218 protein-coding genes, 1 tRNA gene, 3 rRNA genes, 1 pseudogene and 2 riboswitches (2 of these 225 cut by a window edge) are annotated in these 228,899 nt (G+C 70.5%); of the genes and pseudogenes, 152 read left to right on the forward strand and 71 right to left on the reverse strand.

All coding sequences use genetic code 11. From position 1 onward, the window contains the following. Positions 1-379 carry the beginning of an adenosine deaminase gene (locus tag GKS42_RS05245; RefSeq protein WP_210769314.1) on the reverse strand. It extends 698 nt beyond the left edge of the window, so 379 of the gene's 1,077 nt are visible here — the first part of the coding sequence; the start codon lies at positions 377-379; its stop codon lies beyond the left edge, outside the window. An 83-nt stretch (positions 380-462) separates the two neighbouring features. Between GKS42_RS05245 and GKS42_RS05250 the strand changes: the two genes are divergently transcribed. Both GKS42_RS05250 and GKS42_RS05255 read left to right on the forward strand, forming a co-directional pair. Continuing rightward, positions 463-1,713, forward strand: a complete 1,251-nt coding sequence (locus tag GKS42_RS05250; RefSeq protein ID WP_154792893.1) for a phosphotransferase family protein — start codon at positions 463-465, stop codon at positions 1,711-1,713. A gap of 82 nt (positions 1,714-1,795) precedes the next feature. Next, positions 1,796-2,152: a hypothetical protein gene (locus GKS42_RS05255; RefSeq protein ID WP_154792894.1), complete on the forward strand. Its 357-nt coding sequence runs from the start codon at positions 1,796-1,798 to the stop codon at positions 2,150-2,152. 92 nt (positions 2,153-2,244) lie between these two features. Here GKS42_RS05255 and GKS42_RS05260 read toward each other — a convergent pair whose 3' ends face one another. Continuing rightward, on the reverse strand, positions 2,245-2,796 hold the full coding sequence (locus GKS42_RS05260; protein ID WP_154792895.1) for a hypothetical protein: 552 nt from the start codon (positions 2,794-2,796) through the stop codon (positions 2,245-2,247). Between the two features lie 222 nt (positions 2,797-3,018). Here GKS42_RS05260 and GKS42_RS05265 point away from each other — a divergent pair, with 222 nt between their 5' ends. Further along, on the forward strand, positions 3,019-3,408 hold the full coding sequence (locus GKS42_RS05265) for a hypothetical protein (protein ID WP_154792896.1): 390 nt from the start codon (positions 3,019-3,021) through the stop codon (positions 3,406-3,408). A gap of 94 nt (positions 3,409-3,502) precedes the next feature. Here GKS42_RS05265 and GKS42_RS26750 read toward each other — a convergent pair whose 3' ends face one another. From GKS42_RS26750 to GKS42_RS05280, 3 genes are all read right to left on the reverse strand, one after another. Continuing rightward, positions 3,503-4,054, reverse strand: coding sequence for a hypothetical protein (locus tag GKS42_RS26750; protein WP_154792897.1), 552 nt, complete (start codon positions 4,052-4,054; stop codon positions 3,503-3,505). A gap of 219 nt (positions 4,055-4,273) precedes the next feature. Further along, positions 4,274-4,933 carry a response regulator transcription factor gene (locus GKS42_RS05275; RefSeq protein ID WP_154792898.1) on the reverse strand — a complete coding sequence of 220 codons (660 nt, stop codon included), beginning with the start codon at positions 4,931-4,933 and terminating at the stop codon, positions 4,274-4,276. Next, complete coding sequence (locus tag GKS42_RS05280; RefSeq protein ID WP_168217762.1) at positions 4,930-6,462, reverse strand: sensor histidine kinase; 1,533 nt, start codon at positions 6,460-6,462, stop codon at positions 4,930-4,932. The genes GKS42_RS05275 and GKS42_RS05280 overlap by 4 nt, the downstream gene beginning before the upstream one ends. 176 nt (positions 6,463-6,638) lie before the next feature. Between GKS42_RS05280 and GKS42_RS05285 the strand changes: the two genes are divergently transcribed. The 10 genes from GKS42_RS05285 (at position 6,639) to GKS42_RS05330 (ending at position 19,632) form a co-directional block, all read left to right on the forward strand. Then, positions 6,639-6,711: transfer RNA gene (locus GKS42_RS05285), tRNA-Trp, on the forward strand. 57 nt (positions 6,712-6,768) lie between these two features. Then, a complete protein-coding gene (secE, locus tag GKS42_RS27015; RefSeq protein ID WP_435529662.1) occupies positions 6,769-7,392 on the forward strand; it encodes a preprotein translocase subunit SecE in 624 nt (207 codons plus the stop codon). 147 nt (positions 7,393-7,539) lie between these two features. Beyond that, positions 7,540-8,349, forward strand: a complete 810-nt coding sequence (gene nusG / locus GKS42_RS05295; protein ID WP_154792900.1) for a transcription termination/antitermination protein NusG — start codon at positions 7,540-7,542, stop codon at positions 8,347-8,349. Between the two features lie 106 nt (positions 8,350-8,455). Further along, positions 8,456-8,887, forward strand: coding sequence for a 50S ribosomal protein L11 (gene rplK, locus GKS42_RS05300; protein WP_154792901.1), 432 nt, complete (start codon positions 8,456-8,458; stop codon positions 8,885-8,887). A 103-nt stretch (positions 8,888-8,990) separates the two neighbouring features. Further along, positions 8,991-9,695, forward strand: a complete 705-nt coding sequence (rplA, locus tag GKS42_RS05305) for a 50S ribosomal protein L1 (protein WP_154792902.1) — start codon at positions 8,991-8,993, stop codon at positions 9,693-9,695. Between the two features lie 375 nt (positions 9,696-10,070). Next, on the forward strand, positions 10,071-10,598 hold the full coding sequence (rplJ, locus tag GKS42_RS05310) for a 50S ribosomal protein L10 (RefSeq protein WP_154792903.1): 528 nt from the start codon (positions 10,071-10,073) through the stop codon (positions 10,596-10,598). A gap of 66 nt (positions 10,599-10,664) precedes the next feature. Next, positions 10,665-11,054, forward strand: a complete 390-nt coding sequence (gene rplL / locus GKS42_RS05315; RefSeq protein ID WP_154792904.1) for a 50S ribosomal protein L7/L12 — start codon at positions 10,665-10,667, stop codon at positions 11,052-11,054. Positions 11,055-11,395: 341 nt separating this feature from the next. Continuing rightward, the gene (gene rpoB / locus GKS42_RS05320) at positions 11,396-14,914 is read left to right on the forward strand and encodes a DNA-directed RNA polymerase subunit beta (RefSeq protein WP_154792905.1); all 3,519 of its coding nucleotides are present in this window, start codon (positions 11,396-11,398) and stop codon (positions 14,912-14,914) included. A 98-nt stretch (positions 14,915-15,012) separates the two neighbouring features. Further along, a complete protein-coding gene (locus tag GKS42_RS05325) occupies positions 15,013-18,903 on the forward strand; it encodes a DNA-directed RNA polymerase subunit beta' (RefSeq protein WP_154792906.1) in 3,891 nt (1,296 codons plus the stop codon). Positions 18,904-19,086: 183 nt separating this feature from the next. Next, entirely contained in the window at positions 19,087-19,632 is a 546-nt protein-coding gene (locus GKS42_RS05330; protein WP_154792907.1) for an NADPH-dependent FMN reductase, read from the forward strand. Positions 19,633-19,766: 134 nt separating this feature from the next. Here the strand turns inward: GKS42_RS05330 and GKS42_RS05335 are convergent, their stop codons facing one another. The 3 genes from GKS42_RS05335 to GKS42_RS05345 are packed head-to-tail and all read right to left on the reverse strand — an operon-like array spanning position 19,767 to position 22,322. Continuing rightward, the gene (locus GKS42_RS05335; RefSeq protein ID WP_154792908.1) at positions 19,767-20,735 is read right to left on the reverse strand and encodes an ABC transporter ATP-binding protein; all 969 of its coding nucleotides are present in this window, start codon (positions 20,733-20,735) and stop codon (positions 19,767-19,769) included. Further along, positions 20,732-21,535 (reverse strand): ABC transporter permease, encoded by an 804-nt coding sequence (locus GKS42_RS05340; protein ID WP_154792909.1) that lies wholly within the window; start codon positions 21,533-21,535, stop codon positions 20,732-20,734. Before GKS42_RS05340 ends, GKS42_RS05335 begins: the two co-directional genes overlap by 4 nt. After that, positions 21,528-22,322, reverse strand: a complete 795-nt coding sequence (locus tag GKS42_RS05345) for an ABC transporter permease (protein WP_232847941.1) — start codon at positions 22,320-22,322, stop codon at positions 21,528-21,530. Before GKS42_RS05345 ends, GKS42_RS05340 begins: the two co-directional genes overlap by 8 nt. 40 nt (positions 22,323-22,362) lie before the next feature. On the opposite strand from GKS42_RS05345, the gene GKS42_RS05350 reads away from it, so the two are divergent. Beyond that, on the forward strand, positions 22,363-22,965 hold the full coding sequence (locus tag GKS42_RS05350) for a P-loop NTPase family protein (protein ID WP_210769315.1): 603 nt from the start codon (positions 22,363-22,365) through the stop codon (positions 22,963-22,965). Here the strand turns inward: GKS42_RS05350 and GKS42_RS05355 are convergent. Both GKS42_RS05355 and GKS42_RS05360 read right to left on the reverse strand, forming a co-directional pair. Continuing rightward, positions 22,937-23,668, reverse strand: a complete 732-nt coding sequence (locus tag GKS42_RS05355) for a ChbG/HpnK family deacetylase (protein WP_154792910.1) — start codon at positions 23,666-23,668, stop codon at positions 22,937-22,939. The genes GKS42_RS05350 and GKS42_RS05355 overlap by 29 nt on opposite strands. After that, entirely contained in the window at positions 23,665-25,215 is a 1,551-nt protein-coding gene (locus GKS42_RS05360; protein ID WP_168217763.1) for an MFS transporter, read from the reverse strand. The genes GKS42_RS05355 and GKS42_RS05360 overlap by 4 nt, the downstream gene beginning before the upstream one ends. A 523-nt stretch (positions 25,216-25,738) precedes the next feature. On the opposite strand from GKS42_RS05360, the gene rpsL reads away from it, so the two are divergent. From rpsL to GKS42_RS05560, 40 genes are all read left to right on the forward strand, one after another. After that, positions 25,739-26,113: a 30S ribosomal protein S12 gene (rpsL, locus tag GKS42_RS05365; RefSeq protein ID WP_154792912.1), complete on the forward strand. Its 375-nt coding sequence runs from the start codon at positions 25,739-25,741 to the stop codon at positions 26,111-26,113. After that, positions 26,113-26,583, forward strand: coding sequence for a 30S ribosomal protein S7 (rpsG, locus tag GKS42_RS05370; protein WP_154792913.1), 471 nt, complete (start codon positions 26,113-26,115; stop codon positions 26,581-26,583). The genes rpsL and rpsG overlap by 1 nt, the downstream gene beginning before the upstream one ends. 79 nt (positions 26,584-26,662) lie before the next feature. Next, positions 26,663-28,777, forward strand: coding sequence for an elongation factor G (fusA, locus tag GKS42_RS05375; RefSeq protein ID WP_154792914.1), 2,115 nt, complete (start codon positions 26,663-26,665; stop codon positions 28,775-28,777). A 123-nt stretch (positions 28,778-28,900) separates the two neighbouring features. Beyond that, on the forward strand, positions 28,901-30,091 hold the full coding sequence (tuf, locus tag GKS42_RS05380) for an elongation factor Tu (RefSeq protein ID WP_154792915.1): 1,191 nt from the start codon (positions 28,901-28,903) through the stop codon (positions 30,089-30,091). Positions 30,092-30,250: 159 nt separating this feature from the next. Further along, positions 30,251-30,622, forward strand: a complete 372-nt coding sequence (locus GKS42_RS05385) for a hypothetical protein (protein WP_154792916.1) — start codon at positions 30,251-30,253, stop codon at positions 30,620-30,622. Positions 30,623-31,193: 571 nt separating this feature from the next. Beyond that, positions 31,194-31,502, forward strand: coding sequence for a 30S ribosomal protein S10 (rpsJ, locus tag GKS42_RS05390; RefSeq protein WP_006946210.1), 309 nt, complete (start codon positions 31,194-31,196; stop codon positions 31,500-31,502). A 10-nt stretch (positions 31,503-31,512) separates the two neighbouring features. After that, entirely contained in the window at positions 31,513-32,178 is a 666-nt protein-coding gene (rplC, locus tag GKS42_RS05395) for a 50S ribosomal protein L3 (RefSeq protein WP_154792917.1), read from the forward strand. A gap of 5 nt (positions 32,179-32,183) precedes the next feature. Then, a complete protein-coding gene (rplD, locus tag GKS42_RS05400; RefSeq protein ID WP_154792918.1) occupies positions 32,184-32,876 on the forward strand; it encodes a 50S ribosomal protein L4 in 693 nt (230 codons plus the stop codon). Further along, complete coding sequence (rplW, locus tag GKS42_RS05405; RefSeq protein ID WP_154792919.1) at positions 32,873-33,175, forward strand: 50S ribosomal protein L23; 303 nt, start codon at positions 32,873-32,875, stop codon at positions 33,173-33,175. The genes rplD and rplW overlap by 4 nt, the downstream gene beginning before the upstream one ends. A gap of 40 nt (positions 33,176-33,215) precedes the next feature. Continuing rightward, positions 33,216-34,052: a 50S ribosomal protein L2 gene (gene rplB / locus GKS42_RS05410; protein WP_154792920.1), complete on the forward strand. Its 837-nt coding sequence runs from the start codon at positions 33,216-33,218 to the stop codon at positions 34,050-34,052. Between the two features lie 18 nt (positions 34,053-34,070). Beyond that, positions 34,071-34,352: a 30S ribosomal protein S19 gene (gene rpsS, locus GKS42_RS05415; RefSeq protein WP_133110064.1), complete on the forward strand. Its 282-nt coding sequence runs from the start codon at positions 34,071-34,073 to the stop codon at positions 34,350-34,352. A gap of 52 nt (positions 34,353-34,404) precedes the next feature. After that, the gene (gene rplV, locus GKS42_RS05420) at positions 34,405-34,773 is read left to right on the forward strand and encodes a 50S ribosomal protein L22 (RefSeq protein WP_154792921.1); all 369 of its coding nucleotides are present in this window, start codon (positions 34,405-34,407) and stop codon (positions 34,771-34,773) included. Continuing rightward, positions 34,773-35,585, forward strand: coding sequence for a 30S ribosomal protein S3 (gene rpsC, locus GKS42_RS05425; RefSeq protein ID WP_154792922.1), 813 nt, complete (start codon positions 34,773-34,775; stop codon positions 35,583-35,585). Before rplV ends, rpsC begins: the two co-directional genes overlap by 1 nt. A 3-nt stretch (positions 35,586-35,588) precedes the next feature. Next, positions 35,589-36,008 (forward strand): 50S ribosomal protein L16, encoded by a 420-nt coding sequence (gene rplP, locus GKS42_RS05430; RefSeq protein ID WP_154792923.1) that lies wholly within the window; start codon positions 35,589-35,591, stop codon positions 36,006-36,008. Beyond that, complete coding sequence (gene rpmC / locus GKS42_RS05435; RefSeq protein WP_133110068.1) at positions 36,008-36,250, forward strand: 50S ribosomal protein L29; 243 nt, start codon at positions 36,008-36,010, stop codon at positions 36,248-36,250. Before rplP ends, rpmC begins: the two co-directional genes overlap by 1 nt. 14 nt (positions 36,251-36,264) lie before the next feature. Then, positions 36,265-36,555 (forward strand): 30S ribosomal protein S17, encoded by a 291-nt coding sequence (gene rpsQ / locus GKS42_RS05440; RefSeq protein WP_154792924.1) that lies wholly within the window; start codon positions 36,265-36,267, stop codon positions 36,553-36,555. 109 nt (positions 36,556-36,664) lie between these two features. After that, positions 36,665-37,033, forward strand: a complete 369-nt coding sequence (gene rplN / locus GKS42_RS05445; RefSeq protein WP_133110070.1) for a 50S ribosomal protein L14 — start codon at positions 36,665-36,667, stop codon at positions 37,031-37,033. 2 nt (positions 37,034-37,035) lie between these two features. Then, complete coding sequence (gene rplX / locus GKS42_RS05450) at positions 37,036-37,380, forward strand: 50S ribosomal protein L24 (RefSeq protein WP_154792925.1); 345 nt, start codon at positions 37,036-37,038, stop codon at positions 37,378-37,380. Further along, positions 37,377-37,961 carry a 50S ribosomal protein L5 gene (gene rplE, locus GKS42_RS05455; protein ID WP_154792926.1) on the forward strand — a complete coding sequence of 195 codons (585 nt, stop codon included), beginning with the start codon at positions 37,377-37,379 and terminating at the stop codon, positions 37,959-37,961. Before rplX ends, rplE begins: the two co-directional genes overlap by 4 nt. Positions 37,962-37,966: 5 nt before the next feature. Continuing rightward, a complete protein-coding gene (locus GKS42_RS05460) occupies positions 37,967-38,152 on the forward strand; it encodes a type Z 30S ribosomal protein S14 (RefSeq protein ID WP_133110073.1) in 186 nt (61 codons plus the stop codon). A 57-nt stretch (positions 38,153-38,209) separates the two neighbouring features. Continuing rightward, positions 38,210-38,608 carry a 30S ribosomal protein S8 gene (gene rpsH / locus GKS42_RS05465; RefSeq protein ID WP_154792927.1) on the forward strand — a complete coding sequence of 133 codons (399 nt, stop codon included), beginning with the start codon at positions 38,210-38,212 and terminating at the stop codon, positions 38,606-38,608. Positions 38,609-38,632: 24 nt separating this feature from the next. Beyond that, on the forward strand, positions 38,633-39,172 hold the full coding sequence (gene rplF, locus GKS42_RS05470) for a 50S ribosomal protein L6 (protein WP_154792928.1): 540 nt from the start codon (positions 38,633-38,635) through the stop codon (positions 39,170-39,172). A gap of 2 nt (positions 39,173-39,174) precedes the next feature. Further along, on the forward strand, positions 39,175-39,546 hold the full coding sequence (gene rplR, locus GKS42_RS05475; protein WP_154792929.1) for a 50S ribosomal protein L18: 372 nt from the start codon (positions 39,175-39,177) through the stop codon (positions 39,544-39,546). Positions 39,547-39,583: 37 nt separating this feature from the next. After that, positions 39,584-40,276, forward strand: a complete 693-nt coding sequence (gene rpsE, locus GKS42_RS05480; RefSeq protein WP_154792930.1) for a 30S ribosomal protein S5 — start codon at positions 39,584-39,586, stop codon at positions 40,274-40,276. After that, positions 40,273-40,455: a 50S ribosomal protein L30 gene (rpmD, locus tag GKS42_RS05485; protein WP_154792931.1), complete on the forward strand. Its 183-nt coding sequence runs from the start codon at positions 40,273-40,275 to the stop codon at positions 40,453-40,455. Before rpsE ends, rpmD begins: the two co-directional genes overlap by 4 nt. Position 40,456: 1 nt before the next feature. Next, complete coding sequence (gene rplO / locus GKS42_RS05490) at positions 40,457-40,975, forward strand: 50S ribosomal protein L15 (protein ID WP_154792932.1); 519 nt, start codon at positions 40,457-40,459, stop codon at positions 40,973-40,975. Between the two features lie 156 nt (positions 40,976-41,131). Then, positions 41,132-42,433 carry a preprotein translocase subunit SecY gene (gene secY, locus GKS42_RS05495; protein ID WP_154792933.1) on the forward strand — a complete coding sequence of 434 codons (1,302 nt, stop codon included), beginning with the start codon at positions 41,132-41,134 and terminating at the stop codon, positions 42,431-42,433. Continuing rightward, the gene (locus GKS42_RS05500; RefSeq protein WP_154792934.1) at positions 42,430-42,999 is read left to right on the forward strand and encodes an adenylate kinase; all 570 of its coding nucleotides are present in this window, start codon (positions 42,430-42,432) and stop codon (positions 42,997-42,999) included. The genes secY and GKS42_RS05500 overlap by 4 nt, the downstream gene beginning before the upstream one ends. Before the next feature lie 10 nt (positions 43,000-43,009). Continuing rightward, positions 43,010-43,828, forward strand: coding sequence for a type I methionyl aminopeptidase (gene map, locus GKS42_RS05505; RefSeq protein WP_154792935.1), 819 nt, complete (start codon positions 43,010-43,012; stop codon positions 43,826-43,828). A 391-nt stretch (positions 43,829-44,219) separates the two neighbouring features. Beyond that, positions 44,220-45,647, forward strand: a complete 1,428-nt coding sequence (locus GKS42_RS05510; protein WP_168217764.1) for a sugar transferase — start codon at positions 44,220-44,222, stop codon at positions 45,645-45,647. A gap of 108 nt (positions 45,648-45,755) precedes the next feature. Further along, entirely contained in the window at positions 45,756-46,529 is a 774-nt protein-coding gene (locus GKS42_RS05515; protein WP_154792937.1) for an inositol monophosphatase family protein, read from the forward strand. Positions 46,530-46,851: 322 nt separating this feature from the next. Next, positions 46,852-49,323: a LuxR C-terminal-related transcriptional regulator gene (locus tag GKS42_RS05520; protein ID WP_168217765.1), complete on the forward strand. Its 2,472-nt coding sequence runs from the start codon at positions 46,852-46,854 to the stop codon at positions 49,321-49,323. Positions 49,324-49,520: 197 nt separating this feature from the next. Next, positions 49,521-52,097: a helix-turn-helix transcriptional regulator gene (locus GKS42_RS05525; protein ID WP_154792939.1), complete on the forward strand. Its 2,577-nt coding sequence runs from the start codon at positions 49,521-49,523 to the stop codon at positions 52,095-52,097. Positions 52,098-52,978: 881 nt separating this feature from the next. After that, complete coding sequence (gene infA / locus GKS42_RS05530) at positions 52,979-53,200, forward strand: translation initiation factor IF-1 (protein WP_133110087.1); 222 nt, start codon at positions 52,979-52,981, stop codon at positions 53,198-53,200. A gap of 75 nt (positions 53,201-53,275) precedes the next feature. Beyond that, positions 53,276-53,389, forward strand: a complete 114-nt coding sequence (gene rpmJ / locus GKS42_RS05535; RefSeq protein WP_133110088.1) for a 50S ribosomal protein L36 — start codon at positions 53,276-53,278, stop codon at positions 53,387-53,389. Positions 53,390-53,558: 169 nt separating this feature from the next. Beyond that, positions 53,559-53,936 (forward strand): 30S ribosomal protein S13, encoded by a 378-nt coding sequence (gene rpsM, locus GKS42_RS05540; protein ID WP_133110089.1) that lies wholly within the window; start codon positions 53,559-53,561, stop codon positions 53,934-53,936. A 69-nt stretch (positions 53,937-54,005) separates the two neighbouring features. Continuing rightward, complete coding sequence (rpsK, locus tag GKS42_RS05545) at positions 54,006-54,413, forward strand: 30S ribosomal protein S11 (RefSeq protein WP_133110090.1); 408 nt, start codon at positions 54,006-54,008, stop codon at positions 54,411-54,413. 158 nt (positions 54,414-54,571) lie between these two features. Further along, positions 54,572-55,576, forward strand: a complete 1,005-nt coding sequence (locus GKS42_RS05550) for a DNA-directed RNA polymerase subunit alpha (protein WP_154792940.1) — start codon at positions 54,572-54,574, stop codon at positions 55,574-55,576. Between the two features lie 41 nt (positions 55,577-55,617). Then, complete coding sequence (rplQ, locus tag GKS42_RS05555; RefSeq protein ID WP_154792941.1) at positions 55,618-56,229, forward strand: 50S ribosomal protein L17; 612 nt, start codon at positions 55,618-55,620, stop codon at positions 56,227-56,229. Between the two features lie 203 nt (positions 56,230-56,432). Then, positions 56,433-57,152 (forward strand): alpha/beta fold hydrolase, encoded by a 720-nt coding sequence (locus tag GKS42_RS05560; RefSeq protein WP_168217766.1) that lies wholly within the window; start codon positions 56,433-56,435, stop codon positions 57,150-57,152. Between the two features lie 13 nt (positions 57,153-57,165). On the opposite strand, the gene GKS42_RS05565 is transcribed toward GKS42_RS05560, so the two are convergent. Next, positions 57,166-57,927 (reverse strand): ROK family protein, encoded by a 762-nt coding sequence (locus GKS42_RS05565; RefSeq protein ID WP_154792943.1) that lies wholly within the window; start codon positions 57,925-57,927, stop codon positions 57,166-57,168. A gap of 157 nt (positions 57,928-58,084) precedes the next feature. Between GKS42_RS05565 and truA the strand changes: the two genes are divergently transcribed. Next, on the forward strand, positions 58,085-58,936 hold the full coding sequence (gene truA / locus GKS42_RS05570; RefSeq protein WP_232848065.1) for a tRNA pseudouridine(38-40) synthase TruA: 852 nt from the start codon (positions 58,085-58,087) through the stop codon (positions 58,934-58,936). A gap of 23 nt (positions 58,937-58,959) precedes the next feature. Here truA and GKS42_RS05575 read toward each other — a convergent pair whose 3' ends face one another. After that, positions 58,960-59,484: a DUF5709 domain-containing protein gene (locus GKS42_RS05575; RefSeq protein WP_232847942.1), complete on the reverse strand. Its 525-nt coding sequence runs from the start codon at positions 59,482-59,484 to the stop codon at positions 58,960-58,962. A 156-nt stretch (positions 59,485-59,640) separates the two neighbouring features. On the opposite strand from GKS42_RS05575, the gene GKS42_RS05580 reads away from it, so the two are divergent. The 9 genes from GKS42_RS05580 (at position 59,641) to GKS42_RS05620 (ending at position 71,324) form a co-directional block, all read left to right on the forward strand. Further along, a complete protein-coding gene (locus GKS42_RS05580; protein WP_154792945.1) occupies positions 59,641-61,323 on the forward strand; it encodes an ABC-F family ATP-binding cassette domain-containing protein in 1,683 nt (560 codons plus the stop codon). A 274-nt stretch (positions 61,324-61,597) separates the two neighbouring features. Next, a complete protein-coding gene (gene rplM, locus GKS42_RS05585; RefSeq protein ID WP_154792946.1) occupies positions 61,598-62,041 on the forward strand; it encodes a 50S ribosomal protein L13 in 444 nt (147 codons plus the stop codon). A gap of 42 nt (positions 62,042-62,083) precedes the next feature. Beyond that, positions 62,084-62,578, forward strand: coding sequence for a 30S ribosomal protein S9 (gene rpsI / locus GKS42_RS05590; protein WP_154792947.1), 495 nt, complete (start codon positions 62,084-62,086; stop codon positions 62,576-62,578). A 105-nt stretch (positions 62,579-62,683) separates the two neighbouring features. After that, positions 62,684-64,036 carry a phosphoglucosamine mutase gene (glmM, locus tag GKS42_RS05595; RefSeq protein WP_154792948.1) on the forward strand — a complete coding sequence of 451 codons (1,353 nt, stop codon included), beginning with the start codon at positions 62,684-62,686 and terminating at the stop codon, positions 64,034-64,036. A gap of 4 nt (positions 64,037-64,040) precedes the next feature. Then, complete coding sequence (locus tag GKS42_RS05600) at positions 64,041-64,700, forward strand: peptide deformylase (RefSeq protein ID WP_154792949.1); 660 nt, start codon at positions 64,041-64,043, stop codon at positions 64,698-64,700. Between the two features lie 645 nt (positions 64,701-65,345). After that, positions 65,346-66,868: ribosomal RNA gene (locus GKS42_RS05605) — 16S ribosomal RNA — on the forward strand. A gap of 365 nt (positions 66,869-67,233) precedes the next feature. Beyond that, positions 67,234-70,357, forward strand: a 23S ribosomal RNA gene (locus GKS42_RS05610). Positions 70,358-70,442: 85 nt separating this feature from the next. Continuing rightward, positions 70,443-70,559: ribosomal RNA gene (gene rrf, locus GKS42_RS05615) — 5S ribosomal RNA — on the forward strand. Together the 16S, 23S and 5S rRNA genes form the textbook arrangement of a ribosomal RNA operon. A 291-nt stretch (positions 70,560-70,850) precedes the next feature. Continuing rightward, entirely contained in the window at positions 70,851-71,324 is a 474-nt protein-coding gene (locus tag GKS42_RS05620; RefSeq protein WP_210769316.1) for a GNAT family N-acetyltransferase, read from the forward strand. 16 nt (positions 71,325-71,340) lie between these two features. Here GKS42_RS05620 and GKS42_RS26410 read toward each other — a convergent pair whose 3' ends face one another. Both GKS42_RS26410 and GKS42_RS26415 read right to left on the reverse strand, forming a co-directional pair. Continuing rightward, entirely contained in the window at positions 71,341-71,577 is a 237-nt protein-coding gene (locus GKS42_RS26410; RefSeq protein ID WP_232848152.1) for a nitroreductase family protein, read from the reverse strand. 85 nt (positions 71,578-71,662) lie between these two features. Continuing rightward, positions 71,663-71,938, reverse strand: a pseudogene (locus GKS42_RS26415) (nitroreductase family protein); the annotation flags it as partial. Positions 71,939-72,240: 302 nt separating this feature from the next. On the opposite strand from GKS42_RS26415, the gene GKS42_RS05630 reads away from it, so the two are divergent. Next, positions 72,241-72,924, forward strand: coding sequence for a DedA family protein (locus tag GKS42_RS05630; RefSeq protein ID WP_154792950.1), 684 nt, complete (start codon positions 72,241-72,243; stop codon positions 72,922-72,924). A 13-nt stretch (positions 72,925-72,937) separates the two neighbouring features. On the opposite strand, the gene GKS42_RS05635 is transcribed toward GKS42_RS05630, so the two are convergent. Next, on the reverse strand, positions 72,938-74,482 hold the full coding sequence (locus GKS42_RS05635; RefSeq protein ID WP_154792951.1) for a carboxylesterase family protein: 1,545 nt from the start codon (positions 74,480-74,482) through the stop codon (positions 72,938-72,940). 3 nt (positions 74,483-74,485) lie between these two features. Then, the gene (coaA, locus tag GKS42_RS05640) at positions 74,486-75,469 is read right to left on the reverse strand and encodes a type I pantothenate kinase (RefSeq protein ID WP_154792952.1); all 984 of its coding nucleotides are present in this window, start codon (positions 75,467-75,469) and stop codon (positions 74,486-74,488) included. A 78-nt stretch (positions 75,470-75,547) separates the two neighbouring features. Between coaA and glmS the strand changes: the two genes are divergently transcribed. The 10 genes from glmS (at position 75,548) to GKS42_RS05690 (ending at position 86,918) form a co-directional block, all read left to right on the forward strand. Beyond that, positions 75,548-77,407 carry a glutamine--fructose-6-phosphate transaminase (isomerizing) gene (glmS, locus tag GKS42_RS05645; RefSeq protein ID WP_154792953.1) on the forward strand — a complete coding sequence of 620 codons (1,860 nt, stop codon included), beginning with the start codon at positions 75,548-75,550 and terminating at the stop codon, positions 77,405-77,407. Between the two features lie 8 nt (positions 77,408-77,415). After that, the gene (locus GKS42_RS05650) at positions 77,416-77,766 is read left to right on the forward strand and encodes a holo-ACP synthase (RefSeq protein WP_154792954.1); all 351 of its coding nucleotides are present in this window, start codon (positions 77,416-77,418) and stop codon (positions 77,764-77,766) included. Further along, positions 77,763-78,329 (forward strand): GNAT family N-acetyltransferase, encoded by a 567-nt coding sequence (locus GKS42_RS05655; RefSeq protein ID WP_154792955.1) that lies wholly within the window; start codon positions 77,763-77,765, stop codon positions 78,327-78,329. The genes GKS42_RS05650 and GKS42_RS05655 overlap by 4 nt, the downstream gene beginning before the upstream one ends. Before the next feature lie 190 nt (positions 78,330-78,519). Continuing rightward, entirely contained in the window at positions 78,520-80,136 is a 1,617-nt protein-coding gene (locus tag GKS42_RS05660) for an NAD(P)H-hydrate dehydratase (RefSeq protein ID WP_154792956.1), read from the forward strand. Positions 80,137-80,140: 4 nt separating this feature from the next. Further along, complete coding sequence (gene alr / locus GKS42_RS05665) at positions 80,141-81,901, forward strand: alanine racemase (protein ID WP_210769317.1); 1,761 nt, start codon at positions 80,141-80,143, stop codon at positions 81,899-81,901. 40 nt (positions 81,902-81,941) lie between these two features. Further along, complete coding sequence (gene tsaB, locus GKS42_RS05670; protein ID WP_232847943.1) at positions 81,942-82,667, forward strand: tRNA (adenosine(37)-N6)-threonylcarbamoyltransferase complex dimerization subunit type 1 TsaB; 726 nt, start codon at positions 81,942-81,944, stop codon at positions 82,665-82,667. Then, positions 82,664-83,182 carry a ribosomal protein S18-alanine N-acetyltransferase gene (rimI, locus tag GKS42_RS05675; RefSeq protein ID WP_232847944.1) on the forward strand — a complete coding sequence of 173 codons (519 nt, stop codon included), beginning with the start codon at positions 82,664-82,666 and terminating at the stop codon, positions 83,180-83,182. The genes tsaB and rimI overlap by 4 nt, the downstream gene beginning before the upstream one ends. A 4-nt stretch (positions 83,183-83,186) precedes the next feature. After that, positions 83,187-84,134 carry a sulfurtransferase gene (locus GKS42_RS05680; protein ID WP_435529664.1) on the forward strand — a complete coding sequence of 316 codons (948 nt, stop codon included), beginning with the start codon at positions 83,187-83,189 and terminating at the stop codon, positions 84,132-84,134. 82 nt (positions 84,135-84,216) lie between these two features. Continuing rightward, positions 84,217-85,266 (forward strand): tRNA (adenosine(37)-N6)-threonylcarbamoyltransferase complex transferase subunit TsaD, encoded by a 1,050-nt coding sequence (gene tsaD / locus GKS42_RS05685; RefSeq protein ID WP_154792958.1) that lies wholly within the window; start codon positions 84,217-84,219, stop codon positions 85,264-85,266. Beyond that, the gene (locus GKS42_RS05690) at positions 85,263-86,918 is read left to right on the forward strand and encodes a glycoside hydrolase family 3 N-terminal domain-containing protein (RefSeq protein WP_232847945.1); all 1,656 of its coding nucleotides are present in this window, start codon (positions 85,263-85,265) and stop codon (positions 86,916-86,918) included. The genes tsaD and GKS42_RS05690 overlap by 4 nt, the downstream gene beginning before the upstream one ends. A gap of 28 nt (positions 86,919-86,946) precedes the next feature. On the opposite strand, the gene GKS42_RS05695 is transcribed toward GKS42_RS05690, so the two are convergent. Beyond that, a complete protein-coding gene (locus GKS42_RS05695; RefSeq protein ID WP_154792959.1) occupies positions 86,947-87,462 on the reverse strand; it encodes an HAAS signaling domain-containing protein in 516 nt (171 codons plus the stop codon). Continuing rightward, positions 87,459-87,812, reverse strand: a complete 354-nt coding sequence (locus tag GKS42_RS05700) for a PadR family transcriptional regulator (protein WP_154792960.1) — start codon at positions 87,810-87,812, stop codon at positions 87,459-87,461. Before GKS42_RS05700 ends, GKS42_RS05695 begins: the two co-directional genes overlap by 4 nt. 91 nt (positions 87,813-87,903) lie before the next feature. Between GKS42_RS05700 and GKS42_RS05705 the strand changes: the two genes are divergently transcribed. Next, positions 87,904-88,287 carry a hypothetical protein gene (locus tag GKS42_RS05705; RefSeq protein ID WP_154792961.1) on the forward strand — a complete coding sequence of 128 codons (384 nt, stop codon included), beginning with the start codon at positions 87,904-87,906 and terminating at the stop codon, positions 88,285-88,287. A 24-nt stretch (positions 88,288-88,311) separates the two neighbouring features. Here the strand turns inward: GKS42_RS05705 and GKS42_RS05710 are convergent, their stop codons facing one another. Beyond that, positions 88,312-89,460: a glutamate--cysteine ligase gene (locus GKS42_RS05710; protein ID WP_154792962.1), complete on the reverse strand. Its 1,149-nt coding sequence runs from the start codon at positions 89,458-89,460 to the stop codon at positions 88,312-88,314. A 69-nt stretch (positions 89,461-89,529) separates the two neighbouring features. Further along, on the reverse strand, positions 89,530-90,726 hold the full coding sequence (locus GKS42_RS05715) for a class I SAM-dependent methyltransferase (protein ID WP_154792963.1): 1,197 nt from the start codon (positions 90,724-90,726) through the stop codon (positions 89,530-89,532). Between the two features lie 85 nt (positions 90,727-90,811). Here GKS42_RS05715 and GKS42_RS05720 point away from each other — a divergent pair, with 85 nt between their 5' ends. Then, positions 90,812-92,182: a PrsW family intramembrane metalloprotease gene (locus GKS42_RS05720; RefSeq protein WP_154792964.1), complete on the forward strand. Its 1,371-nt coding sequence runs from the start codon at positions 90,812-90,814 to the stop codon at positions 92,180-92,182. A 237-nt stretch (positions 92,183-92,419) separates the two neighbouring features. Further along, a complete protein-coding gene (gene groES, locus GKS42_RS05725; RefSeq protein ID WP_154792965.1) occupies positions 92,420-92,716 on the forward strand; it encodes a co-chaperone GroES in 297 nt (98 codons plus the stop codon). 87 nt (positions 92,717-92,803) lie between these two features. Here groES and GKS42_RS05730 read toward each other — a convergent pair whose 3' ends face one another. Continuing rightward, entirely contained in the window at positions 92,804-93,097 is a 294-nt protein-coding gene (locus tag GKS42_RS05730) for a WhiB family transcriptional regulator (protein ID WP_154792966.1), read from the reverse strand. Between the two features lie 192 nt (positions 93,098-93,289). On the opposite strand from GKS42_RS05730, the gene GKS42_RS05735 reads away from it, so the two are divergent. From GKS42_RS05735 to GKS42_RS05745, 3 genes are read left to right on the forward strand one after another with little or no spacing between them, the layout of a single operon-like run. After that, positions 93,290-94,249 (forward strand): MerR family transcriptional regulator, encoded by a 960-nt coding sequence (locus GKS42_RS05735; protein ID WP_210769318.1) that lies wholly within the window; start codon positions 93,290-93,292, stop codon positions 94,247-94,249. A gap of 50 nt (positions 94,250-94,299) precedes the next feature. Then, on the forward strand, positions 94,300-95,826 hold the full coding sequence (gene guaB / locus GKS42_RS05740; RefSeq protein WP_154792968.1) for an IMP dehydrogenase: 1,527 nt from the start codon (positions 94,300-94,302) through the stop codon (positions 95,824-95,826). A 51-nt stretch (positions 95,827-95,877) separates the two neighbouring features. Continuing rightward, positions 95,878-96,723, forward strand: a complete 846-nt coding sequence (locus tag GKS42_RS05745) for a hypothetical protein (RefSeq protein WP_154792969.1) — start codon at positions 95,878-95,880, stop codon at positions 96,721-96,723. On the opposite strand, the gene GKS42_RS05750 is transcribed toward GKS42_RS05745, so the two are convergent. Beyond that, complete coding sequence (locus GKS42_RS05750) at positions 96,720-97,529, reverse strand: exonuclease domain-containing protein (protein WP_154792970.1); 810 nt, start codon at positions 97,527-97,529, stop codon at positions 96,720-96,722. The two genes, GKS42_RS05745 and GKS42_RS05750, sit on opposite strands and share 4 nt — an antisense overlap. Positions 97,530-97,671: 142 nt before the next feature. Here GKS42_RS05750 and GKS42_RS05755 point away from each other — a divergent pair, with 142 nt between their 5' ends. Both GKS42_RS05755 and GKS42_RS05760 read left to right on the forward strand, forming a co-directional pair. Then, positions 97,672-98,796: a GuaB3 family IMP dehydrogenase-related protein gene (locus GKS42_RS05755; RefSeq protein WP_154792971.1), complete on the forward strand. Its 1,125-nt coding sequence runs from the start codon at positions 97,672-97,674 to the stop codon at positions 98,794-98,796. Between the two features lie 5 nt (positions 98,797-98,801). Continuing rightward, on the forward strand, positions 98,802-99,281 hold the full coding sequence (locus tag GKS42_RS05760) for a GNAT family acetyltransferase (protein WP_232847946.1): 480 nt from the start codon (positions 98,802-98,804) through the stop codon (positions 99,279-99,281). Between the two features lie 40 nt (positions 99,282-99,321). On the opposite strand, the gene GKS42_RS05765 is transcribed toward GKS42_RS05760, so the two are convergent. The 3 genes from GKS42_RS05765 to GKS42_RS05775 form a co-directional block, all read right to left on the reverse strand. Continuing rightward, the gene (locus tag GKS42_RS05765) at positions 99,322-99,708 is read right to left on the reverse strand and encodes a DUF1304 domain-containing protein (RefSeq protein WP_154792972.1); all 387 of its coding nucleotides are present in this window, start codon (positions 99,706-99,708) and stop codon (positions 99,322-99,324) included. 95 nt (positions 99,709-99,803) lie between these two features. Next, the gene (locus GKS42_RS05770; RefSeq protein WP_154792973.1) at positions 99,804-100,673 is read right to left on the reverse strand and encodes a sugar phosphate isomerase/epimerase family protein; all 870 of its coding nucleotides are present in this window, start codon (positions 100,671-100,673) and stop codon (positions 99,804-99,806) included. After that, a complete protein-coding gene (locus GKS42_RS05775; RefSeq protein WP_154792974.1) occupies positions 100,670-101,692 on the reverse strand; it encodes a hydroxyacid dehydrogenase in 1,023 nt (340 codons plus the stop codon). The genes GKS42_RS05770 and GKS42_RS05775 overlap by 4 nt, the downstream gene beginning before the upstream one ends. Positions 101,693-101,875: 183 nt before the next feature. Here GKS42_RS05775 and GKS42_RS05780 point away from each other — a divergent pair, with 183 nt between their 5' ends. From GKS42_RS05780 to GKS42_RS05800, 5 genes are all read left to right on the forward strand, one after another. After that, the gene (locus GKS42_RS05780) at positions 101,876-102,985 is read left to right on the forward strand and encodes a substrate-binding domain-containing protein (RefSeq protein ID WP_154792975.1); all 1,110 of its coding nucleotides are present in this window, start codon (positions 101,876-101,878) and stop codon (positions 102,983-102,985) included. Between the two features lie 348 nt (positions 102,986-103,333). Continuing rightward, a complete protein-coding gene (locus tag GKS42_RS05785) occupies positions 103,334-104,614 on the forward strand; it encodes an extracellular solute-binding protein (protein ID WP_154792976.1) in 1,281 nt (426 codons plus the stop codon). 26 nt (positions 104,615-104,640) lie between these two features. Next, on the forward strand, positions 104,641-105,570 hold the full coding sequence (locus GKS42_RS05790) for a carbohydrate ABC transporter permease (protein WP_154792977.1): 930 nt from the start codon (positions 104,641-104,643) through the stop codon (positions 105,568-105,570). Then, positions 105,563-106,540 (forward strand): carbohydrate ABC transporter permease, encoded by a 978-nt coding sequence (locus GKS42_RS05795; RefSeq protein WP_154792978.1) that lies wholly within the window; start codon positions 105,563-105,565, stop codon positions 106,538-106,540. The genes GKS42_RS05790 and GKS42_RS05795 overlap by 8 nt, the downstream gene beginning before the upstream one ends. A gap of 12 nt (positions 106,541-106,552) precedes the next feature. Next, on the forward strand, positions 106,553-107,188 hold the full coding sequence (locus tag GKS42_RS05800; protein ID WP_154792979.1) for a hypothetical protein: 636 nt from the start codon (positions 106,553-106,555) through the stop codon (positions 107,186-107,188). A gap of 23 nt (positions 107,189-107,211) precedes the next feature. On the opposite strand, the gene GKS42_RS05805 is transcribed toward GKS42_RS05800, so the two are convergent. Continuing rightward, positions 107,212-108,810: a hypothetical protein gene (locus GKS42_RS05805; protein ID WP_154792980.1), complete on the reverse strand. Its 1,599-nt coding sequence runs from the start codon at positions 108,808-108,810 to the stop codon at positions 107,212-107,214. 26 nt (positions 108,811-108,836) lie between these two features. On the opposite strand from GKS42_RS05805, the gene GKS42_RS05810 reads away from it, so the two are divergent. Both GKS42_RS05810 and GKS42_RS05815 read left to right on the forward strand, forming a co-directional pair. Beyond that, positions 108,837-108,980: a hypothetical protein gene (locus tag GKS42_RS05810; protein ID WP_154792981.1), complete on the forward strand. Its 144-nt coding sequence runs from the start codon at positions 108,837-108,839 to the stop codon at positions 108,978-108,980. A 39-nt stretch (positions 108,981-109,019) separates the two neighbouring features. Continuing rightward, positions 109,020-110,414, forward strand: coding sequence for a class II fumarate hydratase (locus GKS42_RS05815; protein WP_154792982.1), 1,395 nt, complete (start codon positions 109,020-109,022; stop codon positions 110,412-110,414). A 70-nt stretch (positions 110,415-110,484) separates the two neighbouring features. On the opposite strand, the gene GKS42_RS05820 is transcribed toward GKS42_RS05815, so the two are convergent. The 5 genes from GKS42_RS05820 to GKS42_RS05840 form a co-directional block, all read right to left on the reverse strand. Further along, positions 110,485-111,345: a sugar phosphate isomerase/epimerase family protein gene (locus GKS42_RS05820; protein ID WP_174791048.1), complete on the reverse strand. Its 861-nt coding sequence runs from the start codon at positions 111,343-111,345 to the stop codon at positions 110,485-110,487. 257 nt (positions 111,346-111,602) lie between these two features. Beyond that, positions 111,603-113,009 carry an Nramp family divalent metal transporter gene (locus tag GKS42_RS05825; RefSeq protein WP_154792983.1) on the reverse strand — a complete coding sequence of 469 codons (1,407 nt, stop codon included), beginning with the start codon at positions 113,007-113,009 and terminating at the stop codon, positions 111,603-111,605. A 157-nt stretch (positions 113,010-113,166) separates the two neighbouring features. Continuing rightward, on the reverse strand, positions 113,167-114,360 hold the full coding sequence (locus GKS42_RS05830) for an acetate kinase (protein ID WP_154792984.1): 1,194 nt from the start codon (positions 114,358-114,360) through the stop codon (positions 113,167-113,169). Continuing rightward, positions 114,357-116,423, reverse strand: a complete 2,067-nt coding sequence (gene pta, locus GKS42_RS05835) for a phosphate acetyltransferase (protein WP_154792985.1) — start codon at positions 116,421-116,423, stop codon at positions 114,357-114,359. Before pta ends, GKS42_RS05830 begins: the two co-directional genes overlap by 4 nt. Beyond that, complete coding sequence (locus GKS42_RS05840; RefSeq protein WP_154792986.1) at positions 116,423-118,945, reverse strand: phosphoketolase family protein; 2,523 nt, start codon at positions 118,943-118,945, stop codon at positions 116,423-116,425. Before GKS42_RS05840 ends, pta begins: the two co-directional genes overlap by 1 nt. Before the next feature lie 145 nt (positions 118,946-119,090). Here GKS42_RS05840 and GKS42_RS05845 point away from each other — a divergent pair, with 145 nt between their 5' ends. Continuing rightward, positions 119,091-119,924 (forward strand): SURF1 family protein, encoded by an 834-nt coding sequence (locus GKS42_RS05845; RefSeq protein WP_154792987.1) that lies wholly within the window; start codon positions 119,091-119,093, stop codon positions 119,922-119,924. Positions 119,925-119,965: 41 nt separating this feature from the next. Here the strand turns inward: GKS42_RS05845 and GKS42_RS05850 are convergent, their stop codons facing one another. The 3 genes from GKS42_RS05850 to GKS42_RS26180 all read right to left on the reverse strand — a co-directional run bounded on the left by GKS42_RS05850 (position 119,966) and on the right by GKS42_RS26180 (position 124,416). After that, the gene (locus GKS42_RS05850; RefSeq protein WP_154792988.1) at positions 119,966-121,699 is read right to left on the reverse strand and encodes an ABC transporter ATP-binding protein; all 1,734 of its coding nucleotides are present in this window, start codon (positions 121,697-121,699) and stop codon (positions 119,966-119,968) included. Then, complete coding sequence (locus GKS42_RS05855) at positions 121,696-123,498, reverse strand: ABC transporter ATP-binding protein (protein WP_232847947.1); 1,803 nt, start codon at positions 123,496-123,498, stop codon at positions 121,696-121,698. Before GKS42_RS05855 ends, GKS42_RS05850 begins: the two co-directional genes overlap by 4 nt. Before the next feature lie 81 nt (positions 123,499-123,579). After that, the gene (locus GKS42_RS26180) at positions 123,580-124,416 is read right to left on the reverse strand and encodes a hypothetical protein (protein WP_210769319.1); all 837 of its coding nucleotides are present in this window, start codon (positions 124,414-124,416) and stop codon (positions 123,580-123,582) included. A 108-nt stretch (positions 124,417-124,524) separates the two neighbouring features. On the opposite strand from GKS42_RS26180, the gene GKS42_RS05865 reads away from it, so the two are divergent. Together GKS42_RS05865 and guaA are read left to right on the forward strand one after the other, a co-directional pair. Further along, positions 124,525-124,917: a DUF3817 domain-containing protein gene (locus tag GKS42_RS05865; protein ID WP_154792989.1), complete on the forward strand. Its 393-nt coding sequence runs from the start codon at positions 124,525-124,527 to the stop codon at positions 124,915-124,917. A 22-nt stretch (positions 124,918-124,939) separates the two neighbouring features. Next, complete coding sequence (gene guaA, locus GKS42_RS05870; RefSeq protein WP_154792990.1) at positions 124,940-126,514, forward strand: glutamine-hydrolyzing GMP synthase; 1,575 nt, start codon at positions 124,940-124,942, stop codon at positions 126,512-126,514. Positions 126,515-126,527: 13 nt separating this feature from the next. Here guaA and GKS42_RS05875 read toward each other — a convergent pair whose 3' ends face one another. Continuing rightward, positions 126,528-127,304, reverse strand: a complete 777-nt coding sequence (locus GKS42_RS05875) for a methyltransferase domain-containing protein (RefSeq protein ID WP_154792991.1) — start codon at positions 127,302-127,304, stop codon at positions 126,528-126,530. Between the two features lie 132 nt (positions 127,305-127,436). On the opposite strand from GKS42_RS05875, the gene GKS42_RS05880 reads away from it, so the two are divergent. After that, the gene (locus tag GKS42_RS05880) at positions 127,437-128,612 is read left to right on the forward strand and encodes a glycosyltransferase family 4 protein (protein WP_154792992.1); all 1,176 of its coding nucleotides are present in this window, start codon (positions 127,437-127,439) and stop codon (positions 128,610-128,612) included. Positions 128,613-128,696: 84 nt separating this feature from the next. Here the strand turns inward: GKS42_RS05880 and GKS42_RS05885 are convergent, their stop codons facing one another. Then, complete coding sequence (locus tag GKS42_RS05885; RefSeq protein ID WP_154792993.1) at positions 128,697-129,176, reverse strand: hypothetical protein; 480 nt, start codon at positions 129,174-129,176, stop codon at positions 128,697-128,699. Beyond that, complete coding sequence (locus tag GKS42_RS26185) at positions 129,173-130,882, reverse strand: PspC domain-containing protein (RefSeq protein WP_210769320.1); 1,710 nt, start codon at positions 130,880-130,882, stop codon at positions 129,173-129,175. Before GKS42_RS26185 ends, GKS42_RS05885 begins: the two co-directional genes overlap by 4 nt. 194 nt (positions 130,883-131,076) lie before the next feature. Between GKS42_RS26185 and GKS42_RS05895 the strand changes: the two genes are divergently transcribed. Genes GKS42_RS05895 through GKS42_RS05910 form a run of 4 tightly spaced genes read left to right on the forward strand, consistent with a single transcriptional unit; the run spans position 131,077 to position 134,096 of the window. Beyond that, positions 131,077-132,360, forward strand: coding sequence for an ATP-binding protein (locus GKS42_RS05895; RefSeq protein WP_154792994.1), 1,284 nt, complete (start codon positions 131,077-131,079; stop codon positions 132,358-132,360). Next, on the forward strand, positions 132,357-133,007 hold the full coding sequence (locus GKS42_RS05900) for a LuxR C-terminal-related transcriptional regulator (protein WP_154792995.1): 651 nt from the start codon (positions 132,357-132,359) through the stop codon (positions 133,005-133,007). The genes GKS42_RS05895 and GKS42_RS05900 overlap by 4 nt, the downstream gene beginning before the upstream one ends. 47 nt (positions 133,008-133,054) lie before the next feature. Beyond that, complete coding sequence (locus tag GKS42_RS05905) at positions 133,055-133,702, forward strand: SDR family oxidoreductase (protein ID WP_154792996.1); 648 nt, start codon at positions 133,055-133,057, stop codon at positions 133,700-133,702. 46 nt (positions 133,703-133,748) lie between these two features. Then, entirely contained in the window at positions 133,749-134,096 is a 348-nt protein-coding gene (locus tag GKS42_RS05910; protein WP_154792997.1) for a hypothetical protein, read from the forward strand. 24 nt (positions 134,097-134,120) lie between these two features. Here the strand turns inward: GKS42_RS05910 and GKS42_RS05915 are convergent, their stop codons facing one another. Further along, positions 134,121-135,113 carry an aldo/keto reductase gene (locus GKS42_RS05915; protein ID WP_210769321.1) on the reverse strand — a complete coding sequence of 331 codons (993 nt, stop codon included), beginning with the start codon at positions 135,111-135,113 and terminating at the stop codon, positions 134,121-134,123. Between the two features lie 76 nt (positions 135,114-135,189). Here GKS42_RS05915 and GKS42_RS05920 point away from each other — a divergent pair, with 76 nt between their 5' ends. Genes GKS42_RS05920 through pcrA form a run of 3 tightly spaced genes read left to right on the forward strand, consistent with a single transcriptional unit; the run spans position 135,190 to position 138,590 of the window. Further along, positions 135,190-135,582, forward strand: a complete 393-nt coding sequence (locus GKS42_RS05920; RefSeq protein ID WP_154792998.1) for a MerR family transcriptional regulator — start codon at positions 135,190-135,192, stop codon at positions 135,580-135,582. Then, the gene (locus GKS42_RS05925; RefSeq protein ID WP_232847948.1) at positions 135,579-136,055 is read left to right on the forward strand and encodes a DUF456 domain-containing protein; all 477 of its coding nucleotides are present in this window, start codon (positions 135,579-135,581) and stop codon (positions 136,053-136,055) included. Before GKS42_RS05920 ends, GKS42_RS05925 begins: the two co-directional genes overlap by 4 nt. A gap of 54 nt (positions 136,056-136,109) precedes the next feature. Further along, positions 136,110-138,590, forward strand: a complete 2,481-nt coding sequence (pcrA, locus tag GKS42_RS05930; RefSeq protein WP_154792999.1) for a DNA helicase PcrA — start codon at positions 136,110-136,112, stop codon at positions 138,588-138,590. 12 nt (positions 138,591-138,602) lie between these two features. Here the strand turns inward: pcrA and GKS42_RS05935 are convergent, their stop codons facing one another. Next, positions 138,603-139,490, reverse strand: a complete 888-nt coding sequence (locus GKS42_RS05935) for a GNAT family N-acetyltransferase (RefSeq protein ID WP_154793000.1) — start codon at positions 139,488-139,490, stop codon at positions 138,603-138,605. Positions 139,491-139,653: 163 nt separating this feature from the next. Beyond that, complete coding sequence (locus GKS42_RS05940) at positions 139,654-141,345, reverse strand: alpha/beta hydrolase (protein ID WP_154793001.1); 1,692 nt, start codon at positions 141,343-141,345, stop codon at positions 139,654-139,656. A 215-nt stretch (positions 141,346-141,560) separates the two neighbouring features. Between GKS42_RS05940 and GKS42_RS05945 the strand changes: the two genes are divergently transcribed. The 7 genes from GKS42_RS05945 to GKS42_RS05975 all read left to right on the forward strand — a co-directional run bounded on the left by GKS42_RS05945 (position 141,561) and on the right by GKS42_RS05975 (position 151,459). Next, positions 141,561-143,075, forward strand: coding sequence for a PQQ-binding-like beta-propeller repeat protein (locus GKS42_RS05945; RefSeq protein ID WP_154793002.1), 1,515 nt, complete (start codon positions 141,561-141,563; stop codon positions 143,073-143,075). A 71-nt stretch (positions 143,076-143,146) separates the two neighbouring features. Then, positions 143,147-143,530, forward strand: coding sequence for a YciI family protein (locus tag GKS42_RS05950; RefSeq protein ID WP_154793003.1), 384 nt, complete (start codon positions 143,147-143,149; stop codon positions 143,528-143,530). A 108-nt stretch (positions 143,531-143,638) separates the two neighbouring features. Then, a complete protein-coding gene (locus GKS42_RS05955) occupies positions 143,639-145,561 on the forward strand; it encodes an acyltransferase family protein (protein ID WP_154793004.1) in 1,923 nt (640 codons plus the stop codon). A gap of 113 nt (positions 145,562-145,674) precedes the next feature. Further along, on the forward strand, positions 145,675-146,850 hold the full coding sequence (gene sucC, locus GKS42_RS05960) for an ADP-forming succinate--CoA ligase subunit beta (RefSeq protein ID WP_154793005.1): 1,176 nt from the start codon (positions 145,675-145,677) through the stop codon (positions 146,848-146,850). Positions 146,851-146,891: 41 nt separating this feature from the next. Next, positions 146,892-147,782: a succinate--CoA ligase subunit alpha gene (sucD, locus tag GKS42_RS05965; protein ID WP_154793006.1), complete on the forward strand. Its 891-nt coding sequence runs from the start codon at positions 146,892-146,894 to the stop codon at positions 147,780-147,782. Between the two features lie 151 nt (positions 147,783-147,933). After that, positions 147,934-150,132, forward strand: a complete 2,199-nt coding sequence (gene helR / locus GKS42_RS05970) for an RNA polymerase recycling motor ATPase HelR (protein ID WP_154793007.1) — start codon at positions 147,934-147,936, stop codon at positions 150,130-150,132. A 55-nt stretch (positions 150,133-150,187) separates the two neighbouring features. Next, on the forward strand, positions 150,188-151,459 hold the full coding sequence (locus tag GKS42_RS05975; protein WP_154793008.1) for a cell division protein PerM: 1,272 nt from the start codon (positions 150,188-150,190) through the stop codon (positions 151,457-151,459). 15 nt (positions 151,460-151,474) lie between these two features. On the opposite strand, the gene GKS42_RS05980 is transcribed toward GKS42_RS05975, so the two are convergent. After that, on the reverse strand, positions 151,475-151,993 hold the full coding sequence (locus GKS42_RS05980) for a UbiA prenyltransferase family protein (protein WP_154793009.1): 519 nt from the start codon (positions 151,991-151,993) through the stop codon (positions 151,475-151,477). Between the two features lie 104 nt (positions 151,994-152,097). Between GKS42_RS05980 and purN the strand changes: the two genes are divergently transcribed. Beyond that, positions 152,098-152,757: a phosphoribosylglycinamide formyltransferase gene (gene purN, locus GKS42_RS05985; RefSeq protein ID WP_154793010.1), complete on the forward strand. Its 660-nt coding sequence runs from the start codon at positions 152,098-152,100 to the stop codon at positions 152,755-152,757. Between the two features lie 29 nt (positions 152,758-152,786). On the opposite strand, the gene GKS42_RS05990 is transcribed toward purN, so the two are convergent. Continuing rightward, complete coding sequence (locus tag GKS42_RS05990) at positions 152,787-153,332, reverse strand: GNAT family N-acetyltransferase (RefSeq protein ID WP_154793011.1); 546 nt, start codon at positions 153,330-153,332, stop codon at positions 152,787-152,789. Positions 153,333-153,686: 354 nt separating this feature from the next. Next, positions 153,687-153,779: riboswitch (ZMP/ZTP riboswitch) on the forward strand. A 72-nt stretch (positions 153,780-153,851) separates the two neighbouring features. Between GKS42_RS05990 and purH the strand changes: the two genes are divergently transcribed. Further along, positions 153,852-155,438 (forward strand): bifunctional phosphoribosylaminoimidazolecarboxamide formyltransferase/IMP cyclohydrolase, encoded by a 1,587-nt coding sequence (purH, locus tag GKS42_RS05995; protein WP_154793012.1) that lies wholly within the window; start codon positions 153,852-153,854, stop codon positions 155,436-155,438. A 29-nt stretch (positions 155,439-155,467) separates the two neighbouring features. On the opposite strand, the gene GKS42_RS06000 is transcribed toward purH, so the two are convergent. Further along, positions 155,468-156,712, reverse strand: coding sequence for an NAD(P)/FAD-dependent oxidoreductase (locus tag GKS42_RS06000; RefSeq protein WP_168217768.1), 1,245 nt, complete (start codon positions 156,710-156,712; stop codon positions 155,468-155,470). A 74-nt stretch (positions 156,713-156,786) separates the two neighbouring features. Here GKS42_RS06000 and GKS42_RS06005 point away from each other — a divergent pair, with 74 nt between their 5' ends. Then, positions 156,787-157,359, forward strand: coding sequence for a GNAT family N-acetyltransferase (locus GKS42_RS06005; RefSeq protein ID WP_154793014.1), 573 nt, complete (start codon positions 156,787-156,789; stop codon positions 157,357-157,359). Between the two features lie 19 nt (positions 157,360-157,378). On the opposite strand, the gene GKS42_RS06010 is transcribed toward GKS42_RS06005, so the two are convergent. Beyond that, positions 157,379-157,930: a Uma2 family endonuclease gene (locus tag GKS42_RS06010; RefSeq protein ID WP_174791050.1), complete on the reverse strand. Its 552-nt coding sequence runs from the start codon at positions 157,928-157,930 to the stop codon at positions 157,379-157,381. A gap of 150 nt (positions 157,931-158,080) precedes the next feature. Here GKS42_RS06010 and GKS42_RS06015 point away from each other — a divergent pair, with 150 nt between their 5' ends. Then, complete coding sequence (locus tag GKS42_RS06015; protein WP_210769322.1) at positions 158,081-158,389, forward strand: DUF3017 domain-containing protein; 309 nt, start codon at positions 158,081-158,083, stop codon at positions 158,387-158,389. 77 nt (positions 158,390-158,466) lie between these two features. On the opposite strand, the gene GKS42_RS06020 is transcribed toward GKS42_RS06015, so the two are convergent. Next, positions 158,467-159,600 carry an MIP/aquaporin family protein gene (locus GKS42_RS06020; protein ID WP_154793016.1) on the reverse strand — a complete coding sequence of 378 codons (1,134 nt, stop codon included), beginning with the start codon at positions 159,598-159,600 and terminating at the stop codon, positions 158,467-158,469. A 253-nt stretch (positions 159,601-159,853) separates the two neighbouring features. Between GKS42_RS06020 and GKS42_RS06025 the strand changes: the two genes are divergently transcribed. Then, positions 159,854-160,840 (forward strand): malate dehydrogenase, encoded by a 987-nt coding sequence (locus GKS42_RS06025; RefSeq protein WP_154793017.1) that lies wholly within the window; start codon positions 159,854-159,856, stop codon positions 160,838-160,840. Between the two features lie 89 nt (positions 160,841-160,929). Here the strand turns inward: GKS42_RS06025 and GKS42_RS06030 are convergent, their stop codons facing one another. Further along, positions 160,930-161,511: an HdeD family acid-resistance protein gene (locus GKS42_RS06030; RefSeq protein WP_163542772.1), complete on the reverse strand. Its 582-nt coding sequence runs from the start codon at positions 161,509-161,511 to the stop codon at positions 160,930-160,932. A 171-nt stretch (positions 161,512-161,682) separates the two neighbouring features. On the opposite strand from GKS42_RS06030, the gene GKS42_RS06035 reads away from it, so the two are divergent. Beyond that, positions 161,683-164,757 carry an alpha-mannosidase gene (locus tag GKS42_RS06035; protein ID WP_154793019.1) on the forward strand — a complete coding sequence of 1,025 codons (3,075 nt, stop codon included), beginning with the start codon at positions 161,683-161,685 and terminating at the stop codon, positions 164,755-164,757. A 109-nt stretch (positions 164,758-164,866) separates the two neighbouring features. Further along, positions 164,867-165,514, forward strand: a complete 648-nt coding sequence (locus GKS42_RS06040) for a phage holin family protein (protein WP_154793020.1) — start codon at positions 164,867-164,869, stop codon at positions 165,512-165,514. Positions 165,515-165,652: 138 nt separating this feature from the next. Here the strand turns inward: GKS42_RS06040 and purU are convergent, their stop codons facing one another. After that, positions 165,653-166,510 carry a formyltetrahydrofolate deformylase gene (gene purU / locus GKS42_RS06045; RefSeq protein ID WP_154793021.1) on the reverse strand — a complete coding sequence of 286 codons (858 nt, stop codon included), beginning with the start codon at positions 166,508-166,510 and terminating at the stop codon, positions 165,653-165,655. A 60-nt stretch (positions 166,511-166,570) separates the two neighbouring features. Here purU and GKS42_RS06050 point away from each other — a divergent pair, with 60 nt between their 5' ends. From GKS42_RS06050 to GKS42_RS06070, 5 genes are all read left to right on the forward strand, one after another. Next, the gene (locus GKS42_RS06050) at positions 166,571-167,116 is read left to right on the forward strand and encodes a GNAT family N-acetyltransferase (protein WP_154793022.1); all 546 of its coding nucleotides are present in this window, start codon (positions 166,571-166,573) and stop codon (positions 167,114-167,116) included. An 82-nt stretch (positions 167,117-167,198) separates the two neighbouring features. After that, positions 167,199-167,287, forward strand: a riboswitch (ZMP/ZTP riboswitch). A gap of 40 nt (positions 167,288-167,327) precedes the next feature. Further along, positions 167,328-168,626, forward strand: coding sequence for a serine hydroxymethyltransferase (glyA, locus tag GKS42_RS06055; protein ID WP_154793023.1), 1,299 nt, complete (start codon positions 167,328-167,330; stop codon positions 168,624-168,626). Then, positions 168,623-169,480, forward strand: a complete 858-nt coding sequence (locus GKS42_RS06060; protein WP_154793024.1) for a bifunctional 5,10-methylenetetrahydrofolate dehydrogenase/5,10-methenyltetrahydrofolate cyclohydrolase — start codon at positions 168,623-168,625, stop codon at positions 169,478-169,480. Before glyA ends, GKS42_RS06060 begins: the two co-directional genes overlap by 4 nt. A 102-nt stretch (positions 169,481-169,582) precedes the next feature. After that, the gene (locus GKS42_RS06065; protein WP_154793025.1) at positions 169,583-170,974 is read left to right on the forward strand and encodes a UTP--glucose-1-phosphate uridylyltransferase; all 1,392 of its coding nucleotides are present in this window, start codon (positions 169,583-169,585) and stop codon (positions 170,972-170,974) included. Next, on the forward strand, positions 170,968-171,762 hold the full coding sequence (locus GKS42_RS06070; RefSeq protein ID WP_154793026.1) for an exodeoxyribonuclease III: 795 nt from the start codon (positions 170,968-170,970) through the stop codon (positions 171,760-171,762). The genes GKS42_RS06065 and GKS42_RS06070 overlap by 7 nt, the downstream gene beginning before the upstream one ends. Positions 171,763-171,834: 72 nt before the next feature. Here GKS42_RS06070 and GKS42_RS06075 read toward each other — a convergent pair whose 3' ends face one another. Together GKS42_RS06075 and GKS42_RS06080 are read right to left on the reverse strand one after the other, a co-directional pair. After that, positions 171,835-172,059 (reverse strand): hypothetical protein, encoded by a 225-nt coding sequence (locus GKS42_RS06075; RefSeq protein ID WP_207632234.1) that lies wholly within the window; start codon positions 172,057-172,059, stop codon positions 171,835-171,837. A gap of 95 nt (positions 172,060-172,154) precedes the next feature. After that, positions 172,155-173,147 (reverse strand): serine hydrolase domain-containing protein, encoded by a 993-nt coding sequence (locus GKS42_RS06080; RefSeq protein WP_154793027.1) that lies wholly within the window; start codon positions 173,145-173,147, stop codon positions 172,155-172,157. Positions 173,148-173,317: 170 nt separating this feature from the next. On the opposite strand from GKS42_RS06080, the gene GKS42_RS26755 reads away from it, so the two are divergent. Both GKS42_RS26755 and GKS42_RS06085 read left to right on the forward strand, forming a co-directional pair. Beyond that, on the forward strand, positions 173,318-173,452 hold the full coding sequence (locus GKS42_RS26755; protein ID WP_269455295.1) for a hypothetical protein: 135 nt from the start codon (positions 173,318-173,320) through the stop codon (positions 173,450-173,452). Then, positions 173,449-174,630 (forward strand): N(5)-(carboxyethyl)ornithine synthase, encoded by a 1,182-nt coding sequence (locus tag GKS42_RS06085; protein WP_154793028.1) that lies wholly within the window; start codon positions 173,449-173,451, stop codon positions 174,628-174,630. The genes GKS42_RS26755 and GKS42_RS06085 overlap by 4 nt, the downstream gene beginning before the upstream one ends. Here the strand turns inward: GKS42_RS06085 and GKS42_RS06090 are convergent. The 4 genes from GKS42_RS06090 to GKS42_RS06105 all read right to left on the reverse strand — a co-directional run bounded on the left by GKS42_RS06090 (position 174,624) and on the right by GKS42_RS06105 (position 179,218). After that, complete coding sequence (locus GKS42_RS06090; RefSeq protein ID WP_154793029.1) at positions 174,624-175,826, reverse strand: ABC transporter permease; 1,203 nt, start codon at positions 175,824-175,826, stop codon at positions 174,624-174,626. The two genes, GKS42_RS06085 and GKS42_RS06090, sit on opposite strands and share 7 nt — an antisense overlap. Beyond that, entirely contained in the window at positions 175,823-176,620 is a 798-nt protein-coding gene (locus GKS42_RS06095) for an ABC transporter ATP-binding protein (RefSeq protein WP_154793030.1), read from the reverse strand. Before GKS42_RS06095 ends, GKS42_RS06090 begins: the two co-directional genes overlap by 4 nt. Beyond that, positions 176,617-177,648 (reverse strand): efflux RND transporter periplasmic adaptor subunit, encoded by a 1,032-nt coding sequence (locus tag GKS42_RS06100; protein ID WP_154793031.1) that lies wholly within the window; start codon positions 177,646-177,648, stop codon positions 176,617-176,619. The genes GKS42_RS06095 and GKS42_RS06100 overlap by 4 nt, the downstream gene beginning before the upstream one ends. 208 nt (positions 177,649-177,856) lie before the next feature. After that, positions 177,857-179,218 carry an MFS transporter gene (locus GKS42_RS06105; protein WP_154793032.1) on the reverse strand — a complete coding sequence of 454 codons (1,362 nt, stop codon included), beginning with the start codon at positions 179,216-179,218 and terminating at the stop codon, positions 177,857-177,859. 81 nt (positions 179,219-179,299) lie between these two features. On the opposite strand from GKS42_RS06105, the gene GKS42_RS06110 reads away from it, so the two are divergent. Beyond that, positions 179,300-179,818: an ArsR/SmtB family transcription factor gene (locus GKS42_RS06110; RefSeq protein ID WP_154793033.1), complete on the forward strand. Its 519-nt coding sequence runs from the start codon at positions 179,300-179,302 to the stop codon at positions 179,816-179,818. 6 nt (positions 179,819-179,824) lie between these two features. Here the strand turns inward: GKS42_RS06110 and GKS42_RS06115 are convergent, their stop codons facing one another. From GKS42_RS06115 to galK, 3 genes are all read right to left on the reverse strand, one after another. After that, positions 179,825-181,423, reverse strand: coding sequence for an Hsp70 family protein (locus tag GKS42_RS06115; protein WP_154793034.1), 1,599 nt, complete (start codon positions 181,421-181,423; stop codon positions 179,825-179,827). A 24-nt stretch (positions 181,424-181,447) separates the two neighbouring features. Beyond that, positions 181,448-181,882, reverse strand: a complete 435-nt coding sequence (locus GKS42_RS06120; RefSeq protein ID WP_154793035.1) for a transferase — start codon at positions 181,880-181,882, stop codon at positions 181,448-181,450. A gap of 64 nt (positions 181,883-181,946) precedes the next feature. Then, the gene (gene galK / locus GKS42_RS06125) at positions 181,947-183,146 is read right to left on the reverse strand and encodes a galactokinase (protein WP_154793036.1); all 1,200 of its coding nucleotides are present in this window, start codon (positions 183,144-183,146) and stop codon (positions 181,947-181,949) included. A gap of 159 nt (positions 183,147-183,305) precedes the next feature. On the opposite strand from galK, the gene GKS42_RS06130 reads away from it, so the two are divergent. The 27 genes from GKS42_RS06130 to GKS42_RS06260 all read left to right on the forward strand — a co-directional run bounded on the left by GKS42_RS06130 (position 183,306) and on the right by GKS42_RS06260 (position 209,309). Continuing rightward, positions 183,306-183,845, forward strand: a complete 540-nt coding sequence (locus GKS42_RS06130; RefSeq protein ID WP_154793037.1) for a 2'-5' RNA ligase family protein — start codon at positions 183,306-183,308, stop codon at positions 183,843-183,845. A gap of 82 nt (positions 183,846-183,927) precedes the next feature. After that, on the forward strand, positions 183,928-185,058 hold the full coding sequence (locus tag GKS42_RS06135) for a YihY/virulence factor BrkB family protein (RefSeq protein WP_154793038.1): 1,131 nt from the start codon (positions 183,928-183,930) through the stop codon (positions 185,056-185,058). A 107-nt stretch (positions 185,059-185,165) separates the two neighbouring features. Next, positions 185,166-186,275, forward strand: coding sequence for a mannose-1-phosphate guanylyltransferase (locus GKS42_RS06140; protein WP_154793039.1), 1,110 nt, complete (start codon positions 185,166-185,168; stop codon positions 186,273-186,275). Positions 186,276-186,488: 213 nt separating this feature from the next. Further along, the gene (locus tag GKS42_RS06145) at positions 186,489-187,439 is read left to right on the forward strand and encodes a nucleoside hydrolase (RefSeq protein WP_154793040.1); all 951 of its coding nucleotides are present in this window, start codon (positions 186,489-186,491) and stop codon (positions 187,437-187,439) included. Between the two features lie 62 nt (positions 187,440-187,501). Beyond that, positions 187,502-188,818, forward strand: coding sequence for an ABC transporter substrate-binding protein (locus GKS42_RS06150; RefSeq protein WP_154793041.1), 1,317 nt, complete (start codon positions 187,502-187,504; stop codon positions 188,816-188,818). A 46-nt stretch (positions 188,819-188,864) separates the two neighbouring features. Beyond that, positions 188,865-189,794: a carbohydrate ABC transporter permease gene (locus GKS42_RS06155; protein WP_232847949.1), complete on the forward strand. Its 930-nt coding sequence runs from the start codon at positions 188,865-188,867 to the stop codon at positions 189,792-189,794. Further along, a complete protein-coding gene (locus tag GKS42_RS06160) occupies positions 189,791-190,657 on the forward strand; it encodes a carbohydrate ABC transporter permease (protein ID WP_154793043.1) in 867 nt (288 codons plus the stop codon). The genes GKS42_RS06155 and GKS42_RS06160 overlap by 4 nt, the downstream gene beginning before the upstream one ends. Beyond that, complete coding sequence (locus GKS42_RS06165) at positions 190,654-191,583, forward strand: ribokinase (protein WP_154793044.1); 930 nt, start codon at positions 190,654-190,656, stop codon at positions 191,581-191,583. The genes GKS42_RS06160 and GKS42_RS06165 overlap by 4 nt, the downstream gene beginning before the upstream one ends. A 60-nt stretch (positions 191,584-191,643) precedes the next feature. After that, positions 191,644-192,687 carry a LacI family DNA-binding transcriptional regulator gene (locus GKS42_RS06170; RefSeq protein ID WP_154793045.1) on the forward strand — a complete coding sequence of 348 codons (1,044 nt, stop codon included), beginning with the start codon at positions 191,644-191,646 and terminating at the stop codon, positions 192,685-192,687. A gap of 57 nt (positions 192,688-192,744) precedes the next feature. Further along, a complete protein-coding gene (locus GKS42_RS06175) occupies positions 192,745-193,989 on the forward strand; it encodes an amidohydrolase (protein WP_154793046.1) in 1,245 nt (414 codons plus the stop codon). Between the two features lie 206 nt (positions 193,990-194,195). Beyond that, positions 194,196-195,314 carry a BMP family lipoprotein gene (locus GKS42_RS06180; protein WP_154793047.1) on the forward strand — a complete coding sequence of 373 codons (1,119 nt, stop codon included), beginning with the start codon at positions 194,196-194,198 and terminating at the stop codon, positions 195,312-195,314. Between the two features lie 122 nt (positions 195,315-195,436). Further along, positions 195,437-197,026 carry an ABC transporter ATP-binding protein gene (locus GKS42_RS06185; protein WP_154793048.1) on the forward strand — a complete coding sequence of 530 codons (1,590 nt, stop codon included), beginning with the start codon at positions 195,437-195,439 and terminating at the stop codon, positions 197,024-197,026. Then, entirely contained in the window at positions 197,023-198,297 is a 1,275-nt protein-coding gene (locus tag GKS42_RS06190; protein WP_232847950.1) for an ABC transporter permease, read from the forward strand. The genes GKS42_RS06185 and GKS42_RS06190 overlap by 4 nt, the downstream gene beginning before the upstream one ends. Then, positions 198,294-199,583, forward strand: a complete 1,290-nt coding sequence (locus tag GKS42_RS06195; RefSeq protein WP_232847951.1) for an ABC transporter permease — start codon at positions 198,294-198,296, stop codon at positions 199,581-199,583. Before GKS42_RS06190 ends, GKS42_RS06195 begins: the two co-directional genes overlap by 4 nt. Then, complete coding sequence (locus GKS42_RS06200) at positions 199,580-199,996, forward strand: cytidine deaminase (protein ID WP_290368046.1); 417 nt, start codon at positions 199,580-199,582, stop codon at positions 199,994-199,996. The genes GKS42_RS06195 and GKS42_RS06200 overlap by 4 nt, the downstream gene beginning before the upstream one ends. A 5-nt stretch (positions 199,997-200,001) precedes the next feature. Next, positions 200,002-200,550, forward strand: coding sequence for a hypothetical protein (locus tag GKS42_RS06205; RefSeq protein WP_154793049.1), 549 nt, complete (start codon positions 200,002-200,004; stop codon positions 200,548-200,550). 9 nt (positions 200,551-200,559) lie between these two features. After that, positions 200,560-201,855 (forward strand): thymidine phosphorylase, encoded by a 1,296-nt coding sequence (locus GKS42_RS06210; protein WP_154793050.1) that lies wholly within the window; start codon positions 200,560-200,562, stop codon positions 201,853-201,855. Continuing rightward, a complete protein-coding gene (locus tag GKS42_RS06215) occupies positions 201,852-202,253 on the forward strand; it encodes a YidH family protein (RefSeq protein WP_413230901.1) in 402 nt (133 codons plus the stop codon). Before GKS42_RS06210 ends, GKS42_RS06215 begins: the two co-directional genes overlap by 4 nt. Positions 202,254-202,266: 13 nt before the next feature. Next, positions 202,267-202,584: a DUF202 domain-containing protein gene (locus GKS42_RS06220; RefSeq protein WP_154793051.1), complete on the forward strand. Its 318-nt coding sequence runs from the start codon at positions 202,267-202,269 to the stop codon at positions 202,582-202,584. A gap of 46 nt (positions 202,585-202,630) precedes the next feature. Beyond that, complete coding sequence (locus tag GKS42_RS06225) at positions 202,631-203,761, forward strand: adenosine deaminase (RefSeq protein ID WP_154793052.1); 1,131 nt, start codon at positions 202,631-202,633, stop codon at positions 203,759-203,761. After that, positions 203,761-204,948, forward strand: coding sequence for a TerC family protein (locus tag GKS42_RS06230; protein ID WP_154793053.1), 1,188 nt, complete (start codon positions 203,761-203,763; stop codon positions 204,946-204,948). The genes GKS42_RS06225 and GKS42_RS06230 overlap by 1 nt, the downstream gene beginning before the upstream one ends. A 147-nt stretch (positions 204,949-205,095) precedes the next feature. Then, positions 205,096-205,959 carry an ABC transporter substrate-binding protein gene (locus GKS42_RS06235; RefSeq protein ID WP_154793054.1) on the forward strand — a complete coding sequence of 288 codons (864 nt, stop codon included), beginning with the start codon at positions 205,096-205,098 and terminating at the stop codon, positions 205,957-205,959. A gap of 10 nt (positions 205,960-205,969) precedes the next feature. After that, the gene (locus GKS42_RS06240; protein WP_154793055.1) at positions 205,970-206,836 is read left to right on the forward strand and encodes an amino acid ABC transporter permease; all 867 of its coding nucleotides are present in this window, start codon (positions 205,970-205,972) and stop codon (positions 206,834-206,836) included. Further along, the gene (locus GKS42_RS06245) at positions 206,833-207,579 is read left to right on the forward strand and encodes an amino acid ABC transporter ATP-binding protein (RefSeq protein WP_154793056.1); all 747 of its coding nucleotides are present in this window, start codon (positions 206,833-206,835) and stop codon (positions 207,577-207,579) included. Before GKS42_RS06240 ends, GKS42_RS06245 begins: the two co-directional genes overlap by 4 nt. Further along, positions 207,576-208,568: an EamA family transporter gene (locus GKS42_RS06250; protein ID WP_232847952.1), complete on the forward strand. Its 993-nt coding sequence runs from the start codon at positions 207,576-207,578 to the stop codon at positions 208,566-208,568. The genes GKS42_RS06245 and GKS42_RS06250 overlap by 4 nt, the downstream gene beginning before the upstream one ends. 70 nt (positions 208,569-208,638) lie before the next feature. Further along, the gene (locus GKS42_RS06255; protein ID WP_154793057.1) at positions 208,639-208,920 is read left to right on the forward strand and encodes a FitA-like ribbon-helix-helix domain-containing protein; all 282 of its coding nucleotides are present in this window, start codon (positions 208,639-208,641) and stop codon (positions 208,918-208,920) included. Continuing rightward, positions 208,917-209,309 (forward strand): type II toxin-antitoxin system VapC family toxin, encoded by a 393-nt coding sequence (locus GKS42_RS06260; RefSeq protein ID WP_168217769.1) that lies wholly within the window; start codon positions 208,917-208,919, stop codon positions 209,307-209,309. The genes GKS42_RS06255 and GKS42_RS06260 overlap by 4 nt, the downstream gene beginning before the upstream one ends. Positions 209,310-209,332: 23 nt before the next feature. Here the strand turns inward: GKS42_RS06260 and GKS42_RS06265 are convergent, their stop codons facing one another. The 7 genes from GKS42_RS06265 to GKS42_RS06295 form a co-directional block, all read right to left on the reverse strand. Continuing rightward, on the reverse strand, positions 209,333-210,223 hold the full coding sequence (locus GKS42_RS06265) for an aldehyde dehydrogenase family protein (protein WP_154793059.1): 891 nt from the start codon (positions 210,221-210,223) through the stop codon (positions 209,333-209,335). Further along, a complete protein-coding gene (locus tag GKS42_RS06270; protein ID WP_154793060.1) occupies positions 210,220-211,668 on the reverse strand; it encodes an aldehyde dehydrogenase family protein in 1,449 nt (482 codons plus the stop codon). The genes GKS42_RS06265 and GKS42_RS06270 overlap by 4 nt, the downstream gene beginning before the upstream one ends. A gap of 10 nt (positions 211,669-211,678) precedes the next feature. Beyond that, complete coding sequence (deoC, locus tag GKS42_RS06275) at positions 211,679-212,716, reverse strand: deoxyribose-phosphate aldolase (protein ID WP_154793061.1); 1,038 nt, start codon at positions 212,714-212,716, stop codon at positions 211,679-211,681. 78 nt (positions 212,717-212,794) lie between these two features. After that, complete coding sequence (locus GKS42_RS06280) at positions 212,795-213,415, reverse strand: CYTH domain-containing protein (protein WP_154793062.1); 621 nt, start codon at positions 213,413-213,415, stop codon at positions 212,795-212,797. 149 nt (positions 213,416-213,564) lie between these two features. Then, positions 213,565-214,842: a threonine ammonia-lyase IlvA gene (ilvA, locus tag GKS42_RS06285; protein WP_154793063.1), complete on the reverse strand. Its 1,278-nt coding sequence runs from the start codon at positions 214,840-214,842 to the stop codon at positions 213,565-213,567. Continuing rightward, on the reverse strand, positions 214,839-216,620 hold the full coding sequence (locus tag GKS42_RS06290) for a phospho-sugar mutase (RefSeq protein WP_154793064.1): 1,782 nt from the start codon (positions 216,618-216,620) through the stop codon (positions 214,839-214,841). Before GKS42_RS06290 ends, ilvA begins: the two co-directional genes overlap by 4 nt. Further along, positions 216,620-217,498 (reverse strand): purine-nucleoside phosphorylase, encoded by an 879-nt coding sequence (locus GKS42_RS06295; RefSeq protein WP_232847953.1) that lies wholly within the window; start codon positions 217,496-217,498, stop codon positions 216,620-216,622. Before GKS42_RS06295 ends, GKS42_RS06290 begins: the two co-directional genes overlap by 1 nt. Positions 217,499-217,527: 29 nt before the next feature. Between GKS42_RS06295 and GKS42_RS06300 the strand changes: the two genes are divergently transcribed. Then, positions 217,528-218,994 (forward strand): NAD(P)H-quinone dehydrogenase, encoded by a 1,467-nt coding sequence (locus GKS42_RS06300; protein ID WP_154793066.1) that lies wholly within the window; start codon positions 217,528-217,530, stop codon positions 218,992-218,994. 53 nt (positions 218,995-219,047) lie between these two features. Here the strand turns inward: GKS42_RS06300 and GKS42_RS06305 are convergent, their stop codons facing one another. From GKS42_RS06305 to GKS42_RS06340, 8 genes are all read right to left on the reverse strand, one after another. Then, positions 219,048-219,773: an NADPH-dependent F420 reductase gene (locus GKS42_RS06305; RefSeq protein WP_232847954.1), complete on the reverse strand. Its 726-nt coding sequence runs from the start codon at positions 219,771-219,773 to the stop codon at positions 219,048-219,050. A 138-nt stretch (positions 219,774-219,911) separates the two neighbouring features. Then, entirely contained in the window at positions 219,912-220,631 is a 720-nt protein-coding gene (locus GKS42_RS06310; RefSeq protein WP_154793067.1) for an ABC transporter ATP-binding protein, read from the reverse strand. Continuing rightward, positions 220,621-221,400, reverse strand: a complete 780-nt coding sequence (locus GKS42_RS06315; protein WP_232848069.1) for an ABC transporter ATP-binding protein — start codon at positions 221,398-221,400, stop codon at positions 220,621-220,623. The genes GKS42_RS06310 and GKS42_RS06315 overlap by 11 nt, the downstream gene beginning before the upstream one ends. A 46-nt stretch (positions 221,401-221,446) precedes the next feature. Beyond that, on the reverse strand, positions 221,447-222,664 hold the full coding sequence (locus GKS42_RS06320; RefSeq protein ID WP_154793069.1) for a branched-chain amino acid ABC transporter permease: 1,218 nt from the start codon (positions 222,662-222,664) through the stop codon (positions 221,447-221,449). Further along, the gene (locus tag GKS42_RS06325; RefSeq protein WP_154793070.1) at positions 222,661-223,656 is read right to left on the reverse strand and encodes a branched-chain amino acid ABC transporter permease; all 996 of its coding nucleotides are present in this window, start codon (positions 223,654-223,656) and stop codon (positions 222,661-222,663) included. Before GKS42_RS06325 ends, GKS42_RS06320 begins: the two co-directional genes overlap by 4 nt. 114 nt (positions 223,657-223,770) lie before the next feature. Next, the gene (locus GKS42_RS06330; protein WP_154793071.1) at positions 223,771-224,925 is read right to left on the reverse strand and encodes a branched-chain amino acid ABC transporter substrate-binding protein; all 1,155 of its coding nucleotides are present in this window, start codon (positions 224,923-224,925) and stop codon (positions 223,771-223,773) included. A gap of 169 nt (positions 224,926-225,094) precedes the next feature. Next, a complete protein-coding gene (locus GKS42_RS06335) occupies positions 225,095-226,561 on the reverse strand; it encodes a sugar porter family MFS transporter (protein WP_154793072.1) in 1,467 nt (488 codons plus the stop codon). A gap of 123 nt (positions 226,562-226,684) precedes the next feature. After that, a complete protein-coding gene (locus GKS42_RS06340) occupies positions 226,685-227,752 on the reverse strand; it encodes a fatty acid desaturase family protein (RefSeq protein WP_154793073.1) in 1,068 nt (355 codons plus the stop codon). Positions 227,753-227,932: 180 nt separating this feature from the next. On the opposite strand from GKS42_RS06340, the gene dapE reads away from it, so the two are divergent. Beyond that, a protein-coding gene (dapE, locus tag GKS42_RS06345) for a succinyl-diaminopimelate desuccinylase (protein ID WP_154793074.1) crosses the window boundary here: on the forward strand, positions 227,933-228,899 show its 5' portion. Its footprint extends 191 nt past the window's final position; the window shows 967 of its 1,158 coding nt (coding positions 1-967); the start codon lies at positions 227,933-227,935; its stop codon lies off the right edge, out of view.

The raw sequence follows: 228,899 nt of genomic DNA on the forward strand, positions 1-228,899 counted from the left end.
CCGCGGCCTCGTCGGTGACGATCTCCAGGGCGGGGGTGATGCCGCCCACGAACGGGGCGTAGGAGGTCGGGTCGACCTGGAGCTCGAGGCGCCTGGATCCCTCGGCGGCATCGGCCGCGGCCGCGTCCCGGACGATCCGGCGCATGGCCGCTTCGCTGCGGACCACGGCCCGGGCCGCGTCGTACATGCGCTGGAACCGGAACCAGCCGCGCTCGTTGGCCGGGAGCCGGAGCGGGTCACCGGCGACGGTCTCCCGCAGCGCCTCCGGCAGTTGCATGCGACGCTCCGCGGCGAGCTCGGTGAGGGCCGCCGGGCTCATCGAGCCGGTGAAGTGCAGGTGCAGGTGCGCCTTGGGCAGGAGACGGAGATCGCGGGGCACGTTCGTCACTCTAGGACGAGGATGAGAGTTCTCTCATGCGGACCTCACGTCGACGTCGATCGGGAGGTGGTGAGATGGGCGGCATGGAGACGTCGGAGCCGAGCACGGCCGCCCGTGAGTCACGCGATCTCGAGGATCTCACCGGCCCGGGTCGCGTCGACATCGTGCGGGCCGCGCTGCTCGGGATCACCCCCGCCGACGGCGCGGCTCCGGTGACCGTGCAACTGCACCTGTCCGTGGAGGTCGACCGGGTCCACCACCGCCCGGGCGCCGGGGTCTCCGTCGGCTACCGCGTCGGTTACGACGGGGGCGGCGGTCGCGTCAACGAGTACCTCGTCGCGAGCACGGCGCCGCGGCTGCCCGAGTCCGATCAGGTGGCCCTGCTCGAGGACGGCGACAGGCAGGTGCGGGTCTGGCGCCATCCGCACGACCCGGCACTGCCGGGCCTGGCGCAGGCGTGCGACGCCGAGACGGTGGGGCGGTGGCTCACCGACATCGGACGCGATCCGGCCGGTCCGGTCCGGCTCGACCTGGTCAGCTACCGGCCCAGCCGGCGCGCGGTGCTGCGCGCGGGTGCCGGCACCGACGCCGTGTTCGTGAAGGTGCTGGCGCCGCGGCGGGTCGACGCCCTGCGTCGCCGGCACGAGGTGCTGACCGAGGCGGGCGTGCCCGCGCCGCGGGTCCTGGCTCAACCAGGGCCGGGGGTGCTCGTGACCGAGCGGGCACCGGGTCATGCCCTGGCCGAGGCGATCGCCGGGGCGCTGAGCAACCCGGCCGGGCTGCCCGGACCCGAGGTGCTCGAGTCCTGGCTGGATTCGCTCCCGGCTGCGGTCACCGACCTTCCGGCCCGCCCGTCCTGGGCGGATCGGATCGACTTCCACGCCGAGGCCGCCCGGGCCGCGCTGCCGGGAGAGGCGGACCGGATCACCCGCCTCGAGACCGGTGTCGCCGGCCTCCTCGCGCGGAGCCCGGACCGGCCACCGGTACCCACGCACGGCGACTTCTACGAGGCGAACGTGTTCACGGCCGACGGTGAGGTCACCGCCGTCATCGACGTGGACTCGCTCGGTCCCGGGCGGCGCGCGGACGACCTGGGCACCCTGCTCGGCCACGTGGCCGTGCTGCCCGCGCTCGCGCCGCGCGTCTACGCGCACGTACCCGGGATCCTCCAAGAGTGGACGGCCTACTTCGAGACGCGGGCGGATCCCGTGGAGCTGCGGGCGCGCACCGCGGCCGTGGTGCTCTCCCTCGCGGCCGGGACCTCCCCGGAACAGGGGGTGGCGCGGCTCGCGGTCGCGGAGGAGTGGCACGCCGAGGCACGGCAGCGAACATGAGAGTTCTCTCATCCGGGGCTCAGCGAGTTCTCATCCTCGCGTGGCAGGCTGGATCCGTCCGAGGAGGAGAGCGAGGCGACGCATGCGCAAGCGAGCGGCATGGATGGTGACCGGAGCCCTTGGCCTCGCCGGGATGGCCGGAGGGTCGATCGCACTCGTCTGGGACCCGATCGGCGACGAGTCGTTGCCGGGCGTCGGCATCACGGCGCCGGAGCACGGTCAGGCAGTGACGGGTGACCTCACCGACCCTGCGTCGCAGGACCCGGCGACCGTGGCCCCACTCAGCGCCGTGACCGCGATCACCGCCGCGTCGGCGTCCGATCCGGCGGCCACCGACGACGAACCGTCCGCGCCGTCACCGGTGGCTCAGGCCTCACCGGTCTCGGCCCAGACCCCCGCCTCGGTCGAGTCGGCTCGGTCCGCGGGCTCCGCCGACTGACCCGGATCAACCCACCCCCGCGCAGGCGCCCGACCAGGAACGCTCGACGGCACCCGCCGTCGGGCGTTCGTGGTTCGCGGGTGAGAGAGCTTTCATCTTGGTCTCCTTGTGGCCTCATCGGTGCACGGAACTGTGATGGGTGTCAGCAAGTGGATCTGGGTCCTGTTGTGGGATCTCGGGAACGTGGAGGAGAGCATCATGAACAAGCGCACCGCATGGATCGTCACGGGGACGCTGGGTGTTGTGGCTGTGGCCGGTGGGGCGGTCGCTGCGTCGGCCGACTCGATGGGTCCGGCTCCGGCTCCGGAGCAGTCGGTGACGCAGACCGGGTCGGCGGTGTCGGCGGCGGCTCCTTCGGCGGCTTCTCCAGCGGCGCCGGCTGCTCCGGCGCCGGCGTCTCCTGCGCCGGTCGCGACGGATCCGGCGACGGTGGATCCGGGTAGTGCGGTCTCGGCGGTGACCGCGATCAGCGCGGTGTCGGCCCAGTCGGCGCCGGCGAGCCCGGTTTCGGCTCCGTCGCCGGTGTCCGCTCCGTCGCCGGTGGCGAGCCCGGTCTCGGCTCCGTCGCCGGTGTCCGCGGCGAGTCCGGTGTCCGCGCAGAGCCCGGCCTCACCGGCCAGCCCGGCCAGCGCCCCGTCGGCCAACTCCGGCGACTGACCCCGGCGCCGGCCGGCGCACACACCAGGACTTCACCGACGAACGCCCGACGGCACCCACGCCGTCGGGCGTTCCGCATGGCCGCTGTGGTGCCCGGGTCCCGAAGATGAGAGTTCTCTCATCATCTGCTCCTCAACGTCTCATCAACCGTCCCGAGACTTGACGCAGTCGAGAGCCGCCGATCGCGGCGCACGAACGAGGAGCGAGAGTTGAACAAGCGAACCGCATGGATGGTCACCGGGGCACTGGGCGTCGTGGGTGTGGCTGGTGCGTCGATCGCCGCGGCGGCCGACAACCGCACCGAGGACGACCTGCCCGGCGTGAGCATCACAGTGCCCAGCCAGTCGCCCTCGCCGGTGGAGACACCGGCACCGGCGCCCGCCCCCACCGACCCCGCAACGGTGGATCCGGGCAGTGCCGTGACCGTCGTCAGCGCGCCAAGTCCCGCCGCACCGGCCACGGTGGCCCCCGCCCCCGCCCCGGCACCGGCACCGGCACCGACGAACTCCGCGCCGTCGCCGGTGGCACAGGCCTCACCGGTCTCGGCAGTGTCCGCCGCATCCGCGGTCTCGGCCGTGTCCGCCGACTCGGGGGACTGAGGTTCATCACGACGTCGGGTGGCCACCCGTCGGGGCCACCCGGCGTTCGTGTGCCCGGCGCCGGCCTGAGCCCTCGTCGCGGGTGAGAGAGCTTTCATCTTGGTCTCCTTGTGGCCTCATCGGTGCACGGAACTGTGATGGGTGTCAGCAAGTGGATCTGGGTCCTGTTGTGGGATCTCGGGAACGTGGAGGAGAGCATCATGAACAAGCGCACCGCATGGATCGTCACGGGGACGCTGGGTGTTGTGGCTGTGGCCGGTGGGGCGGTCGCTGCGTCGGCCGACTCGATGGGTCCGGCTCCGGCTCCGGAGCAGTCGGTGACGCAGACCGGGTCGGCGGTGTCGGCGGCGGCTCCTTCGGCGCCTTCTCCAGCGGCGCCGGCTGCTCCGGCGCCGGCGTCTCCTGCGCCGGTCGCGACGGATCCGGCGACGGTGGATCCGGGTAGTGCGGTCTCGGCGGTGACCGCGATCAGCGCGGTGTCGGCCCAGTCGGCGCCGGCGAGCCCGGTTTCGGCTCCGTCGCCGGTGTCCGCTCCGTCGCCGGTGGCGAGCCCGGTCTCGGCTCCGTCGCCGGTGTCCGCGGCGAGTCCGGTGTCCGCGCAGAGCCCGGCCTCACCGGCCAGCCCGGCCAGCGCCCCGTCGGCCAACTCCGGCGACTGACCCCGGCGCCGGCCGGCGCACACACCAGGACTTCACCGACGAACGCCCGACGGCACCCACGCCGTCGGGCGTTCCGCATGCGGTACGGACCGCAGACGGTCGCATCGTCAGCCTCAGGCGCACGGCACCGACGCCGTCGGGCCCTGCGCCTCGTGTGTGCGGCACCGACGCCGTCGGACGGCATCCGCCGGAGCGCCGCCGCGGCGTCAGCGCAGCCGGTAGCCCATCCCGCGCACCGTCTCGAAGCGCTCCGCACCGAGCTTCTTGCGCAGATAGCGCACGTACACGTCCACGACGTTCGAGCCCGGATCGAAGTCGTAGCCCCAGACCCGGGAGAGCAGCTGTTCGCGGGTCAGTACCTGCCCGGGATTGCGCAGGAACGTCTCGGCGAGGGTGAACTCCCGCGCCGAGAGGTCCACCTCGGTGCTTCCGGCGCGGGCACGACGGGAGCGCAGGTCCAGGGAGAGGTCGCCGTGCACGAGCGTCGTGGGCTCGGCGGCACCACCCTCGGACCGCAGCCGCAGGCGGACCCGCGCGAGGAGCTCCTCGAACCGGAACGGCTTGGCCATGTAGTCGTCGGCGCCGCTCTCCAGGCCGGCCACCGTGTCGGTGACCGAGTTCCGTGCGGTCAGGATGATCACCGGGAAGGTGACGTTCATCGCGCGGACCTGGCGCAGCACCGCGAAGCCGTCCATGTCCGGCAGGCCGAGGTCGAGGATCATGAGATCGAAGTCGCCGGTGCTCGCGAGGTCCACCGCCTCCCGCCCGGTGGTGACGGCGGTCGGCGCGTACCCGGCCGACCGCAGCCCCTTCGCGACGAACGACGAGATCCGGGTCTCGTCCTCAACGATCAGGATCTGGCTCATCGGCGCTCCAGGGCGGTGGTGCTCGGCGCGTCGCCGGCGGGGGAGGGGGGCTCGGGCGGTTCGTGGGTGACGTCCGAATCGGCCGACTCGGAGTCGGCCTTCTCGGACTCTGCCACGAGGGGCAGGTAGATGCTGACCGTGGTGCCCTTGGCGAGCCTGGACTCGACCGCCGCGCGGCCACCGTGCGCGACGGCGATCGAGCGCACGATGGTCAGGCCGAGACCGGAGCCCTCGGCGGGGCTACCGGCGCGTTCGAAGCGGTCGAAGATCCTGTCCAGGTGTTGCGGTGCGATCCCGACGCCCTCGTCCCGGACCCAGAGCCGGACCTCGGTGTCCGTCGCCGAGCTGCCCAGGGCGATGGTGGACCCCGGCTCGGAGAACTTCACCGCGTTCGACGCGAGCTGGAGCAGTGCCTGGGTGGTCCGGCGGGGATCGATCTCGGCGGTGACATCCGCGAGACCGTCGAGGACCCAGCGGCGGTCCGCGAGCGTGCGGGCCTTGGTGAGGACCTCGTCGGTGAGGAGCGCGATGTCCGTGGGTTCGGCCATGACGAAGTCGGGTCGGCCCGCCTTCGCCAGCGTGACCAGGTCCTCCACCAGGCCGTTCATCCGGTCGAGCTCGTCGAGGACGAGCTCCTTGGTGGCGGCGGCGTCCGCGGGGTCCGTGGGATCCATGAGTTCGAGGTGACCGCGGACGATGGTCAGCGGCGTGCGCAGCTCGTGCCCGACGTCGTCGAGCAGCTGGCGCTGGGACCCGAACGCATCCTCCAGGCGAGCCAGCATGCTGTTCACGGTCTCGGTCAGCACGGCTAGGTCGTCGTTGCCTACCACCGCTATCCGCCGCGAGAGGTCGCTGGAACTGGAGATCTCGGCAGCGGTCGTCCGCAGGAGCTTGATCGGTTCGAGGAGGCTACCGACCACGAACCAGCCGATGATGGCCATCCAGACGATCGCGCCGAGCGCGACCAGGGCGTAGGTGCGGAACGTCTCTCCCAGCGCCGCCGTCTCTGCATCGAGGTCCCAAGCGAGCACAAGCGCACCGGGCACGCCACCAGGCTCGGGTGCGACCGGCACCGTGGCAACCATGTAATTGCGCGCATCGGTAGCAACCTGGCGGATCGGCTGCTCCTCCCAGCTTGCAGTTTCAGCGATCGCGGCGACGAGACCAGGGTCCTCAGCAAGCCAGCGCTGGGTAGGACCGACATCGGCAACCTGGTCCACTTCGGAGCCGAGCATCGCGAACATGGCTTCGTTCTCCTGCACCACCATTCGGCTCAGAGCCGTGTGGAGTAGGGAGCGGGCGGTTGCGAAGGGTTCCCCGGTCGCGGGGTCGATGCCTTCCCGGGACAGGGTCTCGAATTCCGTCATCGAATCCTTCAAGACAGCCTCGATGCGACCGTCGATGCGCTGCGACTCGAGGATGTAGGCCGTCGTGCCGGCCAAGGCCACGGTGAGGGTGGTCAGCAGCACGAGGGCGACCAGAACCCGGGTGCGCACCGAAGCGCGCAGGCGGGAGCGTCGGGTGGCCATCGGTCGATTATCCCGTAGGCGCGGCTCTGGCGCTGGCGGGCGAGGGTGAGGCGCGGCACACGGGTTCGACCCATGGCGCGGACTCCCGTACACTCGTCCGAGGTGGTTGACGCCCACCATGATGGAACACGCCCGCGAGGGGTCGTGGTCCGCAGTCCGGGCGGCTCGCATCGCAAAGGGTAGTGGCGCAATTGGTAGCGCACCGGTCTCCAAAACCGGCGGTTGAGGGTTCGAGTCCCTCCTGCCCTGCACTTCTCGCTCGATCGCCGGTCGAGCCAGCACACACGAACGAGTTGGGGAACATCTGTGAGCACACCCACGAACCCGGAGTCGGGCGAACCCGACAGCGGCGAACGTGGCGACGTCACCGACCCCACGGAGGGCGTCACCTCGGGTGACGCCGTCGGCTCTGCGGACGCGAGCGAGGACTCGGTGGACGAGCCCAGCGACGTCGAGGTCCCCGCTGACGACGAGTCCGAGGTCCCCGCCGAGGACGAAGCCGAGGACGCCGGTACGAGCGACGACGAGACCTCCACCGAGCAGGCCGCGGCCACCTCGAGCCGCAGCAGCCGGGCCAAGCGCGCCGCATCGGACTCCGCCGAGAAGACGGCGACCGGGTCCGGCTCATCGAAGTCCCCGGTTCGGTCCTCCTCGAGCAAGGCCGTGGCCGCGTCGGCGAGTGCCGGCAAGGGCCGCGCGACTCGCAGTCGCGCGGAGGCCGAGCGTGAGGTGCGGCCGAACGTGTTCGCGAGGATCGCACTCTTCGTCCGCCAGGTCATCGCCGAGCTCAAGAAGGTCGTCACCCCGACCCGGTCGGAGCTGCTGACGTTCATCGCCGTTGTCGTGGTGTTCGTGCTGATCGTCATGGCATACGTCGGTGTGCTGGACTTCGCGATCGGCAAGTTGGTGCTCTGGGCGTTCGGCGCCTAGCGCAGCGGCCACCCCGGCTGCCCGGAGACAACTCCGGTATGGCGCCGGCGGTACGAAGCGGGACAATGGCGAGGTCGGGAAGGTTCCGATCTCGACGAAGCATGCAGGATCATCGAGCAGGACAAGACGAGGGAAGCAGGTCAGGACGTGTCTGAAGAGACCCGCGACGTGGACGAGACGGTCGACGTCGTCGAGGAGGTCGGCGCCGAGGGCGTGGACTCCGGCGACGGTGCGGACTCCGCGGACATCGCCGAGGACTCGGCCGTGTCCGACGGCGAGGCCGACGCAGTGGACGAGGCTGACTCAGTGGATGAGGCCGACGCAGTGGACGAGGCCGCAGTCGAGGACGAGGACGAGGACCCGCTGGTCGCGTTCCGCCGTGAGCTGCGCTCGCTTCCCGGTGACTGGTACGTGATCCACTCCTACGCCGGCTACGAGAACCGCGTGAAGGTCAACCTCGAGTCCCGGATCCAGTCCCTCAACATGGAGGACTACATCTTCCAGGTCGAGGTGCCCATGGAGGAGGTCGTCGAGATCAAGAACTCCGTGCGCAAGGTGGTCCGCCGGGTGCGGATCCCCAGCTACGTGCTGGTGCGGATGGATCTGACCGACGAGTCCTGGGGCGCCGTGCGGCACACCCCGGGTGTCACCGGCTTCGTGGGGCACACCCACTCCCCGGTCCCGTTGAGCCTCGACGAGGTCATGTCGATGCTTGCCACGACGGTGGAGCAGAAGGCCCCGACCGCTACCGGTGGACGCGCCCCCGCCGCCAGCCCAGCCGTGCAGGTCGACTTCACCGTCGGCGAGTCGGTCACCGTCACCGACGGCCCGTTCGACACCCTGCCCGCCACCATCTCCGAGATCAACGCCGAGGGCCAGAAGCTCAAGGTGCTGGTCTCGATCTTCGGCCGCGAGACTCCCGTCGAACTGTCGTTCAACCAGGTCGCCAAGATCTGAGCCCGCTCACCCGAGCAAGGGCCCCGCCATCGTGGGTCCTGACCGCAAGGTCGTGCAACCGGGTCATCGCCCAAGGCGTCGGCCCACCAACAGGAAGCAGTAGAGCATGCCCCCCAAGAAGAAGGTCACCGGCCTCATCAAGCTCCAGATCCAGGCCGGCGCGGCCAACCCCGCGCCGCCGATCGGCCCCGCGCTCGGTCAGCACGGCGTGAACATCATGGAGTTCTGCAAGGCCTACAACGCGGCGACCGAGTCGCAGCGCGGCAACGTCATCCCGGTCGAGATCACCGTGTACGAGGACCGCTCGTTCACGTTCATCACGAAGACGCCGCCGGCCGCCGAGCTCATCAAGAAGGCCGCCGGCGTGGCCAAGGGCTCCGGTACCCCGCACACCACCAAGGTCGGCTCGCTGACCAAGGATCAGGTCCGCGAGATCGCCCAGACGAAGTTCGAGGACCTCAACGCCAACGATCTCGACGCCGCGTCGCTGATCATCGCCGGCACCGCCCGTTCCATGGGCATCACCGTCAAGGACTGAACCCCCGTCCCTGATCCATCCCCGCGGTGAGCGTCACGCGCACCGCACAGTGGAAGGGCCCGCGCGGGCCCGCACCACGACTGCTCACATGAAGGAGAAGCAGATGACTACGCGCAGCAAGGATTACCGCAAGGCCGCCGAACTCGTGCAGGCCGACCACGTCTACGCCCCGGCGGAGGCCATCGAGGTTGCCCGCAAGGGTGCCGCGACGAAGTTCGACTCGACCGTCGAGGTCGTGTTCCGGCTCGGGGTCGACCCCCGTAAGGCCGACCAGATGGTTCGCGGCACCGTGAACCTCCCGCACGGCACCGGCAAGACCGCTCGGGTCCTGGTGTTCGCCACCGGTGACCGCGCGGAGCAGGCCATCGCGGCCGGCGCCGACGAGGTCGGTGGCGACGAGCTCATCGAGAAGGTCGCCGGCGGCTACACCGACTTCGACGCGGCCGTGGCCACGCCGGACCTGATGGGCAAGGTCGGTCGTCTGGGCCGCGTGCTCGGGCCCCGTGGCCTGATGCCGAACCCGAAGACCGGCACCGTCACCATGGACGTCACCAAGGCCGTGACCGACATCAAGGGCGGCAAGATCGACTTCCGGGTGGACAAGCACGGCAACCTGCACTTCATCATCGGGAAGGTCTCGTTCGACCAGGCGCAGCTGCTGGCGAACTACACGGCCGCCTACGAGGAGGTCATGCGCCTCAAGCCCGCGTCCTCCAAGGGCCGCTACATCACCAAGGCCGTGCTGAGCACGACCATGGGCCCCGGTATCGCGATCGACCCGGGGAAGCTGGCGGTCGAGACCGCCTGAGCCCCGCCGCGGTGATCCGCAGGTCTGATCGCCGGCCGGATCCCCGTACGTCGCACCCGCGGCCCGGTCCCTCCATCGGAGGGACCGGGCCGTCTGCGTCCGGACCACCAGGCGGCCGGGGCGGTCGGTGATGCATCACACAGGCCCCGCGATTTGGTCGGGCACGAAGGGCTGTGTAGAGTGGCACCTGCCCAAGACCGCCGGTCGCCCGTCACACGACGGGGCCAAGTCCGCAGATGCGGAGCCAGCGCAGGTGAACGAGTTCGATCAAGTGCCGGAGCGTCAGCGTTCCGAATCCGAACCCCGTGCATCTGCGCGGGGTTCTTTCCGTATGTGCGCCCTCGACCTTCGCGGCACATCTCGGAAGGAGGGCCCATGGCACGGCCTGACAAGGCGGCAGCAGTTGCCGAACTGACGGAGAAGTTCCGCCAGTCCACGGCCGCTGTGCTGACCGAGTACCGCGGGCTCACGGTGGCCCAGCTCAAGGCGCTGCGCACCGATCTCGGCGGTACCACCAGCTTCGCCGTGGTGAAGAACACGCTCACCGGCATTGCGGCCAAGGAAGCCGGCATCGACGCGTTCGATGGCGAGCTCACCGGGCCGTCGGCCATCGCCTTCATCTCCGGTGACCCGGTCGAGGCGGCGAAGAGCCTGCGTGACTTCGCCAAGGCGAACCCCAAGCTGGTCATCAAGGGTGGTGTCCTCGACGGGCGCGCCCTGACGTCCGCGGACGTCACCAAACTCGCGGACCTCGAGTCCCGCGAGGTGCTCCTGGCCAAGGCGGCCGGCGCGTTCAAGGCGAAGCTGCACCAGGCGGCCTACGTCTTCAACGCTCCCGCTGCCAAGGCGGTGCGCACCATCGAAGCCCTGCGTGAGAAGCAGGCGACGGAGTCCGCGGCCTGAGGCCCGGTCTTCGACCAACCACACACTGCTTCTCCGCAAGCAGGACCAACAGGAAGGAACGCCATCATGGCGAAGCTCAGCACCGACGAGCTCATTGACGCTTTCAAGGAGCTCACCCTGATCGAGCTCTCCGAGTTCGTGAAGCAGTTCGAGGAGACCTTCGAGGTCACCGCCGCCGCTCCGGCCGCCGTTGCGGTCGCCGCCGGCCCCGCCGCCGGTGGCGGCGAGGACGAGGCCGAGGAGCAGACCGAGTTCGACGTCATCCTCGACTCCGTCGGCGACAAGAAGATCCAGGTCATCAAGGAGGTGCGCGCCCTCACGAGCCTCGGCCTGAAGGAGGCCAAGGACCTCGTCGACAGCGCCCCCAAGGCGATCGTCGAGGGCGTGGCGAAGGACGTCGCCGAGAAGGCGAAGGAAGCCCTCGAAGGCGCCGGCGCCACCGTCACCGTCAAGTGATCTGACGGCGGGTGCTCAGTTCCGCCGGTTCGCGCCGCAAGGCAACGACACCGGGCACACGGAGCCGGGCAGCTCGCCCGCGTTACCCGGCCACGCCAATAACGAGGCCACAATGACGAGGCCCGCACCGATTCCGGTGCGGGCCTCGTCGCCACTGGACAGACGTAGCCAAAGTGGCTATGCTGTCGCTTTGCGCTGTCTTCTGCCCCCAGCACACGCTTCCCGAACCGGGTCCATCTCACACGTCCGCGTGCGCGATGTCTGGCCCGGGCGAAGTTCGGGCGGGGTTTGTTCGGGGTGGTCCGGCGCGCGTGCACACAATTCGTAGGGAAGGACCCCTCTTGGCTGCCTCGCGCACCCCTTCTGCTCCGACCACCGACGCCATCGCCCAACGTACCGCCTCTCGCCGGGTCTCCTTCGCAAAGATCCACGAGCCTCTCCAAGCACCCGACCTTCTCGGGCTGCAGACCGACAGCTTCGACTGGCTGCTCGGTAACGAGGAGTGGCAGGCGCGGGTACAGGCTGCCGTCGACTCGGGCAACAACGACGTCACCATGACCTCCGGACTCGAGGAGATCTTCGAGGAGATCTCGCCGATCGAGGACTTCGGGGCGACGATGTCGCTGTCGTTCCGGGACCACCGGTTCGAGCCGCCGAAGTACACCGCAGACGAATGCAAGGAGAAGGACTTCACCTACTCCGCGCCGCTGTTCGTCACGGCGGAGTTCGTCAACTACACGACCGGCGAGATCAAGTCGCAGACGGTCTTCATGGGCGAGTTCCCGCTCATGACCGAGCGCGGCACGTTCATCATCAACGGTACCGAGCGGGTCGTCGTCTCACAGCTCGTCCGGTCGCCCGGCGTGTACTTCGAGCGCACCCCGGACAAGACGTCCGACAAGGACATCTTCACCACCAAGGTGATCCCGTCCCGTGGCGCGTGGCTCGAGTTCGAGATCGACAAGCGGGACGCCGTCGGCGTGCGCGTCGACCGCAAGCGGAAGCAGTCGGTCACGGTCTTCCTGAAGGCCCTCGGCATGACCGAGAGCGAGATCCGCGAGTCCTTCGCGGAGTACCCGTCCGTACTGGAGACGCTCGAGAAGGACAGCGTCCACACCCAGGACGAGGCACTCCTCGACATCTACCGCAAGATTCGCCCGGGCGAGCCGCCCACGGTCGAGGCCGGCACGGCGCTGCTCGACAACTTCTACTTCAACGCCAAGCGTTACGACCTGGCGAAGGTCGGTCGCTACAAGGTGAACAAGAAGCTCGGCGTCGACGCTGCGATCGACGACTCGGTGCTCTCCCGCGATGACATCGTCGGCACGATCAAGTACCTCGCCGCGCTGCACAAGGGCGAGGTCGAGATCCCGGGCCTGAAGGACGGCAAGGAGGTGGCCGTGCGCGTCGAGACCGACGACATCGACCACTTCGGCAACCGCCGCATCCGCGCCGTCGGTGAGCTGATCCAGAACCAGGTGCGTACCGGGCTGTCCCGGATGGAGCGCGTGGTCCGCGAGCGGATGACGACTCAGGACGTCGAGGCGATCACGCCGCAGACCCTGATCAACATCCGCCCCGTGGTGGCCTCCATCAAGGAGTTCTTCGGGACCAGCCAGCTCTCGCAGTTCATGGACCAGAACAACCCGCTCGCGGGTCTGACGCACAAGCGTCGCCTGTCCGCGCTCGGCCCGGGTGGTCTGTCCCGTGACCGCGCCGGCATGGAGGTCCGTGACGTCCACCCCTCGCACTACGGCCGGATGTGCCCGATCGAGACCCCTGAGGGTCCGAACATCGGTCTGATCGGTTCGCTGGCGACGTACGCCCGCATCAACCCGTTCGGTTTCGTCGAGACCCCGTACCGCAAGGTCATCAAGGGTCGCGTCACCGACGATGTGGACTACCTCACCGCCGATGACGAGGACCGCTACGTCATCGCGCAGGCCAACGCCCCGCTCACCGAGGACGGCCACTTCGCCGAGTCCGACGTGCTGGTCCGGGTCCGTGGCGGGGACACGCTGGACATCGCCGCGGAGAACGTGGACTACATGGACGTCTCCGCGCGTCAGATGGTCTCCGTCGCCACCGCGATGATCCCGTTCCTCGAGCACGACGACGCGAACCGCGCCCTCATGGGTGCGAACATGCAGCGCCAGGCCGTGCCGCTGGTCCGCAGCGAGGCCCCGCTCGTGGGTACCGGCATGGAGCGCCGTGCCGCGGTCGACGCCGGTGACGTGATCGTGGCCACGAAGCCGGGTGTCGTGCAGGAGGTCTCCGCGGACGCGATCGTCGTGGCCCAGGACGACGCCTCCACGTTCACCTACCGGGTGGCCAAGTTCCGTCGCTCCAACCAGGGCACCTCCTACAACCAGCGTGTGCTGGTCGAAGAGGGCGCCCGGGTCGAGGTCGGCTCCGTGCTCGCGGACGGCCCCGCCACCGATGAGGGCGAGCTCGCCCTCGGGCGCAACCTGCTGGTCGCGTTCATGTCGTGGGAGGGTCACAACTACGAGGACGCGATCATCCTCTCCCAGCGTCTGGTCCAGGACGACGTCCTCTCCTCGATCCACATCGAGGAGCACGAGGTCGACGCCCGCGACACGAAGCTGGGACCGGAGGAGATCACCCGGGACATCCCGAACGTCTCCGACGAGGTCCTCGCTGACCTCGACGAGCGCGGCATCATCCGCATCGGTGCCGAGGTCGGCGCCGGCGACGTGCTGGTCGGCAAGGTCACCCCGAAGGGTGAGACCGAGCTGACCCCGGAGGAGCGCCTGCTGCGCGCGATCTTCGGTGAGAAGGCGCGCGAGGTGCGCGACACCTCGCTCAAGGTGCCCCACGGTGAGTCCGGCACGGTGATCGAGGTGCGTGAGTTCAACCGCGAGGACGGCGACGAGCTGCCCCCGGGTGTGAACCAGTTGGTGCGCGTCTACATCGCGCAGCGACGCAAGATCACCGACGGCGACAAGCTCGCCGGCCGCCACGGCAACAAGGGTGTCATCTCGAAGATCCTGCCCATCGAGGACATGCCGTTCCTCGAGGACGGCACTGCGGTGGACATCATCCTGAACCCGCTCGGCGTGCCCGGCCGGATGAACGTCGGCCAGGTCCTCGAGACCCACCTCGGGTGGGTTGCGAAGCAGGGCTGGGAGGCCGGCATCGAGGATGCCAAGAACGGGAAGGTCCCGGCGTGGGCGAAGAACCTCGCCCCGGAGGCGCTCAAGGGCGCACCCGGCACGCCCGTGGCATCGCCGGTCTTCGACGGTCTGCACGAGGACGAGCTGACGGGCCTGCTGGACTCCACGACCCCCACCCGGGACGGGGACCGGCTCGTGGACGCGACCGGCAAGGCGCGGCTGTTCGACGGCCGCTCCGGCGAGCCGTTCCCGGAGCCGATCGCCGTTGGCTACATGTACATCCTCAAGTTGCACCACCTGGTGGACGACAAGATCCACGCGCGTTCGACGGGTCCGTACTCGATGATCACGCAGCAGCCGCTGGGTGGTAAGGCGCAGTTCGGTGGTCAGCGGTTCGGCGAGATGGAGGTGTGGGCCCTGGAGGCCTATGGCGCCGCCTACGCGCTGCAGGAACTACTCACCATCAAGTCCGACGACGTCCCCGGCCGCGTGAAGGTCTACGAGGCGATCGTCAAGGGCGAGAACATCCCCGAGCCGGGCATCCCCGAGTCCTTCAAGGTGCTCATCAAGGAGATGCAGTCGCTGTGCCTGAACGTCGAGGTGCTCAACTCCGACGGGACCTCGATCGAGATGCGTGACACCGACGAGGAGGTGTACCGGGCCGCTGAAGAGCTCGGTATCGACCTCTCCCGCCGTCCCGACGCGAGCAGCGTCGAAGAGATCTGAGCGGCCCCGTCAGCGGTCGGGTCCACGTGACCCGACCGCTGACGGCCCCCTCATCCTGATTGGTTCCACACGGTGTTACACCGAAGGAAGTAGGAAAATTGCTCGACGTCAACGTCTTCGACGAGCTACGTATCGGTCTCGCGACCGCGGACGAGGTCCGCGCCTGGTCGCACGGTGAGGTCAAGAAGCCGGAGACCATCAATTACCGCACCCTGAAGCCCGAGAAGGACGGACTCTTCTGCGAGAAGATCTTCGGCCCCACCCGGGACTGGGAGTGCTACTGCGGCAAGTACAAGCGCGTGCGCTTCAAGGGCATCATCTGTGAGCGCTGCGGCGTCGAGGTGACCCGCTCCAAGGTCCGCCGCGAGCGGATGGGCCACATCGAGCTCGCCGCGCCGGTGACGCACATCTGGTACTTCAAGGGTGTCCCGTCCCGCCTGGGCTACCTGCTCGACCTGGCGCCGAAGGACCTCGAGAAGGTCATCTACTTCGCGGCCTACATGATCACCTCGGTCGACACCGATGGTCGTCACGAGGACCTGCCGAGTCTGCAGAACGAGATCGACCTGGAGAAGGCCGACATCTCCAAGCGTCGCGACCTCGATGTCGCCAACCGCAGCGAGCGTCTCGAGGCCGACCTGGCCGAGCTCGAGGCCGAGGGTGCCAAGGCCGACGCGCGCCGCAAGGTCAAGGACTCCGCCGAGCGCGAGATGGCTCAGATCCGCAAGCGTGCGGACAACGAGCTGGACCGCCTCGAGCAGGTCTGGGACCGGTTCAAGAACCTCAAGGTCGCCGACCTCGAGGGCGACGAGATGCTGTACCGCCAGCTGCAGGACCGCTACGGCAACTACTTCGAGGGTTCGATGGGGGCCGGCGCGATCCAGAAGCGTCTGGAGACCTTCGACCTCGAGGCGGAGTCCGAGTCGCTTCGCGAGACGATCCGCACCGGCAAGGGCCAGCGCAAGACCCGCGCCCTGAAGCGGCTCAAGGTCGTCAACGCGTTCCTGACGACGAACAACTCGCCGCTCGGCATGGTGCTGGACTGCATCCCGGTGATCCCGCCGGACCTGCGTCCGATGGTGCAGCTCGACGGTGGCCGGTTCGCGACCAGCGACCTGAACGACCTCTACCGCCGCGTGATCAACCGCAACAACCGGTTGAAGCGACTGCTGGACCTCGGCGCACCCGAGATCATCGTCAACAACGAGAAGCGGATGCTCCAGGAGGCCGTCGACTCGCTGTTCGACAACGGCCGCCGTGGTCGTCCGGTGACCGGCCCGGGCAACCGTCCGCTCAAGTCGATCTCGGACATGCTCAAGGGCAAGCAGGGCCGGTTCCGTCAGAACCTGCTCGGCAAGCGCGTCGACTACTCCGGCCGTAGCGTCATCGTGGTCGGCCCGCAGCTCAAGCTGCACCAGTGCGGCCTGCCCAAGCAGATGGCCCTCGAGCTCTTCAAGCCGTTCGTCATGAAGCGGCTCGTGGACCTCAACCACGCGCAGAACATCAAGAGCGCCAAGCGCATGGTGGAGCGCGCGCGCTCCGTCGTGTGGGACGTGCTCGAAGAGGTCATCACCGAGCACCCCGTGCTGCTGAACCGGGCACCGACGCTGCACCGCCTGGGCATCCAGGCCTTCGAGCCGCAGCTGGTCGAGGGTAAGGCGATCCACCTGCACCCGTTGGTGTGTGGCGCGTTCAACGCCGACTTCGACGGTGACCAGATGGCCGTCCACCTGCCGCTCTCCTCGGAGGCGCAGGCCGAGGCCCGCATCCTGATGCTCTCGAGCAACAACATCCTCAAGCCGTCGGACGGTCGTCCGGTGACCATGCCCTCCCAGGACATGATCATCGGTCTGTTCCACCTGACCTCGGACCGTGAGGACGGGCTCGGCGAGGGCCGGGCGTTCACCTCCCCGGCGGAGGCCTTCATGGCCTTCGACGCGGGTGAGCTCGACCTGAACGCGAAGATCACCCTGCGACTGACCGACCTGGTCCCGCCGGAGGGCTGGGAGGCGCCGGAGGGCTACGCCGAGGGCGACGCGATCCTGTTCGAGACCACGCTCGGTCGGTCCTTGTTCAACGAGGCCCTGCCGGTGGACTACCCGTTCATCAACACGATCGTGGACAAGAAGGTCCTGTCCGGGATCGTCAACGACCTCGCCGAGCGCTACCCCAAGGTGGTCGTCGCGGCCAGCCTGGACGCGCTCAAGGAGGCCGGCTTCAAGTGGGCGACCCGCTCGGGCGTGACCATCTCGATCTCCGATGTCGCGACGCCGTCGAACAAGGCGCAGATCCTCGAGGGCTACGAGGCGAAGGCCGCGAAGGTCCAGGGCCAGTACGACCGCGGCCTGCTCACCGACGACGAGCGTCGTCAGGAGCTCGTGGAGATCTGGAACCAGGCCACCGACGAGGTCGCCGGAGCCATGCGGGAGAACTTCTCGAAGACCAACCCGGTGAACCGGATGGTCGGCTCTGGTGCCCGTGGTAACTGGATGCAGGTGCGTCAGATCGCCGGTATGCGTGGTCTGGTCGCCAACCCCAAGGGTGAGATCATCCCGCGGCCGATCAAGTCCAACTACCGCGAGGGTCTGTCGGTGGTCGAGTACTTCATCGCCACCCACGGTGCCCGGAAGGGTCTTGCCGACACCGCCCTGCGGACGGCCGACTCGGGCTACCTGACCCGTCGTCTCGTGGACGTGTCGCAGGACGTCATCATCCGTGAGGACGACTGTGGGACCGAGCGGGGTCTGACGCTGCCGATCCTGGAGCGCACGCCCAGCGGGCAGGCGCGCCGCGCGGACACCGTCGAGACCAGCGTCTACGGGCGCAGCCTCGCTGGTTCGGTCTCCTCGCCCGACGGCGAGGTGCTCGGCCAGGGTGGTGACGACGTCGGTGACGTGCTCCTCGACAAGCTCATCGAGGCCGGTGTGGAGCAGCTCAAGGTCCGGTCGGTGCTCACCTGTGAGTCCCGCGTCGGTACCTGCGCCAAGTGCTACGGCCGCTCGCTGGCCACCGGCAAGCTGGTGGACATCGGTGAGGCGGTCGGCATCATCGCGGCCCAGTCCATCGGTGAGCCCGGCACCCAGCTGACGATGCGGACCTTCCACACCGGTGGTGTGGCGAGCGCCGAGGACATCACGCAGGGTCTGCCCCGTGTGACCGAGCTGTTCGAGGCCCGCACTCCCAAGGGTGAGGCCCCGATCGCAGAGATCGCCGGCCGCATCGCCATCGACGAGAGCGAGCGCTCGCGTCGCCTGGTGATCACGCCCGACGACGGCAGCGAGGAGATCGCCTACCCGGTCACCAAGCGGTCGCGGCTGCTGGTGCACGACGGTGATCACGTCGCCGTCGGTCAGCAGCTGGTCGCCGGTGCGGTTGACCCGAAGAAGGTGCTGCGGATCCTCGGTCCGCGCGCGGTGCAGAAGCACCTCGTGGACGAGGTCCAGGAGGTCTACCGCTCCCAGGGTGTGGACATCCACGACAAGCACATCGAGGTCATCGTCCGGCAGATGCTGCGTCGGGTCACGGTGCTCGACTCCGGCGAGTCCCGGCTGCTGCCGGGTGAGCTGGCAGAGCGTTCGCGGTTCGAGGACGAGAACCGTCGGGTCGTCTCCGAGGGTGCCCAGCCGGCTTCGGGTCGTCCCGAGCTGATGGGGATCACGAAGGCCTCGCTGGCGACCGAGTCGTGGCTGTCCGCGGCGTCGTTCCAGGAGACCACGAAGGTGCTGACCGAGGCCGCGATGAGCGGGCGCTCGGACTCCCTGTTGGGTCTGAAGGAGAACGTCATCCTCGGTAAGCTCATCCCGGCCGGGACCGGCCTGCCGCGCTACCGCAACGTGCGCGTCGAGCCGACCGAGGCCGCGAAGGCCGAGATCTACCCGAGCTTCGGCTACGACGAGATCGACTACACGCCGGTCTCCGAGGGCTCCGGCGAGGCGATCGCGCTCGAGGAGCTCGACCTGGGCCGCGGCTTCGAGGCGGACTTCCGCTGAGTCGTACGACCTGATCGACCACTGAATGGTCCGGCATCCCGCGAAGGATGCCGGACCATTCGTGTGTCCGGAGCCGGACGGTTGACCGCCTGTTCGGAGTGGATCGTCAGCTGCGGTGAAGTGACGCCTCCCATATCCGGCGGAGCCGGGAATGTTATTGAAACTTCACTCATTGAGGGATGCATGACCTCTCACAAGATCGGCATCGTCGTCAGTTCCTCCCGCCCGACCCGCATCGGCACCAAGGTCGCCCAGTGGGTCCGTGACCAGGCGCCGAACGACACCGAGGTCGACATCATCGACCTTGCCGAGGTGGACCTGCCCTTCCTCGCGGAGCCCGAACTGCCGTCCGCCGGCAACTACACCCAGCCCAGCACCCTCGCGTGGTCGGAGCGGGTGCGAACCTACGACGCGCTCATCGTCACCCTGCCCGAGTACAACGCCGGCTATCCGGCCGTCGTCAAGAACGCCGTCGACACGCTGCACGCCGAGTGGACCGACCTGCCGATCGGCATCATCGGCTACGGCTGGGGTGCGGCCGCCGGGTCCGCCCGTCAGTTCGGTGAGGTGCTCGACCGCGTCAAGGCCCTGCGTCTGGACGGCCCGGGCCTGAGCTTCGGCCAGGACCTGACTCCGGAGGGCGACATCCTCGAGGCAGCCCCGTCCGACGAGGTGCGCGGCCTCTACGACCAGATCATCGCTGCCGTGCGCGAGAAGGTCGCGGCCTGACCCTCTGACCCACACCCGGTCCTCCCCGGCCGCAGAGGCGGTGGCGCGCGGCGCCACCGCCTCTCGTGTGCCCGGGGCACCTGTGCGGACGCTCACCTCCGGTGATCCGGGCCAGCGCCGACTCGCCGGTACCGTTACGCGCCGCTCGCGTACAGCCGCCGGACCACGTCCTCGATGTCCGGCTCCTCGATCGTGAGGTCGCGCACCTCGGCCCGAGCCGACACCTGCGCGAGGACCGCGGCCGCCGTCGTCGATCCGGGGGTGAAGGCGAGCCGCTGACGCAGCCCGTCCGCCTCCACGCCGAGCAGCCGGGTGCCGGTGACGTCCGCCAGCGGCGCAGTGGTCTGCTCGAGGTCGACGACGATCACCCGGTCCGCGCCGACCCGCTCCACGAGGCCGGGCAGGGACCCGTCGTAGGCCATCCGGCCGTGGTCGACCACGATGATGCGGTCGGTCAGGCGCTGCACGTCGTCCATGTCGTGCGTGGTCAGAAGCAGGGTGGTGTCCCCGCCGGCCCGCTCCTCGAGCAGGAACTGGCGCAGGCGCTCCTTGCTCAGCACGTCCAGACCGATGGTGGGCTCGTCCAGGATCAGCAGCTCGGGGGAGTGCAGCAACGCCGCCGCGATCTCGCCCCGGATGCGCTGTCCGAGACTGAGCTGCCGCACCGGGGTCTCGAGGAAGTCACCGAGGTCGAGGCGTTCGACCAGGGTGGCCCGGCGGGTCCGCAGGGTGTCCGGGCCGAGCCGGTGGATCGCCGCCAGGGCGCGATAGGACTCGGCGAGCGGCAGGTCCCACCACAGCTGCGACCGCTGCCCGAAGACCACGCCGATCCGCCGCGCCAGCTCGCGACGGTGGCGGTGCGGGTCCAGGCCGCAGGTCTGCACGCGGCCGCTGGTCGGTACCAGGATGCCGGTGAGCATCTTGATCGTGGTGGACTTCCCGGCGCCGTTGGCGCCGATGTACCCGACGGCGGCCCCCGCCTCGATCGTGAAGTCCAGGTCGGCGACGGCGTGGGTGATACTGCGCCTGCGGCGCAGCCCGCGACCGGTCCGGACCACGAAGTCCCGGCCGAGGCCGGTGGCACTGATGATCGTTTCGGTCATGAGCCCGCTCCCGTGTAGTGACGTAGGCCCGCCCGCCAACCGAGCAGGGCGACCGTCCAGATCCCCGCGGCCGCGACCGGTGCGAACCACCCCAGGACCGCCGGTGTCCACGCCGGCCCCGCGTGGCCGAGGAGCACGAGGGTGGGCAGGTACGCGGTGAACGCGGCCGGGACCACGAACGTGAACAGCACCCGCATCGGCAGACTGAAGATCGAGGTCGGGTAGGACGCTGCATACGAGCCGCCGTACGTGAAGGCGTTCGCGAACTCGCCGCCCTCCACCAGCCAGAACTGCACCGCGGCCGCGCACACGAACAGCGCGGCGAAGATGACCGCGCTGAACAGCGGCGTCAGGACGGCGAGGATCACGAGTGCCGGCGTCCACACGATCGTGTTCATCGTCAGCGCGATCACCAACACCACCGCCGCGACCGCCGTGCGACCGAGTCGGCGCAGCTGCAGGTCGCTGGTGATCAGCTGGGCCAGGACCGGCAGCGGACGCAGCAGGAATGCGTCCAGGGTGCCCGATCGCAGGTACGTCGGCAGCGAGTCCACGTGCCCGACCGCCATGTCCGCGAGGGAGAAGCCGATCCCGGCGAACGCGAACAGCAACAGCGCACCGGCGAGGTCGAGCTCACCCAGGACGGTGATCGAGGAGAAGATCACGAGCACCTCGGCGAGCTCGAGCACCCCGATACCGACCGCGCCGGCGAGGTCGAGGACGAACGAGCGCCGATAGGTCAACTGCGAGCGCAGCCGGGAAGCGAGCAGAGCCCGGTACGGTGCGAGGGCCTCAGCCACCCTGCACCACCACCCTCCGCGCCCCGAGTTCGAACACGGCGCGGCCGACCACGAGCAGGCCGAGCGCCCACGCGACCTGCTCGCCGAGCAGCACCAACGCGTCCGGTCCCGCAGCGCGCCCCATGATGATGTCGATCGGGTGCTGCAGCATCGCCGGGAACGGGGTCCACGCCGCCACCGCGGCGAGCCAGGGCGGGAACCAGTGCACGGGCACCACCAGACCGCACAGCAGGTTCGAGGCGACGAGGTAGAGCGTCATGACGCCCCGGAGGTCCAACAGCCAGAACGCCGCCAGGTTCACCAGCCACCGGCAGGCGAACGAGACCACGACGGCGAGCGTCACCGACACCAGACCGAGCAGATAGGGCAGCACCTGGCCGGGCAGTGCCAGCCCGGTCACGAGTGCGCCGACCATCAGCGGCGGCGCGGCGCGGGGCACCAGCTGGAACGCGGCCCTTCCGAGGTCAGCCGCGAGGTAGCCCGCCTGCGGATCGATCGGGCGCGCCAGGTCGATCGCGATGTCCCCGGACCGGATCCGCTCCGCGAGCTCGGACCAGGTGAAGACGTTCACCGGACCGATGAGTGCCTGGGCGAGCCAGGCGTAGGTGGCCCCGGTCAGGGCGTCGTAGCCGGCCAGTATCCCGCCGGCGGCCCCGATCGCCCCCATCGTGATCGCCGCCTTGATGAGGCCGAAGACCGTGTTCGTGAACGCACCCGCGGCGGCCGCGGTGCGGTACGCGGACCATCGCCGCCAGCCGAGACCGGCATACACGGCGAGGGCGGACACAAGAGCGAGAACTTACTCGCCGCTCGGGTGGGAGTCAATCATGACCGGCACCCCCCCGGGCTATCATCGCGGGATGGGCCGGGGGAGTGTCGCTGATCTGCGTCGGGCTCGCCGGGTGCTCTGCTACGGCGTGACCGGTTCGGGCAAGTCCACCCTGGCGCTGCGCCTCGGGGCGGAGCTCGCACTGCCCGTCACCCTGGTGGACGAGCACTACTGGGAGCCCGGCTGGGTGCCCGCGCCGCAGGAGCAGTTCGAGGAGTACATCGCCTCGACCGTGAGCGGCCCACGCTGGGTGGTCGACACCGCGTACGCCCGGCACCTGGACGCCATCTTCCAGCGTGCGGACGTGATCGTCGCGTTGGACTACCCACGGCTCGTCTCCCTGACCAGGCTGGTGTGGCGCACCTGCCGCAACATCGTCACCAGGGCGCCGCTCTGCAACGGCAATGTCGAGACCCTCCGCAACGCGCTGTCGGGCGACTCCATCATCCGCTGGCACTTCCGGTCGTGGCGGAGCAAGCGCAGCAGGATGCGCGCGTGGGCCGCGGACCCGGGGGTGCCGCCGGTGCTGCTCCTGGGCCGGCCAGCGGACACCGAGCGCGCCCTTGCCCAGCTCAGATCCTCGCCCAATCGGTCGTCGTGACGCCCGTGTCCGCGAGGACCGTCAGCAGGACGCCGCTGCGCAGCAACTGGTACTCCCAGACGCGTTTCGCACCGAGACCATCGGTGGCCACGTCCGCCGGGTGCAGGAAGATCTCGCAGACGCCGGCCGGGAGGGTGGCCACCAGGTCGGCGTAGTAACGAGCCGTGTCGTCCGGGCCGTCGATCGCCGCGGTCGGCCGCGGATCCGTGCGGATCGACTCCGGGAGGCGGACGCCGGAGTCGTCAGCCAGTGCGACGGCGAGCCGATGCGCCTCGCCGACGCCGGCGCCGTCGGGCGCTCGCCTGGGCAGCCGCAGCGGCAGGCGGTGCCGGGCGGCCACCGCGATCGCCTCCACGAGCACCCCGCCGGGACGGGTTGCCTCCGGACCGAGCCCGTAGAGCGCCCCGGTGTGCAGGTCCAGGTGCGTGGGCACGGCACCGCGGGTGCGCATCCAGGCCACCTGGTCCTCGATCGCGGCCTCGATCTCGTCGTGGCTCGCGGTGGCGAGCAGGGTCGGGTCGAACTCCACGTGGAGCCCGACGGCGATCGGCAGGTCGAGCTCAAGGGCCGCCTCTGCGTGTGGTCGCCCGACGAGCAGGGACGTGGCGGTCACGGCACCGGCGTCGGCCAGGGCTGCGACGGCGCGGTTCACGGCAGGGGAGAGGCCGAGGTCGTCGGCGGTGACGATGACGGACGTGGTCATGGCCGCGGTCGAGGTGCGTCGTCCGTGGCGCCGGGTGGGTCGGCGTCGTCGGCGTCCGGCGCGTCCGCGCCGGGGCTGCGGATCGCAGCCGCCTCGGCGACGTCGTCACCCGCGCCGCCCGCCGGGCCGCCCACGGCGACCGTCGGGAGGATCTCCGCTGCGGCGCCGCGATCGAAGCGGACGAAGTGGGACATGATCGCGGCCAGGCTGACCAGGACGAACGGGAACACCGAGAGCAGGAACCGCGCGGCCTCGTCGGGACGGGTGCCGGTGTCATCGCCGCTGTGGAACCCGAACAACATCGCCACGGCGAGGAAGCCGAGCGACTTCACGAACGCGTTCAGCCGGTTGAAGAACCCGAACGCGGACAGGAACATGCCCTCGCGGCGCACTCCCGTGCGGGCGGTGTCCTCGTCGAGGAGTCGCGCCACGATCAGGTCCATGGTGGCCATCACTCCGCTGTACCCGAGCCCCACGAGCGCCCCGCAGACGATGGCGAGCACGAGCGTGTCCGCCAGGTACATGGTGGCCAGCGCCCCGGCCAGGACGATCAGTGCGATCCGCCAGATCCGCTCCGGGCCGTACCGGCGTACCAGCCGGGTCCACAACGCCAGGCACAACGCGGACACGAGGATCACCGTGGCGAGCAGGTAGGTGGAGTCACCAGACGGTAGCCGCAGCGTGTACTCGACGAAGAACGCCACCGCGGCGATCACCAGGGCCATGCCGGCCGAGTACAGGCCACTTGTCACGGCGATCATCCAGAACTTGCGGTTACCGACGATCACCTTGAGGGAATCCAGCAGACGGGGCTGCTCCGCGGTCAGCACGCGCGGATCCTCGCGGGCTCCGAGCGCGCAGTAGATGATCACCACAGCGGCCACGACTCCGAAGATGATGGAGGTGCGGCTGTATCCGATCGCCTCGGCGATCCGGGGAGTGAGTGCCACCGAGATGATCATCGCCACGAGCTGGAAGCCCTGGCGCAGCGAGTTCGCCACCGCGCGCCGCTTCTCGTTCGGGAACAGCTCCGGGAGCAACGCGCCGTAGTTCGCGTTCACGAGTGAGTCCGACGTGCCGGTGAGGACGGTGAACACCGCGAACCAGGCGATCAGGCTGGCACCCTCGAGGGTGTCCGGAGGGGAGAAGAACGCGATGAAGGAGATCGCCAGCAGTGGTGCCGCCAGGATCATCCACGGCCTGCGCCGACCCCACCGGGTCCTGGTGCGATCGGAGAGGTAGCCGTAGACCGGGTTGTCGATCGCGTCGATCACCGCGTACAGGGCCAGCACGGCGGCGTACGCGCGCGCGTCCATGCCGAGATCGTTGATGTAGTAGAACGCCATGAACGCGAGAAACATGTTGATCGGGATCGACGTCCCGAACATCCCGACCGCGTATCGGACCGGGCGGGTGGTGCGCCCGGTCGTACCGGCGCCGGGAGCGGACCGGCCCGGCTCGACGCCGCCGGGAGCGGACCGGCCAGGCTCGATGCCGTCGGCGGTGGCGGGCCCGACGGCAGCGTCCTGATCGCCCTGTGTCGTCATCGTCGACTCTCCTGTTCTCCGCCCACGGATGCGGCTCACCACCCGCATCGAGCGTAGTGCGCGTCCGGATCGTGGACTTCTCGATTGCGGGTCCCACCATGACGACCCGATCGGCGCTACCGTTGGGTGGGAACTTCACCGGCACGGTCCAGCCCGGCACAGGGAGTGTTTCGCACCACACCGTGCCGATCGGCTTTGACGCTTCCGTCGCGCGGAGAGTACTCTGGTCGGCAGTGCCCGCTCTGTCGGGCTCTCGCGTGCGCGCTGTGACCTGGACGTCGCCCCGAAACGGGCTCGGACGAGGATGAGCGTGCGGTGGGTCACCCCCGTCCGGCACGCACACCGACCACCACAACACCCGTGATGGGCCTGTGATGGGCGAAGTGTGCGTGAAGAACCGGGGGACGACACGCCCGAGCGCGGGGGTCACGTCGGGGTGGAATACGCCGGGCACCAGCAGTGTTCCGGTCCTGATCGCACCCCGATCACCATGAGCAGTCAGACTTTTCGAGACGGAGATGTAGTGCCCACGATTCAGCAGCTGGTCCGCAAGGGTCGCAGCGCCAAGGTCGGCAAGTCCAAGACGCCTGCCCTCAAGGGCAGCCCTCAGCGTCGCGGCGTGTGCACCCGCGTGTACACGACGACCCCCAAGAAGCCGAACTCGGCCCTGCGCAAGGTGGCCCGGGTGAAGCTGTCCAGCCAGATCGAGGTCACGGCGTACATCCCCGGCGTCGGTCACAACCTGCAGGAGCACTCCATCGTGCTCGTGCGCGGTGGCCGTGTGAAGGACCTCCCGGGTGTCCGTTACAAGATCGTGCGTGGCGCCCTCGACACCCAGGGTGTCCGCGGCCGTCAGCAGGCTCGCAGCCGTTACGGCGCGAAGAAGGAGAAGAAGTAATGCCTCGTAAGGGTCCGGCCCCGAAGCGGCCGCTCGCGATCGATCCCGTCTACGGTTCGCCGACAGTCACGCAGCTCGTGAACCGGGTGCTCATGGACGGCAAGAAGTCCACCGCTGAGCGGATCGTCTATGGCGCCCTCGAGGGTGTCCGCGAGAAGACTCAGTCCGACCCGGCCGTCGTGCTGAAGCGCGCGCTGGAGAACGTCCGCCCGACCCTCGAGGTCCGGTCCCGCCGCGTCGGTGGCGCGACCTACCAGGTCCCGATCGAGGTCCGCGCCTCGCGTCAGACCACGCTGGCCCTGCGCTGGCTCGTGGACTACGCCCGCGCCCGCCGCGAGAAGACCATGACCGAGCGCCTCATGAACGAGATCCTCGACGCCTCGAACGGCCTCGGTGCCGCGGTGAAGCGACGCGAGGACACCCACAAGATGGCCGAGTCGAACAAGGCCTTCGCGCACTACCGCTGGTAGTCGCCCCGGTCATGGCGCCGCCTCACCCCGGCGCCATGACCCACCTGATCACGCTCGTATCGACCAGAAGAGAGCAACTGTGGCACTCGACGTGCTGACCGACCTCACCAAGGTCCGCAACATCGGCATCATGGCCCACATCGACGCCGGCAAGACCACCACGACGGAACGCATCCTGTTCTACACGGGGGTCAACCACAAGCTCGGCGAGACGCACGATGGCGCGTCGACCACCGACTGGATGGAGCAGGAGAAGGAACGCGGCATCACCATCACCTCCGCCGCGGTGACCTCCTTCTGGGACGGCAACCAGATCAACATCATCGACACCCCGGGTCACGTCGACTTCACGGTCGAGGTGGAGCGTTCGCTGCGCGTCCTCGACGGTGCCGTTGCCGTGTTCGACGGCAAGGAGGGTGTCGAGCCGCAGTCCGAGACGGTGTGGCGCCAGGCCGACAAGTACGACGTGCCGCGCATCTGCTTCGTCAACAAGATGGACAAGCTCGGTGCCGACTTCTACTACACGGTCGAGACCATCGTGAAGCGCCTCGGCGCGAAGCCGCTGGTCATGCAGCTGCCGATCGGCTCCGAGAGCGAGTTCGTCGGCGTCGTCGACCTGGTCACCATGAAGGCCTTCGTGTGGCCCGGTGACTCCAAGGGCGACGTGACGATGGGTGCTGCGTACGAGACCCAGGAGATCCCCGCCGACCTGCTCGAGCGAGCCGAGCAGTACCGCGCCCAGCTGGTCGAGGACGTCGCCGAGGCGTCCGACGAACTCATGGAGAAGTTCCTGGAGGGCGAGGAGATCAGCATCCCCGAGCTCAAGGCCGGCATCCGCAAGATGACGATCAACTCCGAGGCCTACCCGGTGTTCTGTGGCTCCGCCTTCAAGAACCGTGGTGTGCAGCCGATGCTCGACGCGGTCATCGACTACCTGCCGTCCCCGATCGACGTGCCGCCGATGATCGGCCACGACCCGAAGGACGAGACGGTCGAGCTGACCCGCGCGCCGTCGGAGTCCGAGCCGTTCTCCGCGCTCGCGTTCAAGATCGCGTCGCACCCCTTCTTCGGGACCCTGACCTTCATCCGCGTGTACTCCGGTCTCGCCCACCCCGGCGACCAGGTCATGAACACGACCAAGGGTCGCAAGGAGCGCATCGGGAAGCTCTTCCAGATGCACGCCAACAAGGAGAACCCGGTCGACGAGGCCCACGCGGGCCACATCTACGCCGCGATCGGGCTCAAGGACACCACCACCGGTGACACCCTGGCCGCCCTTGACGCGCCGATCGTGCTCGAGTCGATGTCCTTCCCGGACCCGGTCATCTTCGTGGCGATCGAGCCGAAGACGAAGGGTGACCAGGAGAAGTTGTCCACGGCCATCCAGAAGCTCTCGGCCGAGGACCCGACGTTCACCGTCTCCCTCAACGAGGACACCGGCCAGACCGAGATCGGCGGCATGGGCGAGCTCCACCTGGACATCCTGGTGGACCGCATGCGTCGCGAGTTCCGCGTCGAGGCGAACGTCGGCAAGCCGCAGGTCGCCTACCGCGAGACGATCCGCCGCAAGGTGGACAAGCTCGACTACACCCACAAGAAGCAGACCGGTGGCTCGGGCCAGTTCGCCAAGGTCCAGATGTCCTTCGAGCCGCTCCAGAGCGAGGCCGGCGAACTCTACGAGTTCGACAACAAGGTCACCGGGGGCCGCATCCCGCGGGAGTACATCCCCAGCGTCGACGCCGGTGTGCAGGACGCCCTGCAGGTCGGCGTGCTCGCCGGCTACCCGCTCGTGGGCATCAAGGCGACCCTGTTGGACGGCGCGTACCACGACGTCGACTCCTCGGAGATGGCCTTCAAGATCGCCGGCTCGATGGCACTGAAGGAAGGCGTCAGGCGCGCCGACCCGGTGCTCCTGGAGCCGGTCATGGACGTCGAGGTGCGCACGCCCGAGGAGTACATGGGCGACGTCATCGGCGACCTGAACTCCCGCCGCGGCCAGATCCAGTCGATGGAGGACGCGAGCGGCGTTAAGGTGGTTCGCGCCTTGGTGCCGTTGTCGGAGATGTTCGGCTACATCGGCGACCTGCGGTCCAAGACCCAGGGTCGTGCGGTGTACTCGATGCAGTTCAGCAACTACGCCGAAGTGCCTCGGAATGTCTCCGAGGAGATCATCAAGAAGACCCGGGGCGAGTAGTCCCACAGGTCGACCCTGTTTCACCATCACCAAACCGACCCGTAGGATCGCTCAGCCTCAGTGGGGCGACAGCCAGTCACCCCAGATGCTGCGTACAACTACCCAAGTTCCAGGAGGAACCAAGTGGCGAAGGCCAAGTTCGAGCGGACCAAGCCGCACGTCAACATCGGCACGATCGGTCACGTCGACCACGGCAAGACGACGCTGACCGCTGCCATCTCCAAGGTGCTCGCTGACAAGTACCCCGATCTCAACACATTCGCCTCGTTCGAAGAGATCGACAACGCTCCCGAGGAGCGTCAGCGCGGTATCACGATCAATGTCTCCCACCAGGAGTACCAGACGGAGAAGCGCCACTACGCGCACGTTGACGCCCCCGGTCACGCTGACTACATCAAGAACATGATCACCGGTGCCGCGCAGATGGACGGCGCGATCCTCGTGGTCGCGGCGACCGACGGTCCGATGGCCCAGACCCGCGAGCACGTGCTGCTCGCCCGCCAGGTGGGCGTGCCCTACCTGCTCGTCGCGCTCAACAAGTCCGACATGGTCGACGACGAGGAGATCCTCGAACTCGTCGAGCTGGAGGTCCGCGAGCTGCTGTCGAGCCAGGAGTTCGACGGCGACAACGTGCCTGTCGTGCGGGTCTCCGCGCTGAAGGCCCTCGAGGGCGACCCGGTCTGGGTCAAGTCCATCGAGGAGCTCATGGACGCCGTGGACGAGAACGTCCCGGACCCGGTCCGCGACATCGAGAAGCCCTTCCTCATGCCGATCGAGGACGTCTTCACCATCACCGGGCGCGGCACCGTCGTCACCGGTCGTGTGGAGCGTGGCCAGCTCAAGGTCAACGAGGAGGTGGAGATCGTCGGTATCCGTGCGCCGCAGAAGACGATCGTCACCGGCATCGAGATGTTCCGGAAGCTGCTCGACACCGCTGACGCGGGCGAGAACGTCGGTCTGCTGCTCCGCGGCACCAAGCGCGAGGACGTCGAGCGCGGCCAGGTCGTCGCCAAGCCGGGTTCGATCACCCCGCACACCGACTTCGAGGCTCAGGTCTACATCCTGGCCAAGGACGAGGGCGGCCGTCACAACCCGTTCTACGCGAACTACCGTCCGCAGTTCTACTTCCGTACCACGGACGTCACCGGCGTCATCACGCTGCCCGAGGGCACCGAGATGGTCATGCCCGGTGACAACACCGAGATGACGGTCGCGCTGATCCAGCCGATCGCCATGGAAGAGGGCCTCGGCTTCGCCATCCGCGAGGGTGGCCGGACCGTCGGCTCCGGTCGCGTGGTCAAGATCATCAAGTGATCCTCCGCTGGGCGTGAGCCCAGCACCGACGAAGGGCCCGCCGGTCACCGGTGGGCCCTTCGTCATGCCGCCGTCGTGGCCGCGGCCGCCACGGGGAGAAGCAGAGGTGCCCATCCCCGGCCCCGCCACGGAGCGGTCCATGCCAGTACGCTGGCCCGCATGGGATGGTTCACACAGGGGAATGACGTCAAGGGACCGACGCCGGCAGAGGCGGAGTCGCTATGGGACGCCGAGGCGCCCGAGGCGGGCCTCGGCTCGGCGACGCTGAAGCTCATGGACGCGTTCCAGGTCCCCGGCAGCGGCACCGTGTTCACCGGCCAGGTGGTCAGTGGCACGTTCCGGGTGGGGCAGCAGGTCATCATCACCGGTAGGGCCGGCTTCGCGCGGGGCACCATCGGCGAGATCTCGGTGGGGCAGGAGCGCCCCGAGTCTGCCGGGGTCGACAAGTACATCAGTTTCAATGTCGCGAACCTGAGCCTTCGGGTCGAGATCCTCGGCCTGGACGAGAACGCGACGGTCACCGGACTCTGAGCCGGCGGGCTCGACCCGGCCGCTGCCCTCGCGCGCAGGCGGGTGCGGGACGGCTGACCCGACGCAACCACACCGCGCACCGTGTGAGGGCACCACGAGGCGCCGTGACGGTGCCGTGCGCACCGCGGGACCGCCGCACGCCGTGGGCGCGCCCACCAGCGGCGCCGCAGGCACGCTGGTAGCGTGTCGGGAACGACCCGAGAGGCGACCGGCACTGCCAGCGGTGACCTCCGCCGTCGGGCCCTGTGGCGTAGCCCACCGGGGCCCGACTTGGGATCTGCCCCTGACCTGTGGCAGACTGTTCAGGTTGCCTCGTGCGAGGGGTGCAGGACACGCGTGTGCGTAGGTCGGTGAAGCCGGCCCGTCGCAGACACGGCGAGTTCGGCTCTCGACCGGGCATCCGACCCAGATCGATTCGATTGACTGGCCCACGGGGCAGGCGGACGGATCACACAAGTCATCTTCCGACCCACACCAACCGGTGTACGGCGGTGGGGTGCGTCGCCAAGCGCGACACGCCCGAGCGCGGGGGTCGGTCAGTTGGTACTAAGAGAGAGAGTCAGACGACGCCATGGCGGGACAAAAGATCCGCATCCGGCTCAAGTCCTACGACCACGAGGTCATCGACAGTTCGGCGCGCAAGATCGTCGACACGGTGACTCGCGCTGGTGCGACGGTCGTGGGCCCGGTGCCGCTGCCAACCGAGAAGAACGTGTTCTGCGTCATCCGTTCTCCGCACAAGTACAAGGACAGCCGCGAGCACTTCGAGATGCGCACGCACAAGCGGCTGATCGACATCGTGGACCCGACGCCGAAGGCCGTGGACTCGCTCATGCGACTCGACCTGCCGGCTGACGTCAACATCGAGATCAAGCTCTGAGGACTCAGTCATGACTTCAACTCCCCAGCAGTCCGAGCGCGCCGTCAAGGCCATCCTCGGCACGAAGCTCGGCATGACCCAGGTGTGGGACGACGCCGGTCGTCAGATCCCGGTCACCGTCGTGCAGGTGGGCACCAACGTCGTGACCCAGATCCGCACGGTGGACAAGGACGGCTATTCGGCCGTTCAGCTCGGCTTCGGCCAGATCGACCCGCGCAAGGTCACGCAGCCCCTGCGGGCACGTGCCGACCAGGCGGGCATCACCCCGCGTCGGCACGCGGCCGAGTTCCGCACCTCCGACGCCGAGTCCTACGAGGTCGGCCAGGAGCTGACCGCGCAGACCTTCGAGTCCGGTACCCGTGTCGACGTGATCGGCACCACCAAGGGCAAGGGCTTCGCCGGTGTGATGAAGCGTCACGGCTTCCACGGCGTCGGCGCCTCCCACGGTGCGCACCGTAACCACCGCAAGCCCGGCTCGATCGGTGGGGCCTCCACCCCGTCGCGCGTGTTCAAGGGCGTGCGGATGGCCGGCCGGATGGGCCACGACCGCCAGACCACCCAGAACCTGACCATCCACGCCGTGGACGCCGAGAAGGGACTGCTGCTCATCACGGGCGCCGTCCCCGGCCCCAAGGGCGGGCTCGTCGTGGTTCGCACCGCCGTGAAGGGGGCGTGAGCGTCATGACCGACGCAACCGTGATCGACGTCATCGACGCCAAGGGCAAGAAGTCCGGCTCGGTGGATCTCCCCTCGGAGATCTTCGACGTCCAGACGAACGTGCCGCTGATCCACCAGGTCGTCGTCGCGCAGCTCGCCGCGGCCCGCCAGGGCACGCACAAGGTCAAGACCCGCGGCGAGGTCCGCGGTGGTGGCCGCAAGCCGTACAAGCAGAAGGGCACCGGCCGCGCCCGTCAGGGTTCGACCCGCGCCCCCCAGTTCGCCGGTGGTGGCGTCGTGCACGGGCCGGTCCCGCGCGACTACAGCCAGCGCACCCCCAAGAAGATGAAGGCCGCCGCCCTGCGTGGCGCGCTCTCCGACCGGGCCCGCGCGCAGCGTGTGCACGTGGTGAGCTCCTTCGTCACCGACGGGACGCCGTCGACCGCCACCGCGGTCGCCGTGCTCGCAGGTGTCGCCTCCTCGCGCCACGTCCTCGTGGTGCTCGAGCGCCAGGACGAGCTGAGCTGGAAGAGCCTGCGCAACGTGCCCACGGTGCACCTGATCTACCCGGACCAGCTGAACACCTACGACGTGCTGGTGAGCGACGACGTGGTCTTCACGTCGGGCGCCTACGACGCCTTCGTGGCCGGCCCCGCACAGGGCCGTGGCGCGACCGCCGTCGCCAGCTCGACCGAGGTCGAGGAGGAGCAGAAGTGAGCGCAGCACTCAAGGACCCGCGCGACGTCGTGATCTCCCCGGTCGTCTCCGAGAAGAGCTACAACCTTCTCGACGAGGGCAAGTACACCTTCCTGGTGGACCCGCGCTCGAACAAGACCGAGATCAAGATCGCCATCGAGCAGATCTTCAACGTCAAGGTCGAGTCCGTGAACACGATCAACCGCAAGGGCAAGACGCGCCGGACGCGTTTCGGGACGGGCAAGCGCAAGGACACCAAGCGCGCCATCGTCACGTTGCGTGAAGGCAGCATCGACATCTTCGGCGGAGCGGTCGGCTGACGCCGGCGGTCGCACCAGAACAGATTGAGGATCTAATCCCATGGGAATCCGTAAGTACAAGCCGACGACGCCGGGCCGCCGCGGTTCGTCCGTTGCCGACTTCGTCGAGATCACCCGCACGACGCCGGAGAAGTCGTTGGTCCGTCCGCTCACCAAGAGCGGTGGCCGCAACTCCTCGGGCCGGATCACGGCACGGCACATCGGTGGTGGACACAAGCGCGCCTACCGCGTGATCGACTTCCGTCGTCACGACAAGGACGGCGTGCCGGCGAAGGTCGCGCACATCGAGTACGACCCGAACCGGACCGCGCGCATCGCGCTGCTGCACTACGCCGATGGGGAGAAGCGCTACATCCTCGCCCCGGTCAAGCTGAAGCAGGGTGACCGCATCGAGAACGGCGCGGGCGCCGATATCAAGCCAGGTAACAACCTGCCGCTGCGCAACATCCCCGTCGGTACCGTCATCCACGCGGTCGAGCTCAAGCCGGGCGGTGGCGCGAAGATCGCTCGTTCCGCCGGTTCGTCGGTCCAGCTCGTCGCGAAGGACGGCCCGTACGCACAGCTGCGGATGCCCTCCGGCGAGATCCGCAACGTCGACCTGCGCTGCCGCGCCTCCATCGGTGAGGTCGGCAACGCCGAGCAGTCCAACATCAACTGGGGCAAGGCCGGCCGGATGCGGTGGAAGGGCAAGCGCCCGACCGTCCGTGGTGTCGCCATGAACCCGGTCGACCACCCCCACGGTGGTGGTGAAGGTAAGACCTCCGGTGGACGTCACCCGGTCAGCCCCTGGGGCCAGACCGAGGGCCGTACCCGCCGTCCGAACAAGCCGAGCGACAAGCTCATCGTGCGCCGTCGCCGTACCGGCAAGAAGCGCTGATAGGGAGACGACGACGAGATGCCTCGCAGTCTGAAGAAGGGTCCCTTCGTGGACGGCCACCTGCAGAAGAAGGTGGACGTACAGAACGAGAAGGGCACGAAGAACGTCATCAAGACCTGGTCACGTCGGTCGGTCATCACCCCCGACTTCCTGGGTCACACCTTTGCGGTACACGACGGTCGCAAGCACGTCCCGGTGTTCGTCACCGAGTCGATGGTCGGCCACAAGCTGGGGGAGTTCGCCCCGACGCGCACGTTCCGTGGGCATGAGAAGGACGACCGCAAGGCGCGTCGTCGCTGATCTCGTGACACGCGAACTCACCAAGCACACTCTTTGAGAAGGCAGGACATCGATGGAAGCCAAGGCGCAGGCGCGGTTCGTGCGCGTCACGCCCCAGAAGGCCCGGCGCGTCGTGGACATCATCCGCGGCAAGCAGGCCGATGAGGCCGTGGCCGTGCTCCGATATGCCCCCCAGGCGGCGGCGGAGACCGTACGCAAGGTAGTGGAGAGCGCGGTCGCCAACGCCCGCGTGAAGGCCGAGCTCGCCTCGGTCGCATTCAACGAGGGCGACCTGGTCATCGCAGAGGCGTTCGTGGATGAAGGTCCCACGCTGAAGCGGTTCCGGCCGCGTGCCCAGGGACGGGCCAACCAGATCCTCAAGCGCACGAGCCACATCACCGTGATCGTGGCTGAGCGACAGACCAAGGGAGGGGCTCGCTGATGGGCCAGAAGGTCAACCCCACAGGGTTCCGGCTCGGCATCACCACCGACCACCGGTCCCGCTGGTTCGCTGACTCCACCAAGGAGGGGCAGCGTTACCGCGACTACGTCCGCGAGGACGTCGAGATCCGCAAGCTGATGGCCACCGGCCTCGAGCGCGCCGGCATCTCCAAGGTCGAGATCGAGCGCACCCGCGACCGGGTCCGCGTCGACCTGCACACCGCTCGCCCGGGCATCGTCATCGGGCGTCGCGGCGCGGAGGCCGACCGCCTGCGCGGTGAGCTGGAGAAGCTCACGGGCAAGCAGGTGCAGCTGAACATCCTCGAGGTGAAGAACCCCGAGATCGACGCTCAGCTCGTCGCCCAGGGCATTGCCGAGCAGCTCGCCTCCCGCGTCTCCTTCCGTCGTGCGATGCGCAAGGGCATGCAGTCCGCGCAGCGCGCCGGTGCCAAGGGCATCCGGGTGCAGTGCTCGGGCCGCCTCGGTGGCGCCGAGATGAGCCGTAGCGAGTTCTACCGTGAGGGTCGGGTGCCGTTGCACACCCTCCGGGCGTACGTGGACTACGGCTTCTTCGAGGCGCGCACCACCTTCGGTCGCATCGGCGTGAAGGTGTGGATCTACAAGGGCGACATGACCGAGAAGCAGTTCGCTGCCGACCAGGTCAACTCCGGCCCCCGCGCCCCCCGTGGTCGTGGCGACCGTGGGGACCGTCCGCGTGGCCGTCGCACCGACGCACCTTCGACGCCAGCCGCCGAAGCCCCCGCATCCACCCCCGCCGCGGCTCCGGCCGGCGGCACCGAGACGGAGGCCTGAGCCATGCTCATCCCCCGGCGCACCAAGCACCGTAAGCAGCACCACCCCACCCGGCGTGGCGCGGCCAAGGGCGGCACGAACGTCACCTTCGGTGACTTCGGCATCCAGGCCGTCGAGCCCGCCTACGTGACGAACCGCCAGATCGAGGCTGCTCGTATCGCCATGACCCGCCACATCAAGCGTGGCGGCAAGGTGTGGATCAACATCTTCCCCGACCGTCCTATCACCAAGAAGCCGGCCGAGACCCGCATGGGTTCCGGTAAGGGTTCGCCCGAGTGGTGGGTCGCCAATGTCAAGCCCGGCCGAGTTCTGTTCGAGCTCGCCGGTGTGAACGAGGAGCTTGCTCGCGAGGCCCTGCGCCGCGCGCAGCACAAGCTCCCGATGAAGACGCGTTTCGTGCGTCGCGAGGGTGGTGACGCGTGATGGCTATCGGATCCAAGGAACTGGCGCCGTCCGAGCTCGACGGCATGGACAGCGAGCGCCTGGTCGCCGAACTGAAGAAGGCCAAGCAGGAGCTGTTCAACCTGCGCTTCTCCTCGGCCACCGGTCAGCTCGAGGACCACGGTCGGCTGAAGACGGTGCGTCGCGACATCGCACGCATCTACACGATCCTGCGCGAGCGTGAGCTCGGCATTCGTACCGAGCCCACCGCCGACGCGAAGTGAACGAGGCAACGACAATGAGCACTCCCACCACCCCCGAGACCGGGGCCGAGACGGCACGCGCCGATCGCAAGGTTCGCCGCGGCTACGTGGTCAGCGACAAGATGGACAAGACCGTCGTGGTCGAGGTCGAGGACCGGGTCAAGCACCCGCTCTACGGCAAGGTCATGCGTCGCACCAACAAGGTCAAGGCCCACGACGAGGCGAACGAGGTCGGCATCGGTGACCTCGTGCTGATCATGGAGACTCGTCCGCTGTCCGCCAGCAAGCGGTGGCGGGTCGTCGAGATCCTCGAGAAGGCCAAGTAGGACTGCCGCAGCCCGGGTGCACGCACCCGGGCGCGGCAACTGACAACCCATCCGTTCGGCAAGGCTCGCCCGAGTGCGAGAACCGGCACGACAACAGGAGTAGATCCACATGATCCAGCAGGAGTCGCGACTCAAGGTCGCCGACAACACGGGTGCCAAGGAGATCCTTTGCATCCGCGTTCTCGGCGGTTCCGGTCGTCGCTACGCCGGCATCGGCGATGTCATCGTCGCCAGCGTCAAGGACGCGATCCCCGGCGGCAATGTGAAGAAGGGCGACGTCGTCAAGGCGGTCGTGGTTCGTACGGTGAAGGAGCGCCGGCGTCCGGATGGCTCCTACATCCGTTTCGACGAGAACGCAGCGGTGATCCTCAAGGCTGACGGCGAGCCGCGTGGCACGCGCATCTTCGGCCCGGTGGGTCGCGAGCTGCGCGATAAGAAGTTCATGCGCATCGTCTCGCTCGCACCGGAGGTGCTGTAACCATGGCAAAGGTCAAGAAGGGCGACCTGGTGGTCGTCATCGCAGGCCGCGACAAGGGCCAGCAGGGCCGTGTCCTCGAGGTCCTGGTCGACTCCGACCGGGTGATCGTCGAAGGTGTGCAGCGCGTTCAGCGCCACACGAAGGTCGCGCAGTCCCAGCGGGGCTCGCGCACCGGCGGCATCGAGACCATCGAGGCCCCGATCCACATCAGCAACGTGATGGTCGTGGACCCGGAGACCAAGAAGGGCTCAAGGGTCGGCTACCGCACGGAAGAGGTCGAACGTGACGGCCGCACCCGCACGCAGCGGGTCCGCGTCGCCAAGCGTTCCGGTAAGGACATCTCATGAGCACCGTCACCGAATCGGGCACGGACAGCACCGTCGTGCTGCCGCGGCTCAAGCAGAAGTACCGCGAGGAGATCGTCGCGGGCCTGCGCGAGGAGTTCTCCCACGGGAACGTCAACCAGGTGGCCGGTCTGACCAAGATCGTCGTCAACATGGGTGTGGGGGACGCCGCTCGTGACTCCAAGGTCATCGAGGGCGCCATCCGCGACCTGACCGCGATCACAGGGCAGAAGCCGCAGACCACGCGAGCGCGCAAGTCGATCGCCCAGTTCAAGCTGCGCGAGGGCCAGCCGATCGGCGCACACGTCACGATCCGTGGCGACCGCATGTGGGAGTTCCTGGACCGCCTGCTCACGTTCGCGCTGCCCCGGATCCGCGACTTCCGCGGCCTGTCCCCGAAGCAGTTCGACGGGAACGGCAACTACACCTTCGGCCTCACGGAGCAGTCCATGTTCCATGAGATCGACGTCGACAAGATCGACCGGGTGCGCGGCATGGACATCACGGTCGTGACGACCGCAACCACGGACGAAGAGGGTCGCTCGCTGCTGCGTCGGCTCGGCTTCCCGTTCCAGGAGGCCTGAGTCGGATGGCGAAGACCGCCCTGATCCAGAAGGCGAACCGCAAGCCGAAGTTCGGCGTGCGGGCCTACACCCGGTGCAACCGTTGCGGTCGTCCGCACTCGGTGTACCGCAAGTTCGGCCTGTGCCGAGTGTGCCTGCGGGAGATGGCCCTTGCCGGCCAGCTCCCCGGCGTGACCAAGAGCAGCTGGTAAAACGACTACGTCGCAGGTCCCGATGAGGAAACCGCGACGAGGAAGGGCAACAGCCCAATGACAATGACAGACCCGATCGCCGACATGTTGACGCGTCTGCGCAACGCGAACTCGGCGTATCACGAGTCGGTTTCGATGCCGTACTCCAAGCTCAAGTCCCACATCGCGGAGATCCTCCAGGCGGAGGGTTACATCACCGGTTGGTCCGTCGAGGACGCCGAGGTGGGCCAGACCCTGAACCTCTCGCTCAAGTTCGGCCCGAACCGGGAGCGCTCGCTCGCCGGTGTGCGCCGTGTCTCGAAGCCGGGTCTCCGGGTGTACGCGAAGTCGACCAACCTGCCCAAGGTGCTCGGCGGCCTGGGCGTGGCCATTCTGTCCACGTCCTCCGGCTTGCTCACCGACCGTCAGGCGGCCAAGAAGGGCGTGGGTGGGGAAGTCCTCGCCTACGTCTGGTGACCAGGGAATCAGGAGGAGAACCCCATGTCTCGAATCGGTAAGGTTCCGGTCACCGTTCCGAGCGGCGTCGATGTCAACATCGACGGCGCCGAGGTCACGGTCAAGGGGCCCAAGGGCACCCTTGCGCACGTCATTCCCGCGCCCATCACCGTCGCTCGCGACGATGACGGCGCCATCGTGGTCAGCCGTCCCAATGACGAGCGCGAGTCGCGTTCGTTGCACGGCCTGACCCGCACGCTGCTCGCCAACCTGGTGCAGGGCGTCACGCAGGGCTACGAGAAGAAGCTCGAGATCGTCGGTACCGGGTACCGCGTGGTCGCGAAGGGCTCGACCCTCGAGTTCGCGCTCGGCTTCTCCCACCCCGTCTCCGTGACGGCCCCGGAGGGCATCACCTTCGCCGTCGAGTCCCCGACCAAGTTCTCGGTCGCGGGTATCGACAAGCAGCAGGTCGGCGAGGTCGCCGCGAACATTCGGAAGATCCGCAAGCCCGAGCCCTACAAGGGCAAGGGTGTGCGGTACGCGGGCGAGCAGGTCCGCCGCAAGGTCGGAAAGGCTGGTAAGTAGCCATGGCTCTGTCCATCAAGGGAACGGGTAAGCGCGTCGCCCGGTCGCGGCGTCACCTCCGGGTGCGCAAGCGCGTCACCGGCACGGCCGAGCGGCCCCGCCTGGTGGTGAACCGCTCCGCGCGCCACATGGTGGCGCAGCTGGTCGACGACACCACCGGCACCACGCTGGTCTCCGCCTCGACGCTCGAGGCCGACCTGCGCAGTGCGGACGGCGCGAAGACCGACAAGGCTCGCAAGGTCGGCGAACTGGTCGCCGAGCGGGCGAAGGCCAAGGGCGTGGACGCGGTCGTGTTCGACCGCGGTGGCAACAAGTACCACGGACGGGTCGCTGCGGTCGCCGAAGGCGCCCGCGAGGGGGGACTGTCCCTGTGACCACGCCCCAGCATTCCGACAAGCAAAGGATCGCATGATGGCTGCTCCACAGCGCAGCAGGACCGGCACGACCGCCGGCACCGCCGGTGGCGGCACCGGTGAGCGTTCGAACGAGCGCTCCAACGACCGTCGCGACCGTCGCGGCGGGGACAACCGCCGTGGGAACGACGCCGACAAGAACGCCTACGTCGAGCGCGTCGTGACCATCAACCGCGTCTCGAAGGTCGTCAAGGGTGGACGTCGGTTCAGCTTCACCGCCCTGGTGGTCGTCGGCGACGGTGAAGGCACGGTCGGCGTCGGCTACGGCAAGGCCAAGGAGGTGCCCGCGGCGATCGCCAAGGGTGTCGAGGAGGCCAAGAAGAACTTCTTCAAGGTTCCGATGATCCAGCGCACCATCCCGCACCAGGTGCAGGGTGAGGCAGCGGCCGGCGTGGTCTTCCTGCGCCCAGCCTCGCCGGGTACCGGTGTCATCGCCGGCGGTCCGGTTCGCGCCGTCCTCGACTGCGCCGGGATCCACGACATCCTGAGCAAGTCCCTCGGTTCCGAGAACGCGATCAACATCGTGCACGCCACGGTCGCCGCGTTGCAGGGACTCGAGCAGCCGGAGGCGGTCGCCGCCCGGCGTGGGCTGCCGCTCGAGCATGTCGCCCCCGCGGCCCTGCTGCGGGCGCAGGCCGCCGGACGTAGCGACGCGGCCGAGGCCGCGACCTCCGGGGCGGTGGCGTCATGACGCAGCTCAAGGTCACCCAGAAGAAGTCCGGGATCGGCGGCAAGCAGAACCAGCGCGACACGCTGCGTTCGCTCGGTCTGAAGCGAATTGGCGACACCGTCGTCAAGGAGGACCGTCCCGAGATCCGTGGCATGGTCATCACGGTGGCGCACCTGGTCACCGTTGAGGAGGTCGACTGACATGGCTGAGAAGGCTGTGAAGGCGGAGAAGGCCGACAAGGCATCCGCGAAGACGGAAGCGACCACCGCGTCGCGCCCGGGCACCCTGAAGGTGCACCACCTGCGTCCCGCCCCGGGAGCCAAGACCGCCAAGACCCGCGTGGGTCGTGGTGAGGGCTCCAAGGGCAAGACCGCAGGCCGTGGTACCAAGGGCACCAAGGCCCGGTACCAGGTGCCGGCGCGGTTCGAAGGTGGCCAGACGCCGCTGCACATGCGGCTGCCGAAGCTGCGCGGGTTCAAGAACCCGTTCCGCACCGAGTACCAGGTGGTCAACCTGGACAAGCTCTCCGCGCTCTACCCCGAGGGTGGCGAGGTCACCGTGGCCGATCTGGTCTCCAAGGGCGCAGTCCGCGGCGGACACCTGGTCAAGGTTCTCGGCACCGGTGCGGTCAGCGTCAAGCTGGACGTCACGGTGAACGCGTACTCCGCGTCCGCGAAGGACAAGATCGTCGCAGCAGGCGGAAGCATCGAGCAGGCCTGAGGCACCCCAGGTGTACGGCGGCGCAGGAAGCAATGATTCCTGCGTCGCCGTTCGCCGTTATCGGCCCCGTCGACCGTTAAGGTCGGACGGTACCCATCGGGCGCCACGTCGTGCGCGAGCTGTGCACTACGCCCGTTGACCCAAGCAGGAGGACCTTTGCTCGGCGCATTCGCTCGCGCGTTCCGGACCCCGGATCTGCGGAAGAAGCTGCTCTTCACGCTGGCCATGATGGCCGTGTTCCGGCTCGGCTCCTTCATCCCGACGCCCGGCGTCGACTACGTCAACGTCCAGCAGTGCATCGGTACCGCGGGAGATGGCCAGGACGTCCTCGGCCTGGTCAACCTGTTCAGCGGCGGCGCTCTGCTTCAGCTCTCGGTGTTCGCCCTGGGGATCATGCCCTACATCACCGCGAGCATCATCATCCAGTTGCTCCGGGTGGTCATCCCACGGTTCGAGGCCCTGCACAAGGAGGGCCAGTCCGGCACCGCGGTGCTCACGCAGTACACCCGGTACCTGACGATCTTCCTCGCCGTCCTGCAGGCGACCACGATCATCACCGTCGCCCGGACCGGGAACCTGTTCCCCGACTGCACCGTGCCGATCATCCCGAACGACTCGGTCACCACGATGCTCCTGATGATCGTCACCATGACGGCCGGTACCGGTCTGATCATGTGGATGGGTGAGCTGATCACCGAGCGGGGCGTCGGCAACGGCATGTCCCTGCTGATCTTCACCTCGATCGCGGCCTCGTTCCCGAGCGCCATGTGGCAGATCGCGACGTCGGACAACGGGATCGTGAACTTCACGATCTTCCTCGTCATCGCCCTCCTCGTGGTCGGCCTGATCGTCTTCGTCGAGCAGTCCCAGCGACGCATCCCCGTGCAGTACGCCAAGCGCATGGTGGGCCGGCGGATGTACGGCGGGTCGAGCACCTACATCCCGATCAAGATCAACATGTCCGGTGTGATCCCGGTGATCTTCGCGTCGTCCCTGCTCGCGTTGCCGACGTTGGCCGCGCAGTTCGTCGAGGACCAGACGACACCCTGGGTGCAGTGGGTCGCCGTCAACCTGATGGACCCCGGTGCGAACGTCCACATCGCGATCTACATCGTGCTGATCATCTTCTTCGCGTACTTCTACACCTCGATCACGTTCAACCCGGACGAGGTCGCGGACAACATGAAGCGCTACGGCGGTTTCATCCCGGGCATCCGCGCCGGACGGCCGACCGCCGAGTACCTGCAGTTCGTCATCTCGCGGATCACCGCCGCCGGAGCGATCTACCTCGCCCTGGTCGCGCTGATCCCGACGATCGCGTTCAAGCTGATGAACATCAGCACCCAGATCCCGTTCGGTGGGGTCTCGTTGCTGATCGTCGTGGGGGTCGGACTGGAGACCGTCAAGCAGATCGACGCGCAGCTCCAGCAGCGCCACTACGAAGGGTTCCTCCGATGACTCGTCTCGTCCTCCTCGGCCCGCCCGGAGCCGGCAAGGGCACCCAGGCCACCCGGGTCGCCGACCGGCTCGGCGTGCCCGCGATCTCCACCGGTGACATCTTCCGCGCCAACGTGGCCCAGGGGACCGAGCTCGGCAAGCTGGCGCAGCGGTACATGGACTCGGGCGAGTACGTGCCAGACGAGGTGACTAACAAGATGGTTGCCGACCGCCTGACCCAGCCCGACGCCGCCACCGGCTTCCTGCTCGACGGGTATCCCCGGACCGAGGCGCAGGTGCACGAACTCGACGACATGCTCGCCGCGGCGGGCGAGGCACTGACCCGCGTGGTCGAGCTGACGGCTGACACCGAGGAGGTCGTCGCCAGGCTGCTCAACCGGGCCAAGGAGCAGGGCCGCGCGGACGACACGGAGGACGTCATCCGCCGCCGCCTCGAGGTGTACGCCGAGCAGACCGCACCGCTGGTCACGCTCTACACCGAGCGTGGTCTGCTGGTCCAGGTGGACGGCATGGGCAGCGTCGATGAGGTGACCCAGCACCTGCTGGCCGCGCTCGACGCCAGCTGAGGTAGCCGGCGTGTTCGGCCGCGACCGGATCGAGTACAAGACCCCCGATCAGATGCGCATCATGCGCCGAGCCGGCCTCGTCGTCGCGGACCTGCTGGACGCGGTCCGCGAGCAGATCAGGCCGGGTGTCACCACGGCGGAGCTCGACGCAGTGGCCGCCCGGGTCATCGCCGACGCCGGTGCCACCTCGAACTTCCTGAACTACCACGGGTTCCCGGCCCGCGTCTGCATCTCCGTGAACTCCGAGGTCGTGCACGGCATCCCGGGTGAGCGTGTCATCGAGCCCGGTGATGTGGTCTCCGTGGACGGTGGCGCCATCGTGGACGGCTGGCACGGCGACTCGGCGTTCTCCGTCGTCGTCCCCGACGCGGATCCGGCGGACCTCGACCTGGTGCGGGTCACCGAGGACGCGATGTGGGCCGGGATCGCGGCACTCGCCACGGCGGACCGGCTCGGTCAGGTCGGTGAGGCCATCGATGACGCCGTCACGGCTGCCGGTGGACTCGGCATCGTCGCGGAGTACGTCGGGCACGGCATCGGTTCCGAGATGCACCAGCCCCCGGACGTGCTGAACTACCGGTCCGGCCACCGCGGGCCACGGGTCCGTGCCGGAATGTGTCTGGCGATCGAGCCGATGCTGGTGCGGGGTGAGCCCACGACGGCGGTGCTCGCCGACGACTGGACGGTGGTCACCGTGGACGGGTCCCGGGCCGCGCACTTCGAGCACAGCGTGGCCGTGCACGCCGATGGGATCTGGGTTCTCACTGCCCGCGACGGCGGTGCCGAGAGCCTCGCCCGGCACGGGGTGAGAGCCGTTCCGATCGGCTGAACGCAGGCGCTGGTTCGCCCGAGCGGGTGCGCGTTTCCGGCATTGGAACGCTCAAGGGTTTGGGGGTGCCGGTGGCCTCACCCCCACCTCACCCGCCATGCGAAACTCGTTCACCCACGGCCCTGGAGCATTCATCCGTGGATGACCTTCTCGGTCCTCGCGTCAGGTGGTTGAGTTCACACAGCCGGGGATTCGAGAGGCAGCCGATCCTGCCCGATACCCCGTGTGTGAGCCACACACAGCGGTACGGAGGACGGGGCAGTGTCGAATCTCGAAGGCATCGGGGTAGCGGGGACGATCTCCCACGCGCGCGCCGACCACAGGACATTGAGGTAGCACGGTGGCCCTCACGACCGACCGTCCCTCTCGCATCCGTTCCAGCCGAGGTGAGTTGCTCACCAGTCTGATCTCCCGGTTGGCGTCGACCGTTCCCGCCGAGGAGGAGCCCACCTGGGCCGTCATCTCCCGGCGCTACCGCGCCATCGCGATCGGCTCGGACGCCACGATCGCTGCCGCCATCACCTGGCCGGCCACAGCTTTCGCCTTCCCGGCAGGGATCGCATTCGTCTCGGGGTTGGGCGCGGCGGCACTGTTCGTGGCAGCGGTGGCCTTGTGCGGCGGCTACGACCGGCGCCGAGCCGCGGCCGGACGTGAGGAGCTCACCTCGCTGCTGCGCGGGGGGCTGCTCCTCGCGGTCGTCGCCATGGTGCTCGTCTTCGTGAACGTGCCGCTGCCTCGAACGCTGGTGATCGCGACCCTCGCCCTCACGACGGGCGCCGCTCTGCTGCTGCGGACGGGTCAGCGGTACGTGGTGCGGCGGGCCCGCTCGCGCGGCCGGATGCTGCGTCGCACCCTGCTTGTCGGTGAGCCGGCGCGGCTGGCGCCCGTCCTGACCGAGCTGGCCCGGGAACCCGGGCACGGCTTCGCACTCACCGGGATCTGCCGACCCGAGGGGACGAGCGATGAGAGCACGGACGTGCCGGTGCTCGGCTCGGTCGCCGACGTACCCGACCTCGTTCGGAGCCTGCGCGTGGAGACGGTCGTGATCGCCGGAGACAGCGTGGCCGTGGCGGGCCTCAGCCGGTTCGGTCGCCAGTTCGAGGCACTCGACGTCGAGGTCCTGCTGGCCCCTGACGTCGCCCAGGTGGGCGCCTCGAGGATGACCCTGCGGGGCCTGATGGACACGCCGGTGCTGACCCTCTCGGCCGACCCGGGGCCGCTGCACCGCTGGGGCAAGGTCATCGGAGACCGGGTGCTGGCCGCCGTCCTGCTCCTGGTCGCCTTGCTGGTGCTGGTCCCGGCGGCGCTCGTGATCCGGCTGAGCTCGCCGGGTGCCGCGCTGTTCCGCCAGACCCGGATCGGGCTGAACGGCGCGCCGTTCACGATGTACAAGTTGAGGTCGATGTACTCCGACGCCGAGGCCCGGTTGGCCGCTCTGGAGGATCGCAGCGACGGCAACGGCATGCTGTTCAAGATGCGTCGTGACCCGCGCACGACGCCCGTCGGCCGGTTCCTGCGCCGGTTCTCCATCGACGAGCTCCCGCAACTGTGGAACGTCCTGCGCGGCGACATGTCCCTCGTCGGCCCTCGCCCACCGTTGCCGAGCGAGGCGTCCGGCTATGACGCGGCGTCTCGCCGCCGGTTGCAGGTCCGCCCGGGCCTGACCGGACTCTGGCAGGTGAGCGGACGCTCGGACCTCTCCTGGGAGGAGTCCATCCGGCTCGACCTGCGCTACGTCGACAACTGGACGCTGTCGATGGACCTCATGATCCTGTGGCGTACCGCGCGCGCTGTACTCGGGGGCCGCGGTGCCTATTGATGCTGCGGGTTGGTGCCGGGTGGAGGGGGTGCGCCCTCGTACCCCCGACGGGGGCGCACCCCCGCCTCCCGCCACCAGTTCGGGCGTGGTGCCCCTGTGATTGCCGGGATGTCGCCGGTCGGGGCCACGATGGACGCGGACCTCGATGACCTCCACCTCGCCCAGGTGCTCGCCGGCTCCACCGCGGAGCTTCTCGAGGAGTTGCGCGCCGACAGCGCCGGGCTCGAGCCGGCGGCACTCGGCGCCCGTGCCCTCCAGCGTGCGGGGACCTTCCTCGCGGCCCAGCTCATCGCACGGTGCCCGATGGACTCGGTGCTCTCCGGGGTGCACGCCGGTGCCTTCGATCCGCGGGCCCAGCGCAGGTGGCTGATCGGAGCTCTCGACGGCGTCCCCGAGTATGGCGCGGGACGCCGGGACTGGGGCGTCGGCGTCGCGCTCGTGGTCGGCGGCACCATCACGGCCGCGGCCGTCGCGCTGCCGGGGCTGGACCTGGTGCTGAGCAACGACTCGCCGACGCCGCCGTACCCGGGTGAGGCGCACCGTCGCCTCGTCGTCGAACGGGGCACCAGCACGGCTCTGGTCGAGGCGGTCGCATCGGCGATCGGGGGCCGCACGGTCCAGGCGGGCTCGGTCGCGTACCGCACCGCCGCCGTCGTTCGTGGGGAGGCGGACGCGCATCTGCACCTGGGCAGGCTCCCGGTCTGGGACGTGGCGGCCCCGGTCGCCATCGCACGCGCCGCCGGACTGCATGCGAGCCGGATGGACGGCAGCGAGGTGCGGCTCGACCGAGCGGACCACCTCGTGCCCGACCTCCTGATCTGCCGAATGGAGCTCGCCCCGGACCTCCTCCGGATCGTGCGGGCGATGCCGCTGACCGGGTGAACCGACCCGGTTCCGGCGTGAGAAGCCGACTCGCGAGGCGGCCGAACGGGACACGGCGTGGCTCGATGTGGTAACGAGCAGGTCTCGATCACGAGCAATCGCTTACAAGATCGCGACCTACTCGTTATCCTCGGGTGGTCAACCCAGTGTGAGATCGTCTGCGAGCCGCGTTCGAGCCCGTAACGGTGTGTCAGGGGGGCCTCATCGTCAGTAAGCCCGGGTCGTTCGGTCGTTGGGTCGTTGGGTACGCGCAGAGTGGTGCGCGCGGTACATGGTGCCCCGACGGGTTCGAGCGTCGCCGGAACCGGGCCGGGGGGACACGGTGACGGTCGGCTCGGCGTCGCTGCCACCCGGCCTGCCGCGGATCCCACGGGACACCCAGATCAGCGAGCACGTGCTGAACACGCTTGCCGGCGAGCACCCCCTGACGGTCCTTCGCGGTCCGCGCGGCTACGGGAAGACCAGTGCCATCGTGACGTGGCTGCGGAGCGAGGGCCATCGGCACCCGACCATCTACGTCACGCTGAGCACCGCGAGCAACGAGCTGGCCGGGTTCTGGGCGGAGCTGCGGTCCGGGCTCGAACGGGCGGACCTCCTCGGCGCCCCGGCGTCGGACTCTGACGCGCATGCGGAGGTGACCGGACTGCTCGCGGAACGGCGCGAGCCGCTGGTGTTGATCATCGACGACTTCCACGAGGCCGGCCTGAAGCACGGCGCCGCGACGATCGATGACGAGATGGTCGACCTCGTCCGCCAGAACGATCAGCTCTTCCTCGTGGTGGGTTCGCGCACGCTGCGTGCGCTGGAGACGACGGGCGCACTCTCCGTCGAGGCGGCGATGATCGGACCGGCCGACCTGCGGATGACCGGACCGCAGGTGCACGATCTGGCCACCCGTCTCGGGCTCACGATCACGATGGACGAGGCTCAACAGATCGCCGTCGACCTGGGTGGCTGGCCGTCCGCGATCCGGGCCGGCCTGATGCGCGCCGTCTCCGGCGTCGACGGCGATGGCGATGGCGGGACGCTGGTCGACGGCAGCCTGGTCGACGGCTACATCGCGACCATGGTTCGGGATCTACGCTTCGAGAACGTGCGCTCGTTCCTGCTGCGCACCGCGATCCCGGAGCAGTTCGACATCGAGATGGCCAGGGCGATCGCCCCGGAGGGCAACACGGTCCGGATCCTGCGGAACGTGCGTGCGGCCGGCCTGCTCAGCGAACGGCACACGGTCGAGGGGCAGATGTACTCCTACGCACCGGCCATCCGCAACGCGCTCATCCGGGTGATGCGGGAGTCGCGGCCCGAGCTCTTCCGCGAGGTGCATCTGGCACTGATGAACCTCTCGGCCGCCAACAGGGACCCGGGCGAGACCCTGACCCACGCCGTCCACGCGGCCCAGTGGACGACCGCCATGGATGTCATCGAGCGGCAGTGGGCACGGCTGCTCACCCACCAGCCGCTCACCCTGATCGCCGCGGCCCGGATGTTCCCCGACGACCTCGTTGCCTCCAACGCCAGACTTCGCGTCGCGGTCGACTACGTGGAGGGGGCGCTCGACCCGCACGCCCCCGACGCCAGCATCTGGGCGGTCCCGGACTACACCGCGATCAACTCGATCATCGAAGAGGACCGCTCGGGAACGGGCGACCCCGAGCGGGACGAGAGCCTGGTCCTGCTGCAGTGGGGGATCTCGAGCCTGCTCGGCGGCAACCTGGACACCTCCGTCTACGCGTTCAGCCGCGCACGCGAGCGCGGCCTGATCTCGCCGTCCGACACCGGAGCTCTGCAGATGGGCACGGTCGGCCTCGCGCTGGTGCACGCGCTGAACGGCGAGCCGGACCTCGCCCTGCGCTGGCTGGAGGACTCCACGCTGCAGGACCGGATTCAGCACGCGCAACCGGAGGACGCGCGGGACATCGCACTCGTCGCGGCCAGCATCGCGCGCGCGCTCGCCATGGTCGATGCCGCTCATCCGGGTGCCGACGAGGCCGTGGCCACCATGATCGAGCCCCGGCACCGGGACGAGCTCTGGGCGCTGACCGTGTTCATTCGAGCCCACCACGCGGTGCTGGACGGCACCCCGGACCGGATCTTCCGGCAGACGAACCACCTGCGCGCTGCGCTACGTCATATCGCCCGCGGGAGCCTCGTCGAGGCGGTCCTGAGCTCGACCCTCGTGGAACTCCTCCTGGTCGCGCAGATGCCCGGGGTGGCGCGCGAGGTCGCGGACCGGTACGACGGCAACCCGGTGGCGTGGGCGGCGGTCGCCAAGGTGCACCTGACCGACCGGACCTTCGGCGAGGCGATCTCCTACGCCACGAAGTCGCTCGACTCGGGCGGCTCTCGGCGGGCCGCGGTGGAGTGTCAGGTGATCCTGGCCAGTGCCCACCACGCCCTCGGCAACCTCACCGAGGCCCGGCGTGCGTTCGCCACCGCGGTGCGGCTGGCGCAGGCGACCGGTCAGCGGCGGCCGTTCTTCCTGATGCAGCGATACGTCTTCGAGACCCTCGCCGGTGACGACGCCAGGATCCACCAACTGTGGCCGGGCGCCGAGGGCGCTCCGGTGCAGCAGCCGGCCCCGTTGGCCGATGAGATGCAGACGCTGACGATGCGAGAGGCACAGGTGCTGCGCGCGCTCGAGGTGCACGCCGGGCCGGTCGGGATCGCCCACGACCTCGGTCTGTCGGTGAACACCGTGAAGACCCACCTGCGGACGATCTACAAGAAGTTCGGTGTCTCGAACCGGAACGAGGCGCTCGCCGCCGCCGAGCGGGGCATCCATCAGGCCTGAATCGTCGGCGATTCCCAGCGCCGAGCAGCCCGAACCGGCACGAAGGTGGACGCAGCGGCACCAAGTTCGTGTGATCCGATGCCCAGTCGGTCGCTGGAAGGCCGACGCGTGGACGCGGAGACGAGCATGATGGGGGACGAGTTCGAGGTCACGGCGCTCGGTGTGCCGATGCCATCGTGACCGGGGAGGAGCGGACGATGGGCGTGGTGAGCCCCGGCGCAGGCGACGGTTTCGGCATGCCGCGTGTCCCGATCGGGTTCGTCCCGGCGCCCGAGGTGCGTCGTGCGCTGGACTCGGTGCCCTCACTCGTGGTGTTCCGCAGCCCCCGCGGGTGGGGCAAGACCAGCACGGCCTCGCACTGGCTGCGCCAGCACGGCTCCGGGTACGACCGGATCTGGATCAATGTGCCGAGCCGGGAGGTCGGGCGTGAGGAGTTCTGGCGGATCGTCCACCGACGCATCCGGGACGCCGGTCTCGGGGACCTGGCCGGCTCCGACACCTGGGACGACGTCCACCGCACGATCTACGAGCGAGCCCGCCACCTGGTCCTCGCGATCGACGGGCTGCACCACGTCACCGAGCCCGGGGTCGACGAGGAACTCCTGGCGCTGGTCAACGAGAACGAGTCGTTCCACCTGTTCGTGATGATGCGTGACGAGCGACCGATCGAGACCCTCGCGAAGATCACCGCGGACGGCGTCGTGTTCCGCGTCGCACAGCTGACGCTCGGGACGGCGGAAGTGGCCGACCTGGCCGAGGCGGCCGACCTGCCGGTCAGTATCGCGGAGGCACAACGGTTGCGGACCGAGCTCGGCGGCTGGCCGGCTCTCGTGCGGGCCGTCCTGCTCGAGTCGACCCGCGGCCCGGACGGCGAGCTCCGGGTCGACTGGTCCGCCGTCGAGAAGTACACCCGGCTGGTGCTGTCCGATCCCGACGTGGCCGCGACCGCCCCGTTCGTGATGGCGATCGCCGTCCCTCGTGAGTTCACCGAGGACGTCGCCGCGCACGTCCTCGGCCGTGCGGTTGCGGACCGGGCCTTCGGCTACCTGACCGGCTCCGGTCTACTCACCAGGTCGGCGGCGCCCGGACCGCCGTCCTACCACTACTCGAGTGTCGTGCGTCTCGCCATCCTGCGTGTGTACGCCGAGAGCGACCCCGAGGGGTATCAGCGGGCCAACCGGGAGATGGCCGCGTGGTACCGCGAACGCGGCGTGGCCGACGCCGCCCTGGAACACGCGGTCCGGGCGGAGGACTGGCCCTCGACCGCGTCCATCATCGAGGCGTACTGGGTCGAGCTCGTCTCGGGCCACCCCGACCAGGTCCGCGACGCGCTCGGGCGGCTTCCGGCTGCACTGGTCCGGGGGAGTGCACGCCTGCTGGTCGCCCGCGACTACATCCTCAACGTGGACACCTCCGAGCGCTCGGTGTCGGCCCTGAGGGCGGGCCTGCTCGATGTCGACTCCGATCCGGGACGCACCGGGGAGCTCCGGCTCTCGCTCGGACAGGTCCTCTCACTGCGGTCCACGGGCCAGTACGAGGTCGCCCGCGAGATCGTCGAGCGGCAACGCGTCGACCTGCTCACCGCGGACGGGGCCTGGACCGAGGACGTCCTGTCCGAGATGCCCGAACTGCTCCTGCAGTGGAGCATCACGAGACTCTTCGGCGCGGACACGGTTGGCGCCGCGTACGCGTTCCGGGAGGCCTACCGGTGGGCCGGGGAGCGGGGGCTGACCCCGGCCAAGCGGGAGGCGGGCGCAGGGTTGGCGCTCTCGCTGGCCATCCTCGGGCACACCCTCGGTGCGCAGCGTTGGTTGACGCGCGTGGCCGGCCTCCCGCTGTCCGACGAGGCGGAGCCGAGCACGCTCGAGCACCTGAGCGTGCGGTTCGTGCACGAGATCATCGACCTGGACTCGCTCCGTCTCGAGGTCGGCCCTCAGTGGCGCGAGCCGAGGCTACCGGTGGCCCTCGCGGATCTGCGGGCGATCGCGCTCCAGTTGCACGCGAGCCGGTCGATGCACTCCGGGAGCCGGTTCGACTCCATCGGCATGCTGGAGAGCTATCGGCAGCAGTTGCGCGAGCAGGGCAAGGGACCCGGTCTCGCGGACAACGTGGTCGTGACCTCACTCGTGGATCTGCTGGTCCAGACCGGTCAGGCGGACCGTGCCCGGGCGATGCTCACCGAGGCCGATCCCAACAGCCCCTGGCAGCGCCTGGCCCACGCCCGGCACTCGCTCTACGCAGGCGAGTTCGAGGAGGCGATCGCGTTCACCGACAATGCGGTCGCCCAGGCCGGGGTCCGGCCCCGGACCTCCCTGCACCTGGCACTGCTGCGCGCGAGCGCATCACACCGGGCCGGTCTGGCAGATCAGGCCGCGGACGCACTGCACCTGGCGATCGCCGTGGCCGAGCAGAGCGGGCAGCTGCGGCCGTTCCTCATGGTGCCGCGCGCCGACCTGGAGGAGATCGGCGCTTCGATGCCCCAGGCCGCGGAGTTCCTCTACCGCCCGGAACTCGTCGACGCCCCGGAGCTCTTCCCCGCCCCGCACGAGGCGATCCGGCTCAGCGAGCGAGAACTGCGGGTGCTCACCGAGATCGCGCCAGGGCTGTCCCTGTCCCACGCGGCCCGCCGGCTGTACGTCTCCGAGAACACGATCAAGACCCAGATGCGCAACATCTACCGCAAGCTCGGCGTGCACACTCGCGAGGACGCCATCGATCGCGCCCGTGAACTCGGTCTGCTACCGCCACTGGTGGACCTGGACCCGGTCGACTGATGCGGGTGAGCCGGCGCACGGCGTCGGCCTGACCGTCCGGGGCGACGGTCACCCGCCACCTCGACCCGCGGGGGCCGGCGGCACGTGGCACCGGTTCGTTGCGCGCCCACCCGGACCTCCGCGGACGCTGCCCACGCACATCCTCACCCTTCACCCTTGGCCACACCCGCAGCCACGGCGTTCCGCGGCCACCGAATCACCAAGCGATCACCACGCCAGGAGTGCGCACAACCTCGTCCGATCTGGTGATCTTGTCTCGATCCCACCTGCGCGTCCTCGGTGACGGCGACGCGGTCGTGCGGATCCCGAGTGGCCGGCGAGGCCACCGCCACAGACGCGGCCGCTGTTCCGCTCCCCCGGAACGGCGCCGCAACCCCACAGGGGCCTCGACCGTCTCCCCCACGGCCGGGGCCCCTGTGCTGTCCCGGTCCGTGCGACCGTCCTCCCTCACCCTCTGCGGGTCCGGTTCACCCTGGCCGGATCACCTGCTGTTCATCACCCGCTGCCATTGGTAGCGGCGTCGAGATCTGGTCGGATAGGTGGTGTTCGGCCCGGTAGACCGGTCCGGACCCGCCCGACGCGACTCCAAGCGCGGACCGGCGGTAACGAGTAGGGGCCCCGGTCGTTTCCCCCACGGCCGGGGCTCCTGCTTCGTGTCCGGCCCCGAGCGTCAGGTGATGCGGTACCGACCGGGCGCCGGGTGTGAGCCAGACCGCAGCCCGGGCGGGTCCGCGCGGTTACCGGAAACGGCAGCGATGCCGTACGATGGACCGTTGGGCGTGGCATGTTCGCGGTACCCCCGCGGGCAGGGTGTCACGCTCGTTCGGACCAGCAGGTCGGCACGCACGTCGGCATGCACAGCACAGCAGTTAGCGGAGGACATGGCAAAGAAGGACGGTGTCATCGAGATCGAGGGCAACGTGGTCGAGGCGCTGCCGAACGCGATGTTTCGCGTGGAGCTCACCAACGGTCACAAGGTTCTCGCTCACATCTCGGGCAAGATGAGGCAGCACTACATCCGGATCCTCCCCGAGGACCGGGTCGTGGTCGAACTCAGCCCGTATGACCTGTCCCGCGGGCGCATCGTCTACCGCTACAAGTAACCCCCCTCTCGATCAAGCCGTCGCGAGCAAACCCCACGGGGCGTTGTTCCCGCGCGCGGCGGCAAAGGAAGAGCCATGAAGGTCAAGCCGAGCGTCAAGAAGATCTGCGACAAGTGCAAGGTGATCCGCCGTAACGGAAGCGTGCGCGTCATCTGCGACAACCCGCGGCACAAGCAGCGCCAGGGCTGAACCCCTGACGCGTCCGGCGCACCCGACCAGGGTGACGCCACCAGCGCATCATCAGCTCCGCCGTCGTCCATGAGGGCGTACGCGGCGCAACCCCCGGTCGGAGGCCGGGGCCCGGAACACCGGGACGATGGTGCGGCAGACCTCCGATACTCACAGGAGTGAGAAGAAGTTGGCACGAATCGTCGGCGTCGACCTCCCCCGCGAAAAGCGGCTAGAGGTTGCGCTCACCTACATCTTCGGCGTCGGGCGTACCCGGGCAGCCGAGACCCTGACCTCCACCGGTCTGAGCCCTGACCTGCGGGTCAAGGACCTCACCGACAACGAGATCGTCGCGCTGCGTGACTTCCTCGAGGGCAACTACAAGCTCGAGGGTGACCTCCGCCGCGAGATCGCCGCGGACATCCGCCGCAAGGTCGAGATCGGTTGCTACCAGGGTCTGCGGCACCGCCGCGGCCTGCCCGTGCACGGGCAGCGCACCAAGACGAACGCTCGTACCCGTAAGGGTCCGAAGCGCACCGTGGCCGGTAAGAAGAAGGCCGCCCGCTAGCAGTAGTCCGTCGACCGGCACACCGCCGGTCCGGATCGACGACCTCACCGAAGAAGAAGGAACCCCAGAATGCCTCCCAAGACTCGCCAGGCAGCCGGTGCGCGCAAGCCGCGCCGCAAGGAGAAGAAGAACGTCTCCGCGGGCAACGCCTACATCAAGTCCACGTTCAACAACACGATCGTCTCGATCACCGACCCCTCGGGTGCGGTCATCTCCTGGGCCTCCTCCGGCCAGGTCGGCTTCAAGGGGTCGCGCAAGTCCACCCCGTTCGCCGCCCAGCTCGCCGCCGAGGCCGCTGCCCGCAAGGCGCAGGAGCATGGGATGAAGAAGGTCGACGTGTTCGTCAAGGGTCCGGGTTCGGGCCGCGAGACCGCGATCCGCTCCCTGCAGGCCACCGGCCTCGAGGTCGGCTCCATCCAGGACGTGACGCCGCAGGCGCACAACGGGTGCCGGCCGCCCAAGCGCCGCCGCGTCTGATCTCCTACCTCGGGACCGGGCCGCGGCGGTGACCACCGCCGGGGCCCGATCCCGGGCCACAGCACCACCGCAGTACCGCACGACCCCCTCGACCGGACCGATGGGCGGGGGGCTTTGCATGGCGTCATATGGCGGACGCCTGCCGAAAGGACATATCCGTGCTCATCGCACAGCGCCCCACCCTGACCGAGGAAGTTGTCGACGACTACCGCTCGCGGTTCGTCATCGAGCCCCTCGAGCCGGGCTTCGGGTACACCCTCGGTAACTCCCTGCGTCGGACCCTGCTCTCCTCCATCCCGGGGGCTGCGGTCACGAGCATCCGGATCGACAGCGTGCTCCACGAGTTCTCGACGATCACCGGTGTCAAGGAGGACGTCACCGAGATCATCCTGAACATCAAGAACATCGTGGTCTCCTCGGAGAACGACGAGCCCGTCGTGATGTACCTGCGCAAGCAGGGTCCCGGCACCGTCACCGCGGCGGACATCACCCCGCCGGCCGGCGTCGAGATCCACAACCCGGACCTGCACATCGCGACCATCAACGCCAAGGGCAAGCTCGAGATCGAGCTGACCGTCGAGCGTGGCCGCGGATACGTCTCGGCCGCGCAGAACAAGAACTTCGACGCCGAGATCGGGCGCATCCCGGTCGACTCGATCTACTCCCCGGTGCTCAAGGTCACCTACAAGGTCGAGGCCACCCGTGTGGAACAGCGCACGGACTTCGACAAGCTGATCGTCGACGTCGAGACGAAGCGCTCGATGGCACCGCGCGACGCGCTCGCCTCCTCGGGCAAGACGCTCGTCGAGCTGTTCGGCCTCGCCCGCGAGCTGAACACCGAGGCCGAGGGCATCGAGATCGGCCCGTCCCCGACGGACGCCGCCGTCGCGGAGGACCTGGCTCGTCCGATCGAGCAGCTGGACCTGACCATCCGGTCCTACAACTGCCTCAAGCGCGAGGGCATCCACACGGTGGGCGAACTCGTGGCGCGCAGCGAGGCGGACCTGCTTGACATCCGCAACTTCGGTGCGAAGTCGATCACCGAGGTCAAGGAGAAGCTGGTCGGCCTGGGCCTCTCGCTCAAGGACAGCCCCGCGGACTTCGACCCGACGCTCGTGGCGAACGCCTACGACGACGGCGACGATTTCGACGCCTACAACTGACCTGCCGGTCTTTCCATCTCGTTAGGAACTGAGGAAACATCATGCCCAAGCCCACTAAGGGTCCTCGTCTCGGTGGCGGACCGGCGCACGAGCGGCTGATCCTGGCCAACCTGGCCCAGTCGCTGTTCGAGCACCAGAGCATCACGACCACCGAGGCCAAGGCGAAGCGTCTTCGCCCGCTCGCCGAGCGCCTGATCACCAAGGCCAAGCGCGGCGACCTGCACGCCCGCCGTCAGGTCCTCGCGGTGCTCTCCCGCAAGGACGTGGTGCACACGCTGTTCGCCGACATCGCCCCAGCGATGGCCGAGCGCGAGGGTGGCTACACCCGGATCACGAAGATCGTCCCCCGCAAGGGCGACAACGCGCCCATGGCGGTCATCGAGCTCGTGACGGAGCCGGTCAGCCCGAAGCAGGCCACGGTCCGCGAGGCCGAGGCCGCCACGAGGCGGGACGTCAAGGAGAAGGCCACCGAGGCGAAGGCCGCCGAGGCGACCACGGACGAGGCCGACGACGTCGAGGACGTCGACAGCGACGCCGTCGCCGAGGACACCGCGACCGACGAGGTCGAGGCCGACGAGGCCGACGCCGTCGAGGAGGCTGCGGACGCCGACGAGGCCGACGCTGCCGACGACGAGGCTCCGGCCGAGAAGTAGAACCTCCTCTTCGGAGGACTGAGACACCTGTCGCGGCACGACCTGCCGCGTCCGTCTCACCGAGGGGCCCGCCGGCCAGGATGACCTCCTGGTGGCGGGCCCCTCGCCTTTCGCCCACCGGTGCCCGGTGGCGCCGCGAGGTCCGAGCAGTGCTTGCCCCACTCGCCGACCCGCGCATCCCCAGCGCGACGTACCCTGGATCGATGAGCACCCCCTCGATCATCTTCGTGCACGGCATCCGGACCTCGGCCACCATGTGGCGCGGCCAGATCGAGCTGCACGAGGCCGCCGGGCGCCGGGTCGTCGCGGTCGACCTGCCCGCACACGGGAAGCGGATGGACGAACCCTTCACGCTCGCCGGCGCCCGGGCCGCGATCGACGAGGCGGTCGCGGAACTGCCGGGCCCGCATGTCGTGGTCGGCCTGTCGATGGGCGGCTACATCGCGCTGCACTGGGCGGCCCGAGCGGAACGGCCGCCGGCGGCGATCCTCGCGGCGTCGTGCTGCACCCAGCCGAGCGGCGCCGCGCTGGCGGGCTACCGGGCGGTCGCGGGCGCGATCGAGGCACTGCCCGACCAGGGCCGGTTCCTCGGCAACACCATGGCCAGGCTGACCCTCTCCCCGGACGCGGCCCGGGACGTCAACGCCGGTGGCGTGCCGTGGGGCGTCATGGGCCAGGCCCTGACCGCGATGAACGAGGTGGACACGCTCGCCGACCTGGCCACCATCGAGGCACCGATCTGGTTCGTCAACGGTGCTTGGGACCACTTCCGTACCCAGGAGCGCCGATTCGTGGCCGCCGCGCAGTACGCGCAACTGTGCGTCGTCCCCGGCGCCGGCCACCTGGTCAGCCTCGACCGGCCCGAGGCGTTCGCGCGGCTGACCGGGCTACTGGTGGAGCGGACCCGGCTCGTCACCGCGTGAGTCGGAGGTCTGCTCACTCGGTCCGTAGCGACCAGGCCCGCACCCCACCGATGATGCCGGCGCTGTTGGGCACGATCACGACGTCGTCACCCAGCTTCTCGAGCACGGTTGCGGTCAGCCGACGTGAGTTCCCGCCGCCGATGTAGAGCCGGTCCCAGAGATAGACGGGACGCAGCGCGTCCACGACCCGGCGGATCCGCCGGGACCACTGCGAGTCGCCGAGCCGGAGTCGCTCGTGCTCACCGACGTACTCGTCGTAGGTCAGGCCCCACCGGACCGGCCCCTGGGACAGCTCCTGGTGCGGGGCGAGCATGCCGCCGTCGAAAACGGCGTTGCCGAGGCCGGTACCGAACGTGAGCATCAGCTCCAGGCCGGCACCGGCGATCACCCCGGCGCCGTGGACCTCCGCGTCGTTGAGGACGAGGGCCGGCAGGCCGAGCTCACCGCTGATCGCGGCCCTCATGTCGAACCCCGACCAGGCGGTGACGAGCTCCGGCAGGACCCGGGTCCGCGGACCGGCCTTGGTGACGTAGTGCGGCGTGTGGACCACCACGCCGTGCCGGATCATCCCGGGCATGCCGACAGTCACCCGGCCGGCCGGGGGGAGCCGGCCCGCGAGGTCCGCGATCAGCGAGAGGAGGCGCTCCGGCGGCAACGGGTAGGGCGTGGCCGCCCGGACCGGTTGGGCGTGCATGGTCCCGGCGGCGTCGAGCACCGACGCCTTGATGCCGCCTCCGCCACAATCGACCGCCAGCGTCGCTGGTGTGTCCTGCACGAGCGTGACTCTACCTGCGCCCCGGTCGTGATGGACTTGGGGCGTGTCCCCAGCCAGCGACGCCCAGAACCCGCCGGACCGCGCCACCGCGCCGGCGCGCGAGCCGAGCCCCGCGGCCGGCGAGCGACCCACACCGGCGAGCGACGCCGTCGTACGCGTGCGGCTCGACGTCGCCTACGACGGGACCGACCTCGCCGGCTGGGCCGTCCAGCCCGGCCAGCGGACCGTCCAGGGTGACATCGAGGCCGCCCTCGCCAGGGTGCTGCGGCTGCCGGAGCCACCTCGGCTGACCGTCGCCGGCCGGACCGACGCCGGCGTGCACGCCCGTGGCCAGGTGGCACACGTCGATCTGCCCCGTGGTGCCTGGGAGGCGACCCCAGGACGCAGCGACCGCACCTCCGGGGTCGCCCTCGCGCGAAGGCTGATGGCCGTGCTCGCGCCGGACATCGTGGTGCGATCCGTCACGCCTGCCCCGGACGGCTTCGACGCCAGATTCTCGGCGATCTGGCGGCGTTACTGCTATCGCCTCGCCGACCGGATCGGCGACCGGGATCCGCTGTCCCGCACCGGCGTGACCTGGTACAAGCGCGAACTCGACGTCGACGCGATGGATGCGGCGGCGCGCGCCCTGGTCGGCGAACACGACTTCGCGGCGTACTGCAAGCCCCGCCGGGGGGCCACGACCATCCGGACGCTGCAGGAGTTCCGGTGGCACCGGGACCCCGAGTCCGGGCTCATCGAGGCCCGTGTGCGCGCCGATGCGTTCTGCCACTCGATGGTGCGGGCGCTGGTGGGCGGGTGCCTGGTCGTGGGGGAGGGGCGAGCCGAGCCGGACTGGCCCGCGCTGATCCTCGCCGCGGCCCGCCGCGATCCGCGGGTCACGGTCGCCCCGGCGCGCGGGCTCACGCTCGAGGAGGTCGCCTACCCGCCCGACGGCGAGCTCGCCGAGCGCGCGCGCGTCGCCCGGGCGGTCCGCACCCTGCCGAAGCGGCCCTCCGGGCCGGCCTGACCGGCCCGACGGCGGCGATCGGGTCAGGCCTGGTCGCCGTCCTCGTCGTCGCGGTCCGGGCGGTCCTGGTCCGGCAGACCGTCCTCGTCACCGCGCACGTAGGCGACCACGCCCTCGGGATCGTCCTCGCCGTCGCCATCCTCGTCCTCGCCGACCACGATGTGCATCGCAGCCTCCTCGGCCGAGGCGGCGCCCCCGGCGACGCCCGCGTCCCGGCCCCAGCCGTCCTGCTCGCGGGCACCGTCCCGGACGTCCTCGAGCCGGCCCGCCCGGTCCGCCTGCCGGTACTCGGTCGCGCCGCGCTCCTGCCACGCCTCCGGTCGCTCCTGGGCGAGCTGCTGGTCGTGGCTCTCTCCGCGGGACTCCTCGTAGGCCGTCTCGCCCCAGTGGTTGTTCCGATCGCGCTCCGGCGGTGAGTAGCCCTCGTCGAGCAGGTCGTCCACCGCCCGCGACTCGAGCATGTCCTCACGCGCCAGCTGATCGTTGTCACCCTCGCCGGGCAACTCCGGATCGGTGCTGGTACCTGGGGTCTCCTCGGTTCCGCTCATACCCTCAGACTGGCACCTCCGGCCCGTGCGCGCACCAGGTCCCGTGCGGACCAGGGGCCCGCCCCCACGCTGTCACCCGCCGGACCCGGTTCGCCCCGCCTCGTCGCAAGCGGAATCAGGTTGGCTCGCCCGCGGCCAGGGCAGCATGCTGGGTCCGTGGCACACCTCGAACTGGCCGGGATCGGCTTCAGTCTCCCGGACGGCCGGGTCCTGCTCGACGACGTCTCGCTGCGCGTCGGCGAGGGCGCCCGGATGGCACTCATCGGGCCGAACGGGGCCGGCAAGTCGACCCTCCTGCGGATCGCGACCGGACGATCCGCACCGCACGAAGGCACCGTGACCCACTCCGGATCACTCGCGGTCATGGACCAGTGGGTCGGTCGCGCCTCGGACGAGCGCACCGTGCGCGACCTGCTCGTCGAGCACGCCCCTCCGGTTCCCGCTGCCGTCGCACGGCGCATCGAGGCCGCCGAGGAGGCGATGATGCTCGCCGACGACGAGCCCGCGCAGCTCGCCTACGCGCAGGCGCTCGCCGACTGGGCCGATGTCGGCGGATACCAGCTCGAGGCGGAGTGGGACGAGATCTGCATGTCCGTGCTCGCCCAGCCCTACGACCGTGCGCAGTGGCGCCGCGCGGACAGCCTCTCCGGCGGCGAGGCGAAGCGGCTCGTACTCTCCGCGCTGCTGCGCGGTCCGGCCGACCTCCTGATCCTCGACGAGCCGGACAACTCCCTCGACGTGCCCGCCAAGCGGTGGCTCGAGGAACAGCTGCGGGCCAGCGGCAAGGCCGTCCTCTTCATCAGCCACGACCGGGAGCTCCTGGCCGCGACGGCCACGCAGATCGTGACGCTGGAGCCGGCCGGCACCGGTTCCACGGCATGGATCCACGGAGGTGGCTTCGCGAACTACGCCCAGGCGCGCAACGACCGGATGGCGCGGTTGGAGGACCTGCGCCGGCGATGGGACGAGGAGCATCAGAAGCTGCGCGCCCAGATGCTCATGTACAAGCAGAAGGCGTCCTACAACGCCGACATGGCCTCGCGCTATCAGGCCGCCCGGACGAGACTCGAGAAGTTCGAGCAGGCCGGGCCACCGCAGGAGGTCACCCGGGACCAGCACGTCACGATGCGGCTCACCGGCGGCCGTACGGCAAAGCGGGCGGTGGTGTGCACCGGGCTCGCGTTGGACGGACTCACGCAGCCCTTCGACCTCGAGATCTGGTTCGGTGAGCGCGTCGCGGTGCTCGGTGCGAACGGCACCGGCAAGTCCCACCTGTTGCGGCTGCTGGCCGGCGGCGGCACCGACCCGGACGTGGAGCACAGGCCGGTCACCGACGTGCTGCCCGCCCCGGTCGCGCACACCGGGCGCGCAGTCCTCGGCTCCCGGGTGCTGCCGGGCTGGTTCACGCAACAGGCGCTCCCGCCGGCGCTCGTCGGCCGCACCCTCGTGGAGATCCTCGGGCGTGGGGAGGGACGCAGGCGCGGCATCCCACGGGAGCAGGCGGGCCGGGTCCTGGACCGGTACGAGCTGGCCGCTGCCGCCGAGCAGAGGGTGGAGACGCTGTCCGGCGGGCAGGTCGCCAGGCTGCAGATCCTCCTGCTCGAGCTCGCCGGCGCGACCCTGCTGCTGCTCGACGAACCGACCGACAACCTTGACCTGCATTCCGCGCAGGCGCTGGAGGCGGGCCTGACCGCGTTCGAGGGGACGGTCGTCGCAGTGACCCACGACCGATGGTTCACCCGGACCTTCGACAGGTTCCTGCAGGTGCGGGCCGACGGGCGGGTGCTGGAGACCGATGAACCGGTATGGTCCGATGACGGAGCGCTCCGGCGCCGCTGAGGTACTCCCTTCCGCGGCAGCGGCGTGACGAACGTCGCTCCGGCCGTGACCCATCTCGCTTTGACCATGACGCCAGGCTCGGAGTACTCTGTGGAGTCGTTGTGCGTCCGCGTTCGCTGGTCGGTGCCTCCCACTCACCGCATCGCGCGTGATGATGACGCTCACCAACCACCGAAGTGACCATCCGGTCCACTGTGTGTCCGCGCCCCGCGAGGGACCGAGGGGGCAGGCAGCGTGCCGCAAGCAGACCAGCAGAGAAACGAAGGCTACGACCGTGCGTACGTACACCCCCAAGGCAGGCGAGACCGAGCGTAATTGGTACGTCATTGACGCTGCCGACGTCGTCCTCGGCCGTCTGGCCACCCAGGTCGCCACCTTGCTCCGGGGCAAGCACAAGGCCACCTTCGCCCCGCACGTCGACGGCGGCGACTTCGTCATCGTCATCAACGCGGAGAAGATCGCGCTGACCGGTGCGAAGCGGGAGAACAAGCTCGCCTACCGCCACTCCGGTTACCCGGGTGGTCTGCGGGCGACGAACTACGCCGAACTGCTTGAGAAGCACCCCGAGCGGGCCGTCGAGATGGCCGTCCGGGGCATGATCCCCAAGACCCGCCTGGGCCGCGCCCAGATGCGCAAGCTGAAGGTCTACGCCGGCGCGGAGCACCCGCACTCGGCGCAGCAGCCCACGACCTTCGAGATCACCCAGGTCGCGCAGTAGCGCCACCCGCGCTCACTGCCGCGAACAAGAACTAGGAGAATCGTGTCCGAGACCATCACCGAGATCGACGAGCTCGAGGGCGAAACCCCCTCGTCGTACACCACCGAGACCACGGCTGCCGAGACCACCGGCGCCGGCCGCTCGCTGACCGCCCCCGGCGCTGCCCTCGGCCGCCGCAAGGAGGCCATCGCCCGCGTGCGACTGGTGCCCGGCACCGGGACCTGGAAGGTCAACGGCCGTACCCTCGAGGAGTACTTCCCGAACAAGCTGCACCAGCAGCTGGTGGGTGCACCGTTCACGCTGCTCGACCTCACCGGCCGCTTCGACGTCGTCGCGCGCATCACGGGCGGCGGAGTGTCCGGCCAGGCCGGCGCACTGCGGCTGGCCATCGCGCGGGCGCTGAACGAGATCGACGGCGAGTCCAACCGCGCCACGCTCAAGCGGGCCGGCTTCCTCACCCGCGACTCCCGAGTCACCGAGCGCAAGAAGGCCGGTCTCAAGAAGGCCCGTAAGGCCCCCCAGTACTCCAAGCGCTGATCGGCGCAGCACTACCATCGGCCCCGAACGACCCCTGTGGTCCGTTCGGGGCCGATGTCATGTCGCCCCACGGGCGCGGCGTTGGTAGCAGAGAGAGGCACAGCCATGGCACGACTTTTCGGCACCGACGGGGTGCGGGGACTTGCGAACCGGGAGGTGACCGCCGAACTCGCGCTGCAGCTGGGCACCGCCGCCGCGCACGTGCTGGGTGAGCGCGGCACGTTCGCCGACCGCCGCCCGCACGCGATCGTTGGCCGCGACCCACGTGTCTCCGGCCAGTTCCTCTCCGCCGCCGTGATCGCCGGCCTGGCCAGCGCCGGGGTGGACGTCGAAGATCTCGGAGTGCTCCCGACACCGGCCGTTGCCTATCTGACCGCCGCCGAGAACGCGGACCTCGCCGTCATGATCTCGGCCTCGCACAACCCGATGGCGGACAACGGCATCAAGTTCTTCGCGCGCGGTGGCGTCAAGCTCGACGATGCTGTCGAGGACGCCATCGAGGCTCAGCTCGGCAGCGACTGGGTACTGCCCATCGGCGCCGACGTCGGCCGCATCACGCTCGACCGGGGCCTCGGCGGTGACCGGTACGTGCAGCACCTGCTGAGTACGATCGGCCACGACCTCGCGGGTCTACGGATCGCGGTCGACTGCGCCAACGGCGCCGCGAGCCAGGTGGGACCCGATGTGCTCCGGGCCGCGGGAGCCGACGTCGTGGTCATCAACGCCTCACCCGACGGGCGCAACATCAACGAGAAGTGCGGATCGACGCATCCCGAGCAGCTCCAGGCCGCCGTGGTGGCCTCGGAGTCCCATCTCGGAGTCGCCTACGACGGTGACGCCGACCGGTGCCTCGCGGTGGACCACACCGGTGCCCTGGTCGACGGGGACCAGATCATGGGCATGCTCGCGCTCGCACTGGCCGAGGAGGGCCGCCTCGCCCACAACACCCTCGTCGTCACCGTGATGAGCAACCTCGGCCTGATCCTGGCGATGCGGGAGGCGGGCATCCGCACCGAGCAGACCGGCGTCGGTGACCGCTATGTGCTCGAGGCCATGCGGACAGGCGGGTTCAGCCTTGGTGGCGAGCAGTCCGGTCATGTGATCATGTCCGATCACGCGACAACCGGTGACGGCGTCCTGACCGGATTGCACCTCGCCGCCCGGGTGGCGGCCACCGGTCGCACCCTCGCCGACCTCGCCTCGGTGGTCCAGCGACTGCCGCAGGTCCTGATCAACGTTCCCGGCGTGGACAAGGCGCGCGTGAACTCCGATGAGGGTGTCGCGGCTGCGGTCAGCGCCGCCCAGGAACGGCTCGGCGATACCGGGCGGGTGCTGTTGCGCTCCTCCGGGACGGAGCCGTTGGTCCGGGTGATGGTGGAGGCCGCCGAGCAGGAGCAGGCCGACAGCGAGGCGCGCGCGCTCAGCGACGTGGTCCTGGCCCGGCTCGCGCTCGCCTGAGCCGATGACCGAGGCGTCGAGGACAGTCCACACGTTGGCGGCGCTGGTGGGGGAGTTGCTCGAGCGCGCCGACGACGGCGTCCTGCCGATCCTGCGGGCCGGCGATCCCGTCCTTCGGCGCCGGGCCATGCCCTATCGGAATGACCTGGAGCGGGGACTGCTGAACGACCTGATCGCGGCGATGTTCCGGACGATGCACGCGGCCCCGGGGGTCGGCCTCGCGGCACCCCAGATCGGACTGCCGGTCGCGCTCGCCGTCATCGAGGACTCGGGGACCACGGACCCGGCGGTCGCGCAGGCGCGGGACCGGCGTCCGTGCCCGCCGATGATCCTGGCGAACCCCACCTACGAACCGGTCGGTACCGACGTCGCCGCGTTCTACGAGGGCTGCCTCTCGATCCCCGGATGGCTTGCTGTCCGGCGGCGCTGGGGCACGGTGCGGTTGCGTGCCCAGACTCCCGACGGAGCGCCGATCGACGAGATCGTGCACGGGTGGACCGCGCGGATCGTCCAGCACGAGACCGACCACCTGGCCGGCGAGCTGTACCTCGACCACGCCGAGCCGAGGTCGCTGGCGCACGAGAGTGTGGCGGGCCGCTGGGCCGGGCCGGCGCACCCGACCGCTGCCGCCGAGGCGCTGGGATTCGATCTCCTCGAACCGTGATGTGTTCCGCCCCACATGACCGGCCGCAGGCAGCGGCACATTGGTCATGGACGCGCGTCCGGAGCGTCGCTCCGAGCGACCGGAACCCCGGAATCCCAACGTTCCGGCGGGAACACCGAAGGCATGGCCCCGGTTCGTCGGTGCACCCTCGCACCACGCCGCCCTGATTTGACCAGCACCCCCGATCCGCGTAGTGTTACATCTCGTTGCCCCGACAGGGAGGAACGGACACCGAGAGGTGGCCAGTCCCCGGTCAGGCAGCCCCTGGATCCGGTCCGGCCGGCGCGAAGCGCCTGGAAGGCCAGGAACCGGAACTCAGCCAGATCGGTCGCCCGATCGGTGTCGGTGCAGGATTGGCCGCCGCTCGATTTGGAAGACAAGGACAGGCTGGGCTAGGGTAGAGAGGTTGCCCCAGCGAGGATCTGAACGGGTCTGGGTTGGTGCGCGTCCGCTCCTTGAGAACTCAACAGTGTGTCATATGATCGATGCCGAATAGTTTGTTTATTTGGTTTGACCAGTTGTGCCAGATGACTGGTCGGGCCGGGTTTTGAATCGGCTTCCATTGCAGCTTTGGTTGTGGTGGGGGTTGCTTCGTAGTGTCGGTGCTTGTGGCTGCCTTTGGGTGGTTGTGGGTGCTGTTATGCATTTACGGAGAGTTTGATCCTGGCTCAGGACGAACGCTGGCGGCGTGCTTAACACATGCAAGTCGAACGGTGAAGAGGGAGCTTGCTTCCTTGGATCAGTGGCGAACGGGTGAGTAACACGTGAGTAACCTGCCCCGAACTCCGGGATAACGCTGGGAAACTGGTGCTAATACTGGATATGAGATGCGCCTGCATGGGTGTGTTTGGAAAGAATTTTGGTTCGGGATGGACTCGCGGCCTATCAGCTTGTTGGTGGGGTAATGGCCTACCAAGGCGACGACGGGTAGCCGGCCTGAGAGGGTGACCGGCCACACTGGGACTGAGACACGGCCCAGACTCCTACGGGAGGCAGCAGTGGGGAATATTGCACAATGGGCGAAAGCCTGATGCAGCGACGCCGCGTGAGGGATGACGGCCTTCGGGTTGTAAACCTCTTTCAGTAGGGAAGAAGCGAAAGTGACGGTACCTGCAGAAGAAGCGCCGGCTAACTACGTGCCAGCAGCCGCGGTAATACGTAGGGCGCAAGCGTTGTCCGGAATTATTGGGCGTAAAGAGCTCGTAGGCGGTTTGTCGCGTCTGCTGTGAAAACGCGAGGCTCAACCTCGCGCCTGCAGTGGGTACGGGCAGACTAGAGTGTGGTAGGGGAGACTGGAATTCCTGGTGTAGCGGTGGAATGCGCAGATATCAGGAGGAACACCGATGGCGAAGGCAGGTCTCTGGGCCACTACTGACGCTGAGGAGCGAAAGCATGGGTAGCGAACAGGATTAGATACCCTGGTAGTCCATGCCGTAAACGTTGGGAACTAGGTGTGGGGTCAGTTCCACTGATTCTGTGCCGCAGCTAACGCATTAAGTTCCCCGCCTGGGGAGTACGGCCGCAAGGCTAAAACTCAAAGGAATTGACGGGGGCCCGCACAAGCGGCGGAGCATGCGGATTAATTCGATGCAACGCGAAGAACCTTACCAAGGCTTGACATACACGAGAACGTGTTAGAGATAACGCACTCTTTGGACACTCGTGTACAGGTGGTGCATGGTTGTCGTCAGCTCGTGTCGTGAGATGTTGGGTTAAGTCCCGCAACGAGCGCAACCCTCGTCCTATGTTGCCAGCACGTGATGGTGGGGACTCATAGGAGACTGCCGGGGTCAACTCGGAGGAAGGTGGGGATGACGTCAAATCATCATGCCCCTTATGTCTTGGGCTTCACGCATGCTACAATGGCCGGTACAAAGGGCTGCGATACCGCGAGGTGGAGCGAATCCCAGAAAGCCGGTCTCAGTTCGGATTGGGGTCTGCAACTCGACCCCATGAAGTCGGAGTCGCTAGTAATCGCAGATCAGCAACGCTGCGGTGAATACGTTCTCGGGCCTTGTACACACCGCCCGTCACGTCACGAAAGTCGGTAACACCCGAAGCCGGTGGCCCAACCCTTGTGGGGGGAGCCGTCGAAGGTGGGATTGGCGATTGGGACGAAGTCGTAACAAGGTAGCCGTACCGGAAGGTGCGGCTGGATCACCTCCTTTCTAAGGAGCACTGGCCGGCCCTGGTTTGATCGCCCTTCGTGGTGGTTGGAGGGGGACGGTTCAGGTACCACTGCTCGGACGGATGTTCCGAGGTGGTGCTCTCGGGTGGAACATCGATGGAACGGCCCTGTTGGTTGGGCTGCTCGCGTTAGTACAGCTTGCTGCTCTGTTGGGTGGTGGGTGGGAACGGGTGGGTGGTCTGGTTGGGGGGTCGGTTGACACACTGTTGGGTCCTGAGGGAACGGGCGAGAGCTTGTTTCTTCGTTCGGGCCATGCGCCTTCCGGCACGGTTGTGTCGGGTGGGGGTGTGGGACCGCCCGTAGCTTGAGAACTGCACAGTGGACGCGAGCATCTTTGATTTTTGTGGTACAAGTTTTTAAGAGCATACGGTGGATGCCTTGGCACCAGGAGCCGAAGAAGGACGTAGTAGCCTGCGATAAGCCTCGGGGAGTTGGCAAACGAACCTTGATCCGAGGATTTCCGAATGGGGAAACCCAGCCGGGGTCATGCCCGGTTACCCGCATCTGAACACATAGGGTGCGTGGAGGGAACGTGGGGAAGTGAAACATCTCAGTACCCACAGGAAGAGATATTCCGAGAGTAGTGGCGAGCGAAATCGGATCAGGCCAAACCATTGGTGTGTGATAGCCGGCGGGCGTTGCATCAGTGGGGTTGTGGGACTTATCAGTTCGTTCTGCCGGACGGACGGGGAGTCAGAAAGCCTTGTGATAGTCGAATGGTCTTGAAAGGCCAAGCATAGTGGGTGTAACTCCCGTAGACGAAATCGCATGGCCTCCCGATGAGTATCCCAAGTAGCACGGGGCCCGAGAAATCCCGTGTGAATCTGTCAAGACCACTTGATAAGCCTAAATACTACCTGGTGACCGATAGCGGACAAGTACCGTGAGGGAAAGGTGAAAAGTACCCCGGGAGGGGAGTGAAATAGTACCTGAAACCGTGTGCTTACAATCCGTTGGAGCCTCCCTAGCAGGGGTGACAGCGTGCCTTTTGAAGAATGAGCCTGCGAGTTAGCGGTACGTGGCGAGGTTAACCCGTGTGGGGAAGCCGTAGCGAAAGCGAGTCCGAATAGGGCGATTGAGTCGCGTGCTCTAGACCCGAAGCGAAGTGATCTATCCATGGCCAGGTTGAAGCGCGGGTAAGACCGCGTGGAGGACCGAACCCACCTAGGTTGAAAACTGGGGGGATGAGCTGTGGATAGGGGTGAAAGGCCAATCAAACTTCGTGATAGCTGGTTCTCCCCGAAATGCATTTAGGTGCAGCGTCACGTGTTTCTTGCCGGAGGTAGAGCTACTGGATGGCTGATGGGCCCTACAAGGTTACTGACGTCAACCAAACTCCGAATGCCGGTAAGTGAGAGCGTGGCAGTGAGACTGCGGGGGATAAGCTTCGTAGTCGAGAGGGAAACAGCCCAGACCACCAGCTAAGGCCCCTAAGCGTATGCTAAGTGGGAAAGGATGTGGAGTTGCACAGACAACCAGGAGGTTGGCTTAGAAGCAGCCACCCTTGAAAGAGTGCGTAATAGCTCACTGGTCAAGTGATTCCGCGCCGACAATGTAGCGGGGCTCAAGTATACCGCCGAAGCTGTGGCATTCACATTTTTACCCGGCCGGCACTCTTGTAGTGTTGGTCCAGGTGTGTGGATGGGTAGGGGAGCGTCGTGTGGCGAGTGAAGCGGCGGAGTGATCCAGCCGTGGACGCCACACGAGTGAGAATGCAGGCATGAGTAGCGAATGACGGGTGAGAAACCCGTCCGCCGAATGACCAAGGGTTCCAGGGCCAGGTTAATCCGCCCTGGGTAAGTCGGGACCTAAGGCGAGGCCGACAGGCGTAGTCGATGGACAACGGGTTGATATTCCCGTACCGGCGAAGAACCGCCCATACCGAGCCCGGTGATGCTAAACACCCGAAGCGTCCTAGATCCTCTTCGGAGGACGTGGTCGTGGAGCGTGTGACCCGAACCGGTAGTAGGTAAGCGTATTAACAGGGGTGACGCAGGAAGGTAGCCCAGCGTGTCTTATGGCTTGGCACGTCCAAGGTTGTAGGGCGAGGTATAGGCAAATCCGTACCTCATATAGCCTGAGAACTGATGGTGACAGCGTATGCTGGATGATTGGGTGATCCTATGCTGCCTAGAAAAACCTCGGCGCGAGGTTCTAGCCGCCCGTACCCTAAACCGACTCAGGTGGTCAGGTAGAGAATACTAAGGCGATCGAGTGAATCGTGGTTAAGGAACTCGGCAAAATACCCCCGTAACTTCGGGAGAAGGGGGGCCTGAGGCGTGAACACACTTGCTGTGGGAGCGTTTGAGGGCCGCAGAGACCAGGGAGAAGCGACTGTTTACTAAAAACACAGGTCCGTGCGAAGTCGCAAGACGATGTATACGGACTGACGCCTGCCCAGTGCTGGAAGGTTAAGAGGACGGGTCAGCCTTCGGGCGAAGCTCAGAATTTAAGCCCCAGTAAACGGCGGTGGTAACTATAACCATCCTAAGGTAGCGAAATTCCTTGTCGGGTAAGTTCCGACCTGCACGAATGGCGTAACGACTTCTCCGCTGTCTCAACCGCGAACTCGGCGAAATTGCACTACGAGTAAAGATGCTCGTTACGCGCAGCAGGACGGAAAGACCCCGGGACCTTTACTATAGCTTGGTATTGGTGTTCGGTACGGCTTGTGTAGGATAGGTGGGAGACTATGAAGCGGGCACGCCAGTGCTTGTGGAGTCAACGTTGAAATACCACTCTGGTCGTTCTGGATATCTAACCTCGGTCCGTAAGCCGGATCAGGGACAGTGCCTGGTGGGTAGTTTAACTGGGGCGGTTGCCTCCTAAAATGTAACGGAGGCGCTCAAAGGTTCCCTCAGCCTGGTTGGCAATCAGGTTTCGAGTGTAAGTGCACAAGGGAGCTTGACTGTGAGACTGACAAGTCGAGCAGGGACGAAAGTCGGAACTAGTGACCCGACGGTGGCTCGTGGAAGCGCCGTCGCTCAACGGATAAAAGGTACCCCGGGGATAACAGGCTGATCTTGCCCAAGAGTCCATATCGACGGCATGGTTTGGCACCTCGATGTCGGCTCGTCGCATCCTGGGGCTGGAGTAGGTCCCAAGGGTTGGGCTGTTCGCCCATTAAAGCGGTACGCGAGCTGGGTTTAGAACGTCGTGAGACAGTTCGGTCCCTATCCGCTGCGCGCGCAGGAAATTTGAGAAGGGCTGTCCCTAGTACGAGAGGACCGGGACGGACTAACCTCTGGTGTGCCAGTTGTTCCGCCAGGAGCACGGCTGGTTAGCTACGTTGGGAAGGGATAACCGCTGAAAGCATCTAAGCGGGAAGCCTGCTTCAAGATGAGATTTCCATAGGGCTAGTCCCTGAGAGGCTCCCAGCTAGACTACTGGGTTGATAGGCCGGATGTGGAAGTGAGGACTCAAAGACTCATGGAGCTGACCGGTACTAATATGCCGATAACTTGACCACACAAAAAAGTCAATACCTGTGTGTTACGCGTCCACTGTGCGGTTCCCGAGATACGGTCGGGAAACCGAGAACATCTCCATAGAGTTACGGCGGTCATAGCGAGGGGGAAACGCCCGGACCCATTCCGAACCCGGAAGCTAAGCCCCTCTGCGCCGATGGTACTGCGTGGGAGACTACGTGGGAGAGTAGGACGCCGCCGGACAACACTTAGACAAGGGCCACCCCACACCGGGGTGGCCCTTGTCGCATTTTCAGGGCAGTGGAGACCGTGGCGGGCTCGTCGAGCTGCGGCCGACCCCCGAGGCGGGATGACACATCGTCGTATTCTGAGGCCACTCCCAACAGGGGGTGGCCTTTTGTCGTCGGCGGTTGTGGGGCGTGGCTGCCGTACCGCCACCGGCACCCATTCGGTTCGCCTCCGTCCGGCGGGGGCGGGTTGGGTGCCCGGTCCGGGGATGGCGCTCGGTGGCGTCGTCCATGGGATCTTTGTCGGATGAGCGTCGCAGGAGTGGTTCGCCCGGTGCGCGCGCAGGAGCTGGCACTGGTCGCGGACCTCTACCTGGCCGCGCGGCGAGCAGCGGGACCGGCGATGCCGGCCGGCGTGCACTCCGACGCAGAGGTCCGGGCCTGGGTGGGTTCATGGGACCTGACCGACGATGACGTGCTTGGCTTCTTCGACGCGAGCGACCGCCTACGAGGATTCGCGAGACTTGCGGGCGCGCACCTCGAGGCCCTCTACGTGGACCCTGCTAGCCAGGGCGGCGGTATCGGCGGCACGCTCCTCGACGAGGCGAAACTGCTCCGCCCCGGCGGCTTCGACCTCTGGGTGTTCGTGGCGAACTCACCGGCTCAGGACTTCTACCGACGGCGTGGCCTGGTCGAGGTCGAGCGGACGGACGGTGCCGGGAACGAGGAACGGGCGCCGGACCTCAGGATGGAGTGGAGGTCCGGACGCCCGTCGGCCTGATCGCTTCTGCGGCGAGTCAGAGCTCGGTGTAGGTGTCCTCGAACGTCAGGCGCGCGGCCCTTTGCCGGACGCCTTCCGGCGCCGCGGCGTTGCCGACGTTGAGCACGAGGAGTGAGCGCCACCCGCTCGCCGAGAAGAACTCGGTGTCGACGCCGGTCGCGTCGAACCCGCCCATCGGCCCGACGTGCAGACCGGCGGCGCGCAAGGCGACGATCAGATAGCCGACCTGGATGAGGCCCGACTTGTGCGCCATCGACTCGCGGCGTTCGGGTGTGCTCGAGCGCGACAGCGAGCTCGGCGCGGTGCGGGGCCAGGACCGGCAGGTGCGCGTGGAAACGCGTGTCCGTCGCCGCGACGAGGGTCAGCGGTGCCGCAACGGTCTTGCTCCTGTTCCCGTCGGACATGTGCGGAGCGAGCCGTGCCCGCGCCTGCGCCGAACGGAGGGCCAGGATCCGAAGCGGGGTGATGTTCATCGCGGTCGGGCCCCACTTCATCAGGTCGTACGCCTGCTGGAGCTGGCCGTCGGTGACGGGTGGACCGTCGAAGGCACCCACCGTGTGCGCCTCGGTGAAGAGGTACTCGTACGCGGTCGGGAGCCCGGAGACAGTCGTCATGGAACTTTCAATCAGATGAGCGGTCCGGGTATTCCGTTGCGATGAGGTGAGGGGAGCGACCTATTCTTGAGATCCAGTGTGGATCCCTGCTCGTGAGGGGGAGCGACGCCGGCGTCCATCGTTCCGTGGGATGAGTCGGTCGCCGCGGGAATCACACGACCGGGGGAGTTTGTTGTCCTAGGTCCGGGGCATGATCAGGGTGGTCACCCATTCCGCGGTCGGCTCCGGCCCACTTAACGTGGAGGCAGGCGCGCGACGCGGTTGTGCACGTCACGTTGGGTAGGAACTAGACGGAGGAACTGATGGTCGAGACGGTCCTGGCGATGGCGGCGTCGCACTGGGTCCTGCTTGCCCTGTTCCTGTTCTGCACGATCGACGGGTTCTTCCCGCCGGTGCCCAGCGAGTCTGTGGTCATCGCGTTGGCGAGCCTCGCGATCACCGGGAACGCCCCGAGCATCTGGTTGATCCTGCCCGTCGCGGCGCTCGGGGCTTTCTGCGGTGACGTGATCGCCTACCTGATCGGTACCAGGGTGCCGATCCGTCGGTTGCGGTTGTTCCGCACCCGCCGGGGTGCTCGGGCGTTGACGTGGGCGGAGACCGCTCTGCAGCGACGCGGGGGCGCGTTCATCCTCTCGGCGCGGTACATCCCGATCGGACGGGTCGCCGTCAACATGACCGCGGGTGCCGTCGGATTCGGGTTCCGCCGGTTCGCCGGGTTCGCGGCGCTCGCGGCGGTGACCTGGTCGATCTACTCCGTGTTGCTCGGCTTCAGCGCGGGCGCGGTACTGCACGACCACCCGGTCATCGCCGTCGTGGTTGGTGTCCTCGTCGGGCTCCTGATGGGTACGATCATCGATCTCATCATGCGTCGGCTGTTCCGCCGTTCCGGGCTCGAGCCACAGGATCCTCCGGACCAGGGTGAGAACGAGGCGGACGAGGATCCGGTGCCGGATTCCGGGTCCGGGATCCTCGAGCGCACCCCGTGACTCGCGCCGGGGATCATTCCTCGGCCACGGCCTGCAGCGCGAGCCGTTCGAAGCGGTAGGGGTCGCGCCCGGTGACGGATTCGGTGTCGAAGATGTGGGCGGTGGGCGCGGTCGGACGGAACGGATCCCACCCGACTGAACCTTCGGTGACGAACCGTACGATCTCGCCGTGCATGTGTTCGGCGAGGTGCGCCGGCGGATCCTCGCCGGCCAGCCGCGCGACCCGCTCGGCGCCGAGGACGTTCCAGGCGAACGGCAGGTCGAGGCAGTGCACCGAGCGACCACTGACCGAGGAGCGCCACCGGAAGTCCCAGAGCCACGTCGGGGCTGGGCGCGCGGATCCCGGTGTGGTCTCGCCGGGCGACTGGTCGGCCGCCGTGGTCCGGGCGAGCGCGACCTGAACGGTCGGGATCCGGAACACCCGGTTCGTGACCGCTTGGCCGAGCAGCTCCGCGGGGGAGAAGTCCGGGTAGGCGCGCGGATAGGCCCGAGCCAGCATCGTCGGCACCCCCAGGCCGACCATCAGCGCACCGGCGAAGCCCTGGGCCAGGAATCGGTCCACGTGCGCCGTCACCCGGTTGAACTCGTGGCTGGTCGAGCCGATCAGCAGTGGTTTCGTGGCACCGGTCCCGGCGGCGAACGCCGCCAGCGGGTCCGTCGGGACGACCTCACCATCGATCACCGGCCCGAAGTCCGTGAGCGGGTCCGTCGTGCCGAGGATCCGGTGCAGGTCACGGACGGCCGACCAGAGGTCCGCCCGTTCGAGGGAACGCTCGGCGGCCACGATCGTGGCCCGCGGGACCTCACGCCAGGCGTCCCATGTGTTCTCCACCTCGCACAGGCGGGCCATCACCGCGCCCTGTGTGACCGCGTCCGAGCCGGCGATGTCCGGCAACGGCGCCGAGTGCACCACGGCGGCGGCGAAGAGGTCCTGCGCCGCGGGCGCAGCGAGGAGGGCAAGCGTGGCGCCGCCGCCTGCGCTCTGCCCACCGAGGGTGACCCGGCCGGGGTCGCCGCCGAACGCTTCGATGTTCTCCCGGACCCACTCCAGGGCGCTCATGCAGTCCAGGAGAGCCCGGTTCTCGGGCGCGCCCGGGACGTGTCCGTACCCCTCGAACCCGAGCCGGTAGGTGATCGCGACGGTCACCACGCCCCCGGCGTTGAAGGCGGCGCCGTCGAACCAGGGCCCACCGGGTGACCCGCCGACGAAACCGCCGCCGTGGATCCAGACGTAGACCGGCAGTCGGGCGGCGCGGTCGAGGGTCGGGGTGAAGACGTTCAGGTTGAGGATCTCGTCCCCGGCCACGACGGGCTCCGGGATCGAGTACGTGTCCGTGGTGGGGCCGAGGCTCGGTGTGGGGCCGTTGCTCGACGCGTCACGTACTCCGGACCAGCCCGGGTGGGGCGCCGGTCGATCGAACCGCAACGCTCCGACCGGGGCCGCCGCGTACGGGACGCCCCGGAAGGCAAGCGAACCCGGTCGCCGGACCCCGCGAACCCGGCCGGACCGCGTGCTCGTGACCGGATCGTCGCCGTGCTCGTCGATGGGCGCCGCCATGGTTCAGATCTTCCGGAGACGGAACCGGCTGAGCCGGTGGTCCGCGTCCTTGCTCAGCACGAGGGTCGCGCGCCCGCGCGTGGGCAGGACGTTCTCGACGAGGTTCGGACCGTTGATGCTCTCCCAGATCTGTCCGGCCCGCCGACGCGCCTGGTCGTCGTCGAGGTCGGCGTACCGGTGGAAGTACGAGTCCGGGTTCGAGAAGGACGTCTGCCGCAGGTCGAGGAAGCGCTCGATGTACCACCGGCGGATGTCCTCGGTGGCCGCGTCGATGTAGATCGAGAAGTCGAAGAAGTCGCTGACGGCGAGCGACGACTCACCATCGGCGCTGACCCGGGCCGGAGCGAGCACGTTCAGTCCCTCGACGATCAGCACCTCGGGGCTACGCACCACCACGCGGCGGTCGTGCACGATGTCGTAGCGCACGTGGTCGTAGACGGGGGCGGTGACCTGTTCGGTCCCGGCCTTCACCTCGATCAGGAAGTCCAGGAGCCCGCGCCGGTCGTAGGACTCCGGGAAGCCCTTGCGTTCCATCAGGCCGCGGCGTTCGAGCTCGGCGTTCGGGTACAGGAAGCCGTCGGTGGTGACGAGTTCCACGCGTGGGGTCTCCGGCCAGCGGCGCAACATCTCGCGTAGGACGCGGGCCGCCGTGGACTTGCCGACGGCGACGGACCCGGCGACCCCGATCACGAACGGCGTGCGGTGGGCGGGCTCACCGAGGAACGTGGACGTGGTGGCACGCAGCCGCTGGGAGGCGGCCACGTACAGGGTGAGGAGCCGGGACAGCGGGCGGTACCCGGTGTCGACCTCGGCCAGGTCGATCGGGTCACCGAGCCCGCGGAGGTTCTCGATGTCGGCCGCGGTCAGGGGCAGCGGTGTGGAGGCGGACAGCCGGCTCCAGGCGGCCCGGTCGAACTCCACGAACGGAGAACCGGAGGCGCTCGGCAACGGCTGGAACCGTGTGACGTCGGGAAGGACCACGCCCATACTCTCCCACCCCACCGTGATCCACGCCGCACACGGGACGAGCCGGGAACGGGCCCAGCGGCGGATACTCTGGTCCACATGTGTGGAATCGTCGGGTACGTGGGCCCCGCCTCGGCAAGTCCGCGGCCGCTCGAAGTCGTCGTCGAAGGGCTGCGTCGCCTCGAGTACCGGGGCTACGACTCGGCCGGCGTCGCCGTGACGACTCCGGAGGGCATGGTCTCGGCGAAGAAGGCCGGGAAGCTCGCGAATCTGCTCGCCGAGCTCGAGCGTCGCGACCTGCCCGCGGGAACCGCGGCCATCGGGCACACCCGGTGGGCCACCCACGGTGGGCCCACGGACGTCAACGCCCACCCACACCTGGCCGGCGGGGGCAGGCTGGCGCTGATCCACAACGGCATCATCGAGAACTTCGCCCAGCTCAAGGCCGAGTTGGGCGAGACGGGCGTCGAGTTCCTGTCCGAGACCGACACGGAGGTGGTGGCCCACCTCCTCGCGCGCCACCATGACGAGACCCAGAACCTCACCGAGGCGATGCGGCTGACCGTCGGCCGGCTGGAAGGTGCGTTCACGCTGCTGGCCACCCACGCGGACGAGCCTGACACGGTCGTCGGCGCCCGCCGCAACTCGCCGCTCGTCATCGGGCTCGGTGACGGCGAGAACTTCCTCGGCAGCGACGTCTCGGCGTTCATCTCCTCCACCCGCGAGGCGATGGAGATGGGGCAGGACCAGATCGTGACGATCACCGCCGACCAGGTCCGCGTCATCGACACCGCGGGCAACGCCGTGCAGGCCCGCCGGTACACCGTGGACTGGGATGCGGAGGCGGCCGTCAAGGGCGGCTTCGCGACGTTCATGGACAAGGAGATCCATGACCAGCCACAGGCGGTCGCCGATACGCTCCTCGGCCGTGCCGGTACCGACGGCAGGCTCCAGCTCGACGAGATGCGCATCCGCGAGTCCGTCCTGCGCACCGTCGACAAGATCGTCGTGATCGCCTGCGGCACCGCGGCCTACGCCGGCCACGTCGCGAAGTACGCGATCGAGCACTGGTGCCGGATCCCCGTCGAGGTCGAGCTCGCACACGAGTTCCGCTACCGCGACCCGGTCGTGAGCGAGAAGACGCTGGTGGTCGCCGTCTCCCAGTCCGGGGAGACGATGGACACGATCATGGCGGTCCGGCACGCCCGCGAACAGGGTGCCAAGGTGCTGGCCATCGTCAACACGCACGGCTCCACGATCGCGCGGGAGTCCGACGCGGTGCTGTACACGCATGCCGGCCCCGAGATCGCCGTGGCCTCCACCAAGGCGTTCCTCGCACAGATCACCGCCTGCTACCTGCTCGGGCTCTACCTGGCCCAGTTGCGCGGCAACAAGTTCGCGGACGAGATCGCCGAGGACCTGGCCCAGTTGCGCGCGATGCCGGAGAAGATCCAGCGCGTCGTGGACAACGAGGAGCATGTCCGCGCCGTGGCCAGGAGCATGAAGGACGAGCCGACCGTGCTCTTCCTCGGCCGGCACGTCGGATTCCCGGTCGCCCTCGAGGGCGCGCTCAAGCTCAAGGAGCTCGCGTACATCCACGCCGAGGGCTTCGCGGCCGGTGAGCTCAAGCACGGCCCGATCGCCCTGATCGAAGAGGGGCAGCCGGTGTTCGTGATCGTGCCGTCCCCGCGGGGCCGGGACGCGCTGCACTCCAAGGTCATCTCCAACATCCAGGAGATCCGCGCCCGCGGCGCACACACCATGGTGATCGCCGAGGACGGCGACGAGGCGGTCGTCCCGTACGCGGACGAGATCTTCCGGATCCCGCAGACCCCCACGCTGCTCGCCCCACTCGTCTCGGTGGTCCCGCTGCAGATCTTCGCCGCCGCGCTGGCCACCGCGAAGGGCCTCGACGTCGACCAGCCCCGGAACCTGGCCAAGTCCGTCACGGTCGAGTAGGGGACGCGGTGATCGTCGGCGTTGGCATCGACGTGGTGGACGTGGCCCGCTTCCTCGCCACCCTCGAACGCACGCCACGGTTGCGCGAGCGACTGTTCACACCGGCCGAACGCGACCTCCCGCCCGCCTCGCTCGCAGCCCGCTTCGCGGCCAAGGAGGCGATCGCCAAGGCCCTCGGCGCCCCCGGCGGCATGAGCTGGCAGGACGCCACCGTGCACCGGGTCACCGGTGGCGCCCCGGTCGTCGACCTGACCGGGTCGGTCGCGGCCGTCGCGGACCGCCTCGGCATCACCTCCTGGCACCTGTCGATCTCCCACGACGCCGGAATCGCCTCGGCGGTAGCGGTCGCCGAACGATGACGGTGCCGCCATCCGCCCCGGACCCCGCGTCGGCATCGGACGCGCGTCCGGAGCGGGCCGCCGCCCGTGCCACGATCCGTGTCGCGACGCGCGATGACCTGCCCACCGTCGCGGCGATCCTCGAGCCGTACGTGACCGGTACCGCCGTGACGTTCGACGAGGACCCGCCGTCGCCCGACGCGTGGGCCGCGCGCCTCGCGGACCTCGCGGCCCGCGGACTGCCGTTCCTCGTGGCCGACGATGCCGGCACCGTCGTCGGATACGCCTACGCCACCCCCTGGCGGCCCAAGGACTCCTACCGGTACACGGTCGAGGACACCATCTACATCGCTCCCGTGGCCCAGGGCCGCGGGGTGGGGACCCGGCTCCTGTCCGCACTGCTCGACGCCTGCTCACTCGCCGGCGTGCGGCAGGTCATCGCCGTGGTCGCCGACGATCCCGCCGCAGCCGGTTCACTGCCCCTGCACCGACGCCTCGGCTTCGAGGTGGTCGGCGTGCTGCGTGACGTCGGAGTCAAGCACGGCCACAGCGTGAGCACGATGCTGTTGCAGCGCTCGCTCTGAGTGACGGCACGAGGGGCGTCGACCAGCTCGGGGCGGTTCCGTCCCGCCGTCGGGTATGCGGGCAGCACCGCCCGAGGACGACCGCGGAATCCTGGCACACTGAGACGGTGGATCCAGGCATGAACCGCCCGGCCGACGCCGCAGGCACCGGCCGCGACACGGCGCGGCACCGGACGGTGGTGGCTCGGCGATGAGGCGCGCCTACCCGGCCGAGGCGATCCGGGCCGCGGAGGCCCCGGCGCTCGCGGCGGGCGAACCGCTCATGGAACGGGCCGCGTACGCGGTCGCGACAGCGGTCGTCGCCGAGGCCCGACGGCGTCGCCTCGCTCTGGTCGGTGCCCGCGCCCTGGTCCTCGTCGGGGGTGGGAACAACGGCGGCGACGGCCTGTTCGCGGCCGCCCACCTCGCCCGCCGTGGGCTCGTCGTGACCGCCGCGCTGCTGCGCGAGCGGGTGCACCCCGAAGGGCTCGCCGCCGCACGGCGGGCCGGGGTGCGGCTCCTCCCCGTGCCCGGGGACGGTGCCAAGGGCAGCACCGGCGTGCCGGCGCCCGGTCTCGCGCCCGTGCTCGTCGTCGCGGACGAGGCGGACATCTGGATCGACGCGATCGCCGGGATCGGGCTGACCGGTGGCCTGCGCGGGGTGTCGGGCGCTCTCGTCGCGGCCCTGAACGAGCGCCGCGAGCGGTCCGCCGTCGAACCGCTCGTCGTGGCCGTCGACGTGCCGAGCGGCGTCGAGTCCGACGTCGGCTCGGTGCCGGGCGAGGCGGTCCGGGCGGACGTCACGGTCACGATGATCGGGCTCAAGCCCGCGCTGCTGCTGCCGCCCGCCGCGGCCTGTGCGGGCCGGGTCGAACTCGTCGACCTCGGCCTGGCCGAGGCCCTCGCCGCCCGGCCGGCACCGGTGCGCCGGCTGCTCGGGGCGGACGTCGCCGATCTGTGGCAGGTCCCCGGACCAGCCGACCACAAGTACACCCGGGGCGTGGTCGGGCTGCTGGCTGGTTCGGCCGCGTACCCCGGGGCCGCCGTGCTCGCCAGCAGCGGTGCGCTGCGGACCGGCTGCGGGATGGTCCGTTACCTGGGACCCGAGGGGGCGGCCCGGATGGTGCTGGCCAGGCACCCCGAGGTGGTCACCGCGGCGGGCCGGGTGCAGGCCATGGTCCTCGGCCCCGGGATCGCCGTCGGAGCGCCCGTCCCGGAGTCCGCCAGCCGGGCGCTGGCGGACTCCGAGGTCGCCCTGGTCGTGGACGCCGGGGGACTGGACTGGCTCCCGACGGACCCGACGGCGCTCGCCGGCCGCCGGGTCGTGCTCACTCCGCACGCGGGCGAACTCGCCCGGCTCCTGACAGCGCGTGGCGGTGGCCCGGTCGAGCGGTCCACGATCGAGGCGGATCCGGCCCGGTGGGCGCAGCGGGCCACCGAGCTCACCGGGGCGACGGTGCTGCTCAAGGGCGCAGTCAGCGTGGTGGCGCAGCCCGGCGGCCCGGTGTTCAGCCAGTCCGACGGCACCGGCTGGCTGGCCACGGCAGGATCCGGGGACGTCCTCGCCGGCATCCTCGGCGCCCTGCTGGCGGGCTCCGATGCCCCGGCCGGCGAACTGGCCGCCGCCGCCGCCCTGGTGCACGGGCGTGCCGGGGTGTGGGCTGCCCGGAACCGGAGCGGTTCGGCACGGGGTCCGAGCCCGGCTGGTGACCTGCGCTCGGCGACCGGTCGGGGTCCCCTCGACGACCGGGACCCGGGTGCCCCGATCACGGCCTCGGACATCGCCGCGGCCGTTCCCGAGGTCGTCCGCGGAATCCTGGCACACTGATCCGGTGGAATCTGGAGTGAACGTGCCGCCCGGCGACGCGGGCAGCGGGTACTACCCGGCCCGGGTGATCGTCGATCTCGACGCGGTCCGGGCGAACGTGCGCCGACTCGCGCAGGCTGCGCCGTCGGCCGCTGTGATGGCCGTGGTCAAGGCCGACGGCTACGGCCACGGCCTGCTGCCGGTGGCCGGGGCGGCCCTCGAGGCGGGCGCCGGCTGGCTCGGCACCGCGCAGCTGGACGGCGCGTTCGCGCTCCGCGCGGCCGGCCACGAGGTGCCCGTGCTCGCCTGGATGTACGCGCCCGGTGCGCCGTTCGCTGCCGCCATCGGCGCTCGAATCGACCTCGCCGTGCCCGCCCCGTGGGCCCTGACCGAGGTGATCGACGCGGCCCGCGAGGCGGGCCGGCCCGCTCGGGTGCATCTGAAGGTGGACACCGGGCTCGGCCGCGGCGGCTCGTTCCTCGAACCCTGGACGGAGCTGCTGCATGCCGCCCTGGCCGCGGAGCAGCGGGGCGAGGTGCGGGTCATCGGCGTCTGGTCCCATCTGGCACGCGCCGACGAGCCGGGCCACCCCGGCGTGCACGAGCAGATCGAGGTCTTCGACGAGGCCCTGCGTCGCGCCGACGCCGCCGGTGCCCGCCTCGAGGTGCGCCACCTCGCGAACTCGGCGGCCACCCTCGCCCTACCCGAGGCCCACTACGACCTGGTCCGCCCGGGACTGTCCATCTACGGGCTGTCCCCGTTCGCCCACCGAGGCGCCGCCGAGCTCGGCCTGCGCCCGGCGATGCGCCTGGAGGCCGACCTCGCCCTCGTGAAGGCCGCACCCGCGGGCCAGGGGGTCTCCTACGGCCATACCTACACCACCACCCGGGACACGGTGCTCGGGGTGGTGCCGATCGGCTACGGCGACGGCATCCCGAGGCACGCCTCGAACGTCGCCCCTGTGCAGGTTGCCGGACAGCGGCACACCATCGCCGGGCGCGTCTGCATGGACCAGTTCGTCCTCGACCTCGGCCCGGAGGGCGCCCGCCTGGCCGCGGGTGAGCGGGCCGTGCTGTTCGGCGCCGGAGACCACGACGAGCCGACCGCGCGCGACTGGGCAGACGCCGTCGGCACGATCGACTACGAGATCGTCACCCGGATCGGCTCGCGCATCCCGCGGCTGCACGTCGGTTCCCCCGATGGTGCCACCGACCCCGGCGGCACCGCGGTCAGTGGTGTCCCGGCCACGGTCGAGGTGACGCTGCCCGACCAGGAAGCCACCGAGGCGCTCGGCCGGCGGCTGGCCGGTCTGCTGCGGGCCGGTGACCTGGTGGTGCTCACCGGTGACCTCGGCGCCGGCAAGACCACGCTGACGAGGGGTATCGGCGCCGGCCTCGAGGTACGCGGCCCCATCGCCTCGCCCACGTTCATCATCGCCAGGGTCCACCCGAGCCTCGTCGGCGGACCGGACCTCGTGCACGTGGACGCCTACCGACTCGAGTCCCTCGACGAGGTCGACGCCCTCGACCTGGACACCTCGCTCGCCGACTCGGTGACCGTCGTGGAGTGGGGTGAAGGTGTGGTCGAGTCACTGTCCGAGGACCGTCTGGAGGTCAGCCTGGATCGGCCCCGCGGCACCGGAACCGACCCCGGGGCACCCGATCCTGGCCGGGTCGCCCGGCTGCGCGGAACCGGTGCACGGTGGGACGGGATCGACCTGGACGGCATCGGCGTAGCCGCCGGGCGGGTCGGCGAACAGGCGGAGCCCCCGGCCGATGTCCGCTGACGATCTGGGCGAGCCGCGGTCCGCCTCCTACAGTGGGACCGTGCGTGAACCCCTGATCCTGTGCATCGACACCTCGGACGGCGCCGCCGTCGGGCTGCTCTGTGGCGACGACCCGCTCGGCACCGAACGCAGCGCCGACGCCCGGCGGCACACCGAGACCCTGACCCCGATGGTCGAGTCCGTCCTGCATGTCGCCGGCGTCACCCCCCGGGATCTCACCGGCATCGCCGTCGGCACCGGTCCGGCGCCGTTCACCGGGCTGCGGGTCGGCCTGGTCACCGCGATGACGATGGGCCGGGCCCTCGGCATCGGCGTCCACGGGGTCTGCTCGCTGGACGCGCTCGGCTACGCGGCGTTGGTCGGGGCCGGGCCGGCCGCCGAGGTACTGGTGCTCACCGACGCCCGTCGCCGAGAGGTCTACTGGGCGCACTATCGGGACGCGGCCCTGCCCGACGGCGCAGACCACGAAGCGCCGTTCGACGTGCACACCCTCGGCGGCCCAGGTGTGGACGCCCCGGCCGCGGTGGCAGCCAGGTTCGCCGACCTCATCGGCGACGGCGGTGTGGTCGGTCGCGGCGCGGCGATGTACCCGGACTCGTTCGCCACGGCCGCGGCCCCGGCGGCACTCGATGCGGTCCTCGATCCGATCGTCCTCGGCCGGATCACCATCGCCCGGCTGTCCACCGGCGGCGACCTCTCCACGGCACCGCGCTACCTGCGACGCCCGGACATCCACACCGCGCCCGGCCGCAAACGGGCATCGTGACCGAATCGCCCAGGTCGGTACCCACCGGCCTGCGCCCGATGACCGGCGCGGATCTGGACCGGGTGATCGAGCTGGAGCCGATCCTCTTCGGCGCCGGTGCGTGGTCGCGTGAGGCCTACGACTCCGAGCTGACCAGGTCGGACCGGCACTACGTCGTCGTCGAGACCATGGACCGGCGCGTGGTCGCCTACGCCGGGATCGCCCTCGCGCCCGAGAGCACCGTCATGACCATCGGGGTGGATCCGCAGTTCCGCCGTCGTGGTCTGGCGCGGCTCATGCTCGCCGAACTGATCGCGCGGGCGAGGTCCGTCCCGGCCGAGGCCGTGTTCCTCGAGGTACGCCTGCATGACGAGGGTGCCCAGGCGCTGTACACGTCGTTCGGCTTCGTCCCACTCGGGGTCCGACGCCGCTACTACCAGCCCGAGGGCGCCGACGCGCTCGTGATGCGGCTACCGTTGGACGCCCCCCACCATCGGCGACCCGGCCCGGTTGGATCGGAAGCGATCGAGGAGTGAGCACGTGAGCACGTTCGACAGTGACGCCGTCAGCAGCAGTGCCAACGGTGCCAGCAGGGCGACGGTGCTGATCACGGCCCAGCGGTTGCAGGAACTGCTCGGCGCCGACGGCGGCACGCACCTCGTGGTGCTCGACGTGCGCTGGTCGCTCGCCGAGCCCGACGGGCGCCGGTTCTACATCGCCGGCCACATCCCGGGAGCGCAGTACGTCGACCTCGACGCGGACCTCTCCGGCCCGGCCGCGCCCGAGACCGGGCGGCACCCGCTCCCTGACGTGGCGGACCTGCAGGCCGCCGCCCGCAGCTGGGGCGTCGGCGCCGGCGACACGGTGGTGGTCTACGACGACTCCGGCGGCACGGCCGCCGCACGGGCGTGGTGGTTGCTGCGCTGGGGCGGCATCGCCGACGTCCGGATCCTCGATGGCGGTCTCGCCGCCTGGCACACCATCGGGGGGATCCTCGAGGACGGTGCCGTCGGGGTCACGCCCGGCGACGTGACCCTGACCGCCGGTGGGATGCCCGTCGCCGACGCGGCCCGCGTGGCCGAGCTGGCCGGCCGTCCCGACGGCGGTGCCGCGGTCCTGCTGGACGCCCGCGCCCCGGAGCGCTACTCCGGCGAGAACGAGCCGATCGACCCGCGCGCCGGGCACATCCCCGGCGCCCACAACGCGCCGACGGTCGCGAACCTGACCGAGGACCTTACCTTCCGCCCCGCGGAGCAGCTCCGGGAGAGGTTCGCCGAGGCCGGCGTCGGTCCTGACGTCGAGGTCGTCGTCTACTGCGGGTCCGGGGTGACCGCCGCCCACGAGGTCGCCGCACTGGCCAGCATCGGTGTGCCGGCCACGTTGTACCCGGGCTCCTGGTCCCAGTGGTCCGCCGACGCGGCCAGACCGGTGGCCACCGGCTTCGACCCGCGTCCGCCGTCCGCGGAGTCACCGGGCCGGCCGGAGTAGTCGCGGCCGGCCGCGCAGGCTGCGGTGCGCGCCGGTGACGTACCGATGCGAGCCACTGGTTGGACGGTCGTAAGGTTGAGTCATGGCCCAACCGCTCGTCCTCGGCATCGAGACGTCCTGCGACGAGACCGGGATCGCCCTGGTTCGTGGCCTGGACCTGCTCACCGACGTCACCGCCTCCTCGATGGATGATCACGCCCGGTTCGGTGGAATCGTCCCGGAGGTGGCCAGCCGTGCGCACCTGGAGTCCTTCGTGCCGACCCTGGACGCGGCCCTGGAGCGCGCCGAGGTGAGCCTGGCCGACGTCGACGCGATCGCGGTGACGGCGGGGCCCGGCCTGGTCGGCTCGCTCACCGTCGGGGTGTCCGCGGCCAAGGCCCTCGCGATCGCGATCGACCGCCCCCTGTACGGCGTGAACCACGTGCTGGGGCACGTGGCCGTCGACGCCCTCGTGCACGGTGCCTTCCCCGAGGAGTTCCTCGGCCTCGTGGTCTCCGGCGGCCACTCCAGCCTGCTCCTGGTCCGGGACATCGCGACCGACGTGACCGAGCTCGGCCAGACCCTCGATGACGCGGCCGGCGAGGCGTTCGACAAGGTCGGCCGCCTCCTCGGGCTGCCCTACCCCGGTGGCCCGCACGTGGACCGCCTCTCCAAGACCGGGGACCGGTCGGCGATCGCGTTCCCGCGTGGACTGAGCCGGGCCAAGGACCTGGCCCGGCACCCGTACGACTTCTCCTTCTCGGGGCTGAAGACCGCCGTCGCGCGGGTCGTGGAGGGCTACGAGGACGCGGGTCGGGAGGTACCCGCGGCGGACATCGCGGCGTCGTTCTCCGAGGCCGTGGCGGACGTCCTCGTCACCAAGACCCTCAACGCGTGCGCCGAACATGGCGTGAGCACGGTGGTGATCGGCGGCGGCTTCTCCGCGAACTCCCGGTTGCGCGACCTGGCCGCCGAGCGGCTCGACGCGGCCGGTATCACCCTGCGGATCCCACCGATCCGGTACTGCACGGACAACGGCGCCATGATCGCAGCCCTCGGCTCCGCGGTCCTCGGCGCCGGACTACCGGCGTCGACGCTGGACATCACGATCGACTCGGGCATGCCGCTGACCGACGTGCTGGCCCACGCATGAGGCGCCGGGCCCCGGCCCGTACCCTCGCGCTCGCGGCGATGCTCGCGCTGGTGGCGACCGCCTGCACACCGACCGGACCACCCGAACCGAGCCCCACCGGGACCACCGAGGAGCCGGCGCCGACCACCCCGGAACCCACCGAGGAACCGCTCGCCTGGGGACCGACACCGACCGACGTGGCCGACGCCATCGCGACGGCCGCCGCGATGACGCCCGAGGAGGTGGCCGGCCAGGTCCTGCTCGCGCGTTATCCCGGCACCGATCCCGCGGCCGCCGCGAGCACCCTCACCGGGAACCACCTGGCCGGTCTGGTGCTGTTCTCCGAGAACGTCGCCTCCGTGGACCAGGTCGCCGCCACCGGCGAGGCACTGCAGGCGGCCCAGGCCGCGGCGGGCCGGGACTGGCCGGCGATCTTCGCGGTGGACAACGAGGGCGGCCTCGTCCAACGGCTCGGTGCCGAGGCGGGGGACTGGACCTCGTTCCCGTCGTTCATGTCCGCGGGCGCCGCGGACGACCCGGACGTCGTGGCGGCCGCGGCGCAGGCGATGGCGCTCGAACTGCGCGCCTCGGGACTGAACTACGACTTCGCACCGGACGCCGACGTCACCGTGGGTCTCGCGGACGTCACCATCGGGCTGCGCTCGGCGAGCTCCGATCCCGATCGGGCGGCCCGCGCCGTCGTCGCGGCGACGCAGGGGTTCACCGCAGGCGGCGTCGTCTCCAGCGTCAAGCACTTCCCAGGGCACGGATCGCTCACCGTCGACTCCCACGAGGGGCTGCCGGTGCAGGGCGCCAGTGCCGAGGAGCTCGCCGACCGTGATCTGGTGCCGTTCGCGCAGGCCATCGACGCCGGAACACCCACCGTCATGATGGGTCACATCGCCGTCGAGGCCTGGGACCCGAGCCTGCCCGCATCCCTGTCGCCCGAGGCCTACCGGGTCCTGCGCGAGGAGCTCGGATTCACCGGCGTGGCGATCACCGACGGGCTGGACATGGGCGCGCTCACCCAGACCTGGGACTCGGCCCAGATCGCGGTCATGGCGCTGCAGGCGGGTGCGGACCTGCTCCTCGGGCCGACCGACGTCCCCGCGGCCCACGCCGGCATCGTCGCTGCGCTCGCGGACGGCACTCTGAGCCGGGACCGCGTGGACGAGGCCGCGGGGCGGGTGATCGCGCTGATGCGCTGGCAGGCCGGCATCGCCGCCGCCGGCCAGCCGGTGACGACGGCGGACGTGGGCTCCGCGGCCCCGGCGTCACTCGCGCTCTCGGCAGCCGCGATCACGCAGGTGGCCGGCGAGTGCGGCGGTGCCCTGGTCGGGTCGGCGATCCACGTGCGGGGTGGCAGCACCGCCGACTGGGACGCGTTCGTCGCCGCCGCCGAGGCCGCCGGCCTCGACGTGGTTGCGCTCGAGCAGCCCGCCGACAGCGAGGTGCGCCTGCTCACCGGAGCGACGCCGTCGGGCAGTGCCGATGTGGCGATCGTCCTGGACGAGCCGTGGCTGCTCACCGAGACCGACGCGCCCGTTCGGCTCGCCACCTACGGGCGTACCGCCCAGGCCCTCGCTGCGGTGGCCGCCGTGCTCACCGGCGCGGTGCCCGCGCCGGGCAGCCTGCCGGTTCAGGTCTCCGACCTGCCTGCGACGATCTGCTGACCGAGCGGGCTCGGGCGGTTCGGGTGCCTCAGTTCGAGCTGGGCAGGAGCCGCCACACCCGGGAGAACACCCCGAACACCACGACCATGGCCGCGACCGCGGGCCATGCGATCCCGCGGAACTCCGCGCCGAGTACCTCCGGGCCGGCCTCTGCGAGGATCCGGACGCCGAAGAAACTCCCCTCGGCTGTGGCGCTCGCCTGCGACTGGGCCAGCAGCGCGTCCAGCATGCCGAACGTGTACACGACGGTGCCGAGCAGCCAGACCGCGAACACGATCGACGCGGCGAGCGTCCCGATGTGCCAGGTTGGCCGGCCCTGCGGCTCGGACTCGAGGTAGCGGGCGGCGAGCTGGCGCGGCCCACCGAGGTCCGCGAGGGCGGCCGTGAGCCCGACGTCGGCCGTGGCGGCGTCGAGGTTCTCCCGCAGTTCGGCCAGCACGGCCCGCCGGCGCCGGCGGGGCATCGCGTCGAGGAACAGCTCGACGGTCTCCAGATAGACGAAGCGCCGCCAGCGCTCGGCCAGGCTCAGGGTGGTGGTGGTCATCGTTCCTCCTCGGGGGTGGCGAGCACGTGATCGACGACGGCGGCGAGCGAGCGCCAGCCCGCACCCGCGACGGTGAGTGCCGCGCGGCCGGTGTCGGTGGGTCGGTAGTACTTGCGGGCCGGTCCCGCATCCGATGCGACCAGGCGCGAGGCCAGGTTGCCCTCGCGCTCCAGCCTGGTCAGGACGGGGTAGACGGTGCCGGGGGCGACGCCGACGAGGCCGGCCTCGTGCAGCCGGGTCACGAGCTCGTACCCGTAGGACTCGTCCTCGTCGAGCAGGGCGAGGATCAGCATCGGCAGCACCCCCTTGAGGAGCTGCGGGTCGCGCACCTGCGGTGGCTCGTCCTTCATGCATAGGAGGTTACGCCCGCTACTCGGCAATAGCAACTAGTTGACGACGTCGACTAGCGAACCCGTCGAGGCAGTAGCGTGAGCCCCCGACATGCGAAGCGAACAGCCCCGGGACCGACCTCCGCGGCTGACCGGCGCCTGGGTGCCACCGGTCGCGCTGCTCTCGATCGCCGCAGGCGCCCTGCTGGCGGTGTTCGTCTACCCGCTGGTGGCGCTCGTCGTCGGGATCGGGCTCGTCGGAGCATCGCCGTTGTGGACCGCGTCGGAGCGATCCCTCGCCGTGCTCGGTCTACCCCTGGTCATCGGCGCGCCGCTGTGGGCGAGTCTGCTCGTGGACCGCTTCGGCGCGGGCGAGGTCACCGGTGGCGCCTGGGCCTTCGTGGTGCCGGCGTGCGTGGGCCTGGGCTTCGCGATCGTGGCCATGCTCTGGATCCGGGGCCGGGCCGCCCGCGTACGGCTGCGCGCGAGCGGCTGACCGGGCCGGGCGGAGCCGGGCGACTCAGCCGGGCGGGAGCGGGCGGCCGGCCCGGAACTCGGCCACGAGGTGCGCCACGACCGCGTCGAGCGCACCACCGTTGCCCGCGGCCACGGCGCGCTGGCGCTGATACGAGCCGCCGGTGGCGATGATCTCGCGGATCCCGTCGAGCTCGCTCACGCAGCCCAGGTCCGCGGCCACCGGGGCGAGGAGGCCGAGCAGCCGGAGGAGATGGTCGGTGACGAGCTCCTCGGTACCGGCCTCGTCGAGGATCACGATCGCCTCGAGTCCGTACCTGGCCGAGCGCCATTTGTTCTCGGCGAGGAACCAGGGGGAGATGCTCGGCAGCCGCTCGCCCGCGTCGATGAGACGGGACAGGTACTCGACGAGGCAATGCGTCAGGGCCGCGACCGCACCGAGCTCGAGCGCGTTCGAGATCCCGTCGCAGATGCGCATCTCGAGGGTGCCGAACTTGGGGGAGGGGCGCAGGTCCCAGCGGATCTCGTCGAAGTCGTCGATCACGCCGGTGTGCAGCATGTCGCCGACGTAGTGCTCAAGGTCCGCCCAGCTGCCGATCGTCGTGAACGGGAGCCCCGCCGTCGGGAGCTGTTGGAACAGCAGCGCCCGGTTGGAGGCGTACCCGGTGTCCCGGCCGTCCCAGAACGGCGACGACGCCGAGAGGGCGAGCAGGTGCGGGTAGTACGCCAGCAGTGCGTTCAGGATCGGCAGGACCTTGTCCCGGTCCTCGATGCCGACGTGCACGTGCACGCCGTAGATGAGCATCTGCCGGCCCCACCACTGGGTGCGGTCGATCAGGGTGGCGTACCGGGCCTTGTCGGTCACCTTCTGGTTGCCCCAGTGCGCGAACGGGTGGGTGCCGGCGCTCATCAGCTCCACCCGCAGCGGATCGGTGACCTCCCGCACGAGGGCGGTGCCCGCGGCGAGATCCGCCATCGCGTCCGGGACCCGCGCGCACACCCCGGAGACCACCTCGACCGTGTTCAGGAGGAGTTCCTGGCGGATCGCCGGGTGCTGGGAGCCGTCCGCCGGCGCGACGGCGTCGAGGACCGTCTGCGCCACCTGGCGCAGGTCCCCGGAGTCGGTATCCACCAGGGCCAGCTCCCACTCCACGCCGAGGCTGGAGCGGGCCGAACTCGCGAACTCGATCGTCACCGGCTCATCTTGGCACCTGGATTCGGGCCGTGCCTGCCCTCACCGCGGTGGCTCACCGGGCGGACGGACTCAGACGGGCTCGACCACGAGCACGCTCTGCTTGCCCCGCAGTCGGGTCAGCACGATGGTCGCCTCTCGCGTCCCCTTCAGTCCCAGTTGCTGCCGCAACTGCTCGGGGACGACGGCGGTGCCTCGCTTCTTGATGGTCAGTCGCCCCACGTCGCGGGTACGCAGGTAGGTCCGCAATCGTTTGAGCCCGAAGTCGAAGCTGTCCAGGACGCGGTAGCCCGTCGCGAACGGGGTCGACCGCAGGCTCGGCGTCGTGACGTAGGCGATCGACTCGTCCACCAGCGTCCCGTCGAGATCGGCGGCGACCCGGGCGACCAGGCCGGCGCGGATCACGGCGCCATCCGGTTCGTACAGATACGCACCGAGCGCACCGGCCGGGGCCTGCTCCGGGCGGGCGTCCGCGTCACCGGGCCAGGACAGCAGGTGCTGCTCCTTGCCATTGACCAGGAGGGCACTGCGCCCCGACCCTTCCGGGGCGAGCCTGCCGAACCAGAGGCCGGCCTCCACCACGGAACCGTCCACGGAGACCCACTGCGCCTGGGTCTGGGAGGGGAGGGCGTGATAGGGGATCCCGGGCCCCACCTTGAGGCCGAGGTCGGCAACCTGTTCGCGCAGCGCCAGCAACGAGTCGAGATCCGGGGAGTACGCGCTCGGGTCGAACACCCGGTTCCCGCGCCGGGTGCGCCGGGCCGGGTCGGCGAAGAGTGCGTCGACCCCCTCGGCCGCCAGGTCCAGCGACATGGCGTCGGCGTGGCGCACGGTCGCCTCCGGGAAGGCGCGCAGGTTCACGGTGGCGAGGGCCGCCGTCGCCTCATCCTGCTCCACGGCAAGGACCTGCACGCCGAGCCCGGCCAGGGCCATGGCGTCGCCGCCCAGCCCGCAGCCGAGGTCGGCCACCCGCAACGCGCCGGCGCGGGCATACCGGGCGGCGTGCAGCGCGGCCACGGGGAGCCGGGTCGCCTGCTCGAGACCGTCGGGGGTGAACAGCATGTCCCGCGCGAACTCGCCGAACTTCGACTCGGCGCGCGCCCGCAGCCGGCTCTGCGTCAGGGCCGCGGCAACCAGGTCGGGGTCGAGGCCGCGGGACCGCAGGCCCTCGGACAGTCGCAGTGCCTGCTCCTCGTCGTAGCGAGGCAGTTGGGAGAGCAGAGCCCACCCGTCGGGCGAGAGCAACAGGCTCAGTTGGCGGGGGTCCACGGCTCGATCCTGCCACCGATGGCCGGGCAGTTCTCCCCGCGCGTTCGGGCGCGGGCGCAACAGGGAGCCACTACGGTGAGGGCGCGTGAGCAATCAACAGTTCCCGCCGCGCGGGCAGGGGTATCCGCAGCAGCACCCGCAGGGCCAGCAGCCGTTCGGTGCCGCTCAGGGGCACCAGCAGCCGCCTCCGGGCCAGCAGCAGTTCCAAGGGCACCAGCAGCACTTCCAGGGGCAGCAGGCCTACGGGCAGCAGGGTTATGGCTACGGCGCCGCACCCGCGCAGCCGGCCGTGGCCGCACCCGCGGCCCAGTACGCCCCGATGCCGCAGAGCCAGTTCATGCCGGTGCACCCGCCCGCTCCGGTGCGCCGGCGGCGGATCGCGGCGGAGGTGGTCCTGCTCTCGCTCGGTACCCTGGCCCTCCTGGTCGTCGTCGCCCTGTTCGCGCTCTCGTTCGGCGGCGGGTCGACCTTCCAGGCGTTCGTGCTCGCGCTGATCCCGCTGCTGATCGTCGGCAGCGCGGTCCTGCTCGTGGACCGCTGGGAACCCGAGCCGCGGCTGCTGCTCATCGTCGCGTTCGTGTGGGGCGGTGGGGTCGCCGTCTTCATGTCGAGCCTCCTGAACTCCGTCGTCGGCCCGGCGCTCGCGGACGCGCTCGGCACCGGACTCGAGCCCGACGCGGCGAGCGCGATCCTCGGCGCACCGGTCGTGGAGGAGTTCTGGAAGGGCCTCGGCCTGCTGCTGATTTTCCTGCTCCGTCGGCGCCAGTTCAACGGGCCGGTGGACGGGATCGTGTACGCGTCCGTGATCGCGGCCGCGTTCGCGTTCGTGGAGAACATCCAGTACTTCGCTGTCTACGAGGAGACGGTCACCGGGACGTTCATCATCCGGGGACTGGTCTCGCCGTTCGGGCACCTCATCTACACCTCCTGCATGGGGCTCGCCCTCGGGCTCGCCTCCCGAAGCAGGAACCGGGCGGCCTGGTTGTGGATGATGCCGCTCGGGTACCTGGCCGCCGCGCTCCTGCACGGTCTCTGGAACGGCCTGGCGACCTTCCTCGGCGGCGGCATCGGCGCCCTGGTCATCCTGGTGGTGTTCGTGAACTGGCTGCCGTTGGCGGTCTGGGCGTTCATCGTGTTCTGGCTGCGCCGCAAGGAGATCGAGGTCCTGCGCTCACGGCTCTCGGACTACGTCCCGTCCGGGTGGATCGCGCCGCACGAGGTGGACATGCTCTCCTCGCTCCGGGCCCGCAAGCAGGCACGGGACTGGGCGTCCCGCGGTGGCCCGGCCGGCGCCAAGGCCATGAAGGAGTTCCAACGCGCGGCGGTCGCACTCGCGTACGCGCGCCAGGACCTGTACACCGGCCACACCGGGATCCGCGCCCGCCAGGACGAGCTCGTGCTCCTCGAGGACGTCGGGCGCTCGCGCGCCCAGTTCAGGGCCGCGGTCGGCGCGTGAGCGGGCCCGAACGTGTCCGGACGGCTCGAGATCGTTCGGCGATTGCGCTCACGGCTTAGCACTCACCTTGACCGAGTGCTAATCGACGCCTAGATTTTGACACGAAGGCTGCATCGCAAGGTGCAGCGTTCCCCATGCAGGCTCAGGTGGCGTCCGACCCCCGCGACGGCGGACTCGGCCAGGGGCTGCGGGAAACTCTGTCCTGTTCAACACACTCACGCGAAGGGGAGGTCCGCAGTGTCGGTCTCCATCAAGCCGCTCGAGGACCGGATCGTCGTCAAGACGCTCGAGGCCGAGCAGACCACCGCGTCCGGTCTTGTCATCCCGGACACCGCCAAGGAGAAGCCCCAGGAGGGCGAGGTCCTGGCCATCGGCCCGGGCCGCGTCGACGACAACGGCAACCGCGTCCCGCTGGACGTCGCCGTTGGCGACACGGTGATCTACAGCAAGTACGGCGGTACCGAGGTCAAGTACGCGGGCGAGGAGTTCCTCATCCTGTCCGCGCGCGACATCCTCGCAGTCGTCGAGAAGTGACTCGCGCCTGACGCACACGAAGGCTCGGCCCCGATCGGGGCCGAGCCTTCGTCGTTCGTCGGGGCGCTCTGGTGAGGCGCCGGCGCGTCAACTCGCGGCGGGCACGTGCTCGCTGGCCAGGATGGCGGCGCGGTCGTCCTCGGAGAGGCCGCCCCAGACGCCGTACGGTTCGCGCACCCGCAGGGCGTGCTCGCGGCACCGTTGAATCACAGGGCAGGCGGCGCAGACGGCCTTGGCGCCCGCATCCCTGCGGCGCCTCGACGACCCTCGCTCGCCCTCGGGATGGAAGAACTGCTCGGTTCCGATGTCCCGGCAGGCCCCCTCGTATTGCCATTCCCAGAGGTCCATCACTGGCCCGGGAAGCCGCGATAACTCAGCCACGGTGTGTCCTTCCGTTGAAGCGTTTGATCGTTCATGTCCAATGCGAACCAACGTACAACCGCTTCAGAGGTTATTCAAGCCCTCTCCAGAACTGACTCATCCTGCGTGGCAAAAGTTGTTCGATCCCATCCGTCCGCTTACCCTCGAGGAAGCGGTCGATCCCCGGCCGAACCAGAGGAAGGAGCGCCGGTGGTGGCGGCCCGTTCACGAACCGATGCTCCGAGTGCCGACGACGGGATCCGCCTGACGGTCGCCGCGGTCGCAGCGCGCCTGGGCGTCGCCGCACCGACGCTGCGGACCTGGGACCGGCGCTACGGCCTCGGCCCGTCCGGGCACACCGCGGGCAGTCACCGGCGGTACAACGCCAGCGACATCAGCAGGCTGGAGACGATGCGGCGGCTGACCCTGGAAGGAATGGCTCCCGCGGACGCCGCGCGGCTCGCCACCCGCGGTGGACTGTCCGCGGTCGAGTCGGCCTTCGGGGTGCGGGACGGGAGCGGCCCGCAGGGGCGCCGGGCCGCGCCGGAGGCGGATCGGCTTCCCGGCTCGGACCTCGACGACGGACCGACCCTCGAGATCGTCGACCCGCTCTCACTTGCTGCCGCCGCCGTCGAGTCCGACGAGGGCCGGGTGCGGCGCCTGGTTCGCAGAGCAGTTTTCGGTACCTCCATCCTCGGGGCATGGCGCACCCTCGTTCTGCCGGCCCTCGAACTCCTGGCCGGACGCGACCACGCCGACCGGCCCGGACACGATCCCGAGTTCGTGCTGCGCGCGGCAATGCTGGCCGCGGTCCGCGAGTTCGGAAGCACGACGAGCGGCTCGAGCGGCGACGTGCTGATCCTCGCCGAGACCGCCATGCACGTGGAGGCGCACGTCCTGGCCGGCGAGCTCAGCCACCGCGGGTTGCCCACCCGGGTCGTCCGTCCGCGCTCCCGGTCGGTCGCCGACGCGGTCGCGGTGGTGCCAGCGCGGCATGCGCATGGTCGTGCTCCTCGGCGAACCCGACGGCGCGGGCGAGGTCGCCGCCGACGTGACCGCCTCGGGGGAGTACGTCTTCGTGATCGCCCACAGCCGCACCACGGCCGATCTCCCGGACGTGCACCGGGCCCGCACCCTGGCCGGTGCGGTCCACGAGATCGAGAGGCCTCCTGAGCGAGGCACCTCACACCGGGAAGCAGGCCGAGGACGGTTAGACTCGTGGAGTGACTGAGCCTCTCGCCGTATCCACCGCCTCAGACCCGTTCGGCTTCGTCGGCCTCACCTACGACGACGTGCTCCTCCTGCCGGGAGAGACGGATGTCATCCCGAGCGATGCGGTCACCAGGACCCGCCTGACCCGTGGGATCGAGCTGGCCATCCCGCTCGTCTCTGCGGCCATGGACACCGTCACCGAAGCGCGGATGGCGATCGCCATGGCGCGTCAGGGCGGCATCGGGATCCTGCACCGCAACCTGCCGATCGATGCCCAGGCGGCGCAGGTGGACCTGGTCAAGAGGTCCGAGTCGGGCATGGTCACCAACCCGCTCACGATCGGGCCGGACGCCAGTCTCGCGGAGATGGACGCGCTCTGCGGCAAGTACCGGGTCTCCGGTCTGCCCGTCGTGGACGAGGCCGGCGTGCTGCTCGGCATCATCACGAACCGGGACATCCGCTTCGTCGAGTCGGCCGCGTTCGCCGGCACCCCGGTGCGCGAGGCGATGACGCCGATGCCTCTGGTCACCGGACACGTCGGGATCTCCTCGGACGACGCGGTCGCCCTGCTCGGCAAGCACAAGATCGAGAAGCTGCCGCTGGTCGACGACGCCGGGGTGTTGCAGGGCCTGATCACCGTGAAGGACTTCGTCAAGTCCGAGCAGTACCCGCTCGCCACCAAGGACGCGGAGGGCCGCCTGATGGTCGGTGCCGCGGTCGGGTTCTTCGGGGACGCCTGGGAGCGGGTCCTCGCGCTGGTCGAGGCAGGTGTCGACGTGCTCGTGGTGGACACCGCGAACGGGCACGCCCGCCTCATGCTGGACATGGTCCGCAGGCTCAAGTCGGACCCGGCCACCGCACACGTCCAGGTGATCGGCGGCAACGTCGCCACCCGGGAGGGTGCCCAGGCGCTCGTCGACGCGGGCGTCGACGCCGTGAAGGTCGGCGTCGGCCCGGGCTCGATCTGCACCACCCGGGTGGTCGCCGGTGTCGGTGTGCCGCAGGTGACGGCCATCTATCAGGCCTCCCTCGCGTGCAAGCCGGCCGGGGTCCCGGTGATCGGCGACGGCGGTCTGCAGTTCTCGGGGGACATCGCCAAGGCGTTGGTCGCCGGGGCGGACAGCGTGATGATCGGTGGGCTGCTCGCCGGCTGCGACGAGTCCCCGGGCGACCTGGTGTTCGTGAACGGCAAGCAGTACAAGCGCTACCGGGGGATGGCGTCGCTCGGTGCGATGCAGTCCCGCGGGGACCGGCGGTCCTTCTCCAAGGACCGCTACTTCCAGGGCGACGTCTCCGACGATGACGTCATCACCGAGGGCATCGAGGGTCAGGTGCCCTACCGCGGCCCGCTGGCTCAGGTGGCGCACCAGCTGACCGGGGGGCTGCACCAGTCGATGTTCTACGTCGGCGCACGCACCATCCCCGAGCTGCAGGCACGGGGGAAGTTCGTGCGGATCACGTCAGCGGGGCTGAAGGAGTCGCACCCGCACGACGTGCAGATGGTTGCCGAGGCACCGAACTACTACACCAGCAACTGACGCGCGGCGACGTACCGCCCGCCCGGTGACATGGTCACAGGGCACGGGGACATGAGTGAGGGCGGCGAGTTCCTCGGCATCGCCCCGCCCGCCGACCTGCGCCGACGCTGGCGCAACTGGTTCGCGCCGGCCCGCCAGCCGTTCCGGCTGGATCGGGTCGATGCGCGCATCCTGCCGCCGGACGCCCCGCTCGAACTCAGACCCGGACCGGAGATCAGGGACACGTTTCACCTCTACGACGGCGACTGGGTCTGGCTGACGCAGGACGAGTACACCTCGCTGGCACTCGCGACCCGGCGCGCGCTCCTGTTCGGACGCGAGGCCCTGGGGAGGCTCGGCGACCAGACACCAGTTGTGCGCGATGCGGTCGGGGCTGAGCGGACCGACTCGCGCATCGTCTGGTGGCCGTCCCTGCTCCGGGTGGCGGGATATGCACCGATCCTTCGCTACATCGAGGAAGAGGTTGCCCCGAGCCGGCACGGCGATGTGCTCGAGGCCACCTGGCTCCGCGCACGGGATGTCCTGCCTCGGGCCCGAGATCTGGCGGGGACGTTCGCGCCAGGTTCGGGACCGAACTGTTTCGGCACCGTGATGGCGGCGGCCGGCGTGCCCGGTGCCGAGCACGAGTGGATGTTCCAGGATCCGTTCGAGCAGTGGCTCACGGCGCACACCGTGCCCGTTGCCGGCGCCGGGTGGGATGCCGAGCCGGGGATCGTGCTGGTCTGGCGTGATCGCGACGGCCTCGCCGGCCACGCCGCCGTCAGCATCGGGAGCGGAATGGCCCTGTCCAAGCCCTCCCAGTCCTGGTCCAGCCCTCGGGTCATCTGGACGGTGCGGGAGACGATCCGCGCGGCCCGCCACCCGGGACTGACCCTGAGCCGCCGCCGAATACGCTAGGCGACGCCGCGTACTCGCCGATCGTTGCCCGATGACGGGCGGGCTTCGGCCGGAAGGGATTCTGGGACCGTGCACAGCGGCCACTCCACCGTGATCGCACCCTGCAGACCCCGCCCGGCACGGTCGGCGTTGAAGTCCTCGGCCCAGGACCTATGCTGCTCGGTCTGCCAGCGTTGCAGTTCCGGGAGGGTGCGGGTCGCCAGCTCGGGGTGACGCCTGGCCTGCTCCGCGAGCACGTCCAGGGTGGCGGCCACATCGACGTCGGCGGTGTGCAGTTCGCCCTGCTCCTGCACGCCGTAGTGCCCACAGAGGTCGATGAGCTTGCGTTTGCCGAGACGATGCCGCTCGAGCCCGCGGTCCAGCACCAGCGGGTCGAGAACCGGCGCGAGCGGACTGCCCAGGCGCTCTCCGATCGTCGCCAGGCCGTGCCGTTCGAGTTCCCGCTCGATGATGGTCAGGTCGAACGAGGCGTTGAAGGCCACCACGGGTACCCCGTGTCGGAACGCGGCGACGAGCTCGGCCGAGATCTGCGCCAGCGCCGCCGCGGGAGCCATGCCGTGTGCGCGCGCGTACGCCGTGGAGATCCCGTGGATCGCCGCCGCCTCCTCGGGAATCTCCACCCCTGGATCGATCAGCCACGTGCGCTGCTCGGTGCCACCCGGTCCGCGACCGACCAGCGCAGCGCTGACGATCCGGTCCTTGAAGGGGTTCACACCGGTGGTCTCGGTGTCGAAGCCGAGGAACGGCCCGTCGATCCACGTGCGCCCTCGCATGGTGGGCGCTGGGTCCTTCGGCCTCGTGGTCATCGATGTGCTCCTCGCGATCTGATGACGAGACTGCCACGGCCCGCCGACATCGTCGACGAGGCTCGCACGAGAGGCGCTGGAGTGCCCGGGTGGCCTCGCGTCCGGCGGAGGGGATCCGTCCGGAACGAGTAGCCTGCTGGGTGTGAGCAACGAGATCGAGATCGGCCGAGGCAAGCGGGGACGCCGTGCCTATTCCTTCGACGACATCGCGGTGGTGCCGTCCCGGCGCACCCGTGACCCGGAGGAGGTCTCGGTCTCCTGGCAGATCGATGCCTATCAGGTCGAGCTCCCGGTGCTCGCGGCGCCGATGGACTCCGTGATGAGCCCGGCGACCGCGATCGGGCTCGGGCAGCTCGGCGGGGTCGGGGTGCTCGACCTGGAGGGCTTGTGGACCCGGTACGAGGACCCGGAGCCGTTGCTCGCCGAGATCGCGGAGCTGCCGGTGGACGGAGCGACCGGGCGGATGCAGGAGCTGTACTCGGCCCCGATCATCCCCGAACTGATCACCGGCCGGCTCAAGGAGATCCGTGCGGCGGGAGTCACCGTCGCCGGCGCGCTCTCCCCGCAGCGCACCCAGGAGCACTGGCGCACGGTCGTCGACGCGGGCGTCGACCTGTTCGTGATCCGGGGCACCACCGTCTCCGCCGAACACGTCTCCGGCAACGCGGAGCCACTGAACCTCAAGCGATTCATCTACGAGCTGGACGTGCCCGTCGTCGTCGGCGGCGCGTCCACCTACACGGCCGCGCTGCACCTGATGCGCACCGGTGCCGCGGGCGTGCTCGTCGGCTTCGGGGGCGGGGCAGCGCACACCACCCGGCAGACCCTCGGCATCCATGCGCCGATGGCCAGTGCGGTCGCGGACGTCGCAGCGGCCCGTCGGGACTATCTCGACGAGTCCGGCGGTCGGTACGTGCACGTGATCGCCGACGGCGGGGTGGGCCGCAGCGGCGACCTCGTCAAGGCGATCGGCTGCGGCGCCGACGCCGTGATGCTCGGGGCGGCGTTGGCCCGGGCGAGCGAGGCGCCCGGCCGCGGCTGGCACTGGGGTCCCGAGGCCCACCACCCGCACCTGCCTCGTGGCGAGCGGGTCCGGGTCGGCACCGTCGGCACCCTGGAGGAGATCCTGCTCGGCCCCGGTACCAGGGCGGACGGCACCCTGAACCTGTTCGGCGCGCTCCGCCGGGCGATGGCGACCACGGGCTACTCCGACCTCAAGGAGTTCCAGCGTGTCGAGGTCGTCGTCTCCCCGTACAGCCCACGCTGACCCCGGTGAGTGCGTCGGAGACGTCAGCTGACGCCGTGCTGCCGGGTCCGCGGCCGGAGGTCCGGGAGGCGCTCGACGCGGACTCCGCGCGCATCGTCGAACTGTGGCACTCGTGCGGGCTGACCCGGCCGTGGAACGATCCGGGGACGGATCTGGCCCAGGCGCGGGCGGGTGGGACGTCGACCGTGCTGGTGCTCGAGACGCCCGACGGCGTGGCCGGCACGGTCATGGTCGGGCTCGACGGGCACCGGGGCTGGGTCTACTACCTGGCGGTCGACCCGGCGCACCGAGGGCTTGGCCACGGCCGTCGCCTGATGGTCGCCGCGGAGGCGTGGCTGCTCGGCGAGGGGGCCCGGAAGGTGCAGCTGATGGTCCGGGCGGGCAACGACGTCAGCGCGTTCTACCAGGCCCTCGGCTACGCCGATCAGAGCACGCAGGTGCTCGGACGTTGGCTCGAGGAACCGGCGGACCGACCACAGGACTGACACAGGACCGCTCGGCCGGCGCTGCGCCGTCGGGCCGGCGTCAGCCGACCAGGGCCACGGTGAGGGCCACGACGGCGAGCAGCGGGGCGACGCCCTGCACGGCCGCGGCGCGGGCCATGGCCCGGTTGCGGGTGACCAGGACGAGGGCGGCCAGCACCATCGAGCCCGCGCCGGCGTAGACCAGGGCGGCGCCCGGGCCGGTGACCCCGACGGCGAGCAGCACGATGCCGGTCGCGCTCATCACGGCGAGGAAGAGGTTGTAGAAGCCCTGGTTGTAGGCAAGGTCCGCGGACGAGGCGGCCTGCTCCGGGGTGGTTGCGAACGTGGCGCGTCCACGCGGGGTGTTCCACGCGAACGACTCGAGCACGAAGATGTAGACGTGCACCAGGGCGGCCAGCCCGGCGAGTACCTGCGCGAGCACCAGCATGAGGATCCCGTCCGTGGCTCTTCACCGGCGCCGATCGCCGATGCAGACCAGCCTCGCAGGCGCGCCGTGGTGCCCCATGCCGACACGCGGTGCGATCAGGTGCGGACCCGCCAGTTCGCCACCGCCGCGGCGGCCGCGCCGAGTGCCTCGTCGAGCGGCTCGACCTGCGGGTACCAGGTGCGTTCCCACTCGAGGGAGACCGGGCCGTGGTAGCCACCCTCCGCCAGCTCCTCGAGGACCTCGTCCATGGGGACGACGCCCGTCCCCTGCAGGACGGGCGTGGTGTCTGCGGCACTGACGGTGTCCTTGATCTGGACGTAGCCGCGGCCGTCGCGCAGGTGCGGGAGCAGAGCGGCGGCGGTGTCGGCCGGGCGTTCGCCGACGCGCCACGGGTGTAGCGCGTCCCAGATGACGCCGACCCGGTGGTCCGGGTCCGCGGCGCCGAGGAGGTCGAGCACCCTGGCGAGGTCGACGCCACGCGGGTGGGAGTCGTGTGTCTCGAGCAACGGCCGAACACCGAGGTCGGTCGCGACCGGGAGGGCGGCCGCCAGCCGTCGGACGATCCTGGCGTCGGCTGTTGCGGTGTCCTCGAGCAGCCGCGGCAACTCGTCCTTGCCGGCCGGGTGGGCCGGGGCGCCCGGGAACACCCGGACGAAGCCGGCCCCGAGATCGTCGGCCAGGTGCAGATGGGCGATGAGGGCGGCGACCACGGACTCGTCGTCGGTGACGGCACCCGCACGGATGCCACTTGCCACCGCGAGGACCTCGATGCCGGCGGCCTCCAGTTCCGCACGGATCCTGGTCCGCTCGGCCGTCGTCAGACCGGTGTGGATCAGAGCGTCCGGGGCGGCGCGCAACTCGACCAGGTCGACCTCGTGGCGGGTGACCACGTCGATCACGGTCGCGAGATCGTCACCCGGGGCGCCGAGCGTGGACGCACCGAGGCGCCAGTGCCCGCCTGTCACGCCATCACCCCCATCGCCTCCGACGTGACCTCTTCCTCGGCGGGCAGGCCCTCGGTGTACCGCGCCAGCTCCGTGAGGGCGCGGCGACTCATCATCCGGGTCTCGGCCCCCAGCGATCCGGCGATGTGGGGCGTGATCATCACGTTCGGGAGGTCATAGAGGATGGATCCAGCCGGCAGCGGCTCGGGATCGGTCACATCGAGGATCGCGTCGAGCCGTCCCGAGGCGCACTCCGCCTCGAGCGCCGTGGTGTCGACCAGGGAACCTCGTGAGGTGTTGATGAGGGTGGCGCCGTCGCGCATCAGTGCGAGCTGGGGGGCCGCGAGCATGTGGTGCGTGCTCGGCAACTGTGGGGCGTGCACGCTCACGACGTCCGAACTGGTCAGGAGCTCCTCGAGCCCGACGCGTCGCGCCCCGGCGGCCGCTATCCGGTCCGCGTCGACGAACGGGTCATAGACGAGCGTCTGGACCTGCAGGCCGAGCAGCCGCTGCGCAACCCGCGCACCGATCCGGGAGAACCCGATCAGGCCGATCGTGCGGTCGACGTTGCCGAGCTGGGCGCGATGACGGTGCTTGTAGGCCCAGTCCTCGCGGTGGCTGCGGGCGGCCTGGGCGAGGAACGGGGCCTTCTTGCCGGCGAACACGATCGCCGCGAAGGTGAACTGCGCGACCGGCTCCGCGTTCTCCTCGGCGGCTGTCGTCACACGGATCCCACGGGCCCAGAGCTCGTCGGAGACGAGGGATCGCACCGTGCCGGCGCAGTGGAAGACCGCCTGCAGGTGCGGCGCGGCGGCCAGGCGGTCGCCGTCCAGCCTCGGGCAACCCCACGACGTGATCAGGACCTCGGCGTCGGCGAGGCGGGCCCGTGCTGCGGGCGAGTCGAGTTCGGACACGGGAGTCGGGTCCGGACCGAGGTCGGCCAGCGTGTGCAGGCGCTCGAGCTCGGCGGGACCGAACTGCTCCGGGAAGACCCGGTCCTGCATCACGAGCAGGGCCTTGGGCCGGTGGCGCGGTGACATGGTTCCTCGTATCCCATCGTCGGGTGAGTGAGCGCATCCCATCATCGGGAGGTGCGTGGGCCTGGCTCGATTAGATCAAGTACGATCATGAACGTTACATGACGATCCGCATGGTAGCGGACTGATCATCGGCTCGTGCCGTGACACGAATCTGCCACTGCTCGTGGGACTGGAGTACCGAAGATGGACGACGAGTCAGCAGGCAGTCCGCGCGCCCTTCTGCCCGAAGATCGGCGTGAACGGCTCCTCGCCGTGCTCCAGGACGGTGCGACGCATCGAATCGACACGCTCGCCACGACGCTCGGCGTCACCGCCGTGACGGTGCGCCGCGACGTGGGGCTGCTCGCGCACGAGGGTCACGTGCACCGGGTCCGCGGCGGGGTGCGGCAGGTACGGGTCGCGGCGGACGCCCGCCTGGTGCCGGCCCGACAGACCAGCCGGGGCCTCATCCTCGGCATGGTGGTGCCGACCCTGCGTCACAACTACTGGCCGGAGATCGCCAGGGGCGCGACGGCCGCGGCCGACGAGCGCGGTGCGACCATCGCGCTACGGGGCTCGACCTATGAGCCGGCCGAATACCGCAGGGACGTCGAGGGTCTGCTCGAGACCACGCATGTGGACGGACTGATCCTGGCTCCGGACCCGCGGGTGGCCGAGCCCGATCTGGGGGAGTGGCTGGGGTCGCTCGGGGTGCCGGTGACGTTGGCGGAACGGCAGCTCGAGGTCGGGCGATACTCCCAGCCGATCGAGGCTGTCTCGACGGACCACGAACTCGGCGGGGTGCTGGCAGTGCGCTATCTGCACGCCCGCGGACATCGGAGGGTCGCGCTCATGGTCTCCGACTCGGTCACCGCGGGCCAGTTGCGGCAGGGCTGGCGTGCGGCCTGCGAGGAACTCGGGCTGCCGATCGACGGCACACCCGAGGCAACGATCAGGGTCTACTCCGACCCCGGCTGGCGGGCGGCTCTGGACGAGTTCATCGAGCGGATGCGGGCCAGCGCCGCCACCGCTGTCCTCGTGCACCCGGACGACGATGCGCTCGAGCTCGTCGGCCGCTGCGCCGAAGTGGGCGTCCGGGTGCCCGAGGACCTCTCGGTGATCAGCTACAACGATGAGGTGGCGAACCTCGCGTCGCCCGCGATCACCGCCATGAGCCCACCGAAGGCGATGATCGGGCGGTACGCCGTGGAACTGATGCTCTCCAGGCTCGCGCCCGGCGGATCCGACCTGCCCGTCCGCCGAGTCATCCTCACTCCGGCACTGAACGAGCGTGCCTCGACGGCGCGGGTCTGACGCGCCGCGGTGCCGTCACGCCGTGGCGGGGAGCGCAGCAGTCGCTTCGGTCGCGCCGATGTGATGTAGCATGCTCAGCACTGAACACGCGTGAGCAGAGATGTTCAGTATTGAGCAGACTGAGGCAACAAACGGCAACAAGGCGGGGCCGCACCCACGGCGTGGCTAGCGTCACAACTGAAGCCCACCCGCGTCCATCGTCGGACCCGGACCCCACAAGTACACAGACCTCCGCACACGTGAGCTCCGCAGATCCCCCGGCGGCACGTCGGCACGACAGGTGCCAGCGGTTCACCACTCACAGGGGGTGGGTCAGAGCACCCACCCCAGATCCGAAAGGACCAAGCAATGACGCTTCGCAGACGAGACTTCCTGGCCGCATCCGGTGTGTCCATCTCCGCGCTCGCCCTCGCGGCCTGCTCCGGCGGCGGCAGCGGTGGTGGCGGCAACGGCGGTGGCGGCGGCGGCGGAGAGATCTCGATCCTCACGCCCGAGTTCGCGGGCACCACGGGCAAGGCGGCGTTCGAGGGCGGCATTCTGGACGGCTTCTTCGAGGGCAGCGACTTCACCTACAAGGTCGACTACACGGACTGGACGAAGCTGAACGAGAAGCTGTCCACCTCGGTGGCAGGTGGCCTGGTCGCTGACATGATCATGCCCGGGGCGGGCTGGGTGGAGCCGTTCGCCCACAAGGGCGTCCTGACCGAACTGCCGGAGTCGCTGCTGGACGGGCTCCCGGTCAACGAGAACCTGCTCGCCCAGTGCCGCTACGAGGGCACGCTGCACGCACTGCCGTTCTTCGTCGACGGTCGCATCTGCATCTACAACAGGGCGATGTTCGACGCGGCGGGCATCGCCGACATCCCCACCAACCTGGATGACCTGCGCGAGGCGCTCAAGGAGGTCACGCCGGACGGCGGCGTGGGCATCGACCTGTTCTCCTCGAACATCCGCCAGACCTGGAGCCACCTCCTCGGCTGCTTCGGCGGGCGGCTGTTCAACGACGACGGCACCGAGGTGACCTTCACCGACGGCACCGGGGTGGCGGCGCTGCAGTACATGCTCGACCTCGTCGCCGACGGCACCGCGAACTTCGACGTCAAGGGCGCCGAGGGCCAACCCCGCCCGTGGCAGCAGGGGCAGGCGGCCGTCGACCTGCTCAACTCGAGCCTCTGGCCGTCCTTCACGGAGCAGAGCCCGGACCTGGTCACCGAGGACGCGATGGGGATGTTCCTGCTGCCGTCCGCCGAGACCGGCGGGGACCCGGTGATGTGGACCGGTGGCACGCTGCTGACCATGTCCTCCCGCAGCGCGAACCCGGAGAAGGTCCAGGAGCTCATGAGCTACATGCTCGAAGCCGGCCCACTGCTGACCGCGGTCACCGAGAGTGGCAAGGTGCCGGCCCGGACCGACATCGACGACCCGGTCGTGACCGACAACCTCATGGCGCAGTACACGATCGACAACTTCGACTACGCCACGGCGTTCGAGGGCGGCAGCCCTGCCTGGATGGAGATCCGTGGCCTGGTCGCGCCCGAGCTCGAGGCGGCCGTCACCGGCCAGAAGACGGCGCAGCAGGCCATCGACGCCCTCGCGGCGGCCTCCCAGGACGCGCTCTCGCGCGTCTGAGCCGGAAAGCTCGTCAGGAACAGTCGATGAGTACCAACACGGTCGACAGGCAGACCCTGTCCACGACCCGACGACGTCGAGTGCCCACGCTGACCCAGCGGCAGGGGCGTTGGGGTTTGTTGTTCGCCGCCCCGGCGACGGTTCAGATCGCTCTGTGGACGGGCCTGCCCGTCCTTGTGTCGATCATTCTGAGCTTCACGAACTACGACATGCTGAACCCGCCGGAGTTCCTCGGGTTCGACAACTATGTGACCCTCGCGAACGACCCGGTGTTCTGGAAGGCGCTGGGCAACAACTTCATCATGGCGATCGTCGGGATCCCGATCTCGATCCTGATCTCGTTGGCATTGGCCGTCATGCTGAACCAGGGCCTTCGGGGAAACTCGATCTTCCGGACGGCCGTGTTCCTGCCACACGTCACGGCGACCGTGGCGATCGCGATGATCTGGTTGTGGATCTACTCGCCGGGCGGCAACGGCTTGTTCAACATCGTGCTCGGCTTCTTCGGAGTGCCCAACCAGGCGTTCCTGGCCAGCCCCTCGCAGGCATTGCCTTCGGTGATCCTGGTGACGATCTGGCAGGGCATCGGCCTGAAGATGATGATCTATCTGGCATCGTTGCAGGGGATCGACCAGCAGTTGTACGAGGCTGCCGACATCGACGGTGCGTCGGCCGTGCAGAAGTTCTTCCGGATCACGATACCGATGCTCAAGCCGGTGACGTTCTTCATCCTGGTGACCTCCATCGTCGGGAACTTCCAAACGTTCGACCTGATCTACAACCTGACGAACGGTGGTCCGGCGAACTCGACGACGGTCATCACGTATCAGATCTACCAGACGGCGTTCCAGCAGTTCCGGATGGGGCTGGCGACAGCTCAGTCCGTGGTGCTGTTGATCGTGCTGGTCGTCCTGACGATCTTCTCGCGACGCATCACGGGTGGTAAAGATGACTGACACCGTACTTCCCGGGACCCTCGATGCGTCGGCGGGCACCGAACAGGGCGCCGCCGAGCGCAAGGCCGCGGCTCGAACTGCGAAGCAGGCCAACAAGCGCTCGGCGAGCAAGAAGCGACGGATCTCGCGGGCGGCATTGACCGTCCTGCTGATCGTGGTGTCGTTCGTGATGGCGCTGCCATTCGTCTGGATGTTCCTGACGTCGGTGCGATCCTCGCCGGAGATCTTCTCGTCGGACATGCCGATGTGGCCCGCCGAGTGGCACTGGGAGAACTTCACGGTGGCACTGGAGCGTGCCCCGTTCGGGATCTATGCGCGCAACAGCTTCATCATCGCCGTGGTGCACACGATCTCCAACCTGGTGTTCGGGTCGATGGCGGGCTACGCGCTGGCCAAGATCCGGTTCAAGGGTTCGTCGGTGATCTTCGGATTCATCCTGGCCTCGATGATGATTCCGTTCTACGCGATCGTCATCCCTGAGTTCCTGATGATCCGGTTCGTGCCGTTCGCCGGCGGCAACGACCTCTTCGGTCAGGGCGGCACCGGTTGGTACGACACCTGGTGGGCGTTGTTGATCCCGGGGTTGGTCTCGCCGTTCAACATCTTCCTGTTCCGGCAGTTCTTCATCTCCACGCCGACCGAGCTGATGGAGGCGGCCCGCATCGACGGCGCCTCCGAGGCGCGCACGTTCGTGCAGATCATGGCGCCGCTGATCCGGCCCGGGATGCTCACCGTGGCGCTGCTGGCGTTCGAGGCCGGGTGGAACAACTTCCTCTGGCCGTTGCTGGTGACCTCCAGCACGAACCTACGCACGATCCAGCTCGGGCTCTCGGTGTTCCGGCAGGAGGCGGGCACGGAGTTCAACCTGTTGATGGCGGGCACCACGATGGCCGCGGTCCCGATGATCGTCATGTTCTTCTTCTTCCAGAAGCAGTTCGTGAACGGGTTCGTCGGATCCGGGCTCAAATAGGGGGTGTCGGCGATGGATCTGAACAGGTTCCTACGGGTCCCGGCGGCGCTGATCGCGGCGAACTGGGCCGGGCTGCTGGGGGTGGTGAGCGTTGCCGCGGTCATCCCCGCGTTCGCCGGGAACGCCCGGGTGATGGCGGATCTGGACGAACACGGCGACGTCTCCGGGCGTGTCGTGTTCGCCCAGATCCGTCGCACCACCGGCCGTGACCTGCCCGTCTCGCTGGCCTGGTGGGTCTATGTCCTCGTCGGCACTGCGACGGCGTGGCTCATGGTCACCGCGTTCGAGGGCGGCACCCGGGTCTTCTTCGTCGGGGTGCTCGTCCCGGTCTACTGGATCGTCGGCGCTCTGATCGGCGCCTACATCCGGTCCGCCGCCACCGTCAGCCTCGACAGCGACCGCGCCGCCGTCATGACCGAGGCAGGACGCCTGGTGTTCACGGCACCGATCCGCACCCTCCTGACGGTCCCGGTCGTGCTCGCCATGACCCCCGTCTGGGCGCTGCCACCGATCACCATCGCCTGCGGCCTCAGCCTGCCCGCCTGGGCACTCAGCAAGACCTGGGGACCGACCACGACCGCCGCCCAACACCGCGCCGACAGCGACGCCAACCACGACCCCGACGCCTGGAACCTCTCACCCGTCTGAGGAGCAGCGGGTGCAGCTGCTGCTCAGAGCGGTGCGGCGAGCCGCTCGAGCCAGGTGATGATGCCCTGGTGCTGGGTGTCCGCCGCCGCGGCCGCGGCCGCCGAGTCCTCCGTCGCCCTGCGCAACTGCTCCTGTGCGTCCTGGATCTGACGCTCGGCGCGCTGCCGCTGCGCCTGGGCGTCGGCGCTCGACCGGGCAGCCTCTCGCCGGTCCTGGAAGAAGACCACCCCGGCACCGACGGCGGCGGCCACGGCGAGGGCGACCAGACCGGGGCTCTGGATCGCCAGCAGTGCGAACGCGACCGCGGCCACGCCGAGCCCGATCGCCGTCGGTCGCCGCCAGGCCGGACGTGGCGGGGTCGTCACGACCTGCTTCTGCCAGGTCGACGACGTCGGGCCGGTCGGGGTCACGGTGACCGTAACGCCACGCCCGACGCGCACCTCTGCGCTCTGGGGCGGCGGCGTCCTGGTCTGATCAGCCAGGCGGCCGGCGAGTTGCTCTACGGCGGGTGCGACGATCCGTAGCGCGACGCGCCGAAGCTCCGGGTTCGGTGGGGCGTCCTCCTCGGCGCCGTCTCCGCCCAGCATCCGGAACCTCCACTTCGGCCCGCTCGACCGAAGTTCGAGGTCGTCGAGAACCGTCTGACGAACCGAGCCGACGGCCGTGTGATCGGGTGTCGGCGGCAGTGCCGGTCCGTCGGAGATCCCGATCGCTGCGAGCGCGCCGCGGATCTGGACCATTCGGCGCAGGATGGCCTCCTCCCCGGGTGCGCCCCTGGTGATCAGCAGGGCCAACTGGTCGGCGAGGGCGTCGTCCGTGGACGTCGACGCACCTGGCGCCTGCGTCGCCGGCGCGGTCACGATCGACTCCACCCAGCCCTGGAGCTTCTCGAGCCCACGGCCCCCGTCGACCGCCGGCGGCCCACTGTCGCGCTGAGCGCCGATGGCGATCTGCTCGATCTGACCCACCAGGGCCCCGTCGACCGGCACCACCTGGCGCAGCGCATCGACCAGGCCGGCGCGAGCCTGCTCGCCGAAGCGTCCCGTGGCCACCGCACGCCAGATCAGGATCTCGTCGTCGGTCACCTGATCGGTCGACGGATACATGCTGGGAAGCAGGGGGTAGGCACGCTCGGGTCGGCCGGTCATGGCCGCGAGACAGACGATGGTCTGGTCCGTCTGGAAGGTGTCCCGACGGCGGGCCTCGGCGAGCAGGGCCTCGGGGTCACCCGCGCCGGGATCGAGTTCGGCAGCGAGCGCCCGGCTGGCCGGGTGGAGCCAGTATCCCGGCACGTCGGGCGGCGGGACCGCGGGCACCCGGTCCGAGCCGGCCCCGCCGAGAGCCGGCAGCGTCGCGACGACCTCCCGAGCGAACCGCCGGGTCGCCGCGGCGTCCGCGTGCTCGGTCAACTGCTCACGGGTGTCCTCGAGATCGACGACGGCCACCAGGGCGTTCTCCAACTGGTTCACGCGCGTCGCGAGATCCGTCGTCGTGCGTTGCATCTGACGGCGCATCGCGGACTGGGAGGCATGGTGCGCGACTTCGAGGTCCTCGATGCGGCGGCGTTGCTGCAGGTCGTACCAGTCTCCGCCGCCGAGCCACCAGGCGAACAGGTCACCCATCAGATCGTCCCCTCCGTGTCCGGACCATGACTGCCGATGATGGCAGAGCGGTGCCGGTCAGGGGTCGCCCGGTGCGGGTAGTGCTCACCATCGGCCGGGAGCCCGAGGAGGAGGCGCTGGTCGGGACCGAACTGGTCGTACGGGGGTCCACCGGCCCGGTCCTCGGCTGAGATACTTGCTCCGACCCCCGACATCGACCAGGAGCAGTGATGACGCAGGACGCGACCGAATACCGCATCGAGCACGACACGATGGGGGAGGTGCGGGTACCAAGGGACGCCAAGTACCGCGCCCAGACCCAGCGTGCGGTGGAGAACTTCGCGATCTCCGGCACCGGGATCTCCCGTCACCACATCGCCGCGCTGGCCCAGATCAAGCGTGCGGCCGCGACGGCGAACGCCGAGCTCGGCGTGCTCGACCAGGCACGGGCGGATGCGATCCGGGCTGCCGCGGACCGGGTCATCGCCGGCGAGTTCGACGCGCACTTCCCGATCGACGTGTTCCAGACCGGTTCGGGGACGTCGTCGAACATGAACGCCAACGAGGTCATCGCCACGCTCGCCACCGAGGCGGGCACCGAGGTGCACCCGAACGACCACGTGAACGCGTCGCAGTCCTCCAACGACGTGTTCCCCGCCTCGATCCACATCGCCGCCACCGAGGCCGTGATCACCGAGCTCCTGCCCGGCCTTGAGGTCCTCGCAACCTCCCTCGAGGCGAAGGCGACCGAGTTCGCCGACGTCGTCAAGGCGGGCCGCACGCACCTGATGGACGCCACACCCGTGATGCTCGGCCAGGAGTTCGGCGGCTACGCCCAACAGATCCGCAACGGGATCGCCCGGGTGACCTCCGCCCTGCCCAGGCTGGCCGAACTGCCCCTCGGAGGAACCGCCGTCGGCACCGGCATCAACACGCCGGCGGGCTTCCCGCAGCGCGTGATCGCCCTGGCCGCCGAGAACACCGGGCTACCCCTGACCGAGGCACCGAACCACTTCGAGGCGCAGAGCGCGCAGGACTCGCTGGTGGAGACCTCCGGCCAGCTGCGCACGGTCGCGGTCTCGCTCGTGAAGATCTGCAACGACCTGCGGTGGATGGGTTCCGGCCCCCGCGCCGGCATCGGCGAGATCGCACTGCCGGACCTACAGCCAGGGTCCTCGATCATGCCGGGCAAGGTGAACCCGGTGATCCCGGAGGCCACCCTGATGGTCGCCGCCCAGGTGATCGGCAACGACGCAGCCATCGCGTTCGCCGGGGCCAGCGGCACCTTCGAGCTGAATGTGATGCTGCCGGTGCTGGCCAGGAACCTGCTCGAGTCGATCAACCTGCTCGCGAACGCCTCCCGGGCCCTGGCCACGAAGTGCGTTGACGGGATCACCGCGAACGTCGAGCGGGCCCGCGAACTGGCCGAGTCCTCGCCGTCGATCGTGACCCCGCTGAACCGGATCATCGGGTACGAGGCGGCGGCGAAGATCGCCAAGCACTCGGTGGCCCAGGGCCTCACGATCCGCCAGGCCGTGGAGGACCTCGGCTATGTGGAGCGCGGCGAGGTGACGCCGGAGCAACTCGACGCGGCGCTGGACGTCGCCTCGATGACCCACCCCTAACCCGAACCGGCGAGCGGCCCCGGACGAGTGATCGTCCGGGGCCGCTCGCCCGTTCCGGCCAGAGCGGATCTCAGAAGAGGTCGGCGAAGCCGAGGTCGACGAGGTTGTCGTGGGAGGTCTTCAACGCGTCGAAGACGTCCCGGCCGTACAACTGGTCCTGCTCCACGAACATGTACTTCACGCCGTTGGCGACCGACTGCTCGACGATCGACTTGAAGTCGAGGGTGCCCTCGCCCACCTCGGCGAACTGCACGACCTCGCTGAAGGCCTTCATGAACGCGCCCCGGTCGCCCTCGGCGAGCGCCTTGAACGCCTCCGGTGCGATCGCGCCGATGCGGTAGTCCTTGAGGTGCACCAGGTCCGCGCGGTCCGCATACTTGCGCAGCGTGCGGACCGGGTCGTTGCCGCCGCGCTGGACCCAGTGCACGTCGAGTTCGAGCCGCATGTTCGGGGCGGTCTCGTTGATGATGTCCAGCAGGCTCCGGCCGTCGAACTTCATGAACTCGATGTGGTGGTTGTGGTAGTACAGGCTGATGCCGTGCTCGGCCAGCCTGAGCGCCTGCTCATCGGAGCGGCGGCAGAAGTCGAGCACCTGATCCAGCGACTCCAGCAGGGCCAACGGCAGCATCCCGATGCGCAGATTGGTCGCGCCGAGGGCCTCGGCGTCGGCGACGATCTTGTCGAACTCCGAGGTGAGGGCGTCCGCGGAGCCCTCCGGTCCCGCGTCGAGCGCCGTGGAGAGGGCGCCGAACTCGATACCCAGTTCCGTGCGGGCACGGGCCATCTCGGCCACGTTCGCCTCGTCCATCGGGATCTGGGACACCTCGACGGCGTGGTAGCCGATGTCGCCGATACGCGCGAGCGTGTCATACGCGCCGAGCTCACTGACCTTGCCCTTGAGCATCATCGCCTGGACGCCGATCTTGGCCATCTGTCCGCACTCTCCTTCATCGTGATCGTGTGTGCTGGGGTGGACCCAGCGGGAGCCGGGGACAGACGCCTTCGGCCATCCCCTTGGGGTGAGGCTAGGCGAGCGCGGCACCCCCGGGGCAGCGGTTGCCGGGCTTTGCCACCCCGGCACACGTGCGCACGGTGCCGTCACCGGTCGCAGCGACGGACGGCTTCAGGCGATCCGGATCATCATGTCGAAGTACCCACGGATCGGTCTGTGGCCACGGGTTCTGCTCGTCAGAGGAGGTTGATCAGGCCCACGATGCCGACGAAGAAGATCGCCGCGGCGGAGATGAGGAGCATCACGGTGAACGCCCTACCGTCCTTGACCAGCGGATCGGTCTGTCGGTGCGACAGGTAGACGGTCGATGCCGCGACGCCCATCAGGAAGACCGCGTTCAGGATCCCGGCGAGGATGACCAGGGCGAGCGGCGAGGACACGACCGTCCCGAGCAGGCCCCAGAGGATCGGCAGCAGGATCATGATGCCCCGCATCCAGCGGTCACGTTGGCCCTGATCGTTCCACTCGAAGGCGCCGAACACCGCCAGCGTGTTTCCCACCTGCCGGCCGAGGCTGGGGACATTCGCGATGATCGTCTTGAAGAGGGCGACGCCGGCGCCGATCAGGAACACGGTGGCGCCCCACTGTCCGACGGCCGTCGAGAAGATGCTCGAGATCGTGGTCATGACCTCGTCGCCCTCGGGGACGAGCCCCTGCGGGTGCAGGACGGCGGCGCCGAGGATGTAGAACGCCGCGGTCGAGACCGTGTACACGCCCCAGGCCACCCACGCGTCCATCTTCATGACCTTGATCCACCCCCGCGCGCGCCTGGCCCAGGCCTCGGAGCCGTCGTTCCTGCCCGACCAGGCTGCATAGCCCTTCTCGACGCACCAGTAGGTGTAAGCGGTGACCTCGCCGGCGCCGACGCCGGTCAGGCCGAACATGGACAGGGCGACGCCCATCGAACCGAGCGCTATCTGGAACCGCATGCCCTCGCCCAGGTCGGCGAGACTCCAGGAGAACTCGGTGCCGAGGATGAGGAACACGATCACCACGGCGAACGTGGTGACGAGCACGACGAGGATCGTGGAGACGCCCTCGACGATCGTGTACCGGTTCCACACGTGGATCCCGATCGCGATGACGACAAGAATCGCCACCCAGGTGCCGATCGACAGCAGGGAGTAGGGGTCACCACCGATGGGCAGCAGTGAGGAGAATGCGAACGCGGCCGCGCTGATGACCCCGGCCTGGCTGGTGAAGAACTGGATGAACATCAGCAGCACGAGCCAGGCCATCCAGCCCCGCCCCGCGATCCTGGGCGGAACCTCGTTGTAGCCCGTCACCGCGACCTTGCCGGTGGAGATGGACCAGCGGCCGAGCTCGATCTGTACCCACACCTTGAGGAACGTGGAGACCAGGACCAGCCAGAGCAGGACGAACCCCGCCTGCGCCCCCAACGTCGTCGCGGTCAGGAGCTCGCCGGAGCCGACCACGGCCGCAGAGGTGATCATGCCCGGACCGAGGAACCTCACCCGGCCGCGGACCGTGGCGGGTGGGTCCTGGATGTCCCGGGGATCCAGTGCGTACGGATCCACGATGTCGGACGTGACGTGGCTCCCGCCGGTGTTCGTGACGCTCATGCGATCCCCAATCTCTGGGAGCGTCGTTGGGGCTCGAGACATCCGCCCGACGGCGCCCGTGCCGTCGAAGTGGCCCACACCCTACGGGAGGTCGGTCGGTCCCGCACCGGGACAGGTGCCCGGTGTCCGGACCGGTGCGTCAGGTGTGCAACGCGGGTCAGCTGCCGACGACCGCGACCGACTCGCGCGCGATCTCGAACTCCTCGTTGGTGGGCACCACGAGCACGGTCACGGGCGAGCCCGCGCCGCTGATGCGCCGGATGCCGTCGGCGCGGGCCGTGTTCGCGGTCTCGTCCAGGTGGATGCCGAGCGGCTCCAGACCCTTGAGCGCCCCGGCGCGGACGGTGTCGCTGTTCTCCCCGATCCCGGCGGTGAACACGATCGCATCCACACGTCCGAGGACCGCGGTGTAGGCGCCGATGTACTTGCGCAGCCGGTAGCAGTACACCTCCATCGCGAGCGTCGCAGCCTCGTCCCCGGCGTCCACGGCGTCGCCGATGTCGCGCATGTCCACCATGCCGGTGAGTCCGAGCATCCCGGACCGGCGGTTCATCAGGTTGTCGATCTCGTCGATGCTCATGCCGGCGGTCCGGGACAGGTGGAACACGACGGCCGGGTCGATGTCGCCGGTGCGGGTCCCCATCACGAGACCCTCGAGGGGCGTGAGGCCCATCGAGGTGTCCACCGAGATCCCGTCCCGCACGGCGGTCACCGACGCCCCGTTGCCCAGGTGCAGCACGATCAGGTTCGACTCCTCGCGGGCGATGCCGAGGAAGGCCGCCGCCTCCCGCGCGACATACTGGTGGGACGTGCCGTGCGCGCCGTAGCGCCGGATCCGGTGCGCCGCGGCGACCTCCCGGTCGATCGCGTAGGTCGCCGCGTGATCGGGCATGGTCAGATGGAACGCGGTGTCGAACACCGCCACGTGCGGCAGCTCCGGGAAGGATGCCCGGGCGGCCCGGATGCCGTCGAGGTTGGGCGGGTTGTGCAGCGGCGCGAGGTCGGAGAGGTCCCCGATGATCGCGACCACCTCGTCGTCGATCAGCACGGAGCCGCCGAACCTGGCCCCGCCCTGGACCACGCGGTGCCCCACCGCGACCAGCCCGGCCTGGGCGAGCGAGGGCCCGTGCTCGGCGAACGCGTCGGCCATCGCCTCCATCGCGACCGTGTGGTCCGGGACCGGCAGTTCGAGGTGGTGCTTGTCCTCGCCCACCGAGTGCGTGAGCGCACCGGACGCCTGGCCGATCCGCTCCACGAGCCCGACGGCGCTCGCGGCCCCGGTCTCGGCGTCGACCACCTGGTACTTCAGGGACGACGATCCGGAGTTGATGACGAGGACGTTCGTGCTCACAGGGCGGCTCCTTGGGCCTGGATGGCGGTGATGGCGACGGTGTTGACGATGTCCTGCACGAGGGCGCCACGGGACAGGTCGTTGACCGGCTTGTTCAGGCCCTGCAGGACCGGTCCGACGGCGACGGCACCGGCGGAGCGCTGCACCGCCTTGTAGGTGTTGTTGCCGGTGTTGAGGTCCGGGAAGATGAACACGGTGGCCCGGCCCGCGACCTCCGAGTCCGGCAGCTTCGTCTTCGCGACGGAGGCGTCCACGGCGGCGTCGTACTGGATCGGACCCTCCACCACGAGGTCGCCGGCGCGCTCGCGGACGAGTTCGGTGGCGGTGCGCACCTTGTCCACGTCCGCACCGGAACCGGACTCCCCGGTCGAGTAGGACAGCATGGCCACGCGTGGGTCCACCCCGAACTGCGCGGCCGTGGCGGCGGAGGAGACCGCGATGTCCGCGAGCTGCTCGGCGGTCGGGTCCGGGTTCACGGCGCAGTCGCCGTACACGAGCACCTTGTCCTCAAGGCACATGAAGAACACCGAGGACACCACGGAGACCCCGGGCACCGTCTTGATGATCTCGAACGATGGCTTGATCGTGTGCGCGGTGGTGTGCTGCGCGCCGGAGACCATGCCGTCCGCCAGGCCGAGGTGCACCATCAGGGTGCCGAAGTAGGAGACGTCGGTGACGATCTCCCGGGCTCGTTCCGCCGTCATGCCCTTGTGGGCGCGCAGCCGCGCGTACTCCTGCGCGAACCGCTCCCGCAGCTCGGAGTCCTGGGGGGACAGGACCGCGGCCCCGGTCAGATCGAGACCGAGCTCGCTCGCGCGGGCCCGCACGGCCTGCTCGTCGCCGAGCAGGGTCAGCTGGGCCACGTCTCGGGCGAGCAGGGTGCTTGCGGCCCGCAGGATCCGGTCGTCCGAGCCCTCCGGGAGCACCACGTGCTTGCGGGCGGACCTGGCCCGTTCGATGAGGTCGTACTCGAACATCAGGGGCGTGACGACCTCGCTGCGCGGCACGTCGACGGCGTCGAGCAGGCGGTCACCGTCGACGGCGGACTCGAACGTCGCGCGGGCGACGTCGAGCTTGCGTTGGGAACCGGTGGACAACAGCCCGCGGGTCTTCGCGACCCGGCTCGCGGTCCCGAACGTGCCGTACCGGGTGGTCACGATCGGCAGCCGTTGCCCGAGTCCGGCCACCAGCCGGGCGATCTGGGCGGTGGGCTCGTAGCCGCCGTTGAGGATCAGCCCGGCCAGCGACGGGAAGCTCTCGGCGGCGTGCGCGGCGACCATGGCCAGCAGCACCTCGGAGCGGTCGCCGGGCACGATGACCACGGCCCCGTCCGTGATGCGGTCGAGGATGTGCTCCATCGTCATCCCGCCGACGATGAGTTCCTCGGCCTCCCGGTCGAGCAGCTCGTCGTCGCCGGCGGCGAGGGTGCCGTCGACCGCGATGAGCAGGTCCCGCACGCTCGGCGCGGACAACAGCGGCACGTCCGGCATCACCCAGGCGGGCAGCGGCAGGTCCGCCAGTGTCGCCTCGACGGCCGCGAGCTGCGCCGGGTCGGCTCGGTTGGCGACCACGGCCACCACCCGGGCGTGCGCGGCGTTCAGCTCGGCGATGGACAGGTCCACCATCGAGCGCACGTCCTCCGGGGAGCGGTCGACGGCCGAGGTGACGAGCACGACGGCGGAGCCAAGGTTCGCGGCGATGCGTGCGTTGAACGCGAGTTCCGTCGGCCCGGCGACATCGGTGTAGTCCGAGCCGACGATCACCACCACCTCGCACTGGCGCTCCACCTCGCGGTACTTGTGCACGATGGTGGTCAGGGCGGCGTCCGCGTCGGCGTGCACGTCCTCGTACGTGACGCCGACCGACTCCTCGTAGGTGAGGTCGACGCCGTCGTGCGCGAGCAGGAGCTCGAGCACCGAGTCGCGCCCCTCGTCCCCGCGGGCCACCGGCCGGAACACCCCGACCCGTTTGACCCGCCGGACGAACAGCTCGACCAGCCCGAGCGCCACCGAGGACTTCCCGGTGTGCCCCTCGGGGGAGGTCACGTACACATTCGTCACCATTACTCGTTGTCTCCCGCGGTGGTCGCGGTGGCGCTGCGTGCGGGGCCACCCTCGGCGGTGCCGGTGTCGCCGGCGTCCGGCCACACCCAGTCCCGCACCTCGGGGATGTCGTCGCCGTGCTCGCGGGTGTACCGCCGGGCGCGCAGGCGCGCGTCTGACATCTCCTGGCGCAGCCCGGCGGCCTTCGACCCCAGGCCCGGCACCCGGTCGATGACGTCCATGACGAGGTGGTAGCGGTCCAGGTCGTTGAGCATCACCATGTCGAACGGCGTGGTGGTGGTGCCCTCCTCCTTGTAGCCGCGCACGTGCAGGTTCGCGTGGCCGGTGCGGCGGTAGGTGAGCCGGTGCAGCAGCCACGGGTAGCCGTGGTAGGCGAAGATGACCGGCTTGGTGTCGGTGAAGTAGGTGCTGAAGTCCCGGTCGGACAGGCCGTGCGGGTGCTCGCGTTCGTCCTGCAGGCGCATCAGATCCACCACGTTGACGACGCGGACCCTCAGGTCGGGCAGGTGCCTGCGGAGCAGGTCCGCCGCGGCCAGCACCTCGAGGGTCGGGACGTCCCCGGCGCAGCCGAGCACCACGTCCGGGTCCTCGCCGGGCGCCTCGGTGCCGGCCCACTCCCAGATGCCGAGGCCGCGGGTGCAGTGTGCGATGGCCTCGTCCATGGTCAGGAACTGCGGTCCGGGCTGCTTGCCCGAGACCACCACGTTCACGTAGTCGCGGCTGCGCAGGCAGTGGTCGTAGGTGGACAGGAGCGTGTTGGCGTCCGGCGGCAGGTAGACCCGGACGATCTCGGACTTCTTGTTCATCACATGGTCGATGAAGCCCGGGTCCTGGTGGGAGAACCCGTTGTGGTCCTGCCGCCACACGTGCGAGGAGAGCAGGTAGTTCAGGCTCGCGATCGGGCGCCGCCACGGGATGTCCCGGGTCACGTCCAGCCACTTGGCGTGCTGGTTGAACATCGAGTCGACGATGTGGATGAACGCCTCGTAGCAGTTGAACAGGCCGTGCCGCCCGGTGAGCAGGTAGCCCTCGAGCCAGCCCTGGCACTGGTGCTCGGAGAGCATCTCCATGACCCGCCCGGCCCGGGCGAGGTGGTCGTCGGAGTCGGACTCGAGATAGCCCGCGTTCCACTGCTTGTCCGTGACCTCGTAGACGGCCTGGAGCCGGTTCGAGGCGGTCTCGTCCGGGCCGAAGATGCGGAAGTTGTCCGGGTTGCGCCGGATCACCTCCGTCAGCCACTGCCCGAGCACCTTCGTGGGCTCGGCGATCGCGGCGCCGGGGGCGGGCACGTCGACGGCGAACTCGGTGTAGTCGGGCATCCGCAGGTCGCGGAGCAGCAGGCCGCCGTTGGCGTGGGGGTTCGCGCTCATCCGCAGGTCGCCCGCGGGTGCGAGCGCGGCGATGTCGGAGGCCGGGGCGCCGTCGTCGTCGAAGAGCTCCTCCGCGCCGTAGGACGTGAGCCAGTCGTGCAGGACCTCGAGGTGCTCGGGGGTGTCCCGGGCGCTGGCCAGCGGCACCTGGTGGGAGCGCCAGGAGTCCTCGACCTGCTTGCCGTCGATGACCGGCGGGCAGGTCCAGCCCTTCGGGGTGCGCAGGATGATCATCGGCCAGGTGGGGCGGCTGGTGTTGCCGGCGGCCGCCGACGCCTTGATCTCGGCGATCTCGTTGAACACCTCGTCGAGCAGCGCCGCGAACCGGGCGTGCGCGGCCGCCGGGTCCTCGCCGTCGAAGCCGCCGACGAACAGGTGGGGCTTGTGGCCGTACCCGCGCATCAGGCTGAGCAGCTCGTCGTCGGGGATGCGGGCCAGCACCGTCGGGTTGGCGATCTTGTACCCGTTCAGGTGCAGGATCGGCAGGACCACCCCGTCCAGGGCGGGGTTGACGAACTTGTTCGAGTGCCAGCTGGTGGCCAGCGGCCCGGTCTCCGCCTCGCCGTCGCCGACGACGGCCGTGACCAGCAGGTCCGGGTTGTCGAACGCGGCCCCGTAGGCGTGCGAGAGCACGTAGCCCAGCTCGCCGCCCTCGTGGATGGAACCGGGGGTCTCCGGCGCCACGTGCGAGGGGATGCCACCGGGGAAGGAGAACTGCCGGAACAGCCGGCGCATGCCCTCCGCGTCGGCGGTGATGTCCGGGTAGGTCTCGGTGTAGGAGCCTTCCAGATAGGAGTTCGCGACCAGGCCGGGCCCGCCGTGACCGGGGCCGGTGAGGTAGATGGTGGACTGACCGCGCTCGGCGATCACCCGGTTCAGATGGGCGTAGACGAAGTTCAGGCCCGGGGTGGTGCCCCAGTGGCCGAGCAGCCGCGGCTTGACGTCATCGCGCGACAGCGGGGTCCGCAGCAGCGGGTTCGCGAGCAGGTAGATCTGTCCGACGGACAGGTAGTTCGCCGCCCGCCACCACCGGTCCAGCGCGTTCAGGGTCGCGGCGTCGAGATCGGCGACCGGTCGGTGCAGCCATGGACCCGTCGGCGTCGACGGTGGGCGGGATTCTGCATCGGAAGTGACGGATGACGTGACGGACATGGTCCAACCCCTCGGTGAGCGACAGCACAGCCGTGACCTAGCCTGCCCGTTCCGGGGCCGTTGCGCGAGTGACTTCGGTCCCAGGTGGGGACCGGCGGGGCGTGCACCGGCCGGGACACCCCGGCGCGACGCGTAACCTGGATGGGTGCACGCGTCCGCTGGGTTCTCCGACTGGCTGCGGGCGGCCACCCGCCCCCGCCTGATCGGCATCTTCGTGCTGCTCGTGGCGGGTGCGCTGCTGTGCATCCGGCTCGGCGCCTGGCAGCTGGACCGCGCCCAGATCCGGGGTGACCAGGCCGCCGCCGTCGAGGCCGCCGAGCGCGAGAGCGCGCCCCCGGTGCCGATGGAGACCGTGGTCGCGCCGCAGACACCGTTCACCCAGACGATGGTGGGTCAGCGGGTCACCGTCACCGGCACCTATCTCCCCGAGGATCAGTTCCTCGTCCCCGACCGCGAGCTGGACGGGCAGACCGGCTACCTGGTGGTGACCGCGCTCCGGGTCGAAGCCGGTGACGGCGCCGCGCCCGCCATCCTGCCGGTGGTGCGCGGCTGGGTGAGCGAGCCCGACGCCGCCCACCTCGACGTGCCGAGCGGGCCGGTCGAGCTGACCGGCTACCTCGGTGGACCGGACCCGGCCCAGGCGGGCATCGCCGTCGGGGCTGCGACCGGCGACGAGATCGAGGCCGTCAGTCCGGCGGCCCTCGCGAACGTGTGGGGCACACCGATCTTCTCCGGGCAGTTCGTCCTGGAGGTCCAGGAGCCCGCCGCCGGGGCGGACCTGCGGCCGTACGGAGCCCCGGTGATCGAGGGCGGCGGATTGAACATCCAGAACCTCGCGTACGCGGCCGAGTGGTGGATCTTCGGCGGCTTCGCCCTGGTGCTCTGGTGGCGGATGGTCCGCGACGAGGTCCGCCACCTCCGCGCCGAACGCGGCGAGAGCCCCGCCGGCACCGAGTCCGAGGTCATCGGAACCACCTGACCCCGCGCCCCCACCCGCGCCGTGGGTCGGCGCGGGCGGGGCTACTCCTGCTGCCAGGAGTGCCAGAGCGCGGCGTACTCGCCGTCGGCCGCGACCAGCTCGTCGTGCGGGCCGATCTCGGAGATCCGGCCACCGTCGACCACGGCCACGCGGTCGGCGTCGTGCGCCGTGTGCAGGCGGTGCGCGATCGCCACCACGGTGCGGCCGGCCAGGACCGCGTTCAGCGACTGCTCGAGGTGCCTGGCCGCGCGCGGGTCGAGCAGTGACGTCGCCTCATCGAGGACCAGCGTGTGCGGGTCGAGGAGGACCAGGCGCGCGAGCGCGACCTGCTGGGCCTGTGCCGGGGTCAGCTTCGCCCCGCCCGAGCCGACCTCGGTCTCCAGACCCTCGGGCAGCGCCCGCACCCAGCCGAGGGCATCGACGGCGTCCAGCGCTCTGGTGAGTTCGCCGTCGTCGGCCTCGACCTTGGCCAGGCGCAGGTTCTGGGCGAGCGTCCCCACGAACACGTGGTGTTCCTGCGTCACCAGGGCGACCTGCGAACGCAGCTCCTCCAGCGGCAGGTCGACGAGCGGGACCTGCCCGACCGTGACCGTCCCGGCGGTGGGCGGGTGGATCCCGGCGAGCATCCGCCCGAGCGTGGACTTGCCCGCACCCGAGGGGCCGACCACCGCCAGGCGTTCGCCGACCTTCAGGTCCAGGTCGATGCCGTGCAGCACGTTGTGACCCTCGCGGTAGGCGTAGTGGAGGTCCCGTGCCTCGATCTCCTCGCCGCTCGGCCGCGCACCGCTGGCCTCCCGGTCCGTCTTCACGAGGGAGACCCCGAAGATCCGGGACAGGGACGTGGCGCCCACCTGGATCTCGTCGATCCAGAAGATCAGCTCGTCGACGGGGCCCATCACCTGCACCGCGTACAGGGCGATCGTGGTCACCGCACCGACCCCGGCCTGACCGGTCGAGATCAGGTACGCGCCCCAGAGCAGCACCGCGATGATCGGCAGGATGAAGGCCGCGTCCAGCCCCGGGAACAGCACGGTGCGCAGGTACAACGTGTACTTCTCGGCCTGGAACGCCTCGGAGATGTCGGCGTCGATCCGCTTGCGGCGCCGCCGGCCAAGGGACAACGCGTCCACCGTGCTGGCACCCTCCACCGACTCGGTGATGGTGCCGTTGATCCGGGCGTAGGACGCGGACTCGCGCAGGTACCCCTTCGTGGCCCGGCGCAGGTACCACCGGGTCACCACGATCAGGATCGGGGCGCCGGCGAACATGGCCAGGGCGACGAGCCAGTTCGCCATGACCGCCGCGACCACCGTGAGCACGATCGTGATGATGCAGACGAGCACGCGGGGCACGCCGAACCGCACCGTGTGCTGGACCCGGTCGATGTCGTTCGTGGTGCGCGCCACCAGGTCCCCGGTCCCGGCGCGTTCCACCGTGGACAACGGGAGCGTCGTGACGTGGGAGATGAACTCCTCGCGCAGCCCGGCGAACACCTTCTCGCCGAGCAGCATCGAGGAGCGCTGCGCGAACTTGGTGAGCACGGTCTGGGCGAGGACGGCCGCCACGAGGATGGCGACCATGCTGTTCAGCGCACCGGCGGTGGTGCCGCCGATCACGCCGTCGACCATCATCCCGAGCAGCCACGGCCCGAGCAGCCCCGCGACGGCGGACAGGGTGTGCAGCCCGACGACGCCGGTCAGCTCACCTCGGTAGCGGCGCAGCAGGTCGCCGGTCATGGCCCGCATGGTTGCGGTGTCAGCGATGGGGAGCTTCATCGGGCCACCTCCTCCTGTTCTGCCGTGGCGCGGCTGACGACGTTGCGGTAGGCGAGCGCACCGGGGTGCCCGGCCTCGGCCAGCTCGAGCAGGTCGCGGTGGCCGCCGCGGACCTCGACCCGGCCGTCGGCCACGAACGCGACCTCGTCGACCTGGTCGAGCACGAGCGGGCTGGCCGAGACCACCACGGTGGTGCGGCCGGCGCGGGCGCGGGTCAGGTTCGCCGCGATGCGTGCCTCGGTGTGCGCGTCAACGGCGCTGGTGGGTTCCACCAGGAGCAGGATCTCGGCCTCGGTGAGCAGCGCCCGGGCCAGCGAGACGCGCTGGCGCTGCCCGCCGGACAGGGACCGGCCCTTCTCCGTCATGGTGCCGTCGAGGCCCTCGGGGATGGAGTCGAGGACGTCGCCGGCGTCGGACGTCGCGAGCGCGGCCTCGAGGTCGGCACGGTCCGCGCGCTCGCGGGTGTCGAGCTCCTCGGTCAGGGGACCGGTGAACAGGGCAGGGGTGGCCTCACTGAGCACGATCCGCTCGCGCACCTGTGCCAGCGGCACGTCGGTGAGGAGCCGCTCGCCCCAGCGCACCTCGCCGGCCGTCTCGGCCCGACCGGCCTGATCGGCCGTCTCGGCCCGATCGGCGGCAGGGACCCGGTCATGTTGCCGGGCCATCCTGGCCAGGATCTCGGCGGAGGTGTCCGGGTCTGCGCTCACCACGGCGAGGAGCTGGCCCGGGTGGGCGACCAAGCCGGAATCGGCGTCCACCAGTTCGGACCCGGCGGGCGGGGCCGCCGCGGTGCCGGTGTCCGGGACGTCATGGGTGACCTGGAGGACCTTGATGATCTTGCGGCTCGCGACCACCGCCCGGGTCCCGGACTGCACGGCCTGGGTCGCGGCGCGCAACGGCTGGGTCAGGTACGCGGCATAGCCGTAGAACGTGACCAGCTGGCCGGGCGTGATCTCCCCGGCGAGCGCCAGGTGGGCGCCGTACCAGACCACCCCTGCGAGGAACAGCCCGGGTAGCAGCGTCTGCAGGGCGTCCAGCGTTGACTGCGTCTGCGCGACGGCGGTGCCCGCGGCCCGGACCTTCTGGGACTGCTCGCGGTAGCGGCCCGCGAAGACCTCCTCGCCGCCGATGCCACGCAGGATCCGCAGGCCGGACACCGTGTCCGCGCCGAGCGTGGTCAGCCGACCGGCGGCCTCACGCTGGATCGCCTGGCGTCGCTGCAGGGGGCGGACCAGGAGGGCGAGGACGGCGGCGACCACGGGCAGGCCGATGAGCACGGCCACCCCGAGTGAGACCGAGCTCTGCAGGAGCACGACGGCGACCAGGACGTAGGTGACGATCCCGCCGAGCAGGCGGGCCGCCTGGGCGTAGATCTCACCGAGGCGCAGTGCGTCCGAGGCCACCGTGGCGACCACCTCACCGGTGGGTAGCTCCCGGGTGATGGCCGAGCCGGTGCTGGCCACGTGGTGGCCGATCAGCTGGCTCGTGTTCAGGGACGCGCGCAGCCAGTTGACCACGTCGAGCCGGTGCCCGAACGCCCCGGTGAACAACGAGACCGCGCCGATGCCGGCCAGGATCAGGCACCACCGCAGCAGCGAGGGAGACAGACCGTGCTCGAGGCCGCCGTCGATGGCGCGGCCGAGCACGAACGGCACCGCAGCCTGGCAGACGGCGCCGATGATGCCGACGATGACGGCGCCGACGAGCACGCCCCACTGGCGCTTCGTCTGCCACCACATGAAGGCGCCGGCGGAGGTCAGCGGAGGGCGGCCGGGATCGGCCTCGGGGAGTGGACGCACGAGAGGCAACGGTATGCCTCGCACCCGCGCCGATCCAACTGATTTCAGTGGTGTGCGCCACTGCGGCGCAGCGGCCGCGGCTCAGTCGCCGAGCGCGCCCGTGAATGCCGTGACGGCGGCGCTCGTATTGGCGTCCCAGGTCGTCAGTACCGCGATCAGCTCGGCCGCCGTAGCGGTCCGGTCGGCACCGAGCCCGACGGCGGTCGCGGCCTGCGCGTGAGCGGCGTCGGCTGCCGCTGCGGCCGCGTCGGTCGCGGCCGAGTCACCAGTGGCCTGAGCCGCGGCCACGTCCCGCGCCGAGTCGGTGCCGGCCGCGCACACCGGCTCCCAACCGGGCAGGTAGCACTGCGTCGCGAGCGTGTCCGCGAGCTGGAGGTTCGCCTCCGCCGGGCCGGTCGTGGCCGCGTTCGCATGCGCGGCGACCAGCACCGCGTAGGTGCCGCAGAACTGCCGCACCTGCGGCTCGTCCGTGCCGACGGCTCCGACGAACGTGGCGAGGGCCGCCCGGTCCGCCTCGAACCGGGCCACGACCTCCTGCGCGTCCGGGTGCTCGAGGTCAAGGCCGGCCGGCGCGGCCGGCGGCGCCGGCACGCCCCGCACCGCCTCCGGGAAGGACGTCTGCGCCGTGCAGGCCGCGTTCACCGTATCGAGCGACTCGCCGGGCTCCTGCCCGGCCAGCACCGGAGTGTCCGCGAACCCGAGCACCACGGCACTGAGCGGTTGCGCCGTCGGCACCAGGACGCCGTCGGGCCCGAACTGCGCGAGCCGCTCCTGCTCCCACGACCGCAGGTCGGCGTCCCACTGCGTGATCGACTCCGCGCGCTCGGCGGACGCACCACCAGCACGGGTCGCGAGCACCACGATCACGACCACCACGGCGAGCACAGCCGCCACGAGCAGCCACCGCCGTCGGGTCATCACCCACCCCTCTCCGCGCACAGGTTACCGACCGGCGCAGGGGCCGACCGCCGTCGGGCACGGCCCACGGGTTTTTCCGCACCGGGCCAGACGGGCGACAATGGCCCCATGACGGACACGAATGCGACCAACGCCGACGCCCGGGACATGAAGGACCGCGGCGCGTTCACCCGCTACCGGATCATGGCGTTCGTCACCGGCGGCATGCTCCTGCTGCTCTGCCTGGAGATGGTGCTCAAGTACATCGTGCAGGTGAACGGCGTCGACGCGACGGGCAGTGCGAACCCGGTGATCGGCTCCTGGATCGCGTTCGTGCACGGCTGGATCTACGTGGTGTACGCGGTGACCGTGTTCGACCTGTGGAGCCGGATGCGCTGGAGCTTCGGCCGGATCGCGGCGCTGATCGCCGGTGGCGTGGTGCCGGTGCTGTCGTTCGTCATGGAGGGCAAGGCCCGCGACTGGGTCGACGAGACGCTGGCCGCGCGCGCCGAGACGCCGTGACCGGGCCGTATCCTTGGGTGCTGTGAGCGCCCCCACCCCGCACCGGCCCGTCCTCGTCGTCGATTTCGGGGCCCAGTACGCCCAGCTGATCGCCCGCCGGGTGCGCGAGGCGAAGGTCTACTCCGAGATCGTCCCGCACACGATGAGCGTGGACGCGATCCTGGCCAAGGACCCGGCCGCGATCGTGCTCTCCGGCGGACCTGCGTCGGTCTACGCCGACGGCGCGCCGGCCGTGGACCCCGCACTGTTCGACGCCGGCGTGCCCGTGTTCGGGATCTGCTACGGCTTCCAGGCGATGGCCGCCGCGCTCGGCGGCACGGTCGCGCACACCGGTGCGCGTGAGTACGGCGGCACCCCGGTGCGGGTGGACTCCGAGGGCACGCTGCTGGCCGGGTCGCCCACGGAGCAGACCACGTGGATGTCCCACGGGGACGCCGTGCACGAGGCGCCGGCCGGCTTCGACGTGCTCGCGACCTCACCGGGATCCCCGGTCGCCGCGTTCGAGGACCGCGGCCGCCGGCTCTTCGGGGTGCAGTGGCACCCCGAGGTCAAGCACTCCGAGTTCGGCCAGAAGGCGCTGGAGAACTTCCTGTACGACGGCGCGGGGCTGGCCGGGGACTGGACGCCCGGCAACGTCATCGCGGACCAGGTGGCCGCGATCCGCGAGCAGGTCGGCGACGCTCGGGTGATCTGCGCGCTGTCCGGCGGTGTCGACTCCTCGGTGGCGGCGGCGCTCGTGCAGCGCGCGATCGGCGACCAGCTCACCTGCGTGTTTGTCGACCACGGCCTGCTGCGCGCCGGTGAGGCCGAGCAGGTCGAGACCGACTTCGTGGCCTCGACCGGGGTCCGGCTCAAGGTCGTCGACGCCAAGCAGCGGTTCCTCGACGCGCTCGCGGGCGTCAGCGACCCGGAGACCAAGCGCAAGATCATCGGCCGGGAGTTCATCCGCGTCTTCGAGGACGCCGCCCGCGAGGTGGTCGCCGAGGCCGGCGCGCACGGCGAGGACGTGAAGTTCCTCGTGCAGGGCACCCTCTACCCGGACGTGGTCGAGTCCGGTGGCGGCGAGGGCGCCGCGAACATCAAGTCCCACCACAACGTCGGCGGGCTGCCCGATGACCTGCAGTTCGCACTGATCGAGCCGCTGCGGGCCCTGTTCAAGGACGAGGTGCGCGCGGTCGGCCTGGAGCTCGGGGTGCCCGAGACGATCGTCTGGCGCCAGCCGTTCCCGGGCCCCGGCCTTGGCATCCGGATCGTCGGGGACATCACCGCGGAGCGCCTCGAGACGCTGCGCACGGCGGACGCGATCGCGCGGGAGGAACTCACCGCAGCTGGCTTGGACCGCGAGATCTGGCAGTGCCCCGTGGTGCTCCTGGCGGACGTGCGCTCGGTGGGCGTGCAGGGCGACGGCCGCACCTACGGCCACCCGATCGTGCTCCGGCCGGTGTCCTCCGAGGACGCCATGACCGCGGACTGGACCCGCCTCCCGTACGACGTGCTGGCGAAGATCTCGACCCGGATCACGAACGAGGTGGCCGAAGTGAACCGGGTGGTGCTGGACGTGACCAGCAAGCCACCGGGCACCATCGAGTGGGAGTGAGGGCCCGGCCGGCTCAGGTGCGGGTGGCGACCACGAACACGCGCCGGAACGGCAGCACCGTGCCGTACGGGCGGGCCGGGTAGGCCACGCGCAGCAACGCCGCGTACTCGGCGATGAACCGTGCGCGCAGGTCCTCGGGCAGCGCCTGGACCACCGGGCGCGCGCCGGTGCCGAGGATCCATCGAAGCACCGGATCCTCGCCGTGGAGCACATGCAGGTAGGTGGTCTCCCAGGCGTCCACGCGCCACTGGGCGGCAGACGCCGCGGCCAGCGCCGCCAGGTAGGTGGAGCCGTCGTGCGAGGAGGGATGGACGACGGCGTCCGTGTGTGCCGCGTAGGGCGCTCGCCCCGCGAGGTCCCGCAGCAGCACGTGGCTCGGCTCGTCGAAGTTGCCCGGCACCGCGAACGCCAGCGTGCCGCCCGGCGTGACGGCGCCCGCGAGCCGGGGGAGGATCTCGAGGTGGCCCGGCACCCACTGCAGCGTCGCGTTCGAGACGAGCAGGTCCACGGGCGTCGCCGGCTCCCACGCGGTGAGGTCGGCGCAGACGTACGTGACGCCGTCGGCGGCGTGCTCGGCGCGCGCCCGCTCGATCATCTCGGGACTGGAGTCCACACCCACGATCGCCGCGTGCGGCCAGCGCGCCCGCAGCGGGGCCATCAGGTGGCCAGGGCCGCAGCCGAGATCGGTGATGGTGGCCGGGTCGCCGTCGACCCGGGCGAGCAGGTCGAGGAACGGGCGCGAGCGCTCGTCGGCGTAGGCGAGGTAGGTGGCGGGGTCCCAGGTCGTCATCTGTGTCCGATCTCTCGACGTCAAGATAATTATCTCGATGTCAAGATAACTCGTGACGGTCCCGATGGCCAGCCCTGGCGCGCGAGGCCGTGTCTCCAGGCCCGCGCGGCCGGGCGCTGGTTACAGTGGGGCGTGCGGATCGTCCACGTCTCCGATTGCTATGCGCCGCGCGTCGGCGGCATCGAGTCCCAGGTCGAGGATCTCGCCAACCACCAGGGCGCCGCCGGTCACGCGGTGCACGTGCTGACCGCGACCGCGTTGGCCGCGGACGCCGTCGAGGTGCGCGAAGGTGGCCGCAGCCGCTACCGGACCACCACCACGCAGGCGCACGGGGTGCGGGTGCACCGGATCGCCTCACCGGTCACGTTCGGGCTGCCGGTCCACCCGAACGGGCGCGCGCTGGTGCGCCGGGCGCTGGAGATCCTGCAGCCGGACGTGGTGCACGTGCATGCGGGCGTGGTCAGCCCGTTCGCGTTCGACGGCGCCCGCGCGGCCCGCGACCTCGGCCTGCCGCTGGCCATCACCTGGCACTGCATGCTCGACGGCGTGGAGCCGGCGGTCCGGCTCGGCGCCCGGGCCGGCGGCTGGGACGAGGCGCGACTCGCGCCGAGCGCGGTCAGCACGGTGGCCGCCGAGCGGGTGGCGCACGCTCTGCGCCGCGACGACGTCACCGTGCTGCCGAACGGCCTGGACCTCTCGCCCTGGCGGGCCGCCGCGGCCGCCCCGGTCGCAGCGCCCGAACCGGGGCTGCTCCGGGTCGTGGCGACCCAGCGGCTCGCACCCCGCAAGCGCGCGGTCCCGCTCGTGCAGCTCGTCGGCGCCGCGGCCGAGCGGCTGGGTCGCGACGAGCGCGGGCGGCCGAGGATCCGGCTCAGCATCGCCGGCAGCGGACCTGCCGAGGCGGCCGTCCGGGCCGAGATCGCCGCCGCCGGGCTCGAGGACGTGGTCACGCTGCTGGGCCGGGTGCCGCGGGACGTGCTCCCGACGCTGTACCGGGACCAGGACGTGTTCGTCGCCCCGGCGCGGCTCGAGGCGTTCGGGATCGCACCCCTGGAGGCCCGTGCCGCCGGGCTCGCCGTGGTCGCGAACGCCGGCACCGGCATCGGTGAGTTCGTCACGGACGGCGTCGACGGGTTGCTTCGCACCGGGGACACCGGACTCACCGAGGCCCTCGTGGAACTGGCCACGGATCCGCACCTGCTGGTGCGGATCCGCGAGCACAACGCGCGGGTGGCGCCGGCGGTGGGCTGGCCCGACGTGCTGGCCCGCGCGGACGAGCTCTACGCCCGCGCCCGACGGCTGATCTGAACAGTCACTCCTCGGACGTGTTCCGGGGCGGTTCCGAGGCACCCGGTGCGTCGGAACCGCCCCGTTGACGGTCGGACCGGCGGGTCAGCGCCCGCGCAGCGCCGAGATCGCGGTGCCGACCAGCAGGCCGACTCCGGCGATGCCGAGCAGGCCGATGAGGAAGACCTCGAGGTCGAGCTCGAACCCGAGCCCGATCGCGACCACCGCGACGCCGAGCAGGACGAGCACGAGCCCCCACACGATGGTGCCCACCCGGGTCCGCTCCCGCGGTGCCGGGGCGCCGGGAGAGTACCCGGCGGCCGGCGGCTGCGATGCAACGGACGGCACCGGGGCCGGCTCGGACCTCAGCGCGGCCTCGTCCCGAAGGGACTCCTCGTACCAGGACGGCGACCCGGCGTCGGACGTCTCGGCTGCCGTCCTCGTCTCGGCCTCCAGCATGTTCGCGGCCTCCATGATGCTCGGGCGGTTGTGGTCCGCGGTGGTGTCCGATCCGGTCGATCCGAGCGCCTCCGTGGGCGACCCGGGCTCGGCCGGCGACTCGGCGTGGTTGCGGTTCTCGGTCATGCGGACTCCTCGATGATCCGGATCTCGCCGACTCCGGCGTCGATCACGATGGTCAGGTCGGGCTCGCCGACCTGGCCGACGGGCGAGATCAGGACGACCCCGCGGCTCGGGCTGGTTCGCCACTGGTTGTTCTCGATGGGCCTGGCCGGGTCGTCGGCGAAGCCGCCCTCCCAGCCGTCGCTGGTCCGGGCGACGACCTCGCCGAGGACCTGCGCCTGGATCTGCACCGACATCCCCTCGGGAACGCGGAGATTGAGCTGGCCGGCGCCGAGGCCGAGGTGCACCGGTTCGTCGAGCCGGACGCTGCCTTCGAGCTCGGTGAGGTCGACGGTCACCTCGCCACCCGCGATGTCGTCGAAGCCACCCTCGAGCTGCGCCGCGTCCTGGGGGACCCAGCGTGCGTCGCCGTAGCTACCGGACTCGGTCCAGGCGAAGTCGCCGAAGTTCGTCGATCCCTCCACCGCGGCCCAGGGCACCCCGACCAGCGCGATCAGGACCGCGAGGCCGCCGATCACACCGGACCGGCGCCCGAGCAGGCCCGCGACCAGGACGCCGATCCCGAACAGGACGAGCACGACGCCGACGCCGGTCAGCCAGCCACCGACGGCCACGCCGCCCACGTAGTCGAGCAGCCACAACGCGGCGATCGTCACGAGCGACAGGCCGAACACGATGCGGGTCAGGGCCTTGCCGGGACCGGGGGTCGGGGGCCTGGCGGGCACCGGGGCACGCCGGGGCGGGGGAGTCGGGGTCCAGGCGGCTGCCGGGACGACCGGGTGGTCGGGGCCCGACGGCGATCCGTAGGTCGCGGAGTTTCCTCCGGTGGCCGCGGCGTACGTCGGCTGGACGCGGCCGGACCAGCCGGCCGGGCTCGCGCCCGCCGCTGAGCCCTGGTCGGTTCCGGTGCCGGCGACCGGGCCGGGCTCGCCTGCCCCGAACGCCGTGCCGGTTGCACCGAGCGTCGGGCCGCTCCCGCCGGACACCGGGTCGTCCTCGCCGACCTGGCTAGCCCCGGTCACGGACTGCGTCTGGGACGGCGCGGCGGCGTTCGCCCAGGTGGACGGGCCGTAGTCCGCGGTCTGACCAGTTGCACCGCTGACCGGGTTCGTCGGCCCGGTCGTCGAGGGCCAGGTCGTCGGCGCCCCGGTCGTCGGGCCGGTTGCAGGCCCGGGCATCGGAGGCACCGGCGCCGCACCTGCGGCCGGCTGACTCGGCGGCCGAGGCGCGCGGCCCTTGCCGTTGCGCTGCGCGACGACGATCAGCCAGATCACCAGGGCGATCGCCCCGAGCACCAGGATGGTGCCGAAGAACTCGCCGCCCCACCACATGTTGTCCCACCAGAACCCGAGCCGGGATGCGCCCACCAGCGCGAACGCGATCGCCCCGGCGAGGGCGGCGTCGAACCGGCCCCGGATCGCCTCCTGGAGGTGGATCCGGCCGTCGGTCTCCTCCGGGAGCAGCGCCCAGCCGATCCCGTACAGGAACAGGCCCAGGCCACCGAACAGGGTCATGACGACCAGCACGCCGCGCACGATCAGCGGGTCGATGTTCAGGCGCCGCGCGACGCCGGCGGCCACGCCACCGATCCACCGGTCCGTGGTCCGGGGCATCCGGGTGCGCCGGAGCGAGTCGAAGAAGGCATCGGTGCTCGACTGCCCCGGTGCCGGTGGTGCCGGCGGGGGGCCGGCGAAGTTGTCTGTGCTCATGGCCCCAAGTCAACTCCCGCCCACCCGCCGCCGACCATCGGGTATGACCCTGAACCGTCCCTGATCCACCTGCGCGTCCGACGTGCACACCGTGATCGGGGGATCCCCTGATATCGGCGCCCGGAGCCCCTGATTCCGCCCTGGATCGGGCTTCCGGACGCCCAGCCCTCGCCAGGGCGTGCCACGATGGCGAGGTGAGTCATCCCGACGTCCGCGTGAGCCGGCCCTGGACCCCGCCCTGGCGGTCCACGGGCCACGTTCCGCTGCGCCGGATCCGGGAGGGCCGCGTCTTCGGTGGAGTCTGCGCCGGCCTGGCCGCGCACCTGGGCGTCGACGTGCGCTGGGTACGGATCGCGTTCGTCGTCCTCAGCCTGTTCCTCGGCGCCGGGGTCGCGCTCTACGTCTGGTTCCTGCTCACCGTCCCGACCGGGGACCCGCAGGAGGAGGCTGCCCAGGCCCGGCCCACCCGGCTCAGCCGCCTCGTGCCAAGGCTCCGCTCGCGCACCGCTGCCCGGCCTATCGGGGACGTGGTGCTCGCGGTCGTCCTCATCGTCGTGGCGGGCTCCCTGCTCGCCACCCGTGCGGACCTCGACGTCGCCTCGACCTGGATCCTGCCGGTCCTGGTCCTGCTCGGTGGCGCCGCACTCGCGTGGAGCCAGCTCGGCGCCGTCGAGCGGCAGCGCCAGGCGGGGGAGCCCGCTCGCAAGTCCACCGTGGTGCTGCGCGTCGGCGGCGGCCTCGCGCTCGCGCTGGTCGGTGTCCTGATGCTGGTCGGCCAGGGGCAGACGTTCCCCGAGGTGCTCCGCGGCGCGGTCGCGGGCATCGCGATCCTGGCCGGGGCCGCCGTCGTGCTCGCTCCACTCGGCCTGCGCCTATGGCGTGAGCTCGTCGCCGAACGCGCCGCGCGGGCACGCGAGGCGGAGCGTGCGGACATCGCCGCCCACCTGCACGACTCCGTCCTGCAGACCCTGTCCCTGATCCGTTCCCGCGCCGACGACCCGCAGTACGTGCGGCGCCTGGCCCGCGCGCAGGAGCGGGAACTGCGGGACTGGCTGTACTCCGACCGGCCCGAGGTCGGCGACTCGGTCGCGGCCATGGTGCGCCAGGTCGCGGCGGAGGTGGAGGACGCCCGTGGCGTCCCGATCGACGTGGTCACGGCCGGCGACGCCCGGCCAGACGACGGCACCACGCCGCTGGCTGCGGCTACCCGCGAAGCCCTCGCCAACGCCGTCGCCCACGGCCTGCCACCGATCTCGCTGTACGTGGAGATCGGCGCCGAGAGCGTGGACGTGTTCGTACGGGACCGCGGCGACGGCTTCGACCTGGCCGCCGTGCCCGAGGACCGGCACGGGGTGCGGGACTCGATCCTTGACCGGATGCGCCGGCACGGCGGCAGCGCGACGATCCGAAGTGATGCCACGCGGGGCACCGAGATCCACCTGAGGATGCCCCGCAGCGATGGAGGCGAAGAGACATGACCCTGCGACTGGTACTCGTCGACGATCACCGGATGATCCGGGCGGGTGTTCGGTCCGAGCTCACCGACGACCTCGAGGTCGTCGGCGAGGCGGACGACGTCCCGTCCGCGATCTCGGTGGTGCACTCGCTCAGGCCCGACGTCGTGCTGCTGGACGTGCACCTGCCCGGTGGGCAGGGCGGGGGTGGGGCGGAGGTGCTGGCCGGGTGCGCCGACGTGCTGGGCGACGTCACATTCCTGGCGCTGTCGGTCTCGGACGCCAGTGAGGACGTCGTCTCGGTGATCCGGGCCGGTGCGCGCGGGTATGTGACCAAGGCGATCAACGGGGCGGACCTGTCCGATGCGGTGCGTCGGGTGGCCTCCGGGGATGCGGTGTTCTCACCGCGCCTGGCCGGGTTCGTGCTGGACGCGTTCGGTACCGCCGCCGCGGACGTCGCCGTCACCGACGACGAGCTGGACCGGTTGTCCGCACGCGAGCAGGAGGTGATGCGCCTGATCGCCCGCGGGTACACCTACCGGGAGGTCGCCGGCGAGCTGTTCATCTCCATCAAGACCGTCGAGACGCACGTCTCCGCCGTGCTGCGCAAGCTGCAACTCTCGTCCCGGCACGAGTTGACCCGCTGGGCCGCCGTGCGAAGGTTGCTGTAGCGGGCCCGTCACCGCGCCCGGCCAGAACCCCAGACGAAGGCAGGAACATGTCCCTCATCGCGATCATCGGCGGCCACGGCAAGGTCGCGCTGCACCTGAGCCGGATCCTGGTCCAGGACGGGCACCGGGTCAGTTCGCTGATCCGCAACCCCGACCATGCGACGGACGTCGAGGCGACCGGGGCGACGGCGGTGGTCGCCGACGTGGAGAACCTGTCCGCCACGCAGATCTCCGAGTACCTCGCCGGTCACGACGCCGTGGTGTGGTCCGCCGGAGCCGGCGGTGGCGACCCGGCCCGGACCTACGCCGTCGACCGTGATGCGGCGATCCGCTCGATGGATGCGGCCCAACTGGTCGGCGTGCTGCGTTACGTGATGGTCTCCTACCAGGGCGCGCGCCTCGATCACGGCGTGCCCGAGGGCTCCGGCTTCTTCGCCTACGCCGAGGCGAAGGCCGCCGCCGACGAGCACCTGCGCGGCACCGCGCTGGACTGGACGATCGTCGCGCCGGGTGCGCTCACCGACGATCCGGGGACCGGGAACATCGCCGTGGACACCGACACCGGCGGTGTCCCGCGTGAGGATGTCGCCCGGGTGGTCGCGGTCGCCCTCGACGACTCCCGCACGATCGGCCGGTTCGTCGGCTTCACCGGGGGCGCCACGCCGATCCCGCAGGCGCTCGCGGCCCTGGCCTGAGCCGGCGATTGGCCCGGTGGCACCGTTCTGACGTAGTGTCAGCATCATGGACATCGTCTTTGGGATCCTGCTCGTCCTGCACCTGATCGGCTGGGCCATCGTGCTCGGCGGCAGCCTCGCCGGCCTCAAGTCGGCGACGCTGTACAAGGGCACCGTGCACGGCATCCTCACCGCCCTGATCACCGGCATCCTGATGGTCGGCCTGGCCTCCGCCGGCGTCGCGGGACATGACCCGAACAACATCAAGATCGGCGTGAAGCTCGTCATCGCCCTGGTGGTGACCGGGCTCGTGATCTACGGTTCCCGGAACTCCGAGAAGGTCACCAAGGGCTACCTCGGCGGGATCGCCGGCCTCACCGTCGTCAACATCGCGATCGCGGTGCTCTGGAGCTGAGCCGCACGCCCGCCCGGCACGGGCTCACCACGCCTCTTCCAGGCGGCTCCGGAGCTCGGTCGGCAGGTGCAGGGCCACGCCGGTCATCGCCGTCGCCAGTTGATCGAGGTTGCTCACCCCGATCACCGGGGTGATCGCCGGGACCCCGCCGGTCATCCAGGCGAGCACCACCTCGCTGCGCGAGTGCCCGACGGCGTCGGCCACCTCCGCCAGCGCCTCCAGCCGGCGCGTGGTCCCCACGTGCTCGAAGGCCTCGGAGACCGGCCGGTCCGCCCGTTCGTAGGTACCGGCGATCAGCGGGCGGTAGCCCCAGATGTCCACGTCCGGATCGGACGCCGCGTAGTCGAGGTCCTCGTCGGTGACCCACCCGAACCGGTGGTCGTGGTCCCGGCCACGCACCATCGGCCGCGGCTGCAGGTAGCTGTAGCGCAGTTGCAGGGCGGTCGGTCCGGCGATGCCGAGCCCGGCAGCGATGCCGCGGGCGCGTTCGGTGCGCCACAGGGCGGTGTTCGAGTGCCCGAGCCGACCGACCTTGCCCTCGGTGACCAGGGAACCGAAGGCGGCGACGTTGTCCGCCTGGGCCACGTCCCGGTCGTCGCGGTGGGCCCAGTACAGGTCGATGTGCTCGATGCCCATCCGGCGCAGGCTCTGCTCGGCGACGTCCCGGACGACCTCGGGGGCGAGTCCCTCGGAGACCTCGGGCCAGCTGTTCGGCGTGAGGCACTCGCACCCGACCTTCGTCGCGATCCGGACCCGGTCCCGGACGCCCGGGCGGGCGGCGAGCCACCGCCCGAGGAGGTCCTCGCTCTGACCGCCGTACCCGCTCGGGTCGGCCCAGAACGCGTAGCAGTCGGCGGTGTCGATCCAGACGCCGCCGGCGTCCACGTAGGCGTCCAGGATCTCGAAGGAGGTGGGCTCGTCGATGGTGGTCCCGAACAACATGGCGCCGAGAGCGACGTTAGGCTCGGTGCGCTCGGGTGGGGTCGGGGGCACGGTGGTCGGTGTCGTGGGTGTCATGGAGCCACTCTCTGACCTGTAGCGCGCTATAGGTCAAGCCCTTGATCGACGGCCTCCCGCGGCGCACGATGGACCGGTGGCTACCTACACACCTGCCGAGACCGAGGCTCGCAGCGGATTCAGCATCGGGACCCTGCGCTACTACGAACGGGTCGGGCTGCTCTACGACATCGCCCGCGACAGCAGCGGGCGGCGCGTGTTCACCGACCGGGACCTGGAGTGGTTGGAGATCCTGCGCTGCCTGCGTGACACCGGGATGCCGATCGCCCAGATGCAGCGGTACGCCGACCTCACCGTCAACGACGGCTCCGTCTCCGAGCGCCTGGAGATCCTGCGCCAGCACGACGACGCGGTGACCGACCAGCTGGCGCAGCTGCGCCAGTGGCGGCGGCACCTGCGGGACAAGATCGCCTACTACGAGGGCGTCCAGGAGCAGGCGCCGCCCGGACCCGGCACACTGACCGGGTGAGTGCACTCGAGGTCATCTGCGCCCTGATCATGGTGGTCGGCCTGTTCGGCGTGGTCGTCCAGGTCCTGCCGGGCTCCCTGATCGTGCTCGGGGCCGTGCTCATCTGGGCGATCGCCGCCGGCGGCGGCGCCTGGTGGGTGTTCGTGATAGGGGCGCTGGCCGTGGTGGCCGCGGGCGTGGGCAAGTACCTGCTCGCCGGACGCGGGCTGAAGCGGGCCGGGGTGCCGAACTCGACGCTGATCTGGGGCGGGATCGCCGGCGTGGTCGGGTTCTTCGTGGTGCCGGTGATCGGTCTCCCGCTGTTCTTCGTGCTCGCGGTGTTCCTCGCCGAGTGGATCCGCCTGCGGGACCTGGCACCCGCCTGGTCCTCCACGAAGTCGGCGTTGAGGGCCACCGGTGTGACGATCCTCGTGGAGCTCGCCGGCGCGATGGTCGCGATCGGCGCCTGGGTCGTGGGCCTGATCGTCACCTGAGCGGTGGACGCCTCGTTCACCGGTGTCGGCGGTGACGCCTAGTCTTGAGGTGCCATGACCTCACTGTTCGACAACCTCCCGCTGCCCGGTCTCTCCGCGTCCGCCGACGCCCACCTGCCCCGGGTGATGCCACCACGCGACCCGGATGCGCAGACGTCCCCCGAGGGCCGAGACGGCAACGGCGAGAACGGGCCCGGATCGCTCGCCGCCGAGGCCCTGTTGGACGGATTGAACCCGCAGCAACGTGCGGCCGTGGTGCACGAGGGCGGGCAGCTGCTGATCATCGCCGGGGCAGGTTCGGGCAAGACCCGGGTGCTGACCCACCGGATCGCGTACCTGCTCGCGACCGGTCGCGCGCGCACCGGCGAGATCCTCGCGATCACGTTCACGAACAAGGCCGCCGCTGAGATGCGCGAGCGGGTCAGCGAGCTCGTGGGACCCCGCGCCCGGAACATGTGGGTCTCCACGTTCCACTCCGCGTGTGTGCGCATTCTGCGTCGCGAGGCCAAGACCCTCGGGCTGCGCTCCAACTTCTCGATCTACGACGCCGCCGACTCCCAGCGCCTGATGCTCCTGGTCTGCCGCGAGCTCGACCTGGACCCGAAGCGGTTCCCCCCGAAGGCGTTCTCGAACCGGGTCTCCGACCTCAAGAACGAACTCGTCGACCCGGACGACTACGCGAAGACGGTCGGGGACTCCAACCCGTTCGAGCAGAACCTGGCTGCGGCGTACCGGCTCTACAACGAGCGGTTGCGCCAGGCGCACGCCCTCGACTTCGACGACCTGATCATGACGACAGTGAACCTGCTCCAGGCGTTCCCGAACGTCGCCGAGCACTACCGGCGCCGGTTCCGGCACATCCTCGTGGACGAGTACCAGGACACCAACCAGGCCCAGTACATGCTGGTGCGCGAGCTGGCCGGCGTCCCGCTGGATCCGTCCGACGGCGCCGCCGAGGCGAAGGACAACGACCTGCCGACGGCGGAACTCACCGTCGTCGGTGACGCGGACCAGTCCATCTACGCGTTCCGCGGCGCGACGATCCGCAACATCGTCGAGTTCGAGAGCGACTACCCGGACGCGACGACGGTCCTGCTCGAGCAGAACTACCGCTCCACGCAGACGATCCTGAGCGCCGCCAACGCCGTCATCTCCCGCAACCCGGACCGCCGGGCGAAGAACCTCTGGACCGACAGCGGCTCCGGCCCGCAGATCATCGGGTACGTCGCGGACAGCGAGCACGAGGAGGCCCGGTTCATCGCCGAGGAGATCGACCGGCTCGGTGACTCCGACGGCGTCCGTCCCGGCGACGTGGCGATCTTCTACCGGACGAACGCCCAGTCGCGGGCACTGGAGGAGGTCCTGATCCGCGTCGGGCTGCCGTACAAGGTGGTCGGTGGCACCAGGTTCTACGAGCGCCGCGAGGTCAAGGACGCGATCGCCTACCTGCGGGCGATCGCCAATCCGGACGACGCGATCAACCTGCGCCGGATCCTGAACGTCCCCAAGCGCGGCGTGGGGGACCGGGCCGAGGCCATGATCACCGCGCACTCCGAGCGGGAGCGGATCTCGTTCGGGGCCGCGATCTCCGACGCCGAGAACGTGATCGGCCTCGCCACCAGGTCACTGACGGCGGTCCGCGGCTTCGCGACCCTGATGACCGGCCTGCGGGAACTCGCCGCGGGCGGAGCCTCGCCGGCGGAGGTGCTGGACGCGGCACTGGACCGGTCCGGCTATCTCGCCGAGTTGCGCGCGAGCGACGACCCGCAGGACGCCTCCCGCGTGGAGAACCTCGCCGAGCTGCACGCCGTTGCCACCGAGTTCTCCGAGAGTGATCCGGACGGTGACCTCGGCGACTTCCTCGAGCGGGTCGCGCTGGTCGCCGACACCGACCAGATCCCCGACGACGACGACGATCGCGGCGTGGTCACCCTGATGACGGTCCACACCGCGAAGGGGCTGGAGTTCCCGGTGGTCTTCGTCACCGGCCTCGAGGACGGGACGTTCCCGCACCAGCGTTCCCTCGCGGACGAGACGGAGCTCGCCGAGGAGCGCCGGCTCGCGTACGTCGCGCTGACCCGGGCGCGGCAGCGGCTGTACCTGTCCCGGGCGGCGGTCCGGACGGCCTGGGGGATGCCCAACGAGTTGCCGGCCAGCCGGTTCATCGCGGACATCCCCGAGGAGCTGATGGACTGGAAGCGCCGAGAGTCGTCGATGGCCACCCTGCGGGGCGGATCCTTCACCGGTGGGTACCGGAACCGCGGGGACGGCGGCCGCAGCGGGTCCCGCGGGCCGTCCGCCCCACCGGTCCGCACCACCCGCGCGGATGCGGGCACGCCGTCGTTCGGCTCGGCGAAGCCCCGCGCCGACACGCCGTCGGTGGACGTCGGTGACCGGGTGACCCACGACGCCTACGGCATGGGCCGGGTGATCGCCGTCGAGAGCACCGGCGCCAACGCCGTCGCGAAGATCGACTTCGGATCCAGCGGCACGAAGCGACTGCTGTTGCGGTACTCCCCGGTGACCAAGCTCTAGGCGCCGGCGGGTCTATCCCGCCGGGGTGATGCCCACGTTCGCCATGTCCACGACGCGTCGGTAGCCGATCGCCTCGTAGATCCTGTTCGAGGTGGGGTTCGCCTGGTCGGTGAACAGGCACATCCGCAGTCGGTCGGCCAGGTGTCGGGCGGTCAGTTCAGCGACGACGTGGGAGGCGATGCCGCGGCCCCGGTCGCGCTTGGGCGTGTAGACCGGCGCGATCCGGACGACCCCGAACGCGGGCGGGCTGGTGCCGGTCAGGTGCACCGATCGGCCGTCCGGATCGGTGAACAGCCAGTACCCGCCCGCCGTGATCGCGCGGCGGACACGATCCGGGTCGGGGCCGAAGCCACGGTCCGGATCCCGACCGGTCTGCTCCTGTGCGTCGCGGTGGAACGCCGCGCACCAGTCCAGGACGAGCTCGGCATCCGAGACCTCGGCCCGCCGCAGCACCCCGGGCACCGCGGGCGGCCGGACCACCTCGCGGCACTCGAACAGCCTGGTGTGCTGGGCGATCGCCGAGGCCCCACCCCAGAGGCGCACGGTCTCGTCGGCGAAGACCCGGGCCGCCGGAAGTGCCCCGTTGCAGCCGCCAGGATGTTCGCCACTGTCGCGCAGCGATCCGGCAAGAAGGCGGGCAGCATCGTCCGGCATCGGCAGCACGAACACCGGGTACGGGGGCTGCGCCGCGGTGCGCATGGCGAGCCCGATGACCGTGTCGCCGTCGGTCATGGTGGCCCACCAGTGCGGGTGGGCCGGGGCTGGAACGCCGGCGGCCTGCTCGCCGGCGGCGCGTTCGGTCGTCGTGGCGACCACGCTGCCGACCACCGGGTCCCCGGCCAGCCCCGGGCGGGCGATCGCGAGGAACTCTGCCGGATCGGTGTGGAACGTGACCTTCACCGGACCGACTGTAGGGCGGGCGGCCGCAGCGCGGCAGGGCCTACCTGCCGACCGGCGCGGCCGTCACGATCAGTCCTGCCCGGCGCAGCCGCTGCCGACGGCGGGGCGGTGCACCCAGGTGCACCGCCCCGCCGTCGGGCCGGGTCTTGCTTGTTCCGGCCCGTCAGCCGACCGGGACCGTCGCCGGCACCTGGCCCTGCGCCGCCGCCGTGAACGGGGCGAGGTCCTGCTCGCAGGTCGCCCCGTCGGTGGCCTCGAGATCGATCAGGTAGTTCGTGATCGCCGCGTCGGCGCACGCGCTCGGGGTGATCAGGGTGGTGTGGCCGTAGCCCTCGACCGTGAGCATTCGGGCGTCGCGCCACAGGTCCGCGTAGGGCTGCGTGAACGCGTACGGCGTCGCCGGGTCGTAGCGGGTCCCGATGACCAGCACCGGGGCGTGGGTGCCCTGCTCCCACGGGCCCGTGTACCGGTCCTCGTCGGCCACCGGAGTGAACTCGCACTGGATGCCGACCCAGGCCCTGGCGGTGCCGAAGTGCGGTGCCTCCACCTCTGCCGCGGCCGCCTGCGCCGGGTAGTCGAGCGCGGTGCCGGGGTGCTCCCCGTCGACGCACATGCTCGCCAGCGCACCGCCCATCGAGGGGTAGTCCTCGAGGATCCCGACCCGGCGGAGCAGGTCCTGGATCGAGTCGTTCCCGAGCGAGTCCTCCCGCGCGGACAGGGTGCCCGGCTGTTCGGGGACCGGGACCAGCGAGGCCAGCGCGGCAGCGAGGTCCGCCCAGCCGGCCGGCGCGTACAGCGACGAGAAGATCGTGGTGACGGCGTCGTCATAGCCGATCGTGATGGTGGTCCCGTCGCCAAGCGGCACCTCGACGGGCTCGGCCCGCAACTGCGCGAACAGGTCATCCATCACCTGCTCCGGGTCGCCGAGGGCGGCCAGTGCGCAGCCCTGTGGTCCGGCCTCGGCGCACAGGCGCAGGAACTGCTCGTAGGTCTCGCTCGCAGCGACCGCCTGACCGGTCCGGCGCCCGATGCTCCGGTCGTCACCCAGGCCCGTGTAGGCCTCCGGGTCCATCGTGCCGTCCAGCACCAGGGCGCGGATCCGGTCCGGGAACAGCGCCCCGTACGTCGCACCGAGGTACGTGCCGTAGGAGTAGCCGAGGTAGTTCAGCTCCGTGTCGCCCACGGCTTGGCGCAGCAGATCCAGGTCCCGGGCCACGTTCGCCGTGGAGGACGTCGCGATCCGGTCACCGGAGATCGCGGTGCACGAGGCACCGGCCACCGCCCAGGACCCGATGAATCGCGCCTCCTGCTGGGGGCCGACCGGGAACGCCTCGAGGGTCGAGGCCCAACGGGCTTCCGCGTCGGCGTTGCGGAAGCAGGTCACCGGGTCGGAGAGCCCCACACCGCGTGGATCGAACCCGATGATGTCGAACCGGGCGCGCAGCTCCGGGCCGTAGGCCTGCGGGCCGAGCGCCTGGAGGTTCGCCACTCCGGGGCCGCCAGGGCCGCCGAAGTTCAGGAACAGCGAGCCGATCCGCTGCTCCGCGTCGGTGGCCGGAAGCCGGGTGAGCGCGATCGTCGTGGTCGGGCCGTTCGGGTCGTCGTAGTCGCTCGGCACCTCGGCGCTCGCGCACTCGAAGCCTTCCAGTCCCTCGCCGCAGGCCTCCCAGAGGAGGTCCGGGATGGGTGCTTCCACCTGCGCGGCGTCGTCCGGCGGTGGTGCGGGCTCTGCGCCCGCGGACGGGGCCGCGCCGGCGGCCGTGGCGCCGCCGAGCAGGAGCCCGGCGGCCGCCAGTGCGGCGAACGCGGCGGTGCGTGATCGTGATGGTCTGAGGTCCCCCGTGATCTGTGTCATACCGTCCTTGCTAACAGCGGAGCCGGACCACGGCAATGGCTGAAGGCGTCCCGGAGCCGAGGTTCACCCGGGCGACGGAGGCACCGCGAGCGCCGTCTCCCCCATGCGGAGGAGGGCGCTCCACCTCAAGGACCGGATCGCAGATCCGATGCTGCGGGCACGGGCGAGGTCTGCGAAGGTGGGGCGGCGAGCAGACATCGACGAGGGGGACAGCCATGTCGACCAAGCGGGCCGACGTCCACGGTCCGGCCAGGATCACCGGGCGCCTGCTCGCCGTCATCGGAGCGGGACTGCTGCTTGTGGCCGCCGGCTGCGCGGACTCCGATCCGCAGGGCACGGAGGTCCCCGGTGGTTCCGGTCCCACCGAGCCGACGAGCGGCGCGGAGACCAACGGTCCTGACCCTGCCGGTCCGAGCATCGGGGACTGGGTCGAGGTGCCGCCGGGATCGGTCCTGCTGGCCTCGACCGTCGGAACTGCGGTGCTCGCGGTCGGTGAGGCAGTGCCGAGCGAGGCGGGCGGCGAGAGGCTCGACGGGGCGGTCACCACAACCCGCGACGTCGCCGCCTATGACGCCGCGGGCGCCGTCCTCTGGGAGTTCCCGGGTGTGGTCGAGGACTACTACGACCCGACCGTGGTGGCCACCACGTCCGGCGTGGCGCTGCTCTCACCGGAGGATGCCGGCACCCGGCTGACCCTGGTCGACTGGGCCACCGGCGAGGAGGTCTGGAGCCTGGACCCGGACGAGCTCGGCGGGTGCCGGCAGTGGCGGTTCACCGACCTGCCCGAATCGGACGTGATCGCGCTGACCTCGGACGGCCCGCCCTGCCCGGGCACCGAGCCCGACCGCGCCGGCGTGGTCACGATCGACGCCGCCACCGGGGCCACCCGGGACGCCCACCTGCCCAGCGCCGGCACGATCACCACCGTCCTCGCCCCAGCGACGGCGGAGGTGTGGAGCGTCGAGCTCACCGACACCGTGCTCACCGTGCAGCGCTTCGACCCCGCGAGCGGCGCCGTGGACGCCCGCGAGTTCGGGCGGGACGCCGAACACGCGCAGGAGCTGCGCGCCCTGAGCGCCCACGAGCACAACCGCATCGAACAGGTCGGCCCCGACCTCGCCGTCGTCCAGCGCTGGGGCGAGGAGGGCCTGATCGCCTCCTACCTGATGGACTGGACCACGGAGATCCCCGGGTTCACCTCGGGCGACCCGGTCGGCCCGTGCTTCGGTGAGGCACTCGCCGCGAGGGACGTCCCGTCCGCCGGGTGCCTCGCCCAGGACCTCGGTACCGACGATGCGCCGCTCTCATCGGTCGGCTTCGACGGCACCACCCGCTGGGAGCTGCCCGGGAGCGCGGGACTGACGATGGAGGTCCCGGCCCGGGTGACCCCGGTGCACGTGGGCCAGGACCGGGCGTGGGTCGTCTCCACCGGGTCGGACCTGCTCACCGCGGTCGACGTCGAGACCGGTGAGCCGCTCTGGGTGGTCGGCGCCGGGGAGGGCGCCGGCGAGATCAGCCAGGGCTACCTCGCCGAGGGTGGCGTGCTCGTTGCGGCGGTCGCCGGCGCCGCGGGCGGTCCCGGCGAGGTGGTCCGCGTCGACGTGGCGACCGGCGCCGAACTGGACCGGCACGACTATCCCGGCGGCTGGGTCTCCAGCACGGACACCGCGGCGGTCGTGACCGGCGCCGAGGCCGCGCTGCTCACGGTCGTCACCGAACCCGTCGGGTGAGACTGTCGATCCGCGCGAGTCCCGCCCGTCATCACTGCTGACAGCCCATCACCGACCGAGAGGCCAATCCGATGAAGTTCCTGGTGCTGATGACCGAGGCGGAGCACTTCGACCGCTGGGATGCCAGCGACGACACGGCGCAACAGGCCGTGCTGGACGCCTATGCACGGTTCACCGACGCCGTCCGCGCCCGCGGCGCCCTCCTCTACGGCGACGCTCTCGCCCGCCCCGAGCAGGCCCGGACGCTGCAGCCGGGCGACGGCGAGCACCGGCCGGTCACGGAGGGGCCGTACGTGGAGTTCGTCGAGCAGCTGGGTGGCTTCTACGTCGTCGAGGCACCTGACCTCGCCGGCGTGACCGAGGCAGCGCGGCAGTTGCCGCGGGAGTACACGATCGAGATCCGGCCGTTGCTGGACGTGTACCAGGGGGTGACCTGGCCGCTTCGGGCCGAGTGAGCAACGGCCGGACCGATTCGGCGCATCGCCGAGAGCGGTCCGGCCGGAACCGCGTGCCGCGCCCTAGGCTCGGTCCGAACGAAGAGGCGAGTCGGACCGGAGGAGATCGTGAGCGTTGACGCGCCCAGCCGTGAGCAGGTCGACTCGGGTGATCCTGCACAGGCCCTGCGCACCGGCCGGATCGACGGGCTCGACGGCGTGCGTGCCCTGGCGATCATCGCCGTCCTGATCTTCCACCTGCGTCCCCTGAGTCTGCCCGGCGGGTACCTCGGTGTCGACGTGTTCTTCGTGATCTCCGGGTTCCTGATCACCACCCTGCTCGTGCGGGAACTGCGCGGGAACCGGCGCATCGACCTGCGCCGGTTCTGGACCCGGCGCGCGCGCAGGCTGCTGCCCGCGCTCGTGGTCGTGGTGTTCGCGACGGTCTCGCTGGCGGTGTTCGCGGGCGGAGACCTGCTGGTCAACATCGGCCGGCAGGTGACCGGTGCCCTCACGTTCTCCAACAACTGGCTGGAGATCGGCGCAGGCTCCAGCTATTTCAACGCCACCTCGCCGCAGCTGTTCGTGAACTTCTGGTCCCTGGCCGTGGAGGAGCAGTTCTACCTGTTCTGGCCGCTGCTGTTCACGGTGATCATGGCGATCACCAGGACCGGCCGGCAGCGCGTGGGAGTCCTGCTCGCGCTCGCCGCCGCATCCGCGATCGCCATGGCCGTGCTGTACAGCCCCGGCCAGGACGCCACCCGCGTGTACTACGGCACCGACACCCACGCGTTCGGCCTGATGATTGGCGCCGCGCTCGCGGTCAGCGCCGCCGGGCAGTCCTGGAACCTGCTCGCCACCCGGTTCTGGCGACGGGGCCGCGTGTTCATCGCGCTCGCGGCACTGGCCGGCCTGATCGCGCTGATGCTCTGGATGGACCCGAGCCGCCCGGTCGCCTACCGGGGCGGCATCCTGGCGGCCTCCCTGCTCACCGCGGCGATAGTCGGCGCACTGCCCGGGCCGACCACAGTGCTCACCGCGGTGCTCTCGCTGCGTCCGCTTGCCTGGATCGGGGAGCGCTCGTACGGGATCTACCTGTGGCACTGGCCCGTGATCCTGCTCATCGCTGCGTTCGCACCCCCGGTCGGCATGGACACCCCCGGGCACTGGGTGCAGCGCGGCCTGGCCGTGCTGGCGACGCTCGTGGTCGCGGCAGTCTGCTACCGGTGGATCGAGAACCCGATCCGGGAGCTGGGCTTCCGGGAGGCGAGCCGCCGCGCGCTGGATGCGATCGGCGCGCCGGGACGCCTGACCGGTCCGCGGCTCGGCGTCGCCGCAAGCCTGGCCTGTGTGTCCCTGTTCACCGCGGCGCTCGCGACCGCACCGGACCGCTCCCAGGTGGAGATCGCGCTCGCCGACGCGGCCGCGATCGTCGAGGACACCGGGGCCGTCGCCGACGAGGGCGAGTCGGCCACCGACGGCACCGACGAGGCGGCCACGGAGGCGCCGGCCACCCAGGAGCCGCCGGCCGAGGCGGGCGATGACGGGGATCCCCCCGCGCCACCGGTGGCGCTCGGGGAGCAGATCTCCGGGTTCGGTGACTCGATGCTCTATGTGGCAGCGCCCGGCCTGTCCGCCGACCTGCCGGGCATCGGCATCGACGCCCGGTCGAACCGGCAGTGGCCGGACGTCCTGGCGGCCGTCCAGGCCGCCGTGGAGGCCGGCTCCGTGCGTGAGTACGTGGTGATCGCCGCGGGCACGAACGCTGGCGTGCGGGAGCCGGACCTCGTCCGGGCGGCCCTCGACCTGCTCGGCCCGGACCGGTCCGTGGTACTCGTGAACATCTACGGGTCGAGCAGCTGGGTGCCGGAGTCCAACCAGAACCTGGCCGACGTCGCCGCCGAGTACCCGAACGTCGCAGTGGCGGACTGGAACGCCGCGGCGACCGCGCATCCCGAGCAGCTCCAGCCGGACCTGATCCACCCGAACATGGACGGCATGTACCTGTTCTCGGACGTGGTCCAGGCCGCGCTGGCGACACTGACCGCCTGAGGTCGCGGTCGGGGGCGGCGTCGGGCACCCGCCCCGGTGCGCGGTACAGTTCGAGGGAAAGTCTCGATGTCGAGGCATCCGATGACAGCGGGCAATAGAAGGGCGCGACGCAGGTGGACCTGTTCGAATACCAGGCACGAGATCTGTTCGAGAAGCACGGCGTACCCGTGCTGGGCGGCATCGTCGCCACCACACCCGAGGAGGCCAGGGCCGCGGCGGAGCAGCTGCTCGGTGACTCCGGCGGGGTCGTGGTCGTCAAGGCGCAGGTGAAGATCGGTGGCCGCGGCAAGGCCGGCGGTGTCAAGGTGGCGAAGTCCGCGCAGGAGGCGGCCGACCGTGCGTCGGAGATCCTCGGCATGGACATCAAGGGCCACACCGTGCACCGGGTCATGATCGCCGCTGGCGCCGACATCGCGGAGGAGTACTACTTCTCCGTGCTGCTGGACCGCTCCGAGCGCCGTTACCTCGCCATGGCCAGCGTCGAGGGCGGCATGGAGATCGAGGAACTCGCGGTCGAGCGTCCGGAGGCGCTGGCCCGGGTGCCCGTCGACCCGCAGGTCGGGATCGACCAGGCCAAGGCCGACGAGATCGTCGCGGCTGCCGGCTTCGCCGCCGACGTCGCCCCGAAGGTCGCCGCCGCCATCCAGAAGCTGTGGACCGTCTACCGCGAGGAGGACGCCACGCTGGTCGAGGTGAACCCGCTCGTCAAGACGGGCGCCGGGGACATCGTGGCGCTGGACGGCAAGGTCACCCTTGACACGAACGCCGACTTCCGGCACGCCGACCACGCCGAGCTCGAGGACAAGGCCGCCGCCGACCCGCTCGAGGCGAAGGCCAAGGCCGCCGGCCTCAACTACGTCAAGCTCGACGGCGAGGTCGGCATCATCGGCAACGGCGCGGGCCTCGTGATGAGCACCCTGGACGTCGTCGCCTACGCCGGGCAGGCGCACGGCGGCGTCAAGCCCGCCAACTTCCTCGACATCGGGGGCGGCGCGTCCGCCGCGGTGATGTCCGCCGGACTCGACGTCATCCTGAACGACCCGCAGGTCAAGAGCGTCTTCGTGAACGTCTTCGGTGGCATCACCGCCTGTGACGAGGTCGCGAACGGCATCGTGCAGGCCCTCGAGATCCTCGGCGACAAGGAGAACAAGCCGCTCGTCGTCCGCCTCGACGGCAACGCGGTGGAGGAGGGCCGGGCGATCCTCGCCCGCGCCGCCCACCCGCTGGTCACCGTCGTGGACACCATGGACGGCGCCGCCGACAAGGCCGCCGAACTGGCGAACAGCTGAGCCCCGAGAACCTACGAGACGCAGAAGAGACAACTGAGAACATGGCGATCTTCCTCAACGAGACCTCGAAGGTCATCGTCCAGGGCATGACCGGCTCCGAGGGTCAGAAGCACACCACCCGGATGCTGGCTTCCGGCACCACCATCGTCGGCGGCGTGAACCCCCGCAAGGCCGGCACCGCCGTCGACTTCGACGTCGACGGCACCACCACCTCCGTGCCCGTGTTCGGCACGGTGGCCGACGCCGTCGCCACCACCGGCGCCGACGTGTCGGTGATCTTCGTCCCGCCCGCGTTCACCAAGGACGCGGTGATCGAGGCCATCGACGCCGGCGTGCCGCTCGTGGTCATCATCACCGAGGGCGTGCCGGTCGACGACACGGCGGTCTTCTACAACTACGCCGCCAGCAAGGGCGTGCGACTCGTCGGCCCGAACTGCCCCGGTCTGATCAGCCCCGGACGCTCGAACGTCGGCATCATCCCGGCGAACATCGCCGGCGCCGGCCCGATCGGGCTGGTCTCCAAGTCCGGCACGCTGACCTACCAGATGATGTACGAACTCCGGGAGTTCGGATTCTCCACGGCCATCGGCATCGGCGGCGACCCGATCATCGGGACCACCCACATCGATGCCCTCGAGGCGTTCGAGGCGGACCCGGAGACCAAGGTCATCGTCATGATCGGTGAGATCGGCGGCGACGCCGAGGAGCGGGCTGCGGCCTTCATCGCCGAGCACGTCACGAAGCCCGTCGTCGGCTACGTGGCCGGCTTCACCGCCCCAGAGGGCAAGACGATGGGCCACGCCGGCGCGATCGTGTCCGGCTCGTCCGGCACCGCCGAGGCCAAGAAGGTCGCCCTCGAAGCCGCAGGCGTGAAGGTCGGCAAGACCCCGAGCGAGACCGCCGCGCTCGCGCGCGACCTGCTCGGCGGCTGAGCCAGCGGTCCGCGTGGGTGGTGCAGCACCAACGCTGCCCACGCGGACCATCGCACCTTCCCTGCCCTTTCATTTATAACAGAATTCGCGCAGCCTCATGAGGCGCGAATTTCCGATCTAGGGTGACCAACCTCAGATTGGAGTGACGGGCATGAATCCCTTGCGAACCAGCGCCTTCGACCTTCCCGACCGCCTCACCGCCAAGGCCGACGAGGCCCTCATCGGTGCCGACGAACACCACTTCGCAGCGATCGAGGCGACCCTCGCCGAACAGATCGCCGACCTCTCCGACCGGCTCGAGGTCACCCGGCGGTCCCCGGGCCGCAGCGGCCAGGCCGCCCTCGAGCGGGACCAGGAGATCCACCGGCTCACCGCCCGGCTGCGTCTGCTCCGGCGGTTCGGGCTCGACCTCTGCCTCGGGCGCATGGTCGCCCCCGACTGCCCCGACAGCCCCGACGGCCGGCCCGGCTCGGCCACCACCCCCGTGTACGTGGGCCGGCTCGGACTCACCGCCGGCGACGGCCGGCGCCTGCTCGTCGACTGGCGCTCACCGGCCGCCGAACCGTTCTTCGGAGCCACGCACGCCAACCCGATGGGCCTGACCAGCCGTCGCCGCTACCGCTGGACCGGTGGCCGGATCACCGACTACTGGGACGAGGTCTTCACCAGTGACGGCCTGGCGGGGCTCGACGGCAATCCCGCCCTCGATGACCAGTCCGCCTTCATCGCCAGCCTCGGCAGCAGCCGGTCGCCCCGGATGCGGGACGTGCTCGGCACCATCGCCGCCGATCAGGACGCGATCATCCGCGCCGGCTCGGACGGCGCCCTCGTCGTCGACGGCGGCCCCGGCACCGGCAAGACCGTGGTCGCCCTGCACCGCACCGCCTACCTGCTCTACTCCGACCCCCGGCTCGGCCACCGCCGGGGTGGTGTGCTCTTCGTCGGCCCCCATCAGCCCTACCTCGCCTACGTCTCCGACGTCCTGCCGAGCCTCGGCGAGGAGGGCGTACAGACCGCCACGATCCGCGACCTGGTGCCCGAAGGGCGCGCGGCCCGCGCCGAGACGGACCCGGACGTCGCCCGCCTGAAGTCCTCGGCCGAGATGGTCGGCGCGATCGAGCGGGCCGTCGCGTTCTACGAGCAACCCCCAGCCGAGGCGGTCGCGGTCACCACCGAGTGGGCCGACTTCCGGGTGGACCCGGACGCCTGGGCGGAGGCGTTCTCCGCGCGCGATGCGACCACCCCGCACAACGAGGCCCGCGAGGACATCCTCGAGGAACTGCTCACCATCCTGCTCGACTCCTTCGACGGCGAGGAGGACGCCGAGACGGTGCGTGCCGCGCTGCGCCGCAGCGCCGACCTGCGCGGCGCCCTGACCAGCGCCTGGCCCACGCTCGAGGCGACCGACGTCGTCGGCGACCTCTGGTCCGTCCCCGCCTACCTGCGCCTGAGCGCTCCGTGGCTGAGCAGGGACGAGATCCGGAGCCTGCAGCGCGACGAGCCCCAGGCGTGGACCGAGGCCGACCTCCCGCTCCTGGATGCTGCGCGCCTACGCCTCGGGGACCCGGAGGCCTCGCGACGCCGTCGCCGGCGTGAGGCGGCGCTCGCCGAGCAACGTGCGCACATGGACGACGTGGTCGCGGACCTCATCGCCACCGACGACAGCGAGATGGGCGTCATGCAGATGCTGCGCGTGGACGACATGCGCGACAAGCTCGTCGACTCCAGCGCCGTGGGAACGGACGTCGTCGTCGACCCGCTCGCCGGCCCATTCGCGCACATCGTCGTGGACGAGGCACAGGAACTGACCGACGCCCAGTGGCAGATGCTGCTGCTGCGGTGCCCCTCCCGCAGCTTCACCGTGGTCGGGGACCGGGCCCAGGCCCGGCACGGCTTCAGGGAGTCCTGGCAGGAGCGCCTGGAGAGGATCGGGCTCGACCGGATGCACCTGGCCTCGCTGACCATCAACTACCGCACGCCGGAGGAGGTCATGACGCAGGCCGAACCGGTGATCCGCGCGGTCCTCCCGGACGCGAACGTGCCGACCTCGATCCGCAGCACCGGCACGCCGGTGCGGCACGGCGACACCGGCGAGCTCGAGGAGATCCTGGACGGCTGGCTCGCCGACAACGCCGAGGGGATCGCGTGCGTGATCGGAACCGGGCGGCTCGGCCGGCCCGGCGGGGACCGGGTCCGGGCGCTGACCCCGGAGCTGGCGAAGGGCCTCGAGTTCGACCTGGTGGTCCTCATCGACCCGGAGTCGTTCGGCACCGGGATCGAGGGCGCGGTCGACCGCTACGTGGCGATGACCCGCGCCACCCAGGAACTCGTGATCCTCACGAGTTCCTGACTCACCCGCGCGCCGAACGGCCTCCGCGGGCCGATCCGGGTGACCATGGGAGGCGATGAGTACCACCACCCGCCCGCCGACGATCCCACCGCGCGTCATCGAGCATGAGGCCTATGGCAGCGGCGGTCGCCCGACGTTCCGGCTGCCGGAGCACTCCGTGCGCGGACTGCTCGCCGGCGCGGAGGCCGTGTTGTTCGGATGGTTGGTGCTGGTGATCCCGGCCGTGGCCGCGTACGTTGCCACGGCCGCCGCGCCGGCGCTCGGTGAGGCCGGCTGGCTGGAGGCCGCCCGGGTGGGCACCGCGGCGTGGCTGCTCGGCCACGGGGCGTCGTTCTCCGCCGGCGGCCTGCAGATCAGTCTGGTCCCGATCGGGGTCACCGCGCTGTCGGTGTTCCTGGTGTCGGCTGCGGTGCGCCGCGCCCAGCTCACCGGGTGGGCGGCGCTGCTGATCGCGTCGGCGACGTACGTCGCCGTCACCGGTCTGCTCGTCGCGTTCGCGGGGGTCGACGGCGGAGCCCGGGCTCTCGCCGGTGCGCTCGTGGTGGCCGTGGCCGGGTCGCTGCTCGGTCAGCGCGGCCGGTACCCGCGTCTGCCCGCCGCCGTGACCCGGGTCGTCGAGGTGGTCCCGGACTGGTTCGTCCTGGGTCTGCGGGCCGGCGTGCGGATCCTGGTGGCACTGGCGGTCCTGTCGCTGGCAGCCGTCGTGGCCGCGGTCGTCATCTCGTTCGACCGGATCCTCGACCTCCAGGCGGGTCTGCACACCGACGGGGTGAGCACCGTGATCGCCGTGTTCGCCCAATTGCTGCTCGTCCCGACGCTGATGATGTGGGCGCTCGCGTTCCTGACCGGCCCGGGGTTCTCGGTGGGGGAGGGGACGGCATTCGCCCCGACCGGGATCGACGCCGGGCCGCTCCCGGTTGTGCCGGTGCTCGGCGCGCTGCCGGAGCCCGGCAGCCTCGTCGGCGAACTGGGCCTCGTGGTGGTGATCGGGGTGCTCGTGGGCGCGGCCGTCGGGTGGTGGCTGCACCGGGCAGCCGCGCAGGAGGACCTACCCCGCTCGTTCGCCGCGGTCGCGGTGGCCGTGGCACTGACCGCGGTCGTCGTGGCCGTGGCGGTCGGTGCCGGCTCGGGCGGGATCGGGCCCGGCCGGATGGCGGTCGTCGGGGCCGACGCGGTCGCGGTGGCCGTCGCCGTCGGCTGGCAGGTGCTGCTCGGAGCGGCGGTGGTGGTGGTCCTCGCACACCCGACCACGGCCCGCGCCTTCAGTGCCCTGCGCGGTGTGGTGCGGTCCTGGTGGGGCGAGGTCCGGCCCGACGAGCGGTCCTGACCGCCCGCGAACTGCTCAGCCGTCGGTGCCGTAGCGCTCGGCCACGGCCTCGCTGAACTGCTGTTCGCACCGGTCCTGGGCCGCGATCGTCAGCGCCGAGTCGAGACATTGCTGGCGTTCCACCTGGGCCGGCCACAGCGAGAGCAGTGTGACCGAGGAGAACAGCATCAGGGCGGAGAGCACCATGCCGCCGGTCAGGAACACCGAGATCATGCCGCGCACGCCGGCCCGCCGGATCCGGCCAAGGGTGCGCAGGCCCACCACGATGGCACCGGCGGCGAACACCGGGGCCGCCACCTGCCACGGGATCGGCAGCCCTGACGTGAGCACCGCGGCGAGCAGCAGCAGGCCGAAGAACATGACCGAGCGGCTGATCTCGATGAGCTGTTCGGGTGTCGGTGCCGGCCGGGGCGGCTCGGCCCGGCGATCCGTCCCGATGCGGGCAGCCGACGGCAGGCCGGGTGGTCGTGCGCTGTGCCGATCCGGGTCCGGTTTCGGCCGCGACGGGTCCGGCGGGGCATAGGGATTGCTCATCCGACCCTCCTCCGGCGTCCAGCGGCCACGACCAGTGTCCATTCTCCCAGATCCGGGACCCGCGCTCGCCACTCCCACATCCGCACGGACTACAGTCGGACGCTGTGTCCACTCCCACGCCCGCCCACGCCGGATCAGACGTCCACGCAGGCCGTGGCCCCACCCGGGTCGTGGTCCTCATCTCCGGCGGCGGCTCGAACCTCGCCGCACTGCTCGAGGCGGCGACCGACCCGGGCTACGGCGCGACCGTCGTGGCCGTCGGTGCGGACCGCCCCGGGTGCGCCGGACTCGACATCGCCAGGGCAGCGGGCATCCCGACCTTCGTCGAACGCCTCGGCGACCACCCCGACCGGGACACCTGGGACGCGGCCCTGACCCACGCCGTCGCCGAGCACTCACCCGACCTGGTGATCTCCGCGGGCTTCCTGAAGCTCGTCGGCGCCCGGTTCCTGGCCCAGTTCGGCGGGCGGTACCTGAACACGCACAACGCCCTGCTGCCGGCGTTCCCGGGCATCCACGGCCCGCGGGAGGCGCTTGCCTACGGTGTGAAGCTCGCCGGAGCGACGCTGTTCGTCGTCGATGAGGGCGTGGACACCGGCGTGATCATCGCCCAGTGCGCGGTCCCGGTGCTCGACGACGACACCGAGGAGTCCCTGACCGAGCGGATCAAGGTCGCCGAGCGGGCCCAGCTCGTGGAGTACACCGGACGGCTGGCGCGACACCCGTGGCGGGTCGAGGGCCGGCGTTTCGTCATCGACCGCTGACGCCGGCTGCGACGTCTGACACCGGCCCGTCAGGTGCGCGCAGGCGCCAACAGCGCCGGGCCCCCGGAGCCGATCGGCCGGGTGAGCACGTCGGTCGGCTGGCTCGGATCGTCCAGCCAGTCGATGCGCTTCCACCAGCGGAATCCGACCTTGTCCGCCACGCGCCGCGAGGCCGCGTTCCGGGGATCGATCAGGCAGAGCAGCTCGCCATCGGTGAACCGGTCGGCACTGGCGAGCAACGCCGTCGTAGACTCGGTGGCGTACCCGCGGCCGCGGGCCTCGGGGACGAACCGCCAGCCCCACTCGAGCCGGTCGAGTCCGTCGACCACGGCCGTGCCGACGCCGGTGTAGCCGACGATCGCGCCCGTCGCCCGCTCGATCACCGGTTGCTTGGCGTACGGGACGGCCTCGACCAGGAGCAGCATCCCGTCGAAGCGCGCGTTGGCCGACACGGCGTCGTGCACGCCGTCGGAGAAGACGGTGAACGCCTCGTCGGTGAACATCGCGACGAACCGGTCGCGATCCTCCTCGACCGGATGCCGGATCGTGAGCCGGTCGGTCTCGATCGTCGACATGAGCGCGATGCTACTTCGCAGGTCGGAAGGACGCCGGGTGGGCGGCCCGTGCTACGGCCCCCAACCACCGTTCATAGTCCTGCCGCGCAGCGTCACGCGCGGATGCATCTTGGCCTGGTTCGTGCCGATAGTGTCGGTCGCCTCGCTCGGAGCGAACATCTCAGCGACGAAGCCGCGGACGGCTCGCCATGCCCGCGCGTACCAGGCGGATGGTGTCCTTCTCATGTCCGTACCCCTTTGTCCGGCCAGTCCTGAACAAGACTTGACCAGTACTTTACCAGGGGGACGCAGTCCCGCGACAGGGATCGGCGACCCGACCCACCCGGGCGAGCCGCCGCCGTCGGGCGCTAGACTGGCCGCGGTCGTGACTGGCGTCAGAGGTGGAGCACCACCTGGGAGCGGCCGAAGGATCGAATCTGTAGCGCACCGATCGCCTGGGTGCCGCGGTGGTGCACATCATCGTCGAGCGACTCGTCTCGGGTCGCGCCATTCGGACCATCGAACCAGGAGTTCACGCCCATGACCGATCTCATTCCTCTGCGCCGCGCCCTCGTCTCGGTCTACGACAAGGCCGGCCTGCCCGAACTGGCGACCGCGCTGCACGCCGCCGGTGTCGCGCTCGTCTCCACCGGCTCCACCGCCGGCGTGATCGAGGGCGCCGGGGTCCCCGTGACGCGTGTCGAGGACCTGACCGGCTTCCCCGAGTGTCTCGAGGGTCGCGTCAAGACACTGCACCCCCGGGTGCACGCGGGGATCCTCGCCGACCGGCGCAAGGCCGACCACGTCCAGCAGCTGGCGGACCTCGAGATCGAGCCGTTCGACCTGGTCATCGTGAACCTGTACCCGTTCACCGACACGGTCACCTCCGGGGCGAGCCCGGACGAGTGCATCGAGCAGATCGACATCGGCGGTCCGTCCATGGTGCGCGCCGCCGCGAAGAACCACCCGAGCGTGGCCGTGGTGGTTGACCCGGCGCGCTACGACGAGGTCATCGCCGCCGCTCAGGGCGACGGGTTCAGCCTCGCCCAGCGGCAGCGCCTCGCCGCGGACGCGTTCCGGCACACCGCCACCTACGACGTGCACGTCGCGTCCTGGATCGGCAACGTCGTGGCCCCGGACGACGAGGGATCCGGCTTCCCCGGCTGGGTCGGCGCCACCTGGGACCGCACCGCGGTGCTGCGCTACGGGGAGAACCCGCACCAGCGCGCCGCGCTGTACACCGACGGGTTCGGTGCGCCCGGCCTCGCCGGCGCGACGCAGCTGCACGGCAAGGAGATGAGCTACAACAACTACGTGGACGCCGACGCCGCGTGGCGTGCCGCCCACGACCACGCCGACGCCCCGACGGTCGCGATCATCAAGCACGCCAACCCGTGCGGGATCGCCGTCGGCACCGACATCGCCGACGCCCACGCCAAGGCGCACGCGTGCGATCCGGTCTCGGCGTACGGCGGCGTGATCGCCTCGAACCAGGTCGTCACCGAGGCGATGGCCAACCAGGTCAAGGATGTCTTCACCGAGGTGGTGCTCGCGCCCGGATTCGAGGACGCGGCCCTGGAGGTCCTCACCCGGAAGAAGAACATCCGTCTGCTCACCGTGGCCTCCGCGCCCTCCGGTGGTGGCCTGCGGGACATCTCCGGCGGCATGCTGCTGCAGAACGCGGACCTCATCGACGCCGACGGCGACTCACCGGCGAACTGGACCCTGGCGACCGGTGAAGCGGCCGACGAGGCCACCCTGGCGGACCTGGAGTTCGCGTGGCGCTCGGTGCGGGCCGTGAAGTCGAACGCCATCCTGCTCGCGAACGCCGGCGCGTCCGTGGGCATCGGCATGGGCCAGGTGAACCGGGTCGACTCCTGCCGCCTCGCCGTCGAGCGTGCGAACGCCGACCTCGACGGGGCCGGGGGAGCGGACCGAGCTCGCGGCGCGGTGGCCGCCTCGGACGCGTTCTTCCCGTTCGCCGACGGCCTGCAGGTGCTCCTCGACGCCGGCGTGCGCGCCGTGGTCCAGCCCGGCGGCTCCGTGCGCGACGAGGAGGTCGTCGCCGCGGCCCAGGCCGCCGGCGTCACCCTCTACCTCACCGGCACCCGGCACTTCGCCCACTGACCGGCCTCGCGAGCGGGCGCCCGTCCGTGTCAGAGCACGACGGCGGAGCGTAGTTTCGTCGTCGGCTCCGCCGCGAGCACGGGGTCGAGCCGGGCGAGGTCGGTGCCGCTGAGCAGTCTGCGGACGGCGGCCACCTCGCGGGGGGCGTCGGCGATCACCGCGCCGACGAGGGCGTCATCCTCCAGCGCCAGGGTGGTCCACGGGCCCGCGCCGACCTCACCGCGGTCGACGAGCCGCACCGGCGCACCGTCCGTGCCGTGGAGTCGCCCGAACACGGTCAGGTGGTGCCCGAGCTGGGTCGAGTACACGTAGGGTGCGGGCTCCGGCGTGCCCTCGTCGTCGACGCCGAGCAGGGCCCGCGCCAGCGGCGCGGGGTCGCTCAGGGCGGCGGACCAGTGGCCTCCGGGCACCCGGCCGAGGGTGGGGTGCGGCCGTGCCGCCACGTCTCCGACCGCCCACACCCCGGGCGTAGCCGTGGCGCCGCCCGCGTCGACGCGTAGGTGCCCGGAGGCCTCCCGGGTCACGGCATCCCCGAGCCAGTCGGTGGCCGGGCGCGCGCCGATGGCGCACAGCACCACGTCCGCGGCGAACCCGCGGCCGTCGGCGAGGTGCACGCCGTCGGCCTCCACCCGGGCGACGGTGGCGTCGGTGTGCAGGTCCACCCCGGCTTCGGCGTACCACGGCGTGGTGCGCCCGCCCAGGTCGGGACCCAGTTGGCGACCCAGGGGAGTGGGCCCGGCCTCGAGCACGGTCACCGCGCTGCCCGCGGCCGCGGCGACCCCGGCCACCTCGGCACCGATCCACCCGGCGCCGACCACGACGAGCCGCGCACCCGGTGTGATCGTGGCCCGCAGCGCGTCGGCGTCGGCTGCGGAGTGCAGGACCAGGGCGTGATCCCAGCCGTGCGGGCGCAGCGGCCGGGACCCGGTGGCCACCACGACGGCGTCCGCGGCGAGTTCGGCGCCGTCGGACAGGCGCACGGTGAGCCCGTCGCCGGTACGGCGCACCCCGGCGGCCGGGGCCGTCAGGCGGGTCTCGTCGGCGAGGGAGCTCAGGTCGTAGCCGAGGTCGTCCGCCAGCCACAGCGGCGTCGCGCGGGTGAGGAGTTCCTTGGACAGCGGCGGACGGTCGTACGGGGGCACGCCCTCGTCCCCCAGCAGCGTCAGGTGCCCGGCGTAGCCCTGCGCGCGCAACTCGGCGACGGTGCGCAGCCCGGCGAGCCCGGCACCCACCACCACGATCCGGTTCGGACGCCGGCCGGTGGTGTGACTCACGCCCCCCACGGTACCGCCGCCGTCGGCGAGTGGGCGCAGCGGGAGATGTCCGGCCCCGGTGGCACGATCGAGGGATGGCGATCGAGATCCGTCCCGCGGCTTCGTTCGACGACGTCCGGACCCTGGTCGGCCCCAAGCGGCCCGACGCGAACGTCTGCTGGTGCTTGAGCTACCGGATCCCGTCGAAGGAGAACCTCGCGCTGGTCGGCCCCGAGCGTGGTGAGCGAGTTGCGGAGCTCGTGCGGCAGGACCAGGCGCCCGGGGTCCTCGCCTACGACGGCGGGAACGTCGTCGGCTGGGCCGCGGTCCATCCGCGGGCAGACACGAGTTTCGCCCGCAACCGCAGGATCCCGCACGTCGACGAGGTCGACGTGTGGTCGGTGTGGTGCATCCGGGTCCGGCCCGGGCACCGCGGGCGGGGGATCTCGCACGACCTGCTCCGCGGCGCCATGGAGTTCGCCCGCAGTCACGGCGCACCCGCCATCGAGGGTTACCCGGTGGACAACGACGGGAAGAAGGTGGACCTCACGATGGCGTACGTCGGCACCCGCGCACTCTTCGAGCGGGCCGGCTTCGTCAAGGCCGCGGACACCACGTCGGTGCTCAACGGGTTCCCGCGCGTGCTCATGCGTCTGGATCTGCGCTGACCGGTCGACTCGCCCGCGGTCAGGGAGCCGGCCGGACGAGGTTCGCCGGGACCACGTCGACCGGAAACGGCAGGCGAAGTGCCGCACGCTCGTCGCCGGCCACGTCCGCGCTCGTGACGTAGGCGCCGTCGATCAGGTCGAGCGCGACGAGCGACGGTGCCTTCGGGTCGATGACCCAGTACGACTGCACGCCGCATTCTTCGTACTTCGAGCGCTTGAGCACCAGGTCCTTGCGCCGGGTGGACGGTGAGAGCACCTCGACCGCCAGGGTGAGCGGTGCGGTGACGTTCTTCTCGCCGACGTCATCGTTGCCCACCACGAGCAGGTCCGGCTGCAGCGACGTCCGGAGGTCCGGCCGCCAGTCCAGCGGGGCGAGGAACACCTCCTGGCCGGGTGGGCACGCGGCGCGCAGCAGCAGGTAGAGGTTCCCGATCGCCCGTTGGTGCACGGGCACCGGCGCTGGGGTCACGAGCAGCAACCCGTCGAGGAGTTCGTACTGCAGCCCGTCGTCGGGCAACCGGTCGAGGTCATCGACCGTCCACTCCTCGCCCGTGCGCGGCATCGCCGTCATGACACCCATGATGCTCCTCCCGACTTCGCCTGTCATCGGTCGTCATGACCCGATCATGCCGGGAGGACACCTGACGGTCGTGCGCTGTCCACAGGCGGCTTCTCCGGCAGCGACCAGGTGTGGGCCGGTCCGGCGAGTACGCTCGCATCTGTGACCGTTCCGACGAGCGCGCCGGCCGACGTGCCGATCCCGACGCAGCCACGCAGCCACGCCGTGATGTGGGTGGCGCTGCTCGCGATGGTCCTGATCGTGGCGTCGTCGTTCCTGATCGGTGCGCGGGCGGCGTCCCTCATGTTCGCGGCCGAGCTCGTGGTGCTGGCGATCGTCCGGGCCGTCGCGCCCCGGCCCGGTCCCTACGGCATCTCGGCACGCTCACGCGGCTTCGACGTGGCGTTCCTGGTGGTCACGGGCCTGGCGATGGCGGTGTTCGCCGTCACCGCGCCGGCTGGGGCCATCTGACCTGATCTCACACGCGGCGTGCCGGCCCGGGCGCCGGACGCACGCTCCGTGGTGCGTGCGTCCGGCGGTCAGAGCGATCAGGGGCGAGTGGTGCCCTCGGGCGTCGGCGCCCCGTCGTCGTGGTCGTCCTCGGCGTCGTCGTCCGAGGTACCGCCGGCCCGGTCGGTCTCGTCCGCGTCCTCGTCGTCAACCTCGGCATCGTCGACCTCGGCCTCGTCGACCTCGGTCCAGTTGACGACCTCGTCGGGCCCATCGGCCGTCTCGTCGAGGGTGACCGACGCGGCGCCGTGCGTGGCGGCCCCGTCCTCGGCCTCGTCGGCGTCGTCGACCTCGTCGTACTCCTCGTCGTCGTCGTCCTCGTCCTCGTAGTCATCGTCGTCGTACTCGGCGACGGGCAGGGGCTCGGGCGCGAACACCGTGAACAGCAGCGCGGTGATGGCCCCGCCGAGCAGCGGTGCCACCCAGAACAGCCACACCTGACCGAGCGCCCAGCTCTCCGAGAAGACCGCGATCGCGGTGGCGCGGGCCGGGTTCATCGCGCCGCCGGCCACGAACGCGGTAGCCACCGAGAGCAGGCCGTAGAAGAGGCCGGTCACGATCGCCGCCGAGTAGCCGCGGCGGAGCGAGGTCGTGGTGCGGGTGACGGCGAGCGCCACCGCCACGAACAGGGCCGTGGCGACGACCTCGACGATCAGGACCTGCAGCATCGTGGTGCTGATCGCCCCGGTCGAGGCGCGGGCGAAGGTCGAGTTCTCGCCGAAGCCGCTCGCGGACTGTGCGAACAGAGCGCGCACCGAGGTCAGCTGCAGCTGTGTGGGCAGTTCGGCGGGAGTCGTGATGAACAGCAACGCGGCGGCGGCGACGGCACCGGCGACCTGTGCCACCCAGTACGGCAGGAGCGCGGACCAGGACAGCCGGCCGGTGATCGCAGCCCCGAGCGTCAGCGCCGGGTTGAAGTGGCCGCCCGAGATGTACACGAACATGGCCATCGCGGCCATCAGTGCCACGCCCCAGGCGAGCGCCTCGGCCACCTGGTCGGCGTTGAAGAGGATCCCCCCGTAGACCGCGAGGCCGAGGCCGAGGAACACGAGGATGAACGTGCCGACGAACTCGGCACCGAGGCGTTCGCCCAGCGAGCGGGGCCGCTCCGCGACGTACGCGTCGTCCGCCACGCCGTGGTCGGTATCGTCAACGATGGTGGTGCTGGTCATGAGTATCCCGTCGAGAGAGGGCGTGATCGGGGCCTAGCCTCTCACCCCGGGCTGGGAGTCCGCTGAACGTGGACGCTGACGGCGCCCGGTATCTCGATGTCGAGTAATCTGGTGGCGCATACCGGCCGCCCGCTCCGTTGCGGGTCGGCGCGACCGGTGGCAGACCGCCCAGGAGTTCCCCGACGCGCTCGCGCTCTTCCTCGAACGCCGCGCCCCGCGCTCCTGGTCACCAGACCAAGACAGGAGTTCGACCATGACTCAGCCCGTCAACGTGACGGTCACGGGGGCCGCCGGCCAGATCGGCTATGCCCTGTTGTTCCGCATCGCCTCCGGGCAGCTGCTCGGAGGCGACACCCCGGTGAAGCTCCGCCTGCTGGAGATCCCGCAGGGGGTCAAGGCTGCCGAGGGCACCGCGATGGAGCTGGACGACTGTGCGTTCGACCTGCTCGCCGGCATCGACATCTTCGACGACCCGACGGCGGGCTTCGAGGGAGCGAACGTGGCGCTGCTCGTCGGCGCGCGCCCGCGCGGCCCCGGCATGGAGCGCGGCGACCTGCTCGAGGCGAACGGTGGCATCTTCGGGCCGCAGGGCAAGGCCCTGAACGCGGGCGCGGCGGACGACATCCGCGTCCTCGTCGTCGGCAACCCGGCGAACACGAACGCCCTCATCGCACAGGCGAACGCCCCGGACATCCCGGCCGAGCGGTTCACCGCGATGACCCGCCTGGACCACAACCGCGCCCTCAGCCAGCTCGCCGCGAAGACCGGCGCCGCAGTCGGCGACATCAAGAACCTGACCATCTGGGGCAACCACTCCGCGACCCAGTACCCGGACATCTTCCACGCGCAGATCGGCGGCCGCCCGGCCACCGAGGTCGTGGACGACCAGGCCTGGCTCGAGGACACGTTCATCCCGACCGTCGCCAAGCGCGGCGCCGCGATCATCGAGGCGCGCGGTGCGTCCTCCGCAGCCTCCGCGGCGAACGCCGCCATCGACCACGTGCACGACTGGGTCAACGGCACCCCCGCGGGCTCCTGGACCTCCGCCGCGATCCCCTCGGACGGCTCCTACGGCGTCCCCGAGGGCCTCATCTCCTCGTTCCCGGTGACCTCCACCGGCGGCGCCTGGGAGATCGTCAAGGGCCTGGACGTCAACGAGTTCTCCCGCGCCAGGATCGACGCCTCGGTGGCCGAGCTCACCGAGGAGCGCGACGCCGTCAAGGGTCTTGGGCTGATCTGAGCCGGTCCTGACCCGCGAACGCCCGACGGCGCCCGCCCACCTCGTGTGGACGGGCGCCGTCGTCGTTGCTGCTGGAGGGGCGTCCCGCGCTACGGCGCGGGCGTCTCGACCGAGCGGCCGACGGCGCGCACGCTCAGGCCGATCAGCACCAGCACGATCCCGGCGAGCAGGGCGTAGATGCCGAGCAGGATCCCGAAGGTGGTGGCGGCGACGCCCGGGGCCGCCACCAGGAAGATGCCGAACGCCAGGGTGATCACGCCGAACGCGAGTCCGAGCGTCCAGGCCGCGCCGAGGCTCTTGCGGCCGCGCACGGCGGAGATCCCGAGGATCAGTCCGCCGATGATGGCCCAGACGCCTGCCACGATGAGCAGGATCTCGGTCCCGACCGCGGGCCGAACGATCAGGAACACGCCGGCGACCGCGCCGAGGATCCCGAAGAAGATCTCGGAGCCGGCTCCGGGTGTACCCCGGGTGCGGATGCCGTGGACGATCGCGAGGACGCCGTCGACGGCCCAGAAGATGCCCAGGAGCAGGACGAACGCGGTCAGGACCTTGTCCGGCCAGACCAGGGCGAGGATGCCGAAGACGATCGCGATGGCCCCGCGGAGCGCCAGGTAGTACCAGGCCCCCTTGGCGAGGTTGGAGACGAGATTGGTTGGCGACTCGGACACGGTTGCTCCTGCTCTCTCCCCCTGGCGGAAGTGACGTACGCCATTGATACCACCGGTGCCCGCCCCGCGGTCCGTGCCACGCGGCGGCAGGAGCCGGTATGGACACGGCCCGGATCCGGCTACGGTTGTCCGTGGTCACGTCCGCCACCGACATCGGAGTCAGAATCCGCCGTGCATGACACCACTGCCCGCACCGAGCACCGCCTTCGTCGTTTCGTCGCCGAACGCCTCGAGACCGCCGCGTACCGCTCCCGCACCCCACTGACCGTCACCGCCTGGGAGGTCCCGGACGAACCGGTGCCGTTCGCCGAGGCGCTCAGCCAGGACTTCACCCCGTTCGAGATCGGCAGCCCGTGGGGCCGGCCGTGGAGCACGGTCTGGTTCCACGTGCGCGGGCAGGTGCCCACAGAGTGGGCGCAGGACCTGATCGCCGACGGCGCCGGTGCGGTCCGGCTGGAACTGCTGGTCGACCTGGGGTTCTCCGGCGCCGGCCCCGGCTTCCAGACCGAGGGTGCGATCTGGTCACCCGACGGGGTGCTCCTCAAGGGCCTCGAGCCCCGCAACCACTACCTGCCGCTGGACGTGGCACCCGGGGAGTGGGTGGACCTGTACGTGGAGGCGGCCGCCAACCCGGACGTGCCGAACGGGCAGTGGATCAAGCCGACCCCGATGGGGGACAAGGCCACCGCCGGCACCGACCCGATCTATGAGTTGCGGGCCGCGGACCTCGCGCTGCTGGACGTCGATGTCTGGGAACTGACCCAGGACGTCGACGCGCTGCAGGGTCTCATGCTCGAGTTGCCGGCCACCTCACCCAGGCGTGCGCAGATCCTGCGGGCGCTGGAGGACATGCTCGACGCCGTCGACCCCGACGATCTGGCCGGCACCGCCGCGGCCGGTCGTGAGCGACTGGCCGACGTGCTGGCCGCACCGGCCCACGCGAGCGCGCACCGGTTGCACGCCGTCGGGCACGCCCACATCGACTCGGCCTGGCTGTGGCCGGTCCGGGAGACCGTGCGCAAGTGCGCGCGCACGTTCTCGAACGTGCTGAACCTGATGGACGCCGACCCGGACGTGACGTTCGCGTGCTCCTCGGCCCAGCAGTACGCGTGGATGAAGGAGTTCTACCCCGAGCTGTACGCGCGCATCGCGCAGCGGGTCCGTGAGGGTCGGTTCATCCCGGTCGGCGGGATGTGGGTCGAGTCGGACACCAACATGCCCGGCGGTGAGGCGCTGGCCCGTCAGTTCGTGGCCGGCACCCAGTTCTTCATCGACGAGTTCGGCGTGGAGCCCAAGGAGGTCTGGCTGCCGGACTCCTTCGGCTACACCGCGGCCCTGCCGCAGATCGCGCGCGCGAGCGGCAAGGAGTCCATGCTCACGCAGAAGATCTCCTGGAACGACACGAACAGGTTCCCGCACCACACGTTCCAGTGGGCCGGGTCGGACGGGACCAGGATCTTCACCCACTTCCCGCCGGTGGACACCTACAACTCGATGATCAACGGCGCGGAACTGGCCAAGGCCGAGCGCCAGTACGCCGAGAAGGGCCGGGCGAACTCCTCGCTGCTGCCCTACGGCTACGGCGACGGCGGGGGCGGACCTACGCGCGAGATGCTCGCCGCGGCCCGGCGCACCGCTGACCTCGAGGGCTCGCCGAAGGTGACGCTGTCCACCCCGGCGGACTTCTTCACGCAGGCCCGCGCGGAGTACGCCGACCCGCCCACCTGGACCGGCGAGATGTACCTCGAGTACCACCGCGGCACCTACACCTCGCAGCACCGCACGAAGGCCGGCAACCGTCGCAGCGAGCACCTGCTCCGCGAGGCGGAGCTGTGGGCCACGGCGGCGACGGTCCGCGCCGGGGCGGACTATCCGGCCGATGCGCTGCAGCGGATCTGGCGCCTGGTCCTGCTGCAGCAGTTCCACGACATCCTGCCCGGCTCGTCGATCGCCTGGGTGCACCGCGAGGCTGAGCGAAACTACGCCCTCATCGAGGCCGAGCTCGAGACCCTCATCGCCACCGCGCTCGGCCACCTGGTCGGCGCCGGCGAGGACCGGATCGCCCTGAACGCCGGGCCGTTCCCACGGGCCGGCGTGCCCGCCCTCGGGGGCGCCGCCGCGGCCGGCTCGGTCGAGCCCGACGGCGGTGCCGTCACGATCGAGCCCGACGGCGAGGGCTGGGTCCTGAGCAACGCGCACCTTCGGGTGGTCGTGGACCCGCGCGGCCTGGTCACCTCGCTGCGTGACCTCGCCGCTGACCGCGAGGTGGTGCCGGCCGGGATGGCCGCGAACCTGCTCCAGGTGCACCGGGACATCCCGAACGAGTGGGACGCCTGGGACATCGACGCCCACTACCGCCACGACGTGCGCGATCTCGACACCGCGCAGGAGATCGTCGCCGAGCCCGCCGGCGACGGCGCGACCACCGCCCGACTGGTGATCCGCCGTCGGTTCGGCTCCTCGACCATCACCCAACGACTGGAACTGGCCGCCGACTCCCCGGCCCTGGAGATCACCACCGAGGTCGACTGGCACGAGCGGCAGAAACTGCTCAAGCTCGCGTTCCCGATCGACGTCCAGGCCGAGCGAGCCACCTCCGAGATCCAGTTCGGGCACATCCACCGGCCCACCGCGACGAACACCTCCTGGGACGCGGCCCGCTTCGAGACCGTCGCGCACCGCTGGGTGCACGTCGGCGAGGCCGACTACGGCGTTGCGGTCGCGAACGACCAGACCTACGGCCACGACATCCGGGCCGACCTCGACCCGGCCGGCCGGCCGATCACCGTGGTCCGCCAGTCGCTGCTGCGGGCCCCGCTGTTCCCCGATCCGGATGCGGACCAGGGCGAGCACGTGCTGCGCTCGAGCATCCGCCCGGGCGCGGGCATCGCCGAGTCCGTCCGGGAGGGCTACCGGATGAACCTGCCTGTGCGCACCGTCGCCGGCGCCGGCTCCGGCACCCTCGTCGCGCCGCTGCTGCGCACTGACAACGACGCCGTGGTCATCGAGGCCGTCAAGCTCGCGGAGGACGGCAGCGGGGACGTCATCGTGCGCCTGTACGAGTCCCTCGGCGGGCGCGCCCGTGCAGCGATCACGGCGGACTTCCCGGTGACGTCGGTCACCGAGACCGACCTGCTCGAACGCCCCCGCGAGGACGGGCCGGGCGTGCTCACGCAGACCGACGGCGGGAGCGCCACGGTCACCCTCCGGCCGTTCCAGATCTGCACGCTCCGGTTCGCGAGGTGAGCGGCCCCCGGGTGCGCGTGGTCGCGGCTGCAGCAGCGGCGCAGCGATGGGCATCTGTCCCCATGGACGCTGGCCGGCGCGGCCCCGCAGTTGCCCTAGGCTGCTCCGCATGAGCCAACGATTCAACGCCCCGCCGGGGTGGCAGGTCCCGCCGAACTTCACCCCGCCCGAGGGCTGGCAGCCGGACCCGTCGTGGCCGCCGGCGCCGGCGGGCTGGAACTACTGGGTCGACGATGCCGCGGGCGCGGCTGCGCCGATGGTCGGGCAGAACCCTGGATACGGAGCGTCCTCCGGGCAGAACCCGGCCTACGGCCCGGGCTCGAGCCCGGTCTACGGTCCCGGCTCGTCCGCGCCCGCGGGTGCCTCGCCCTACGGTGCCTCCGGGACGGCCTCCGCGGCGTTGGCCCAGGAGGAGGTCAAGAAGGCCCGCAACTCCGCTCTCATCGGTTTCGGCATTCTCGCCGCCGCGGTGCTGGTGTTCGCCATCAGCTTCGGGATCGCGGCCAGCAGCCCGACCGGCGGCAACTACTACTTCCCGTGGTACTTCATGCTGGCCGGCCTGATCGTCGGCATCCGCGGGCTCGTGAGCTACAACAAGGCCAAGAAGGCCGCGTCGTTCACCGCCGGCGGCAACTTCGACCCGACCGCCTACACCGGCTCGTCCGGCGGCGTCACGCCGCCCGGCGTCACCCCGCCCGGCGGCTACCCGGCGCCCGGTTCCGACTCCGGCCCGCGGCCGGGCGAGTACCGCCCGTAACGGCGAGCCCCACCGCGGCGGCGACCGACCGCCGTCGACCATGGCTCAACAGACACGAACGCCCCGCCGAACCGGCGGGGCGTTCGTGTTCGTGCTTGCGCGACCAGCCGGCGCCGGGCCGGGAGCGGGCGGCGCCGTTCAGCGGAAGATGACCGTGCGGTGCCCGTCCACCAGGACCCGGTGCTCGGCGTGCCAGCGCACCGCGCGGGCGAGCACCCGTCGCTCCACGTCCTGGCCGATCGCGACCAGCTCGGCGGCGTCGTCGGCGTGGGTGACGCGCTCCACGTCCTGCTCGATGATCGGCCCCTCGTCCAGGGATGCGGTGGCGTAGTGGGCCGTGGCACCGATGAGCTTGACGCCGCGGTCGTGCGCCTGGGCGTAGGGCCGCGCCCCCTTGAAGCTCGGCAGGAACGAGTGGTGGATGTTGATGATCCGGCACTCCAGCGCGTGGCACAGGTCATCGGAGAGGATCTGCATGTAGCGGGCCATCACCACGAGCTCGGCGTCGAGTTCGTCGACCAGGTCAAGCAGCGCGCGCTCGGCGGCTTGCTTTGTGCCGGAGGTGACCGGGATGTGGTGGAAGCCGACCCCGTAGAACTGCGCCGTCGGCGCCAGCTCGGTGTGGTTGGAGACCACGGCCACCACCTGGATCGGCAGCCGGCCCTCGCGCTCGCGGAACAACAGGTCGTTCAGGCAGTGCGCCGCGGTGGAGACCATCACCACGGTCCGCACCGGGCGGCCCACGCGGTCCAGGGTCCACGTCATCGAGAACTCCTCGGCGACCTCGGTCAGCGCGGACTCCAGGTCCGCCTTCGCGGTCGCGGACTCCACCTGCACGCGCATGAAGAACAGCCCCGTGCCCGCGTCCCCGAACTGCTGGGACTCGGTGATGTTGCCCCCGTTCGCGGCGAGCACGCCGGCGACGGCGTGCACGATCCCGGGGCGGTCGGGGCAGGAGAGGGTCAGGACCCAGTGCTCGGGGGCTGCGTTCGTCACACGGCGAGGTTAGTCGGCCCTGGGCGGTTCGGGTTCGCGCGGGCGCCGGTCAGTGGAAGGATGGGGGGCATGGACGAGCTGAGGATCGACGTCGTCGAGGACAAGGACGCCGGCGAGCTGCTGACGGTGCGGCGCGCCGCATTCGTGACCGAGGCGCAGTTGTACGACGACCCGCACATTCCGGCCCTGACGCAGACGTTCGACGAGCTGCGTGAGGACCTGGCCCGGGCAGACGTCGTCACGCTCGGCGCGTGGATCGGTCCTCGGCTGGTCGGCTCGGTGCGGGTCGGCCTCGAGGAGGACCGGGCCCTGCTCGGCCGTCTCGCGGTGGTGCCGGACCTGCAGGGCCAGGGCCTGGGGACCCAGCTGCTCATGTCGGTCCTGGGCTATCTGCCGGAGCAGACCAACGAGGTGTGGGTGTTCACCGGGCAGGACTCCAAGCAGAACCTCTCCCTGTACGCCAAGCACGGCTTCGAGCACCAGTACGACCAGAACGCCGGCGACCTCACCTACGCCTACCTGCGCAAGATCCTCGGCGAGATGGAGACGGGCGAGACCGGCCTGCAGGAGAAGGACGGGGCCACGGCCTCGCCCGCCGAGGCCTGACCGGCGGGACTCCGGCCGGGGTCGATGGGTCATCCCGCGACGCGGAACGTACTGGACGAACCCGCCGGTGGGCTTGCTAGGCTGGGTCCGTCGCGACTGGCGCAGAGGTGGATCACCACCGGGGAGCGATGCAGAAACACCTACTCGAGGTCGCCCGCCTGGGCCTGAGTGATCCGATGAGACCCATCACTGCATCGCCTGCGGAGGAAGCATGAGCCAGCCCACGTCCACCGTCCCTGTCCGCGACCAGTCGCTCGCGGAGCTCGACCCCGAGATCGCCGCCGTGCTCGAAGGGGAACTGACCCGCCAGCGCGAGACCCTCGAGATGATCGCGAGCGAGAACTTCGTTCCGCGCGCCGTGCTCCAGGCGCAGGGGTCCGTGCTCACGAACAAGTACGCCGAGGGATACCCCGGCCGCCGCTACTACGGTGGCTGCGAGCAGGTGGACATCGCCGAGAACCTCGCGATCTCGCGGGCCTCGTCACTGTTCGGCGCCGAGTACGTCAACGTCCAGCCGCACTCCGGGGCCCAGGCCAACGCCGCCGTGCTGCACGCTCTGATCAAGCCGGGCGACACCATCCTCGGGCTGCAGCTGGCCCACGGTGGTCACCTCACCCACGGCATGAAGATCAACTTCTCCGGCAAGCTCTACAACGTCGCCTCCTACGGCGTCGACGAGCAGACCCACCGGATCGACTACGACGCGCTGCGGGCCAAGGCGCTCGAGGCCCGGCCCCAGGTGATCATCGCCGGCTGGTCCGCCTACCCCCGCCACCTCGACTTCGAGGCGTTCCGGTCGATCGCGGACGAGGTCGGCGCGTACCTGTGGACGGACATGGCGCACTTCGCGGGTCTCGTGGCCGCGGGCCTGCACCCGAACCCGATCCCGCACTCCGACGTGGTCTCCAGCACCGTGCACAAGACCCTGGGCGGCCCGCGCTCCGGGGTGATCTTCTCGCGTGACAAGGAGACCTTCGGCAAGAAGCTCGACTCGGCCGTGTTCCCTGGCCAGCAGGGCGGACCGCTGATGCACGTCATCGCGGCCAAGGCCGTCGCGTTCAAGGTGGCGGCCGGTGCGGAGTTCGCCGAGCGGCAACGCCAGACCATCGCCGGCGCGCAGATCCTCGCCGAGCGGCTCACCGCCACCGACGTCAGTTCCGCCGGAGTCTCGGTGCTCACCGGTGGCACCGACGTGCACCTGGTCCTGGTGGACCTGCGGCACTCCGACCTCGACGGTCAGCAGGCCGAGGACCTCCTGCACGCTGCCGGGATCACCGTGAACCGCAACGCGGTGCCGTTCGACCCGCGGCCCCCGCGGGTCACCTCCGGCCTGCGGATCGGCACCCCTGCACTGGCCTCCCGCGGGTTCGGTGAGACCGAGTTCACCGAGGTGGCCGACATCATCGGCGGGGTGCTCGCCGCCGGCGCCGGGGCGGATCTGGACGCCGCGCGCGCCCGGGTCAAGGCCCTCACCGACGCGTTCCCGCTCTACCCCGGACTGCAGCAGTGAGTGCGCGCCTGCTGCCGGGCAAGCCGGTCGCCGATGCGGTCTTCGCCGAACTCGGCCCGCGTATCGACGCGCTCGTCGCCGCCGGACACACCCCGGGTCTGGGCACGATCCTGGTCGGGGACGACTCCGCCAGTGCCGGGTACATCCGGATGAAGCAGGAGAAGGCCGCCTCGCTCGGCCTGACCTCCCCGCACATCCACCTCGGCGCCGACGCGACCCAGGCGGACGTGCTCGCCGCGATCGGCGACATGAACGACGCGGCCGACGTCGACGCCGTCCTGCTGCAGCACCCCACTCCGCCTCAGATCGACTTCGACGCAGCCCTGCTCGCGCTCGACCCGGACAAGGACGTGGACGGGCTGCACCCGGTCAACATGGGACGGCTCGCCCTCGGCATGCCGGGACCGGTGCCGTGCACCCCGGCCGGGATCGAGGCGCTGCTAGCGCACTACGAGATCCCGATCGCCGGGCGCGAGGTGTGCATCCTGGGCCGCGGCACCACGCTCGGGCGACCGCTCGCGCTGCTGCTCAGCCAGAAGCGCCCGACGGCGAACGCGGCCGTGACCGTGGTGCACACCGGGGTCCCGAACTGGGCCGACTACACCCGGCGTGCCGAGGTCGTCATCGCGGCCGCCGGCGTGCCCGGCATCCTCCAGCCCGAACACCTGACCCCGGGTGTCACCGTGATCGGCGGCGGGGTCCGGTACGAGGGCAAGCGCCTGCTGCCGGACGTGGACGAGTCCTGCGAGGAGGTCGCCGGAGCGATCACCCCACGGGTCGGCGGCGTCGGACCGACCACGATCGCGCTGCTGTTCCGCAACGCCGTCGAGGCCGCGGAGCGCCGCGCCGGCTGACGCCTGGCCGCTGGGCGGCCACGAACCACGACGACGGCGGGTGCCGGGCGGCATATGGACGCCCGGCACCCGCCGTCGTCGGCTCGTCATAGGGTTGGAGGCATGACTGAGGACGGGCTGCAGGCAGCCATCACGAAGATGCAGGCGCGGGGCATCGACCCCCGGGCGATCAACGTATTCGCCCACTACTGGCGCGACCTTGCGGCCGGTGCGCAGGGCCTGATCCCCGAGGAGACCATCGAGCCGCTCGGCGAGGTCCCGGCGCTCGGCGACTTCGCCGCAACCCCGGAGCAGCGCCGCGACGCCCTGGCCCGGACCGCCGTCATCAAGCTGAACGGCGGGCTCGGCACCTCGATGGGGATGACCGGGCCGAAGTCCGCCCTCGAGGTGCGCGACGGGCTCACGTTCCTTGACATCATCGCCCGCCAGGTCCTCGCCCTGCGTGCCCAGCACGACGTGCAGCTCCCGCTGATCCTGATGAACTCGTTCCGCACGCGGTCCGAGTCCCTGGCGATCCTCGAGAAGTACCCGGACCTGGCCGTGGACGGGCTGCCGCTCGACTTCCTGCAGAACGCGGAGCCGAAGTTGCGGGCGGACACCCTCGCACCGGTCGAGTGGCCGGCCGACCCCGAGCTCGAGTGGTGCCCGCCCGGGCACGGTGACATCTACGTCGCCCTCCAGGGCAGCGGCCTGCTCGGGGCCCTGCGCGCACAGGGGATCAGGTACGTGTTCCTGTCCAACGCGGACAACCTCGGTGCCACCTGCGACCCGGACGTGGCGGCGTGGATGTTCGAGGCGGCCGTGCCGTACGCGGCGGAGGTCTGCCCCCGCACCGCGAACGACCGCAAGGGCGGGCACCTGGCCCGTCGCCGCAGCGACGGCCGGATGATCCTGCGGGACAGCGCGATGGTCGCCGACGGGGAGGACCACCACTTCCAGGACAACGACCGCCACCAGTACTTCCACACGAACAACCTGTGGGTGGACCTCGAGGTGCTCGAGCGGCTCCTCGACGAGCGGGACGGCGTGCTCGGCCTGCCGATCGTTGTCAACCGCAAGACCGTGGACCCCTCGGACTCCTCCTCGACGCCGGTGATCCAGATCGAGTCCGCGATGGGCACGGCGGTCGAGGCCTTCGAAGGGTCCCAGGCCCTGCTGGTGCCGCGACGCCGGTTCCGGCCCGTCAAGACCACCAACGAGCTGCTCCTGCTGCGCTCGGACGTGTTCTCACTCGATGAGGACTCGGTCGTGAACTCGGTCATCACGCACGACGAGCCGGCGATCCGGCTCGACGGCCACTACAAGCTCGTCCCGGACTTCGAGGCGCGGTTCCCGGCGGGGCCGCCGTCGCTGCGCGAGTGCACCGGCCTGGAGGTCACCGGTGACGTGACCTTCGGCGCCGGCGTCGTCTGCGTCGGCGACGTCCAGGTGCGCGCAGAGGAGCCCGCGACCATCGCCGACGGCACTCGACTTTCCGGGCAGGTCACATGCTGAGCATCGGTTCCGTCAACGTCAACGGTATCCGGGCCGCGTTCCGGCGGGGCATGGGGGTGTGGATCGCCGAACACACCCCGGACGTGCTCCTGCTCCAGGAGGTCCGCGCCACGGACGAGATCCTGGCCGAGCACCTCGGCCCGGACTGGCACGTGGTGCACACCGAGGGCGCGGCCAAGGGGCGTGCCGGGGTCGCCGTCGCCGCCCGTGAGGCGTTCACCGCGGTCCGGATCGGGCTCCGCGCCGACGAACCGGAGGCGGACGTCGGCAGGTGGGTTGAGGCGGATCTCGAGCTCGGTGGCGAACCGGTCACCGTGGTCTCCACCTACCTGCACTCCGGGACCGCCGGGACGCCGTCGATGGACCTCAAGTACGCGCACCTCGATGCCGTCACCGAGCGGATGGGCGTACTGGCTGCCACCGGCCGGTGCATCGTGGTCGGCGGTGACCTGAACATCGCCCACCGTGAGGTCGACCTGAAGGCCTGGAAGACGAACCGCAGGTCTGCGGGCTTCCTACCCGAGGAGCGTGCCTACCTGGACCGGTGGATCGACGAGCAGGGCTGGGTGGACCTGGGCCGCCGGTTCGGCGGCGACGGCCCCGGTCCGTACACGTGGTGGTCCTGGCGCGGTCAGGCGTACACGAACGACTCGGGGTGGCGCATCGACTACCAGTTCGCCACGCCGGCTCTCGCCGAGCGCGCGAAGGACGCGGTGATCGACCGTGCGCCCACCTACGAGGCGCGGTTCTCCGACCACGCGCCGGTGCGGGTGCTCTACGACCTCTGAGGCCGGGCCGTGCCGACGTGCGGCGGCGCCCGGGAGTTGTCGGCGGCGCCGGGGGAGTTGTCGGCGGAGCCGTCAGTGTTGCCCGGGCGGACCGTTCGGGTTGCGCCAGGACCGGCCGCGCGTGCTGAGGTAGCCCAGGACGAGGCCGGCGACGATGAGGATCAGGCCGATCACGAGCCACGTCGGGTCCCCGGTCATGACACTGCCGGGCAGGATGCCCGAGCCCTGGCCCGCCCAGACGAGCCCGATCAGGATGGCGATGATGCCGACGACGGCCAGCAGGGGTTTCCTGATCACGTGGGGTCCTCTGCTCGGGTGTCGCTGAGTGATGGTGGACCGAGCCTACTGCGCCCTCCGACCGCCGAACTGCCCCGGCCTCACCCGCGGCTCAGTCACTCGTGGGGTCCGCTCAGCTCGGCGAGGAGCGCGAAGCCGGGGCGGTCGACCGAGGCGGCGGTGGCCGTCAGGATGACGGCGCCGGTGCCCGCGGTGCGGTCGAGCCCGAACCAGGATCGGAACCCACCTGACCCTCCGTTGTGCCAGGTGATGGCACGTCCGTCAACCGGCGTGGTGATCCAGCCGGCGCCGATCCGGGTGCCCATGCCGAGCGACGCGACCGGGTCGAGGGCGGCGGTGCCGGGCGCCGAGCCGTCGAGCAGTGCCGCCGCGAGGCGGGCCATGTCCCCGATGCGGGCCCGGATCCCACCGGCCGGTCCCAGCGCTTCCCCGGTCCAGGGCTGCCGTGGCCGGCCCCGCACCGAGGTGCCGGTGAGCGCGCCGGGCCGAAGCTGGTCGGTGTTCGCCGGGACGTACACGCCCTCGAGCCCGAGGGTTCGGGCCAGGCGGTCCCGGACGAGGTCCGCGAAGGTCATCCCCGCGGCGCCGGCGACCGCATGGCCCAGCAGCTCGAACCCGAAGTTGGAGTATCGGGCCCGTGGCCTGCTCACCCGGACCTCTCGAGCCTGGTCGAGAAGTTGCGCCAGGGTCTCGCCGTAGGGATTGGTGCCGTGTCGCCACAGGGCGACCGTCCGGCGCCACGGTTGTGCCGACCGGGGCAGCCCGGGCAGCCCGGAGCGATGCGTGCTGACCGACGCCAACGTCACGTCCGCCGCGGGCGTCCCACCCAGCGGAAGCAGCGAGCCGAGGGTCGCGTCGCTGCGGATCTCCCCACGGGCCAGACCGTCCGAGTAGAGCAGTCCGGTGATCCCCTTCGAGACCGACGCGATCTCGTAGTCGGCGTGCAGGTCGGCGCCGCGGGAGGCGACGGTCACCGCGTCCGGCGTGAGGGTCGCGACGGCGAAGACCGGATGTCGGGGTCCTAGCAATGTGTGGGCCCTCGCGGCGAGCTGTGCGCCCGAGCTGGCCCCCCGAGTCTGCGGGTCCATGCAGGCAACCATAGTTGACAGATCGGTGAGGAGTCACCCGCCTCTGCGGGGAAGCGTGCGGGTGGCGCAGCCGGGCCCCGGGTGGCGACCCGATCGGCCGTTCGGCAGGTCCCGGTGGCTTACTCTCAGGCTACGGGCCGGTTCTGGCCTCGTGAACGAGGGAGTTCGTCATGAACGACAAGTCCAACGCCAAGAAGGCCGGAAAGTCCCTCAAGGAGAAGCGCGCCGACAAGGCGGACAAGCGGTCCCGTGCCGCGGACCACGCGAGCGCCGTGGAGGCGGTCGTCACCAAGAAGAAGCGGTGAGCGTGCCCGACCATCTGCGACTCGGCCTGCTCGGCACCTCCCGCAAGCCGGACGAACGCCGTCTCGCGATCCACCCCGCCCATCTCGAGCGCATCGACGCGGACCTACGCGCCCGGATCGTCGTCGAGCACGGTTACGGCGACCGCTTCGGGGTGAGCGACGCCGTCCTGGCCGGGCAGGTCGGCGGCGTGCTCCCACGCACCGACCTGCTCGCCGAGGTCGACGTGGTGGTACTGCCCAAGCCGCAGCCCAGCGACCTGGCGGAACTGCGTGAGGGGCAGACCCTCTGGGGCTGGCCGCACTGCGTACAGGACCGGGCGATCACCCAGCTCGCGATCGACCGCAGGCTCACCCTGATCGCGTTCGAGGCGATGAACCACTGGACCAGGGACGGCGGGTTCGGCCTGCACGTGTTCCACAAGAACAACGAGTTGGCCGGCTACTGCTCCGTGCTGCATGCCATGCAGCTGCGCGGCTTCACCGGTGACTACGGGCGGCGCCGACGAGCCGTCGTGATCGGCTTCGGGGCCACTGCCCGTGGCGCTGTGACCGCGCTGAACGCTCACGGGGTTCACGACGTCCACGTCCTGACCAACCGGGAGGTGGCCGCGGTCGGCTCCCCGATCCCGTCCGTACGGATCCTTCGCCTGGACCACGATGACGATCCGTCCCGACCGAGCCACGTGATCAGCGAGGTGGGCAGGGTGCCACTGGCTCCGTTCCTCGCGGACAGCGACATCGTCGTGAACTGCACCCTGCAGGATCCGCTGGCACCGCTGACCTATCTGCACGAGCAGGACCTGGCGCTGCTGCGGCCCGGCAGCCTCATCATCGACGTCTCCTGCGATGACGGGATGGGATTCAGCTGGGCCCGTTCGACGAGCTTCGCGGACCCGATCTTCGTGGTGGGCGACCACGTCTACCACTACGCCGTCGACCACAGCCCGTCCTATCTGTGGGACTCCTCGACGTGGGAGAACAGCGAGGCCCTGCTGCCGTTCCTGCGCACGGTCATGGAGGGCCCGACCGGATGGGCCGGGGACGAGACGATCAGCCGAGCGATCGAGATCCAGGACGGACGGATCCGCAATCCGGACGTCCTTCGGTTCCAGGGGCGTGCGGACGCCTACCCGCACGCAGTGCTCGAGGGTCAGGACCTCGGGCTGCCTGCTCAGTAGCGGATCGCGTCGATCGGCTTGACCCGCACCGCCACGAGGGCCGGCAGCAGCCCGGCCAGCGCCCCGATCGCCGTGGCGGCCACCAGCCCGGTGACCGCTGCGGAGACAGGGAACGGTGGCAAGTCCTGGATCGTGCCCCAGCCGATCAGGGACTCGATCGGGGCGTTGCGTACCGCGACCACGGCGATCCCGACCCCGACGACGCCGGCGAGTACCGTCGCGACCAGCGACTCCATCATGATCGAGAAGAAGATCCGCCCCGAGGACGCGCCGAAGGAACGGCGGATGCCGATCTCCCGGATGCGTTGGCGCACCGTCACGAGTGAGATGTTCACGAGACTCAGCGCACCGAGCATCAGCACCAGCACGCCGATGCCCGTGACCACCAGCTGGAAGACCTGGTCGAACGCCTCGATGCCGAACGCGTCCTGGCGGTAGATCTGGACCTGTGTCCCGGCGCCGAGCGCGGCGCTCAGATCCCGGTTCAGATACTCCTCCGCGACCTCGGCGTCCTCCGGCGGCACCCACACCTCGAGTGCCGGGACGGTGAAGTACTCGGGGTTCGGCGGGATCCACCGTTCGTACGCCGAGCTCAGGATGTAGGCCTCCGGGTACGCGCCGGGCCAGAGGTCGGCGATCACGCCGGTGACCGTCGCCCGGACCGGCTCGCGGGCACCGATCAGCACGGTGGGGCGTCCGGACAGGTCGGTGACGCCGAGCTCGCGCAGGAACGCCTCGTTCACCACCAGCGCGGGAGAGTACCGGTCCGCGTCCGCCGCGGTGAACCAGGACCCATGGATCGGGGCGATCCGGTGCATCGTCCCGTACGGCGGGTCGACCGCCTGCACCGTGACGTCCCAGGTGGCCGTCGGCATCCGGACCGGCATCGTGGAGTACGTGATCAGTGAAGCCTGCTCGATCTGGTAGCGGTCCACGAACTCGCGGAACGCCGCGGTCGTGGCCGTCGCGTCCAGCGTCGACGTCTCGGACCAGGCGTCCACGCGGAACGTCGCCGGCCGCCCGCTCTGGGCCTCGCTGAGTTCCGCCTGGGCCTGCCGGGTGATGTCTCCGAGCGCCGTGACGCCGGTCATCGCCGCCACCGCCACGGCCACGCCGATGAGCGAGAGCAGCACCCGCAGCCGATGGATCCGAAGTTCACCCCACGCCTCGACCAGGGCGCCGACGAACCCGGTCATGCCGGTCCCGCCTCGGCCTCGGCGAGGGCCGGGACGGCCTCCGGGTCGACGACGTCCGTCGCGGTCAGTGGATCGCCGAGCTCGGCGAGGGTCCCGGCGGTGCGGGGCGCGATCGTGATCGGGGTGAGCACGCCCTCGCCGAGCCGGAAGTGGCGGGTGGCCCGGGCGGCGACCGCGAGGTCGTGGGTGATCGCGATCAGCACGGCGCCGGTGTCGGACGCGATCTCGTCGAGCATGCTCATGATCTCGGCGCCGGTGTCCACGTCCAGGGCGCCGGTGGGCTCGTCGGCGAGGATCACCCGCGGGGTGCGGACCAGGGCGCGGGCGATCGCGACCCGTTGCTGCTCGCCGCCGGAGAGTTGTTCGGGCTTGGAGTCCAGCCGGTCGCCGAGGCCCATCCGGTCCAGCATCGAGGCGGCGATCGAGTGTCGCCGCCAGAACGTGCGGCCGCGTGCGTACAGCAGTGGCGCGATCACGTTCTCCAGGGCGGTCCGCCCGGGCAGCAGGTTGAACTGCTGGAAGACGAAGCCGAAGTCGTCGCCGCGGCGCCGGGCCCGACGGCGGTTGCCGAGTCTGCCGATCGGGGTCCCGTCGAGCAGGTACTCGCCGTCCGTAGGGGCGTCGAGCAGCCCGAGGATGTTCAGCAGGGTGGACTTCCCGGTGCCCGACCTGCCCACGATCGAGATGTGCTCACCGGCGCCGACGCTCAGGTCGACCCCGCGCAGGATGTCCAGGCGGGAGTCGTCGGGCAGACGGACCGTTCGGGTGATCCCGCGCAGCTCCAGGAGGCTCATCCGACCCCCGGGTCCATCGCGTAGGGATCGATGGGTTCGATCTCGGCGCCCGGGACGAACTCGAGGACCAGGTCGCCGGCCGCCACGCCGTCGACGATCTGGACCAGTTCGCCATCCGTGAGGCCCAGGGTCACGGGTCGCTCCTCGGGTTCGCCGTCCGGACCGACCACCCAGACCACCCCGGTCTCGAACAGTCCCTGCACAGCGGTCACCGGCAGGACCAGGGCGTCGGCGGCCTCGCCGCTGGTGATCACCAGCGAGGCGGTCAGGCCGGGGAACACGGTGACCTCGGCGGGCACGGAACACCGGGCCTGCACGGTGGTGCCGTCGGTGGGGGCCTGGGCCCCGCCGTCGGGCTGCTCGTCGGGGGCGCCGTCGGCGCTTGTGGCGACGCCCGTGGTCAGGCCGGTACAGGTGAACGGGGCGGGCCCGCCGGGCACCTCCACCTGCCCCTCGGCCGGCGCCGAGATCAGGCGGTACTGCTGTTCCGGGGTCAGCGAGCCGAGCACGGAGAACGTGCCGGGCGTGACGGTCGCGACCGCATCGCCGATGGAGACGGCCTGGTCCTCGAGGACGGAGAACCGGACCACGCCCGAGGCTGGTGCGCGCACCACGGTGGTGGTGACCTCCGGGCTGCGCGGGGTGACGGTGACGTTGCCCTCGTCGTCGGTGCTCTCGACCGGATCGCGCGGCGTCTCCTGCCGGATGACGAGCAGTCGGTCGCCCTCGGTGACGACGGCGCCCTCGTCCACCTCGAAGTAGTTGATGGTGCCGTCCAGATTCGCCCGTGCGGTCACGGCGCCGTCGGCGACGATCGTGGCCGCCAGGGTCACCTGATTCGTGATCGTGGCGGTGGTGACCTCCACCTGGGGCTCCTCGAACACGGCCGAAGGTTCCTCGGGACCGGCGTCGGGATCCCCGGTCGGCGTGGTGCCGCCGCCGAAGGCGAGCTGCAGCAGCGCGACGGCGATCACCGCCCAGATCACGATCCGCAGCGCCGGAAAGACGATTCGGCGCGTGACACCCATGGCAACAGCCCCCTGCAGTCGTTCGGCGTGACCCCGGGACCGGCGCCCACGCCGGTCCGCACCCCCTGTGCTCGGGTCAGCCTAGCCACAACTGGCCGCCGTGTGTGCGGGCTTGAACGCTGGGCGCTCATGAGCTCCGCGACGGACCGTGCGATGTACGGGTACTCATCGGCAGCGGCGTTTGACGCAATCGCCCGGGGTCGCGCGGTCAGTCCGCCGGGCCGGGTCCTGCCGGTGGGCCGGCGGTCGTGCCCCGATCGTCATCGGCGGCCGTCGGCAGGGTCGTCATCGTCCACAGCGGTGAGAGCACCACCGGGAGCGCCGCGAGGAGCGTGCCGATCACGGCGAACCACAGGGCCCCGACCACGCCGAACGAACTGCCGAGCCAACCGCCGAGCAGGCCGCCGAACGGCATCGTGCCCCAGACGATGAACCGCACCGACGCGTTCATGCGGCCCAGCAACCGGGGCGGGCACAGTCGCTGGCGGAAACTCACCGTGGCGATGTTGTAGACCACCATCATCGTGTAGCTGAGCCCGAGTCCCACGATCAGCGTCACCGTCGGCGGGACAGGCAGCACCGACGCGAGCGGGACCAGCGCGATCGGGATCCCCATCGCGAGCGCGCTCACCGGGACCAGCCTGGCCTCGCCGATCCACTCCGCGGCCCTGCGGCCGAGCAGCGCGCCGATCAGCGCACCCACCGACGCGGCGGAGAAGATGGTGCCGAGCGCCGCCTCACCCAGGTCCAGGTCACGCAGGATGTACAGGGCTTGCAGCGCGGACAGGATGCCCCACGCGAGGTTGCCGAGCGCGGTGCAGGCGACCATCCGGCGCAGCAGTGGCTCCCGCAGTACGAAGGACAGGCCCTCCCGGATCTCCACCACGAGCGGCCGCCGCTCATCCCGGGGCGGCAGCGTCTCGCGGTGCGCAATCCGGGACACGAAGAGCGCGGAGAACACGTAGGTCAGCGCGTTGAACCCGATCAGCGCACCCGAGGTGACGAACCGAAGCAGCACCCCGGCGGCGGCGGGCCCGGCCACCTGGGCGACCGACGCCGTCGCCTGCAGTTTGGCGTTGCCCTCCACCACGTGATCCATGCCGACCAGGGCGGGCACGTAGGACTGGTGCGCGACGTCGAAGAAGACCGTGGCGCTGCCGAGCAGCAGGCCGGCCACGTAGAGCAGGGGCATCGATGCGGTGCCGGTCAGGGCGGCAACGACCACCCCGGCCAGGATGACGGCGCGGAACAGGTCCGCCGTGATGAGCACCGAGCGCTTGCGCATCCGGTCCACCCACGCCCCGGCCGGCAGGCCGATCAACAGGAAGGCCGCCATGTTCGCGGCGGAGAGCACCCCCATCTGCCACTCGGTCGCCTGGAGCGCGCCGACGGCGAGCACCGGCAGGGCAAGGCCGGTGAACTGGGCGCCGAGCTGGCCGAGCGCATCGCCGGCCCAGAGGTGGCGGAAGTCCCGGTGGTGCCACAGCGCCCGGGGCTTGTCCGCAGGGTCCGGTGGCCCGGCCGCTGCGGTCGCGTCCGCGCCAGGATCGGGGGTGCTGGTCTCGACCATGTGACCATCGTGGACGCAGTGATTGGGAAATGTCAATCACTAGGGAGAGGTCACGTGTCGGTTCCTGGGTAGCATCGGGTCATGACCGACGCGGCCGTCCCCGGCACCGCCGCAGACGCCGATGCCCGGGCTCTGAGTTCGGCCCTGCGGATGCGGATCCTGAGGTTGTGCCTGGACGAGGCGCTGACCAACAAGGAGATCGCCGGGCGCCTCGCGATGGCTCCGGCGACCACGTTCCACCACGTGCGACTGCTCGCTGATCGGGGCTTCCTCGCCGCCCAGCCGGAGCGGCAGGGCAAGCGGGGCGCCCGGGAGGTGCCCTACCTGGCGACCCGCAAGTCCTGGCGCACGCCGATGGGGCCGGGTCAGGGACGGATCCTGATCCAGGCGTTCCTGGACGAGTTCGCCCTCTCCGATCCCGCGCGGGCCGAGGTGGTCCGGCTCGGGCTGCGGCTCAACGAGGAGGATCGGCACGATCTGTTGCGCCGGTTCTCGGACCTGTTCGCCGAGTATGCGGCCCGCGAGCCGGACCCCGACGGTGAGCCCGTGTCACTGTTCTTCGCTCTGCACGAGGACGCCGGACGGCTGCGCCAGATCTGACTGCGGCTAGCCCTGCGACCTGCCGGCAGCACCGATGGTGTGGGTCTGGCCGTAGCCGGAGTCCAGATCGGTGATCCGGACCTCGATCATCCCGTTCCGGTCGATCACGTACCGCTCCTCGACGAGCGGCCCGTCGTCGCGGCGGTGCACCTCGGCGGCCGACACGTCCGCGGTCCGGTCCGCGCCCTGGAGGGCGGGATCGAACGGGAAGGTCACCTGGGCGAACGGGACGATGTTGCCGCGCGGTTCACCGGTGGCGTCGATGGCTGTGCACTCCACGAACCGGAACCGGCCCACGTTGTGGGCGGCACGGTACCGGCGCACGATGACGGCGTCCTCGTCGGCGTCGGCCGGCAGCGCCGCGTCCGGGCGCAGGATGGCGTCGAAGCTCAGCCGGGCGCCACCGTCGCGCTCGCGGAACACCCCGAAGCCCCGGGAGAGACGGTCCGAGAGCGTGAACTCGGCATCCGGGTCCGCGGCGATCGCCAGCCCGATCGCGGTGGACGCCGCCGGCAGCGGCGACCGGTGCACGCGGCGGCCGTACTGCTCGCGCAGCAGGCGGGGCACCAGCGGGAGACCGCTGCCACCGCCGACCAGGTAGATGCCCGCGATCTCGGTGAGGTCCTCGGCGGACTCCGGGTCCGCCGCCTCCGCGGCGGTCCCGGCCGGGTCGGGCTCGTCGTCGGCGGGCAGCGCCGCGAGGAGCGGGCGCATCGCGTCGATCGTCTGCTGCAGGAGCGGCGCCGCGGCCTCGTAGTAGTCGTCGACCCCGACGGTGACCTCGGTGTCACCAACCTCGAGGGCGATCCGCCGCGACTGCGGGGTGAGTCGTTCCTTGGCGTCGCGGGCCTGTTCCCGCAGGCTCTCGAGGAGCTCGGGATCCCGTGTGCCGGAGGCGCCGGCCGCTGCGAGCGCGCACCGCACCAGGGCCTCGTCGAAGTCGTCGCCGCCGAGCCGGTTGAGGCCGGCGGTGGCGAGGACGTCGTGGTCGGTGTCCCGCACGTCCACGAGCGAAGCGTCGAAGGTGCCGCCGCCGAGGTCGTAGACGACCACGCGGGTGCGTCTGGAGCTCACGGTGGTGCCGCGGCGGTGGGTGTACTCGAAGCCGGCGGCGGACGGCTCGTTGATCATGGCGGTCACCGTGAAGCCGGCGCGCCGGAACGCCTCCAGGGTGAGGTAGCGCTGTGCCCCATGGGCGTGCGCCGGGACCCCGACCACGGTCCGGGAGGCCTCGCGTGCCCGAGCGTTGCGGGCTGCGCGGGGCAGGTTCGAGCGTTCGTACAGGGCGGTCCGGAGCGCGGTCAGGAAACCGGTCAGGACGTCGAGGATCGGCTCGGTGCGTGATCCGATGGCCACGGGTGTCGCCCCGGTGACGTCGGCTGCGGCGAGCGTCCGCTTGAAGGAGCGGAGGGTCGCCGCACCGGCGTGACCGGCAGCAACCGCGTCGAAGCCGTAGACGAGTTCGCCGGCATCGTCGGCCACCACGGACGGGAAGTGGTCGTGCGCGTCACCGTCGCTGTCGAGGAAACTCACCACCGGGTAGTTGCCCCGGTCGGTGGCGGCGACGATGGTCCGGGTGGTGCCGAGATCGACGCCCAGGTGCATGGCCTCAGCCTAGCAACGCAGCCCTCAGGCGGCCGTGCCGTATCGCGGGGATCCGGGCCCTGCCGTGGAGCGGCTGCGACCATCGGCGACCTGCCCGTCGGGCAGGTCGCTGTCCGGCTCAAGGGTGACGCCGGACTCCACTCGTGCCTGGGCGCCGATGCGGCTCCGGCTGCCGATCCGGGCCCGCGCACCGACGTGGGCGCCCGGCCCGATGCGGACGTTGGACGCGATCCGCACCCCGGTGTCGATCCGGGCTCCGGGTTCGATCCACCCGCCGGAGCTGATGTGTGCCCCGGCGCCGATCACGGCACCCGGGTCGACCCACACGCTCTGCGCCAGGTAGGCACGCTCATCCACGGTGGCGCCGGTCGCAACCAGGCCACCACCGTTCTCGTGACGGCGATAGCGCACGGACCGGCCGTCATCGTGGTCGAGGACTTCATACTTCTTGATTCGCATGGTTCTGACATAACGCATGACGACCGGTAGATGTTCCCGGGCACGTCCGCCGGGTGGGCCGGCCTCAGACGTCCCGGTGGGCGGGACCGGACGGGGTCGCGAGCAGGAACTCCGGTGAGGTGAAGCCCGCGTCGGCGAACGCTGCGGAGACCGCATCGGCCACGGCCTCGGCGGTTCCCGCCTCGATCAGGGCGATGGCGGAACCGCCGAAGCCGCCACCGGTCATCCGGGCTCCGAGGGCCCACGCGGCCCGGGCCGCGGCAACGGCCACATCCAGTTCCGCGCAGGTCACCTCGTAGTCGACGCGCAGCGACTCGTGCGAGGCGTCCATCAAGGGGCCGACGTCCCGGATCCGGCCGGCGTCCAACAGCGCCACGAACTCGGTGACCCTGGCGATCTCGGTGACCACGTGCCGGACCCGGCGGCGGCTCACGTCGTCGCCGAGGGCGGCCAGCGCGTCCGTGAGATCGGCGGGATCGATCTCGCGCAGGGTCGGCACCCCGAGTGCCTCGGCGGCCGCCTCGCAGGTGGCGCGACGCTGGGCGTACTGGCCGTCCACCAGGGCGTGCTCGGCCCGGGTGTCGATGACGAGCAGGTCGAGGCCGGCCGCGGAGAGGTCGAACGGCACCTGTCGGGTGGCGCCGTCGCGGCAGTCCAGGAGCAGGGCGTGGCCCGCAGCGCACCGCAGTGACGCGGCCTGGTCCATGCCCCCGGTCGGTGCCCCCGCCACCTCGTTCTCGGCGCGCACGCATGCCTGCGCCAGGAACGCCCGCCCCTCGTCGCTCGACGGGTCGGGACCCGTCCAGGCCGCGCCCACGCGGTCGGCGATCGCGACGGCGAACGCGGACTCCAGCGCCGCCGAGGAGGACAGCCCCGCCCCGTACGGGACGCAGGATGCGACCGCAGCGTCGAACCCGGGCACCGTGACGCCCGCCTGCGCCAACGCCCACGCCACGCCGGCAGGGTACGCGGGCCAGCCCTCGACCGAGCCTGGGCCGACCGCGGTCAGCTCGGACGACCACACGCCCGACTCGCGGCCCGAGACCAGGCCAAGTCCGCCGTCGTCCCGGGTGCGCAGCGCCACGAAGGTGCGGTGCGGCAGCGCGACAGGCAGGCACAGGCCGCCGTTGTAATCGGTGTGCTCGCCGATCAGGTTGACCCGGCCGGGAGCGGACCAGACACCGTCGGGCTCCCCGCCGAAGACCTCGGCGAACTGTGCGCGGGCCGAGGCGGCGCCGTCGGTCGGGGTCCAGGGGTCGATCATCGCGAGTCCTCGTGGTCGGGTGCTGGGTGCGGGTGCTTCGGGCGCGGCACGGCCGGCGCCGCGCCCATCCTGCCCCATGGTCCGGCTGTGCGCGGCCACCCTCGCGGGTGCGGCACACTAGGAGAATGGATCGCAGGGGACACAGTCGGTGATCGGCCGATGAGTGCTCCGGAGCGGATGGGTGCGCAGGTCCGCATCGGAGTCTCCATTCCGATCCCGGAGCCGTACAGCGCGAGCCTGACCCGGGCCCGCATCGAGGCCGGCGATCCGCTGGCGCACTCGGTGCCGCCGCACATCACCCTGATGCCGCCGGCGGTCGTCGAACCCGACGATCTCGCCGAGGTGACCGAGCACCTGCGGGCGGTCGCCACCGAGCATCCGCCGTTCGTCGTGGAGCTGGGGGGTACGGACTCGTTCCGCCCGATCTCGCCCGTGGTGTTCGTGCGGCTCGCCGCCGGTGCGCAGGCGTGCGAGCGGCTGCAGCGGGCCATCAACGCCGGGCCGCTGCGCCAGGAGCTGCGGTTCCCGTACCACCCGCACGTGACCATCGCGCACGAGATCGACGATGCCGGTCTGGATGCCGCGAACGCGGCCATGGAGGCCTTCGACGCGGTGTTCCCGGTGGCCCACTTCTCGCTGTACGAGTACGGCGACGACGGCGTCTGGCGGGACGTCAGCAACTTCGTGCTGACCTCCTGATCGCACCGACCACCACGTCGGTGTGCGGCCGCTGGTGCCGGTCGAGGTGCGGTGCGCGTCCGGAGCCGGGAAACTGGCTTGCATGGCTGCCATCACGTCCCGGGTCAAGGCGATCCTCGCGTGGTGGAAGCAGACCAGGCCCGCCCGTGGCCTCGCGCGTTATGGCGCGGCCAACGGTGCGCTGCTCTCCGGCGGGATCGCCTACTCCGCGTTGTTCTCGATCTTCGCCGGGCTCACCATCGGCTACACGATCTTCATGGCCGTGCTCGGCTCGAACACCGAGCTGCGGGACGCCGTGCTGGACTCGATCAGCGACGCACTACCCGGCATCATCCAGACGCCCGACAACCCCGACGGCCTGATCAGCCCCGAGGATCTCGTGTTGTCCACCGGCGCCGGGATCGCCGGGATCATCGCCGTGGTGGTCCTGATCAACGCGGCCACCACCGTGATGGCCGCCCTGCGCACCGCGATCCGGGCCATGTTCGGCATCGTCGCGCCGAGCGAGAACGTGGTGGTCGGCAAGCTGCGCGACCTCGGCGCTTACTTCGGGCTCGCCATCGCCGTGCTGCTCACCTCGGCGCTCGGCGTCGCGGTCGGCGCTGCCGGTGAGTACCTGCTCGGCCTGATCGGTGCCGACGGCAGCACCGCGGGCCGCTGGGTGCTGCGGGTCGTCGGGCTCCTCGTGGTGCTCGGCATGGACCTGCTCGTGTTCGTGATGCTGTACCGGGTCCTCGCCGGGGTGCGTCCGCCCCGCCGCGACCTGTGGCTCGGCGCGCTGGTGGCCGCGGTCGGCGCGGGTGTGATCCGCTACCTCGGCACGAGCATCGTCGGCAGCGTCGAGGACAACCCGCTGCTGCAGACGTTCGCCGCCCTGGTCACGCTGCTGCTCTGGGTGAACCTCGTGGTGCGGGTGACGCTGATGGTGGCGGCCTGGACGGCGAACCCGCCCGCGGCACCGGAGGTCACCGAGGAGATGGTCACCCACCTCGACGAGCATCCGAACTACGTCACGGTCTCCGAGCCGGCCACCCTCGAGTGGGACCACGATCCGGTCACCGGCAAGATCCGTCCCGAGGAGCCGCCTCCCGGGCCCGAGTACTGGGGCGGCATGATCGGGTGGGTGCGGCGCAAGTGGCGGGCGGTCCGGGAGGAGTCCCGCACCCATCGCGAGGCGCTCGAGCGGCACCGGGAGTACGCAGAACGGGACTGAGGGGCGCCGGCGCCGGGGCGTCATCGACATCTCGAATCGGTCGGCGCCGCTCGGCTGATTCGCCGGCTTCGGGACCGGCCCGCACCGCCGGGCCCTAGGCTGACCCGATGAGCCAGACCTTCTACGCGGTGATCCCCGCCGGTGGCGCGGGAACCCGCCTCTGGCCACTCTCGCGCGCGGGCCACCCGAAGTTCCTGCACGACCTCACCGGGTCCGGCCGCACCCTGCTCCAGGCGACGGCCGACCGGCTCGCACCGCTGGCCGACGCCACCCTGGTGGTGACCGGGACCGCGCACGCCGAGGCGATCGGTGCGCAGTTGCCGGACCTCTCGCCGGAGGACATCCTGTGCGAGCCCAGCCCGCGTGACTCGATGGCCGCGATCGGCCTGGCGGCGGCCGTGCTGCTGCGGCGCCACCCGGACGAGGACGTGGTGCTCGGCTCGTTCGCGGCCGATCACGTGATCGAGGGCCGGGCTGCGTTCGAGCGCGCGGTGCGCACCGCCGTCGCCGCAGCCCGCCGGGACCTCGTGGTGACGATCGGCATCGCCGCGGATCATCCGTCCACGGCGTTCGGCTACATCGAGATGGGCGAAGCGGTCGACGGCGGGGGAGCGGTCGGCGAGGAGGGCGGCGCCCGGCACGTGGTCGCCTTCACGGAGAAGCCCGACGCCGACACCGCCGCCGCGTACCTGGCGACCGGCTCCTACCGGTGGAACGCCGGCATGTTCGTGGTCCGGGCGACCGTGCTCCTCGAGCACCTGCGCCGGCTGCAGCCGGCGCTCGCCGACGGCCTCACCGCGATCGCCGCGGACTGGGACACCGACCGCCGGGAGGAGACCCTGGCGCGGCACTGGCCCGCCCTCACCCGGATCGCGATCGACCACGCGATCGCCGAACCGGTCGCGGCGGCCGGCGGCGTCGCCGTGGTGCCCGGTGACTTCGGCTGGGACGACGTGGGCGACTGGGCCGCGCTCGCCGACCTGCTCCCGGCGGCCGCCGGGGGTGTGCTCGGGTCCGCCGCCGACGTGCTGGTGCGGGACTCGACCAGGTCGATCGTGGTGCCGGCGGCCGGGCGGACCGTGGTCCTGCTCGGCATCGACGACGCCGTGGTGGTGGACACCGCGGACGCGCTCCTGGTGACCACGAGGGAGCACGCGCAACGGGTCAAGGACGTCGTGGGACTGCTCAAGGAGTCCGGGCGAGCCGACCTGACCTGATCCGGGTCGGCGTTCGACACTCCGCCGCTGACTTCGCACGTAGGCGGCTGATTTCGTACCCACACCCGGTGCGAGGTCGGCGCCGTGGGTGCGATGTCACGGTCGGTGACCAGCGTGACCAACTCGTGATCTCGATGTCAGGGTCACCGGCTTGATTCCGGTGGTCAACACGTGTCAACATATGTGCAACACGAGTTGAACGAAGGAGTTCAGATGCGAATCATCCTTGACACCGACATGGCGATGGGCGCGCCCGGTTCCGAGATCGACGACGGCTTCGCCCTCGCCCTCCTGCTTGCCGACGACACGTTCGACGTCGAGCTCGTCACGTCCGTCAACGGCAACATCGACGTGGAGTCCGGCACCTACCTCAGTGTCGAGCTCCTCGAGCGCCTCGGCCGGCCGGAGATCCCCGTGGTCCGCGGGGCCGCCGCGCCGATCGTGGAGCCGGACCGCGCGCGTTCGGCGCCGGAGGAGGTCCGGGCCCGCTTCGGCCACCACAAGGCGGCTCCCGGGTTCGCCGCGGCAGAGATCGCCCGCCGCGTGCTCGCCTCGCCCGGTGAGATCACCATCGTGGCGATCGGCCCGCTGACGAATGTGGCGGCTGCGATCGCACTCGAGCCGACGGTGGCCGGAGCGGTCAAGGAGATCGTCGTGATGGGCGGGGTGTTCCTCGGCCACACGAATGTGCGCCGGATGCCCGGTGAGTTCAACTGGTGGGTGGACGCGCTGGCCGCGCGGGCGGTGCTGCGCAGCGGCGCACCGGTCCGGCTGGTGGGCCTGGACGTCACCACCAAGGTGCGGCTGACCCGCGAGCACGCGGCCACGATGGCGGCCGGCGGGCGGCCGTTCGGGGAGTTCGCGGGCGAGTGCACGATCGCCTGGCTCGACCGTCTCGGTCGCGAACACCCCGGCGACCCCGAGGCCGGCCGCTCCTGCGCGATGCACGACCCGCTGGCGGTGGCGGCGATCTCCCGGCCCGAGCTGCTCACCTGGGTGCCCGCGCACGTGGACGTCGTGGCCGCCGACGAGGTGGGCCGCGGCGTCGCGATCACCGACCTGCTGACGGGGCATGACGCGCCGCCGGCCAACGCAACGGTGGCGACCGCCGTCGACGTGGAGGCATTCATGACCTACTTCCTCGACCGCATCGCCGCGCTCTGACGCGACCCGAACAACACAGCCAGTCCCGATCCTCCGACACCGAAGTCACGAAAGGACACATCATGCGACGCACCACCCGTGCGGCCGGCACCGTCGGCGTCATCGCCCTCCTGCTCACGGCCGCCTGTTCCTCCGAATCGGACGGCGGTGGCGACGGGGGCGACGGCTCCTGGAGCCTGCCCGCCGAGGACCCGACCGCCACGATCCAGGTGCTCGGGCACCAGGACGCCGAGGACATGCAGCCCGTGCTCGACGCGTTCGCCGAGGCCCACCCGACGATCACCGTCGAGTACGAGGCCGTTCCGTTCGACCAGCTCAACTCGATCCTGGACGCCCGGATCGGGAACCAGGACGGCAATCCCGACGTCTTCTGGGCGGACCAGCCCCGGATCCCGGCGCTCGCGTCCCGCGGCTACACCGAGGACCTCAGCGAGCAGTTCGCCGACGACCTCGACGCGTTCGACCCGGCACCGGTGGAGTCCAGCTCGTTCGACGGCAGCCTCTGGGCGCTGCCGATCGCGAACTCCACCCAGCTCCTCTACTACAACAAGACCCTGCTGGACGCCGCCGGTGCCGAGTACCCCTCGGCCGCCGTCGAGGACCGGATGACCTGGGAGGAGGTCACCGAGCGGGCGCAGGCCGCCGTCGACGCCGGTGCCCAGAACGGACTGCTGTTCGGTCAGGTCAACCGGTACTACCAGCTGCAGCCGCTGCCGATGTCACTCGGCGGCTCGGCGGGTGGGACCGGCGACGGGAACCTGACCCCGGACCTGACCACCGACCCCTGGGTCGAGGCGATGACCTGGTACGGGTCCATCTTCGCCGACGGGCTCTCGCCACAGGGCGTGACGCCGGAACAGTCCGACGCCGAGTTCCTCACCGGCAACACCGCCTACATGGTGCAGGGGCCGTGGTTGCTGCCGCAGCTCTCCGACGCCACCTTCGAGTGGGGCGTGGCAGCGCACCCCGCCTTCGCCGACGGTGAGGCGGTCACGCCGACCGGTTCCTGGTCGCTGGCGATGAGCCCGTTCAGCGACGACAAGGACGCGGCCGGCATCTTCATGCGGTGGATGTCGGTCGAGGACGGCGGCGGGTACGCGCTGAACTACGCCTCACCCGAGCTGCCGGCAACCCCCGAGGGCAAGACCGCCTACTTCGAGCGCGACGTGTTCGACTCCGACTCCGGCCAGGACGCGGTCGCCATCATCGACTACGAGTCGTCCAACACCGCCGTACCACGCCTCCAGACGGTGGGCTACGTGGAGTTCGAGGAGATCCTCGGGCGGGCGTTCTCCGACGTCGCCAACGGCACCGACCCTCAGACAGCGCTCGAGTCGGCCACCGGCGAACTCGAGACCGCCTGGGCCCAGTACCAGTAGGGCCGTCGATCCGATGAGTGTGCAGCACGAGGTTCCCCGCACCGGTGTGAGGACATCACGCGGTGCGGGGAACCCACCCCCGCGACGGCTCTCCCGGCGCCGCAAGGAACTCGCCTGGGCCGTCGTCTTCCTGGCCCCGGCGATCATCGCGATCCTGACGCTGCGGATCGCGCCTAGCGTCGGGGCCGTGATCTCCAGCCTCCACCGGGGCTTCCCCGGCGGCGTCCTCGAGCCGGTGTTCAGCGGCTTCCGGAACTACTCCGACCTGCTCGCCAACGAGGCGTTCCGCGACACCGTGGTGCGCACGGTCGTGTTCAACCTGATCATCAACCCGCTCCAGGTCGCCATCGCGCTCATGGTCGCGGTGCTGGTGACGCGCAAGATCGGGGCACCAGGGATCTGGCGGACGTTGATCTTCATCCCCGCCACCGTCCCGATCGTCGGGTCGAGCATCGTCTGGGGTGTCGCGCTCCGGCCTGAAGGGCCGATCAACGCGATCATCGAGGCGTTCGGAGGCTCACCCCAGCCGTTCTTCACGTCCGGCGACCAGGCCCTCGCCTCGATCATGCTCGTGCTCTCCTGGATCGGGATCGGCTATTGGATGTTGTTCCTGATCTCCGGGATCCAGGCGATCCCCGAGGAGTACTTCGAGGCCGCCCGGCTGGACCGGGCCGGCCCGATCCGCACGTTCTTCTCGATCACGATCCCGCTGCTGAAGCGACCGCTGCTGTTCGTGCTTGTCGCCGATACGGTCGCGAACTTCGTGGTGTTCGTGCCGATCCAGATGCTCACGAACGGAGGGCCGCAGAACAGCACCACGATGCAGATGTTCAACGCCTACCGGACGACCTACACGTACGGGAGCAAGAACCTCGGCGCCGCCGAGGTCGTCATCCTGACGCTGATCATGCTCGTCTTCGTCGCGATCCAGTTCCGGATGCTGCGTGAGGACCGCCCGACGAGGAGTCGTCGATGACCGCCATCACCACCGCCACCCGACCGCGCCGGGGCCGCTCGGAGCGCAGGTCCGTCGCGCTCACCATCCTGGCCGTGCTCGTGGCCGCCGTGTTCGCGTTGCCCGCCCTCTGGCTCCTGATCGGGTCGGTCCGGCCGAGCTCGGAGATCTTCGGCTCACTCTCGCCGCTGTCATGGCGGATCCTGGTGCCGAGCTCGGTGAGCCTCGACAACTACGTCACCCTGCTCACGGGCTCCTTCGGCCGGGCGCTGGGAGTCTCATTCCTGGTCTGCGCACTGACCGTCGCAGTCGGCGTCATCGTCTGCGCCCTGGCCGCCTACGCGTTGGCCGTGCTCCAGTTCCGCGGGCGCGGTGCGGTGTTCGCGTTCGTCGTGATCAGCTTCATGGTGCCCTTCGAGGCCATCGCGATCCCGCTGTCCCAGCTCTTCACCAGCTGGGGCCTGACGAACACCATCATGGGACTGGTGCTGCCCGGGATCGGGAACGGCCTGGCGATCTTCAACCTCCGGCAGCACTTCCTCGCCGTGCCCACGTCCTATCGGGAGGCCGCGACGATCGACGGGGCATCCGAGCCGCGGGTGCTCTGGTCGGTGTACTGGCCACTGGGCGGCTCGGCGCTGGCAAACTCAGCGCTGCTGATCTTCCTCGGCCAGTGGACCGCCTACCTGTGGCCGCTGCTCGTGATCTCCGAGTCGCGTCTTCAGGTGGCGCCCGTGGCACTCTCGCGCACGTTCGGCGAGCACACGTTCGACTACGGGCAGAACTTCGCCGGCGCCGTCGTGCTCTCCGTCGTGCCCGCCGTCATGATGTTCATTCTGCAGAGGTCGTTCGGCGGCCTCTCGCTGGCAACGGGAGAGAAATGACAGCTGGGGGAGCGCCGATCACGGTCATCGGATCCGCGAATCTTGACTACATCGTCCGGGTGCCGACCGCACCCGGACCGGGCGAGACCGTGCTGGCCGGGACCATGCGCAAGAGCCCGGGCGGCAAGGGGGCGAACCAGGCCGTGGCGGCGGCACGCCTCGGCGGCCTGGTCAGGTTCGTCGGGTGTGTCGGTGACGACGACGACGGAGCGCTGCTCCTGCGCGAACTGCGGGCGGAGGGCGTCGACAGTACCGAGGTCGAGGTCATCACGGGTGAGCACACCGGGCTCGCGATCGTCGCCGTCGAGGACTCCGGCGAGAACTCGATCGTGGTCGTACCGGGGGCGAACTTCGCGTTGACGGCGACGCGCGTGACCCGCGTCGTGCGCCGCCGCGCGGGCGGGGGGCTCGTGGTCCTCCAGGCCGAGGTGCAGCCGAGGATCATCGCCGCCGCCGCTACCGCGGCGCACGAGTCCGGATCCCGGTTCGTGCTCAATCTCGCGCCGTTCGTGGAGCTGGACGCGGACGTCCTCGCGGCCTGCGACCCGCTCGTGGTGAACGAGTCCGAGGCGGCGGCGATCACCGGGCGGCCGGTCGGCAGCGTCGGCTCGGCGCACGAGGCCGCCCGACAGCTGCTCGAGCGGGCCAGGTCCGTCGTGATCACGCTCGGCGCCCGCGGGGCGGTCTGGGCGGACGCCGACGGGGCCGGCGTGGTGCCGGCCCCGGCCGTCGACCGGGTGGTCGACACCACCGGCGCCGGCGACGCGTTCGTGGGGGCGCTGGCGGTGCGCCTTGCTCAGGGTGCCGGCCTGCGCAGCGCCGTCGAACTCGGTGTGCGGGCCGGGACGTACGCGGTGGCCCGGGACGGCGCGCAGTCCTCCTACGCCATGAGCGGCGAGCTCGTCGACGTGGCCGCCGGGTCCTGATGTCGATGTGCCACCGACGGCACGGTAGGTTCGGGCCGTGACGGCGAGGACGCGGTGGCGATGGCGGTGACCCGAGCGGAGGTCGCCGCGTTGGCAGGCGTGTCCCCGGCGGTGGTCTCGTACGTGATCAACGGCGGTCCCCGGCCGGTCTCGGACAAGGCCAGGCGCCGGGTCGAGTCCGCGATCGAGGAGCTCGGCTATCGCCCGAACGCCATCGCGTCCGCGCTGCGCGGCGGCATGACGCGCTCGATCGGGCTGCTCACCCCGAGCCCGCGGAACCCGTTCTTCGCCGAGGTGGCCGAGGCCCTCGTCGGCGAGCTCTTCCAGCGGGGCAACACCCTCTCGATCGGGATCACCGACGACGACCCCTCCAGGGAGGCGCTGTACCTGCGATCGTTCCTGGACCGCCGGGTCGACGGGCTCATCGTCACCTCGGTGCGCGCCATGGCCACGCTCGCAGAGCTGCGGCCCGACGGTGTCCCGACCGTGGTCTTCGACCGCGTCGGCGAGGCCGAACGCTCCGACTCGGTGTCCAGCGTGCACATCGACAACGGGCAGGCCGCCGCCTACACCGTGGAGCACCTCCAGGAACACGGTCACCGGACGATCGCCTGCATCGCCGGGCCGTGGCCGGTCGCCCTCTCCGCCGAACGGATCGAGGGCTGGCGCACGCAACAGGAGCGGGTGGGGGCCGACGCGAGCAACGCGCTGGTCGAGCATGCCGAGTTCTCCGAGGCCGGCGGGCGTGAGGCCGCGCTGGCCTTGCTCGGAGAGTCGTCCCGGCGCGGATCCGCCGGCGCACCCGCGCCCACGGCCCTCTTCGTCGAGTCGGACACGCAGGCGTTCGGCGCGATCCTGGCCTGCCACGAACTGGGTCTGCGGGTACCGGAGGACGTCGCCATCGCGGCCATCGACGGCACCGCCGCCGGCCGTTTCGTCCAGCCCTCGCTCACCAGCTTCCGCCAGCCCATCGTGGAGATGGCGCGGCTCGCCGTCGGGACCCTGCTCGAGCACATCCACGCCCCAGGGCTCGCGCCGGTGCACTCGGTGCTCCGCGGAAACCTCGTGATCGGGCGCAGCTGCGGCTGCGAACCGCGGACCTGAGCGCCGCCGACATGGACACCAGGCGGGCACGGGAGCGCTAGGCAGTAGCCTCGGGGGGTGTCGAAGCCCGCTGCCCTGACGTCCCGGATCAACGCCCTAGCCGCCGAACTCGACCCCGAGTTGCGCGCGCTCCGCCGCGACATCCACGCGCACCCGGAACTCGCGCGCACCGAGCACCGGACCAGCGAGCTGGTCGCGGCCCGACTCGAGGAGGCGGGCCTGACGGTGCACCGGGTCGCGGGCACCGGCCTGTACTGCGACATCGACCCCGCGGGCACCACGGACGCGCTGCAATCGCGTCGGTTGCGCCGGGTGGCGTTGCGGGCGGACATGGACGCACTGCCGCTGCAGGAGACGTCCGGGCTCGACTACGCCTCCACCGTCAAGGGCGTCACCCATGCCTGCGGGCACGATGCCCACACCGCCGTCGTGCTCGGCGCCGGCCTCATCCTGGCGAGCCTCGCGGCCGAGGGGACGCTCGAGATCGGGGTGCGCCTGATCTTCCAGCCCGCCGAGGAACTGCAGCCGGGCGGAGCCCTGGACCTGATCGAGGCCGGCGTGCTCGCGGGCGTCGACCAGATCTACGCGATCCACTGCGACCCGAAGTTCGACGCCGGGCAGGTGGGCACCCGGATCGGGCCGATCACCAGCGCCTCCGACACGATCACGGTGACCCTGTCCTCCACCGGCGGCCACACGTCCCGGCCGCACCTGACCGGTGATGTGGTGTACGCGCTCGGCCTGGTCGCGACGGTCACGCCGGCCCTGCTCGGCCGGCGTCTCGACCCGCGCTCCGGGGTGAACCTCACCTGGGGGAGCGTGCGCGCCGGCACCGCGGCCAACGCGATCCCGTCCGTGGGGGTCCTCACCGGAACCCTGCGCTGCCTGGACGTGCGCGCGTGGGACCGCGCCGAGGACCTGCTTCGCGAGCTGATCGACCAGGTGGTCGCCCCGACCGGGGTGGACGTGGATCTCCAGATCCAACGGGGCGTGCCGCCGGTGGACAACGACGAGCGCTGCGTGCGCCACATGGACGACGCCGCCGAGACGATCCTCGGACCCGACTCGGTCCTGCTCACCGAGCAGTCGCTCGGCGGGGAGGACTTCGGCTGGTACCTGACCAGGATCCCCGGCTCGATGGCTCGGCTGGGCACTCGGACGCCTGGCGGTCGCACGTTCGACCTGCACCAGGCGGACCTGGTCATCGACGAGTCCGCGATCGGGGTGGGGGCGCGGTTCCTGGCCCAGGTGGCGGTCCAGGCGGAGTCCCAGGGCATCGATCGGCGCACCCCGACGGCGTGAGCCGTGCGGGCCGGTTCGCGTCCGGTCGGGTGCGGCGTTCGGTACCAGTTCGGTAACGCTTTGCCCGAACGTCTCACCATGTAACACGAACGAGATATCCGCCGGTCTACTGTCTCCCCCTAGGTGACCCACGGAACGCGTCGACCGCACCGTGGGATCCGGGCTCGCGACACCCCGCGAGCCGCCGAAGAGACACAGGAGTTCACGTGAAGAAGCCGATCTACGCGGTGGCCACCCTCGCCGTCGCCGCCCTGACCCTGGCCGCCTGTGGCGCCGCCCCCGAGGACGAGGAGACGACGGGCGGTGGCGACACCGAGACCACCGCGGAGGCCCCCGACAACTCCGACTTCATCGGCTGCATGATCTCCGATGAGGGTGGCTTCGACGACGCCTCCTTCAACGAGTCCGGCTTCGAGGGCCTCGAGCGCGCCGAGACCGAGCTCGGCATCACGATCCAGTCGGCCGAGTCCACCGACCCGGGCGCGTACGCAGGCAACGCCGACGCGATGGTGCAGGCCGGCTGCTCGCTGATCATCGGCGTCGGCTTCGCGCTCGAGGACACCATCCAGGCGGCCGCCGAGGCCAACGAGGACCTGCACTTCGCGCTGGTCGACTCCGCGTTCTCGGCCCCCGACTTCTCCCCGGTGGAACTGCCGAACGCGAAGCCGCTGCTGTTCAACACGCAGGAGGCCGCGTTCCTGGCCGGCTACCTCGCCGGCGGCATGACCCAGACCGGCACGGTCGCCACGTACGGCGGGCAGGCGTTCCCGTCCGTGACGATCTTCATGGACGGCTTCGTCGACGGCGTCGCCGCGTACAACGAGGCGCACGGCACGGACGTGCAGGTACTCGGCTGGGACAAGGACGCGCAGGACGGCTCCATGACCGGTGACTTCACCAACACCGAGAACGGCTACAACACCACGCAGCAGTTCATCGCGGCCGGTGCGGACATCATCCTGCCGGTGGCCGGCCCGGTCGGTGCCGGTTCACTGTCCGCGGCCTCCGAGCACGAGGGCGTCTCGGTGATCTGGGTCGACTCCGACGGCTTCGAGCAGGAGTCGAACGCCGAGTACCAGGACCTCATCCTGACCTCGGTCATCAAGCTGATCGGCAACTCGGTCTTCGACACCATCGACGCCGCGGTGGCGGGCGACTTCGACCCCACGCCGTACGTCGGAACGCTGGAGAACGGCGGCGTGGACCTGGCCCCGTACCACTCCTTCGAGGACCAGGTGCCGGCCGAGCTGCAGACCGAGATCGAGGACCTGCGGGAGCAGATCATCGCGGGCGACCTCGTCATCGAGTCCCCGAGCGCGAACTGATCCGTCCGTCATAGTCGGCGGCCCGGGCAGCCCATGGTTGCCCGGGCCGTCGGCTGTGTTCGTCGATCGGCCGTGCCCGCACGGCGATACAGTTCGTGCCACGACGTTGAAGGAGGCAGGCGGTGAAGCTCGAGCTCCGCGGCATCACGAAGCGATTCGGGACCCTGGTGGCCAATGACCAGATCGACCTGGTGTTCGAGCCCGGGCGGATCCACGCGCTCCTGGGCGAGAACGGGGCCGGGAAGTCCACCCTGATGAATGTCCTCTACGGGCTCTACACGCCCGACGAGGGGCAGATCGTCATCGACGAGCAGCCCATGGAGTTCGCCGGGCCGGGGCAGGCCATGGCGGCCGGGATCGGGATGGTCCACCAGCACTTCATGCTGGTGCCGGTGTTCACCGTGGCGGAGAACGTGGTGCTCGGGCACGAGCCCACCGGTCCCCTCGGCATCATCGGACTCGACCGGGCGCGGGCACTGGTGCGGGACATCTCGGCGAGGTTCGGGTTCGACGTGGACCCCGACGCCCTGATCGAGGACCTGCCGGTCGGCGTGCAGCAGCGCGTCGAGATCATCAAGGCGCTGTCCCGGGACGCCGAGGTACTCATCCTCGACGAACCGACCGCCGTGCTCACGCCCCAGGAGACCGACGAACTCATCGAGATCATGCGCCAGCTGCGCGATGCCGGAACCTCGATCGTGTTCATCACGCACAAGCTGCGCGAGGTCCGCGCGATCGCCGACGAGATCACCGTGATCCGGCGCGGCAAGGTGGTCGGCACGGCGACGGCGGAGGACACCGAGGCGGAACTGGCCTCCCTGATGGTCGGGCGCGCGGTGAGCCTCGGCGTCGAGAAGGAGCCGCCGCGGCTGGGCGAGGCGGTGTTTGCCGTCACCGACCTCCTGGTCGCCGACGTGGTCGGGCGCCCGGTGGTGAACGGGGTGAGTTTCGAGGTGCGCGGCGGGGAGGTCCTCGCCATCGCCGGGGTGCAGGGGAACGGGCAGTCCGAGCTCACCGAGGCGATCCTCGGCCTGCGGGCCCCGCTGGCCGGGTCGATCGACCTGGACGGCAAGGAACTGATCGGGCTGTCCGTGAACGACGTGCTCGACTCCGGCGTGGGATTCGTGCCCGAGGACCGCAGCACGGACGGGCTGATCGGCTCGTTCAGCGTGGCCGAGAACATGATCCTGGACCAGCACGACCGCCCTCCGTACGCGCGCGGCATCGCGATGGACCTCCGCGTGGTTCGGGAGCGGTCGGAGGCGTTCGTCGAGGAGTTCGACGTGCGAACCACGTCGGTCGAGGCGCCGATCTCCACCCTCTCCGGCGGGAACCAGCAGAAGGTGGTGCTGGCCCGCGAGATGTCCCGCCCGCTGAAGCTGTTCATCGCGTCCCAGCCCACCAGGGGCCTGGACGTCGGGTCCATCGAGTTCGTGCACAAGCGGATCATCGCCGAGCGGGACCACGGCACGCCGGTCATCATCGTCTCCACCGAGCTCGACGAGGTGATGGCGCTCGCGGACCGGATCGCCGTGATGTATCGCGGCTCGATCATCGGGGTCGTGGACGGTGACGTGGACCGTGACGTGCTCGGGTTGATGATGGCCGGCGTCGCCCCTGAGGCAGCGCAGGAGGAGGCGGCCGAGCATCCGACCCTCCTGCGCGAGGCGGACGTCATCGCCGACGACGAGCAGAGCGAGGAGCCCTCGTGAGTCACGAACCGGAAAGCCCCCGGACCCCGGAGGTCCCGGAGCCCGGAGCCGAGGCGGGCACCCGCGCGCAGCCGGACTCGATGCGGCCCGACGAGCGGTGGCTGCGGGAGACGATGCGCGGCGTCCTGACCTCCAACTGGCTGGTCACGCTGCTCGCCATCGTGGCCGCCCTGGTGCTCAGCGGCCTTCTGATCGCCATCGCGGACGAGGATGTCCGGGACGCGTCGACGTACTTCTTCGCACGTCCCCTCGACACGCTCGCGGCCGCCTGGGACAGCGTCGCCGCGGCCTACACGTCACTGTTCCGCGGCGCCGTGTTCGACTTCCAGGCGCCGACCCTGGCCCGCGCGATCCGGCCGATCACCGAGACCATGGTGGCGGCCACCCCCCTGATCTTCGCCGCACTCGGGCTCGGGATGGGGTTCCGGTCCGGCCTGTTCAACATCGGCGCCCAGGGCCAGGTGCTGATGGGCGCCGCGGCCGCGACCTACGTCGGGATCACCTGGTCGCTGCCCGTGGTCGTGCACGTGGTCCTCGCCGTGATCGCCGCCATGGTCGTCGGCGGGCTGTGGGCCGGGATCGCCGGATTCCTGAAGGCCCGCACCGGTGCCAGCGAGGTGATCGTCACGATCATGCTGAACTGGATCGCGATCTGGCTGGTCACCTATCTGCTCACCACGACGATCCTTCGACAGGGTGGGTCCCGGCCGATCTCACCCGCGGTCGGAGAGAACGCCCGCCTGCCGCTGCTGCTCGGAGACTCCTTCCGGCTGCATTGGGGCTTCCTGCTCGCCCTCGCCGCCGCCGCGCTGGTCTGGTGGCTGATGGAACGGTCCACGATCGGCTTCAAGTTCCGCGCCGTCGGCGCGAACCTGGACGCCGCGCGCACGGCCGGGATCAACGTGAACCTGATCTTCGTGTTCGTCATGGTCTCGGCGGGCATCCTCGCCGGACTCGGTGGCGCGTCCCAGATCCTCGGCACCGACAAGACCCTGCAGGCCGGCAGCGCGGGCTCGATCGGCTTCGATGCGATCACGGTTGCCCTGCTCGGCCGGTCCAGACCCCTTGGCACGGTGCTGGCCGCGCTCCTGTTCGGCGCCCTGCGGGCCGGCTCGCCACTGATGCAGACCGTCTCGAACACACCGATCGACATCGTGCTCGTGATCCAGGCGGTGATCGTCCTGTTCATCGCCGCCCCGCCCCTGGTGCGGTCGATCTTCTTCCTGCCGTCGCCGGACGGAAGCCGTCGAGTCAAGGAGGTGGCCGCGTGAGCAGCCAGCTGGCCACCCCCCGCCTGAACCCCGAGGGCCTGCTCGACGAACGAGCCATGGCACCGATCTCGTGGCGAACCCCGATCATCCTCGGCGTCGTCAGCATCATCGGGCTGCTCGCCTTCGTGATCTTCACGCCGCCGGGGTCGATCTCGCGGATCGTGGTCTCCAACTCGGCGACCGCGATCCAGATCGACCCCCTGCACCTGCCGTCCCAGGGTTCGGCACTGTTCCTCGTGGTGGTGGCGTTCGGCCTCACCGGACTGGCGTTCTGGGCCACGCTGAACCGGCGCAAGCTCGGCGCGATCCCGATCGTGTTCGGGATCGTGATGCTGTTCGCGTTCCTGATCTGGGCCGTCGCCGGGAACACGGGCGGGCTGCCCCTGCCGCTGCTGCTGTCCACCACGATCACCGCCGCCGTGCCGCTGGTGTTCGGGGCCCTCGCCGGTGTGCTGTGCGAGCGCTCGGGCATCATCAACATCGCGATCGAGGGCCAACTCCTGGCGGGTGCGTTCCTGGCCGTCGTGGTCTCCTCCGCGACCCGGAACCCCTACATCGGGCTGATCGCCGCTCCGATCGCGGGCGCCCTGGTCGGGCTGCTCCTGGCGGTGTTCTCGATCAAGTACCGGGTGGACCAGATCATCGTCGGCGTCGTGCTGAACGTGCTGGTGCTGGGGCTGACGAACTACCTGTTCTCCACCGTGCTCACACAGAACCCGCAGGGTCTGAACAACCCGCCGCGGATGCCCGCCTTCGCGATACCCGGCCTGTCCGAGATTCCGGTGATCGGCCCCGCGCTGTTCAACCAGACGGTCATCGTCTACGTCATGTACGTGGTGGTCGCGGTGCTGCAGATCATGCTCTTCCGCAGCAGGTGGGGGCTGCGGGTGCGCGCCGTCGGTGAGCACCCCAAGGCCGCGGACACGGTCGGCATCAAGGTGAACCGGACCCGGTACCGCAACGTGGTGCTCGGTTCGGCGATCGCAGGCTTCGGTGGGGCGGCGTTCGTCAGTGCCGCCCTGCCGTTCACCAAGGAGGTCTCCGCGGGGCGCGGCTACATCGCCCTGGCCGCGATGATCCTGGGTCGGTGGAGCCCGACCGGTGCGCTGGCCGCGGCCCTGCTGTTCGGGTTCGCCGACTCGCTGAACCGGGTGCTCGGCAACATCGGCTCCCCGGTGCCGTACGAACTGCTCGCGATGCTGCCCTACCTCGCGACGATCTTCGCCGTGGCCGGTCTCGTCGGGCGGATCCGTCCGCCGGCCGCCGAGGGCAAGCCGTATCCGTGAGCCGCACGCAGGAGGCCGCCGTGACCGATATCGACTGGGACGCCCTGCGGGTCGCCGCGCGTGAGGTGATGACCCGGGCGTACGCCCCGTACTCCGGGTACCCCGTCGGTGCGGCCGCGTTCACCACCGAAGGGGACCTGATCGTCGGGGCGAACGTCGAGAACGCCGCCTACGGCGTCACCCTGTGCGCGGAATGCTCGCTGGTGTCGGCGCTGATCACCGGCGGCGGGGGCCGGCTGGCCGCGTTCACCTGCGTGAACCGCAACGGGGACACGATCATGCCGTGTGGCCGGTGCAGGCAGCTCCTCTGGGAGCACGGCGGCCCGGACCTGCTCGTGGAGACCGTCTCCGGCATCCGGCCGATGACCGAGGTCCTCCCGGACGCATTCGGGCCCGGCGACCTGGAGGCCTGAGCCCGGTGGGAGGCACGGAGTGGGTCACGGCGGTCGCCGCGATCGGCGCGCTGGCCGCCGCCATCTGGGCGGGGATCACCGCGCGCGACCTGTACCGGGTGGAGACCGACCGGGACCAGCGCTCCGAGGACGATCGCCGCCGGGCCCAGGCGACACAGGTCGCCGCGTGGATCGTGATCGAGCTCGAGGCGGATGCGGACACCCCTCGCGGCGTCGGCGTCGTGGTCCACAACTCGTCCGACTCGGTCATCTACGACGTCGAGATCGAGACGTCGGCGAAGAACGGCCGGACCCCCAAGCCGATCCGGATGGAACTGCTGCCGCCCGGCGACTACTACCTGCGCGAGAAACACGCCCACCCCCGGGGCTGGGCCTTCGCCAGGTCCACCGAGGAGGTCCTCGACGCGACCCTGCGGCCGGTGACCACGAGCCGCGACCTACGGGTGCAGTCCTTGACCTTCCGGGACTCCGCGGACCTGCGCTGGCGTCGGACCCGCAACGGCGAACTCGTCGGGGTCCGCGACGACGCGGCTCCGGCGGACCCGGCTCACTAGGCTGAGGCCATGAGTGAAGCCTTCGACGCCGTCGACGTCATCCGTGCCAAGCGGGACCAGCAGGTCCTCACCGACGCGCAGATCGACTGGGTCATCGACGCCTACACCCGTGGGGTGGTCGCCGAGGAACAGATGGCGGCGCTGAACATGGCGATCCTGTTGAACGGCATGACCCGGCCGGAGATCGCCCGCTGGACCGCCGCGATGATCGCCTCCGGCGAGCGGATGGACTTCTCCACGCTGCGGCGGCCCACGGCGGACAAGCACTCCACCGGCGGCGTCGGGGACAAGATCACCCTCCCGCTGGCGCCGCTGGTCGCCGTGTTCGGGGTCGCCGTGCCGCAACTGTCCGGCCGCGGGCTCGGACACACCGGCGGCACCCTGGACAAGCTCGAGTCGATCCCGGGCTGGCGGGCCGCGCTCACGAACGCGGAGATGCTCGCTCAGCTCGACGACGTCGGCGCCGTCATCTGCCAGGCAGGTTCCGGGCTGGCGCCCGCCGACCGCAAGCTGTACGCGCTGCGTGACGTGACCGGCACCGTCGAGTCGATCCCGCTCATCGCATCCTCGATCATGAGCAAGAAGATCGCCGAGGGCACCGGCGCCCTCGTGCTGGACGTGAAGGTCGGGTCCGGGGCGTTCATGAAGAACCTCGAGGACGCCCGCGAGCTGGCCCGCACCATGGTGGACCTCGGCACGGACGCCGGAGTGCGCACGAGCGCGCTGCTGACGGACATGTCCACGCCGCTCGGGCTCACCGCCGGCAACGCGCTCGAGGTGCGCGAGTCGGTCGAGGTGCTCGCCGGTGGCGGTCCCGCGGACGTCGTCGACCTCACCGTGGCCCTCGCCCGGGAGATGCTCGACGCCGCCGGCCGACCCGACGCAGACCCCGCCGCCGCGCTCGCGGACGGTCGGGCCATGGACGTCTGGCGCGCCATGATCGCCGCCCAGGGCGGCGACCCGGACGCACCGCTGCCGACGGCGAAGCACAGCGAGCAGGTCCTCGCACCTGCCGACGGGGTGCTCGTGGCGCTGGACGCGCTCGCCGTGGGTATCGCGTCCTGGCGCCTCGGCGCGGGCCGGGCCCGCCGCGAGGACACAGTCCAGGCGGGCGCGGGCATCGAACTGCACGCGAAGCCCGGCGCACCGGTGCGCGCGGGACAGGTCCTGATGACCCTGCACACCGACACCCCCGACCGGTTCGACCGGGCCGCCGAGGCCCTCGCCGACGCCGTCACGATCGCCCCCGAGGGATCCCGGCCGGCGACGGGCGCGGTGGTGCTCGAACGGGTCGGAGCCGCGTGAGCGACATCAGCCCGGACCCCGCCACCGGACCCGAGCGTCGGCCCGCGTCGGTGTACGGCGTCGGCACGGAACCGGACGCCCGGTTCTCCCTCGCGAACGAGCGCACCGCGCTCGCGTGGCTGCGCACGGGCCTGGCCCTCGTGGCCGGTGGGGTGGCCCTGACCACGTTGGCGACGTTCGCCGTCGCCGGCCCGCTGCTGGATCTCGTGGCCGCGCTGGCCTGCCTGGCCGGTGGCACCCTCGCCGTCGGGGCACTGGTGGGCTGGCGGCGCACCGAGCGTGCGCTGCGTCTGGGCCGGCCGCTGCCGGCGCCGAGTGCACTGCCGATCCTGGTGATCGGCGTCGCGGCGATCGCCGCGGTGCTGGCCGGCTACGCCGTGGTCCAGGCGTTCGGATGACTCGGCGCAGCCGGTGAGAGCCGTCGAAGGGCTCGCGGGCGACCCCGGGGCCCAGCCCCAGCGGACGATGCTGGCGTGGAACCGCACCATGCTCGCGGCGGTGCTCGGCGCGATGCTCGTCGCGCTCACGGCCGAGCGACAACAGCGCCCGGTGATCGCCGCGGTCGCCGGCCTCGCCGCGCTGGCGCTACTCGTCCTCGTGTTGCGCGACCTGCGCCGCTGGCGCCACGACGGCAGCGGCCCGTGGACCTCACTGCTGCACGTCGGCATCGCCGTGATGGTGCTCGCCGCGCTGGGTGGCGCTCTCGCGATCGTCGGGCTCGTGCCCTGAGCTCGGGCGCGCGCGCCGTTCGGGGACGGACCATTACGCTCGGTCCATGACGCTCACCCACGAGGACATCGTCGCGCTGCCGAAGGTGGTGCTCCACGATCACCTCGACGGTGGCCTGCGCCCCGCGACCATCATCGAACTGGCCGCAGATGCCGGACACGACCTGCCGAGCACGGACCCCGACGAGCTCGCGGCGTGGTTCGTGCAGGCCGCCAGTGCCGGAGACCTGACCCGCTACCTCGAGACGTTCGCCCACACGCTCGCCGTCACCCAGACCGAGCCAAGCCTGCGCAGGGTGGCCCGGGAGGCCGTGGTGGACCTCGCCGCCGACGGTGTCGTGTACGCCGAGCTTCGGTACGCCCCCGAGCAGCACCTCGGCGGCGGGCTGAAGCTCCAGGAGGTCCTCGACGCCGTGCACGCGGGCCTCGCCGAGGGTGTGGCCGAGGCAGCCGCGGCCGGCCGGCGGATCCGGGTCGGCACCCTGCCGTCCGCGATGCGGCAGTTCGACCGGGGCGCCGAGATCGCCGAGGTGACCCTCGCGAACCGGGATCGCGGCTCCGTCGGCTTCGACATCGCCGGCCCGGAGGACGGCTTCCCGCCGTCGCGCCACCTCACCGCGCTGCGCACCCTGCGGGAGGCGAACTTCCCGTACACGGTGCACGCCGGCGAGGCCGCCGGCCTCGAGAGCATCTGGGAGGCCGTCCAACTGTGCGGCGCGCTCCGGCTCGGCCACGGCGTGCGCATCATGGACGACATCGAGCTCGGCACCGACCCGGACGGCGAGCTGTTCGCGGCGCTCGGCGACCTGGCCCAGTGGGTGCTCGACCGGCAGATCCCGCTCGAGATCTGCCCGCAGTCGAACCTGCAGACGGGCATCGCCGCAACGGTGGCCGAACACCCGATCACCGTGCTCCGGGACATGGGCTTCGCCGTCACCCTCAACACCGACAACCGGCTGATGTCCGGCACGTCGATGAGCCAGGAGATGTGGGCCCTGGTGGACGAGGCCGGCTGGACCCTCGAGGACTTCGAGCAGGTGACCCTGACCGCGGCCTGGAACGCGTTCGCGCCGAACCAGGAGATGCGGGTCATCATCGCCGAGCAGATCGAACCCGGCTACGCCGCAGCGCAGTCCGGTGACCACAGCGACGACGGACGTCGGACAGGAGAGTCCTGATGGAGGTGGCCGGCTGGATCTGGGCCGTCACGGTCGCAGGGATCGTGGGGCTGCTGTTCTTCGACTTCTGGTTCCACGTGCGCAAGGCCCACATCCCCACCCTTCCCGAGGCCGCCAGGTGGTCCGCGATCTACGTCGGCATCGCGCTGCTGTTCGGGGTGGGCGTGCTCGTCCTCGGCGGCACCGACATGGGCACCGAGTACTTCGCCGGGTACATCACCGAGAAGGCACTCTCGGTGGACAACCTGTTCGTGTTCCTCATCATCATGACGAGCTTCAAGGTGCCCCGGGCGGACCAGCAGAAGGTCCTGCTGTTCGGCATCGTGTTCTCGCTGATCGCCCGTACCGGGTTCATCTTCCTCGGCGCCGCCCTGATCAACAGCTTCGCCTGGGTCTTCTACTTCTTCGGGCTGATCCTGCTGATCACGGCGGGCAACATGCTCAAGCCGGGTCATGACGACGACGGCGAGAACGTGGTGGTCCGGCTCGCCCGCCGGTTCCTGCACACTTCCGAGCACTACGACGGCGACAAGCTCTTCACCATCGTGGACGGGCGGCGCGCGCTGACCCCGATGCTGCTCGTGATGGTGGCGATCGGCGGCACCGACGTGCTGTTCGCGCTCGACTCGATCCCGGCGATCTTCGGGCTGACCACGAACGTGTACATCGTGTTCACGGCCACCACGTTCTCCCTGCTCGGGCTGCGCCAGCTCTACTTCCTGCTCGACGGACTGCTGGACCGGCTGATCTACCTCTCCTACGGACTGGCCGCCATCCTCGCGTTCATCGGCGTCAAGCTCATCCTGCATGCGCTGCACGAGAACAACGTCCCCTTCATCAACGGCGGCGAGCATGTGGACGTCGTCGAGATCTCCACGGCGCTGTCCCTGTCGGTGATCATCGGGGTACTCGTGGTCACGATCGTCGCCTCGCTGGTCAGTCCGAAGGGCCGGGCACAGAACGCCATCAAGGGCGCCGAGAGGCACGCGAAGTCCTACCTCGAGGTCGAGGACGAGGACCCGAAGGTGCAGGAGGAGGTGTACGCCGACCTGCTCGCCGAGGAGGCGGTGCTGAAGGCCCTCCCGGAGAAGTACCGGGCCCGGATCCGGGACGAGGCCAACTTCATGGCGCTGCTCGAGCGGGTCCACCGCGTGCACGACGAACGGGTCAACGACCCCCGGCGCTGACTGCGCCGACCCCGCCAGCAGTGACGTACGTCTCGGTCTCCGACCGCCGCGGTCCTACGGAGCGGGGTTGTTCTAGAGTTCAAGTGTCGCCGGCGGGCATCGCCCGACGGCCGTCGCCACCCCGGATCACCTGAGAAAGGCCCTGTTGTGCGCCGTCGTCTTCCTGCCCTGGTCCTGATCGCAGCCATCGCCGGAGTGGCCGCGTGTTCGTCCGGCGGTTCCGAGGACCCCACCACGGGCACCGGGGCCACCGGTGACCCGGTCGCCGAGTGCGCGCCCGGCGAGCTGACGACCCTGGCCGACGGCGTCCTGACCGTCGGCACGAGCGTCCCCTACGAGCCCTGGTACGTGGGCGAGGACCCCACCACGGGGGAGGGCTTCGAGTCGGCCCTCGTCTACGCCGTCGCCGAGCAGCTCGGCTACGCCGAGGACCAGGTGACGTGGGAGACCGTGACCTTCGAGCAGATCATCGCGCCCAGCATCAAGCCGTTCGACTTCGCCGCGTACCAGACCACGATCACCCCCGAACGGGCCGAGGTGGTCGACTTCTCCAGCCCGTACCTGGACACCCTGCAAGGACTGGTGGTGCAGGAGGCCGGCCCGTACGGGAGCGCCACCACGCTCGCCGAGCTCGAGGGTGCGCGGGTGGGGGTGACCGCCGGCCAGACCTCGATGCCGATCGCCGAAGCCGCCTGGGGCGACGCCGTCGAGCTGGTGCCGTTCGACGACGCCGGGCTCGCCATGCAGGCGATGACGAACGACCAGGTCGACGCCGTCGTGATGGACGTGAACCAGGCCGTGTCCGCCTCCACCGTGTACTTCCCGGACTCCGCGGTGATCGGGACCCTGCCCGAGGTCGGCGAGACCGCCCAGATCGGCTTCGTCCTCGACATCGACTCGGCGCTGACCGACTGTGTCTCCGCCGCCGTCGACGCGCTGCACGAGGACGGCACCATTGCCGAGCTCAGCACGCAGTGGCTGCGCACGGACGGCATCCCGGCGCTGAGCTGACGCCGCCGCCGTGAGCGTGCACTGGGCGCCCTCCGAGCGGGCGCTGGCGCGGGTGGCGTACCGGCGCCGGCGTCGGCGCCGATCCTTCCTGGTCGCGCTCGCGTCCACCGTGGTGGTGGCAGTGCTCGCCGTGGTCGTGCTCGTCGGGTCGCCGGGCTGGGAGCGGGCCCGGGAGGCGTTCTTCGACCCGGTCGAGTTCGTCGACGTGCTGCCCGCCGTGGCCCAGGGCCTGTGGCTGAACCTGCGGGTCTGGGTGATCGCCGGTGTGATCGCCGTGGTCGGCGGGCTGCTGCTCGCCATCGCCCGCACCACCACCGCGCCGGCGCTGTTCCCGCTGCGGGCGGTCGTCACGATCTACATCGATGTGTTCCGCGGGGTGCCGGTGCTGCTGGTGCTGCTCCTGGTGGGCTTCGGCCTGCCCGCCCTGCGGCTGCCCTGGCTGCCGATCACGGCGGTGTTCCTGGGCACGCTGGCCATCGTGCTGACGTACACGGCCTATCTGGCAGAGATCTTCCGCGCCGGCATCGAGTCGGTGCACCCCTCGCAGGTGGCGGCTGCCCGCGCGCTCGGGCTCACCCGCGGCCAGACGACCCGCCGGGTGGTGGTCCCGCAGGCGGTGCGGGCGGTCACCCCGGCGCTGCTGAACATGATCGTGGCCCTGCAGAAGGACTCGGGTCTGATCTCGATCCTCGGCGCCGTTGACGCGATCCGGGCGGCCGAGATCGCCGTCACCGGCAGCTACAACTTCACCGCCTACGTGGCCGCCGGCTTCCTGTTCCTGCTGATCTCCGTGCCGCTGACCCGGCTCGTGGATGCCTACAACGCCCGCCGCGGTGGGCGCGGCAGCGGCCGCGCAATGGTGGGGGCGATCCGATGACGGAGCCGACGGCGCCGCTGCTGCGCGTGGCCGGGCTGCGCAAGTCGTTCGGGACCAACCTGGTGCTGGACGGGCTCGACCTCGACGTCGCCGAGCACTCGTGCGTCGTGCTGATCGGTTCCTCGGGGTCCGGCAAGTCGACCTTGCTGCGTGCCGTCGACCTGCTCGAGGAGGTCGACGACGGCGTCATCGAGCTGCGCGGTGTCGACCTCGCCGACCCGTGGGTGGACGCGAACGCGGCCCGGGCCCGGATGGGCATGGTGTTCCAGGCCTACAACCTGTTCCCCCACATGAGCGTGCTCGCGAACGTCTCCCTCGCACCCCGCCTGGTGCACGGCCGGACGAAGGAGGAGGCGGAGTCGGCCGCCGTGGCGATCCTGGAACGGGTCGGCCTCGGGGACAAGGTCACCGCCTACCCCGACCATCTCTCCGGCGGCCAGCAGCAGCGAGCCGCGATCGCGCGGGCGCTCGTCAACGGGCCCGAGCTGCTGCTCCTGGACGAGGTCACCTCCGCGCTCGACCCGGAACTCGTGGGGGAGGTCCTGGACCTGCTCGCCGAGCTGCGGGCCGAAGGCACCACGATGCTGGTGGCGACCCACGAGATGGGCTTCGCCCGGCAGGCGGCGGATCTGGTCTGCTTCCTCGACGGCGGCCGGGTGCTCGAGTCCGGGCCACCCGAGCAGGTGCTCGGCGCAGCCGAGCAGCCGCGCACCCGCGAGTTCCTCGCCAGGCTGCACGCGTGAGCCCCCCGGCCGGGCCAGGCCCCCACGAGAACGACGGCGGTGCCTCCTTCGCGCGCACGGTTCCCGCGGTCCGGGTACAGGTGGGCGGCCTGTGGCTGGGACTGCTGTCAGCGGCCGTGTTCGCGACGTCCGGGCCGATCGCCCGGGCGCTGCTCGAGATCGGCTGGAGCGCCGGGGCGGCCGTGACCGCCCGGATCGCCGGTGCCGCACTGGTCCTGGTGGTGCCGGCCGTGCTGCAGCTGCGTGGGCGCTGGTCGCTGCTGCGCACGAACGCGCGGCTGATCGTCGGGTACGGTCTGCTCGCCCTTGCGCTGACCCAGTTCGCCTACTTCTCCGCGATCGCGCACGTCACGGTCGGGGTGGCGCTGCTGCTGGAGTACCTCGGTGTGATTTTCGTGGTGCTCTGGCTCTGGGTCCGGCACGCGCAGCGTCCCCGGGCGGCGACCGTGACCGGGGTGGCGCTCGCCGTCGTCGGGCTCGTGCTCGTCCTCGACCTCACCGGCGCGAACGACGTCGACCTGGTCGGCGTGCTCTGGGGCCTCGCTGCCGCCTGCGGGCTCGCCGGGTACTTCATCCTCAGCGGCAACGTCTCGACGGGGCTGCCACCGATCGTGCTCGCCGCCGGCGGCATGACCGTCGGCGCGGTCGCCCTCGGACTGCTCGGGGCGACCGGACTGCTCCCGATCCGGGTGGCCGCCGCCGACGTCACCCTCGGCGGCGCGGCGGTGCCGTGGTGGGCGGCCCTGATCGCGCTGGTCCTGGTCTCGACCGTGGTCGCCTACACGACGGGGATCGCCGCGACCCGTCGCCTCGGCGCCAAGCTCGCCTCGTTCGTCGGCCTCGTCGAAGTCCTCTTCGCGATCCTGTTCGCCTGGCTGTTGGTGGGGGAGCTGCCCGGCCTGGTCCAACTCCTCGGTGGCCTGCTCATCGTGGCCGGGGTGGCCGCGATCCGGTACGACGAGCTGGTCGGGCGGCGGACACCCTCGTGAGTCGAGGCCGCATCACGGGTGGACATCATGAGGCATGGACTACATGAGGCAAACATGAAACCATCATGTGATGAGCATGCTCCAGGTGCGTAACCTGCCCGAAGACCTGCATCAGGCTCTGGCCGAACGGGCCCGCGCGGAGGGGATGACGATGTCGGAGTTCGTGACCCGACTCCTTCGGCGGGAACTGTCACGCCCGAGCCTCCAGGACTGGATTGCCGACCGGCGCGGTGGCTTGACGATGCCCATCGACGTCGTTCGTGCACTGGATGACGTCCGTGCCGAGTACGACCCCGACGAGCGCGTGACGCCACCCTGGGCCGAAGAGCCTGCCGCGACACCCCCACCGTGAGACTTGTGCTGGATGCCAGCGCGGCGGTCGACGCGCTGGTGCCCGGTCCGCGACGCGATGGGGTGCTCGACCGACTGGGCGGGGCAGAACTCTGGGCGCCTGGGCTGATCGACACCGAGGTGATCTCCGCGCTGGCACGGCTGGAGCGCACCGCGCAGATCACACCTGACGGGGCCGAGAACGCGTTGGCAGCCTGGTCGCTGTTGCGGTGCGAACGCGTGGCCACCACGGCGCTGATCGCCGAGATCTGGGGTCTACGTCACGGCATTCGCGTCGCGGACGCCCACTACGTTGCGCTCGCCAGGAGGATCGACGCGGCTCTCCTCACCACCGACGCGCGGCTGGGTCGAGCGGCCCTACCGGGAGTGACCGTGCTGCTGGTGCGGTGAGGGTGGTGGCGCCGAGCGCGTCCTCACATCCCCTTCGGGTGCCAGACCGTCTTCGTCTCGGTGTAGGCGAGGATCGCGTTCAGGGACTGGGCCTCGGCCCAGGAGTCCTCGTCGTCACCGGCCGGGCGGCGCACCCGCTTCACGGTGCCCGCGGCGTCGGCCTCGAGCTCGCCCCAGGTGATGCCGTCCGCGCCGAGCGCTCCGGCCACGTCGATGGCGTTGACGTCCATGTGCTTGGCCAGGTGCGGAGCGATCTCCGCGGTACGGCCGGTGATGATGTTCACCACGCCACCGGGCACGTCCGAGGTGGCGAGCACCTCGGCCAGGCTGATCGCGGGCAGCGGACGGTCCTCGGACGCGACGATCACGACGGTGTTCCCTGTGACGATCGCCGGTGCCAGCACCGACACCAGCCCGAGCAGCGAGGACGCCTGCGGCGCGATCACCGCGACCACGCCGGTCGGTTCGGGGGCGGACAGGTTGAAGTACGGCCCGGCCACCGGGTTCGCGTTGCCGGCCACCTGGGCGACCTTGTCCGACCAGCCCGCGTACCAGACCCACCGGTCGATCGCGGCGGAGACCACGTCCTGCGCGCGCCGTTCGGTCAGGCCCTCCCCGGCGGCGACGTCGGCGACGAACTGGGCCCGGCGGCCCTCGAGCAGCTCCGCGACGCGGTACAGGACCTGCCCGCGGTTGTACGCCGTCGCCCCGGCCCAACCGGGCTGCGCGGAGCGTGCCGCCCGAACGGCGTCCCGGGCGTCCTTGCGCGACCCCTGGGCGGCGTTCGCGAGGAACGCACCCTTCGCGCTCGTCACCTCGTACGTCCGGCCGGACTCCGAGCGCGGGAACGCGCCACCGATGAACAGCTTGTAGGTCTTGCGCACGTCGATCCGTGCGGGCGCCGTGGCCCTCATCGGGTGCTCCCCTCGATCAGGTAGGAGGCCAGGCCGTGCCGGCCGCCCTCCCGGCCGTAGCCGGACTCCTTGTACCCACCGAACGGGCTGGTGGGGTCGAACCTGTTGAACGTGTTCGCCCAGACCACGCCGGCGCGGAGCTTGTCCGCCATGGCCAGGATCCGCGAACCCTTCTCCGTCCAGATCCCGGCCGAGAGCCCGTACGGGGTGTTGTTCGCCTTCGCGACGGCCTCGGCGGGGGTGCGGAACGTCAGCACCGACAGGACCGGGCCGAAGATCTCCTCGCGGGCGATCCGGTGCGCCGCGGAGACGTCGGTGAACACCGTCGGCGCGAACCAGAAGCCCTGCTCGGGCAGGGCGCAGTCGGCGGTCCAGCGCACCGCGCCCTCCTCCTCGCCGGCCTTGGTCAGGTCCGTGATGCGGGCCAGCTGCGCGGCCGAGTTGATCGCGCCCACGTCCGTGTTCTTGTCCATCGGGTCCCCGACCCGGAGGGTGCCGAGCCTGGCCTTGAGCCGATCGACGACCTCCTCGGCGACCGACTCCTGGACCAGCAGGCGCGAGCCCGCGCAGCACACCTGGCCCTGGTTGAAGAAGATCCCGTTGACGATGCCCTCGATGGCCTGGTCGATCGGGGCGTCGTCGAAGACGATGTTCGCGGCCTTGCCGCCGAGCTCGAGGGTGGCGTGCTTGCGGGTGCCCGCGATCTCCTTGGCGATCCGCTTACCGACGGCGGTGGAGCCGGTGAAGGCGACCTTGTCCACACCCGGGTGGGCGACCACCGCCGCGCCGGTGGCCCCGGCCCCGGTGACGATGTTCACGACGCCCGGCGGCAGCTCGGCCTGGCGGAGCAGGTCCGCGAACAGCAGCGCCGTGAGCGGCGTGGTCTCGGCCGGCTTGAGCACCACGGTGTTCCCGGTGGCCAGCGCCGGTGCGATCTTCCACGCGAGCATCAGGAGCGGGAAGTTCCACGGGATCACCTGCCCGGCCACGCCGTGCGGGCGCGGCGACGGCCCGAAGCCGGCGTGGTCGAGCTTGTCCGCCCAGCCGGCGTAGTAGAAGAAGTGCGCGGCCGCCGTCGGCACGTCGACGTCCCGGGCCTCACGGATCGGCTTGCCGTTGTCCAGCACCTCGAGGACCGCGAACTCACGCGAACGCTCGGCCAGCAGCCGGGCGATCCGGAACAGGTACTTCGCCCGCTCCGCGCCGGGCATCGGTCCCCAGACCTTCTCCTGGGCGCGCCGGGCCGCACGGACGGCTCTGTCGACGTCGGACTCGTCGGCCACCGCGACGTCCGCGAGGGACTCCTCGGTGGCCGGATTGATCGTCTTCAGGGACCCACCGGACGCGGACTCGACGAACTCGCCGTCGATGAACAGCCCGTAGGAGGAGGCGATGTCGACGACGGCCCGGGACTCCGGGGCCGGTGCGTACTCGAAGCGTGGCATGGGGTGGTCCTCAGTCGATCGTCACGTAGTCGGGGCCGGAGTAGGCGCCGGTGGCCAGCTTCTGGCGTTGCAGGAGGACGTCGTTGAGCAGCGACGACGCCCCGAACCGGAAGTAGTCCGGGTCCAGCCAGGCCTCGCCGGCCACCTCGTTGACGGCGACCAGGTACTTGATCGCGTCCTTGGCGGTGCGGATGCCACCCGCGGGCTTGACGCCGACCTGCACCCCGGTGGTGGCCAGGAAGTCTCGGACCGCCTCGAGCATGACCACGGTGACCGGCAAGGTCGCGGCGGGGGAGACCTTTCCGGTGGAGGTCTTGATGAAGTCCGCCCCGGCGAGCATCGCGAGCCAGGAGGCGCGGCGCACGTTGTCATAGGTGGCCAGCTCACCGGTCTCGAGGATCACCTTCAGGTGCGCGGGTCGCTCGGCCTCGTGGCACACCTCGCGGACCGCGACGATGTCGTCGTAGACCTTGCGGTAGCGACCGGACAGGAACGCACCGCGGTCGATCACCATGTCGATCTCGTCGGCGCCCGCGGCGACGGCGTCCCGGGTGTCGGCCAGGCGCACGTCGCGCCCGGCGCGCCCGGACGGGAACGCGGTCGCCACCGCGGCCACGTGGATGCCCGAGGTCCCGACGGCCTCACGTGCCACCGTGACCATGTCGCCGTAGACGCAGACGGCGGCCGGTCGCGGGCACGTCGCATCGCCGGGTTCGGGGGTGCGGGCCTTCGCCACGAGGGAGCGCACCTTGCCGTCGGTGTCGGCGCCCTCGAGCGTGGTCAGGTCGATCATCGAGATCGTCAGGTCGAGGGCCCAGGCCTTCGCGCTGGTCTTGATCGAGCGGGTGCCCAACTGGGCCGCGCGCCCGTCGGCCCCGACCCGGTCCACGCCGGGCAGGCCCTGGAGGAACCGGCGCAGGCCGGCTTCGGAGAGGTCCGCGGTGCCGATCACCGCGGCCGCGTCGGCCGCCACCTGGTCGCCGGTCCGGTCCGCCGGGTGGGGCCCGTGCGCGGACTCGGACGACGGCGTCGTCACCGTTGAAGTCATAGCCGCGAGTCTACTGGCGTCCGGCATGCGGACGCTCCCGGTCCGTGCCCGCCCGGGACCGGCGTGCTCCGGCCCGGCTCAGGTCCGGTCGTTGTGGCCGAACTCCTGGAGGAACCGGGGACCAGTCGCGGCGAGCTCGCGCTCGAACTCGGCGGCCCACGTGCCGTAGGGCCGGCCGGCCAGGGACTCGTTGCCGAACCGTGGATCGTCGGAGACCTCGCTGACGCAGAACTCCGGGATGACCAGGTCCGTGACCGGGCCGTCGCGCTCCACCTCCGCCACCAGCAGCGGAGCGTTGGCGTCGAGGAACTCGTCGATGACCCAGCCGTCCCCGCCGAGCCACACGGCATGCCGGAACTTGACCACCAGGTGCCCGCCGCGGCGCACCATCTGTTCGGCGACGTGCGGGTCGAGCTCGCGCTCCGCCTCGTACCGGGTGCCGCCGTTCGCGGGGCCCTTGGCCGTCAGCGTGCAGAACGTGAATCGTCCCGAGAGGGCGTCCAGGAGTTCCGGACCGGTGCGGGGCAGGTTCGCGGTGGCCGGCATCTGCAACCTGATCCGCAGCGCGTATCCATCGGATGCGAGGAAGTAGCTCTGCACGATGACGTCCGGCGCCGGTTCGTCCAGCAGTGCGACGGGCAGTTCGCGGACGAGGAACTTCCGCTCGAACTCGAAGTCGCCGTACCCGGTGTCGCTCATGGTTCGAACCTACCGCGCCAGCGGCCGGATCCCGCCGATTCCGTGCCGAACGCGCCGACCGTCACGACGGGCGGCCCGATCGGCGGCCGAGCCGGGCCCGACGGCGCTGCGCACCCGCCGTCGGCGCCGCACCCTGGGCGGTCGCGGCCTCAGGCGAAGAACCGGAACAGCGGCGAGTCCGGGGCGATCACGCGGTAGGTGAGCCTTGAGGCGTCCATCCGGGCCAGCAGCGGCTCGTAGCCGTCCGCGGAGCCGAGCGTCAGCCCCACGAACGCCGGGCCCGTCTCCCGGTTCGAACGTTTCGTGTACTCGAACAGCGAGATGTCGTCGTCGGGTCCCAGCACCGAGTCCAGGAAGGCGCGCAGTGCTCCGGGCTCCTGTGGGAAGTCGACCACGAAGTAGTGCCGCAGGCCCTGGTGGACGAGCGAGCGCTCGACCACCTCGGCGTACCGCGAGATGTCGTTGTTCCCGCCGGAGAGCAGGCACACCACGGTGGACCCGGGCGCGACCTCCACCGTCGCCCCGGAGCCGACCGGCCCGACGGCGGCGAGCGCCAGGGCACCCGCGGGCTCGGTGATGATCCCCTCGGTCTGGTAGAGCTCCAGCATCTCGGTGCACACCCGGCCCTCGGCGATCTGGCGCACCGGAGCCCCCAGTGCGGCGACCACCGCGTAGCTGAGCGCGCCCACCCGGCGCACGGCGGCGCCGTCGACGAACGTGTCGATGTCCGCCAGGGTGACCGGCCCGCCGGCGGTCAGGGCCGCCGCCATCGACGCCGCCCCGGCCGGCTCGATCCCGACCACCCGGGTCGTCGGGCAGGCGTCCGCGAGGTAGGTGCCCATGCCGGCCAGCAGGCCGCCGCCACCCACCGGGATGACCACCACGTCCGGGCTGCGGCCGAGCTGGTCGTGGATCTCCTTGGCGACGGTGCCCTGCCCGATGATGGTGCGCGCGTCGTCGAAGGGGTGCACCTGCACGGCGCCGTCGGTGCGGGCGAACTGCGCCGCGGCAGCGGACGCCTCGTCGTAGGTGGAACCGGTGGACACGATCGTCACGTAGTCACCGCCGAGGGAGGCGATCCGGTCCAGCTTCTGCCGCGGGGTGGTCCGCGGCACGTAGATCCGGCCCCGGATCCGGAGCTCCTGGCACGCCTTCGCGACCCCCTGGGCGTGGTTCCCGGCGCTCGCGCACACCACCCCCCGCTCCCGCTCGTCGGCGTCCAGCCGCAGCATCAGGTTGAACGCCCCGCGCACCTTGTAGGACCGCACCGTCTGCAGGTCCTCGCGCTTGAGCAGCACCGTCGCGCCGGTGGCCACGCTCATCCGCTCCCAGCGTTGCAGTGGGGTGCGGTGCACCGCGTGCTGGATGCGCTGGGCCGCCTCCCGCACCCCGGTCGCAGTGACCGAGTCGGCCGCGACGTCGCTCATGCGGGAATGACCAGCCCGGCGGCCGCGGCGATGTCCGCCTTCAGGAGCTCCAGGCGGCTCGCCGCCCGCGCGCGGACGGGACCGAGATCCTCGCCGGGCGCCACCGTCTCGATCACCTCGAGGTAGCACTTGAGCTTCGGCTCGGTGCCGCTCGGCCGCACGATGACGCGGTCGTTCGACTCGGTCAGGTAGAGCAGCCCGTCCGTGGGCGGCAGGTCGGCGCTGCCCACGGCGAGGTCCACGACCTCGGCGACGGCGGATCCCGCCAGGGTGGTCGGCGGCGCCGTGCGGAGCCGGTCCTGGGCGGCGGCGATGAGGCCGGGGTCCTCGACCCGGACGGACAGCGGCGCCGTCGCGTGCAGGCCGTGGCGGCGGGCCAGGTCGTCGAGCACGTCGGTGAGCGTGCGTCCGTGGGCGCGCAGGTCCGCGGCCAGTGCCGCGATCCGGACCGCCGCGGTGATCCCGTCCTTGTCGCGCACGGCTGCCGGGTCGGTGCAGTAGCCGAGGGCCTCCTCGTAGCCGAAGACGAGTCCGTCCACCCGGCTGATCCACTTGAAGCCGGTGAGTGTGGCCCGGTGCGCGAGCCCATGGTGCGCAGCGATCGCCGCCAGCAACCGGGAGGACACGATCGAGTTCGCCAGCACGCCCGGACCGGACGCGCCGTCCGTTGCCCGGCCAGCTGTGGCTGCCGTGTGGCAGGCCACCGCCTGCTCCCCGAGCAGGGCACCGACCTCGTCGCCGGTGAGCTGACGCCAGCCGGTGGTAGCGGCGGCGTCGGGAACCGCCACCGAGCAGCGGTCGGCGTCCGGGTCGTTGGCGATGATCAGGTCCGCGCCCACCCGGGCCGCGGTGGCGAAGGCGAGGTCGAGCGCGCCGGGCTCCTCCGGGTTCGGGAACGCCACGGTCGGGAACGTCGGGTCGGGGTCGGCCTGTTCGGCCACGAGCGTGACGTCCGCGAAGCCCGCCTGCGCCAGCACCCGCCCGGCGAGGGCGCCACCCACGCCATGCAGCGGGGTGAGGACGATGCGCAGATCGCGAGGGACGCCGTCGGGCACCAGGGCCGTGGCCCTGGCGGCGTACGCGTCGACGATGTCGCTGCCGATGACCTCGCGGACGCCGCCGGCCGCGGCGGCGTCGGCCGCCGACCGGGGGACCGACACGACGGAGGGCACCAGCGCGATCCGGGCGGAGATCTCCGCGTCCGCGGGCGGCACGATCTGGGCGCCCTGCCCGGCATCGGTGACGACCCGGCCACCGAGATAGACCTTGTACCCGTTGTCCTGGGGTGGGTTGTGGGAGGCGGTGACCATCACGCCGGCGTCGGCGTCGAGGTGCCGCACCGCGAATGCCAGGACCGGGGTGGGCAGCGCCGCAGGCAGCAGGTAGGCGTGCCCGCCGGCGGCGGCAACCACATCCGCGGTATCCGCGGCGAAGTCGCTGGAGCCGAACCGGGCGTCGTAACCGATGACGACGCGAGGGGCGGGGCCGAGGGGACCGAGGGCGTCGGTGAGGTAGCGCACCAGGCCGGCCGCGGCCCGGATCACCACGGCCCGGTTCATCCGGTGCGGGCCGGCGCCGAGGGCACCCCGCAGCCCGGCGGTGCCGAACTCCAGCGGCCCGGAGAACCGGTCCGCGAGCTCGGCCAGGGCATCCCGCTGCTCGCCGGCGCTGAACCCGTCGCCGAGGGCGACCTCGAGCAGTTCCCGCAGCTCGTCCGTGGTGGCCGGGTCCGGATCGTCGTCGATCCACGCGCGGGTGGCCGCGAGCAGGTCGCTCATCACGCGATCCTGCGGACGATCTCGGCCAGCAGGGCGCCGAGTCGCGGACCGGCGGCGGCGCCGGCGTCGAGGACCTCCGCATGGGACAGCGGGATCGGTGAGATGCCGGCGGCCAGGTTCGTGACCAGCGAGATCCCGAGGACCTCCAGCCCGGCATGCCGGGCCGCGATCGCCTCCAGCGCGGTGGACATGCCGACCAGGTCGCCGCCGAGCCGCTTGACCATCGCCACCTCGGCGGGGGTCTCGTAGTGCGGGCCGCGGAACTGGGTGTAGATGCCCTCGTCGAGGGTGCCGTCCACGGACCTCGCCACCTCGCGCAGGCGGGCGGAGTAGAGGTCGGTGAGGTCCACGAACGTCGGGCCCTCGAGCGGTGAGGCGCCGGTGAGGTTGAGGTGGTCGCTGATCAGCACGGGCGTGCCCGGAACCCACTCACGGTGCAGCCCGCCGCACCCGTTCGTGAGCACGATCGTGTGGGCACCGGCGGCTGCGGCCGTGCGTGCCCCGTGCGCGACCCGTCGCACGCCACGACCCTCGTAGTAGTGCGTCCGGGCGCCGAGCACCAGGGCGTGGCGGATCTCACCGTCGGCGCCGGTGAACCGCACCGTGCGGAGGGTGCCGGCGTGCCCGGCCACCCCGGACCGGGAGAAGCCGGGAATGTCCTCGGCGGTGAATTCGGCAACGGTCTCGCCGAGCACGTCCGCCGCTCCACCCCAGCCGGATCCGAGGACCAGGGCGACGTCATGATGGGGCACGCCGCTGCGGGCGGTGATCGCCGCGGCGGCGGCCGCAGCCGCATCGAACGGATCGGTCGCCGGGTCGTCCAGGTCGGTGCCAGGGCCGGGATCGGGGGAGGTCACGGGGGCTTCGGTACTGCTCACGGTGCCGAACCTACCTGCGTCACGGCACAATGTCCCACGTGACGAGCACTCCGACTTCGCCCACGACCACCGAGCCCGCGTCCGGAGTCGGGAGGTCATCGACCCGCGAGGGCTCCCGGGTGGTGGTCATCGGCGGCGGCCCGGGGGGCTACGAGGCCGCGCTCGTGGCCCGGCAGCTCGGCGCCGAGGTCACCGTGGTGGAGCGGCAGGGCATGGGTGGTTCCGCGGTCCTGACCGACGTGGTGCCCTCCAAGACCCTGATCGCCACCGCGGAGTGGATGACGGTCACCGAGGAGGCCGCGGACCTGGGGATCCGCCCCACCGGTGGCCACGCGGGCTCCTTCGAAGCGGACTTCGCGACCGTCGACGCCCGCGTGCTGAACCTCGCGAAGGCGCAGTCGGCGGACATCCGCACCCGCCTGGAACGCGAGGGCGTGGCCCTGGTGGACGGCGAAGGGCGCATGGACGGCCCGAGCGCGGTGATCGCGAGCACGAGCTACGGCGAGCAGCGGCTCCCCGCGGACGTGGTGCTGCTCGCCACCGGCGCCCGGCCCCGGGTGCTGCCGACGGCCGTGCCCGACGGCGAACGTATCCTGAACTGGACCCAGCTCTACCAGCTGACCGAGGTGCCCGAGCGGCTGATCGTGGTGGGCTCGGGCGTCACCGGCGCCGAGTTCGCCGGTGCCTACAACGGCCTCGGTGCCGACGTGGTCCTGGTCTCCAGCCGGGACCGGGTGTTGCCGGGGGAGGACCCGGACGCCGCCGAGCTCATCGAGACCGTGTTCAAGCGGCGTGGCATGGAGGTGCTCTCGCGCTCGCGGGCCGCCGGAGCCCGCCGCGTCGGCGACGGCGTCGAGGTGGACCTCGCGGACGGACGCGTCGTGCAGGGCTCGCACTGCCTCATCGCCGTCGGGGCCGTCCCGAACACCGAGGGCCTGGAACTGGAGGGCGCCGGGGTGAAGGTGAGCGAGTCCGGCCACATCCAGGTGGACCGGGTCTCCCGGACCACGGCCCGGGGCGTCTACGCGGCCGGCGACTGCACCGGGGTGCTCGCCCTGGCCTCGGTCGCGGCCATGCAGGGCCGGATCGCCATGTGGCACTCCCTCGGCGACGCCGTCTCCCCGCTCGACCTGAGCCAGGTCTCCGCGAACGTCTTCACGGCCCCGGAGATCGCGACGGTGGGCATCCCCGAGCACCGGATCACCTCCGGCGAGGTGCGCGGCGCGATCACCACGCTGCCGTTGGCCCGGAACCCGCGCGCGAAGATGCTCGGCATCCGCGAGGGCTTCGTGAAGATGTTCTCCCACCGTGCCTCGGGCCTGGTCATCGGCGGTGTGGTGGTGGGACCGCGGGCCAGCGAACTGATCTTCCCGATCACCCTCGCGATCAGCAACCGGCTGACCGTGGACCAGGTGTCCAGCGCGTTCACGGTCTACCCGTCGCTGTCCGGCAGCATCGCGGAGGCCGCGCGCACGCTGCACGACGCCCGCGGCTGACGGGACCCACCGGGCCCAGTGGTGCAGCCTCCTCTGCTGGCCGGTCGAAGGTCTCAGTGCCCGACGGCGGCCGGCGCCTCGCGCAGGAGCGTCGCCAGGGTGGTGGCGTCGTGGCTCCCGTTGAAGATCGGCGTGCCAGGCTGCAGGTGCACGCCGGCGGCGAGGCCGCCGGCGTCGACCGGGTCGAAGCCGAGCCGATCCACGAATCCGCGCACGAGCGCCGTGGCGTCGGCGTCGTCGCCGGCGACGCCGAGGGCGCGCCGGGCCGGGGCGCCGGCCGGCAGACCCTGTTCCTCGAGCTCGTGGTAGCCGATGTGGTTGAGCGTCTTGACGACCGCCGAGTGGCTCAGGTGGCGGGCCACCACCTCCGACGTGCTCGGCGCGGCCTCGAGTTCGGGGTTGCGGCCGTCGGTGCTCGGCCAGTAGTTCATGGCGTCCACGACGACCTTGCCGGCGAGGGTGTCACCGTCGAGCGTGGCGTGTTTGCCCAGCGGCAGGGCCAGGACGACGAGGTCGGCGGACGCGACCGCGTCGGCCGCCGTGCTCGTGTCCGCGCCCGGCGCCATGATCTGCGCGATCAGGTCGATGAGCGCGGGATCGCCGGACGCGGCCAGCCGCACCCGGTAGCCGGCCCGCATCGCCACCCGGGCGATGGCCGTGCCCACCCGGCCGGCACCGAGCACCGCGATGGTGCCCGGCCCGCTCCCGGCGCCGGCGTCGTCCAGCGCGCCAGGGCTGCCGTCGTCGGGCAGGTCGGCGGACGGGACGTGGTCTGTCACGGGGCAACTCCGGGTCGGCAGCGGATACGCCTCAATCAACGCTTCCGACGGCGGGGACTATTCCGCCAGCGTGACCGGGGCGCCGCCGACCCCGGCGGACCCACTCGCCGAACCCCGGCCAAGGGGGTGGGCGGCCGTCTAGCTGTCGCCGCCGAGGTAGGCCGCCCGGACCGCGGCGTCCCCGGCGAGCTCGGCGCCGGTGCCGGATCGGACGATCTCGCCGGTCTCCAGCAGATAGGCGTGGTCCGCGCGCCGCAGGGCCTGGGCCGCGTTCTGCTCGACGAGCAGCACCGTCGTGCCCTGGGAGTTGATCTCCTCGATGATCCGGAAGATCTGGTGGATCAGCTTCGGCGCGAGCCCCATCGAGGGCTCGTCGAGCAGCAGCAGCCGTGGCTGCGCCATCAGAGCGCGGCCGATCGCCAGCATCTGCTGCTCGCCACCCGACAGGTTGCCCGCCGGCTGCTTGATCCGTTCCTGTAGCCGCGGGAACAACGTGAGCACGCGCTCGAAGTCGGGTGCGAGCGCCGCCGTGCTGCGGTTGCGCCGCACGTACGCGCCCATCTCGAGGTTCTCGCGCACGGTCATCCCCGGGAAGATCCCGCGGCCCTCGGGCGACTGGCTGATGCCCATCTGCACGCGTCTGTCGGGAGAGACCTTCGCGAGGTCCTTCCCGTCGTACAGGACCGAGCCGGCCCGGATCTTGCGCAGCCCCGAGATGGTCTTGAGCGTGGTGCTCTTGCCGGCCCCGTTCGCGCCGATGAGGGTCACGACGGTGCCCTCGGGGACGTCGAAGCTGAGGTCGCGGATCGCCTCGATGTGCCCGTAGTTGACCGACAGGTCGCGAACCTCAAGAAGCATCGTCGATCTCCTCCTCGTCCTCGTCCTCGTCGACCCCGAGGTAGGCGGCGATCACGGCTGGGTCGTTCTGCACGTCGGTGGGCGTGCCATCGGCGATCTTGCGCCCGAACTCCAGCACGACGACGCGGTCGACGGCGCCCATCACGAGCCGCATGTCGTGCTCGATGAGCAGGACCGTGAGCCCTCGGTCACGGATGCTGCGGATCAGCTCCATCAGCGCCTGCTTCTCGGAGGGGTTGAAGCCCGCGGCAGGCTCGTCGAGGCACAGCAGTTTGGGCCGCGTGGCCATCGCGCGTGCGATCTCAAGACGCCGTTGATCGCCGTAGGAGAGGTTGCCGGCCAGTTCGTCGGCGCGGCCGCGCACGCCCACGAAGTCCAGCAGCTCGTGTGCGATCTCCCGTCCGGCGGCTTCCTCGCGTCGGTATCTGGGGAGCCCGAGCAGTGCGGCGATCGGGCCGGTACTGTGCTGCGCGTCGGCGCCGACCATCACGTTCTCGAACGCCGTCATCGCCTTGAACAGGCGAATGTTCTGGAAGGTCCGAGCCATGCCTCGCTTCGCGATCCGGTACCGCTTCATGCCCGAGGTGACCTCGCCGTCGAACGTCACGGTCCCCTGGGTCGGTTGGTAGATCCCCGTCATCACGTTGAACGCGGTGGTCTTGCCCGCTCCGTTGGGCCCGATGAGGCCGAGGATCTCGCCGCGGTCGATGTGGAAGTCGACGGCGTCGAGTGCCGTCACACCGCCGAACCGCAGCGTCACCTCGTTCATCGAGAGCAGGGCGTCGCCGGCCGGGGCCGGGTCCGGCGCAGCTGCCTCAGCCACGGTCCTCCCCCTTCTCTTCGCGCGGGGCCACGCCCGCGTCCGTACCGTCGCTCGCGTCCGCGCCGTCGCCCGCCACGGCGGCATCGCTCGTCTCCAGCGCCTCGATCGCCTCTTCCATCTTCTGTGCTCGCACGGTGCGCCGTGGTGGCAGCAGACCCTGCGGCCGGTAGGTCGCGAGCACCACCAGGGCGATGCCGAACACGAGCACCCGCCATTGCTCGAAGCCACGGAACCGCTCCGGCAGGTAGGCCACGACGATCGCGCCGAGCAGCACGCCCCACCGGTTCCCCTGGCCACCGACCACCACCGCGGAGATGAACAGGATCGACAGGAGCAACGTGAACGTCTCCGGGTTGATGAATCCCTGTCGCCCCGCGAACAACGCACCCGCGATGCCACCGACGAACGCACCGAGCGCGAACGCGAGCAGCTTGAACCGGAAGGTGGGCACCCCCATCAGCTCGGCGGCGTCCTCGTCCTCGCGGGTGGCTTCCCAGGCGCGGCCCACCCGCGAGTTCTTGACCCGCCGGTCGGCCAGCATGATGAGGATGACGAAGGTGAGTGCGAGCCAGTAGTACGGCGTGATGTCCAGCACCCCGAACACCAGGAACGTGCTGGTGTTGTCGAGGTCCACCAGTGGCACACCGGTGCTCCAGTCGAGGTGCGGCAGCTCGAACAGCGGGATGCTGGGCGGTCTCGCGATTCCGGAGATGCCGGGAGCGCCCCCCAACCACTCCTGGTTGATGAGGTTGAGCCGCACGATCTCGCCGAATCCGAGCGTCACGATCGCCAGGTAGTCGCCGCGGACCCGCAGCGTCGGCCACCCCAGCAGTACGCCGGAGACCATCGTGATGATGATCGCGGCCGGCAGGCTGGCCAACCACGTCCAGGTCGCATGCTCCGACGTCAGGATGCCCACCGTGTAGGCACCGATCGCGTAGAAACCCACGTAGCCGAGGTCGAGCAGGCCAGCGTAGCCGACCACGATGTTGAGCCCGAGCGCGATGAGCGCGTAGACGGCCACGGTGAAGAGCACGCCGCTGAAGTCGGTGCCGGGCGGGCTGATGAACGGCGGGTTGAGCAGCGGCAGCAGGTAGCAGAACAGTGCGAGCGCGACGAGCAGCAGGATCTGGCCCCAGCGCGGCATCGCCCGCATGCGCTCGCGCAGGCCGATCCTACGGCGGCGGGGGCGCACCGCATTCGTGCTCATGCGCGTGCCTTTCCGAGTGACTCACCGAGCAGGCCCGTCGGTCGGAAGAGCAGCACGAGCACCAGCACCGCGAAGGCGACCACCTCACGCCACTCGCTGCCGAACAGTCCGGCACCGAGGTTCTCGGCCACCCCGAGGACGAGCCCGCCGAACAGGGCGCCGCGCAGGTTGCCGATGCCGCCGAGCACGGCGGCGGTGAATGCCTTGACGCCGAGCAGGAAGCCCGCGTTGTACCGCGTGATCCCCACCTGCAGCATGTAGAGGGTCGCGGCGGCACCCGCCAGCAGCCCACCGATCAGGAACGTCACCTGAATCACCCGGGTGCTGTTGACGCCCATCAGCGATGACGTCTCTGGGTCCTGGGCCACGGCGCGGATGCCACGCCCGATCCGGGTGCGCCGGACGAACTGGTCGACCAGCACCATCATGACCACCGCTGAGGCCACGATGATGATGTCCCGGTTCGTCACGCCGTGGCCGAGGATCTCGAACTGCACGGTCGGCGTGCGGTCGACCGGCATGCCGACGTTCTCCCGGGACCTGGCCACGTAGCGGTCGAACTCGTCGTCCAGCCCGAGCGCCGCCATGATCGGCCCGCGCAGCCCCATGATCTCCGCGAGCACGAACGAGGCGCCGATCGCGGAGATCAGTGCCACGAGCCGCGGCGCGCCGCGTTTGAGGAGGGGCCGGTAGGCCACGCGTTCCAGCAGCAGGGCCACCCCACCGGAGGTGATCATCGCGACCACCATCGCGAACGCGAGCGAGCCGACCAGCGCCAGGCCGGTCGTCTCGGCGTCGGCGCCGATCAGATAGAGCGCCCACACGGTCGCGAAGGTGCCGAACATGAACACCTCGGAGTGCGCGAAGTTGATGAGCTGCAGCACCCCGTAGACCATCGTGTAGCCAAGGGCGACCAGCGCGTAGAGCGAGCCGAACACCAGGCCGCCGATGAACAGGGACGTGAAGTTGTCGAGGACGTACTGGAGTTGCACGGACGGGTCTCCTCGCGGGACGTGGGCCGACCGTCGCCGGCCGAGGTCTGAGCGACCCCGGCCGGCGTCGGTACCCGAGCAGATGGCAGGGGCGGCACCGCCCCGACCGTGGCGCTACTGCTCGATCGGCACGCCCTGCTGGATCTCGCCGCCCTCGACCGGGTACTGGTAGACCACGACCTCGGCGACCTCACCGGTCTCGTCGAACGTGATGTGCTTGGTGATCCCCTCAGCGTCGTAGTTGTTCACCCACTCCAGCAGCGAGGGCCGGTCGGTGTTCCCGTCGAGGATGCCCTGCAGCAGGATGTTCATCGCGTCGAAGCCCTCGGTCGAGTACGTGCCGGGGGCCTGGCCCGCGGACGCCTCGTAGGCCGTGGCGAACTCCTCGTCGGCCGGAGCGCACGGGCAGGTCAGCACGGCGCCCTCAGCGGCGCCGCCGGCCGCCTCCACGAACGCCGGGTCCAGCGTGCCGTCACCCGACATGAACAGGCCCTCCCAGCCGCCCGAGCGCAGCTGGTTGACCAACACCGACGCCTCGGCGTAGTAGCCGGCGAAGTACAGCGAGTCGGCGCCCGAGGCGTTGACCGCGGTCACGACCGGGCCCATGTCGGTCTGGCCGACCTGGATGCTCTCGGTACCGACCACGAGGTCGCCGAGCGACTCGACGACCCCGGCACCGAGACCGGCGCCGTACTCCGAGGAGTCGTCCACCACGAACACGCCTTCGGCGTTCGCGGTCCCGGTCAGGTAGGCCGCGACGGCGGGCGCCTGGGTAGCGTCGTTGCCGATGATCCGGTGGAACGTGTCCCAGCCGTTCAGCGCCAGGTCGGGGTTGGTCGCCGACGGCGACACCGTGACCAGGCCCGCCTCGGCGAACACGGCGCCGGTGGCCGCGGTCTCACCGGAGAACGTCGGGCCGACGACTCCGATGATGTCGGCGTTGCCGACGATCTCCGAGACCAGCGGGCTCGCCGCTGCCGGGTCGCCCTGCGAGTCGAACTCCTCGAGCGTGATGTCGCAGTCAGGGTTCGCTTCCTGGAACTGCTCCAGCGCCAGGTTCGAACCGTTGACGATGTTGATACCGAGGTTCGCGGCTGGGCCGGTCAGCGGGCCGACGTAGGCGATGACACCGACGCAGTCGCCGCCGCCTTCACCGTCGTCGGTGCCTTCGCCCTCGGTGCCGCCACCGGTTGTGCCGCACGCGGCAAGCGCGACGCCGACTGCCGCAAGAAGGCCAGCGGTACGCCAGATAGTCGTGGATCGAGACATTCGGGTCCTCCGCGGGAGGTGGGAGCCGGGCATCATTACCCGACTTGTTGGTGCCCTGGAACCTAGCACCGGGAGTCAAGGTCAGCACCCCTGACCTGCGCAGAAGTTACACATTGGTAACGCGACCGGGCCGGAGCAGGAAGTCCGGCCGGGCCTGCGGTGGTGGGCCTCAGGTCGCCTGGATGCGTCCGCGACGCACCACGAGGTTCTCGTCCATGTCCTCCAACTCCCGTCCCTTCGTCTCGGGGATCTTGAACCAGACGAAGAAGAACGAGAGCACGGCCATCACGGCGTAGATGCCGTACGCGAGGGTGAGGCCCACATCGGCCAGCGCCGGGAACGTGGTCGAGACGAGGAAGTTCGCAGCCCACTGTGCCGCTGCCGCGACAGCCAGCGCACCGGCGCGGATGGAGTTCGGGAAGATCTCGCCGAGCAGCACCCACACGAGCGGTCCCCAGGTGGCGCCGAACGCGACCACGAAGACGTTCGCCGCGACCAGTGCCACCGTGGACCAGGGCGCCGTGAGCTCCGCCGTGGTGGTGCCGTCACCGGCATCCACGATGGTGGCGAACGAGAACGCCACCGCCATCAGGCCGAGGGACAGGGCCATCCCGACCGAGCCGACCAGCAACATCGGGCGCCGCCCCACCCGGTCCACCAGCAGGATGGCCACGATCGTGACCAGGATGTTCGTGACGGAGGTGATCACCGTGATGGTCAGCGCGTCGGACTCCCCGAAGCCGACCGATCGCCACAGCGTCGTGGAGTAGTAGAAGATCACGTTGATCCCGACGAACTGCTGGAACACCGAGAGCAGGATGCCGACCCAGACGATCGGCTTGAGTCCGAGCCGGTGCCCGCGGAGGTCGCTCAGGGACTCCTTCTTCTCCTGGTTCAGGGTCTTCTTGATCTCTTCGATCTTGAGGTTGACCTCGACGACGCCGGTGAAGTCGTGCAGCACGGCCGAGGCCCTGTCGTACTCGCCGCGGGCCACCAGGAACCGTGGCGACTCGGGCAGGCGCAGCGCGAACACGCCGTAGAGCACTGCGGGGATGGCCTCCGCCATGAACATCCAGCGCCACGCCGCCTGCCCGAACCACAGCTCCTCGGCGGCGCCACCCGCGGTGTTCGCGAGCAGTGCGTCGGAGAGCAGTGCCACGAAGATGCCGGTGACGATCGCGAGCTGCTGGAGCGAACCGAGGCGGCCCCGGACACGGGCCGGGGAGACCTCGGCGATGTAGGCGGGAGCGATCACCGAGGCAGCGCCGACGCCGAAGCCACCGATCACGCGCCAGATGATCAGGTCGAACACTCCGAACGCGAGGCCGGAGCCGATCGCCGAGACCAGGAACAGTGCGGCTGCGATCAGCATCACCGGGACCCGCCCGAGCCTGTTCGCGACCGGCCCGGCGAACCAGGCGCCGATGGCGCACCCGATGAGCGCGGAGGAGACCGCGAACCCCTTCAGTCCGGCGCCGAGGTCGAACTCGCCGGCGAGCGCGTCGACGGCGCCGTTGATGACCGCGGTGTCGAAGCCGAACAGGAAACCCCCGACGGCCGCGGCGATGCAGATCCCGATGATCCGGGCGTTCAGCCGGCTCACCGCGGGTGTGTCACCGTGCTCACTCGCTGACATGTGGCCCTCCCCATCGGACCAGGCACGGCGCGTGTTCGCTCCGGTCTCGCCCGGTTCCCTCGCTCCCCGCAGGCTAGGGCAGATGGTGGGGTGCCGCGCGGTGTGACGCCGCGTGGGACCGGCTCACCGCGTCCGGAACTGCGCCGTCACCGGGCACTCGAACGGGTCCATCCGGCCCAGGCCGACGTCGTTGAGGTAGCGCACCACGATCCGGTACGACCCGAGCAGGGTGGTCTCGGTGTACGTGATCCCCAGGGCCGCGCAGTACGCGCGGACCATCGGCTTCGCGCGGCGCAGACTCGGGCGGGGCATGCTCGGGAACAGGTGGTGCTCGATCTGGTGGTTCAGCCCGCCCATCGCCACGTCCACCACGCGGGAGCCGGAGATGTTGCGGGACATGAGCACCTGACGGCGCAGGAAGTCGATCCGGGCATCCGCCGGGACGAGTGGCATCCCCTTGTGGTTCGGCGCGAACGTGGCGCCCATGTAGAAGCCGAACACGGCGAGCTGGACGGCCACGAACGCCACGCCCATGCCGACGGGCAGGACCCAGAACACGACGGACAGGTACCCGATGATCCGGACCAGCAGGAACGTGATCTCGACGGCACGGTGCTTGACGGGCTCACGTCCGAACACGGTACGGATCGCCGTCACGTGCAGCGCCAGGCCCTCCAGGGTGATCAGTGGGAAGAAGAGCCAGCCCTGCCGACGGACGAACCACGCGGCGAAGCCGCGGCGGGTGGGCACGTCCGCGGGGATGAACACCAGCGCGCCGGTCCCGATGTCCGGGTCGGCCCCGATCTGGTTCGGCTTCGCGTGGTGGCGCGTGTGCTTGCGCTGCCACCAGCCGTGGCTCAACCCGACGAACAGGTCCGAGATCACCAGCGCCGCCCAGTCGTTCGCCCGGCCGGACGAGAAGATCTGCCGGTGCGCGGCGTCGTGGGAGAGGTACGCGGTCTGGGTCAGCAGTACGCCGACCCCGACGGCGAGTGCGAGCTGCCACCAGGACGAACCGATGGTCACGAACGCCCAGCCGGCCACCAGGTACGCCACCAGCAGTCCGGACATCTTCGCGGCGTAGTACAGCGGACGACGACGCATCAGGCCGGCCTCCCGGACCTGGCGGGCCAGTTCGTGATAGTCGCTGGTCGGTCGAACACGTGGGCGGGCGGGGACTGCGACTGTCATGGCGATCCGTTCGGGGTCAGGGCGCACGGCCGAGGACGGGGTGTGTCTCCAGCCTCCGCGGACTGCCACCGCCGGGCGATCAGGGCGGCACCCGAACCCGGGGTAGGGCTAACCCCATTGCCCCGCCGTGGCGACGCCGGGCGCACGCCGCCCGGCCCACCGGCCGTTAGGCTCGCAAACATGCTCGAATCAGCGCCCGTGCGCCTGCCTGACCCGGCCACCGTCGACGTGGTCGCCCTGACCCGCGCGATCTGTGACATCCCCAGCGTCAGCGGCGACGAACGCGCCCTCGCCGATGCGGTGGAGGCCCTGCTCAGATCGGCTCCGCACCTGGAGGTCCTACGCGACGGCGACACCGTGTTGGCTCGGACCCGGCTCGGCCGGGCGCAACGGGTGGTGATCGCAGGACACCTGGACACCGTGCCGATCCAGGGCAACCTGCCCACCGAGCTGCGCACCGCGCCCGACGGCGGATCGTTGCTCTGGGGGCGCGGCACCGTGGACATGAAGGGCGGGGTCGCCGTCGCGCTGTACCTGGCCATGACGCTGCCCGAACCGGGCAAGGATGTCACCTGGGTCTTCTACGACCACGAGGAGGTCGAGGCGGACCTGAACGGCCTCGGCCGGGTGGTCCGCACCAACCCGGACTGGCTCGCCGCCGACTTCGCGGTGCTCGGGGAACCCACAGCGGGTGGGATCGAGGGTGGCTGCAACGGCACCCTCCGGGCCGAGATCCGCACCCATGGCACGACCGCGCACTCGGCCCGGGCCTGGAAGGGGCACAACGCCATCCATGACGCCGCCGAGGTGCTGCACCGGCTCGCCCGCTACACGCCGGCCGAGGTGGACGTGGACGGGTTGGTGTACCGCGAAGGGCTGAATGCGGTGGCGATCAGCGGCGGCATCGCAGGCAACATGATCCCGGACGAGTGCGCGGTGACCGTGAACTACCGGTTCGCGCCCTCGGCCACCCCGGAGCAGGCGTTCGCGCACGTGCAGGAGGTCTTCGAGTCCTTCGACGTCGCTCTCATCGACGCCGCAGCCGGTGCTCGGCCGGGGCTGAACCACCCAGCAGCCGTCGACTTCCTGGAGGCGGTCACGGCCGTGACCGGCGGGGTGGCCGGGCCGAAGTACGGATGGACGGACG

Source organism: Occultella kanbiaonis (genome assembly GCF_009708215.1).
Lineage (GTDB): Bacteria > Actinomycetota > Actinomycetes > Actinomycetales > Beutenbergiaceae > Occultella > Occultella kanbiaonis.

Excerpts from the sequence above, each read along its gene's own strand:
- GKS42_RS06140 (WP_154793039.1), top strand. The coding sequence starts at position 185,166 with ATGAGCCAGACCTTCTACGCGGTGATCCCCGCCGGTGGCGCGGGAACC.
- helR (WP_154793007.1), top strand. The coding sequence starts at position 147,934 with ATGAATCCCTTGCGAACCAGCGCCTTCGACCTTCCCGACCGCCTCACC.
- rplA (WP_154792902.1), top strand. The coding sequence starts at position 8,991 with ATGACTACGCGCAGCAAGGATTACCGCAAGGCCGCCGAACTCGTGCAG.
- GKS42_RS06255 (WP_154793057.1), top strand. The coding sequence starts at position 208,639 with ATGAGCATGCTCCAGGTGCGTAACCTGCCCGAAGACCTGCATCAGGCT.
- rpmC (WP_133110068.1), top strand. The coding sequence starts at position 36,008 with ATGGCTATCGGATCCAAGGAACTGGCGCCGTCCGAGCTCGACGGCATG.
- GKS42_RS05630 (WP_154792950.1), top strand. The coding sequence starts at position 72,241 with ATGGTCGAGACGGTCCTGGCGATGGCGGCGTCGCACTGGGTCCTGCTT.
- GKS42_RS26755 (WP_269455295.1), top strand. The coding sequence starts at position 173,318 with ATGAACGACAAGTCCAACGCCAAGAAGGCCGGAAAGTCCCTCAAGGAG.
- rpmD (WP_154792931.1), top strand. The coding sequence starts at position 40,273 with ATGACGCAGCTCAAGGTCACCCAGAAGAAGTCCGGGATCGGCGGCAAG.
- GKS42_RS05900 (WP_154792995.1), top strand. The coding sequence starts at position 132,357 with ATGACCCTGCGACTGGTACTCGTCGACGATCACCGGATGATCCGGGCG.
- GKS42_RS05350 (WP_210769315.1), top strand. The coding sequence starts at position 22,363 with ATGACCGGCACCCCCCCGGGCTATCATCGCGGGATGGGCCGGGGGAGT.
- GKS42_RS05950 (WP_154793003.1), top strand. The coding sequence starts at position 143,147 with ATGAAGTTCCTGGTGCTGATGACCGAGGCGGAGCACTTCGACCGCTGG.
- GKS42_RS06335 (WP_154793072.1), bottom strand. The coding sequence starts at position 226,561 with ATGTCAGCGAGTGAGCACGGTGACACACCCGCGGTGAGCCGGCTGAAC.
- rplL (WP_154792904.1), top strand. The coding sequence starts at position 10,665 with ATGGCGAAGCTCAGCACCGACGAGCTCATTGACGCTTTCAAGGAGCTC.
- GKS42_RS05885 (WP_154792993.1), bottom strand. The coding sequence starts at position 129,176 with ATGACCGAGAACCGCAACCACGCCGAGTCGCCGGCCGAGCCCGGGTCG.
- GKS42_RS05785 (WP_154792976.1), top strand. The coding sequence starts at position 103,334 with ATGACGCTTCGCAGACGAGACTTCCTGGCCGCATCCGGTGTGTCCATC.
- GKS42_RS05515 (WP_154792937.1), top strand. The coding sequence starts at position 45,756 with ATGTCGCCGGTCGGGGCCACGATGGACGCGGACCTCGATGACCTCCAC.
- GKS42_RS06340 (WP_154793073.1), bottom strand. The coding sequence starts at position 227,752 with ATGACAGTCGCAGTCCCCGCCCGCCCACGTGTTCGACCGACCAGCGAC.
- GKS42_RS05255 (WP_154792894.1), top strand. The coding sequence starts at position 1,796 with ATGCGCAAGCGAGCGGCATGGATGGTGACCGGAGCCCTTGGCCTCGCC.
- GKS42_RS06315 (WP_232848069.1), bottom strand. The coding sequence starts at position 221,400 with ATGAACGAGGTGACGCTGCGGTTCGGCGGTGTGACGGCACTCGACGCC.
- GKS42_RS05865 (WP_154792989.1), top strand. The coding sequence starts at position 124,525 with ATGACGGACACGAATGCGACCAACGCCGACGCCCGGGACATGAAGGAC.
- GKS42_RS05655 (WP_154792955.1), top strand. The coding sequence starts at position 77,763 with ATGACGGTGCCGCCATCCGCCCCGGACCCCGCGTCGGCATCGGACGCG.
- rplB (WP_154792920.1), top strand. The coding sequence starts at position 33,216 with ATGGGAATCCGTAAGTACAAGCCGACGACGCCGGGCCGCCGCGGTTCG.
- GKS42_RS05385 (WP_154792916.1), top strand. The coding sequence starts at position 30,251 with ATGGGATGGTTCACACAGGGGAATGACGTCAAGGGACCGACGCCGGCA.
- GKS42_RS05575 (WP_232847942.1), bottom strand. The coding sequence starts at position 59,484 with ATGAGCGGAACCGAGGAGACCCCAGGTACCAGCACCGATCCGGAGTTG.
- GKS42_RS06065 (WP_154793025.1), top strand. The coding sequence starts at position 169,583 with ATGACTGAGGACGGGCTGCAGGCAGCCATCACGAAGATGCAGGCGCGG.
- GKS42_RS06145 (WP_154793040.1), top strand. The coding sequence starts at position 186,489 with ATGCGAATCATCCTTGACACCGACATGGCGATGGGCGCGCCCGGTTCC.
- rplR (WP_154792929.1), top strand. The coding sequence starts at position 39,175 with ATGGCTCTGTCCATCAAGGGAACGGGTAAGCGCGTCGCCCGGTCGCGG.
- GKS42_RS06265 (WP_154793059.1), bottom strand. The coding sequence starts at position 210,223 with ATGAGGGCCACGGCGCCCGCACGGATCGACGTGCGCAAGACCTACAAG.
- GKS42_RS05775 (WP_154792974.1), bottom strand. The coding sequence starts at position 101,692 with ATGTCACCGCGCCACCGGCCCAAGGCCCTGCTCGTGATGCAGGACCGG.
- GKS42_RS06130 (WP_154793037.1), top strand. The coding sequence starts at position 183,306 with ATGAGTGCTCCGGAGCGGATGGGTGCGCAGGTCCGCATCGGAGTCTCC.
- GKS42_RS05805 (WP_154792980.1), bottom strand. The coding sequence starts at position 108,810 with ATGGGTGACCTGTTCGCCTGGTGGCTCGGCGGCGGAGACTGGTACGAC.
- ilvA (WP_154793063.1), bottom strand. The coding sequence starts at position 214,842 with ATGAGCGACGTCGCGGCCGACTCGGTCACTGCGACCGGGGTGCGGGAG.
- GKS42_RS05980 (WP_154793009.1), bottom strand. The coding sequence starts at position 151,993 with ATGAGCAATCCCTATGCCCCGCCGGACCCGTCGCGGCCGAAACCGGAC.
- GKS42_RS05690 (WP_232847945.1), top strand. The coding sequence starts at position 85,263 with ATGAGGCGCCGGGCCCCGGCCCGTACCCTCGCGCTCGCGGCGATGCTC.
- GKS42_RS06020 (WP_154793016.1), bottom strand. The coding sequence starts at position 159,600 with ATGACCAGCACCACCATCGTTGACGATACCGACCACGGCGTGGCGGAC.
- rpsG (WP_154792913.1), top strand. The coding sequence starts at position 26,113 with ATGCCTCGTAAGGGTCCGGCCCCGAAGCGGCCGCTCGCGATCGATCCC.
- GKS42_RS05840 (WP_154792986.1), bottom strand. The coding sequence starts at position 118,945 with ATGTCCGTCACGTCATCCGTCACTTCCGATGCAGAATCCCGCCCACCG.
- GKS42_RS05945 (WP_154793002.1), top strand. The coding sequence starts at position 141,561 with ATGTCGACCAAGCGGGCCGACGTCCACGGTCCGGCCAGGATCACCGGG.
- GKS42_RS05815 (WP_154792982.1), top strand. The coding sequence starts at position 109,020 with ATGACGCAGGACGCGACCGAATACCGCATCGAGCACGACACGATGGGG.
- pcrA (WP_154792999.1), top strand. The coding sequence starts at position 136,110 with ATGACCTCACTGTTCGACAACCTCCCGCTGCCCGGTCTCTCCGCGTCC.
- purH (WP_154793012.1), top strand. The coding sequence starts at position 153,852 with ATGACCGATCTCATTCCTCTGCGCCGCGCCCTCGTCTCGGTCTACGAC.
- GKS42_RS05910 (WP_154792997.1), top strand. The coding sequence starts at position 133,749 with ATGGACATCGTCTTTGGGATCCTGCTCGTCCTGCACCTGATCGGCTGG.
- rpsS (WP_133110064.1), top strand. The coding sequence starts at position 34,071 with ATGCCTCGCAGTCTGAAGAAGGGTCCCTTCGTGGACGGCCACCTGCAG.
- GKS42_RS05600 (WP_154792949.1), top strand. The coding sequence starts at position 64,041 with ATGACCGAGGCGTCGAGGACAGTCCACACGTTGGCGGCGCTGGTGGGG.
- GKS42_RS05330 (WP_154792907.1), top strand. The coding sequence starts at position 19,087 with ATGACCTCTCACAAGATCGGCATCGTCGTCAGTTCCTCCCGCCCGACC.
- GKS42_RS06110 (WP_154793033.1), top strand. The coding sequence starts at position 179,300 with ATGACCGACGCGGCCGTCCCCGGCACCGCCGCAGACGCCGATGCCCGG.
- GKS42_RS06080 (WP_154793027.1), bottom strand. The coding sequence starts at position 173,147 with ATGGACCCGCAGACTCGGGGGGCCAGCTCGGGCGCACAGCTCGCCGCG.
- pta (WP_154792985.1), bottom strand. The coding sequence starts at position 116,423 with ATGGTGACGAATGTGTACGTGACCTCCCCCGAGGGGCACACCGGGAAG.
- GKS42_RS06225 (WP_154793052.1), top strand. The coding sequence starts at position 202,631 with ATGACGCTCACCCACGAGGACATCGTCGCGCTGCCGAAGGTGGTGCTC.
- GKS42_RS05360 (WP_168217763.1), bottom strand. The coding sequence starts at position 25,215 with ATGACGACACAGGGCGATCAGGACGCTGCCGTCGGGCCCGCCACCGCC.
- GKS42_RS05820 (WP_174791048.1), bottom strand. The coding sequence starts at position 111,345 with ATGGCCAAGATCGGCGTCCAGGCGATGATGCTCAAGGGCAAGGTCAGT.
- GKS42_RS06270 (WP_154793060.1), bottom strand. The coding sequence starts at position 211,668 with ATGCCACGCTTCGAGTACGCACCGGCCCCGGAGTCCCGGGCCGTCGTC.
- GKS42_RS05635 (WP_154792951.1), bottom strand. The coding sequence starts at position 74,482 with ATGGCGGCGCCCATCGACGAGCACGGCGACGATCCGGTCACGAGCACG.
- glmM (WP_154792948.1), top strand. The coding sequence starts at position 62,684 with ATGGCACGACTTTTCGGCACCGACGGGGTGCGGGGACTTGCGAACCGG.
- sucD (WP_154793006.1), top strand. The coding sequence starts at position 146,892 with ATGGCGATCTTCCTCAACGAGACCTCGAAGGTCATCGTCCAGGGCATG.
- GKS42_RS06290 (WP_154793064.1), bottom strand. The coding sequence starts at position 216,620 with ATGAGCGACCTGCTCGCGGCCACCCGCGCGTGGATCGACGACGATCCG.
- rplJ (WP_154792903.1), top strand. The coding sequence starts at position 10,071 with ATGGCACGGCCTGACAAGGCGGCAGCAGTTGCCGAACTGACGGAGAAG.
- GKS42_RS05810 (WP_154792981.1), top strand. The coding sequence starts at position 108,837 with ATGACTGCCGATGATGGCAGAGCGGTGCCGGTCAGGGGTCGCCCGGTG.
- GKS42_RS06070 (WP_154793026.1), top strand. The coding sequence starts at position 170,968 with ATGCTGAGCATCGGTTCCGTCAACGTCAACGGTATCCGGGCCGCGTTC.
- rpsQ (WP_154792924.1), top strand. The coding sequence starts at position 36,265 with ATGAGCACTCCCACCACCCCCGAGACCGGGGCCGAGACGGCACGCGCC.
- rplN (WP_133110070.1), top strand. The coding sequence starts at position 36,665 with ATGATCCAGCAGGAGTCGCGACTCAAGGTCGCCGACAACACGGGTGCC.
- GKS42_RS06105 (WP_154793032.1), bottom strand. The coding sequence starts at position 179,218 with ATGGTCGAGACCAGCACCCCCGATCCTGGCGCGGACGCGACCGCAGCG.
- GKS42_RS06300 (WP_154793066.1), top strand. The coding sequence starts at position 217,528 with ATGTCCCACGTGACGAGCACTCCGACTTCGCCCACGACCACCGAGCCC.
- GKS42_RS05975 (WP_154793008.1), top strand. The coding sequence starts at position 150,188 with ATGAGTACCACCACCCGCCCGCCGACGATCCCACCGCGCGTCATCGAG.
- GKS42_RS05800 (WP_154792979.1), top strand. The coding sequence starts at position 106,553 with ATGGATCTGAACAGGTTCCTACGGGTCCCGGCGGCGCTGATCGCGGCG.
- GKS42_RS06095 (WP_154793030.1), bottom strand. The coding sequence starts at position 176,620 with ATGAGCCTCCTGGAGCTGCGCGGGATCACCCGAACGGTCCGTCTGCCC.
- GKS42_RS05915 (WP_210769321.1), bottom strand. The coding sequence starts at position 135,113 with ATGACACCCACGACACCGACCACCGTGCCCCCGACCCCACCCGAGCGC.
- rplQ (WP_154792941.1), top strand. The coding sequence starts at position 55,618 with ATGCCCAAGCCCACTAAGGGTCCTCGTCTCGGTGGCGGACCGGCGCAC.
- GKS42_RS06050 (WP_154793022.1), top strand. The coding sequence starts at position 166,571 with ATGGGGGGCATGGACGAGCTGAGGATCGACGTCGTCGAGGACAAGGAC.
- GKS42_RS05990 (WP_154793011.1), bottom strand. The coding sequence starts at position 153,332 with ATGTCGACGATCGAGACCGACCGGCTCACGATCCGGCATCCGGTCGAG.
- GKS42_RS05705 (WP_154792961.1), top strand. The coding sequence starts at position 87,904 with ATGCGAAGCGAACAGCCCCGGGACCGACCTCCGCGGCTGACCGGCGCC.
- infA (WP_133110087.1), top strand. The coding sequence starts at position 52,979 with ATGGCAAAGAAGGACGGTGTCATCGAGATCGAGGGCAACGTGGTCGAG.
- GKS42_RS05940 (WP_154793001.1), bottom strand. The coding sequence starts at position 141,345 with ATGACACAGATCACGGGGGACCTCAGACCATCACGATCACGCACCGCC.
- rplX (WP_154792925.1), top strand. The coding sequence starts at position 37,036 with ATGGCAAAGGTCAAGAAGGGCGACCTGGTGGTCGTCATCGCAGGCCGC.
- GKS42_RS06150 (WP_154793041.1), top strand. The coding sequence starts at position 187,502 with ATGCGACGCACCACCCGTGCGGCCGGCACCGTCGGCGTCATCGCCCTC.
- GKS42_RS05850 (WP_154792988.1), bottom strand. The coding sequence starts at position 121,699 with ATGAAGCTCCCCATCGCTGACACCGCAACCATGCGGGCCATGACCGGC.
- GKS42_RS05695 (WP_154792959.1), bottom strand. The coding sequence starts at position 87,462 with ATGACCACCACCACCCTGAGCCTGGCCGAGCGCTGGCGGCGCTTCGTC.
- GKS42_RS06170 (WP_154793045.1), top strand. The coding sequence starts at position 191,644 with ATGGCGGTGACCCGAGCGGAGGTCGCCGCGTTGGCAGGCGTGTCCCCG.
- GKS42_RS06160 (WP_154793043.1), top strand. The coding sequence starts at position 189,791 with ATGACCGCCATCACCACCGCCACCCGACCGCGCCGGGGCCGCTCGGAG.
- GKS42_RS26180 (WP_210769319.1), bottom strand. The coding sequence starts at position 124,416 with ATGACCCGACGGCGGTGGCTGCTCGTGGCGGCTGTGCTCGCCGTGGTG.
- GKS42_RS05825 (WP_154792983.1), bottom strand. The coding sequence starts at position 113,009 with ATGAGCGTCACGAACACCGGCGGGAGCCACGTCACGTCCGACATCGTG.
- rplO (WP_154792932.1), top strand. The coding sequence starts at position 40,457 with ATGGCTGAGAAGGCTGTGAAGGCGGAGAAGGCCGACAAGGCATCCGCG.
- GKS42_RS06165 (WP_154793044.1), top strand. The coding sequence starts at position 190,654 with ATGACAGCTGGGGGAGCGCCGATCACGGTCATCGGATCCGCGAATCTT.
- glyA (WP_154793023.1), top strand. The coding sequence starts at position 167,328 with ATGAGCCAGCCCACGTCCACCGTCCCTGTCCGCGACCAGTCGCTCGCG.
- rplE (WP_154792926.1), top strand. The coding sequence starts at position 37,377 with ATGAGCACCGTCACCGAATCGGGCACGGACAGCACCGTCGTGCTGCCG.
- GKS42_RS06040 (WP_154793020.1), top strand. The coding sequence starts at position 164,867 with ATGAGCCAACGATTCAACGCCCCGCCGGGGTGGCAGGTCCCGCCGAAC.
- coaA (WP_154792952.1), bottom strand. The coding sequence starts at position 75,469 with ATGGGCGTGGTCCTTCCCGACGTCACACGGTTCCAGCCGTTGCCGAGC.
- rplV (WP_154792921.1), top strand. The coding sequence starts at position 34,405 with ATGGAAGCCAAGGCGCAGGCGCGGTTCGTGCGCGTCACGCCCCAGAAG.
- GKS42_RS05525 (WP_154792939.1), top strand. The coding sequence starts at position 49,521 with ATGGGCGTGGTGAGCCCCGGCGCAGGCGACGGTTTCGGCATGCCGCGT.
- rpsC (WP_154792922.1), top strand. The coding sequence starts at position 34,773 with ATGGGCCAGAAGGTCAACCCCACAGGGTTCCGGCTCGGCATCACCACC.
- rpsE (WP_154792930.1), top strand. The coding sequence starts at position 39,584 with ATGGCTGCTCCACAGCGCAGCAGGACCGGCACGACCGCCGGCACCGCC.
- GKS42_RS05275 (WP_154792898.1), bottom strand. The coding sequence starts at position 4,933 with ATGAGCCAGATCCTGATCGTTGAGGACGAGACCCGGATCTCGTCGTTC.
- rpsH (WP_154792927.1), top strand. The coding sequence starts at position 38,210 with ATGACAATGACAGACCCGATCGCCGACATGTTGACGCGTCTGCGCAAC.
- GKS42_RS05560 (WP_168217766.1), top strand. The coding sequence starts at position 56,433 with ATGAGCACCCCCTCGATCATCTTCGTGCACGGCATCCGGACCTCGGCC.
- GKS42_RS26410 (WP_232848152.1), bottom strand. The coding sequence starts at position 71,577 with ATGGCGCACAAGTCGGGCCTCATCCAGGTCGGCTATCTGATCGTCGCC.
- GKS42_RS06330 (WP_154793071.1), bottom strand. The coding sequence starts at position 224,925 with ATGTCTCGATCCACGACTATCTGGCGTACCGCTGGCCTTCTTGCGGCA.
- GKS42_RS05790 (WP_154792977.1), top strand. The coding sequence starts at position 104,641 with ATGAGTACCAACACGGTCGACAGGCAGACCCTGTCCACGACCCGACGA.
- GKS42_RS05660 (WP_154792956.1), top strand. The coding sequence starts at position 78,520 with ATGAGGCGCGCCTACCCGGCCGAGGCGATCCGGGCCGCGGAGGCCCCG.
- GKS42_RS05765 (WP_154792972.1), bottom strand. The coding sequence starts at position 99,708 with ATGCTGGTGCTCGCGCAGGTACTCGCCGGGCTGGCCGCCCTGGTGCAC.
- GKS42_RS06005 (WP_154793014.1), top strand. The coding sequence starts at position 156,787 with ATGGCGATCGAGATCCGTCCCGCGGCTTCGTTCGACGACGTCCGGACC.
- GKS42_RS06120 (WP_154793035.1), bottom strand. The coding sequence starts at position 181,882 with ATGCGAATCAAGAAGTATGAAGTCCTCGACCACGATGACGGCCGGTCC.
- GKS42_RS05795 (WP_154792978.1), top strand. The coding sequence starts at position 105,563 with ATGACTGACACCGTACTTCCCGGGACCCTCGATGCGTCGGCGGGCACC.
- GKS42_RS05335 (WP_154792908.1), bottom strand. The coding sequence starts at position 20,735 with ATGACCGAAACGATCATCAGTGCCACCGGCCTCGGCCGGGACTTCGTG.
- rplD (WP_154792918.1), top strand. The coding sequence starts at position 32,184 with ATGACCGACGCAACCGTGATCGACGTCATCGACGCCAAGGGCAAGAAG.
- GKS42_RS06135 (WP_154793038.1), top strand. The coding sequence starts at position 183,928 with ATGGCTGCCATCACGTCCCGGGTCAAGGCGATCCTCGCGTGGTGGAAG.
- GKS42_RS06245 (WP_154793056.1), top strand. The coding sequence starts at position 206,833 with ATGACGGAGCCGACGGCGCCGCTGCTGCGCGTGGCCGGGCTGCGCAAG.
- rpsK (WP_133110090.1), top strand. The coding sequence starts at position 54,006 with ATGCCTCCCAAGACTCGCCAGGCAGCCGGTGCGCGCAAGCCGCGCCGC.
- GKS42_RS05700 (WP_154792960.1), bottom strand. The coding sequence starts at position 87,812 with ATGAAGGACGAGCCACCGCAGGTGCGCGACCCGCAGCTCCTCAAGGGG.
- GKS42_RS06115 (WP_154793034.1), bottom strand. The coding sequence starts at position 181,423 with ATGCACCTGGGCGTCGATCTCGGCACCACCCGGACCATCGTCGCCGCC.
- deoC (WP_154793061.1), bottom strand. The coding sequence starts at position 212,716 with ATGACTTCAACGGTGACGACGCCGTCGTCCGAGTCCGCGCACGGGCCC.
- GKS42_RS05500 (WP_154792934.1), top strand. The coding sequence starts at position 42,430 with ATGACTCGTCTCGTCCTCCTCGGCCCGCCCGGAGCCGGCAAGGGCACC.
- tsaD (WP_154792958.1), top strand. The coding sequence starts at position 84,217 with ATGGCCCAACCGCTCGTCCTCGGCATCGAGACGTCCTGCGACGAGACC.
- GKS42_RS05875 (WP_154792991.1), bottom strand. The coding sequence starts at position 127,304 with ATGACGACCTGGGACCCCGCCACCTACCTCGCCTACGCCGACGAGCGC.
- GKS42_RS06025 (WP_154793017.1), top strand. The coding sequence starts at position 159,854 with ATGACTCAGCCCGTCAACGTGACGGTCACGGGGGCCGCCGGCCAGATC.
- GKS42_RS06210 (WP_154793050.1), top strand. The coding sequence starts at position 200,560 with ATGAGTGAAGCCTTCGACGCCGTCGACGTCATCCGTGCCAAGCGGGAC.
- GKS42_RS06310 (WP_154793067.1), bottom strand. The coding sequence starts at position 220,631 with ATGCTTCTTGAGGTTCGCGACCTGTCGGTCAACTACGGGCACATCGAG.
- rpsJ (WP_006946210.1), top strand. The coding sequence starts at position 31,194 with ATGGCGGGACAAAAGATCCGCATCCGGCTCAAGTCCTACGACCACGAG.
- GKS42_RS06090 (WP_154793029.1), bottom strand. The coding sequence starts at position 175,826 with ATGACCGGGTTCGTCGGCGCCCTGGTCGAGGCGTGGGGTGAACTTCGG.
- GKS42_RS06280 (WP_154793062.1), bottom strand. The coding sequence starts at position 213,415 with ATGAGCGACACCGGGTACGGCGACTTCGAGTTCGAGCGGAAGTTCCTC.
- GKS42_RS05280 (WP_168217762.1), bottom strand. The coding sequence starts at position 6,462 with ATGGCCACCCGACGCTCCCGCCTGCGCGCTTCGGTGCGCACCCGGGTT.
- rpmJ (WP_133110088.1), top strand. The coding sequence starts at position 53,276 with ATGAAGGTCAAGCCGAGCGTCAAGAAGATCTGCGACAAGTGCAAGGTG.
- GKS42_RS26185 (WP_210769320.1), bottom strand. The coding sequence starts at position 130,882 with ATGAGCACAGACAACTTCGCCGGCCCCCCGCCGGCACCACCGGCACCG.
- GKS42_RS05250 (WP_154792893.1), top strand. The coding sequence starts at position 463 with ATGGAGACGTCGGAGCCGAGCACGGCCGCCCGTGAGTCACGCGATCTC.
- GKS42_RS06010 (WP_174791050.1), bottom strand. The coding sequence starts at position 157,930 with ATGACGGCGATGCCGCGCACGGGCGAGGAGTGGACGGTCGATGACCTC.
- rplK (WP_154792901.1), top strand. The coding sequence starts at position 8,456 with ATGCCCCCCAAGAAGAAGGTCACCGGCCTCATCAAGCTCCAGATCCAG.
- glmS (WP_154792953.1), top strand. The coding sequence starts at position 75,548 with ATGTGTGGAATCGTCGGGTACGTGGGCCCCGCCTCGGCAAGTCCGCGG.
- GKS42_RS06100 (WP_154793031.1), bottom strand. The coding sequence starts at position 177,648 with ATGGGTGTCACGCGCCGAATCGTCTTTCCGGCGCTGCGGATCGTGATC.
- GKS42_RS05780 (WP_154792975.1), top strand. The coding sequence starts at position 101,876 with ATGGACGACGAGTCAGCAGGCAGTCCGCGCGCCCTTCTGCCCGAAGAT.
- GKS42_RS05750 (WP_154792970.1), bottom strand. The coding sequence starts at position 97,529 with ATGACCACGAGGCCGAAGGACCCAGCGCCCACCATGCGAGGGCGCACG.
- GKS42_RS05745 (WP_154792969.1), top strand. The coding sequence starts at position 95,878 with ATGAGTGAGGGCGGCGAGTTCCTCGGCATCGCCCCGCCCGCCGACCTG.
- galK (WP_154793036.1), bottom strand. The coding sequence starts at position 183,146 with ATGATCGACCCCTGGACCCCGACCGACGGCGCCGCCTCGGCCCGCGCA.
- rplC (WP_154792917.1), top strand. The coding sequence starts at position 31,513 with ATGACTTCAACTCCCCAGCAGTCCGAGCGCGCCGTCAAGGCCATCCTC.
- GKS42_RS05355 (WP_154792910.1), bottom strand. The coding sequence starts at position 23,668 with ATGACCACGTCCGTCATCGTCACCGCCGACGACCTCGGCCTCTCCCCT.
- rplP (WP_154792923.1), top strand. The coding sequence starts at position 35,589 with ATGCTCATCCCCCGGCGCACCAAGCACCGTAAGCAGCACCACCCCACC.
- rplF (WP_154792928.1), top strand. The coding sequence starts at position 38,633 with ATGTCTCGAATCGGTAAGGTTCCGGTCACCGTTCCGAGCGGCGTCGAT.
- GKS42_RS06320 (WP_154793069.1), bottom strand. The coding sequence starts at position 222,664 with ATGAGCACGAATGCGGTGCGCCCCCGCCGCCGTAGGATCGGCCTGCGC.
- GKS42_RS05905 (WP_154792996.1), top strand. The coding sequence starts at position 133,055 with ATGTCCCTCATCGCGATCATCGGCGGCCACGGCAAGGTCGCGCTGCAC.
- GKS42_RS06230 (WP_154793053.1), top strand. The coding sequence starts at position 203,761 with ATGGAGGTGGCCGGCTGGATCTGGGCCGTCACGGTCGCAGGGATCGTG.
- GKS42_RS05460 (WP_133110073.1), top strand. The coding sequence starts at position 37,967 with ATGGCGAAGACCGCCCTGATCCAGAAGGCGAACCGCAAGCCGAAGTTC.
- GKS42_RS05620 (WP_210769316.1), top strand. The coding sequence starts at position 70,851 with ATGAGCGTCGCAGGAGTGGTTCGCCCGGTGCGCGCGCAGGAGCTGGCA.